This is a genomic window from Paenisporosarcina quisquiliarum (assembly GCF_043641925.1).
Lineage (GTDB): Bacteria > Bacillota > Bacilli > Bacillales_A > Planococcaceae > Paenisporosarcina > Paenisporosarcina quisquiliarum_A.
On record NZ_JBHZRU010000003.1, the window covers coordinates 1 to 222013 of the forward strand.

At 35.6% G+C, this 222013-nt stretch carries 206 protein-coding genes, 1 other RNA gene and 3 pseudogenes; 128 read left to right on the top strand and 82 right to left on the bottom strand.

Annotated features, from left to right (window positions below; genetic code table 11):
- Positions 1-317: 317 nt before the first annotated feature.
- Positions 318-2948, bottom strand: coding sequence for a transglycosylase domain-containing protein (locus ACHUE4_RS02990; protein ID WP_394187849.1), 2631 nt, complete (start codon positions 2946-2948; stop codon positions 318-320).
- Positions 2949-2970: 22 nt separating this feature from the next.
- Positions 2971-3585 carry a Holliday junction resolvase RecU gene (gene recU, locus ACHUE4_RS02995; RefSeq protein WP_394187850.1) on the bottom strand — a complete coding sequence of 205 codons (615 nt, stop codon included), beginning with the start codon at positions 3583-3585 and terminating at the stop codon, positions 2971-2973.
- A gap of 178 nt (positions 3586-3763) precedes the next feature.
- Between recU and ACHUE4_RS03000 the strand changes: the two genes are divergently transcribed.
- The 9 genes from ACHUE4_RS03000 (at position 3764) to ACHUE4_RS03040 (ending at position 13690) form a co-directional block, all read left to right on the top strand.
- Positions 3764-3949: a hypothetical protein gene (locus ACHUE4_RS03000; RefSeq protein WP_394187851.1), complete on the top strand. Its 186-nt coding sequence runs from the start codon at positions 3764-3766 to the stop codon at positions 3947-3949.
- A 47-nt stretch (positions 3950-3996) separates the two neighbouring features.
- Positions 3997-4371, top strand: coding sequence for a DUF1798 family protein (locus ACHUE4_RS03005; protein WP_394187852.1), 375 nt, complete (start codon positions 3997-3999; stop codon positions 4369-4371).
- A complete protein-coding gene (locus ACHUE4_RS03010; protein WP_394187853.1) occupies positions 4361-6628 on the top strand; it encodes a DEAD/DEAH box helicase in 2268 nt (755 codons plus the stop codon). The genes ACHUE4_RS03005 and ACHUE4_RS03010 overlap by 11 nt, the downstream gene beginning before the upstream one ends.
- 14 nt (positions 6629-6642) lie before the next feature.
- Complete coding sequence (locus ACHUE4_RS03015) at positions 6643-7884, top strand: ribonuclease H-like domain-containing protein (RefSeq protein WP_394187854.1); 1242 nt, start codon at positions 6643-6645, stop codon at positions 7882-7884.
- Between the two features lie 191 nt (positions 7885-8075).
- Entirely contained in the window at positions 8076-8369 is a 294-nt protein-coding gene (gene gpsB, locus ACHUE4_RS03020; protein ID WP_394187855.1) for a cell division regulator GpsB, read from the top strand.
- A gap of 64 nt (positions 8370-8433) precedes the next feature.
- Positions 8434-8810, top strand: an RNA gene (gene rnpB, locus ACHUE4_RS03025) — RNase P RNA component class B.
- A gap of 110 nt (positions 8811-8920) precedes the next feature.
- Positions 8921-10057, top strand: a complete 1137-nt coding sequence (locus ACHUE4_RS03030; RefSeq protein WP_394187856.1) for a THUMP domain-containing class I SAM-dependent RNA methyltransferase — start codon at positions 8921-8923, stop codon at positions 10055-10057.
- A 92-nt stretch (positions 10058-10149) separates the two neighbouring features.
- Positions 10150-12060, top strand: coding sequence for an ATP-dependent DNA helicase (locus ACHUE4_RS03035; protein WP_394187857.1), 1911 nt, complete (start codon positions 10150-10152; stop codon positions 12058-12060).
- Between the two features lie 127 nt (positions 12061-12187).
- Positions 12188-13690: a carboxypeptidase M32 gene (locus ACHUE4_RS03040; protein WP_394187858.1), complete on the top strand. Its 1503-nt coding sequence runs from the start codon at positions 12188-12190 to the stop codon at positions 13688-13690.
- A 113-nt stretch (positions 13691-13803) separates the two neighbouring features.
- Here ACHUE4_RS03040 and ACHUE4_RS03045 read toward each other — a convergent pair whose 3' ends face one another.
- Together ACHUE4_RS03045 and ACHUE4_RS03050 are read right to left on the bottom strand one after the other, a co-directional pair.
- Positions 13804-14817, bottom strand: a complete 1014-nt coding sequence (locus ACHUE4_RS03045) for a sodium:calcium antiporter (protein WP_394187859.1) — start codon at positions 14815-14817, stop codon at positions 13804-13806.
- Between the two features lie 613 nt (positions 14818-15430).
- Complete coding sequence (locus tag ACHUE4_RS03050; RefSeq protein ID WP_394187860.1) at positions 15431-15847, bottom strand: 5'-nucleotidase C-terminal domain-containing protein; 417 nt, start codon at positions 15845-15847, stop codon at positions 15431-15433.
- 224 nt (positions 15848-16071) lie between these two features.
- Between ACHUE4_RS03050 and ACHUE4_RS03055 the strand changes: the two genes are divergently transcribed.
- From ACHUE4_RS03055 to ACHUE4_RS03090, 8 genes are all read left to right on the top strand, one after another.
- On the top strand, positions 16072-18237 hold the full coding sequence (locus ACHUE4_RS03055; protein ID WP_394187861.1) for a malate synthase G: 2166 nt from the start codon (positions 16072-16074) through the stop codon (positions 18235-18237).
- A gap of 454 nt (positions 18238-18691) precedes the next feature.
- Positions 18692-19999 (top strand): isocitrate lyase, encoded by a 1308-nt coding sequence (aceA, locus tag ACHUE4_RS03060; protein WP_394187862.1) that lies wholly within the window; start codon positions 18692-18694, stop codon positions 19997-19999.
- Between the two features lie 348 nt (positions 20000-20347).
- The gene (locus ACHUE4_RS03065) at positions 20348-21001 is read left to right on the top strand and encodes a zinc dependent phospholipase C family protein (RefSeq protein WP_394187863.1); all 654 of its coding nucleotides are present in this window, start codon (positions 20348-20350) and stop codon (positions 20999-21001) included.
- A gap of 714 nt (positions 21002-21715) precedes the next feature.
- Positions 21716-22336, top strand: a complete 621-nt coding sequence (locus ACHUE4_RS03070) for a hypothetical protein (protein WP_394187864.1) — start codon at positions 21716-21718, stop codon at positions 22334-22336.
- A gap of 163 nt (positions 22337-22499) precedes the next feature.
- Positions 22500-25250: a type I restriction endonuclease subunit R gene (locus ACHUE4_RS03075; protein ID WP_394187865.1), complete on the top strand. Its 2751-nt coding sequence runs from the start codon at positions 22500-22502 to the stop codon at positions 25248-25250.
- An 18-nt stretch (positions 25251-25268) separates the two neighbouring features.
- Positions 25269-26822, top strand: coding sequence for a type I restriction-modification system subunit M (locus ACHUE4_RS03080; RefSeq protein WP_394187866.1), 1554 nt, complete (start codon positions 25269-25271; stop codon positions 26820-26822).
- Positions 26823-26824: 2 nt separating this feature from the next.
- The gene (locus tag ACHUE4_RS03085) at positions 26825-28000 is read left to right on the top strand and encodes a restriction endonuclease subunit S (protein ID WP_394187867.1); all 1176 of its coding nucleotides are present in this window, start codon (positions 26825-26827) and stop codon (positions 27998-28000) included.
- A 20-nt stretch (positions 28001-28020) separates the two neighbouring features.
- Entirely contained in the window at positions 28021-28737 is a 717-nt protein-coding gene (locus ACHUE4_RS03090; protein WP_394187868.1) for a RusA family crossover junction endodeoxyribonuclease, read from the top strand.
- Between the two features lie 297 nt (positions 28738-29034).
- On the opposite strand, the gene ACHUE4_RS03095 is transcribed toward ACHUE4_RS03090, so the two are convergent.
- Together ACHUE4_RS03095 and ACHUE4_RS03100 are read right to left on the bottom strand one after the other, a co-directional pair.
- Complete coding sequence (locus ACHUE4_RS03095) at positions 29035-30609, bottom strand: hypothetical protein (protein WP_394187869.1); 1575 nt, start codon at positions 30607-30609, stop codon at positions 29035-29037.
- Positions 30610-30901: 292 nt separating this feature from the next.
- The gene (locus tag ACHUE4_RS03100) at positions 30902-31468 is read right to left on the bottom strand and encodes a recombinase family protein (protein ID WP_394187870.1); all 567 of its coding nucleotides are present in this window, start codon (positions 31466-31468) and stop codon (positions 30902-30904) included.
- Between the two features lie 509 nt (positions 31469-31977).
- On the opposite strand from ACHUE4_RS03100, the gene ACHUE4_RS03105 reads away from it, so the two are divergent.
- The 3 genes from ACHUE4_RS03105 (at position 31978) to ACHUE4_RS03115 (ending at position 33307) form a co-directional block, all read left to right on the top strand.
- On the top strand, positions 31978-32187 hold the full coding sequence (locus ACHUE4_RS03105; RefSeq protein WP_394187871.1) for a hypothetical protein: 210 nt from the start codon (positions 31978-31980) through the stop codon (positions 32185-32187).
- Between the two features lie 399 nt (positions 32188-32586).
- Positions 32587-33057 (top strand): peptide-methionine (S)-S-oxide reductase, encoded by a 471-nt coding sequence (locus tag ACHUE4_RS03110; protein ID WP_394187872.1) that lies wholly within the window; start codon positions 32587-32589, stop codon positions 33055-33057.
- Positions 33058-33223: 166 nt separating this feature from the next.
- The gene (locus tag ACHUE4_RS03115) at positions 33224-33307 is read left to right on the top strand and encodes a putative holin-like toxin (protein WP_394188099.1); all 84 of its coding nucleotides are present in this window, start codon (positions 33224-33226) and stop codon (positions 33305-33307) included.
- Between the two features lie 945 nt (positions 33308-34252).
- On the opposite strand, the gene ACHUE4_RS03120 is transcribed toward ACHUE4_RS03115, so the two are convergent.
- Positions 34253-34744, bottom strand: a complete 492-nt coding sequence (locus tag ACHUE4_RS03120) for a YajQ family cyclic di-GMP-binding protein (protein WP_394187873.1) — start codon at positions 34742-34744, stop codon at positions 34253-34255.
- A 253-nt stretch (positions 34745-34997) separates the two neighbouring features.
- On the opposite strand from ACHUE4_RS03120, the gene ACHUE4_RS03125 reads away from it, so the two are divergent.
- Positions 34998-36344 carry a 3' terminal RNA ribose 2'-O-methyltransferase Hen1 gene (locus tag ACHUE4_RS03125; RefSeq protein ID WP_394187874.1) on the top strand — a complete coding sequence of 449 codons (1347 nt, stop codon included), beginning with the start codon at positions 34998-35000 and terminating at the stop codon, positions 36342-36344.
- 2 nt (positions 36345-36346) lie between these two features.
- Entirely contained in the window at positions 36347-38938 is a 2592-nt protein-coding gene (locus tag ACHUE4_RS03130; RefSeq protein WP_394187875.1) for a polynucleotide kinase-phosphatase, read from the top strand.
- A gap of 210 nt (positions 38939-39148) precedes the next feature.
- On the opposite strand, the gene ACHUE4_RS03135 is transcribed toward ACHUE4_RS03130, so the two are convergent.
- Positions 39149-39340 carry a DUF4083 domain-containing protein gene (locus tag ACHUE4_RS03135; RefSeq protein ID WP_394187876.1) on the bottom strand — a complete coding sequence of 64 codons (192 nt, stop codon included), beginning with the start codon at positions 39338-39340 and terminating at the stop codon, positions 39149-39151.
- A 353-nt stretch (positions 39341-39693) separates the two neighbouring features.
- Here ACHUE4_RS03135 and ACHUE4_RS03140 point away from each other — a divergent pair, with 353 nt between their 5' ends.
- The 5 genes from ACHUE4_RS03140 (at position 39694) to ACHUE4_RS03160 (ending at position 44689) form a co-directional block, all read left to right on the top strand.
- Positions 39694-40530, top strand: a complete 837-nt coding sequence (locus tag ACHUE4_RS03140; RefSeq protein WP_394187877.1) for a nucleotidyltransferase domain-containing protein — start codon at positions 39694-39696, stop codon at positions 40528-40530.
- Positions 40531-40687: 157 nt separating this feature from the next.
- Entirely contained in the window at positions 40688-41704 is a 1017-nt protein-coding gene (locus tag ACHUE4_RS03145; protein WP_394187878.1) for an LLM class flavin-dependent oxidoreductase, read from the top strand.
- Between the two features lie 80 nt (positions 41705-41784).
- On the top strand, positions 41785-42582 hold the full coding sequence (locus tag ACHUE4_RS03150; protein ID WP_394187879.1) for an HAD-IIA family hydrolase: 798 nt from the start codon (positions 41785-41787) through the stop codon (positions 42580-42582).
- A 565-nt stretch (positions 42583-43147) separates the two neighbouring features.
- Positions 43148-43942, top strand: coding sequence for a VLRF1 family aeRF1-type release factor (locus ACHUE4_RS03155; RefSeq protein WP_394187880.1), 795 nt, complete (start codon positions 43148-43150; stop codon positions 43940-43942).
- Positions 43943-44035: 93 nt separating this feature from the next.
- Positions 44036-44689, top strand: a complete 654-nt coding sequence (locus ACHUE4_RS03160; protein ID WP_394187881.1) for a sterol desaturase family protein — start codon at positions 44036-44038, stop codon at positions 44687-44689.
- Positions 44690-44692: 3 nt separating this feature from the next.
- On the opposite strand, the gene ACHUE4_RS03165 is transcribed toward ACHUE4_RS03160, so the two are convergent.
- Both ACHUE4_RS03165 and ACHUE4_RS03170 read right to left on the bottom strand, forming a co-directional pair.
- Positions 44693-44860, bottom strand: coding sequence for a Spo0E family sporulation regulatory protein-aspartic acid phosphatase (locus ACHUE4_RS03165; protein WP_394187882.1), 168 nt, complete (start codon positions 44858-44860; stop codon positions 44693-44695).
- A gap of 199 nt (positions 44861-45059) precedes the next feature.
- Positions 45060-45515: a chemotaxis protein CheX gene (locus tag ACHUE4_RS03170; RefSeq protein ID WP_394187883.1), complete on the bottom strand. Its 456-nt coding sequence runs from the start codon at positions 45513-45515 to the stop codon at positions 45060-45062.
- A gap of 203 nt (positions 45516-45718) precedes the next feature.
- Between ACHUE4_RS03170 and ACHUE4_RS03175 the strand changes: the two genes are divergently transcribed.
- The gene (locus ACHUE4_RS03175; RefSeq protein ID WP_394187884.1) at positions 45719-49324 is read left to right on the top strand and encodes a dynamin family protein; all 3606 of its coding nucleotides are present in this window, start codon (positions 45719-45721) and stop codon (positions 49322-49324) included.
- Between the two features lie 15 nt (positions 49325-49339).
- On the top strand, positions 49340-50158 hold the full coding sequence (locus ACHUE4_RS03180) for a sulfurtransferase (protein WP_394187885.1): 819 nt from the start codon (positions 49340-49342) through the stop codon (positions 50156-50158).
- A 649-nt stretch (positions 50159-50807) separates the two neighbouring features.
- Here ACHUE4_RS03180 and ACHUE4_RS03185 read toward each other — a convergent pair.
- Positions 50808-51044 (bottom strand): DUF2187 family protein, encoded by a 237-nt coding sequence (locus ACHUE4_RS03185; protein ID WP_394187886.1) that lies wholly within the window; start codon positions 51042-51044, stop codon positions 50808-50810.
- Between the two features lie 220 nt (positions 51045-51264).
- Here ACHUE4_RS03185 and ACHUE4_RS03190 point away from each other — a divergent pair, with 220 nt between their 5' ends.
- Positions 51265-52707 (top strand): DEAD/DEAH box helicase, encoded by a 1443-nt coding sequence (locus tag ACHUE4_RS03190; RefSeq protein ID WP_394187887.1) that lies wholly within the window; start codon positions 51265-51267, stop codon positions 52705-52707.
- Between the two features lie 70 nt (positions 52708-52777).
- Here the strand turns inward: ACHUE4_RS03190 and ACHUE4_RS03195 are convergent, their stop codons facing one another.
- Positions 52778-53665, bottom strand: a complete 888-nt coding sequence (locus tag ACHUE4_RS03195) for a diacylglycerol/lipid kinase family protein (RefSeq protein ID WP_394187888.1) — start codon at positions 53663-53665, stop codon at positions 52778-52780.
- Between the two features lie 303 nt (positions 53666-53968).
- On the opposite strand from ACHUE4_RS03195, the gene coaW reads away from it, so the two are divergent.
- Positions 53969-54793 carry a type II pantothenate kinase gene (coaW, locus tag ACHUE4_RS03200; protein WP_394187889.1) on the top strand — a complete coding sequence of 275 codons (825 nt, stop codon included), beginning with the start codon at positions 53969-53971 and terminating at the stop codon, positions 54791-54793.
- 197 nt (positions 54794-54990) lie between these two features.
- Positions 54991-55191 (top strand): cold-shock protein, encoded by a 201-nt coding sequence (locus ACHUE4_RS03205; RefSeq protein WP_016427350.1) that lies wholly within the window; start codon positions 54991-54993, stop codon positions 55189-55191.
- Positions 55192-55276: 85 nt separating this feature from the next.
- Here the strand turns inward: ACHUE4_RS03205 and ACHUE4_RS03210 are convergent, their stop codons facing one another.
- Both ACHUE4_RS03210 and ACHUE4_RS03215 read right to left on the bottom strand, forming a co-directional pair.
- Positions 55277-55675, bottom strand: a complete 399-nt coding sequence (locus tag ACHUE4_RS03210; RefSeq protein WP_394187890.1) for a reverse transcriptase-like protein — start codon at positions 55673-55675, stop codon at positions 55277-55279.
- A 12-nt stretch (positions 55676-55687) separates the two neighbouring features.
- Entirely contained in the window at positions 55688-56371 is a 684-nt protein-coding gene (locus ACHUE4_RS03215; RefSeq protein WP_394187891.1) for a queuosine precursor transporter, read from the bottom strand.
- 255 nt (positions 56372-56626) lie between these two features.
- On the opposite strand from ACHUE4_RS03215, the gene ACHUE4_RS03220 reads away from it, so the two are divergent.
- The gene (locus ACHUE4_RS03220; protein WP_394187892.1) at positions 56627-56821 is read left to right on the top strand and encodes a zinc-finger domain-containing protein; all 195 of its coding nucleotides are present in this window, start codon (positions 56627-56629) and stop codon (positions 56819-56821) included.
- Positions 56822-56937: 116 nt separating this feature from the next.
- Here the strand turns inward: ACHUE4_RS03220 and ACHUE4_RS03225 are convergent, their stop codons facing one another.
- Entirely contained in the window at positions 56938-57156 is a 219-nt protein-coding gene (locus ACHUE4_RS03225; protein WP_394187893.1) for a cold-shock protein, read from the bottom strand.
- A gap of 204 nt (positions 57157-57360) precedes the next feature.
- On the opposite strand from ACHUE4_RS03225, the gene ACHUE4_RS03230 reads away from it, so the two are divergent.
- The 18 genes and pseudogenes from ACHUE4_RS03230 (at position 57361) to ACHUE4_RS03305 (ending at position 70080) form a co-directional block, all read left to right on the top strand.
- The gene (locus ACHUE4_RS03230; RefSeq protein WP_394187894.1) at positions 57361-57996 is read left to right on the top strand and encodes an HD domain-containing protein; all 636 of its coding nucleotides are present in this window, start codon (positions 57361-57363) and stop codon (positions 57994-57996) included.
- Positions 57993-58883, top strand: a pseudogene (locus ACHUE4_RS16610) (ABC-F family ATP-binding cassette domain-containing protein); the annotation flags it as partial. The gene ACHUE4_RS03230 and the pseudogene ACHUE4_RS16610, both read left to right, overlap by 4 nt.
- Before the next feature lie 30 nt (positions 58884-58913).
- Positions 58914-59390, top strand: a pseudogene (locus tag ACHUE4_RS16615) (ATP-binding cassette domain-containing protein); the annotation flags it as partial.
- A 246-nt stretch (positions 59391-59636) separates the two neighbouring features.
- The gene (locus ACHUE4_RS16620) at positions 59637-59870 is read left to right on the top strand and encodes an ABC transporter C-terminal domain-containing protein (RefSeq protein ID WP_463510136.1); all 234 of its coding nucleotides are present in this window, start codon (positions 59637-59639) and stop codon (positions 59868-59870) included.
- Between the two features lie 25 nt (positions 59871-59895).
- Positions 59896-61011, top strand: a complete 1116-nt coding sequence (locus ACHUE4_RS03240) for a virulence factor (RefSeq protein WP_394187896.1) — start codon at positions 59896-59898, stop codon at positions 61009-61011.
- A 348-nt stretch (positions 61012-61359) separates the two neighbouring features.
- Positions 61360-61797 carry a BrxA/BrxB family bacilliredoxin gene (locus tag ACHUE4_RS03245; protein ID WP_394187897.1) on the top strand — a complete coding sequence of 146 codons (438 nt, stop codon included), beginning with the start codon at positions 61360-61362 and terminating at the stop codon, positions 61795-61797.
- Positions 61794-62588 carry a class I SAM-dependent methyltransferase gene (locus ACHUE4_RS03250; protein ID WP_394187898.1) on the top strand — a complete coding sequence of 265 codons (795 nt, stop codon included), beginning with the start codon at positions 61794-61796 and terminating at the stop codon, positions 62586-62588. Before ACHUE4_RS03245 ends, ACHUE4_RS03250 begins: the two co-directional genes overlap by 4 nt.
- 387 nt (positions 62589-62975) lie before the next feature.
- On the top strand, positions 62976-63557 hold the full coding sequence (locus ACHUE4_RS03255) for a YpjP family protein (RefSeq protein ID WP_394187899.1): 582 nt from the start codon (positions 62976-62978) through the stop codon (positions 63555-63557).
- A gap of 138 nt (positions 63558-63695) precedes the next feature.
- Positions 63696-64640, top strand: coding sequence for a thymidylate synthase (locus tag ACHUE4_RS03260; protein ID WP_394187901.1), 945 nt, complete (start codon positions 63696-63698; stop codon positions 64638-64640).
- 14 nt (positions 64641-64654) lie between these two features.
- Positions 64655-65152 (top strand): dihydrofolate reductase, encoded by a 498-nt coding sequence (locus ACHUE4_RS03265; protein ID WP_394187902.1) that lies wholly within the window; start codon positions 64655-64657, stop codon positions 65150-65152.
- Entirely contained in the window at positions 65145-65891 is a 747-nt protein-coding gene (locus ACHUE4_RS03270; protein WP_394187903.1) for a lysophospholipid acyltransferase family protein, read from the top strand. Before ACHUE4_RS03265 ends, ACHUE4_RS03270 begins: the two co-directional genes overlap by 8 nt.
- A gap of 96 nt (positions 65892-65987) precedes the next feature.
- A complete protein-coding gene (locus ACHUE4_RS03275; RefSeq protein WP_394187904.1) occupies positions 65988-66827 on the top strand; it encodes a DegV family protein in 840 nt (279 codons plus the stop codon).
- Positions 66828-66884: 57 nt separating this feature from the next.
- Positions 66885-67697 (top strand): GDSL-type esterase/lipase family protein, encoded by an 813-nt coding sequence (locus tag ACHUE4_RS03280; protein ID WP_394187905.1) that lies wholly within the window; start codon positions 66885-66887, stop codon positions 67695-67697.
- Positions 67698-67712: 15 nt separating this feature from the next.
- Positions 67713-68285: a YpmS family protein gene (locus ACHUE4_RS03285; RefSeq protein WP_394187906.1), complete on the top strand. Its 573-nt coding sequence runs from the start codon at positions 67713-67715 to the stop codon at positions 68283-68285.
- Between the two features lie 12 nt (positions 68286-68297).
- Positions 68298-68828: a peptide-methionine (S)-S-oxide reductase MsrA gene (gene msrA, locus ACHUE4_RS03290; RefSeq protein WP_394187908.1), complete on the top strand. Its 531-nt coding sequence runs from the start codon at positions 68298-68300 to the stop codon at positions 68826-68828.
- Positions 68825-69250, top strand: coding sequence for a peptide-methionine (R)-S-oxide reductase MsrB (gene msrB / locus ACHUE4_RS03295; protein WP_394187909.1), 426 nt, complete (start codon positions 68825-68827; stop codon positions 69248-69250). The genes msrA (ACHUE4_RS03290) and msrB overlap by 4 nt, the downstream gene beginning before the upstream one ends.
- A gap of 197 nt (positions 69251-69447) precedes the next feature.
- Positions 69448-69654, top strand: coding sequence for a hypothetical protein (locus tag ACHUE4_RS03300; protein WP_394187910.1), 207 nt, complete (start codon positions 69448-69450; stop codon positions 69652-69654).
- Between the two features lie 108 nt (positions 69655-69762).
- Positions 69763-70080: a hypothetical protein gene (locus ACHUE4_RS03305; protein WP_394187911.1), complete on the top strand. Its 318-nt coding sequence runs from the start codon at positions 69763-69765 to the stop codon at positions 70078-70080.
- Positions 70081-70184: 104 nt separating this feature from the next.
- On the opposite strand, the gene ACHUE4_RS03310 is transcribed toward ACHUE4_RS03305, so the two are convergent.
- Positions 70185-72035, bottom strand: a complete 1851-nt coding sequence (locus tag ACHUE4_RS03310) for a methyl-accepting chemotaxis protein (protein WP_394187912.1) — start codon at positions 72033-72035, stop codon at positions 70185-70187.
- Positions 72036-72154: 119 nt separating this feature from the next.
- On the opposite strand from ACHUE4_RS03310, the gene ACHUE4_RS03315 reads away from it, so the two are divergent.
- From ACHUE4_RS03315 to ACHUE4_RS03360, 10 genes are all read left to right on the top strand, one after another.
- Positions 72155-72385 (top strand): YozE family protein, encoded by a 231-nt coding sequence (locus tag ACHUE4_RS03315; RefSeq protein ID WP_394187913.1) that lies wholly within the window; start codon positions 72155-72157, stop codon positions 72383-72385.
- Between the two features lie 32 nt (positions 72386-72417).
- Positions 72418-73188: a sporulation protein gene (locus ACHUE4_RS03320; RefSeq protein WP_394187914.1), complete on the top strand. Its 771-nt coding sequence runs from the start codon at positions 72418-72420 to the stop codon at positions 73186-73188.
- A gap of 67 nt (positions 73189-73255) precedes the next feature.
- Positions 73256-73960 (top strand): purine-nucleoside phosphorylase, encoded by a 705-nt coding sequence (deoD, locus tag ACHUE4_RS03325; RefSeq protein WP_394187916.1) that lies wholly within the window; start codon positions 73256-73258, stop codon positions 73958-73960.
- A gap of 135 nt (positions 73961-74095) precedes the next feature.
- Entirely contained in the window at positions 74096-75592 is a 1497-nt protein-coding gene (locus tag ACHUE4_RS03330; RefSeq protein WP_394187917.1) for a lmo1851 family serine protease, read from the top strand.
- A gap of 66 nt (positions 75593-75658) precedes the next feature.
- A complete protein-coding gene (locus ACHUE4_RS03335) occupies positions 75659-76555 on the top strand; it encodes a CobW family GTP-binding protein (protein WP_394187919.1) in 897 nt (298 codons plus the stop codon).
- Positions 76556-76561: 6 nt separating this feature from the next.
- Positions 76562-76822, top strand: coding sequence for a hypothetical protein (locus ACHUE4_RS03340; protein WP_394187920.1), 261 nt, complete (start codon positions 76562-76564; stop codon positions 76820-76822).
- 157 nt (positions 76823-76979) lie between these two features.
- A complete protein-coding gene (locus tag ACHUE4_RS03345; protein ID WP_394187921.1) occupies positions 76980-77786 on the top strand; it encodes a CAP domain-containing protein in 807 nt (268 codons plus the stop codon).
- A 110-nt stretch (positions 77787-77896) separates the two neighbouring features.
- Positions 77897-79327, top strand: coding sequence for a spore germination protein (locus tag ACHUE4_RS03350; protein WP_394187922.1), 1431 nt, complete (start codon positions 77897-77899; stop codon positions 79325-79327).
- Positions 79324-80358, top strand: a complete 1035-nt coding sequence (locus ACHUE4_RS03355; RefSeq protein WP_394187923.1) for a GerAB/ArcD/ProY family transporter — start codon at positions 79324-79326, stop codon at positions 80356-80358. Before ACHUE4_RS03350 ends, ACHUE4_RS03355 begins: the two co-directional genes overlap by 4 nt.
- The gene (locus tag ACHUE4_RS03360) at positions 80342-81418 is read left to right on the top strand and encodes a Ger(x)C family spore germination protein (protein ID WP_394187924.1); all 1077 of its coding nucleotides are present in this window, start codon (positions 80342-80344) and stop codon (positions 81416-81418) included. Before ACHUE4_RS03355 ends, ACHUE4_RS03360 begins: the two co-directional genes overlap by 17 nt.
- A gap of 306 nt (positions 81419-81724) precedes the next feature.
- On the opposite strand, the gene ACHUE4_RS03365 is transcribed toward ACHUE4_RS03360, so the two are convergent.
- Complete coding sequence (locus tag ACHUE4_RS03365; protein WP_394187925.1) at positions 81725-83077, bottom strand: MATE family efflux transporter; 1353 nt, start codon at positions 83075-83077, stop codon at positions 81725-81727.
- A gap of 236 nt (positions 83078-83313) precedes the next feature.
- Here ACHUE4_RS03365 and ACHUE4_RS03370 point away from each other — a divergent pair, with 236 nt between their 5' ends.
- Positions 83314-84390 (top strand): undecaprenyldiphospho-muramoylpentapeptide beta-N-acetylglucosaminyltransferase, encoded by a 1077-nt coding sequence (locus ACHUE4_RS03370; protein WP_394187927.1) that lies wholly within the window; start codon positions 83314-83316, stop codon positions 84388-84390.
- Positions 84391-84552: 162 nt separating this feature from the next.
- Here the strand turns inward: ACHUE4_RS03370 and ACHUE4_RS03375 are convergent, their stop codons facing one another.
- On the bottom strand, positions 84553-85104 hold the full coding sequence (locus ACHUE4_RS03375) for a GNAT family N-acetyltransferase (RefSeq protein WP_394187928.1): 552 nt from the start codon (positions 85102-85104) through the stop codon (positions 84553-84555).
- A gap of 352 nt (positions 85105-85456) precedes the next feature.
- Between ACHUE4_RS03375 and dapF the strand changes: the two genes are divergently transcribed.
- From dapF to ACHUE4_RS03425, 10 genes are all read left to right on the top strand, one after another.
- The gene (gene dapF / locus ACHUE4_RS03380; RefSeq protein ID WP_394187929.1) at positions 85457-86428 is read left to right on the top strand and encodes a diaminopimelate epimerase; all 972 of its coding nucleotides are present in this window, start codon (positions 85457-85459) and stop codon (positions 86426-86428) included.
- A gap of 27 nt (positions 86429-86455) precedes the next feature.
- A complete protein-coding gene (locus tag ACHUE4_RS03385; RefSeq protein ID WP_394187930.1) occupies positions 86456-88495 on the top strand; it encodes a PAS domain S-box protein in 2040 nt (679 codons plus the stop codon).
- Between the two features lie 65 nt (positions 88496-88560).
- Positions 88561-89235: a response regulator transcription factor gene (locus ACHUE4_RS03390; RefSeq protein WP_394187931.1), complete on the top strand. Its 675-nt coding sequence runs from the start codon at positions 88561-88563 to the stop codon at positions 89233-89235.
- Positions 89232-90641: a sensor histidine kinase gene (locus ACHUE4_RS03395; RefSeq protein ID WP_394187932.1), complete on the top strand. Its 1410-nt coding sequence runs from the start codon at positions 89232-89234 to the stop codon at positions 90639-90641. The genes ACHUE4_RS03390 and ACHUE4_RS03395 overlap by 4 nt, the downstream gene beginning before the upstream one ends.
- Positions 90642-90870: 229 nt before the next feature.
- Positions 90871-93678, top strand: a complete 2808-nt coding sequence (locus ACHUE4_RS03400; protein ID WP_394187933.1) for a 2-oxoglutarate dehydrogenase E1 component — start codon at positions 90871-90873, stop codon at positions 93676-93678.
- Positions 93679-93705: 27 nt separating this feature from the next.
- Positions 93706-94971, top strand: coding sequence for a 2-oxoglutarate dehydrogenase complex dihydrolipoyllysine-residue succinyltransferase (gene odhB / locus ACHUE4_RS03405; RefSeq protein ID WP_394187935.1), 1266 nt, complete (start codon positions 93706-93708; stop codon positions 94969-94971).
- An 82-nt stretch (positions 94972-95053) separates the two neighbouring features.
- The gene (locus ACHUE4_RS03410) at positions 95054-95653 is read left to right on the top strand and encodes a DedA family protein (protein ID WP_394187937.1); all 600 of its coding nucleotides are present in this window, start codon (positions 95054-95056) and stop codon (positions 95651-95653) included.
- A gap of 73 nt (positions 95654-95726) precedes the next feature.
- Entirely contained in the window at positions 95727-95924 is a 198-nt protein-coding gene (locus ACHUE4_RS03415; RefSeq protein WP_394187939.1) for a DUF6501 family protein, read from the top strand.
- Between the two features lie 41 nt (positions 95925-95965).
- Positions 95966-96829: an ATP-binding protein gene (locus ACHUE4_RS03420; RefSeq protein ID WP_394187941.1), complete on the top strand. Its 864-nt coding sequence runs from the start codon at positions 95966-95968 to the stop codon at positions 96827-96829.
- Position 96830: 1 nt separating this feature from the next.
- Positions 96831-98726 (top strand): vWA domain-containing protein, encoded by a 1896-nt coding sequence (locus ACHUE4_RS03425; RefSeq protein ID WP_394187943.1) that lies wholly within the window; start codon positions 96831-96833, stop codon positions 98724-98726.
- 30 nt (positions 98727-98756) lie between these two features.
- Here ACHUE4_RS03425 and ACHUE4_RS03430 read toward each other — a convergent pair whose 3' ends face one another.
- The 3 genes from ACHUE4_RS03430 to ACHUE4_RS03440 form a co-directional block, all read right to left on the bottom strand.
- Positions 98757-99944, bottom strand: coding sequence for a toxic anion resistance protein (locus ACHUE4_RS03430; protein ID WP_394187944.1), 1188 nt, complete (start codon positions 99942-99944; stop codon positions 98757-98759).
- Entirely contained in the window at positions 99919-100593 is a 675-nt protein-coding gene (locus ACHUE4_RS03435; protein ID WP_394187946.1) for a 5-bromo-4-chloroindolyl phosphate hydrolysis family protein, read from the bottom strand. The genes ACHUE4_RS03430 and ACHUE4_RS03435 overlap by 26 nt, the downstream gene beginning before the upstream one ends.
- Positions 100594-100669: 76 nt before the next feature.
- Positions 100670-100951, bottom strand: coding sequence for an acylphosphatase (locus tag ACHUE4_RS03440; RefSeq protein WP_394187948.1), 282 nt, complete (start codon positions 100949-100951; stop codon positions 100670-100672).
- Between the two features lie 291 nt (positions 100952-101242).
- On the opposite strand from ACHUE4_RS03440, the gene ACHUE4_RS03445 reads away from it, so the two are divergent.
- On the top strand, positions 101243-101551 hold the full coding sequence (locus tag ACHUE4_RS03445) for a DUF1033 family protein (RefSeq protein WP_394187950.1): 309 nt from the start codon (positions 101243-101245) through the stop codon (positions 101549-101551).
- 190 nt (positions 101552-101741) lie between these two features.
- Positions 101742-101942, top strand: coding sequence for a cold-shock protein (locus tag ACHUE4_RS03450; RefSeq protein ID WP_394187952.1), 201 nt, complete (start codon positions 101742-101744; stop codon positions 101940-101942).
- Between the two features lie 43 nt (positions 101943-101985).
- Here ACHUE4_RS03450 and ACHUE4_RS03455 read toward each other — a convergent pair whose 3' ends face one another.
- Positions 101986-102711: a hypothetical protein gene (locus ACHUE4_RS03455; RefSeq protein WP_394187954.1), complete on the bottom strand. Its 726-nt coding sequence runs from the start codon at positions 102709-102711 to the stop codon at positions 101986-101988.
- Positions 102712-102821: 110 nt separating this feature from the next.
- Between ACHUE4_RS03455 and ACHUE4_RS03460 the strand changes: the two genes are divergently transcribed.
- The gene (locus ACHUE4_RS03460) at positions 102822-103307 is read left to right on the top strand and encodes a YkvA family protein (RefSeq protein WP_394187956.1); all 486 of its coding nucleotides are present in this window, start codon (positions 102822-102824) and stop codon (positions 103305-103307) included.
- A 40-nt stretch (positions 103308-103347) separates the two neighbouring features.
- Here the strand turns inward: ACHUE4_RS03460 and ACHUE4_RS03465 are convergent, their stop codons facing one another.
- Positions 103348-104955 (bottom strand): ABC-F family ATP-binding cassette domain-containing protein, encoded by a 1608-nt coding sequence (locus ACHUE4_RS03465; protein ID WP_394187958.1) that lies wholly within the window; start codon positions 104953-104955, stop codon positions 103348-103350.
- Positions 104956-105226: 271 nt separating this feature from the next.
- Between ACHUE4_RS03465 and ACHUE4_RS03470 the strand changes: the two genes are divergently transcribed.
- Positions 105227-106573, top strand: coding sequence for a sensor domain-containing diguanylate cyclase (locus ACHUE4_RS03470; RefSeq protein ID WP_394187960.1), 1347 nt, complete (start codon positions 105227-105229; stop codon positions 106571-106573).
- Here the strand turns inward: ACHUE4_RS03470 and ACHUE4_RS03475 are convergent.
- Positions 106542-106856, bottom strand: a complete 315-nt coding sequence (locus ACHUE4_RS03475) for a hypothetical protein (RefSeq protein ID WP_394187962.1) — start codon at positions 106854-106856, stop codon at positions 106542-106544. The two genes, ACHUE4_RS03470 and ACHUE4_RS03475, sit on opposite strands and share 32 nt — an antisense overlap.
- A gap of 145 nt (positions 106857-107001) precedes the next feature.
- On the opposite strand from ACHUE4_RS03475, the gene ACHUE4_RS03480 reads away from it, so the two are divergent.
- A complete protein-coding gene (locus tag ACHUE4_RS03480; RefSeq protein WP_394187964.1) occupies positions 107002-108183 on the top strand; it encodes an MFS transporter in 1182 nt (393 codons plus the stop codon).
- 17 nt (positions 108184-108200) lie between these two features.
- Here the strand turns inward: ACHUE4_RS03480 and msrA (ACHUE4_RS03485) are convergent, their stop codons facing one another.
- Complete coding sequence (gene msrA, locus ACHUE4_RS03485) at positions 108201-108719, bottom strand: peptide-methionine (S)-S-oxide reductase MsrA (RefSeq protein ID WP_394187966.1); 519 nt, start codon at positions 108717-108719, stop codon at positions 108201-108203.
- Between the two features lie 148 nt (positions 108720-108867).
- Here msrA (ACHUE4_RS03485) and ACHUE4_RS03490 point away from each other — a divergent pair, with 148 nt between their 5' ends.
- From ACHUE4_RS03490 to ACHUE4_RS03505, 4 genes are all read left to right on the top strand, one after another.
- Complete coding sequence (locus ACHUE4_RS03490; RefSeq protein WP_394187968.1) at positions 108868-109824, top strand: LCP family protein; 957 nt, start codon at positions 108868-108870, stop codon at positions 109822-109824.
- A gap of 79 nt (positions 109825-109903) precedes the next feature.
- The gene (locus tag ACHUE4_RS03495) at positions 109904-111088 is read left to right on the top strand and encodes an AI-2E family transporter (protein ID WP_394187970.1); all 1185 of its coding nucleotides are present in this window, start codon (positions 109904-109906) and stop codon (positions 111086-111088) included.
- A gap of 50 nt (positions 111089-111138) precedes the next feature.
- Complete coding sequence (locus tag ACHUE4_RS03500; protein WP_394187972.1) at positions 111139-111543, top strand: sporulation protein; 405 nt, start codon at positions 111139-111141, stop codon at positions 111541-111543.
- A 246-nt stretch (positions 111544-111789) separates the two neighbouring features.
- Complete coding sequence (locus ACHUE4_RS03505; RefSeq protein ID WP_394187974.1) at positions 111790-112350, top strand: SLOG family protein; 561 nt, start codon at positions 111790-111792, stop codon at positions 112348-112350.
- Positions 112351-112368: 18 nt separating this feature from the next.
- Here ACHUE4_RS03505 and ACHUE4_RS03510 read toward each other — a convergent pair whose 3' ends face one another.
- Positions 112369-112554 (bottom strand): Spo0E family sporulation regulatory protein-aspartic acid phosphatase, encoded by a 186-nt coding sequence (locus ACHUE4_RS03510; protein ID WP_394187976.1) that lies wholly within the window; start codon positions 112552-112554, stop codon positions 112369-112371.
- A 190-nt stretch (positions 112555-112744) separates the two neighbouring features.
- Between ACHUE4_RS03510 and ACHUE4_RS03515 the strand changes: the two genes are divergently transcribed.
- The 14 genes and pseudogenes from ACHUE4_RS03515 (at position 112745) to paaX (ending at position 125288) form a co-directional block, all read left to right on the top strand.
- Positions 112745-114178, top strand: a complete 1434-nt coding sequence (locus ACHUE4_RS03515; RefSeq protein ID WP_394187978.1) for an FAD-binding protein — start codon at positions 112745-112747, stop codon at positions 114176-114178.
- Complete coding sequence (locus tag ACHUE4_RS03520) at positions 114178-114720, top strand: MFS transporter (protein ID WP_394187979.1); 543 nt, start codon at positions 114178-114180, stop codon at positions 114718-114720. Before ACHUE4_RS03515 ends, ACHUE4_RS03520 begins: the two co-directional genes overlap by 1 nt.
- Before the next feature lie 504 nt (positions 114721-115224).
- The gene (paaA, locus tag ACHUE4_RS03525; protein ID WP_394188100.1) at positions 115225-116130 is read left to right on the top strand and encodes a 1,2-phenylacetyl-CoA epoxidase subunit PaaA; all 906 of its coding nucleotides are present in this window, start codon (positions 115225-115227) and stop codon (positions 116128-116130) included.
- Between the two features lie 18 nt (positions 116131-116148).
- Positions 116149-116493 carry a 1,2-phenylacetyl-CoA epoxidase subunit PaaB gene (paaB, locus tag ACHUE4_RS03530; protein ID WP_394187980.1) on the top strand — a complete coding sequence of 115 codons (345 nt, stop codon included), beginning with the start codon at positions 116149-116151 and terminating at the stop codon, positions 116491-116493.
- Positions 116490-117302, top strand: a complete 813-nt coding sequence (gene paaC, locus ACHUE4_RS03535) for a 1,2-phenylacetyl-CoA epoxidase subunit PaaC (protein WP_394187981.1) — start codon at positions 116490-116492, stop codon at positions 117300-117302. Before paaB ends, paaC begins: the two co-directional genes overlap by 4 nt.
- Positions 117303-117328: 26 nt before the next feature.
- A complete protein-coding gene (gene paaD / locus ACHUE4_RS03540; protein ID WP_394187982.1) occupies positions 117329-117829 on the top strand; it encodes a 1,2-phenylacetyl-CoA epoxidase subunit PaaD in 501 nt (166 codons plus the stop codon).
- 18 nt (positions 117830-117847) lie between these two features.
- Positions 117848-118150: an EthD family reductase gene (locus ACHUE4_RS03545; RefSeq protein ID WP_394187984.1), complete on the top strand. Its 303-nt coding sequence runs from the start codon at positions 117848-117850 to the stop codon at positions 118148-118150.
- The gene (locus ACHUE4_RS03550) at positions 118150-118926 is read left to right on the top strand and encodes an enoyl-CoA hydratase/isomerase family protein (RefSeq protein WP_394187985.1); all 777 of its coding nucleotides are present in this window, start codon (positions 118150-118152) and stop codon (positions 118924-118926) included. Before ACHUE4_RS03545 ends, ACHUE4_RS03550 begins: the two co-directional genes overlap by 1 nt.
- A gap of 12 nt (positions 118927-118938) precedes the next feature.
- A complete protein-coding gene (locus ACHUE4_RS03555; protein WP_394187987.1) occupies positions 118939-119712 on the top strand; it encodes an enoyl-CoA hydratase-related protein in 774 nt (257 codons plus the stop codon).
- Between the two features lie 14 nt (positions 119713-119726).
- Positions 119727-121244 (top strand): aldehyde dehydrogenase family protein, encoded by a 1518-nt coding sequence (locus ACHUE4_RS03560; RefSeq protein ID WP_394187989.1) that lies wholly within the window; start codon positions 119727-119729, stop codon positions 121242-121244.
- Positions 121245-121316: 72 nt separating this feature from the next.
- On the top strand, positions 121317-122189 hold the full coding sequence (locus ACHUE4_RS03565) for a 3-hydroxyacyl-CoA dehydrogenase (protein ID WP_394187990.1): 873 nt from the start codon (positions 121317-121319) through the stop codon (positions 122187-122189).
- Positions 122186-123391, top strand: coding sequence for an acetyl-CoA C-acyltransferase (locus ACHUE4_RS03570; protein WP_394187991.1), 1206 nt, complete (start codon positions 122186-122188; stop codon positions 123389-123391). The genes ACHUE4_RS03565 and ACHUE4_RS03570 overlap by 4 nt, the downstream gene beginning before the upstream one ends.
- A 152-nt stretch (positions 123392-123543) precedes the next feature.
- Positions 123544-124320: pseudogene (locus ACHUE4_RS03575) on the top strand (enoyl-CoA hydratase-related protein).
- A 107-nt stretch (positions 124321-124427) separates the two neighbouring features.
- Complete coding sequence (gene paaX / locus ACHUE4_RS03580) at positions 124428-125288, top strand: phenylacetic acid degradation operon negative regulatory protein PaaX (RefSeq protein WP_394188101.1); 861 nt, start codon at positions 124428-124430, stop codon at positions 125286-125288.
- Positions 125289-125553: 265 nt separating this feature from the next.
- Here the strand turns inward: paaX and ACHUE4_RS03585 are convergent, their stop codons facing one another.
- Positions 125554-126084: a gamma carbonic anhydrase family protein gene (locus tag ACHUE4_RS03585; RefSeq protein WP_394187992.1), complete on the bottom strand. Its 531-nt coding sequence runs from the start codon at positions 126082-126084 to the stop codon at positions 125554-125556.
- Between the two features lie 85 nt (positions 126085-126169).
- Between ACHUE4_RS03585 and ACHUE4_RS03590 the strand changes: the two genes are divergently transcribed.
- From ACHUE4_RS03590 to ACHUE4_RS03685, 20 genes are all read left to right on the top strand, one after another.
- Positions 126170-127141, top strand: coding sequence for an NAD(P)H-dependent flavin oxidoreductase (locus ACHUE4_RS03590; RefSeq protein ID WP_394187994.1), 972 nt, complete (start codon positions 126170-126172; stop codon positions 127139-127141).
- Between the two features lie 375 nt (positions 127142-127516).
- On the top strand, positions 127517-128659 hold the full coding sequence (locus tag ACHUE4_RS03595) for a Glu/Leu/Phe/Val dehydrogenase dimerization domain-containing protein (RefSeq protein ID WP_394187996.1): 1143 nt from the start codon (positions 127517-127519) through the stop codon (positions 128657-128659).
- A gap of 104 nt (positions 128660-128763) precedes the next feature.
- Positions 128764-129159 (top strand): thioesterase family protein, encoded by a 396-nt coding sequence (locus ACHUE4_RS03600; RefSeq protein ID WP_394187997.1) that lies wholly within the window; start codon positions 128764-128766, stop codon positions 129157-129159.
- A 41-nt stretch (positions 129160-129200) separates the two neighbouring features.
- Positions 129201-130349, top strand: coding sequence for a Leu/Phe/Val dehydrogenase (locus tag ACHUE4_RS03605; protein ID WP_394187998.1), 1149 nt, complete (start codon positions 129201-129203; stop codon positions 130347-130349).
- A 15-nt stretch (positions 130350-130364) separates the two neighbouring features.
- Entirely contained in the window at positions 130365-131420 is a 1056-nt protein-coding gene (gene pdhA, locus ACHUE4_RS03610) for a pyruvate dehydrogenase (acetyl-transferring) E1 component subunit alpha (RefSeq protein WP_394187999.1), read from the top strand.
- A gap of 4 nt (positions 131421-131424) precedes the next feature.
- Positions 131425-132441 (top strand): alpha-ketoacid dehydrogenase subunit beta, encoded by a 1017-nt coding sequence (locus tag ACHUE4_RS03615; protein ID WP_394188000.1) that lies wholly within the window; start codon positions 131425-131427, stop codon positions 132439-132441.
- Between the two features lie 12 nt (positions 132442-132453).
- Positions 132454-133689: a dihydrolipoamide acetyltransferase family protein gene (locus ACHUE4_RS03620; RefSeq protein WP_394188002.1), complete on the top strand. Its 1236-nt coding sequence runs from the start codon at positions 132454-132456 to the stop codon at positions 133687-133689.
- Positions 133689-135128: a dihydrolipoyl dehydrogenase family protein gene (locus tag ACHUE4_RS03625; protein ID WP_394188003.1), complete on the top strand. Its 1440-nt coding sequence runs from the start codon at positions 133689-133691 to the stop codon at positions 135126-135128. Before ACHUE4_RS03620 ends, ACHUE4_RS03625 begins: the two co-directional genes overlap by 1 nt.
- 125 nt (positions 135129-135253) lie before the next feature.
- Positions 135254-136234, top strand: coding sequence for an ABC transporter substrate-binding protein (locus ACHUE4_RS03630; RefSeq protein WP_394188005.1), 981 nt, complete (start codon positions 135254-135256; stop codon positions 136232-136234).
- An 18-nt stretch (positions 136235-136252) separates the two neighbouring features.
- On the top strand, positions 136253-137302 hold the full coding sequence (locus tag ACHUE4_RS03635) for an ABC transporter permease (protein WP_394188007.1): 1050 nt from the start codon (positions 136253-136255) through the stop codon (positions 137300-137302).
- Positions 137280-138077, top strand: coding sequence for an ABC transporter ATP-binding protein (locus tag ACHUE4_RS03640; RefSeq protein ID WP_394188009.1), 798 nt, complete (start codon positions 137280-137282; stop codon positions 138075-138077). The genes ACHUE4_RS03635 and ACHUE4_RS03640 overlap by 23 nt, the downstream gene beginning before the upstream one ends.
- 177 nt (positions 138078-138254) lie before the next feature.
- Entirely contained in the window at positions 138255-139046 is a 792-nt protein-coding gene (locus ACHUE4_RS03645; RefSeq protein ID WP_394188010.1) for a fumarylacetoacetate hydrolase family protein, read from the top strand.
- The gene (locus ACHUE4_RS03650; protein ID WP_394188012.1) at positions 139043-139801 is read left to right on the top strand and encodes a fumarylacetoacetate hydrolase family protein; all 759 of its coding nucleotides are present in this window, start codon (positions 139043-139045) and stop codon (positions 139799-139801) included. Before ACHUE4_RS03645 ends, ACHUE4_RS03650 begins: the two co-directional genes overlap by 4 nt.
- Before the next feature lie 20 nt (positions 139802-139821).
- Positions 139822-140211 (top strand): 5-carboxymethyl-2-hydroxymuconate Delta-isomerase, encoded by a 390-nt coding sequence (locus tag ACHUE4_RS03655; RefSeq protein ID WP_394188014.1) that lies wholly within the window; start codon positions 139822-139824, stop codon positions 140209-140211.
- Between the two features lie 78 nt (positions 140212-140289).
- Positions 140290-141774: a 4-hydroxyphenylacetate 3-monooxygenase, oxygenase component gene (hpaB, locus tag ACHUE4_RS03660; protein ID WP_394188016.1), complete on the top strand. Its 1485-nt coding sequence runs from the start codon at positions 140290-140292 to the stop codon at positions 141772-141774.
- A 40-nt stretch (positions 141775-141814) separates the two neighbouring features.
- The gene (locus ACHUE4_RS03665) at positions 141815-142306 is read left to right on the top strand and encodes a flavin reductase family protein (RefSeq protein ID WP_394188018.1); all 492 of its coding nucleotides are present in this window, start codon (positions 141815-141817) and stop codon (positions 142304-142306) included.
- Between the two features lie 36 nt (positions 142307-142342).
- Complete coding sequence (hpaI, locus tag ACHUE4_RS03670; RefSeq protein WP_394188020.1) at positions 142343-143266, top strand: 2,4-dihydroxyhept-2-ene-1,7-dioic acid aldolase; 924 nt, start codon at positions 142343-142345, stop codon at positions 143264-143266.
- A gap of 55 nt (positions 143267-143321) precedes the next feature.
- Complete coding sequence (hpaE, locus tag ACHUE4_RS03675; protein ID WP_394188102.1) at positions 143322-144830, top strand: 5-carboxymethyl-2-hydroxymuconate semialdehyde dehydrogenase; 1509 nt, start codon at positions 143322-143324, stop codon at positions 144828-144830.
- Positions 144831-144851: 21 nt separating this feature from the next.
- Positions 144852-145835: a 3,4-dihydroxyphenylacetate 2,3-dioxygenase gene (gene hpaD / locus ACHUE4_RS03680; protein ID WP_394188022.1), complete on the top strand. Its 984-nt coding sequence runs from the start codon at positions 144852-144854 to the stop codon at positions 145833-145835.
- A gap of 223 nt (positions 145836-146058) precedes the next feature.
- Entirely contained in the window at positions 146059-148194 is a 2136-nt protein-coding gene (locus tag ACHUE4_RS03685) for a YhgE/Pip family protein (protein ID WP_394188024.1), read from the top strand.
- 96 nt (positions 148195-148290) lie between these two features.
- Here ACHUE4_RS03685 and ACHUE4_RS03690 read toward each other — a convergent pair whose 3' ends face one another.
- Positions 148291-148956, bottom strand: a complete 666-nt coding sequence (locus tag ACHUE4_RS03690) for an HAD family hydrolase (protein ID WP_394188025.1) — start codon at positions 148954-148956, stop codon at positions 148291-148293.
- Positions 148957-149079: 123 nt separating this feature from the next.
- On the opposite strand from ACHUE4_RS03690, the gene ACHUE4_RS03695 reads away from it, so the two are divergent.
- A complete protein-coding gene (locus ACHUE4_RS03695; protein ID WP_394188027.1) occupies positions 149080-149550 on the top strand; it encodes a hypothetical protein in 471 nt (156 codons plus the stop codon).
- A gap of 101 nt (positions 149551-149651) precedes the next feature.
- Positions 149652-150827, top strand: a complete 1176-nt coding sequence (locus ACHUE4_RS03700; protein WP_394188029.1) for an LAGLIDADG family homing endonuclease — start codon at positions 149652-149654, stop codon at positions 150825-150827.
- A gap of 623 nt (positions 150828-151450) precedes the next feature.
- Here the strand turns inward: ACHUE4_RS03700 and ACHUE4_RS03705 are convergent.
- The 18 genes from ACHUE4_RS03705 to parE all read right to left on the bottom strand — a co-directional run bounded on the left by ACHUE4_RS03705 (position 151451) and on the right by parE (position 173337).
- Positions 151451-152194: an acyltransferase family protein gene (locus ACHUE4_RS03705; protein WP_394188031.1), complete on the bottom strand. Its 744-nt coding sequence runs from the start codon at positions 152192-152194 to the stop codon at positions 151451-151453.
- Between the two features lie 35 nt (positions 152195-152229).
- Complete coding sequence (locus ACHUE4_RS03710; protein WP_394188033.1) at positions 152230-152859, bottom strand: YdcF family protein; 630 nt, start codon at positions 152857-152859, stop codon at positions 152230-152232.
- A 1-nt stretch (position 152860) separates the two neighbouring features.
- Complete coding sequence (locus tag ACHUE4_RS03715; RefSeq protein ID WP_394188035.1) at positions 152861-154051, bottom strand: glycosyltransferase family 4 protein; 1191 nt, start codon at positions 154049-154051, stop codon at positions 152861-152863.
- A gap of 14 nt (positions 154052-154065) precedes the next feature.
- Entirely contained in the window at positions 154066-155118 is a 1053-nt protein-coding gene (locus tag ACHUE4_RS03720; RefSeq protein ID WP_394188037.1) for a glycosyltransferase family 4 protein, read from the bottom strand.
- Positions 155119-155146: 28 nt separating this feature from the next.
- The gene (locus ACHUE4_RS03725; protein WP_394188039.1) at positions 155147-156958 is read right to left on the bottom strand and encodes a polysaccharide biosynthesis protein; all 1812 of its coding nucleotides are present in this window, start codon (positions 156956-156958) and stop codon (positions 155147-155149) included.
- Positions 156959-157339: 381 nt separating this feature from the next.
- The gene (locus ACHUE4_RS03730; RefSeq protein WP_394188041.1) at positions 157340-158128 is read right to left on the bottom strand and encodes a peptidoglycan bridge formation glycyltransferase FemA/FemB family protein; all 789 of its coding nucleotides are present in this window, start codon (positions 158126-158128) and stop codon (positions 157340-157342) included.
- A gap of 27 nt (positions 158129-158155) precedes the next feature.
- A complete protein-coding gene (locus tag ACHUE4_RS03735) occupies positions 158156-158791 on the bottom strand; it encodes a GNAT family N-acetyltransferase (RefSeq protein ID WP_394188042.1) in 636 nt (211 codons plus the stop codon).
- 144 nt (positions 158792-158935) lie between these two features.
- Positions 158936-159538 (bottom strand): sugar transferase, encoded by a 603-nt coding sequence (locus ACHUE4_RS03740; RefSeq protein ID WP_394188043.1) that lies wholly within the window; start codon positions 159536-159538, stop codon positions 158936-158938.
- Positions 159539-159550: 12 nt separating this feature from the next.
- Complete coding sequence (locus ACHUE4_RS03745; RefSeq protein WP_394188103.1) at positions 159551-160663, bottom strand: DegT/DnrJ/EryC1/StrS family aminotransferase; 1113 nt, start codon at positions 160661-160663, stop codon at positions 159551-159553.
- Positions 160664-160725: 62 nt separating this feature from the next.
- Positions 160726-161397 (bottom strand): HAD family hydrolase, encoded by a 672-nt coding sequence (locus tag ACHUE4_RS03750; RefSeq protein ID WP_394188044.1) that lies wholly within the window; start codon positions 161395-161397, stop codon positions 160726-160728.
- Complete coding sequence (locus ACHUE4_RS03755) at positions 161388-162377, bottom strand: ATP-grasp domain-containing protein (RefSeq protein WP_394188045.1); 990 nt, start codon at positions 162375-162377, stop codon at positions 161388-161390. The genes ACHUE4_RS03750 and ACHUE4_RS03755 overlap by 10 nt, the downstream gene beginning before the upstream one ends.
- Before the next feature lie 215 nt (positions 162378-162592).
- Positions 162593-163777, bottom strand: a complete 1185-nt coding sequence (locus ACHUE4_RS03760) for an O-antigen ligase family protein (RefSeq protein ID WP_394188046.1) — start codon at positions 163775-163777, stop codon at positions 162593-162595.
- Positions 163778-163779: 2 nt separating this feature from the next.
- Positions 163780-165258: an oligosaccharide flippase family protein gene (locus ACHUE4_RS03765; protein WP_394188104.1), complete on the bottom strand. Its 1479-nt coding sequence runs from the start codon at positions 165256-165258 to the stop codon at positions 163780-163782.
- Positions 165255-166562: a tyrosine-protein kinase domain-containing protein gene (locus ACHUE4_RS03770; RefSeq protein WP_394188047.1), complete on the bottom strand. Its 1308-nt coding sequence runs from the start codon at positions 166560-166562 to the stop codon at positions 165255-165257. Before ACHUE4_RS03770 ends, ACHUE4_RS03765 begins: the two co-directional genes overlap by 4 nt.
- Positions 166563-166572: 10 nt before the next feature.
- Positions 166573-167502: an NAD-dependent epimerase/dehydratase family protein gene (locus tag ACHUE4_RS03775; protein ID WP_394188048.1), complete on the bottom strand. Its 930-nt coding sequence runs from the start codon at positions 167500-167502 to the stop codon at positions 166573-166575.
- Between the two features lie 163 nt (positions 167503-167665).
- Positions 167666-168883 carry an MFS transporter gene (locus tag ACHUE4_RS03780; protein ID WP_394188049.1) on the bottom strand — a complete coding sequence of 406 codons (1218 nt, stop codon included), beginning with the start codon at positions 168881-168883 and terminating at the stop codon, positions 167666-167668.
- Positions 168884-168937: 54 nt separating this feature from the next.
- Positions 168938-171367, bottom strand: coding sequence for a DNA topoisomerase IV subunit A (gene parC, locus ACHUE4_RS03785; protein WP_394188050.1), 2430 nt, complete (start codon positions 171365-171367; stop codon positions 168938-168940).
- Positions 171364-173337: a DNA topoisomerase IV subunit B gene (gene parE, locus ACHUE4_RS03790; RefSeq protein ID WP_394188051.1), complete on the bottom strand. Its 1974-nt coding sequence runs from the start codon at positions 173335-173337 to the stop codon at positions 171364-171366. Before parE ends, parC begins: the two co-directional genes overlap by 4 nt.
- A gap of 204 nt (positions 173338-173541) precedes the next feature.
- On the opposite strand from parE, the gene plsY reads away from it, so the two are divergent.
- Together plsY and ACHUE4_RS03800 are read left to right on the top strand one after the other, a co-directional pair.
- Complete coding sequence (plsY, locus tag ACHUE4_RS03795) at positions 173542-174147, top strand: glycerol-3-phosphate 1-O-acyltransferase PlsY (RefSeq protein WP_394188052.1); 606 nt, start codon at positions 173542-173544, stop codon at positions 174145-174147.
- A gap of 30 nt (positions 174148-174177) precedes the next feature.
- Positions 174178-174468 carry a HesB/YadR/YfhF family protein gene (locus tag ACHUE4_RS03800; protein ID WP_394188053.1) on the top strand — a complete coding sequence of 97 codons (291 nt, stop codon included), beginning with the start codon at positions 174178-174180 and terminating at the stop codon, positions 174466-174468.
- Between the two features lie 42 nt (positions 174469-174510).
- On the opposite strand, the gene ACHUE4_RS03805 is transcribed toward ACHUE4_RS03800, so the two are convergent.
- From ACHUE4_RS03805 to ACHUE4_RS03885, 17 genes are all read right to left on the bottom strand, one after another.
- On the bottom strand, positions 174511-174807 hold the full coding sequence (locus tag ACHUE4_RS03805) for a hypothetical protein (RefSeq protein ID WP_394188054.1): 297 nt from the start codon (positions 174805-174807) through the stop codon (positions 174511-174513).
- Positions 174807-175232, bottom strand: a complete 426-nt coding sequence (locus ACHUE4_RS03810) for an acyl-CoA thioesterase (protein WP_394188055.1) — start codon at positions 175230-175232, stop codon at positions 174807-174809. Before ACHUE4_RS03810 ends, ACHUE4_RS03805 begins: the two co-directional genes overlap by 1 nt.
- A 61-nt stretch (positions 175233-175293) precedes the next feature.
- Positions 175294-176034, bottom strand: a complete 741-nt coding sequence (fabG, locus tag ACHUE4_RS03815) for a 3-oxoacyl-ACP reductase FabG (RefSeq protein ID WP_394188056.1) — start codon at positions 176032-176034, stop codon at positions 175294-175296.
- A gap of 146 nt (positions 176035-176180) precedes the next feature.
- Positions 176181-177029 (bottom strand): methyl-accepting chemotaxis protein, encoded by an 849-nt coding sequence (locus tag ACHUE4_RS03820; RefSeq protein ID WP_394188057.1) that lies wholly within the window; start codon positions 177027-177029, stop codon positions 176181-176183.
- A gap of 212 nt (positions 177030-177241) precedes the next feature.
- Complete coding sequence (locus ACHUE4_RS03825; protein ID WP_394188058.1) at positions 177242-178723, bottom strand: class I adenylate-forming enzyme family protein; 1482 nt, start codon at positions 178721-178723, stop codon at positions 177242-177244.
- A 16-nt stretch (positions 178724-178739) separates the two neighbouring features.
- On the bottom strand, positions 178740-179480 hold the full coding sequence (gene fabG, locus ACHUE4_RS03830) for a 3-oxoacyl-ACP reductase FabG (RefSeq protein WP_394188059.1): 741 nt from the start codon (positions 179478-179480) through the stop codon (positions 178740-178742).
- 11 nt (positions 179481-179491) lie between these two features.
- Complete coding sequence (phaZ, locus tag ACHUE4_RS03835; RefSeq protein WP_394188060.1) at positions 179492-180370, bottom strand: intracellular short-chain-length polyhydroxyalkanoate depolymerase; 879 nt, start codon at positions 180368-180370, stop codon at positions 179492-179494.
- A gap of 15 nt (positions 180371-180385) precedes the next feature.
- Positions 180386-181396 carry a 3-oxoacyl-ACP synthase gene (locus tag ACHUE4_RS03840; RefSeq protein WP_394188061.1) on the bottom strand — a complete coding sequence of 337 codons (1011 nt, stop codon included), beginning with the start codon at positions 181394-181396 and terminating at the stop codon, positions 180386-180388.
- Positions 181396-182394, bottom strand: a complete 999-nt coding sequence (locus ACHUE4_RS03845; protein WP_394188062.1) for a branched-chain amino acid ABC transporter permease — start codon at positions 182392-182394, stop codon at positions 181396-181398. Before ACHUE4_RS03845 ends, ACHUE4_RS03840 begins: the two co-directional genes overlap by 1 nt.
- Positions 182395-182398: 4 nt before the next feature.
- The gene (locus ACHUE4_RS03850; RefSeq protein WP_394188063.1) at positions 182399-183259 is read right to left on the bottom strand and encodes a branched-chain amino acid ABC transporter permease; all 861 of its coding nucleotides are present in this window, start codon (positions 183257-183259) and stop codon (positions 182399-182401) included.
- Positions 183260-183271: 12 nt separating this feature from the next.
- On the bottom strand, positions 183272-183979 hold the full coding sequence (locus tag ACHUE4_RS03855; protein WP_394188064.1) for an ABC transporter ATP-binding protein: 708 nt from the start codon (positions 183977-183979) through the stop codon (positions 183272-183274).
- On the bottom strand, positions 183957-184730 hold the full coding sequence (locus ACHUE4_RS03860; protein WP_394188065.1) for an ABC transporter ATP-binding protein: 774 nt from the start codon (positions 184728-184730) through the stop codon (positions 183957-183959). The genes ACHUE4_RS03855 and ACHUE4_RS03860 overlap by 23 nt, the downstream gene beginning before the upstream one ends.
- A gap of 96 nt (positions 184731-184826) precedes the next feature.
- Entirely contained in the window at positions 184827-186050 is a 1224-nt protein-coding gene (locus tag ACHUE4_RS03865; RefSeq protein ID WP_394188066.1) for a substrate-binding domain-containing protein, read from the bottom strand.
- A gap of 369 nt (positions 186051-186419) precedes the next feature.
- Positions 186420-189629, bottom strand: coding sequence for a BTAD domain-containing putative transcriptional regulator (locus ACHUE4_RS03870; protein WP_394188067.1), 3210 nt, complete (start codon positions 189627-189629; stop codon positions 186420-186422).
- A gap of 366 nt (positions 189630-189995) precedes the next feature.
- Positions 189996-192707 carry an aconitate hydratase AcnA gene (acnA, locus tag ACHUE4_RS03875; protein ID WP_394188068.1) on the bottom strand — a complete coding sequence of 904 codons (2712 nt, stop codon included), beginning with the start codon at positions 192705-192707 and terminating at the stop codon, positions 189996-189998.
- A gap of 137 nt (positions 192708-192844) precedes the next feature.
- On the bottom strand, positions 192845-193333 hold the full coding sequence (locus ACHUE4_RS03880) for a DinB family protein (RefSeq protein WP_394188069.1): 489 nt from the start codon (positions 193331-193333) through the stop codon (positions 192845-192847).
- Between the two features lie 17 nt (positions 193334-193350).
- Positions 193351-193752, bottom strand: a complete 402-nt coding sequence (locus ACHUE4_RS03885) for a thiol-disulfide oxidoreductase DCC family protein (protein ID WP_394188070.1) — start codon at positions 193750-193752, stop codon at positions 193351-193353.
- 122 nt (positions 193753-193874) lie between these two features.
- On the opposite strand from ACHUE4_RS03885, the gene yfkAB reads away from it, so the two are divergent.
- A complete protein-coding gene (yfkAB, locus tag ACHUE4_RS03890; RefSeq protein ID WP_394188071.1) occupies positions 193875-194990 on the top strand; it encodes a radical SAM/CxCxxxxC motif protein YfkAB in 1116 nt (371 codons plus the stop codon).
- A 27-nt stretch (positions 194991-195017) separates the two neighbouring features.
- On the opposite strand, the gene ACHUE4_RS03895 is transcribed toward yfkAB, so the two are convergent.
- Positions 195018-195689: a DNA alkylation repair protein gene (locus tag ACHUE4_RS03895; protein ID WP_394188072.1), complete on the bottom strand. Its 672-nt coding sequence runs from the start codon at positions 195687-195689 to the stop codon at positions 195018-195020.
- Positions 195690-196140: 451 nt separating this feature from the next.
- Here ACHUE4_RS03895 and ACHUE4_RS03900 point away from each other — a divergent pair, with 451 nt between their 5' ends.
- Positions 196141-196389 (top strand): GlsB/YeaQ/YmgE family stress response membrane protein, encoded by a 249-nt coding sequence (locus ACHUE4_RS03900; protein ID WP_394188073.1) that lies wholly within the window; start codon positions 196141-196143, stop codon positions 196387-196389.
- A 40-nt stretch (positions 196390-196429) separates the two neighbouring features.
- On the opposite strand, the gene ACHUE4_RS03905 is transcribed toward ACHUE4_RS03900, so the two are convergent.
- Positions 196430-197107, bottom strand: coding sequence for a lytic transglycosylase domain-containing protein (locus ACHUE4_RS03905; RefSeq protein WP_394188074.1), 678 nt, complete (start codon positions 197105-197107; stop codon positions 196430-196432).
- A 30-nt stretch (positions 197108-197137) separates the two neighbouring features.
- The gene (locus tag ACHUE4_RS03910) at positions 197138-198640 is read right to left on the bottom strand and encodes a putative bifunctional diguanylate cyclase/phosphodiesterase (protein ID WP_394188075.1); all 1503 of its coding nucleotides are present in this window, start codon (positions 198638-198640) and stop codon (positions 197138-197140) included.
- A gap of 102 nt (positions 198641-198742) precedes the next feature.
- Here ACHUE4_RS03910 and mscL point away from each other — a divergent pair, with 102 nt between their 5' ends.
- Positions 198743-199120, top strand: a complete 378-nt coding sequence (gene mscL, locus ACHUE4_RS03915) for a large conductance mechanosensitive channel protein MscL (protein ID WP_394188076.1) — start codon at positions 198743-198745, stop codon at positions 199118-199120.
- 32 nt (positions 199121-199152) lie between these two features.
- Here the strand turns inward: mscL and ACHUE4_RS03920 are convergent, their stop codons facing one another.
- A complete protein-coding gene (locus ACHUE4_RS03920; RefSeq protein ID WP_394188077.1) occupies positions 199153-199749 on the bottom strand; it encodes an SCO family protein in 597 nt (198 codons plus the stop codon).
- Positions 199750-199937: 188 nt separating this feature from the next.
- Between ACHUE4_RS03920 and ACHUE4_RS03925 the strand changes: the two genes are divergently transcribed.
- A complete protein-coding gene (locus ACHUE4_RS03925) occupies positions 199938-200369 on the top strand; it encodes a DUF2621 domain-containing protein (protein ID WP_394188078.1) in 432 nt (143 codons plus the stop codon).
- 38 nt (positions 200370-200407) lie between these two features.
- Here the strand turns inward: ACHUE4_RS03925 and ACHUE4_RS03930 are convergent, their stop codons facing one another.
- The 6 genes from ACHUE4_RS03930 to ACHUE4_RS03955 form a co-directional block, all read right to left on the bottom strand.
- Complete coding sequence (locus ACHUE4_RS03930) at positions 200408-200908, bottom strand: CcdC family protein (protein ID WP_394188079.1); 501 nt, start codon at positions 200906-200908, stop codon at positions 200408-200410.
- Positions 200909-200954: 46 nt separating this feature from the next.
- The gene (locus tag ACHUE4_RS03935; RefSeq protein ID WP_394188080.1) at positions 200955-201329 is read right to left on the bottom strand and encodes a response regulator; all 375 of its coding nucleotides are present in this window, start codon (positions 201327-201329) and stop codon (positions 200955-200957) included.
- Positions 201330-201366: 37 nt separating this feature from the next.
- Positions 201367-202077: a cytochrome c biogenesis CcdA family protein gene (locus ACHUE4_RS03940; RefSeq protein ID WP_394188081.1), complete on the bottom strand. Its 711-nt coding sequence runs from the start codon at positions 202075-202077 to the stop codon at positions 201367-201369.
- 122 nt (positions 202078-202199) lie between these two features.
- Complete coding sequence (locus ACHUE4_RS03945) at positions 202200-203978, bottom strand: ABC transporter ATP-binding protein (protein ID WP_394188082.1); 1779 nt, start codon at positions 203976-203978, stop codon at positions 202200-202202.
- Complete coding sequence (locus ACHUE4_RS03950; protein ID WP_394188083.1) at positions 203978-205732, bottom strand: ABC transporter transmembrane domain-containing protein; 1755 nt, start codon at positions 205730-205732, stop codon at positions 203978-203980. Before ACHUE4_RS03950 ends, ACHUE4_RS03945 begins: the two co-directional genes overlap by 1 nt.
- Positions 205733-205859: 127 nt before the next feature.
- Positions 205860-207116: a Y-family DNA polymerase gene (locus ACHUE4_RS03955; protein ID WP_394188084.1), complete on the bottom strand. Its 1257-nt coding sequence runs from the start codon at positions 207114-207116 to the stop codon at positions 205860-205862.
- Positions 207117-207318: 202 nt separating this feature from the next.
- Between ACHUE4_RS03955 and ACHUE4_RS03960 the strand changes: the two genes are divergently transcribed.
- Complete coding sequence (locus ACHUE4_RS03960; RefSeq protein WP_394188085.1) at positions 207319-208578, top strand: TolB family protein; 1260 nt, start codon at positions 207319-207321, stop codon at positions 208576-208578.
- Between the two features lie 105 nt (positions 208579-208683).
- Complete coding sequence (locus ACHUE4_RS03965) at positions 208684-208788, top strand: YjcZ family sporulation protein (protein WP_394188086.1); 105 nt, start codon at positions 208684-208686, stop codon at positions 208786-208788.
- Between the two features lie 133 nt (positions 208789-208921).
- On the opposite strand, the gene argH is transcribed toward ACHUE4_RS03965, so the two are convergent.
- The 4 genes from argH to ACHUE4_RS03985 form a co-directional block, all read right to left on the bottom strand.
- Entirely contained in the window at positions 208922-210292 is a 1371-nt protein-coding gene (gene argH / locus ACHUE4_RS03970; protein WP_394188087.1) for an argininosuccinate lyase, read from the bottom strand.
- Positions 210289-211497: an argininosuccinate synthase gene (locus ACHUE4_RS03975; protein ID WP_394188088.1), complete on the bottom strand. Its 1209-nt coding sequence runs from the start codon at positions 211495-211497 to the stop codon at positions 210289-210291. Before ACHUE4_RS03975 ends, argH begins: the two co-directional genes overlap by 4 nt.
- Before the next feature lie 681 nt (positions 211498-212178).
- Positions 212179-212931 carry an SDR family NAD(P)-dependent oxidoreductase gene (locus ACHUE4_RS03980; protein WP_394188089.1) on the bottom strand — a complete coding sequence of 251 codons (753 nt, stop codon included), beginning with the start codon at positions 212929-212931 and terminating at the stop codon, positions 212179-212181.
- The gene (locus ACHUE4_RS03985) at positions 212918-213862 is read right to left on the bottom strand and encodes an MBL fold metallo-hydrolase (protein WP_394188090.1); all 945 of its coding nucleotides are present in this window, start codon (positions 213860-213862) and stop codon (positions 212918-212920) included. Before ACHUE4_RS03985 ends, ACHUE4_RS03980 begins: the two co-directional genes overlap by 14 nt.
- A 382-nt stretch (positions 213863-214244) precedes the next feature.
- Here ACHUE4_RS03985 and proC point away from each other — a divergent pair, with 382 nt between their 5' ends.
- Positions 214245-215057 carry a pyrroline-5-carboxylate reductase gene (gene proC, locus ACHUE4_RS03990; protein ID WP_394188091.1) on the top strand — a complete coding sequence of 271 codons (813 nt, stop codon included), beginning with the start codon at positions 214245-214247 and terminating at the stop codon, positions 215055-215057.
- A 138-nt stretch (positions 215058-215195) separates the two neighbouring features.
- Here proC and speD read toward each other — a convergent pair whose 3' ends face one another.
- Positions 215196-216002 carry an adenosylmethionine decarboxylase gene (gene speD / locus ACHUE4_RS03995; protein WP_394188092.1) on the bottom strand — a complete coding sequence of 269 codons (807 nt, stop codon included), beginning with the start codon at positions 216000-216002 and terminating at the stop codon, positions 215196-215198.
- Positions 216003-216248: 246 nt separating this feature from the next.
- On the opposite strand from speD, the gene namA reads away from it, so the two are divergent.
- Complete coding sequence (gene namA / locus ACHUE4_RS04000; RefSeq protein ID WP_394188093.1) at positions 216249-217265, top strand: NADPH dehydrogenase NamA; 1017 nt, start codon at positions 216249-216251, stop codon at positions 217263-217265.
- Between the two features lie 506 nt (positions 217266-217771).
- Here the strand turns inward: namA and ACHUE4_RS04005 are convergent.
- Together ACHUE4_RS04005 and ACHUE4_RS04010 are read right to left on the bottom strand one after the other, a co-directional pair.
- On the bottom strand, positions 217772-218215 hold the full coding sequence (locus tag ACHUE4_RS04005; RefSeq protein WP_394188094.1) for a GNAT family N-acetyltransferase: 444 nt from the start codon (positions 218213-218215) through the stop codon (positions 217772-217774).
- Between the two features lie 20 nt (positions 218216-218235).
- The gene (locus ACHUE4_RS04010) at positions 218236-218553 is read right to left on the bottom strand and encodes a hypothetical protein (RefSeq protein ID WP_394188095.1); all 318 of its coding nucleotides are present in this window, start codon (positions 218551-218553) and stop codon (positions 218236-218238) included.
- Between the two features lie 400 nt (positions 218554-218953).
- Here ACHUE4_RS04010 and ACHUE4_RS04015 point away from each other — a divergent pair, with 400 nt between their 5' ends.
- Positions 218954-219631: a YdeI/OmpD-associated family protein gene (locus ACHUE4_RS04015; protein ID WP_394188096.1), complete on the top strand. Its 678-nt coding sequence runs from the start codon at positions 218954-218956 to the stop codon at positions 219629-219631.
- Positions 219632-219667: 36 nt separating this feature from the next.
- On the opposite strand, the gene rnz is transcribed toward ACHUE4_RS04015, so the two are convergent.
- Both rnz and ACHUE4_RS04025 read right to left on the bottom strand, forming a co-directional pair.
- Positions 219668-220612 carry a ribonuclease Z gene (gene rnz / locus ACHUE4_RS04020; protein WP_394188097.1) on the bottom strand — a complete coding sequence of 315 codons (945 nt, stop codon included), beginning with the start codon at positions 220610-220612 and terminating at the stop codon, positions 219668-219670.
- A 1-nt stretch (position 220613) separates the two neighbouring features.
- On the bottom strand, positions 220614-221879 hold the full coding sequence (locus tag ACHUE4_RS04025) for a DNA polymerase IV (protein ID WP_394188098.1): 1266 nt from the start codon (positions 221877-221879) through the stop codon (positions 220614-220616).
- Positions 221880-222013 lie beyond the last annotated feature (134 nt).

The window sequence follows — 222013 nt, forward strand, 5'->3', positions numbered from 1 at the left end:
ACCCCGGCTACCGCTATCATATATCGATATAAAAAATGGTCAACCAGAAAAATCTGGCTGACCTTATAATACGAACGAGTGCTTTAGTTGAAGAAGAACATTGAAAATTAAACTTACTAAAAATTAGAACTAGAAAAACATTGATTATAAACTCAATGTTTTTTTGTATTTCTTTCTATCTGAAAACCACAAAAAAGCACCGCTAAAAGCGATGCTAATATCATTTCTTTTTAAATTGCTATTTGGGGGTTGATTTCGTGTTTTGCACCTCTGAAGAGAACTCCTTATCCATATGTGGATTCGCTTCTTTTGTGTTTTTAAGGTGTATCAGAAGACGATGTGTCTGCTTCTTCATCTTCAGGAGGTGTAGTTTCGTCACCTTCATCAGCTGGAGGTTCTTCTTCATCTGAACCGCCACCATCATCATTGGTGCCGCCATCATCCGTTCCACCTTCGTCATCATCATTTCCGTTTCCGTCTCCATTGCCATTTCCATTACCTTCATTTCCAGAATTCTCATCATCCGGATTTTCTTCTTCAGGTTCTGGTTCTGGTTCAACTTCTTCGGCTTTAATTTCTAAAGTTGCAGAAGCTGGTTCGCTTCGAACGTCATCAGCAATTGCGACTACGATAAATGTATAAGATTTCCCAGGTTCAATCCCTTGAACAATTAATCCTTTTTGGTCAGTTGTTTGAAGGACAGTTGCACCAGCACCATCTACTGATACGGAAACTTCAAAGGAAACAGATACATCATCTTTGCCACGTTTTGGTTTTTTATGGTCCCAAGAAAGAGTGGCAGTTTGATCGACTTCGCTATAATCAGCTTTTAATTTTGAAGGTGCTTCAATTTCAATTTGTTCGTATGTTTCAGAAACTTGTGTTGGCTCACTACCACGAACAAATAATTCAGTTTGCTTCAATTCATCAGGCGTGTAATCACTAGCTAAGCGAAGGGGAGAAGACCCAAGTTCAATTGTAGCTTCAATAACAGAATTTGGTCGTTTGAACTTCGCCGTTTCTTTATTTGCTGAAACATCTGTCATAACTGATTTAAATAAGCGTTGTGCAAATGTGCGTTCATTTCTATCAGCAGTGTTAATTCCCTTATCTCTTTTCTCATATCCCGTCCATACAGAAATTGAGTAATTCGTTGAGTAACCAGCGAACCAAACATCAGGTGCATAGCTACTACCAAGATTGTATTTTTCTTTTTCTTCTTTAGAATAATTGGTTGTACCCGTTTTACCAGCAATATCAACGCCAGAAACAGCAGCTGCAGCTCCTGAAGCACCTCGACGCTCACTAACAACATCTCGTAGCATATCAGTCACCATATAAGCTGTTGAATCTTTCATAGCTGGTGTTGGTTTCGGTTCGAATGAGCGTTTTGTTTTACCATCACGGTATTCAATTGATCGAATCGTATACGGTTCAGTGTAAATTCCCGAGTTACCGAATGCAGCATAAGCAGCAGCCAAATCAATTGTATTCATTCCTGCAAATCCACCAATGGCAGATGATTCATTTCCTAATTTTTCAGTAGGCATACCAAGAGCACTAGCAAAATCTTTGCGTTTTTCTAAATCCACTTCAAGGAATGTCTTAACAGCAGGGACGTTTCGTGAACGATATAAAGCTTCCCGAATCGTCATTTCACCTAAATATTCTCCATCAAAGTTATTGATTTGTTGTCCAGATGTATATTCAAATCGCTCATCATTGGTTGTTTGACCAGTAGACCAGCTTAAATATTCAATCGCAGGGCCATAATCTACTAGTGGCTTAGCCGTAGATCCAATATGTCGATCCTTGCGATCTTCTGCGAAATTAAGTCCACGGTCTGGACCATAATCACGTCCACCACCAATAGCAACAATCGCACCAGTTTTTGTATCGATAACGGTCATACCAGCTTGCATGTTTTCTGTAGGGAAGTTTTCACCCATCAGAGCTTTTTCTACAGATTCTTGTGCTTTAGGATCAAGGGTAGTATAGACCTTTAAACCGTCAGATAAAGAATCGCCGTCACTTTTGCGTTCAATTTCGTTTAAAACAACATCAAGGTATGCATCATACTTTTTAGTACTCGCGGCTTGAACTTTTTCTGCTGGCAGTAAACCTTCGGCAACAGGGATTGCTTGAGCTTTTTCCATTTCAGCCTTAGTGATTTTACCATGCTGTTCCATCAAGCGAAGAACAATATTACGACGCTTTTCAGCTGATTCAGGATGCTTGAAAGGATTAAAATTATTTGGACTTTGTGGCATACCGGCTAATAAAGCCACTTCATGTAATTGTAAATCTTTTAATTCACGACCATAGAAAGATTGTGATGCCGTACCAAAACCATAAATACGTCCAGACATTAAGACTTTGTTAAAGTACATTTCAAAGATTTCTTCTTTTTCATATTCTTGTTCTAACTGATAGGCTAGGTATGCCTCTTGTGCTTTACGTTTTAAGGTTTTTTCATTTTGTAAAAATGAGTTCTTAATTACTTGTTGTGTTAACGTACTAGCTCCTTGAGAACCGAAGCCGCTAGTGAAGTTTGCAATAACAGCACCACCTAAACGGTAGAAGTCAATTCCCATATGGTCATAGAATCGAACATCTTCAGTCGCTAAGATCGCATCTTCCATTAATTTCGGGATTTCTTCATAACCGACATAATCACGATTTTCTGCTCCAAATGTCGCAAATAATTCGTTATTTATATCATAAACTTCAGTTGAAATCGGATCTTTCAGATTTTCTTCTTCTAATGCAGGGGCGGAGCTTGCATAAAATGCAAATAATCCAGCACCAAATAATAACCCGGCAAGTCCTATAATAATGACTGCCATAATGATTTTTTTAAACAATCCCTTTTTAGATGATTGTTTTGATTTCTTTTGTTTCTCTAATTCTTTTCTACGTTGTCCACGAGAACTTTTGTTTTCACTCACGAACGTCTCCTCACTTTCAAAGCTACACAGATTCTTGTGCTAGCATTTTTGTTACAGTCTTCAAATAATCAATCCTAGGAAATGCGCTTGGAGTAATTTCGAATCCTTGTTTCTCGAATTCTTCTAGGGGGATTGATTTTCTTCCATTGCGTATCATAAGATCCCAGGCGATTTTAAGAGGCTGGAATGGGTATAAAAAATACCGATTAATCGATGAAAATCGTACGATTAAAAAAGTTACTCCCTTTTGTTCTATCACTTTCATCATATGGTCTATTTGATGGGCATGAATATTTTTTAAAGGAAACGAAGTCTTATTTTGCGTCTCTTTCGCTTCAAAGTCAATATGCACACCTTGCCAAACACCATTAAAATCAGTTGTAGAAGCAGTTCTGTAGTAAGCCTCTTTAATAACGGCTGCACTTCTAGAAGGGTATTCAACTTTTACTACTTGAATAGGAACAGGCTTCTTATGGATAACTGCCCGACCTTGTTGAAGATAGTATTCGTTCGATTCATTTATTTCATCCTCTAAGGTTTTTCCCCTGTTACTGTATGTGTAATCCTTATTTTTCACTTTTTCTAAAGTTTTTTTTTGAGGACTATAAGATTTTCCGTTTGGGTACTTAATGACCATCGTAACCACCTCGCATATCATCTATCATACCACACCATATTAGACGTATTGAGCCTTAAAAGGTTGCGATGAGCATTGTCGATTCCGAAGAAGTTTTGTCTTATTGCTACTAGTTTTGTCAGGCGTATAGGTTTTTCAGTCAAAACATGAAATGATAACGAAAAGGGAGGGATCCACCATGAAAAAAATTGAAGAAATGATTGAACAGCTATCTTTGTTAGAACATATTTTAGAAGTTCGTTTTCTACAAGAAAGATCCCAGCAAGCATCAACCATCATTGAAAAAGGACATGTATTGGGAAGAGTTTTGAAAGAGGCTGAAGAAACAGTGAAATGGAATGTTTGTTCCCGTAAAAGTGGTTAAATGACGCGATATTTGATAATATAAAGAGAAAAAGGGAGTTGACCGTCATGTCATTATTACACCAAACAAATTTGGTTTATCAAGAGAGTCAACTTTGTTTAGCGCGCCATCTGCAAATGCGTGAAGATGACGCAACTCCGGATTTCTTCGAAACCGTTAAACCGCATGCCGATCATTGGCACTCTTTTCTAATTCAATGGAGAGAAGATTCAAGAGTATGGATTGAAGAGAATCGACCTAAATACATAAGAATCCAACAAATTGATGCCGCAATTGAGGCTTTTAATCAATATTTAGTCCAATCTTTTTATAAAGAAACAGGCAAAAAACGATTTGCACAATCTATTCAATCGACTTGCTATACCTTACAAACCTTTATGAATGCGATTGAACAGGCAGGTGAACAACAAGATGCGAACTAATTTATCAATTGCTGAATTACTAAATGAATGGAAATCAGATGCAGTGATGAAAGAACGGATTGTGCATTGGCATACCGTTCCAGAAAAACCAGCTAGTTTAGCAGATTTCCCTGCAGATTTACATGAATCCATCGTTTCCGCATTAAAAAAGAGAGGCATTACAAAATTGTATTCCCATCAAAGGGAAGCATATGAATTAGCGAGAGCTAACCAATCATTTACGGCAATCACACCTACAGCTTCAGGAAAGTCATATTGTTATCACTTACCTGTATTGCAGTCCATTATTGAAAATCCAGCGTCTCGAGCTTTGTATTTGTTTCCAACAAAAGCTCTGGCTCAAGATCAAAAATCAGACCTGCATGAACTGATCGAACAGATGGATCAATCCATTTTAAGTTATACATTTGATGGTGACACTGCACCGGCCATACGAACAAAAGTTAGAAAAGCAGGACATATCGTCTTAACCAATCCGGATATGCTTCATAGTGGGATTTTGCCTCATCATACGAAGTGGGTTTCATTATTTGAAAACCTTAAATACATTGTCATTGATGAATTACATACATATAAAGGTGTCTTTGGAAGTCATGTAGCACATGTTATTCGTCGATTAAAAAGGATTTGTGCTTATTATGGAAGCAATCCTATTTTTATCTGTACGTCAGCAACCATTTCAAATCCTAAAGAACTTGCAGAGTCTTTAACAAATGAAACGCATCAGTTGATCAGCAAAAACGGGGCACCAGCAGGGATTAAAAATTTCATTTTTTATAATCCTCCAATTGTGCACCCGACATTTGGTATACGAAGAAGTGCCATTTTAGAAGTGAGAGATTTAGCTAAAAGACTCTATAAAGAAAATATCCAAACGATTGTCTTTGCGAAAAGTAGAGTTCGAGTCGAAATGTTAGTGACTTATCTGAAAGAACTTTCAAAAAAGAAAATTCAAGATGAATCTATTCGAGGATATCGAGGCGGTTACCTGCCGTCTGAAAGAAGAGAAATTGAAAAAGGGTTAAGAAATGGTACGATTCAAACCGTCGTCAGTACAAATGCATTAGAGTTAGGGGTTGATATCGGCCAACTTCAAGCATGCATTATGACTGGTTATCCTGGAAACATCGCGAGTGCTTGGCAGCAGGCAGGTAGAGCGGGAAGACGTCAAGATGAAGCGCTTATTATTTATGTTGCGCAATCTACCGCATTAGACCAATATATTGTTAATAACCCTGGTTATCTTTTAGGACAGTCACCTGAAGAAGCACGAATCCATCCAGAGAATTTAATCATCTTAATGGATCATTTAAAATGTGCTTCTTTTGAATTGCCATTTTCTATGACCGATCAATATGGAGAATTTGAAATTCAAGAGTTATTAGCTTACTTAGAAGATGAAGGTATATTGGTCCGTACTTCTGATAAATGGCACTGGATGAGTGATCGGTTTCCAGCACATGAAATTAGTTTACGTTCTGCTTCGCAAGAAAATGTTGTGATTATTGATCAAACGGTTCCTGCGGCAACAAAAGTTCTTGGCGAAATGGATCGATACAGTTCGATGACACTTCTTCACGAAGAAGCAATCTATTTGCACCAAGGTATACAATTTCAAGTTGAAAAATTAGACTGGGAAGAAAAGAAAGCCTTTGTCCGAGAAGTAGACGTAGATTATTTTACTGATGCAAATTTGGCGGTTGAATTAAAAGTAATGAGTGAAGACAAAGTGATTGAATTTGAGCAAGCTTCTATTTATTATGGGGATGTATCCATATTAGCCATGGCTACGATATTCAAGAAAATTCGGTTTGATTCACATGATAATATTGGATCTGGACCAATCCAATTACCACCAGAAGAACTTCATACGTCGTCGAGTTGGATTAGTTTTAATCGTCCCAAAACATGGACAGATTCTATGTTGTCAGATGCCATGACGGGAACAGCTACTTCGATAGGGTTATTCGTACCTTTATTTGTTCAATGTGACCGAAGAGATATTCATGTAGTTGCACAAGTCAAATCAACACATTCTGAATTACCAACTTTCTACGTATACGATAGTTACCCAGGCGGAATTGGGATTAGTGAGCGTGTGTATGAAGTTTGGCCGACCTTATTAGAGCATGTGTATCAACATGTGAAAAATTGTCCTTGCGATCAAGGGTGCCCAGCATGTATTGGAGCTCAAGAAGCGAGCATCGGGATGAAAGATGATGTTTTGAACTTATTAGCGTATCTACAATTACAATAAAAAAGGTGACCTTTATGTCATTCGAAAAGAATTTATTACAAATGAAAAAATTAGTCAAAAAAAAGCCAGCGAAAGAAACATCGTTGGCTTCTTTTGTTATGCCTAGTCCTCCTGCATATTTAGAGACTTGGAAGGATGCTGGATTAGAAGTTATCGAAAATCAATTTGGCCTGGTTTTTTTGAAGAAGACGGTCTATTCTCCTCAATTTTTTCACGGATCCTTTAAGTTATCAGATGTTTTCCATGCCTTCGAATTATGGAACCAACTAGAAGTAGAACATCCCATATCTACAAATGGACAAAATGTTGTTTTTTTTGATACCGAAACGACGGGTTTAAAAGGAACAGGAACTTATATCTTTTTAAGTGGTCAGTTAGTTTTTAAAAATAATCAATTCGAATTAACACAACATTTAATGGCGGATCCTAGTCATGAAACCGCTTTTTTATATGAAACTGGTTTATGGAAGCCAAATCAAACCGTTATTACGTATAACGGAAAAAGTTTTGATTGGCCACAGCTTGAAACAAGATGGACGCTTAACCGAACGTATTTACCGAAATTGTCTCTCCCACATCATATCGATTTACTTCACGGTTCTCGAAGGGTGTGGAAAGGTGATTTAACTCAATTTAAATTAACTAGTATCGAAATTGAAAAGCTAGGATTTAAACGCGTTGGAGATATTCCTGGTCATTTAGCTCCGATTATTTATTTAGATGCTGTGAAAAATGGCGACCCACATGCTTTGTTAAAAGTACTTTACCATAATGAATGGGATATTCTATCGTTGCTTACGTTATTTATCCATTCTTCGAAATTGCTATTAGAAGAGTCTTATACAGAGACAGCATTGACTTCAACGAATATTGGGAAGTGGTTTGCTGATTTAAAAATGTATGAAAAAAGTCAGGATCAATTCGATCAAATCACTTCGACGTATGAAAAAGAAGAGGCATCAATGGCTTTTTATTACATAGGATTTAATTATAAGCGTTTTAATCGGAAGGAAGATGCTTATCAATCGTTTAGAAATGCGTTACTTCACTTACCACTTCAATTTAAAATAAATGCGTATGAAGAACTCGCAAAAATCGATGAACATTTGTTTAAACGATTTAATCAAGCGATTATTTATTCACAAGAAGCTCTTAAATTAATTGAAGCATTACCTGAATTGACTGAGACAAAAAAGATAAAACTAAAGAATGCATTTGAAAAACGATTAAATCGACTTTTGAAGAAGATTGAATAAGATTAGCTTCGTGAAATAAAAAATCATGTCACCAAAAGGCGAGCAGAAGAAATAATCACACTAGATGAAAATAACTAAAATATTTCCCGGGCAACCGCAACCTTCGACAGAAATAATTATAAGAATTGAACGTAAAAATCTAAATTATGATATAATTAGACAAGGTATGCAAAGATGGAAGGACGATGAATATGGAATCAAAATTAAACTCTAAAGATATTTTGGAAAAAGAATTTAAAACGGGACTACGTGGCTATAATCAAGATGATGTAGACCAATTTTTAGACGATATTATTCAAGATTATGAAACATTTGAAATGACAATCGCATCATTAAAAGCTGAGAACAAACGTTTACATGAAGAATTATTAGATGCACCAAAACGACAAGTTTCGTCGCCTTCAAATGGTTCAACGAACTTCGATATTTTAAAAAGACTATCAAATCTTGAAAAACATGTATTCGGAAGTAAGTTGTACGAATAATTGAACATCCCGAGAGTCATTGTTTTCCTAACGAAAATCTTGTATAATGAAGAAACCATTTAGTGAATCCAGGTAATCGCTGCAACGCTTGACGTTGTAGAGGAAAGTCCATGCTCGCACGGTTCTGAGATGACCGTAGTGTTCGTGCTTAGCCAAAAAATAAGCTAAGGCAGTGTAAAAGCTGACGGCGGGAACAACACCTAAGTCTTCGGATATGGTCTAGGTTCTCTGAAAGTGCCACAGTGACGGAGCTGACTCGGAAACGTTTCAGGTGGAACGAGGTAAACCCCACGAGCGAGAAACCCAAATTATGGTAGGGGCACTCTCATGAAGGAATTGAACGGATTGAGGGACAGACTTTGTCTGTAGATAGATGATTACTACTCACTGTACGAGGCTTTAGCCGTTTGAGTACGTGATAACAAAACATGGCTTATTGGGTTTTCTAATGGGTATACTTGACTAAACAAGCTCTCCACTAATTCGGAGAGCTTTTCTTCATATTTAAGATAAAACTGATACTCAACAATAGGTAGAGAAAGGATGAGAAGATGACGACTCATCAATTAGTAGCAACTTCAGCAATGGGGTTAGAATCGATCGTAGCAGATGAAGTGAAAAAATTAGGCTTTGATACAAAAACGGAAAACGGTAAAATTTATTTTGAAGGGGACGAGCGAGCAATTGCGCGTGCTAATATGTGGCTGCGAGTAGCGGACCGTGTCAAAATTATTGCTGGTGATTTCAGAGCGACAACATTCGACCAATTATTTGAACAAACAAAAGCAATCCCTTGGGAAAGATATTTACCAGTAGATGCCGCATTTCCTGTTCAAGGAAAATCAGTTAAATCCAAATTATTTAGTGTTCCCGATTGCCAAGCAATTGTTAAAAAAGCAATTGCTGAGCGATTAAAAATTGCACATAAAAGAATTGGATTTTTAGATGAATCTGGTGCAACATTTAAGATCGAAGTGAGTATATTAAAAGATGTGGTTAAATTAAGCATTGATACGAGTGGTGTTGGATTACATAAACGCGGATACCGTTTAGACCAAGGGGAAGCGCCTTTAAAAGAAACGCTTGCTGCAGCACTTGTGTATATATCAAAATGGAATCCTAACCGACCATTTGTCGATCCTTTTTGTGGATCGGGAACAATTCCTATTGAAGCTGCAATGATTGGGCAAAACTTAGCTCCTGGTTATAATCGCGACTTTATAAGTGAAGATTGGCCTTGGATGTCTCAAAAAATATGGGATGAAGTTCGTTTAGAAGCTGAGGATTTAGCTAATTACGACCAACATTTAGATATCACGGGTACGGATATCGATCCTCGCATGATTGCGATTGCCAAAAACAATGCTATAGAAGCTGGCTTCTCAGATTTGATTCAGTTCAAACAACGTCAAATGCGTGATTTCACAACTACTTCAACAGATGGAGTAATGATTGGAAATCCACCTTATGGTGAACGTATTGGTGAAAGAGAAGTGATTGAAGAAATGATTGGTGACATGGGTCGAATGATGGAAGATCATCCAACCTGGTCTGTCTATATGTTATCTTCAATGGCTGACTTTGAAAATTTCTATGGTCGAAAAGCAACGAAAAAACGTAAATTATTTAATGGGTTTATCGAAACCAACTATTACCAATACTGGGGTAGAAAGTTACCACGGGACTAAATTTTATGTACCAAGAGTAGAATAGAAAGAGTGATCAGCTTGTACCAAAGGGTGCAAGCTGTGTTTTTCTGTTCGAGAGAAGGGAGATTTCCATGAAACAGACTTTACCTTTTGAATTATCTAAAGACCGTTCTTTTTTCGAATCACTTGGTGATTGGATGGGGGACGTTTTATATGACGAACTGCCTGAAAAAGGATTCGAACTTCGTGATGAGCAAATTTTTATGGCTTATCAAATCGAAAAATCGTTAAAAAACAAAAGTGTTCTATTTGCTGAAGCGGGTGTTGGTACTGGAAAAACGATCGCATACCTATTACCAGCTATTGCTTATGCAAGGTACACTGGGAAGCCTGCTTTAATATCATGTGCTGACGAAACATTAATTGATCAGCTGGTGAAAAAAGAAGGAGACATTCAAAAACTTCAAGATGCTTTGGGGTGGAATATTGATGTCCGACTAGCTAAATCTAGGGATCAATATTTATGTCTGAAAAGAATGGAACATGAACAAAAAAATGATGACGAAGAATTTCTTGAACAAATTGAAGATGGCATTCCTGATTTTGTTTATGGACATCAATCGATGCAAAAAGTTTATCCGTATGGGGAACGAAGTGCATTTCCAGAAGTAAGTGATGAAGATTGGCAGAAAGTTAACTACCATCCGATTCAACAATGTGCGGTTTGTGACATTCGCAATCGTTGTGGACAAACGATCCACAGACAAAACTATCGTGAAGCAGGTGACTTAATCATCTGTTCACATGACTTCTTAATGGAACATATTTGGACGAAAGAGTCTCGAGTACGTGAAGGCCAGTTGCCCTTACTTCCTGAAGTTTCGATGATTGTTTTGGATGAAGGACATTTGTTAGAACATGCTGCACAGCGTGCTCTTACCTATGAAGTTCAGAGTCAAACACTTGAAACACTGATTGACCGTCTCGGAGGAGAAGGTGTTCGAGAGAAAACATTGAGATTGTTAGAAGTTTTACAAGAGTCTCATGATGAATTCTTTAAAGAATTACTACTCCATTCACATGGTGAAGCTGGTGGAAGACAACATATTCAAAAATCCGAAACCGTGTTAAATCAGGGACGTACCCTTGTGAAAATCGTTCATCAATTACTAGAGGAGTTTGTTTTTGAATCTGAACTTTATACGATGGATGAGTATGATTTAAGAATGGCTGAAGAATACCTGGAACAGTATGCGTTTTCTCTGCAATTATTTGTTCAACAGGGAGACGCGGTTGATTGGTTAGAAGAACTAAACGGTATCGAAACATTGGTTATTATGCCTCGTTTAGTAACTGATATTTTGAATGAAAAGCTCTTTACGAAAAAACTGCCAGTTGTCTTTTCTTCTGCAACGTTATCAGTTAAAAAAGACTTTACTTATATTGCAGATTCACTTGGAATTGAACAACATCATTCCTTTAGTGTGGCATCTCCCTTTGACTATGAAGAGGTTATGAAAATTGAAGGTCACACGGTAGAAGCAAATGAAAAACAGGCAAAAGTAATCGAAATTTTAAGCACATCACTTGAACCAACCTTGTTATTATTTAAAACAAAGCATGATATGTTTATGTTTGAACAATCTCTTACGGTTGATGAAAGAGTGACAATGGTCTTTGAAGGTGAACGGGAGTTATCATCCATTGTTCGAGATTTCCAAGCTGGTAGAATATCTGTACTTTGCTCGTATCATCTATGGGAAGGCTTAGATTTGCCAGGCCAATCATTAACAAGAGTCATTTTGTTTGATTTACCTTTCCCTCCGAGCGACCCATTATTTGATGCGAAAAGAGATTTCTCGAATGATCCATTTGAAGAAGTCGATATGCCATTTATGTTGCTACGTCTTCAACAAGGGATTGGTCGTCTTATCCGAACGTCGGCTGACCAGGGCGTTATCCACTTACTCTTAACAGAACAAGAAAAAATGGTTCAAGACCGTTTTACAGACATTTTGCCAGTTGAAATCAATTGGAAATAAAAAACAAAAATCTACTGAGTAAGTCGAACTTTTGACTCGCTCAGTAGATTTTTTTGTATTCTGTTCCAAACAATTCTGACTTTATGTTAAAGTCTAACTATACATATAAAAATGGGGGGATTTTCAGATGAGTACAAGTGTTGAGTTTTTAGAGTATATGAAAAAAATACAATCATACTCAGAAGCAATTGGGTTAATGTACTGGGATTTGCGTACAGGAGCACCTAAAAAGGGAACCGATCAACGTTCACAAGTAATTGGGACACTATCATCCGAAGTGTTTAACATGAGAACATCTCCTGAATTAGAAAAGATGCTTATTGAATTAGAAAAAGATTTTGATTCGTTAGATGAAATCACAAAAAAGTCATACGAAGAGGCTAAAAAAGAATTCGATATGAGTAAAAAAATCCCGCCAAAAGAATACAAAGACTATGTTATTTTGATTTCTAAAGGTGAAACAGTTTGGGAAGAAGCGAAAGATAAGAACGACTTCGACATGTTCCTTCCATATTTAAAAGACATTGTGGAAACGAATAAACGATTCGTTAATTATTGGGGAGTAAAAGACAATAACCCATATAACACATTACTCGATCTATACGAACCTGGCATGACTACAGAAGTATTAGATGAAGTATTTGGTGAATTACGAAGCAAGATAGTTCCTTTAGTGAAAAAGATTTCAGAATCAAGCAATCAACCATCAACAGATTGCCTCTTCAAGCACTTTCCAAAAGAAAAACAAAAGCAATTTAGCTTAGATATTTTAAAACAGCTTGGTTACGATTTTAACGCCGGTCGCTTAGACGAGACCGTACATCCATTTGCAACAGGTCTGAACCGTGGAGACGTTCGAATCACAACTAAGTATGATGAAAAAGATTTCCGCTCCGCAGTATTTGGAACGATTCACGAATGTGGCCATGCACTTTATGAACAAAATATTTCAGCTGATATCGATGGATTGCCAATTTGCACAGGTACATCGATGGGAATTCATGAATCCCAATCATTGTTCTATGAAAATTTTGTCGGTCGCAACGAAAACTTCTGGAAAAACAATTATGAAAACTTACAATCCTATGCGCCAGAACAATTTGGGAAAGTTTCAGCTGAAGATTTCCTCAGAGCGATTAATGTAGCGAAACCATCTTTAATTCGTATTGAAGCAGATGAATTAACATACGCTCTGCACATCATGATTCGCTATGAAATTGAAAAAGGCTTATTCAACGGAGATATGAAAGTAGAAGATCTACCTCAGATTTGGAATGATAAATATGAAGAATATCTGGGTGTTCGACCAAGTACGAATGCAGAAGGTGTATTACAAGATGTTCACTGGTCAGGTGGATCGTTCGGATATTTCCCATCGTATGCTTTAGGATTCCTTTACGCAGCTCAACTAAAAGCAGCGATGCTTAAAGACATACCGAACTTTGATGAGCTTTGCGCAACTGGAGAATTAGAATCCGTGAAGAATTGGTTAACTGATAAAGTACACCGTCATGGTGCAATGAAGAAACCGTTAGAAATTCTACAAGAAGCGACAGGCGAGGGACTAAATGCTTCGTATTTAGTGGCTTATTTAGAAGAGAAATATACACGAATTTATCAGTTAGATTAGAGTTTTAAAAGGCAATTCACAGGTTACAAAGAACTACACGAAAAAATAAGCATACCATAATCTAATGAACACAAGAAACGAGCGGGACTAAAGCCTCCGCTCGTTTCTCTATATCATATCCCTCCATTGAAAATAAGATAGGTGGCAACGAAATATCCAATTATTATTAGTAAAGAAGGAATTACATATGAAATTGAAGAAGGAACGTGTTTCCGTAGTATTGAAATCATGACCAATATGGATAAGATTGTTACAGTAATGGCTGTGATTTCATGTGTTGGAGCAACATTTGAAAGAATTGGGCCTTTTCGATAGACAATATCCGTACCCATTAGTATTAGCATATTGAAAATATTACTTCCTAGGATTGATCCAATCGCAATATTTATATTTCTTAATCTTAAAGCAATAAATACAGCAACAGCTTCAGGGAGTGAGGTAGTTGCTGCCAAGAGGAAACTACCTACGAAAGTAGATCCGAGCCCGGTTACTTCCGCAATTTTATCTCCAAATATGGATAACAAAGTTCCTGCTATCATGATGACTACAGCAGCAAGAAAAAAATTTAATACTGCTTGTCTAATGCTAGTTGTTTTTCTGGATTTGGAATTATTCACTTCTTTTTGATCGAAGTCCAGATCCGTCATTTGATTATCAGGCAACCCTTCAGAAACTATGCTTATAACATACATGCCTATCCCATAAACAATGGCTATCAAGAATGAATCTAAGCCTATCCCGAACAGCATTATATTCAATTTACTGACCATTGCAATGAGGGTCATTGTAGATAGAATTAGCCCTAATCCTGCAGTATATAGATGACCTCTAATTGATGAATGAAAGAATCGGATTTTTCTATAATAAACATCAAAACATGCAATTATAAAGATGTTAAACATGTTTGATCCTAACATATTTCCAACAGCAATATCTGGATTTGCAATTAATACTGAAGAAATACTAGTCGTCACTTCTGGGAGTGATGTTGCGCCGCCTAACAAAACCGTGCCGACAAATAATCCACCTAAAGAAGTTCTTCCGCTTAATACATCTGCATTGTTAGACAGTTCAATCGCCGCTAAAATTGTAACGATTGCAGCCAATCCAAATAATATAAAGACCATTATTCTCCCCCCTTTTTTGCGGAAAAACTTCAATAAAAATGCCAATTATAACATTCTATTAAACAATAGGACGAGTAATTCCAAAACTATCTAAACAACTAAATTACTACGATTTTTTATGATTTATTACCTAATCTAATTATTTAATTGGAATAAAAATATAAGTAGGTTTCCACACTCGTATGTAAATGACCATGGCAATATAATTTAGAAAACAAGTGAAACAAACCTCGCTATTACCTTTAAAAAAGGCAATCCACCGGCTGTTATGTACGCCACGCGCTCTACAACTTACAAAATCTAAGTGTTTTATGTTCTTATTAATGGGAAAATATCGGTCTACCAATAAAAAAGGCTACCGAAATTACAATTTCGGCAGCGGCTATGAGCAGACGGTTATTTTTGAGGTAAGAAAATAATTATAGATGAAATGAAACGAACGGGGGGTAAGGGTACTTCTAGTTTTTCATTTAAACTATTCAAAGGCAGAAAGGCTGCCGTAGAGAAATTCCGGCAGCTGATCTTGGTTAAAAATGAAAATAATTAATGACAATTTAACTAAAAAAACAACCGATCAATTCACGATAAAAACTCCTTGTATCCTTGTAAATGTCTATACACTTACGATATCCGACCCTTTTTCGACTTTGAAGTGTCCTGTTTTATCCAAGTAATTTTTAATTGCATCAACCGCTTTAATACGTTGATACTCCTTCTTTTCTTCAAACTTTTTAAAGAGTTGACCGCCTGCGCTGACAATTTTATATTCTTTATTTAAGTCAATATTCTCTCCCGCTATTTGTAAGGATTGAATTCGATGCCCTTTTGGATTATAAGGTTTATAGGTCATGTTTAATCCACTGGAACGTAGAATATATCCACCTTTTTGATCAAATGGATCAGAAGAATATACTTGCTCCAAATTACTTTCTAAGACATTTCGTAACGTTTTCCCATCAAGTTCAATCGTAAATAATTCAGGGTTAGTGACATCACAATGGGGAAATTGGGTAAAAACACAATCAAACATAACCATCACTCATTTTGGTTTACACTGCCCCTTTATATAGAGACATAACACAAACACATCCATTTTCATTGGATGTGTTTTTTTTGCCGTAATTATATGCGTACTCACAATAGAAAGAGACATTGAAAAAGAAAAAATTCTTTTTTATTTTTTCACAAAAAGTATTATGTTGTAATACAATGTAATATATATTTACTGTTATATAACAACGAAGGGGAGATTTAGTGATTGAACGCAACGGTTTAAACATAGCCAAAGAACTGTACCAGTTTATTGAAGATGAAGCTTTGCCAGGCAGTAATGTTTCCAGTGAGGATTTCTGGAAAGGGTTCAGTCAACTAATTTTAGATATGGTTCCAAAAAATAGAGACCTGTTAAGACGAAGAAATCAGCTTCAAGAAGAGATTGATCAGTGGCATGAGCAAAATGAGTGGTCAGAAAATCGAGCTGAATATGAAGCGTTCTTAAAAGACATTGGTTATTGGGAACCAACAAAGGAGCCCTTTACCATTACAACTTCAAATGTGGATGATGAAGTAGCTATTCTAGCTGGGCCACAATTAGTTGTACCAGTTAATAATGCTCGATACGCACTTAATGCAGCAAATGCTCGGTGGGGAAGCTTATATGATGCACTTTATGGAACGGATGTAATCGATGAACAAGATGGTGCGGAAAGAGGAACTACTTACAATCCGCAAAGAGGAAACAAGGTTGTTGAATATGCACGACAATTTTTAGATCAAATTGCGCCATTAGAACAGGGCTCGCACGCATTTTCAACACAATATCGAATTGAACAAAATCAACTAGTCGTTAATCAAGGAACGAAACAAACCGTTTTAAGTGCTCCATCAAAAATTATAGGATTCACTGGAGACCCATCTTCGCCAACTGCGATTCTCCTTCAAAACAATGGGTTGCATGTAGAAATCCAATTTGATCGACAACATCCGATTGGCATGACGGATCAAGCTGGAATAAAAGACTTACTAATTGAGTCGGCTATATCGACGATTATGGATTGTGAGGATTCAGTTACTGCAGTTGATGCAGAAGACAAAGTCATCGTTTATCGAAACTGGCTAGGATTGATGAAGAGAACGCTTGAGGCAACATTTAAAAAAGGTCAACGTGAAGTTATAAGAACGTTAAATGAGGACAGAAAGTATCAAACAATAAGTGGAGATGAACTCACTTTACGTGGTCGCTCGCTTTTGCTGGTACGAAATGTAGGGCATTTAATGACCTCGAATATGATTTTAGATCAGCATAATCAAGAAGTGCCAGAAGGAATCATTGATACTGTGATAACAAGTTTGCTTGCAAAGCATGATCTCTTAGGAAATGGAAAGGTTCGCAATTCTGAGAAGCGTTCTGTCTATATTGTGAAACCTAAAATGCATGGGTCGGCAGAAGTGGCATTTGCCAATGAACTGTTTAACCGTGTGGAAGACCTATTAGGACTTGAACGCTATACATTGAAAATTGGTGTTATGGATGAAGAGCGTAGAACATCTCTTAATCTCGAAAATTGCATTCGAGAAGTAAAAGACCGGATCGTTTTTATTAATACAGGCTTTTTAGATCGAACGGGTGACGAAATTCATACTTCTATGCTAGCGGGTCCTGTCATTCGTAAAAATGAAATGAAAAGTTCAAAATGGCTTCAAGCTTATGAAAAATCAAATGTGGATACAGGACTAAATTGTGGACTGCCAGGTCGTGCGCAAATCGGTAAAGGCATGTGGGCAATACCAGATCATATGAAGGGTATGATGGAGCAAAAAGTGGGTCATTTAAAAGCTGGAGGAAACACGGCTTGGGTACCATCCCCAACTGCAGCAACTTTGCATGCTCTTCATTATCATCAATTGTCGGTAACTGAAGTTCAAGAAATCTTGAAGCATGAGACTCGAGACAGAAAAGCTGACATCTTAACACTACCAATATCGAATGGGAGATGGTCTGCAAATGATATCCAACGAGAGCTCGACAATAATGCACAAGGGTTACTTGGATACGTAGTTCGTTGGGTTGAGCATGGTATAGGTTGTTCAAAAGTGCCTGATATTCATAATGTAGGGTTAATGGAAGATCGAGCGACATTACGTATTTCAAGTCAGCATATGACCAATTGGCTTCATCACGGTATATGCACAGAAAGTCAACTACTCGAGACATTAAAACGAATGGCGAAAGTAGTAGATGAACAAAACAGTGAGGATCCTACTTATCAACCGATGTCGTCAGATTTTGAGCATTCCATTGCTTTCCAAGCCGCCTGCGAACTTGTTTTTCAAGGTAAAAACCAACCTAATGGATACACCGAGCCAATTCTACATCGTCGGCGTCAAGAATATAAGAATCGGTTGTATGCGAAAAATTAAACCATGGCTTTTGTAAATGGTTCTGTTTGTTATTTAAGGTCAAATAGCGCTAGCCACTCGTTCCACATGTTCCAACAAGTATGAAAAATGAACATACTTGTTGGTATCAAGCTTTACGTTAGGCGCAAATGACTCTTTCACTTGTTTTTCAATATCAACAGCATTGTTTAAAGTGGCTTAATAAAAAAATATTTAAAAAAAGAGGGATTTACATGCAAGAGCAAAAAAGAGAATTCATTTCAAAAGATGATTCCCAAGGAGTGTTTTCCGATTCGAAGAATGACATAAGACTACTGAATACATGCCTAACATGCGGGCAAGAATTTACTAGTTTCAAAGAGTGTATTCAGTGCTGTGCAGATATCGATTAAATTTTTTTGGCCTACTTGTTATATAACAATAATGTAATGTTTGTGTGTATTAAGATAATTAAAGTAAAAGGGAGATAGAAAAATTGGGAAATCGCAAACAGCAAGCTGACGCATTAACGAAAAGTTGGAGTGAGGATCGTTGGAATGGTGTAGAACGTTCGTATACAGCTGAACAGGTCATCAAATTAAGAGGTTCAATCGTAGTTGAACAAACACTTGCTACTTTAGGTGCTAACAGGCTTTGGGATCTTGTGAATAAAGAAAACTATGTGAATGCACTCGGCGCACTGACTGGAAATCAAGCGATGCAACAAGTAAAAGCGGGATTGAAAGCAATTTATTTGAGTGGTTGGCAAGTAGCTGCGGATGCCAATCTTTCAGGGCATATGTATCCAGACCAAAGCCTGTATCCAAGCAATAGCGTACCACAAGTTGTGAAACGAATTAATCAGACATTGCAACGTGCTGATCAAATTCAGCAAGCGGAAGGTAAGGGCGATACATATTGGTACGCCCCGATTGTAGCGGATATGGAAGCTGGGTTTGGTGGAACACTGAATGTATTTGAATTAACGAAAGCGATGATTGAAGCGGGAGCAGGTGGGGTTCATTTAGAAGACCAACTTTCCTCTGAAAAGAAATGTGGTCACCTGGGAGGAAAAGTCTTGCTTCCTACTCAAACTGCCATCCGCAATCTGATTGCTGCACGTTTAGCGGCAGATGTTATGGGTGTACCGACGGTAATAATTGCTCGTACTGATGCAAATGCGGCTAATCTAATCACGAGCGATGTGGACCCGTATGATCATCAATTTATTACTGGTGAGCGGACGCCGGAAGGATTCTATCATACGAATGACGGGATCGAACAAGCGATTGCTCGAGGTCTTGCGTATGCGCCATATGCAGATTTAATTTGGTGTGAAACGTCTGAACCAAATATTGATGAAGCTCAAAAGTTTGCTGAAGCCATTCATGCGAAATTCCCTGGCAAACTGCTTGCTTATAACTGCTCTCCTTCATTCAATTGGAAAAAGAAACTGGATGAAAAAACAATTGCAAACTTCCAACAAGAGCTTGGGAAAATGGGCTACAAATTCCAATTCGTTACACTCGCTGGCTTCCATGTATTGAATTACGGGATGTTCGAACTTGCGAAAGGATATAAAGAGAGAGGCATGTCTGCTTATTCTGAGTTGCAGGAAGCGGAGTTCGCGGCTGAACAAGACGGCTACACAGCAACTCGCCATCAGCGTGAGGTTGGAACAGGTTACTTTGATGAAATTTCACTCGTCATTTCAGGAGGAACATCATCCACTACGGCGTTATCAGGTTCAACGGAAGCAGAACAATTTCAAAACGAGGAAGTAGCGGCTTTAGAAGCGAAATGATAACTAACGCCTCTTGATCAAGCGAATCACCACACGTTATGTTTTACACTGCCTCTTTATAATGAGATATAACTAAGTACTACAATAACAGGAATAACCGTCATCACCTTCTTAGGGGTAGACGGTTATTTTCTGTTTACCAAAGAATTTGGGGGGATAGAGATGATAATTGAAAAATAACTATTCTCACGATCTTGTCATTTAGACGAATAGCGTAACGTAGAGCTAGCCCTAAATATTTCTACTATTATGATATAAACCATATACCATTAAAATCTCAAATGGTAAAATATGATAATAACATAAAATGTACATTAAGAAAGACGGTGTTTTATGGGTTCTAGAATTATGCATTACTGTATTTCATCACTAATTGCGGATAAGCTAGAAATCGAACATAAAAGTGAGTTTATGCTCGGAGGGATTGCACCTGATATACACGGTCTAATGGGTGTAGCAAAAGGTGTCACACATTTTAAGGATTTTGACGACAATGGAAAGAGCCATATAAATATTATGAGATTTTATGAGACGTATAAGCATGTTATACATGAACCCTTTTATCTTGGATATTTGTGTCACCTAGTATCCGATGTCGTATGGTTGGATGTATATTTTGAAATCGTGGAATACGTTTCACCAGAGCAGTGGGTTGAGAAGTTGAACATCGCTTATGGTGACTTTGGAAAACTAAATAGAAGGATTATAGATCACTACTCTCTTAGGCTTCAACATCATGAAATTCCTATTATAAGCATTTGCAATTATAACGTTGATTTCTTGCCAACCTTAGTCGAATTGCTTGGTGACGATTTCTCAAGCAATGAAGAATTTAAGCAGGAACCATTGGAGTTATTTAATAATGACAATAGTCAAATACATGATTATATTAGCAGATCAGTTACTCAGTGCATCGATACACTAACTAATTTAAATATCATTGACACTTTAAATTCTATACACCCTGAAAACCCGAAAATTAAACTTATTAATAAACGGTAAAACGTTTGTAGTGAGCAGTAGAGTTTATTTTAAAGTAAAACACCATACAACACATATCTTAAGGAGGAATAGTCAGATGAAAATGTATTTGTTTTTGGGTCTAGTCCTTCTTTCTGTATCTATTTTTACGTTAATTAACTCTGAACATGACAATCTTTTAGTCCCAATTATAAACATGACATTAGCTCTACTACTTTTAAAACTAGGCTTTTCTACACTCAAGGGAAAAAATAGACAATCAAGTGTATTTTTATTGATTGCATCTGGACTCCTATTTATCTTTACTTTAGCAAAACTATTTTTTAACTAACCCCATGAGAACGCGTGTTCTTTATTAGTGGGTGTGATCGAACTAATTAAAATCATTTCTTAAAGATGCAAACCAGAGGGAAATAATCTGAAAAGTCAATGAATCGAGTTGTCTATAGGTTAAGACAAGACCGGATTGTCTTAACTAAATGAAATTTGTGAATTATATGGACCTTTGAATAATTTTCGACGGGGATTAAAGTTCTCTATATACGAAACTGTATTACTGAACGATATTTAACGCATTGATACCACCAAAAATGTTTACCAATATTAAATTCCAAATTAAACAATCCCTGTTCTTATTACAATTGATAATATTTTTGAAACTTTTTACCATTACTTTTCGTAACTAATAAAAATATATATGACTAGTTTTTGTATGAAAAATAAAGGGGGTTTACTATGAGTATCGAGAAGAAGGTATCTTTAGGTTTAACACAATTTATTAAATACACTTTAAAAGGCAGTGGAGCACAGGCAAACATGGTAAGACAAATAAAATATCAAGACGAATATCATCCAGCCTTTGATTATTGGAAAACATTAAGAGATGGAATCATTAAATATCACTCGGAAAATCACGATACTGATTATCTGTATGAATTAATAAATTCTGTGGATCTAAAAAAACAAGAAAACTATAGAAATGCAATTAAAGAGTATTTGAAATTTTTTAAGAAGAAAGAGGTTGTATGGTTTGATCCAGGTAAAGCGCATTGGTCAATTAACGATGTACTAATACGTTCCAGCCCAGAATTAGGGCTTATTATTGATGGACAGCCATATTTAATAAAGCTATATTTTGCTGGAAAGAAAGAAAAAATAGATAAGCGTATTTGTAAAGATTCGTTAACGTTGATGCAAAATTCTATCTTCGATAAAACAATAGAAGATACTGTGAAATTTGGTATATTTAATATCCAGAAATCAAAACTAATAGTTAATGACAATTTTAACGAAGATGATCTTATAGCATTAGAAGCACAAGCAGTACAGTTTATGTATATTTGGAACAAAATATAAATGTAATCATGAAAGCAAATAAATTTAATAGATTTATTTGCTTTTTAATTTCACTTTGCAACTTGATTACCATTCCTTATATCTACTAGAAACAAGGTACAGTGGGTAGTTACTGTGGTAAAATTATGGGAAAAGACTCATGGCCATAAAGGGGGAATTTTAAATGGCTTATCAATCAGAACAACAATTAGAGAACGAAATGATTCGTCAGCTCATTCAACTTGGCTATGAAAAGGTCTCAATCCCTTCCGTAGAACATTTACAACAAAATTTCCGTAAACAAATCAACCGCATAAATACAGAAAACCTAGATGGAACGCCATTATCAGATAAAGAATTTGAACGCTTACTCTTGCAAATAGAAGGGAAAAGTGTTTTTGAGTCTGCGAAAATACTTCGTGATAAAGAAACGATTACACGTGATGACGATAGCACGCTTTACTTGGTTTTATATGATACACAAAATTACAAGAACAATCATCTTCAAGTAACGCATCAAACTACTGTTATAGGAAGATATACAAATCGCTATGATGTTACGCTACTCATTAACGGGTTACCAGTGGTGCAAATTGAGTTGAAACGCCGTGGACTTCACTTTGCTGAGAGCTATAACCAAATCATGCGCTACCGCAAAGACTCATACGGTGGTTTATTTAACTATCTGCAACTGTTCGTGGTGTCTAATGGTGTGGATACAAAGTACTTTGCGAATTCTGATCGTGAACCGATGAAGAGTCACATGTTCTTTTGGTCAGACGATTCGAACAAGCGAATCGCACAATTAGAAGATTTCACTAAAACATTTTTCGAACCAGTTATGCTTCAAAACCTTATTAACAAATATATGATCGTAAACGAAACGGACAAACACTTAATGGTCATGCGGCCTTATCAAATTTATGCCGTGGAAAATATTATCAAACAAACACTTGAAAATGAAGAAAATGGCTATGTGTGGCATACAACGGGAAGTGGGAAGACACTCACTTCATTTAAAACAAGTGAACTTCTATCTCAAGAGGAGAAGATTAAAAAAGTAATTTTCCTAGTCGATCGAAAAGACTTAGATGCACAAACAATGCAGGAATTTAATAAGTTCGAAAAAGGCTCAGTTGATACAACAGATAAAACAGACGTTTTAGTGAATCAACTTCAAGACCCACTTAGAAAGCGAATTATCACAACCATTCAAAAGATGGCCAATGCGGTGAAGAATTCACGATACGAATCTATCATGAAGCTTTACGAAAATGAAAAAGTCGTATTCATTATTGATGAATGTCATCGTTCTCAATTTGGTGAGATGAACCGTTTAATTAAAAAGCATTTCAAAAAAGCGCAATATATTGGTTTTACAGGTACCCCTCGCTTTGTTGCGAATAAAAGCCAAGATGGCCGCACAACATCTGACTTATTTAAAGAATGTCTTCATACATACCTGATTAAAGATGCCATCAATGATGGGAACGTATTAGGTTTTTCGGTTGAATATATTCGTACGATTAAAGGTAAAGAAGGGATAGACGATGTAACAAAGGCTCCAGGTATTGACCAACAAGAGCTATGGATGTCTGAATCTCGAATTACGAATATCGCTAAACACATTACGGATGTTCATGGGAATAAAACGAACAATAAAAAATACACAGCTATTTTAACCGTTGAAAGTATTCCAGCAGCTATTAAATATTACGATGCTTTCAAAAAACTAGACACAAAGCTGAAAATCACATCCATTTTCACTTATGGAACCAATGAAGAAAGTGTAGAAAATCAAGAACACTCTAGACATTCTCTTGAGCGCATCATTACAGACTATAATGGAGAATTTGGGACGAACTTCTCTACAGATAAGTTCTCATCATATTTTGCGGATGTCTCAAAGAAAATAAAAACTACTCAAATAGATTTGTTAATTGTAGTGGATATGTTCTTAACTGGCTTTGACGCAAAAACACTTAGTACTCTTTATGTCGACCGTAACTTGAAACACCATAACTTGATTCAAGCCTTTTCACGAACTAATCGTGTAGAAGGTCCAAAGAAAATGTACGGCAACATCGTTTGTTATCGTAATTTAAAAGACGCTACGGACGAAGCAATTCGTTTGTTCTCACAAACTGGAGATACAGGTGTTGTATTAATGAAAGAATACAATCAATATCTTGCTGATTTTAAGGATCAATTGGAGATTTTACTGCAAGTTGCAAACTCGCCTCAAACAGTTGATGATCTTGAAGGTGAAACAAAACAAAAAGAATTTGTTATAGCTTTCCGCGATCTCACAAAAGTCCTTACAAAACTTAAAACGTTTGTGGAATTCGATTTTGAAGCAGAAGAGCTTGGTATTGATGAGCAAACCTATCAAGATTTTCGAAGTAAATATCTTCATCTGTATGAAATCAATCAGAAAACAGAAGTTCAGAAAGTTTCTGTCATTGATGACGTCGATTTTGAAATTGAATTGATGCAAACAGATCGTATTGATGTGGATTATATTCTTGAATTGTTACGTAATATTAACTTTGAAGATAAACAAGAACGTGATGTTGCGGTAAGAAGAGCGATTAAAGAAGTAAATGCCTCAGCTAGTGACGAAATGCGTTTGAAACGAGATTTATTGCTTGAATTCCTGAAACGTGTAGCTCCAACACTCACAAACAATGATTCTGTTGATCAAAAATTCCATGATTTCGAAAATGATAGACGGAAACAAGAAATTCAACTAATGTCACAGCAACTCCAAGTGGCAGAAGAAAAGCTAGAATATTTCTTGCATGAATTTGAGTTCAAAGGAGTTTCTCCAGACCAAGAAATCAACGATGCCATTAAAGCCCCATTCAAAGAAAAGCGAAAACGCGTGCAAGCCTTGAAAGATTTTATTTATTCCAATGTACGCAAGTACTCATAAATTGAGGAGATTTTATACATGACAACTTCAGAAAAACAACGGCTCCAACAAGCAGAATTGCATAAAAAACTATGGACAATGGCCAATGATTTGCGTGGTCAAATGGAAGCATACGATTTTAAAAACTATATCTTAGGGTTGATTTTCTATCGCTACCTTTCTGAAAAGACGGAAGCACGTATTGAAAAATTACTAGAAGAAGACAATATCGCTTACGAAGATGCGTGGAAAGACGAAGAATATAAAGAAGGTTTAATCGAAACTTTACTTGAAGAAATCGGTTTCGTGATTGAACCTGAATTTCTTTTCTCTTCGATGGTCAAAGAAATTCATATAGGCGAAAAAGGGAACTTCGACATTGAGCTTCTACATAAAGCCATTAAAGCCATTGAACAGTCTTCGTTAGGAACAAACAGCCAACAAGATTTCGAAAATTTATTTGACGACATGGATTTAACGTCTTCTAAATTGGGACGTGATGTAAAGTCACGCTCAAAACTGATTGCTAAGATCATGGTGAGCATCAACGAAATTCCATTCTTACATGATGATGTTGATATTGATGTATTAGGAGATGCCTATGAATACTTAATCTCTCAGTTCGCTGCAAACGCAGGGAAGAAAGCAGGCGAGTTTTACACGCCACAACAAGTTTCGAAAATCTTAGCGAAAATAGTTACGCATAATAAACCCAATTTAAGAAATGTTTATGACCCTACATGTGGATCAGGCTCTCTTATGTTACGAGTTGCTAAAGAATCCAATGTCCGTTTGTTTTATGGACAAGAACTTACAACAACAACATTCAACTTAGCGCGAATGAACATGTTGCTACATGACTTACGCTACACAGACTTTGATATTAAAAATGACGATACTTTAGAAAACCCTCGTCACATCGATATGCGTTTTGAAGCAGTCGTAGCTAATCCACCATACAGTGCTAACTGGAGTGCAGATGCAAAATATTTTGACGATGATCGTTTCAGTGCTTACGGAAAACTAGCTCCAAAATCAAAAGCTGATTTTGCATTTGTTCAACATATGATCCATCAACTTGACGACAATGGAAAAATGGCCGTCGTTCTTCCCCATGGCGTTTTATTCCGCGGGGCAGCAGAGGGTATTATTCGCAAATATTTGATTGAAGAAAAGAATTACTTAGATGCAGTTATTGGACTTCCAGCGAATGTGTTTTTTGGTACTTCTATACCGACATGTATTTTAGTATTTAAAAAGTCCCGTGAATCTAATGACAATGTGATTTTCATTGACGCGTCTAATGAATTCGAAAAAGGGAAGAACCAAAATATTTTAACAGATGATAATGTTGAAAAAATAGTAGAAACATATACCTCACGAGAAACTATTGAGAAATATTCATATGCAGCATCATTAAATGAAATTAAAGAAAATGAATACAACTTAAATATCCCCCGTTACGTAGATACATTTGAAGAAGAAGAGGCAATTGATTTAGAAGTTGTTTCAAAACGATTGAAGGAAATCGATGAAGAGATTGTTGAGATAGATGTTGAACTAGCTCGGTACTTTAAAGAGTTGGGAGTATAAAAATGACTGTTAAAAGCATTACTTTAGGTGAGTTATTAGAATTTAAAAATGGACTTAATTACTTGAAATCAGATTCCGGTGTAAATGTTTATTCGGTAGGAGTAAGAAACTTCCGTGAACAGCAACTTAAGAATGTCAAAAGCTTAGAAAGAATAAACCTTTCTCAAAAACCAAGCAGCGATTATAAGTTGCAAAAGAATGATTTATTATTTGTAAGATCAAATGGTAATAAAAACCTTATAGGTCGCATGATACTTGTTGATGAATTAGACGAAGATGTTTATTATTCAGGATTTATAATTAGAGGCAGAATAAAAAGTGAACAAATATCAGCAGCTTTCTTGTTATATTGTGAAGAATTAATAAAAAAACAAATTCGAAAAGTATCTGGTGGTACTAACATAAATAATCTTAGCCAAGGTATTTTAAATGATGTAAATATTCCTTTGATTCCTATTAAATTACAAGAAAAACATGCAGCTTTCTTACTCATGTTAGACAATAAAATTCAAAAACAATCAGAAAAAATCAAGTTATTGGAAGTACAGAAAAAAGGGCTTATGCAGAAAATCTTTAAGCGAGAGATTCGATTTAAAGATGATGAGGGCAAGGATTTTCACGAGTGGAAAGAGACATCTTTTGATGATTTGTTTCAATCTAGAAATATTAAACAAATTCCGACAGTTGATGCACCATTAATGGCATTTACTTCAACGGGTGGGGTAGAAGAAAAAGGCGCTAGATTTGATAGAGAGTTTCTTGTGAAAAACGAAAATAAAACTTATAAGAGAACGGAATTTAATGACTTAATTTATAGTTCAAATAATTTGGATGTCGGAGCTATTGGCAGAAATAAATATGGTACAGCGGTTATATCCGATGTATATGAAATATTTAAAGTGAAAAGTACGACGGTTGCCGAATTTGCAGAATGTTTAATTCAGCAAAAAAACGTTTTGCATGAAATTTTAAAGTATAGACAAGGTGCTTTATATGGTCAATATAGAATTCATGCAATCGATTTTCTAAGTGTGATAGTTAAATTACCGTTAATAGAAGAACAAAAGAAAATTGGGGCTTTCTCTTCAAAATTAGATGAAAAGATTCAGATAGAAAAAGAAAAAGTATCAACACTTAGATTACAAAAACAAGCCTTCATGCAACATATGTTCATCTAATTGCAAAGGGGATGGTAAATTTGAAGGTCAATCCATTTCACAAAGAAGAAGAAAATGAATTCGAATATCAGCAGTATTTAAAAGGCTGCAACCCATTATGGGGAGTGTATCGCCAAGAGTTTAATTTCCCCGCGATTCCGTACGGTAATAGAAATAAAGCTTCGTTTAAAACAAAAGTTCAAGAGCAAATTAATGATATTCACTACTATTTTGTAGATGAAGTTAAAGTTGAGATTATCTTATATCTTCAAGAAGGAAGGAGATATGAAACACCGGCTTCGGCGGATCTTGATAATTATGCTAAGTTACTTTGTGACTGTATTAAAGGGAAAAACGGTATATTAATCGATGATATTCAAATTCAACATTTGAGTGTTACTTGGTTTGATACATTAGAAGAAAAATTTGAAATTGTAATAACAGGAAGAACAGACGACTTTATTATGAAGGATATTGAATTTTACGAAATGCCAAATGGTATGTACTATCCAATTAGTAATAAAATTTGGACATTAGATGGCATTAAAGCTGTAGAAAACCAACCTTTACTTGTTGAATTATTATCTTTACAGATACAAGATCTTAAGAGATTCCGTCATACTTTACATCAAAGTGGTCTACAGGGAGAGATAGCTTATCATGAGTATATGAAATGGCATCCGATTTTACGTGGCTTTCAAAAAAACCGAATTTTAGAATCAGGTTTTGAAATACATTCAATCAATATTAGGAGATAAAATGTATTTTGTCAGGTGGTCCTGTGGCTGAAGTGATAGAGGTAACGAGCAAACATATCGTTTTCACCCACCACTTGTTTAGTCAATATTATATTCGCAAAAAATATTTATAAGAAATTTTGCTTGAGTATAGTGACTCATTCTGAGTAGTGATAATCCATCTTATCGCTACTTAGAAAATGGTGATCATTCTTTGACTTATAGCTTTAAAAGCTAAATTAGGGATTATAGGGATTACCTTTATTAAAGATAAATAATATAGTCTATCATTTGTCTCATTAATTCTTTAAGTAATGATTACTTTAGGAATACGCAGGAAAAAATATGTTCAATACTTTTCTCAATGTTTGTAGTTGGTCCACAATAATGAAGGGGTAAATTACTATTTCTTATTTCATTTTGGACCTTATTAAACATACTATGGCTATTATAAGAGCTGTTAAAAAATATAACGTCAGCATTTTTTATAAAGCTTAGGTCTTTGTTAAGTTCATCTGGTTCAATGAATTTGAAGCTTGGAAGACACTCAAATAATGATCTTTGCCATTTAATGTCTCCGCCAATAATTATTCCTTTTATACATGACAAAGATTTAATTATATTTTTTAAATCCCATTCTAATGATACTTTAATAGAATTCGCGAGTTGGTTTTTTAATTCTTTAATTTGTAGTGATAGTTCATTACTTTTCTCCAAAGTCTTTTCATAACGAATTTCTACTTTTTTATTTTTCAAATTTAGTAAATCTATAGTGTTGTTCATCTGAGAAATAGTGCTTTTTAATAAAACAAATTCTTTTTCTCTATTCTCTTCATTTATTTTAAGAAGGCTTAATTTAGCCTCATAGCTTTCTTGACTACTCTTTGCTGCAATTAGTGCCTCCTCCATTGAAGTAGTAAGTAATTCATCTTTAGTTTTTTTATAATCATTTATAAGAGCTTGAGTAATCATGAGCATACCAAATTTTTCTGGGACGCTTTCTTGAGGATCGCTATATGAATAACAAAATTTCAGAATATCCTCAACCACGTTATAGTTAACTGGTGTAATATTTTGTAAATCTATGAAATCTATATTATTATACGCAAGATAAGTCGCAATGAAGGAAAGACCATGAAGTACATCGTGATCATCTGCTAAAGAATTAAAAGCCTCATCACTTTGAATAATTTTTAAACCTTTGGCTCTTTGTAGTTTATAAATATGATTTAGATTAGTTAAAAAGTGATTTAAAGGCAAACTGGTGTTCTTTTTCAGAGACAACCCCGGATACATTTTTAAGAATTTCTGAATTTCTTCTTCATAAGTACCGTTTAAATCTTTGAGCATCAAATCTTGATTAAGTTGATCTAAAGAATCGTTAATTAACTTTACAATAAATAAATCTTTTTCTATTAATATTTTCTTTTTAAAATGTTTACATAGATATAAAGCTATTGAAAAGAGGTGGGCTGAACCAAATGTTTGTGCTAATTTATTTTCAATAATAAATTTCAAGCTTTTTTGTCTTAAAACATATAAATCTACAGTACTTGAATTTTTAATATAGTTATAAACGAATTTGTAACCGTTTTTTATAAGGTTTAAAGTAATCTTCTCAATATTTTCTTGGTTTTCACTAATACCTATTAGTTTACGAGTAGCGTCTTGATTTAAAACTGAAATTTTTAGTATTCGTTTATCGTTAAAATAGAGGCTATTTTTATAATTTTGATAGTAAATGTTTTTATTTTTATCATATAAAGATGAAATTTCATGATGAAGTTTAGGCATTGATGCTAGAGAAAGAATTGTTAGGAATTTCTCGTCAAAATTGTTGAGCTTTCCAATGAATTCCTCATAGGTTAGAAAGTCTTGTCTTTGTGATAGCATTATTTTGCCTCCAAATATTAAGTGATTTTGGTTAACTAGTCTAATATGCAAAATATGTTTCTTCTATAGTTGAAACACTATTTTAATGAGTCGTCTAAAGTACACTAATTTCTTTCATTGCATTTCACAGCCGTACCTTTGCTTGTATTAATTTCTCGTAAACGTAACCTTCGGACGGACAAATACTCTGCCATTTTGCAAAGTCACTTTATTTCTTTTACGATATCGTTTTCGAATAATATGACTTACTTGTTTAAATCTATTAGTGCAGTCTTATTCTTTATATATCCTCTTAGGTATCAGATTCACTACGTTCCAAATAGCGATAGATTGTTGTTCGAGAGACGCCCCATCTTTCTGCTACATCTTTTATTGGGGTGCCCCCATCAATAAGATTTTTCATCATTTCAATATCTTTCACTCCATACTTCTCTGGACGACCACCTAGTCGCCCTCGTGCTTTAGCCGCCACTCGTCCTGCTGCAGAACGTTCTTGAATAAGATTTCGTTCAAACTCTGCAAATGCAGCAAAGAGATGAAACATCAGTTGACCAGTGGCGTTGCTTCGATCCATAGTTATATTCTCTTGAAGGCTGTGAAACCCTATGCTTTGGTTATTCAAGTTGTTCACCAAGTCAATCAAATCTTGCATGTTTCTACCTAGACGATCTAAACGCCATACAACTATGGTATCTCCTTGTCGAGCATATTTAAGCGCATCATCTAATCCAGGTCGTTGTTTTTTTGAACCACTCATCTTATCGTGAAAAATTTTCACACACCCATATTGAGTAAGTGCATCTGTTTGTAAATCCAAGTTTTGTAAACCTGTTGACACACGAGCGTATCCAATTAACACCATCATTCCTCATTTCCATTTTAATATTATATCAATAGTAACATAAGAGTGAGGTTGAGTGGTTTGTGAACATAGAATAATGGTCAGAGTTTTGTTACATTAAATAGATTCAAAATGTTATCTTTGAGAACTAGGAGTGCCGTGTTCAGAAAAGGACGAGTTTAGTTACTAAGCCTTTTAATTCATCAATCGATACACTAAGATTAATGATTTTTAAAATTTAAATTAAACATTAAAATTTGAAATGGTATTAGGGACAACTTGATATGTATTGAAAAAAATAAATTATCAAAGCCATTGAGACTCATATCTTTGTTTTTTCGTATTATTGTCATAGTTCCAAAATTTAAATTCCTATACATAAAGATCATTTGAGTATAATGCAGTCATTGAAGTGATGGTATACTATAGTACTCAGGTTGATTAGACAGTAATGAGCCTAATTGAATGGAAGGTTTCCGAAACTTCTTCTTGAGTTTAATTTTGGAATCACTATCGGAGGTGTATATATGAATAAAAAGTGGACGATTCAAGAAATCGGTGAATATGTGAAAAAGAATTCAGATAGTGTTTTACTTTCAAAAGAATATTTAGGATTCTCACAGAAATTACAATTTAAATGTTCTTGTGGAAACAGCTTTGAGAAAACATTTAAGAAATTTAAAGATAGCAATCAGAAGAAATGTTCGAGTTGTGTAGAAGTAAAAACTTCACGATGACTAGCAGCGGCCGAAATTGTATATTCGGTCGCTTTTTGCTGGAATAAAGATGTCTAGATATCTATTGTTTAATTAAACAGAAATGAATGAATCTTAGTATGTGGTAAAGGGGGAGAGGAATACAAATCCTTCGTAGACATTCTTCCCAACAAAAAGAACGAGCAGGGTATCTTCTAACGGGTTCTCCTTTGGGAGAGATAACAATAAAATAAACTGTTAAAGCCAGACCAATTAGCATAATATCGGTTTGGCTTTTTTATTGCTAATAAAGAATTTTGTTGAAATTAGATGGGAAATAACAGAAAATTAGCATATAAAATAACGGTAGACAATAACTATTGTCATTATTTTCTTTACTTAGAATAAATTTTGGTGTTTTTAAAAAAGAGGAGTGTCGATATGGAAGTCGTATATTTGGCAGGTGGATGTTTATGGGGAGTACAAGCTTTTATCAAATCGTTACCTGGAGTGAAGTCGACAGAAGCGGGAAGAGCTAATGGAACAAGTCATACACTTGAGGGTAATTATGATGGCTACGCCGAATGTGTAAAAACAGAGTTTGATCCGACGGTTGTAACAATCAAGGAATTAATGGGATATTTATTTGAAATTATTGATCCATACAGTTTGAATAAACAAGGACAGGATGTTGGTGAGAAATACAGAACAGGAGTATATAGTGAAAAGCCTGAACACTTAATAGAGGCGAAGGCGTTTATTAGTGAGAGAATTGATTATGACCTTATAGTTGTTGAAGTATTACCTCTTACAAACTATGTAAGAAGTGCAGAAGAACATCAAGATAGGTTAGCTAGATGTCCAGATGATTATTGTCATATTCCTGAAGAAATATTATGTAGATATAAGTAAGGGAGAATATCAAAAGATGGTTTATGGACCTATATACAAGATTGGTCTATGGCAATTCTGTAGGTTCATTAGATAAAGCAGAACATATGTGTGGTATAATAGTAGAGTAATGGAATAGGTAACTCAAGGGTGGTTGGCTCACTCCCGTTCGAAAGGGGGTGGTGCCATGACAGTATTTGAAGCAATGATGTTAGCAGTAGCTTTTGCAACATTGATTGTTCTAGTACTTTCATTTAACCATAAAAAATAACCCATCCTTGAGTTAGCGCTCAGATGGGTTACTGCCTAATCTAGCCAATCCCCTTGAAGGGAACCTTCTGTTACAATGATCGTTTGGTGTTCGACCACCAAACGGTCTTTTTTATTGTACTCAAATTCTAACTTCATTATACCAAAGGGAAATAAGTGAATCAACTCATAGAGAAAGTGAAGTTCGTCTTAAGTAAGGTACCTAATTCATTACCATAAAAAATAACCCATCCTTGAGTTAGAGCTCAGATGGGTTACTGCCTGTTCTAGTCAATTCCCTTAAAGGGAACCTGCTGATACATTGATCGTTTGATGTTGACCCACCAAACGGTCATTTTATTGGACTCAAATTCTAATATCATTATACAAAATGTTATTTAAACGAAAAGGTCGAATTAACTACCCTTGCTCTCGATCAATTCCTAACAGCAACCAAGGAGTATAGAGAGTTCAATGGAATCATCAATTGGGAGTGATTTTATCGATTCATTGCCCATCATAAAAACCATCTCAACTTATAAGTGTAGAGGTTAAAGCATATTTGCATCCTTATTATCTTTATCATGTTCAACTGCTTTGATTGTAACAATACCCATTATGACTACCATAAATAAAAATAAAATGACCCACTCTGAGAAACCAAAATTATTAAGCATTTAATTACCTCTCTTTTTTTACATTAAACATAGCAAAACTCTGTAGTCAGTTGCTGTCGATATCACAATTCTGGTTAAAAAAACATTTCGACCTTTTCAGACATGTTTCCAAGTGCAGTCATGTTGCGTTTGTATATTTTTTATATTTTATAGTTTTGCTCATTTAGCTATCCATAAAAAATAACCCATTATCGAGTTTAGTACTCAAATGGGTTATTTTTTTGGCTAATTGTTTTAGGATGCTACCTATAATCGTTGTAAAGTTGAACGTATGTCTAAATTCTTTCGACTTATCGGTAATTCGTAAATTGAGTGTCAATCGGTAAATCTGCTTTTCTTATAGCTGCAATAATTGCTTGTAAGTCATCTCTGTTTTTCCCAGTTACACGGACTTGATCATCTTGAATTTGGCTCTTTACTTTAACGCCACTTTCTTTAATGATTTTGGTGATTTCTCTTGCCATATCTTTATCAATACCTTGAATTAATTTCGTGCGTTGGCGTACAGTTCCACCTGAAGCTCCTTCAATTTTACCGTGATCTAAATTCTTTATAGATACATTCCGCTTATTCAAATTACTTATTAATACATCTTTCAACTGATCTAATTTATATTCATCATCAGAAACAAGGACAAGTTCCTCGTTGTCTAAAGAAATACTACTTTTACTTCCTTTAAAATCATATCGAGTTTTGAGTTCTTTTGTCGCTAACGCTACTGCATTTTTAACTTCAGAAAAATCGACTTCTGAAACAATGTCAAATGAGCTTTCTTTTGCCATATATATAACCTCCAATACTTAATAATTCTACTATATCAAAAAATCTAGAATTTCTCCGCACATAAATTCCACTAGCGTACTTTAAAAGCTATTACCTAACCTTTCTAAAAAATTCTAAGGATTATCATTTAGTATAGGAAAATTTTTGAATTAAGGATAAACCGTAGCTTCATTCATAGGGAGTGATTTCCATTTGATGTGATATATTAAATTTAGCTATACTTTAAATATGTAAAGGAAAAGAGGGTTGTAAATGCAGTTAACGATTAAAGCCACGGGCGATAATGTGAAGGCGATATCATTTTTGCTGTCAAAAAACCCGGAAAACTTGTATGAGCGAAATCATAAAGGGCATTTAGTGCGCCTTTTTTATAGTAAGTTTACAGAAACAGAGCTTGTGGTGACGATTTTTGTCACACCGGACCCAATTGAATTGGTTCGCAATAATTCCAAGTCAAATGATATTACCCACTATATAAATGATCGTGAGTTTGCAGTAAGTAGTATTTTTTGTTCTTTTATCCGCTCTGCACTTGGCACAGCTATAAATGGGCAACCAAAAGAGGAACATGTTAAATGGGTGAATCATCCCTTTTCGTTCCAATTTGAATTTGGACCTGTAGCATCTTCTCTTTCAGATAAACAGTTACAAGATTTATTTGAACCGATTGGTTACAAAGTGATGATTACACGACCGGAACTGCAGTATTCTTTCCATATTAAAGACGAGAGCTCGGCTAGATATATTTCTTTAAAAGGTCAGCAAACACTTCAAGATGGCTTGAGACATTTATTTGTTTTGATACCTGTCATCGACAACTATAAACATTACTTTATTGATGAAAAAGAAATTGAAAAGCTGGAGCGCTATGGAGAGGGATGGCTAGAAAATCATCCGATGAAAGAATATATATATCGTCAATCACTCCGATTTAAAGAAGTATATAGTATCGTCGAAAACAAAAAATCAGATGAGGACAGAGAAAATGTTGTTAAAAAGACTCGTTTGAATGAACTTCGTTATGAAAAGATTGTAAGCACCATAAGTCAAATGCAACCGAAAAGCATTGTAGATATTGGCTCTGGGGAAGGAAAGCTCTCTGAACTCCTTGGTTTTGTACAAGGAGTTCAGGAAGTGTTGGCAGTGGAGCCATCCCAGTCAGCTATGCTTAAAGCATTAAAACGCTTTGACAAAGTGAAGGGTCAGTCCAATTTTGTGATGCCAGAAACACTATGGGGCTCACTGTTCTATTATGATGAAAGATTAAAAGGTAAGGATGTTGTTGTCTTGTGCGAGGTCATCGAACATATTGATGAGAGTCGTCTTCCCAAGGTTATGGAAACGATACTTGGGGACTATCAACCTGGAATATTAATTATCACAACACCAAATCGTGAATATAACGAAGTGTACGATATGGAAGGTACTCTTCGTCACACCGATCATCGTTTTGAGTGGACAAGAGCAGAATTTCAACAGTGGTGTGCAGAAAGAAATCATCGAGACACATATAGTCTTAATTTTGAAGGAATTGGTGAAGAACATAACACACAAGGCTTTCCAACACAGATGTGTGTGTTTAAAAGAAAGGAGGATTAATCGTGCAAATCCAATTGCCATCTACAGGGATTGTCTTACTGATTGGACCATCCAACAGCGGAAAGTCAACCTTATTAAATAGCATGATTGAAAAAGAAGTAATATTATCTTCTGAAGTAATTAGCTCAGATGACTTTCGAGTTTTAGTCAGTGATAAAGACTTTATTGAATGGAACGATAGACCAAAGGATGAAGCAGCAAGTCTGATGGATGAATACAGTTCGATTTCCAAAGAAGCCTTTTTAATGATGGATTCAATTATTGAAGCTCGATGTCGTTTAAATAAATTAACGTTTGTAGATGCAACTCATTTACACTCTGATGATCGTAAACGATATATTAGTTTGGCTCGTAAAAATAATGTACCAATCTTAGCTCTTGTTCTAGATGTACCTGAAAACGAACTAATAATTAGAGATGAACAACGAGATAAACCACGGGGAAAAAGACGTATCAAACAACAATACCAAACGTTTAAAAGAGAAAAAGGGTTTATCAAAAAAGAAGGATATTTATCTGTTTACAGCATTAAGGAAACAAATAATCTCGAGTTCATTCGACGCAGTAGCTCGATTGAAATAGACATTCAACATGGAATTGATATTATTGGGGATATTCATGGTTGCTATGACGAAATGATTACCTTGCTTGAAGAGTTGGGTTATCAAAAAGATTTAAATGGTCTTTATATCCATCCTGAAAGAAGAAAATTTGTTTCCATAGGAGACGTCATGAGTAGAGGTCCTCATTCACTTAAGACGATGCTTTTTTTCTACGCACATGTTCAACAGCATGCTGCCTATATGGTAGACAGTAATCATGGTTGGAAAATTGCAAGATGGCTTGAGGGAAGAGATGTAACAATGAGCCATGGAGATGAAAAAGTTATAGAGGAATTTATTTCCTATGAAGCGGAAAATGGAATTGAAAAAACTCAACAAACAAAACAGTCACTAAAAGAGTTTCTTTTAAAATCGCCATCACATTATGTCTTTACCAAGAATGGTGTTCAAACACTAATTTGTGCACATGCGGGTATTAAAGATGACATGATCGGTAAGGAATCTGATTCCGTAAGTGATTTCTGTCGTTTTGGAGATACAGGTGGGTTTGATGAAAAAGGGAATCCACAACGTAAAGATTGGACCGTTAACCATAAAAGAAGTTCACTTATTGTCTGGGGACATGATCCGAAGCCCCGACCATTAGTGATCAACAATACAATCAATATTGATCAAGGTGTTGTTTTTGGTGGAGCATTAACTGCTTTCCGGTATCCAGAAGAGGAGTTTGTTTCGGTAAACGCAAATCATGATTACTCAGGAGACACAAACAATCCATTAAAAGAGTGGGAGAAAACCCGTTTTAATCCGCCAAACCTAGCAAAGTTTATTAACGGATTTTCTGTAAATACCGAAGAACTAGGTGAAATTAAAATTCATCAAGATAATGTAAAACCTGCGATTGATACAGTTTCACACTTTACCATTCCGATTGAACAATTAATTTATATTCCTCCAACTATGAGTCCGACACCCGCTTCATCCGCATTAGATGACTACTTGGAGCATCCGAAAGAAGCAATTGATTACTATAGAGGTCAAGGCATTCAAACTATGGTGGCTGAAAAGAAACACATGGGAAGTAGAGGGGTTTTATTCCTGTTTAAAGATATTGAATCTGCTATCAAGCATACAACTATTGAGTCACTAGGAGTCATTTACTCAAGAAGTGGGAAACGCTTCTTTGATACAGAAACAGAAGAACAAATTGTTTCAAAAATTAATCTTGAATTACATGATAAAGGATATTTTGATAAGCATAATACTGACTATTTGATTCTAGACGCTGAAATCATGCCATGGAACCTTAAAGCGAAAGAGTTAATCAGCAGCCAATATGCCCATGTTGCGGAAAATGCAATTCTTGATCGCACAAAGCTGAAGGAAAAGATTGAAGTTGTAGTTGGTCGAAATGACGAATTAAATGTTTGGCTGCATGAATACGAAGAGAAATTGAATAATGCTCATACTTTTAGTGAAGTATTTCAAAAGTATTGTTGGACGATTGAAGATATCAATTCCATTCAAATTGCACCATTCCATTTACTAGCACATAGTAATCAAACATTCTTTGATCAGCCACATACGTGGCATATGGGAATGAATCGTGAATTTGCAAATCAATCCAAAATATTTGTAGAGACAGATTACAAAGTCATAACAGATGAAACAAGTGAAGAAGAAGTCATTAAATGGTGGAATGAAATGACAAGTGATGGACATGAAGGGATTGTTATTAAACCAGAATTTTATGTAGCAAGAAATAAAGGCAAGTTACTTCAACCCGCTATCAAAGTGAGAGGGAGAAAATACCTTAAAATCATTTATGGTATGGATTATTTACTACCACAAAATCTTAATAGGTTAAAGTCTAGAAATACTGGTAGAAAGCAAAAAATGGCCCTTAAAGAATTTGCGTTAGGAGTCGAAGGCATACAAAGATATGTTCAAAAGGAATCAATTGAAAGAGTTCATGAATGTGTTCTAGGTACTTTAGCATTGGAATCAGACATTGTAGATCCTAGATTATAAAAAGCAACATATCAATTGGTTACAGAGATTGAATTGTGTTATATGAATAGCAACAAGGAATGAATAAGGCACAATTGTGATATTTATTCTGAAATATAAAAGGCAGCCGAGATTATATCTTGGGCTGCCTTTATAGATGTCAAAAAACATTAATTCGAGCTCTAAAAATAAAATACAGATTTTTATTAAGTTGTTTGATATATAACCTAACTAAAGTTTATTGAGAAAATCAACCTTCTTCTCAATTCTATCAAGCTGATTTTTACGTCCTTTGTTAGAACGTACAATTGAAATAATGAATCCGATGATTCCTGCCAAAATAGCAAGTAATATGAGTTGGAAGATCGCATCACCGATACTAAAAAACTGCACGGTATGTTCACTTGTTAAGATTAATATCATATAATTTCTATCCTTTTCATATTCATTTAGTTATTTCTATCGTCACGAACATTTCTCACAAATAAAAATTCCTTCATTTTTCAAATATGCTTTGATTTCTGTAAATCCTTTACGCTTTGGGAATTTTAGTTTTACGAAAACTACTTCATCATCTTTAATGTCACTATGACAAACCGAACATTTTGGATTCTCTCCGTACATCGATAACATCTCCAATTAAATTTAAGTGTTTTGTTTATATACGATTGAAATAAAGATAGGTTTCCTAAATAGACAAAAAATGTTAATGTTACTTACAATCTTACATAAATTTAATTTTGTTGGAATGCGAAATGAAAATTGGGGGGATCCATATGGAATTTGATTTAAAGCACGGGAAGAGAGACCGAGAATTACCTGCTAAACGTGAGCAACTTTTACAAAATGCGTTAGCAGACCTAACTGCAGATATAAATGTGATCGCTATTTACCTCGCCGGATCTTTAGGACGAGGAGATTTTGATCTGTATTCAGATATTGATTTACATATAGTTGTTAAGGAAGGCACTAAAAATTACTTTATACTTGATAAGAAAAATCGGGCTGCAAAGTGGGGGAATGTTTTATTTTACGAAGGCATCTCGGCTAGCCCAGTTGTCGTCACTCATTACGATAATTTTATTAAAGTGGATAGCTGGTATCATACGTTAGAAGAAATTGAGCCATCTATTTGGTTAAGAGGAATAAAACCATTGTATGATCCTTCTGAAATTCTTAACCCTATAATAGAAGAGGTTTCGAATAAACGATTAGAACTTGAAGAAGCTGATATAACCTACTGGAAAACAAAAGTATTAGCATTTATGCACGAAACATACCGTTCAACCATGCGTAATGAAATATACTATGCACTTTCCAATTTAGATCGCATACGTTGGCTAATTGCGGATGGATGGTACATGGAAATGGAAAAACATTTGGACAGCTCATATGGGGTATGGTCCAAAATTGAAGGATCTCGCAGTCAACTGAGTAAAGAACAACTTGAAATGTTAGCATCATGGGACTCTAGCCGAGATGCCAATAGAATTTTTGAAACCATGAACAGTATGTATCCAGAACTCATGCGATTAAATAACTCGTTATGTCAAAAAGTAAACTTAGATGCAGAGAATGAGAAGTTTAAGACCATTTTAAAAATGGTTTTATAATTTTATGCAATTTAGAAATACTACGGCCGGATATTTCCGGTCGTTTTTTATTTTATCAAGCTGATTATTAGAGGATTTCATCTTAAGCATGTATTATTTCTTAATGAAAGCTTTTAATTCAAAGTATTTTTCGATTAATTAAAAGGAGTGAAACAATTTGTCATCTAATGAAAAGAAAACATTTAATCATATACCATTATCCGTTCTGGATTTAGCACCAATTAATGTTGGCAGTAATGCAGGACAATCATTTAAAAATAGTGTTGAATTGGCACAACATGTAGAAAAATTAGGTTTTAATCGCTATTGGCTAGCAGAGCATCATAATATGCCTGGTATCGCGAGTTCCGCAACCTCCGTCATCATTGGGCATATCGCCAGCGCAACAAACCACATCCGTGTAGGTTCAGGAGGCATTATGTTGCCTAACCACGCACCTTTGGTCATTGCCGAACAGTTTGGAACACTTGAATCATTATATCCTGGTCGAATTGATTTGGGTCTTGGCCGAGCACCAGGAAGTGATCAAGCAACTGCCTATGCGCTTCGTCGTACTTTGCAAAGTACAGGAGATGATTTCCCTGCTCAAGTAGAAGAACTTGAATCTTTCTTTGATCAAGGACTTGCAGGAAGAGTTCGCGCATTTCCAGGGGAAGGGCTAGATATTCCACTTTGGCTTTTAGGGTCAAGTGGCTTTAGCGCTAAACTAGCTGCAGAAAAAGGACTTCCTTTTTCATTTGCGAGTCATTTTTCAAATGAATACACGTTACCAGCAATGCAGATATACCATCAACATTTCAAGCCATCGAAAGTGCTGAAGGAACCTTATGCTATGCTCGGTGTTAATGTGATTGTTGCAGAAACAGATGAAAGAGCTAAATGGTTGGCAACTTCTCAGCAACAACAAATGTTCGATTTGATGAGAGGGATGCCAAAACAATTCCAACCACCTATCGATGATCTGAATGCCGCATGGACAATTAGAGAACAAGCAACATTTGAAGAAAAACTTGCATCTACCTCAACGATAGTTGGTAGTCCTGAAACAGTGAAACGAAAACTTGAAAGCTTTATAAAAGATACCAGAGCAAACGAAATCATTATCAACTCACACATTTTCCATCAAGAAGACCGATTACGTTCTTATGAACTTGTTGCAGAGATGATGGATTAATTTTAAATGGCATGACTTCTGATGAAAACGGGTAGAGATTTAAAGAATCGACTGATCGTTTAACAGAAGGAGGCTATCACATGGCAGGATATATTTTTGATTTAGATGGAACCATATATCTAGGAGATAAATTAATTGACGGAGCTTTAGAAACGTATAATTATTTGATTTCAAATGGCCATAAAGTGGTGTTTGTTACAAATAAACCAATTGCTTCTCAAGAAGACTACCATCAAAAACTAACAAAATTCGGATTTGATGTAACTGTCAATCAAATTATAAATTCAAGTTACGCTACTGCAATTTATCTAACCAAATATGCAGAACAAGAAGATAAAGTTTATGTCGTGGGAGAGAAACCGCTAATTGACGAGTTGAATCAAGCGAAAATTGTAATGACAGAAAACCCGTTAGATGCAAATTATGTTGTAGTGAGCTGGGACCGCCAATTCACATATGAAAAACTAAATAATATGTATCAAGCATGGAAAAGTGGTGCGAAGATTGTTGCGACTAATCCAGATCGTACATGTCCAGTAGATGGTGGTGAAGTACCAGATTGTGGTTCAATTATGGCTGCTTTCACTGCAGCTAGTGGCCATGAAATTACAGAAATCGGTGGGAAGCCTTCCCGTCTTATGGCTGATTTGGTTCTAGAAGAAGTGCTACAAATGCCCGCAAATGAATGTTTGTTGATTGGTGATCGATTAGAAACCGATATACTCATGGGTAATAATGCACTTCTAACCACCATATTAGTATTATCCGGCGTCACTACTGAACAAATGGAGAAGGAATCAACAATTAAAGCTAATTACACATTACCAAGTGTAAAAGAATTACCAGACTTGATTGAAAAAACACTGAATCGAGTCTGAAATATTAATAAAATACAAAAAGCGTCCGAAGCTACATGTCGGACGCTTTTTTTGTATCGATTGCAACTTAAGAATTATTCAATTGTAATTGGAGTGTATTGAAAATTTTCGATATTCTCCAATATTCTTGTGAAGTATAACTAATGTTTTAGTTAATTAAAAATCATATATTTTGAGTTGGTTACATAGTTGTTTGCTCCAAAAGTACAGACATTTTTAATTTTTATTTTAATTGAGATTTTGTTCAATGTAGTGCAAGACGGCAACTCCAGCGGGAATAGCATGAGCTGAAGGCCCCGCATTAACGTAGTGATGAGGAGACTGAAGCCATGCCCGCGGAAAGCTTCCGTCTGAAACGGAAATAAAGAGTATTTATTTTAAATTTACGTTACAAATTCTTTTACAAGAAATTCCTTTTAAATATAAAAGAACTTAAATTAAATCGATTTATTTCACAAATTTAATCAATTCAAATCAATAATTTAATGATTTTATATACATACTACAAGCATGGTAATGAATATGTTTGCATTCCTAGCCAATTTAAGAGGAGGAAATATCACATATGAGCATAAGTAATGAAATTCATTCGTTAAAAGAATACAGTAGTGGTCTACGAAATGTCTTAAGTATGTATTTAAATACCAACCCAGGTGATCATGAACAAACAAATGGTGCATGGAAAATTCATTTAAAAAATGGCATGAAAGACTTAGAAAAATTTTTAGCCGGTTCAGATAAAGAAGAAGAATTAAAGTCATTTCAAGGATTAAAGAAAAAAGTAATGAGTGAAATAGAAGACAATAAAGTGGATTTGCACAAAGGCGTCGTTATTTTTGCTTCTGACAACCCAGAACTTTGGTCAGTTCATTATGTTCAAATCCCGGTTAAAACAAGTTTTGATTGGGAAGACAAGCCTGTGCTTGAACAATTTGAATACATGTATAAAGCATATCCAGAAGCAGCAATTGTATTACCTAGCTTTGGGGAAGTACGCATCCTTGACACGGCAATGGGATTTCTTCGGGACGATTTATCATTTGTATTTGATCCGAACCTGGAAACATGGGGAGAGGAAAAGAAAATGGATTTCACCGGGAAGCATGTAATTGGGAGTAGCAAAGTGGATTTCATTGAATCTCGACTTAGAGAGAATTTGATTAGGTTTTATAAAGGAATGGGTACACATGTTGAACGCTTAATGAAAGAAAGAGGTTGGAAAGAGGTTCATGTAGCAGGGGAAGCAGAATTAGCCATTGCTTTTTCTGAAAACCTTAGAAAAAAACCAGAAAGTTGTATTTACAAAAATCTAAATAACAGCAAACCGCATGAAATTATCCATCAAGTTTTTGAGAAATAATCAGATAAATGTATTCTTAAAATCCTTCTTGATTCCTGGAAGGATTTTTTATATTGTTTCAATGAAATAAGTCCTATATAGTTATCGTATTGAATGAAAATTCAGAATACAATAACAAGAAAAGGGGACAAACGTTTGAATAAACATGTAAAGGAATTTTTAATGTTTCCAGATGTATTGATTATGCTAACACTATTTCTAATCGTTGCAGGGTTCACCGTTTCACATCTTAATGAATTGGCGACATGGATTGCAATTGCGGTTGGAGCAATCGTATATGCATTAAGTGAATACGGAATACACCGTTTTGTTTTTCATATGAAAACGCCAGAAAATCCTTTTTTGTTAAAATTGATTAAACGATTACATTTTGATCACCATGAAAAACCAACAGATTTACATCTATTATTTTTACCTTTATGGTTCAGTATTCCAAGCTTTGCAATTACAGTTCTACTAGTGTATTGGATTACATCAAATCTTGTATTAACAATTGCATTTGCAACAGGTTTAATTGGGTACTTCTTATTTTATGAATGGAAACACTTTGTTGCACATAAACCTCTGCAACCACTAACTAAACTTGGAAAAGAGATAAAGAAAGCTCATTTATGGCATCACTTCAAAAACGAAAATTATTGGTATGGCGTAACGCATACAACGATTGACAAGACGTTCGGAACTTTTAAGGATCAGGCGTTAGTTGAAAAAAGTGAGACGGCTCGAAATTTAGAAAAGCGAGTCTAGTTTTTAGGACACTCGGATTCCAAGCATGAAGTTAATCAAATCATCAAGTTCTTGACTATAAGCGACAACTTCAGGATGAGTAAAACCTAAAACCTGTGCTTTCTTATACATATTTACTTTTCTTTCATTAATGATTAGAGCCAATTGGCTAGTCCTACTAATTGTTTTCATAATTCCTCCTAAGCAATATGCAACATAATTTAAACTGAATAAATTTATTTTAAATGATGAATATTAAAAAAACTGTCGAACTGTGCAAAGGATAAAAAAATTCATAAATTCGTCACAAATTATAGGCATTTCGACTTTTTTTACATTTGAAGGAAATTAAAAAACGCAACTCACGGAATTTTTTCGTGAGTTGCGTTTCTTATTCTTCGTCAATTGTAATGATAATGGTCAAGTCTCCTGTGTCTTTTATGTGGACTGGCAGTTTAAACGCGTGTTGAAAACCAAATAATCTTGTATGGCCAACCATAACTGTTGGAGGGGTAATGTCTAATTCAATGTCGCTTTGTGCAGCGAACGTACATAAATTCCCTGAAATCATATTCCCAAGTTCTCCTGTGAAAGACTCTAGCATTTCGCCTTCTAGTTCCATACCGAACATAGTAGCTCCAATACTGCTAAATGTTTTAGGAGTGGAGTCAATGACAATTCTCCCTTTAATATCCCCGATCATTCCTACTAAAACACCCATCTCTTGTTGTTCGAAGGGTTGTGCCATTAAAGAAGGGGGCTTAACATCAATTTCTAAAGGGATTACGGATTTTAATGATTGTATGATACCGTTTAAAACGGTTTGAATATGTTTTGAGGTACTCAAGAATCCACTCACCCATCTTTATACTTTTTTTCATTTTAGCATGAATATTAAAATAATTATATACGTTTTTTTATGAAAAGTCTCAAAAAAATGTAAACATTTAGGGGTTTTCTCCCTCGAAGGGCGTATAATTATTGCATGATACGACATATTTAAACATGGTATGATAGAGCGAGATCATTTTAAAAGGGGTTCACATTCACATGTCACTATTTGAAGAAAAAATGGGTCAACTAATAACAAATACTTCGATTGCTCAAAATTCATTTCAATCTACACAAGATGAGGATCGTATAAATAAAACAAATTTATTCGCGCACAAAATTTTGGAGCGTGAATTTACCATAGGTTTTGCAGGCCATTTTTCAGCTGGTAAATCAAGCATGATTAATGCTTTAACAGGAGAACAATTGCTCCCTTCTAGTCCAATACCAACGAGCGCAAACATTGTCAAAGTCCATAAAGCAAAAGAGGATTTTGCGATTGTATATAGGAAAGAACTCCATCCGGTAAAGTTTTCGGGAGATTATGATTTTGATACCGTGAAAAACTTTTGTAAAGACGGCGAGTCTATTTCTCAAATTGAAATTGGACATAAAACCTCGATATTACCTGAAGGTGTAACTGTAATGGATACTCCAGGTGTAGATTCTACGGATGATGCTCATCGACTATCAACTGAATCGGCCCTTCATTTAGCCGATATTGTATTTTATATGATGGATTACAATCACGTTCAATCTGAATTAAATTTCGGATTCACAAAGCAACTATTGAAATATAATGAAAATGTTTATTTAATTGTCAATCAAATCGACAAACATCGTGATCGTGAATTGAGTTTTGAAGACTTTAAAAAATCGGTTCATCAATCATTTTTAGAATGGGGCGTCAAACCTAAGAACATCTTTTTCACAACACTAAAACAACTCGATCATCCAAATAATGATTTATCAGAAGTTAAAGAAATTGTGATAGATAGTATGAGCAATTGGAAAGAACATTTAGCGGGTACGTCTGATCGAACACTACAGAAGCTTAAAGATGAACATGTTTCATATCTAGAAAGTGAAATTGAAGAATGTAAAAATACATTCGCTGATATTCTTTCTGAGGCTGAATGGAAATCAAAAGATGAGATTCTAGAAGAGGCAAGTAGATATGAAAAACAATCATCCTTATTAGATTCAGATGTATGGATAAGATCGTTTGAAACGAATCGCAAATCATTGTTAGATAATGCAACACTAGTACCATATGAGCTTCGAGATAAACTAAAACAATATTTAGAAGCAAAACAAAAGAACTTTAAAGTTGGTGTTTTGTTTAGTGGGAAAAAGACCGAAGAAGAACGAAACCAACGAGCAGAGGCAGTTAAACTAGAATATACAAAAGTCATTCAGTCACAAATTGTAGGACACATAAAGTCTTTGATGAAACAGTCATTAAAAGACGTTGGATTATTGAATGACGAAGAATCTATAACAATTGATGAAAAGGAATTCAATCCATCCATTCAATTAATAGATGATCAAGTTCGTGAAGGTGCATTATTGACGGCTGACTCCGTATTAAATTTTGCAAATGCCGTAGCAGATGCGACTCGTAAATGGTTTATCCAACAAACTGATCCATGGAAAATTGAAGTAGCTGCTCAGATTAACGAGCTTCCTGACGATCATTATGGACTAGCCGATACAAAATTATCTGAGTACCAAGAAAAAGCTTTAGCCATTCGTTCGATCGAAGAATTGGAAAATCACTTGGTGAAATTTAATAAAGAAAATACCAAGCCTTCAAAAGAAACAATATCTCATGCTGAAGAAATTAAAAATCGATGGCTGAACGAATTCCGTGAAAAGGAAGAATCTATCCAACCATACCAGGCTACAGATTTTCAAGAAATTAAATCTGATGAACTTGTTCAAACTGATCATATTGAATCAAAAACAGTTGAAAGTTATCCAGTAGAACAAACGATTAATCGAGCAAATGAAGTCGCTAGTGCTATTTCGTCCATACATGGTTTTCAAGAAACAGCAATTTTCTTAAAGAAAAAAGCAGAGAGACTGGGGAAAAAGGATTTCACTATTGCCTTGTTTGGTGCATTCAGTGCAGGAAAATCTTCATTTTCAAATGCTTTGCTTGGAGAAAATGTATTACCTGTTTCACCTAATCCAACGACAGCTGCCATTACAAAAATTCGTCCTGTATCGAATGTACATCATCATGAAACGGCAGATGTTTACTTTAAAACAGCAGACCAACTATTACTTGATGTCCAACTTTCATACAAAAAATTGGGCATGGATATTGCTTCTTTAGAACAAGCATACAAAGAGTCGCAAAATTTAGGGGAATTAGAAGGGGTAGGAGATGAATCACGCGTTCACCTTGCTTTTATAAAAGCCTTTGAAACAGGATACACATCTTTGAAACAAAATTTAGGAACAACTTTACGTGTAAATCGAGAAAATTTTGAGCAATTTGTTGCGCAAGAAAGCAAAAGTTGTTTCGTCGATACCATTGATTTTTATTTCGATTGCGATGTGACCCGATTAGGAGTAACGCTAGTGGATACACCTGGTGCAGATTCGATTAATGCACGACATACTGGTGTCGCTTTTGAATATATTCGAAATGCAGATGCAATTTTGTTTATTACGTATTATAATCATGCATTTGCTCGTGCAGATCGTGAATTCTTAATTCAACTTGGGCGAATAAAAGATGCTTTTGAATTAGATAAAATGTTTTTCATTGTCAATGCGATTGATCTAGCTGCAAGTAAAGATGAAGCAGATGAAGTGAAAAACTATGTGGCAGCGGAGTTACAGAAGTTTGGTATACGTTTCCCACGATTATTTGGTGTATCGAGTTTGCAAGCACTACAAGAGAAACAACAAAAAGAAAATCTTGCATCAGGCATGAGTCAGTTCGAGCAGTCGTTCCATCATTTCCTATCTGATGAGATAAAATCATTAGCTGTATTAGCTTTAAAAGAGGAAACTGAAAAGACCGTCGAAAGCCTTAAAAATTTGATTGAGAAAATAGAGTTGAATTTACTTCGTAAAGAAGAAAGACTCGCTGAATTGAGTAAATTAGAACAAACCATTCGGTCGAGGTACGCGAAATCCTTTGCTTCTGTCATGACAAAAGAAGCCTATCAAGAGTTAGATGATTTACTTCACTATGTACAACAACGTGTGTATTATCGCTTTTCAGATTTCTTTAAAGAGTCTTATAACCCAGCTGTCTTTTCATCAAAATCGTCTAACGACGCGTTGCAATACGCGTTAACAGAGACATTAGCTATGTTAAGTTTTGATTTTGAACAAGAAATGAGAGTTACCAACTTCCGTTTAAGTCAATGGATTGAGAAGAAACTTGCTCAAAGACAAATGGAAGAAACACGCATATTAAAAGAATATAACCGTGATTTTTCAATTGTCCCATATGAAATAAACAAAATGGAACTTCTCGAGTTCAACGGTCCATTTGAAGATAGTTCACCTTATCAACATGTGAAAAGTTATTATAAAAACAATAAAGCTTTCTTTGAAAAGAATGAGAAAGTTAAGTTACGTGAAGCGTTAGAAGAAGCAACAAAAGTTGAAGCAAAATCCTTCTTATCAAATGAAAACAAGAAGTTACGTCAGTGGATCGATCACAATATTGAGTTAGAAGCAGAGGGTCTTAGACAATTACTATTACAACAATCGATTAATCAAATTGAATCCGAGCGTCTGGTTCTTAAGGAGTCTAACCAGTTAACTCAATGGAAGACCATTTTCGACAAATTAAAGTGATGGAGGAGACGAATTATGAGCAATGTCTGGATACATTTTAACGAGTTGGACAATCATAATATACGCTTTATTGATGTACGGTTTTCATTAACAGATCGAGAAGAGGGACGTCGATTATATGAAGAAAGTCATTTGACTGGATCCATCTTCATGGATTTGGAAAATGACTTGTCCAATATGGATAGTAAGGATGGGAGACATCCTATTCCTTCAAAAGAAAAGTTGAAAAGGTTCTTTGAAAATCATGGATTGCATTATAGTGATACAATTGTCATTTATGATCAAGGCGGCATGCCATTTGGACCTCGTTCTTATTGGATTTTCAAGTATGCAGGCTTTCCAAAAGTCTTTATTCTACGTGAAGGTTTTGAACAATTGAAGGAATTGAATGTGGCTATTTCGAAGGATATTCCTGAGTTTACAAAGTCTAACTTAGACATAGAGTGGAACGAAGAAATTTTTGCTCATAAGGAATTGGTTAAATCGATATCAGAGAAAGCAATAGAAGGTGTATTGCTGGATGCTCGTTCGAAAGAGAGATATGAAGGTAGAAATGAGCCAATCGATTTTGTAGCTGGGCATATTCCTACTGCTCGAAATTTTGACTGGGAACAGCTCAAAGAAAATGGTCAGTTTAAACACGCTAAATCTATTGAAAAATCGCTTGAAAAAGTGGCATCAAAAGATGAAGAAATAACGGTTTATTGTGGAAGTGGAGTAACAGCAGCACCACTTTATGCGATGCTTAAAGAAATTGGCTATGAGCATGTAAGACTATATGTAGGTAGTTATAGTGATTGGATAACATCATATCCAGTTGATCAAATCAAATAAATATAAATCAGAAACGCCACTTCTCACTTAAAGAGAAGTGGCGTTTCAAGTAGTAGACAATTAAAATGCTGATTTCCATTGCGACATAGCTAGTGAAGCGAAGCAACGCATTTTCATGTTTCGAAGCTAGCGGAGCGAAGCTGATACAGAAACAGGAGGAGTTATTTTACGCTGTCTCCATTCCAATCAATTGAAGTCCCTGTAAATATTAATTTATAATGTTCATTTTTGCTCATATCTGCTTAATCAATTTTGTATTTATTGATTTCAACTACACCATTTTTTCTAATATAACGTAAGACTGGGAGTTTTCTCGGCTAGCTCACGATATAACAGGAAAGTGGTCGGCTATTTCTGAAGACTCCTGCGGAAAAACGAAAGACGCTAGACCCCACAGCCTCATCTGTCAGTGACAGATGAGGCGAGGAGCATTGCTTTTCGTCCGCGGAAAGCGAAAGAAATAGCCGACCACATTTATTATCATTCAATTTTAAAACTAAGAACTCATTTTTAAATAATCATGTCAAAAATCTAAAACGCCACTTCTCATATAAGAGATGCGGCGTTTTTCTTTTTCAATAACATAAGTTTCTGATGAGTTGTCTATACTATTTAAGACAAAAAAAAAGAGAGCAATATGCTCACTTTTTTATAGTGTCGAACCATCAGCTACTTGATAATTTTTATGTGATACAACAGTTAAAGTAGATGCAGCACCAATTTTTTTTGCGTCTTCTTGAGAAATCTCAACGATACATGAGTTTTCGAGGATTTTAAAAATAGCACCTTCAACTTCGACATCACGACGTGTAAATGTAATCTTTTCGCGAATTTTTCGAGCTTGTACAAATGCTGATACTTCTTTTTCATGTTTTTGGAATGTCATGTAAATTCCCCATTTCTTCACTTGGATTTCATAGACCAATAAAAAATGCTTCAGATTTATCTGAGGCTCTAAAACGTAAATAAAGATATATTTCTATTAAGTATTTACATTTAATTATAACATAGTTTTCAGTTATAAGCTATCAGAGAGAAATGATTGGTATACTTAGTAAAAGCAATCAAGAGATGTAACTCTCATGATTTAAAAGGAGATTGGATTTATGACAAAACAATTTAAAGACTATGGAATATCTGAAGAAATCTTACGTGCCCTTGATGGCCTGGGTTACACTGAACCAACTGAAGTACAAGAAAAAGTAATTCCGCTAGCATTAGAAAAAAGAGATATCTCAGTAAAGTCTCAAACAGGAAGCGGGAAAACCGCAGCGTTTGGTATTCCAATATGCGAATTAGTAGAGTGGGACGAAAATAAGCCCCAAGCTTTAGTCTTAACACCTACTAGAGAATTGGCACTACAAGTATCTGAAGATATCATGAATATCGGACGATTTAAACGTGTAAAAGCGACTGCAGTTTTTGGGAAGCAACCTTTCGCTAAGCAAAGAGCTGAACTTAAACAAAAATCTCATGTGGTAGTTGGTACTCCAGGACGAGTTATGGATCATATTGAACGACACACGTTAGATTTAAGTAAAGTTGAAATATTAGTTCTCGATGAAGCAGATGAGATGTTAAGCATGGGGTTCATTGATTTAGTTGAGTCAATCATGAAAATGCTTCCGAAAAAACGCTTAACGATGTTGTTCTCAGCTACTTTACCTAAAGATGTCGAAAAACTATGTCATAAATATATGATCGAGCCTGTCGACGTAGAGATTGAAAAAATAGAAGAAAAAGAAAAACTAATTCAGCATGAAGTCTATACAGTTCCGGAGAAAAATAAATTGGATTTATTGAAAGATATCACGATTGTTGAAAATCCGGATAGCTGTATTATCTTTTGCCGAACTAAAGATAATGTAGATACTCTAGTAGATGCACTAGATGATGCTGGTTATTCTGTAGATAAAATTCATGGTGGTATGGAACAAGATGAACGCTTTGAAGTTATGAATGACTTCAAACGTGGTGAGTTTAGATATTTAATCGCTACGGATGTTGCAGCACGTGGAATCGATATTGACGGGATTACACATGTTATTAATTACGATATGCCTCTTGAAAATGAAAGCTATGTTCACCGAACTGGGCGAACAGGTAGAGCAGGACAGATGGGGAAAGCCATTACACTTGTTACACCATATGAAGATAAATTCTTAGCAGCTGTTGAGAAGTATATAGGGTTTATTATTCCATTAAAAGATTCTCCAACGAAAGAACAAGTGGTTAAAGGCCGGGAAGCTTTCAACCGAAAGATGAAAGAAGAGCCGGAATTAAAAGTTGAGAAGAAAGAAAAATTAAATGAAGACATCATTAAATTGTATTTTAATGGTGGGAAGAAAAAGAAACTTAGAGCAGTTGACTTTGTCGGAACAATTTCAAATTTGAAGGGGATCACTTCGGATGATATCGGAATTATTACGATTCAAGAAAATGTATCTTATGTTGAGATTTTAAATGGCAAAGGTTCATCCGTTTTAAAACAAATGAAAGATACAACCGTTAAAGGAAAAAAATTAAAAGTTTATATAGCAAATAAATAATATTATTATGTAAACTAAATTATATACAGAAAAATAGCCATTTTGCATATTCTGCGAAACGGCTATTTTTTTATGGTATTAAAAAATTGATCTTTTTAGAATGTACTTGAATTTGAAGAGGGGTCTCTAGATAAATCTCTCCATCTGTATCCACTTTCTTTGGCTCACTGGTCTTAATACTAATTTGTTTACCTCGGTAATGTGTAATATTGTTTAAATCGTCAGGTACTATATGAGGTTGATTTAACGAATACCATTCTCTAATCGCAACCATGGTGGAGGATTGTACGACGATAATATCAAGCATTCCATCCGAAGGGTCAATTATTTCAAGTGGGAATCGATGAGTGCCTATAGAATTTCCATTCATAACTAACACCATAACTGCTTCCTCTAAATAGGAAACACCATCGATATGAATTTGAAAAGGGATGGGTTCACTTTGTTTGAAAGATTGAATCGCACTCATGAAATAACTAAGCTTTCCATACTTACTTTTTAAATCAGGGTTAATGTTCTCTGAGGCATCAGCGATTAATCCAACTCCAGCGAAGTTCATAAACCATCGATCGTTTATTTGTGCTAGATCCATCGGTGCAACATTTCCATTAACGAGTGATTCGACAGCAAGTTCAAGTGTAAGAGGAATTCCAAGTGTTCGCGCAAAATCGTTACATGTTCCACCAGGTAAAATACCGATTGCAGGAACGTTTTTCATTGTTTCTAAAACTTGAATTGCCGTGTGTAAAGTGCCATCTCCACCTAGTAAAAACAAGACATCAGCAGATTCTGTTTGTAAAATTGCATCTTGAAACTCTTCAGGAGACATCGTTTGAACGATGGTTAATTGACTACAATGAGTAGCTAAAATAGGTACCACTTTACTGAGGGCAATTTCACTTGAATCCTGACCTGCTTGTCCATTAAACAGTAAGAATCCATGATTAAATCTAGGCATTTTTATCACCTCTTTAATAAATAAAATTATGTTTAAGTCTTCTGACTTCAAAGATAGAAATGATTAATATAACATTAAGTTACTCGCTCGCAAATTGCATAACTTGAACTTCCATATGAATATTTCGTAACTATTAAAGATGTACCCTATATTAATAATCAGTATGCATTCTTTTATAAAAAATAGATACTTCTGAATGAATGTGAAATATTCAAGTACAACAATTAAGAAGTACTATATAATGAACATGAGATGATTAAATAGAAGAATAATCAGTTTTTGTGTATTAAAAGGAGTGCAGGCATGGTTCAAGCATTAGGGATAGATGTAGGTGGGACATTAACCAAGATCGCTTACTACGATGATCAAAATCAATTAATATTAGAACACTTCCCTTCAAGTGATATGGAAGAAGTCAGTAATTGGATTGCTTCTTTTTCAGAAGATGCTTTGATTGGATTAACCGGTGGTCGTTCTGAACAGTTAAAACCTTATTTAAAACAACATAAAAATCTTCATTATATAGTGGAGTTCGATGCAACGGTTGCAGGAGTCAATTTTCAAATAGAGCAACAAGGGTATACGTTTAATGAAGCAATCGTAACGAACATAGGAACAGGTACATCTATTCATCTATTGAAAGGAAATCTGCATGAACGTGTGGGGGGAACTGGTATAGGTGGTGGTACGTTGCTTGGGCTATCTAATTTGATGACTGGGATTGTGGATTTCGAAACAATCGTTGAGTTATCGTCCAAAGGAAGTAGAGCTAAAGTAGATATTTTAGTAAGTGATATCTATTTTGGTAATAAAACACCAATCGATGGGGGATTAACTGCTAGTAATTTTGGGGATGCCGGTTTACATACTGAGATTTCAAGAACAAAAGAGGATTTAATTGCTTCTATTCAAGGATTAGTTGGGGAGGTTATTTCTACATTAAGTATCCAAACAGCGACTTCTGAAAACATTGAACACATCCTTTATATAGGTTCCACATTATCTGAAAACGTTCCATTACAAACCATTATTGGGAACTATACAAAGCGGAAAAATCGAACGCCCATCTTTTTAGAAGACAATGGATTCAGTGGAGCAATAGGTGCTTTATTAAGTAGAATGAAATAATTTGTTATTGTTTGAAAAACAAGATAATTACAAATATACACAAGCATCTTAGTTGCAAATGAAAAATAACCATGTTATATTTAGGGAGAATTATTTTTGTTCGGATTTGAGAAAGACTTTTATAAGATTTTATCTCCACGATTTGAGCAAGGATAGTAACACAATGTGTACTTACGTACACGAGGAGGAACATACACATGGAACAAGGTAAAGTAAAATGGTTTAACTCAGAAAAAGGTTTTGGATTTATCGAACGCGACGGCGGAGACGATGTATTCGTACATTTCAGCGCTATTCAAAGCGAAGGTTTCAAATCTCTTGATGAAGGTCAAGAAGTTACTTTTGAAATCGAGCAAGGCCAACGTGGTCTTCAAGCTACTAACGTAAACAAAGCTTAATTCAAATATTAAACCATAAACAGGCTCTCTTTGAGAGTCTGTTTTTTTGTTTGCCCAATTAAAAACACTCGGCTAAGCAATTGCGTTAGTCGAGTGTTTGTTTTTGCTGAATGGCTTTTCGAGCTAATTGATCAGCTGCTTTGTTATTACTTTCAGGAATCCATTTAATGAAAAAGAATTCAAATGATTCAGCAATTTCCAATGCTTGATCTAATAACGCTTTAAAGACCGGGTTTTTAGCATACTGCTTTTCAACTGCTGCTACAACAATTTGAGAATCTGATTTAACTGACACAATGCCTGATGTCCGCTTCTTCGCTTCTTCTAAACCACGAATCAAAGCCATAAACTCAGTTGTATGATTATCATATATGCCAACATACTCAGAAAGTTGGACATGATGACCTTCGCCTTTAATAAAAAGACCAATACCACTAGGGCCTGGATTGCCCGCACTTGCACCATCTATATAAACTTCTAACATCTTAAAACCTCCTTATTTTTCGTCTAAAGGGGTCATTTTCTTAGCGATATAACCAAACGGTGTTCCAAGGATTGATACTAAGAATTTCAATAGATACGTTGAAAAGAATACGCTCATCCAAACATCTAATGGTAATACACCATAAAATGCGATCGATGTGAAAATTAGTGTATCTAATAATTGGCTTAACATCGTCGAGCCATTGTTACGAATCCAAAAAGCTTTGTCAGATGGGAATAATTTTCGTAGGAAGCTAAAAATATAGACATCCGTATACTGGCTAACAAGATAAGCAATGATACTACCAAGAGCTATTTGAGGAATTAACCCAAAAATCGTAGAAAGTGAATCATGTGCAAAATCATCTGGTGAAGGCGTGAATTGCAAGACTACTTGCATAATAATCGTCATCATAATTAATGATGCGAAACCTAACCAAACAGCTTTTTTCGCTTCTTTTTTACCGTATTTTTCATTTAGAATATCTGTTACTAAAAATATGCTTCCATATATAGCATTCCCTAATGTAGCGGTTAAACCAAAGATTTCAATCATCTTTGTCACTTGAATATTGGCTAGGACCGTTGCAAAGCCAACCCACACAAAGAGACCTGTTCTTCCAAAAAACTTATACATGATTAATACAAAAATCATGTTTATAAGGGCAAAACCAATTCCTAATAATTCGTTGTGCATATAAATCCTCCTGTAGTTTTGATAAAGCGGGAGTTTACGAACCGCCTGTAGAAATCCAACTGATTTCCAACTTGACTATTATAATGTCAGTTGCATAGAAATGCAATGAGGGTGTAAAATATAAGGATGTGATTTGAAACGAACATAGTTCGGTAAAATTTCAAATCGCATTAATGGGGTAAGGTGTAATTTCTAAATGATACTCGTGAGATTTTCATTCTGACATTAGTATGTCTATTATTTGAGGTGATCACAATGAATAAAGAATTAATTGTCCGTGAAATAGATAATCTTTTGGACACGTATTGCACAGATTGTTTTTTAAAGACGGAAATGCGCCAAAAAGGTGGGAAAACCTTTGCTCATCGATTTTGCATTCAAACGTGCACAGTTGGCGATCAGCTCCATTTCTTAGGTGAAGAGTTAAATAAAGTGAAACAAAATAATTAATCATAGAAAAACCCACTAATCAATTTAGATTAGTGGGTCGTTTAATTATACTGATTAGAAACTAGAGATAATAAGAAATCAGTATTAGAAAACACTTGAGCTATCACCATTCGGTTTTAACTTTGTTTTTCTAATGTGTTTAAAAAAACATTCGCTGCCTGGGGACCGCGATTTCCTTCAATGATTTCAAATGAAACCGATTGACCTTCATCTAACGTTCGGAACCCTTCTCCTTGGATTCCAGTAAAATGGACGAACACATCTTCACCATCATTATATTCGATAAAGCCATAACCTTTTTCGTTATTGAACCATTTTACTTTGCCTTGGTGCATGAACGTTCCTCCCTACTACTTTAGCGAAATGTCATTTCCCATATCAACAGGATACAAAATATTCTGTGAATGGATGGCTATACTATACATGATTTGTCGAAACTAGTCAATTACATGCAGAACCAGTTATCTTGCACACATTGCAACATATATGTCATGATACTTTTATAGATAGGATAGAAGGTATATGGAAGGGCGATAAGATTGAATAACATTGAACTTTGTGAACTACTTGTAAAAGATGTTTATCTTCATTTTGATGCGAGCCATGATTTTCAACATATAGAACGTGTTCGTGAAAATGCGAGAAAAATTAGTGCGGAAGAAGGAGATGTCCGTTCTGATATTATAGAGTTAGCAGTTCTTCTTCACGACGTAAGTGATGTTAAATACAGTGGACCAGAAGGCAAAAAGAAAGAAAATGATATTTTGAATCAACTTTCACTTTCTTCAAGCGATCGACAATGGATTGTGGACATTATTGAATCCGTATCGTTTAGCGGTGGACAGGAAAAAACGGCTAGCACGTTAGAAGCCAAAATTGTTCGTGATGCCGATCGTTTAGATGCTATTGGTGCTGTTGGCATTGCAAGGACCTTCGCATTCGGTGGTGCGAAAGGAAGAAGGTTGTATGACTGGTCAGAAGTTCCACGGACGAATATGACAGAAAGTCAGTATCGTAATGAAAAAACATCTTCAGTTACTCATTTTTATGAAAAGTTACTTCTATTAAAAGATTTAATGGTGACAGAGACAGGGAAGAAATTAGCTTTACAGCGTCATGAATTCATGTTGGCATTTATTGACCAACTTAAAATAGAAACGAGTGAATATGAATGAGTCATTTAATCGTATCAAACTTAACTAAGACTGTTGGAGAAAAAACGTTATTCGAAAATATTGATTTCACCATTTATGCTGGGGAGCGCGCAGGACTTATTGGAGTTAATGGAACCGGGAAATCAACTTTCCTTTCAATTTTAGCGGGTCAGATTGAAGCGGATCAATTAACAATGGATCATCCAAACCAATACCGCATCTCTTTTTTAGAGCAGGATCCACAATTTGCTGAGGACTTAACTGTTCTACAAGCGGTATTTAGTGGAGATTCACCAGTACTTCAAATTAATCGTCAATACGAAGATGCATTAGAGAAGTTGACAATCGATTCTGCTTCAGAAGCAAATCAAAACTTATACATGGATATTCAACAAAAAATGGATGAATATAACGCATGGGATGTCAATGCTATGGCTAAAACGGCTTTGTCACGATTAGGAATTGATATGTTCGATCGTAAAGTGAATGAATTATCTGGTGGACAATTAAAACGTGTTGCTTTAGCGAAAGTATTAATTGAACCAGCAGATTTAATCCTATTAGACGAGCCTACCAACCATTTAGATGTTCAATCTTCTAAGTTTTTACAAGAAAGCTTAGCTAAATTAAGCAGTGCCATTATATTCGTTACCCATGATCGATACTTTTTGGACGGGGTGTCCACTCATATTTATGAAATTGCAGATCAAACCATGTATACACATAGAGGGAATTATGGAGATTATTTAGAAGCAAAAGCAATCCGAGAGGAAATGGCTGCTTCGTCTCAATTAAAACTTCAAAATCGATTCCGTTCTGAACTAAAATGGATACGAAGAGGTGCAAAAGCACGTACTACAAAACAAAAAGCTCGAATTCAACGTTTTGAAGTATTAGATGAGCAAGTGGATCGTAACAATGATACAACATCATTAGATATGAAACTTGCTACGACACGACTAGGTAAAAAAGTGTTAGAGGGTATCGACCTTTCAAAAGCTTACAATAACAAACAAATCATCAAAAACTTTTCGTTCTTGCTTCAGCCAGGAGATCGCATTGGCATAGTAGGACCAAATGGAGCAGGCAAAAGTACATTGATCAATATTTTAGCTGAAAAAATTCAACCCGATGAAGGTGAATTGCTAATTGGACAAACGGTTAAAGTCGCTCATTTCGAACAAACGATTCCTCCGATGAATCCAACGACTCGTATGATTGAATATGTAAGAGAATCATCGAATGATATAGAAGGATCAGATGGGGTACGACATTCTGCAGCTCAAATGTTGGAACGTTTTTTATTCCCATTAAAAGTGCATGGCACGCCAATTGGGAAACTTTCTGGTGGCGAACGTAAAAGATTACATTTACTAAAATTATTAATGGAACAACCAAATGTTCTATTATTGGATGAGCCTACAAATGATTTAGATATTCAAACATTATCGGTTTTAGAAGATTTCATTGAACAATTCCCAGGTGTTGTTATTACCATTTCTCATGATCGCTTCTTCTTGGACCGAATCGCTAAAAAATTATGGGCACTGGATGGTAAAGGGAATACGAGAGAAGTTCAAGAAATCTATTCTGACTTCTTAGAACAAGTAGTAGTTCCGATTGAAGAAGAAATCATCGTTGAAAAAGTGGAACCTGTACAGGTGAAAGAACAAAAGAAAAAACCTTCTTACAAAGAGCAAAAAGAGTGGGAAACGATTGATGCAGATATTGCAAAAATAGAAGCTGAAATTATGGCTGCTGAAAAAGAAGTGGAATCAGCTGGTGCAGATTTTGAAAAGCTTCAACTTGCTACGACTCAATTAGATCAGTTGAATAATCAGTATAATCTTTTGATTGAAAGATGGTCCTATCTGCAAGATATTATGGGGTCATGATACAATACGTTTAGGAGGGATCTATGTGAAAATACTTACAATTGAACCAACACCAAGTCCAAATACGATGAAAGTTGTCGTAGACAATGAGCTACCTTTTGGGAAAAGTTTTAATTATAAAAAAGATGAAAATGTAGATGCCCCATCTGAAATAAAAGCCATATTACAAATTCCGGGAGTGAAAGGAATTTATCATGTAGCTGACTTTTTAGCGATTGAACGTATTGCAAAAAATGATTGGGAACAAATTTTAGCTGAAGTGCGACGAGCTTTTTGTGAAGATCATGAAACGAGTACTCAAGAAGAAAAAGTAGAGGAACATTTTGGTGAAGTCTACGTGCATGTTCAACAGATAAAGGGTATTCCACTACAAGTAAAAGTATTCGATCAGACAGCTGAAGAAAGATTAGGTCTTTCTGCTCGATTCGTGGAAGCCATGAATGCTAGTATGCATGACCAAGATGAAAATTATATTCTTCAACGCAAATGGGTGGATTATGGTGTACGGTATGGTGACAAAAAGGAAATTGCTGAACAAGTGGTACAAGAAATCGAAGCAACTTATCCTGAGTCACGTTTACAGACCTTAATTACTGATGCTAAAAGCCCTAAAGAGGAAGTCCCGACTAGAGGTCGTCATATTACACTTGAGGAATTTCAGTTAAATACGTGGGAAGAGCGTTTTCAATTATTAGATCAAATGGCCGACCCAAATGTGGATGACCTACCTTTATTAGACGTAGCATTAAATGATGAACAAATGGCAATTCGTCGATTAGCAACTGTCTATCTAGGAATGATTGATAATGAACAAGTTGTTCCTTATTTAGAAAAAGCATTGAATGACAAGAGTCCATCTGTTCGAAGAACTGCTGGAGATTGCATGAGTGATTTAGGATTTACGAACTTTGAGACTGCCATGATTCAAGCGTTAAAAGATAAAAACAAGTTAGTACGCTGGCGTGCAGCTATGTATTTGTTTGAAACAGGTACAGAAAACGCCTTGCCAGCTTTAAAGGAAGCTAATGAAGACCCGGAATTTGAAGTAAAGCTTCAAATTAATATGGCGATTGCACGTATTGAAGACGGTGAAGAAGCGAAGGGTTCTGTTTGGAAGCAAATGACAGAATCCCGCAAATAAATGAATTAGATGTTTGGCATAATCGCATATGATGTTTATATGCGTTTATTTATTCTAAACAATTCCTTTAACATCAAAAAAGACATCCGGCAACCACCGCGGATGTCTAAAATTAAGCCAACATAACACAAAACAGGAAAAGTTATATTGGACATGAAAATCGTTACCTAATTTTGAAAGAAGTCTACTATCTCTTCTTTCTAACTATATTTTATCATGATAAAAAGTATTTCGGAAAATCAATTTATTCATCTATTTCCATAAGAATCCTTTAGGATATTTGGAAATGGATCAAATTCTATTTAACACAAAATAATTTAATCAAACATATAGAAAGAGGGAAACTACATGAACGCTTATGATGAATATATGAAGCAAGTTGTCAAACCGATGCGAGCAGAACTAGTACAAGTTGGGTTTGAAGAGTTAACGGATGCTGAAATGGTTAATGAGCATATGAACTCAGCTAAAGGTACTTCTTTAATTGTCATTAATTCAGTGTGTGGCTGTGCAGCTGGTCTTGCGCGTCCAGCTGTATCCCAAGCATTATCTGAGGTGGCTAATAAACCTGAACATTTAGTAACTGTTTTTGCCGGTCAAGATCCAGAAGCAACTGTTCAAATGCGTCAATACTTTGAAGAAGTGCCAGCAAGTTCACCATCTATTGCAATTTGGAAAGATGGGAATTTGGCTTATTTTATTCCACGTGAACAGATAGAAGGTTTTCCAATGGAACAAATTAAAGATCACTTAGTTGAAGTACTTAATCAAGTCGTATCATCGTGAAAACAATCGTTACGACAGCTGGCAGGCCAACTGAATTAACGATTCAGTTAGCAAAAGATGCAGGAAAGCATTTAGGACTTCCTTATATTGATCGCCAAAAAAGAACAGTGACTCAGCTGCAAAAACAATATGAAAACGATGTCTTAGTTGCTACTAAATCTAGGTGGGAATATTATGGTGTTCACTCAGAACAGCCCTTTTATTTTCATCCAAGTTCAGCTATGTTTCGATTGAAAAGGCTAGCTCGAGGAGAGATTGACACATTAATTGATGCATGTCAGTTAGTTGAAGGAGATTCTTTCTTAGATTGTACGCTCGGATATGCATCAGATAGTTTGGTTGCAGCTTATGTTGTTGGAGAAGCGGGTACAGTTGTTGGTTGTGAAGCCTCAAAAGTACAGGCGTTTATCCTAAAGGAAGCATTTCATGGTGGTCGAACGGATCATCAAGAATACGTATCTTTAATGAAGAAAATCGACGTCATTTCAAGTGATGCTTTGTCCTATTTAAAAACACGAAAGGATTCTTCTTTTGACGTCGTTTATATGGACCCCATGTTCGAGGAAACTATTTTGGAGTCTGGTAACATAAATCCTTTAAGACATGTTGGCCGTACTGATGCATTAACAAAAGAATGGGTGTTAGAAGCGATTAGAGTTGCGAAAAAAAGAGTTGTTTTGAAAGCACATTTTCAATCAACGTGGTTTAATGATTTTCACTTTAACCAACTTGTACGTAAAAACACAAAATTCCATTATGGCTACATAGATTGTTTAGGAAAAACGGTCTAGACAAAAGTTTTGTCCATTAAAGCCACAGTATCTCATTTTTTGAGATACTGTGGCTTTTCTTTTCATGCGGTTATTGAGTCAGAACTACTTCATTTCCTAATCCAGTACAGAAGATAAGAAAAGACACAATTTGCACCGTTTTGGATGCAGACTGTGTCTTTCTAATTAATCTGTGAAATTTAATGATGTTAAATAAGCTAGTAAGAGTAAGAAACCAATTCCAATCACTAATTGTGTATCCATTTCATATGCCTCCTTGTGAAAAAAACAAGCTGTTTATACTTTTTTATTGTACAATGAATAGTGTAAAGATGAAACCTTTAGTTCTTGAAATCGTACTTCTACATAAGTGTTTGTCAAAAATGTTTAGATTAGAAGGTGACAATGATGAAAAAGTGGATTCAAAAATCGTTAGTTGTAGCAGTAGCGCTTCTTACATTTGGTGTTATTTCTCCAAACCATATTATTTGGGAAAATTTATTAGATGAGAAAGCGCATCAAAAATCAATTTCTTCTCACAATACGGAGCATACATATTCGGTCGAGTGGTCTGAGGAACAACAACCTTCAAGTTTTTTAGAAGATGCCGTTCACTTAGCAAAAGAACAGTCTTTGTTGAAATTCGGTTCCCGTATCGGTCCGGTCATTGCGGATGAGTTCGATGAGATTATTTTTCCGAAAATCCAAGAAGCGATTGAAATGACTTTAGTTGATTTAGACCATCAAAAATTGAATTCTTTAGCGATTAGTGAGAACCCTTCAGGTAATCATAGTGAAAAAATGTTCCATATTTATGAATCCACGACTGGCAGCGATATTATACGGTTTCATGTACGAACAGATCGCAAGCCGCAGGAAGGTTATTACTTTAATTTTCATTATCATACAGTCCAAGACCAGTTTGCAAAACACTATAAGTTAGGCGATATTTATTGGTCCAAAAATATGCCCCCAAAATGGTTGTCATAGAACTCAGAAAAACACATCATATTCCTAATCTAGGGATATGATGGTGTCTTTTTTTTATAGGTGCACTCTTATCATGAAAACTCTTTAGAGTAGTTGAAGTAATTACTTTATAACAAGATAGAACTGGAGGGTCTACGAATGGATCAGTATTTACAACTTTGCAGAACAATATTAGCAGAAGGTGCTACGAAAAATGATCGCACAGGAACAGGCACAAAAAGTATTTTTGGTTATCAAATGCGATTTGATTTAACAAAGGGCTTTCCATTGATGACAACTAAACAAACAGCAATGCGATTAATCACCTCTGAATTACTGTGGTTTATTAAAGGGGACACGAACGTGAAATCCCTTATCGAACAACGTAATTATATTTGGGATGAGTGGGCATTTGAAAAATGGGTAAATAGTTCAGATTACACTGGGCCAGATATGACTAACTTTGGACTACGTGCATCACAAGACGAGGAATTTCAAAAAGTTGTTGATGAACAAATGAATACATTTAGAGAAAAGATCTTAAATGATGAAGAATTTGCAAATACATATGGTGATTTAGGTCCTGTTTACGGAAGGCAGTGGCGTTCTTGGCCAACTGCTGATGGCCAGTCCATTGATCAATTGAAGAACGTCATTTCTTCTATTAAAAATAACCCGGACTCAAGAAGACATATCGTTACAGCATGGAACCCTTCAGAAGTTGACGACATGGCACTGCCTCCATGCCACACTTTTTTCCAGTTCTATGTAGCCGATGGAAAACTTTCATGTCAGTTATACCAACGTAGTGCAGATGTATTTTTAGGCGTTCCATTCAATATTGCATCTTATGCTTTATTAACCCATTTAATCGCCCGTGAGTGTAATCTTGAAGTAGGTGAGTTTGTTCATACACTGGGTGATGCTCATATTTATTCGAATCATATGAACCAGGTAAATGAACAATTAGGAAGAACACCACGTGAACTACCAACACTAATCATTTCACCTGAAAAAACGTCAATATTTGATTTGGAAACGGAAGATATTACTATAGAAAATTACCATCCACATCCGCGAATAAAAGCTCCAATTGCTGTATAGAAAGTAGGGAAATAATGATTTCTTTAATTGTCGTCCATGATTTAAATCGAGTAATTGGTCATTTAAATAAAATGCCTTGGCATATTCCAAACGAACTTGCTTATTTTAAAGAGAAGACTATGGGGAAAGCAATGATTATGGGTAGAAATACGTTTGAATCCATTGGTCGTCCTTTACCTGGAAGATTAAATATCGTAATTACTAGAAATGAATCTTATCAACCAGAAGGTGTTACAGTTGTTCACTCACTTCAAGAAGCAATTTCAATTGCAAAGACATTTCATAAAGAAGTGATGATAATTGGAGGAGAACAAATCTTTAAGGACGCACTTCCACTCGCTGATCAATTATACGTTACGGTTATTGAAAGTGAATTTGAAGGGGATACATTCTTTCCGCCATATGAGAGTGAATGGACGCTTTCCAGTAAATCAGAAGAAATGATAACTGAAGAAGGATTACGTTACACTTATCAAGTTTTAAAAAGAAATAAGAGTACGAAAAATGTATAATTCCCTTCGAACTTTTTCATTTTTGTTTGGCTATTTGCCATTCAGCTTAAAAGATTTGCGTAATGTGCAAAAGCAAAAGGATCTGCTTTCGACTGCAGAGTATGACCAACTTGTCCATCAGCAACCGAAAAAGTGGGCAAACGGAATTTTAAAACGAACGAAAAGCACTTTTAACGTAGAAGGACTGGATTTACTTCCTGAAGGTCCGGTTCTATTTGTTAGCAATCATGAAGGTAATTTTGATATCCCAGTTTTGATTGCACACATTCCAAAGCCTTTTTCATTTATGTCTAAGATTGAAGTGAAAAAGCTCCCTATTATTAGAGATTGGATGGAAGCGATGAACTGTGTTTTCATTGATCGAACAGATAGAAGGAGTGCAATGCGTTCCATCACAGATATGATATCAACCTTACAAGCAGGTCATTCTATGATTATATTTCCTGAAGGCACGCGTAGTAAAAAAAATGGTGTTCAGGAATTTAAATCAGGATTCACAAGGATTGCAAAAGGTGCTGAGGTTCCCATTATTCCAATTGCAATTGTAGGAACATCGGACATTATGGAAAACAATAATAATAAGATAAAAGCTGCACATGTAGAGATACGTGTTTTAGAAGCTATTCCCGTTGAACATATAAAAGAGTTATCATCAAAACAACTTATAGAGACTGTTCAAAACGTAATAACTCAAAAAGTAAATGAAATACATCTTGAGCGAACCCAAATGCGAAAGTGAAGCAGATGGGTTTTTGCTTTGTATGATAAATGCAATTAGTTTACAGATGATTAAAACGTTTTTTATAATATAGAAATAGAGAAGGGTGTGTCATTCATGTCAAAAATTCATATTGTTACCGATTCAACAGCTGATTTAACTTCTGAGCAAATTATTCAATATAATATCCATGTTGTACCTTTAACTGTCCAAATCGATGGTAAAACCTACACTGATGGAGTTGACTTACAAGCGGAAGCATTTTTAGAACTTATGAAATCTTCTAAAGAATTGCCAAAGAGTTCTCAACCTGCTGTCGGGATTTTTCATGAATTATATGATGAACTAGGTAAAAATGGAGATCAAATCATTTCTATTCATATGACTGGTGGCATGAGTGGTACAGTGAAATCTGCACAAGCTGCAGCTGAAATGTCTTCTTCCGATGTAACTGTAATCGATTCTCGATTTATATCATATGCTTTATCATTTCAAGTGTTAGAAGCTGCACAGTTAATTGCACAAGGTGCATCATTAGATGAAGTTGTCAAACACGTTGAATCAGTTCGAGAAAGAACTAATTTATTTGTAGTGGTGGATACATTGGAAAATCTGGTAAAAGGCGGCCGAATAGGGAAAGGGAAGGCTTTAATCGGTTCACTTCTATCGATTAAACCAATCGCTTCTTTAGAAGGTGGAGAATATACACCAGTTCATAAAGCTAGAAGTCATAAACAAGTTGTCCAATATTTATTCGATCAGTATCAAAAAGATACAGAAGGTAAGAAAGTAAAGTATGTAGGGATTTCACAAGCGAATGGATATGCAATGTCAGATCCACTTAAAAAACGTATAGAAGAATCAGGTTTTAATGATGTTCAAGTTGCTTTCACCTCACCGGTTATAAGTACACATACCGGTATTGGCGCAATTGGATTTATGTATATGGTTGAATAAAATGAAATCTGAAGCAGGGAGAAATCCCTGTTTTTCTTTTGAGAAGGGGAGAGAGACATGAGAAAGAAATTGATACTTGTCATAGTGATGATTGTTTTGTTGACAGGATGTCAATTAGAATTTATGAGCTCAAAAGACTTCACTATAAGAGAATCAGTAAAATTAGAAAAGCTACGTATAGAAAAGACCTTCATTCAAGAAAATAAAGTCCTCATTGGCATCGGTGATTCCCTTACTCAAGGTGTAGGTGATGAAAGAAAGCTTGGAGGATATATGGGTAGATTAGCAAGTCACGTATCCGAATTTAAAGGTGTTAAGGATGTAGAAATTGAAAATCTAGCTAAACGCGGTAGAAGAAGTGATCAATTGCTTGCTCAAATTGAATCAGGCGAAGTGAATGATGACTTAAAGAAAGCGGATATGATTTTGATGACCATTGGCGGCAATGACGTGATGGCGATTGTGAAAAAGGACTTATTTGAGTTGAAAATTGAAACGTTTGAAAAAGAATTAATCGAATTCTCCAATAGATACAATGAAATTTTGAAGGAAATTCGCATGGTTAATCCTGATGCTCCGTTGATATTAATGGGTTTATATAATCCTTTTTCTATCGTAACGGAAGAAGAAAATGAGTTCGATACGATTTTGTTGAATTGGAATAAGTCGATTCAAGCGATGGCAGAGCAAGATTCTAAAGCATGTTTCATAACTGTAGACGACTTATTTAGTTCTAATGCGAATCTTGTTTACCATACGGATTTTTTCCATCCAAATAGTAAAGGCTATGAACTAATGTCAGAACGCATGCTCGAATCAATTCAAACATGCGGTTTAAAAGAACTAACAAACGGGGAAATGGATTTCTAAGGAGATGATGCATAAATGAACAAATGGAAAATCGCATTTTTATTATTAATCGCTATATTAGTCACTGCAATCATCTTTTTCGCATTTTGGATTAGCTCACCTTCAGAAAAAACGATCGTACCTGAGCCGAAAACCGCTGCAGAGGGAAATGTATTGACTCTAAAGACAACAAAGGATGACTTTGAAGGGATTGCGAACTCATACATACAAGAAGCCATGAAGGGGCAACCAATGCCTGTAACAATGAGCGTTGAAAACCAAATTTTACTGACGACTGAACTGACTATTTTCTCTACTGATATCCCAGTCATTATGAAGTTTGATCCGATTGTTGAGAAAAATGGCAATTTGAAATTAAAACAAACTGGTGTTGAAGTCGGAAGATTAGATTTGCCGCCTGAAAGCGTGTTAAAGTTGATGAAAGATTCTGTATCGTTACCTGAATGGATGATTGTTCGCCCGGAAGAAGAAGATGTTTATATTGATTTGTCTCGCATTCCGATGAAATCAAACGTTTCTGTAAGAGCTAAAGAATTTAATCTTCAACAAGATGAGATTACGTTAGAAATTACCGTACCTTCAAAATAAGGGGGACCTAAAATGGAGTTAGAAAAAGCAACATTCGCAGGTGGCTGTTTTTGGTGTATGGTGAAACCATTTGATTCATATGATGGCATTCACTCAGTGATTTCAGGATACACTGGGGGAGAATTAGAAAATCCAACATATGAACAAGTTTGTACCAATCAAACGGGTCACAAAGAAGCCGTTCAAATTACTTTTGATCCATCTATCTTTTCATACCAAGAGTTAGTAGAGATTTTTTGGCAACAAATTGATCCAACTGATGAAGGAGGACAATTTTTTGATAGAGGATCTTCCTATCAAACAGCTATTTTCTATCATAGTCCTGAGCAAAAAGAGATTGCAGAACAATCTAAAGCTGAATTGCAAGCAAGTGGCAAGTTCAGTAAACCAATAGCGACATCTATATTAGAAGCTAAACCATTTTATCCTGCAGAAACTTACCATCAAGATTATTATAAAAAGAATCCGGCCCATTACAACCGCTATCAAGTAGGTTCTGGTCGAGCTGGATTCAAAGAAAATATGTGGGGGGTAAACGAATGAATAAAGAAGAATTGAAACAAAAGTTAACACCTATTCAATATCATGTTACGCAAGAAAACGGTACGGAACCACCTCATCGTAACGAATTTGATCAACATTTCGATGAAGGAATATATGTTGATATCGTGTCAGGAAAAGCTCTCTTTCATTCGAAAGATAAATACGACGCAGGTTGCGGATGGCCAAGCTTTTCTCAACCAATTGAAAACTTAGAAGTAACTGAGCATTTTGATGAGTCACATGGAATGAGACGAACGGAAGTTCGAAGCAAAACAGCAAACTCTCATTTAGGTCATGTGTTCCCTGATGGACCTGGTGAGAATGGTTTAAGGTATTGCATTAATTCAGCTGCTTTACGATTTGTACCAAAGGATCAATTAGAAAAAGAAGGATACGGCGAGTATCTTTCATTATTCTCATAAAATAAACCTTGGAAATTACTAAATTTCCAAGGTTTTTTTTATCGTTTTAAAATAGGATATTAAATGGTTTTTGTAGTTTATTTCCATTTATGAAACTAATCGTTAGTCAAAAACGTAATCATATATAAACAGTTTATGAGAATGTAATTGAAGATAGTGAAGTGATCAAACGGAGTAGGGGATCGAGGTGATTGAGTATGAATGAGCGATTTAATTTAAGTTTTAAAAACAAGGAAGTTCGAATGTGGCTTTATATCATGATGCCAACTTTTATTATTGGAAGCTTGTTGCTGATTTTTGGTGATTATAAAGATCAATATATTAGATTTTCAGTGTTAGTGATCGCAATAATTGGTTTCTATATTTGGCGTTTTGTTTATAGAAGAAAACAAAAGCGGAATTAACTTCCTTGAGATTTAGAGAGAATATACATAAAAATAGAATGCATCAAGTATAGCTAATGAATTTTATTTGTAGGGGTTTATTAAAAAAATTAGCCGAGGGGGAGAAGTATGACAGAAATAGAAGGTTTAGTTATTCCAGTGATTATTTCGATAATCATTACAAGTATCTTTTCAATATTTTTCATGCGAAAAGATAAGATAGATAAAGGATTTGCAATAAATTATTTTAAATTATCATATAGAAGAAAGATGATTCGTACATTAACAGTTTTTCCTTTATTAATAGTAGCGTCTATATTGATTATTATATATACAGAAATTAATTCTGTAGTATTGACTACCTATGGGGTAATCATTTACAGCCTTTTCTTACTCCAGCTTTTATATAATTATATTAATTGGAAGAAGAAAGAATGTGGGTCATAATATTTCCACTGAGAAAAGCATCATATCATTGTGGAAATCCATTCATAAGAAAAGGGGCCACCTCTTGTCACTAAATGACGAGAGACGGTCCCTTTTTATTGAAGTTAAATTTTAAATTCATTTATGACTTTTCTAAGTTGGTCGGCTTGTTCGGATAGTTCCACAGCAGATGCATTAATTTCTTGCATAGCTGCTGAACCTTGTTCTGCAGCTGCGGCACTTGTTTCTGAATTCATAGCGGTATTTTCAGCAATTTGATTTACCTCTACAAATGAGGATGCCACTTCTTGAGAATAAGTAAGGGTTTGTTCGATTTGGTTGACCATTTTCTCAATAATTTGAATGGTATCGTTCGTTTGATACATAATCTTTTCAAGTGAACTATTCGTTTCATTTGCTACCTCTACACCACGAATAACTGTTTGAACTCCATCATGATTTTGTTTTACGATAGCTTTCACTTCATGTTGGATTGAACTTACAATGCCTGTGACTTCCTTAGCTGCCTTCTGGGATTGTTCAGCAAGCTTTCTTACCTCATCAGCAACAACAGCAAATCCGCGTCCATGCTCGCCTGCACGAGCCGCTTCAATTGCAGCATTTAATGCTAGAAGATTCGTTTGTTCGGAAATATCTGTAATGGTGCGAATAATGGAAGTGATTTCATTTGATTTTTTACCCAGAGCTTCTACAGTTTCTGTTGTATTTGCCATCGTTTCTTCTATGGACATCATCACGTTAGAAGAATGTTGTACCGATTGACCACCTTCGTAGGCTGCTTCTTTCATCTGGTCCGTCGCTTTAATTACTTGATGTGCGTCATTACTTAAATATCTTGCAGATTCTTCAAGTAAATTCATTTTTTGAACAGCTAATGTCATACTTCTCATCGTTTGTTCACTACCTGCAGCGATTTCGTTCGTTGTATCAGCAATTGATTGGATGGTATAGGATGTTTGATCTGCCGAAGCCATCAATTGTTGTCCGCTTGACGATACATTTTCTGCAAGATCTCTCACTCGTTTAACAAGTTCACCAATTGATTCGATTAATGTATTTGTACTACCAGCGATTTGTGCAAATTCATCATTTGTTTTAACCTTAACTCTTCTTGTTAAATCTCCGCCTGCGTTTGCAATATCTAAAATAGAGGTATTGATAACATACGTATTTCTTCGAATGGATTTATAAAGGAAGAATCCAAATGAAATGGCTAATAACACTGAAATAGTGGTAAGGATTAAGAAAATAAGTAATGAACGATTTGTTTCTGCTTCAAGTTGCTTTATTTGGGCATTATTTTGATTAGCCAATAACTCATTCATCATGCCTATATGAACATCAATATAATCCATTGCTGTTTTTCCGTTACCAGCCATAATTAAGCGTTGTGCGTTTTCAATACCTAATTCATCGCGTGCTTTTACAACTCGTTCAGAATACTGTATATATGTATTGTAGAATTGTTCAATAGAAGTTAAACTTTTCATTTCTTTTTCTCTATTTTTAAAGGATTTGTTTAAATTCTTTAAGCTGGTACCAATTGCGTCTTTTTTAGACTTATATGTATTTAGAAAATTATCTTTTCCTGTGATGACATAACTTTGTTCAGCATTTGCCATTTTAGAAATATCAGTTGCAAGTTGATTAATCTGTAATTGTTCAGCCATATCTTTCTCTGTAAATTCTTTTAATTCACTTTGTAGTGTTTTTAAATTAGTAGATGATACAGTAAGCATAGCGATTAGCATGATGACCAGTAGGGAGAAGATAAGAACAATTTTTCCGCGAATTAAGTCCCAAAATTTAGCTCTTTTATCGTTAAATTGATTGTCTACATTTACTGATTTGTTTTGGCGATTTTTAAAGAAATGTTTTGATGGCTTTTTAGCTTCCTGCTTTTGTTCTGATTTTATTTTCGGAACCTTGCTTGCTTTACCTAGTTTCTTTAGCACGTACACACCAACTTTTCATGTAATTTTGTATGATATTGATAAGTTTACTTGTTTTAGTCGTAATTATCTATACTTTTCTGAATATTATAAGACTTCTTAACTAAAGGGAGAGAGTAAATATGAATCACACTTTTTATAAATACGCGTTAACATTTAGAGGGGGACCTAAATCGGACTTGAGAGCACAGTTTGCAGAAGCCATGTTTTCAGATTTAACATTTCCAAAGCAATCTTCGGATTTTCATGAGCTGTCGCGTTACATAGAAGAATTAGCACATGAAGATATGAGTGCAACAATTTTTGATGATTTATGGTCTTTATATGAAACGAATGTCCTTTCTCAATCGTAAAAGAAAATATAAAGATTAAGGGGGAAATATAAATGTCATTTTTCAATAAAATTTTAGCTTCTGTCGGTGTAGGAAATGCAAGAGTAGATACAAAATTAAGTGATTCAATTTTTACAGCTGGCAATACGATTTCAGGTGTTACCGAAGTAACTGGTGGTCATACGTCACAAGAAATTGAGAGCATCTATCTAAAGGTTTTTACAACATACGAACGGGAATCAAATGACAGTAAATACACTGATTCAGTTGCCTTTTTTTCATATAAACTCAATGAACCCTTTACAATTCAAAAAGATGAAATGAAATCATTTCCTTTTTCGTTCAAGCTACCATTAATTACACCAGTTACAATGGGGAAAACGAGAGTCTGGATTCAAACGAGCTTGGATATCAAAAATTCAGTGGACCCGGGAGATAAGGATTTTATTGAAATTCGACCAAATGCTTTTGTTCAAGCTGGATTAAATGCTGCTCAAAATTTAGGACTTATATTAAGAAAAGTGGATTGTGAAGAAGCTCCTCGAGCTTATAAAGGAATGACTAAATTTGTTCAGGAGTTTGAATTCGTCGCAATAAATGGTCCATTTAAAGGGAAGTTTGATGAGATCGAGTTGGTTTTCATACCAAAAGAAGACGACCAATATGAATTACTTGTTCAAGTGGACCGTCGTGTTAGAGGATTTACTAGCTTACTTTCTGAAGCCGCTGGTTTAGATGAATCATATTTTAGACTGCATTTAACATCTGCAGATTTCCCTCAGCTTGAAAGTCGATTAAAGCAAGAGATTGGCAGGTATGCGTAAGTATTTGCATGTAGTGAAGAAAAACAGTATGATAGTACGGAAATGTCAATAAAGTGAGGTTAAAAAAATGAGTGTTCATATTAATGCAAAAAAAGGCGATATCGCCGATACGATTTTACTACCAGGAGATCCACTACGTGCTAAATATATTGCAGAAACGTTTTTAGAAGACGTTGTTCTTTATAATGAAGTTCGTAACATGTTTGGTTACACAGGTACTTACAAAGGTAAACGAATTTCAGTACAAGGTACTGGTATGGGTGTACCTTCTATTTCGATTTATGTAACTGAATTAATGAATGAGTATGATGTTCAAAAACTAATTCGAGTTGGGACTTGTGGATCTATTCATCACGATGTAAAAGTTCGAGATGTAATTATTGCACAGAGTGCATCGACGGATTCAAAAATGAATGAAATTATTTTCAATGGAATTAATTTCGCTCCAACAGCTGACTTTGATTTACTTTTAAAAGCATATAATGCTGGTAAAGAAAAAGGCTTGAATTTAAAAGTAGGAAATGTCTTCACAGAAGATGTTTTCTATAATGAGCATGCTGAACACGAAAAATGGGCTCAATACGGTATTTTAGCTTTAGAGATGGAATCTTCAGCATTATATACCCTAGCAGCTAAGTTTGGTCGTCAAGCACTATCTATCTTAACGGTAAGTGATCATTTACTTACAGGTGAAGTGACTTCTTCTGAAGAACGTCAATTAACATTTAACGATATGATTGAAGTGGCTTTAGACGCAGCTATCCAAGATTAATTTTACGTTCATGAGAAAAGGCTGTCATATGAGAATTGACAGCTTTTTTCTTTCCGTTAATACATAGAAACTGATAAACTATACATATACATTGAAGCGTATTATTTAGGTTTCGATTTGAAAGTGGTGAATAATTTGGACGATCAACAAAACAATCAAGAGCATCAAAACGAGCAAGCTGAAATTGACCATCAAAACGCACCTGCAAGTAAATATATACGGTTAAAACCTTTCTTCTTTATCATGTTAATTTTCACCTTGATATTAAGTACAGCAGGTTTAACTATATTCGCTTTAACGTTTGGTGAAGATAAAGTGGTTGAAGTTGGCTCACCTGAGAGAAGAGAATTCCAAAAATTATATCAAGCTTATGATGATTTAAAAGCTGAATATTACGCTGATATTGACCAAGAAGCATTAGTAAATGGTGCGATTAACGGTATGATTGATGCACTTGGCGATCCATATTCAGATTATATGAATCAAGATGAAGCTGCTCAATTTGAAGAAAGCATTTCTTCTAGTTTCCAAGGGATTGGTGCAGAAATCCAAGAACGCAACGGTTTTATTTCCGTCGTTTCACCAATTAAAAACTCACCAGCTGAAAAAGCAGGTATTCTTCCAAATGATCAAATTATCGCGGTAGATGGTGAAAGTATTCAAGGAATGAGTGCTTCAGAAGCTGTATTGCTGATTCGCGGAGAAAAAGGAACATCGGTCTCTTTAACCATTAAACGTGGTGATATGAGTGATCCGATGGAAATCACAATCGTTCGTGATGAAATTCCGATTGAAACTGTTTATGCGGAATTATTAGAAGACCAAGTTGCCCATATTCAAATTACAAGTTTTTCACAGAACACATATGATGAATTGCTTAAGGCTATTACTGATATGGAAGAAAAGGGTATGAAAGCCATGGTTCTGGATGTCCGACAAAATCCAGGTGGTTTATTAACATCGGCCATTGACATTTCGAATTTGTTTGTGGATGCTGGAAAACCGTTATTCCAAACAAAAGTAAAAGATAAAGATGCTGAAATCTATACAGCTACAAATGGTACAAAAGTTGAAGTGCCTGTCACTCTATTAATCGATGGTGGTAGTGCATCTGCTTCAGAAATTCTAGCTGGTGCCATGAGCGAATCCGCTGGTACACAATTAATCGGATTGAATACATTCGGTAAAGGTACTGTTCAAACGGCTAATGAATTAAATGATGGATCCAACATGAAATTTACAACAGCTAAATGGTTAACCCCAGAAGGTAACTGGATTCATGAAAAAGGAATTGCGCCAGATATTAAAATTGAATATCCTTCTTATACTCAACTGCCTTATTTAGATGCATCAGTCGAGTTGAAAACAGGCGTTCTTTCAGATCAAGTTAAGGCAGCAGAAGAAATGCTTGTTGCTATTGGACTTGATACTGGGAAGGTAGATGGATTATTTGATGAGCAGACTGAAACAGCCATCAAACAAATTCAAAAAGAGAGTGAACTTGAAGAAACAGGTATCTTAACAGGTGACACAACATATGCCTTAATGGATCGCTTACGCGTTAAAATTGAAAAAGAAGATCCACAGTTGCTCAAAGCAAAAGAATTATTAATGAAAGAATTAGCTAAATAATTTGAAGCTGGCCTGTTCAATAGGCCAGCTTTTTTCCTAGGATTTTATCGTGAAAGGATGCTTTTTATGAAAGATGTATATTTACTTAGTGGTTTTTTAGGAAGTGGCAAAACCTCTTTATTAACAGATATCATACGTCAATTTAAAGAAAATGGGTTAAAGCCTGCAGTTATTATGAATGAATTAGGGAAACTTCCGTTCGACTCGCAATCAGTGGAAGACGATGTCCCTTTAAAAGAAATGTTAGAAGGGTGCATTTGTTGCACGGGTTCCGAGAAAACGGAAGCTCAATTACAAACTTTATTAACTGGTGAAACATTTGACGTGTTATTAATAGAAACAACAGGAGCTGCACATCCAGTTGAAGCATTAGACGCGGTTTATTCTCCTCTATTTGCAAAGGAACTGAATGTAAAAGGAATCGTTACTGTTGTTGATAGTAAACTTTGGCTAGATCGTGAAAAACTTTCACCTCAAATGCGTTCTTTATTCTTAGAACAAATTCGACATTCACATCTTTTGTTAGCCAATAAAATGGATTTATTAACAGATGGTGAACAGGCTAAAGTCATTTTTGAGCTACAAAGTTTTAATTCAACGGCAACACTGATTCAAACTTCACATGCTAAGTGTCCTCTATCTTATTTAGAAAAAATGAATGGATCGATTACTGAGCATCAAATTGTTCCAGCTCAAATAGGAAAAGATCTATCACTTTCAACGCGACTTGTTACTTTTAAACACCCAGTTATCCAAGATCAATTTGAAGATTGGTTAAGAACTTTACCTTCCACAGTTTTTCGAATGAAAGGTTACGTTCCAATAGAAGGAATAAAAAATCCTATGTTGTTTCAATATTCATACGGGATGGTGCAATGGCTACCTGAATTTGTGAAAATGGAACCTTCAATTGTTATTATTGGAGAACAAATATCTGAACTCAAAGTTCCTGGAAGTGAGTGAACGGGAATGAAAAGTTTAATAGAAGCATATCAAACGCTTTTTCCATTTCGAGGTGCTACACAAACAATTCGATCTTTGAATGACCTTGAATCTATCATAAAGACTGAATTGCTCGATGAATTAACACACCCACGAGTAAGAAAAACATCTTCCGAAAAATTAAAACTCGCTTTTTTAAGAATTGACGAAAGTAGACTAGCTGAACATGAGAAAACGAGTCTGAAAGCGTTTTACGAAGAAGTTTTTAATAGCGTCAATACCTTTTAAGAAGAAGTTTTTGGGAAATTCTCTAATACTACACATTTTATTGCTATAGAAAGCCTTATACAGCATACCTTTTCAATTCCGATGGTCACATTGGAAATGATTAGGTATTTTTTTACGAGAATTAACAGATAAGCTAGTTTGCGAGGAGGGATACAACATGAAAAAAATGTTAATCGGTTTAACAATGGGAACAATGGTTTTCTCATTAGGTCAAGCTACATCAGCAGAAGCATCATTTTCATCTAATACACCTACTTGTAACACTGAGGTGAAATATGACTGGTCAACTAGTAATAAAAATATAGAGTTTGATTCTACTACGCAAAAACAACTAATCGAGCAAATTAATGCTCAATTGGCTGCTAACGGATTCAAACAAACAATAGATTTCAAAGCACCACAAAAAGCAGCTGCGCCTGCTAAAAAAGAGGCAACTCAACCGGTGGCACAAAAGCCAGCCGAAGCAGCAAAACCTGCAGCGAAAGCACCAGCTGCACAGCCGGTAGCTTCAACACCCGCTCCAACACAAACTGCTAAGCCAGCAGAAACGCAACAACCAGCTGCAGCACCTGCAGCAGATGCTTCAATTTCATCAATTGAACAACAAGTTTTAACATTAACGAATCAAGAACGTGCAAAAGAAGGTTTAAAACCTCTTGCTACTGATTCAGCATTGATGGACTCGGCACGTGCAAAATCATCAGATATGAGTAACAATAATTATTTCTCTCATACGAGTCCAACATTAGGTTCACCATTCGATCAAATGAAAGCAAAAGGTATTCAATACAAAGCCGCAGCTGAAAATATCGCAATGGGACAAAGAACAGCTGCTGAAGTTGTAAAAGGATGGATGGAATCACCAGGTCATAGAGCAAATATCATGAACGGTAGTTTTACACACATCGGAATTGGTTATGATGCTCAAGGTCACTACTGGACACAACAATTCATTCAAAAATAAGTATTTAGACCATCTCATTTCGGTGAGATGGTCTTTTCTATTTATATACATAGTTTTTCGTTTAAATAAAGCTTAAATTTCCCATACTCAAAAGATGAGGAGGGGAATTTATGGAAGCGTATAATAAGCTCGCACCATTTATCAAAACATTATTTCATGATTCAGCCGATTTAATTGTTCGGCCCCTCGATTGGCCAGAAGGGGAAGCTATTCTATGTCAATATTCAGTATTAGCTAATCAACGAGCAGTAAATGAACAAATTGATACACTTTCTCAGAAGTTTCAAGAAGGTCAATCCAATTGGGGAGAATCTTCCAGTTCTACGGTCGAAGTATTTCACGCTGCAAAACTAGTAGAATACGTGAGCAAAGGTGAATCGGTCGTATTATTTAGTGAAACCAACTTATTATTAAGAATCAATTTGCCTAGTAATACAAACAGATCCGTTATGGAACCTGATAGCGAACATATCATTCAAGGTGCACATGACGGCTTTGTTGAAAACATGGATATGAATATTGCATTAGTACGAAAAAGACTAAGTATCCCAGATTTAGTCGTAAAGAAAATGATTATTAGTCAGTCTTCTAATTCACCTATAACTTACATGTACATAGAATCGAAAGTAAGCAAAGTTACCTTAGATGAAATAGAATACCGTTTAAGAAAAATTGAAACGGAATATCTTTTCAGCTCTGGCCAACTAGCTGACTTTTTAGAAGATACTGTTTGGTCTCCATTTCCACAATTAATGACGACTGAGCGTCCAGATAAAGTGGCAACAAATTTAATGGAGGGTAGAGTTGTCTTAATGTTAGACAATACACCAACAGTATTACTAGGTCCTATTACTTTTGCATCGTATTTTCAATCGCCAGATGACTTTAATGGACGTGTTTTAGTTGGTACATTTTATCGGATATTAAGAATTGTAAGCTTTTTGACAGCCATTTTTTTACCTGCATTTTATATTGCAATCGTAAGTTTTCATTATGAAGTACTTCCATATGAGCTGAGCAAAACGGTGAAAATAGCTGTTAATGAAATACCTTATCGTCCTGTTATAGAAGCAATGATATTAGAGATAACAATTGAATTAATTCGAGAAGCAAGTATTCGCTTACCTAGTCCGATTGGGCAAACAATCGGTATTGTAGGTGGATTAGTTATTGGGGATGCAATTGTTAGTGCCGGACTTGTCTCAAATGTGATGGTAATCGTGGTTGCATTAACAGCTATCTCAAGCTTTGTTATCCCTTCTATAGAAATGAATACAACGATTCGTTTACTAAGATACCCATTTATGCTTGCTGCTACTGTCCTTGGCTTTTTTGGTATTGTTATTGGAACAATCGTTTTATTTATTCATCTCATTAACTTACGTTCGTTTAAACAACCTTATTTTTATCCGATTGTTCCTTTTAGACCAAAAGTATTTAAAGACGTTTTTTTGAGACTTCCTTTTACCAAACCACACAATCAGACAACTTCATTTAGTCCTAAAGAACCTGTGGAAGAATCGGGTGATTCCAAAGAATGAAATTTTCCCTATCCAAAAATCAATTTTTTATATTTTTATTTATTGTTCAAACAGGATCTATTTCAATCGCATTCCAAACTCCAATAATTAAAGCTGCCGAACAGGACGCATGGATTGTATTTATTGTTGCGCTTCTAATACAATTTTTCCTTCTTGTTCTATATGAAAGATATTATAAGCACTTTGTCTTGAATCGGTTTTTAAAATGGGTGTATTCAATTTATATAATGCTGATATTAGTAATATTTGTTGCAAATATTGAAAAATCACTTTCAGTTTGGGTTTTTCAAAACACACCACCCTATGTCATAGTTGCCATTATTGTCGCGACTTCATTATATGCGAACTTGAGTAAACCTGAATCAGTTGTTAATTTAGGTGTATTATTATTTCCCTTGTTTCCGCTAATATTCTTATTTTTATTTTTAGCGACTCCTGATTTAATATGGACAAATCTCTTTCCAATGGGCAATATTTCGATGAAGGAATGGGTGTATGGTTTAAGGGAAGCAAATCTTGCATTTGTCGGGACAGAGATGTACTTAATCTATCGTGGTTATTTATTGAATACAGAGAAAATATTTATGAAAACAATTGGGAAATATATATTATTTATTGGAAGTTGTTATTTAATTACAGTTTTATTTACCATCATGTTTTTTTCACTAGCTGAAATAGTAATCGTTCCAGAACCGATAGTATATATATTAAAATCTCAAGAAGTTCAGTTTATCGAAAGACTTGATTTGTTTTTCATCATTATTTGGATGACGTGGAGTGTTGTTACTGTTATTTATCTCGTCTTTACAGTCCTTTTATTATTTAACATGAAGAGAACAAAAAAAGGAATCCGTTCAGTAGTCGGGATTCATCTATTACTGATTATCATCCCATTAATTATTATTTGGAAGGATCTATTCAAAATTGGCTATGAGATTCTCATGTACGGATATTTTATTTTTGCTTTTATCGTTCCTTTCTTCGTGATCATCATAAATGCATGGAGGTCAAAAGATGCTCAAAAAACTTAGTTGTTTCTTCTGTATCCTGTTATTAAGTGGTTGTTGGGACGAGCGACAATATAAAGATTTTGCACTAGCTTCAATGGTTGGACACGATGGAAAAGTTAATGATTTAATATCTTATTTTTCAGTCCCGGTCATTAACGGAGAAGAGATAAGTTCAATCATTGTAAAAGCGGAAGGACGCTCCACTCGTGAAGTAAGGATACATGCGAATACAAATACCCCGCAAAATCTGGATGTCTCTAAATTATCTGTGCTTTTTTATTCAGATGAGACTCTCAAAACAGATTTCTACCAATTTTTAGATGTCTATTTTCGCACAGCTCATAATCGATTAAGTACTCTTGTTGGGATAACAGAAGGTTCTACCAAACCTTTTTTAGAAATAGGGAATGCTGAAAATAAAGATGCTGGTGCTTACTATGACGATTTTATCAAAGGTCTAGCACAATCATCAATCTATCCTGAAACAGATTTACAAACAATATGTACAATCCTTTTTGACGACGGAATGGACCTCACTTTACCTTACTTTGGTATCAATGAAGAGGAAAATACACCTGAAACCTTAGGTGTAGCTCTTTTTAACGGTAAAATATATTCAGGCACTTTTTTAAATGTTAATCAAGCCAAATTATTAACTATACTAAAAGATGAAATCGGTAAGTATACAAATCTTACGTATATTTATGAAGGAATTCCAGTATCCATTGAAGTTAAAAGAGTGCATAGAAAGTGGGATTTCAGTCATCTCGAAAAGTCTGGGAAGGTGAGTATGTCTTATGATTTAATTATAGACGTACAAGAATTTTCACCGGATCATTTAGAGGATTATAAAAATAGAATTGAACTTGAAAAATTCCTATCAAAAAGACTTAAAGAGGACACAATGGAAATGTTTGAGGTTCTTCAGGAAACGAAAAGTGATCCATTAGGAATTGGTAGAAGAGTTCGAGCATTTCATCCAAAGGTTTGGGAAAAAGGGAAATGGGCAGATATATTTAGTGAACTAACACTTGATATTAAATATGATGTTCAAATCAAACGAACAGGCATCTTATTTTAATCGTCCGATCAAAACTGATTAAATCAGGAAGAATGAATTATATATATCAACTTATTTAAGTTTACAAAGTTGTAATAACAGATGAGTTTAGAAATGCTAATTTGAAATAGAAAATACCTTTACTATTTATATTTACAATTCTGTTGATTGGAATGGAGACGGCGACTCTAAGGGGATTAGCACGAGCTAAAGACCCTGGACTGAGCATCGCGAAGGAAGCGGCTGAAGCTGTGCCCCCTAGAAAGCGTCCGTAGTAATGGAAATCAACATTTTAATGTTTATCAACAGTAAAAAAGGAACACAATCTCAAATGGATTGTGTTCCTTTTCTTTGAATTCTAATTAATCTATAAGACAGTGTAATGGCTCCTGCAGTTAAACCAACGATTAACCCGATCCAATAACCAAATGGACCAAATTCCGTAAATTTAGATAAAAGATATCCGACAGGCAATCCAATTACCCAATATGAAATAATTGCCATTATAAATGTTACATTTACATCCTTATATCCTCTTAATGACCCTTGGACTGGAGCTTGAATAGCATCAGATAACTGGAACAAAGCAGCAAATATAAAGAAGTGAATGGTTAATTTAATGACCTCTTTATCCGTAGTGTAAAGAGATGCGATTTGTTCTCGGAAGAAAAATAAGACACACGCTGAGAAAAAGCTAAAAATGATGGCAGTACCAACACTCAACCAACTATAAGTTCGAGCATCATGTAATCTTTTTGCACCCACTTCATAGCCAACCAATACGGTTGCACCAATAGAAATACTAAGTGGCACCATATATAACAAAGATGTGAAATTTAGTGCAATTTGATGGGCTGATATAACAGCTGTGCTATAAGTAGCCATCATCAACGTAACTGCAGAAAAAATACTCGTTTCTGCAAAAATAGATAAGCCAATTGGAATTCCAATTTTGCTGATCTCAAGCCATTTCGAAAACTGTGCAGTTGTCCAATTTTTAAATAGCTCATATTCTTTAAATGGTTCAAGTCTATGCGCAATGAAAACTGCGATGAAAAAGATGAGCCAATACGTAATAGCAGATGCGTATCCAGCCCCAGCTCCTCCTAATTCAGGAAAACCAAAAGCACCGAAAATAAGTAAATAGTTAAAACATATATTAATAGGAGCAGAAAGCAAGCTTATAATCATCGTTATCCTTGTTTTCCCAAGAGCATCCATATAGGAACGAATAACCGTATACGCAAAAAGTGGAATGATACCGATCAGCATTGCAGTTAAATAAGACTTGGCCACATCATGAACTCGCGCTTCCAAATCCATCACATTTAATAAGGGATTGATTGAAAATAATAAAATGATTATGACAACAATGGAAAGTGCTAAAGATAGGAATAATCCTTGCTGGACAATTGTTTTAACTTCATTTTTTTTCTTTGCTCCAACTAAATGAGCTACAAGTGGCGTGGTTGCTAACAGAATTCCAGCTAAACCCGTGTAAATCGGAACCCAAAATGATGAACCAACCGCTACACCGGCTAAATCTTCACTACCATATCGACTGGTCATTAAAATATCGAAAAAGGATACTAAATATAGGGATACTTGGGTTATTAATATAGGAAAAACAATTTTGATTAATAAAGCCCATTTTTCTTTCATTTGTGTCGTTTCATGCATTTGTTTTCACCAAGATTCTCAAAAAATTTCCTTAAGTATAGCATTTATTCATGCGTCTGTATTAAGTCAGAATATTCTACCTCCACAAACCGATGAGCATCTTTACACTTTTATTTCATTGCTTGAAAACGTATATGTATCACACGGAAATAGTGTATATTATGTAAAGGAATAAAACGTTTTATGTAAATTAACAATAGAGATTCTTGTAAATTAAAATCGATAGGAGAAAATGAATGAAAAATAAAACAATTGTATTAACTGGTGGGGGAACAGCTGGTCATGTTTCGCTTAATCAAGCCATCATACCAACCTTTGAAAAAGAGAATTATGACATTCATTATATTGGTTCAAAAGAAGGAATTGAAAATGAAATTATCCGTGATGCATTTCCTCATATTCAATACCATGCGATTTCAAGTGGGAAATTAAGAAGATACGCATCCATTAAGAATTTTACAGATCCCATCCGTGTAGCAAAAGGTCTTTTACAATCATTGGTCATTTTAAAGAAAGTTAAACCATCTGTTATCTTTTCAAAAGGTGGTTTCGTGTCAGTCCCAGTTGTCATCGCTGGAAAAATCGCTAACATTCCAGTGGTTATTCATGAATCAGACGTTTCACCTGGATTAGCGAACAAAATTGCGATTCCTTTTGCGCATCATATCTTTTCCATTTTTCCTGAGACATTAAAACATTTACCTAAAGAAAAATCTAGTTGTTCAGGATCCATCATTCGTTCTCAGTTATTTGAAGGGAATAAACAAGCTGGACTTCAAAAATGTGATTTTACAGGGTTTAAACCCGTCATTTTAGTTATGGGGGGAAGCCAAGGATCATCTGTGATAAATGACGCAATACGAAATAATCTACCGCAGCTACTACTGACGTATGACGTTATTCACTTATGTGGTAAAGGGAAAAAAGATGATGCATTAGAAGGTACAAAAGGGTATAAACAGTTTGAATATGTTACGGATGAACTTCCTGATTTACTGCATGCTTCTGACTTAATTATTTCTCGAGCAGGATCTAATTCAATCTTTGAATTTATGGCATTAAATAAACCCATGTTACTAATCCCACTTTCAAAACAAAAAAGTAGGGGAGATCAAATACTGAATGCGAATTTGTTTAAAAAGAACGGGTGGGCATTAGTTCTTGAAGAAGAAGATGTTACTACTGAGTCCTTACTAGCTTCCATTTCGCAATTAGCAACTGAAGCACCTCATTTGAGAGCGAAGATGGACGATGCAGAGATGCCAAAAACACCTGAAGAAATGGTTAAAATTATTACTTCGTATTCTATTTAAGATAAAGATTTGTTAAAGGGGATTTAAAAATCCATTGGGGTTCCAAAAATTCGGTAAGTACTGATTTTTGGTTTACCCCGTCATCTTTTTTGAAATATCCATTAATTAAACTCTTAAAAAGAAAAACCGCTAAAGCATTTTGCCTTAGCGGTTTGTTTGTATTTACATGGCTTGTTCTTCTTCTTCGGCAAACCTTGCAGCTGCAGTAGAAAGATAAAACAAATCTTTTGGAATTTGGTATAACTCGTATTGCGGAACACCTGAATTAATTTCCGCTAATAATACGGGATGAGTGTCATTTGCTTTCATCGTATAAGCTAATTTTTCAGCAGCACGAATCGACTTTTCATTTTTAGCATTAATTCTAAGAAATACCGTATTAATGTTATGCTGATAAAACAATTCTTCTAAGAATAGATTTTTTGCTTTTTGGTTAAACCCTTTCCCTTGAAAAGGCTGACCAATCCAAGTTCCAAGAAAACCAGCTTGGTCTTGAATGTCGTATAAATTGATCGTACCAATAGGTTGACCATAGTCATCAGTAATCGTACGCGAGATAACCTCGCCTCGTTCTTCTTCTTCCATCAATTGTTTCGTCATAAACATAAATTCTTCAGCAGAATTTGCTTTTTGACGTACGTAAGGGAAGACAGATGGGTGCGATAAATACTCGAATAAGTGACCACATTCGTGTAATTCACGTCGTTTAATCATGTTGAACGCCTCCGTAACGGGGCAGGTCAAGAGAGAAATCAAGCCCTAGCCCCTCGAAATTTTTCATTTTGTATTGCATAAAAAATTCCGGGGTGGGAATCGAACCCACTAGGACCAGACGTATTGCTGGTGGCGCACCATTTGCCTTCCCTAACGATCTATTTGACGATAAATCGTTATATGAAATTGTTTGCTTTATTACTATACTAACTTTTTATCAAAATGCAAAGAAAAAATTACGTAAAATTTGTGTAATTTTTGTTACAAAATAAATGCTTAAAATTCGTTGTTTAGTTGTCACCACTTGCGTTTACATTTATCATATAGTAATAGGGTAATTGGAGGAGATTTTATGGAATTATCATTCCAAAAAGTGCACGGTTCAGGTAACACTTTTTACTTGCATGAAGAGCTAGAGAATACTCAATATGATTGGCCAAGTTTAGCCGTTACTATTTGCGATCCGGCGAACGAAAAGGGTGCAGATGGAATCTTAGTTGTGTCAAAATCAGTACATGCAGATTATAAAATGCGTGTATTTAATTCAGATGGTTCTGAAGCCTCAATGTGCGGAAACGGTTTAAGATGTGTGGCGAGGTATGTGTTAGAAAAATCTCAAAAAAGTCGCGCCATAATCGAAACAATGAAAGTAGATTTATTGGTACAAAACGAAACTGCTATTTTCAATGATATTCCTACTTATTCAGTACAGATATCTCCTGTGTCATTTGATTTGTCAACTTTACATATGAACTATAACAATCAAAAAACAGTGATCAATCAAATTGTTCCTGAATTTGCAGATGATATACATTTCACGGCGGTTTCAATACCAAATCCTCATTTAATAGGAATTGTTCCTATACAGTATATTGAAAACTTAGAGCATCAAGAACAACTTGCAACATATTTAAATAGCGTAAATCCATATTTTTCTGATGGCGTAAATGTAAGCTATGTCCACCCTGTTAATGAAACAAGTATTTTTGTCCGAACGTTTGAAAGAGGAGTTGGATTTACGAATGCTTGCGGCACGGCGATGAGTGCTTCTGCGTTAGTGGCAACAGAAATAGATTTACTTCCTAAAGGCGATGTAACGGTATACAATCCTGGTGGGTTTGTTAAATGTGTGATTGGCAAAAAGCAAGATCAACATGAAGTTACATTAATCGGTAATGCGACAATAATTGGCACCTTTATTGGAGAGTATGATAGAAACAACGTTTTTAATTGGATTGAAAAGACAGATCACCTAGAAGAAGTAGCTGACTATCAAAAATTGACTGAATACGCTTCAAATCAAGTTAAAGAAAACTGGTCGTAAATTTAAACAACCAGAGGGGGTGATGCCATGAATGTTCCTTTTTTCTCGAAAACTCAATTCGATTTATTATATGGAAACTCGAAGGATTTGGTTTTTTTCTTAAAACAAGATGACCAAACTTTTCGCTATATCTATGTAAATCCAAGTGCTCGACTTATTTTCAAAGAATGTCCCATAAAACGTTTATTGCAGGAAATGGTATCTACTGAACATTTGAATGATATTCAATCAAATTATTTGAAAGCTATTGACGAACAGACCGAAACGACTTTTCAAGACTTCTTTTTATTCTCAGATGTGCAATTAGTCAATGAAACTACTGTAAAGCCCATTTTGTTTGAAGGCCAACAATATATTTTAGCTATAACAAAGGAAGTCTCTGTAGAAAAAGAAATAGAAGAAAAGTATGCCTTTATGCAGTCTTTATTATCAATGACCGTGGATCCAACCATTGTGGTTACGAATGAAGGCAAAATTTTTGATATGAATCCAAAATTTGAAGATGTTTTCGGCTACACACTAAAAGATTGGCGTGGTAAGCATTATTTGAATTTTCCTTTCATTCCAAGTGATGAGAGAAACTCTGTTGAAAGTCATGTGGAATCTAATCTTAAAGGTGAAGCAAAGTCTTCTGTATTAGTTAAAAGAATGAAATCATCTGGTGACGTAGGTACATTTTTGGTAAGTTACTCACCAATTCGTAAAGATGGACAAGTAGTCGCGATGTATATTTTGTTGCAAGAAGTCTCGGATGAATTGGAATTAAAGGAAAGCTTAAGAAATACCAGACATATTCTTGAAAGCTATAAACGAGCAATAAGTACGGCCGCAATGGTCATTATGATTAATCCTACTGGTAAGATTGACTATGTGAATGAATTATTCGTAGACGTAACTGGATACAAACGAGATGAAATTATTGGAAAGCCCTTTCAAACCTTAAATACAAATCGCCAGGGGTCAGATTTCTTAAATACGCTATGGGATACTTTGCTTTCTGAAAAAATATGGCGTGGTGAAATGAGAAATCAAACGAAATTTGGTTCAGTATATTGGGGAGATACAACTGTCATCCCCTTATTTAATGAACATAACGAATTAGAAAATATTCTTGTTTTCCAATTTGATATTACGGATAAAAAGAGTGTCATGACAGAACTTCGAAACATTGAAAAAACATTTAAGTTGATTACTGAAAATACCAATGACTTAATTGCGATAACAAGTGATGATGGGATGGTCCTTTATACTTCGCCATCACATGATAAATTGCTTAATTTCGAAAATGAACAAATGTTAGGCAGATTCTATTCTGAAATGGTTGCAGAAGAAGATCAGCATTTGTGGAATGAAGAATTGTTCGAACGATTAAATTCTGGGGAAGAAATGCGTTTTGAAATGCGATTAAAAAGAACAAATGGCGAACTGATTTGGACAGAGACATCCATTATTGCTGTACAAGACGCTGACCGTGAAAAAGTATTCCAACATGTCATTGTGTCTAGAGAGATATCTGAGCGGAAGAAGCTTGAAGAAAGACTCCGTTTTATGGCTTACCATGATAATTTAACGCAGCTTCCAAACAGGAGTTTTTTGTTAAAAGAATTTCCTGACTTAGTCCAAAAAGCAAATCAACTTGAATCGTCAATTGCTGTTTTATATTTAGATGGGGATGATTTCAAATCTGTAAATGATGAATTCGGTCATGATATTGGCGATGAATTCATTCGTCACTTCGGAATCGCTCTTCAAGCAAGCGTGAGAACTGAAGACTTAGTCGCGCGAATTGGCGGCGATGAATTTGTTATTTTGATCAATAACGTTTCAAAAAATCCAAACGAGCAAAAGTTGCAAATAACTTCTATTATTGATCGTATACAAACATCATTAAAAGAAGGATGGAAAATAAAGAACACATCCTTCACACCAACTTCTTCGATCGGAATCGCATTTTATCCCGAACACGGTGCAACAATTGATGAGCTTTTAGAAAAAGCAGATGTTGCTCTATACGAAGTGAAGAGATTAGGGAAAAATCAATACTTAATTTTTGACGAATATCAATAATAAAACCGTGCCGATTTTCGGAGCGGTTTTTTATTCATATTCCTATTCACTTAGGGGGTGACAAGGTGAAACCACGTATTTTATTAGTCGAAGATGAACAATCCATCGCGCGATTTATTGATCTTGAGTTGCAACATGAGGGATTTGACGTTGTCCATCATAGTAATGGTCGACTTGGATTAGATTCTGCAAAAACGGAGGAATTCGATGTCATTTTATTGGATGTCATGTTGCCTGAGCTAAATGGAATTGAAGTTTGCAGACGAATTCGAAGTTTTTCAAATGTTCCTATTCTATTAATTACAGCGAGAGATGCGGTTTTAGATAGAGTAGCAGGATTGGATGCTGGAGCTGATGATTATATTATCAAACCCTTTGCCATAGAAGAATTATTAGCTAGAGTACGTGCTGCTCTTAGAAGAACTGCAATTGAGCCCAAGGAAGAAAAAAAGTTGATTTTTAAAGAAATTGAGATTGATCCAGTGGCTCACGTTGTCTTCGTAAACAGTCAAACTGTGGAACTAACAAAAACAGAATACGATTTGCTAGCATACCTGGTAGAGCAAAAAAATCGTGTGCTTTCCCGTGACTTAATTCTTGAAAATGTATGGGGTTATTTAGCTGATATAGAAACCAATGTCGTCGATGTATATATCCGACACTTGCGCTCGAAATTGCCTACGCAAACCGCTAAATATATTGAAACGGTCAGAGGGGTCGGATACGTGATGAGAGAATGAACATTCTTCATAAATATAAACAGTATGTCTTGTCCCTTTCATTAAAAAAAAAATGGACAATTGGTTCAGCTAGTGTGATATTTTTAAGTTTTGCATTAATGAGCATGGTTCTCTTTCTTGCTTTACATGGGTGGCTGTATCAACAAGAAGAACAAGAAGTAAAAAGAACGATGCAAGACCTGACTACATTCTTTGAGACTCAAGGTCTTTCATTAACGATACAAGACATTCGAGCAAACAAAGGTCTAATGAATTCAATCATAGATAAAAATCAAACGGTACGCTTATTAAATATGGATGGCATTGAAATTGTTCGGATTAATAGTACGTCGACTTTTCCGCCATTTGACCACGCAATTGTTCCTGTGGCTGGCTATAAAATTAATACCGATGAGTCAGAATTTATATCTGCCACTGGTCAATTACGGTTAGGACGTTTTGATGGTTATGTACAACTTATTCATCCGCTTAACGCCTTTAAATCAACCATGTCATACATATTAACTGCCATGATTTTGTTTGGTATTGGAGCTCTACTCCTTTCCGGGTTGATCGGTTATACACTAGCTAATTATCTGCTAAAACCTTTAAGAGAACTCAAAGAAACAATGGTAAATGTGAATCAATATGGTTTTGAGCGCGAAGTTCAACTCTCTTACAAGGAGAAGGATGAAATTGGTGAACTAATTTCCGTTTACGAATCTATGATGAATAAGCTCAAAGTATCTTTTGAACAGCAGCAGCAGTTTATGGCTGATGCATCTCACGAATTGCGAACACCTATACAGGTCGTAGAAGGTCATCTTGCTTTATTAAATCGGTGGGGGAAATCAGATCCGAAAATATTAGATGAGTCGTTACAAACGTCTTTAGCTGAAACAAAAAAAATGAAACAGTTAATTGATGAAATGCTGGAGCTTGCGCGTGGTCAACAACTAAAGGAGTACCCGCCAATAAATATCAAACTAGAAACTGATGAAGTAATTGGTGAATTGGTTCAACTCTTTCCAAGTGCAAAAATTCATCATGCCGATTTTGAATTAAAAGAGTTGCAGGTTCGAATTTCACCAAATTCATATCAACAAATTATGAGGAATATTTTAACGAATGCCATTCGCTATAGTAAGGAACCAGCCAAAATTACGATTTCTTATGAGAAAAACTTAGAAGAAGTGATGGTTCGTGTAAAAGATGAAGGCATTGGAATGTCGAAAGAACAATTACCACAGATCTTTAATCGTTTCTATCGCGTTGAGTCTGCTCGATCAAGAGATTCTGGGGGAAGCGGTTTAGGTTTAAGTATTGTAAAAATGCTTGTCGAAAATGTGCAAGGTAACGTTACAGTTAAAAGTGAAGAAGGAGTGGGAACAACTTTCACTGTGATTTTCCCCCTAGCTAAGAACTGAAATCTTGTGAATTGAACGCTTTATTTCGACATTATGAAAAAGTTTGCTTTATTTGAATAAAACCCATTGTATTTTCTATGGATAGTAGTAAGATTGAAATGGAAAAAATGTTCTTCTTATGCGTTAAGAAGCAATCCTTTGATAAGAAGGAGTAACGTGATAAAATAAGATGGATTGTATAAAAGAGAAATAGGAAATGCCGCTTGGCAAAAGTTGGAGGGTTTTCTAAATGTTAAAAAACGGGACACCGAACGGGTCACCATGGGCTAAACTTTCTGGTCCGAATTTAGGTTATATGTTAGAAATGTATGATTTGTACCTCGAATCTCCTGAGTTAGTAGAGGCAGATCTTGCTGAATTATTTAAACAATATGGTGCACCGTCAGCAATTACTGAAAATGCTGTCGATTTTTCTGCGTCTAAACATATTGATGAAAACAATTTTGGAAAAGTCCTTGCAGCCGTTCAATTAGCTGATGCTATACGTGCGCATGGTCATTTAGCAGCGGACATTTATCCATTAAATGATCGTCCGAAAGATTCTACGAGATTGGATCCATCTTCATATGGCTTAACTGAAGCAGATCTTAAAGAAATGCCAGCTTCTTTGTTAATGAAAAATCCTAATAACCTCAAAAATGGTTTAGAAGTAATTGAACATCTAAAATCTTTCTACACAGATAAGATTGCGTATGAGTTTGCGCACATTATTAATTCGCAAGAACGACAATGGATTCAATCAAAAATTGAATCATCATCAATGAAATTAAAATTATCATCTGAAGAACGTAAAGACCTACTTAACCGTTTATCTGAAATAGAAGGCTTCGAGAAATTTATTCACCGCACATTTGTTGGTGCTAAACGTTTCTCAATTGAAGGTCTTGATACATTAGTTGTGTTATTAGACGAGTTAGTGCGTCAATCAGAAAAACAACAAACGAAAGAAATTTTAATCGGGATGGCACACCGTGGACGTCTTAATGTACTTACACATGTTGTAAACAAACCGTATGACATGATGTTTGCTGATTTTGCGCATGTCCCAAATGATTCATTTTTGCCGAAAGATAACTCTTTGCAAATTACAAAGGGTTGGTTTGGTGATGTTAAATATCATATGGGTGCTACCCATACTGCGAAGTCAGGTTTAAAAGTTAAATTAGCTTATAATCCTTCACACTTAGAAGTAGTGAGTCCAATCGTAACTGGTCTTACACGAGCTGCTCAAGAAGAAACTGCAGAAACTGGCGTACCTGTTCAAAATCCGAAATCTGCATATGCTGTTTTAATTCACGGAGATGCTGCTTTCCCAGGTCAAGGGGTAGTAACAGAAACGTTAAACTATAGTAGAGTGCGTGGATTCCAAACAGGTGGGTCAATCCATATTATTGCTAACAATATGATTGGATTTACAACTGAGTATTATGATTCACGTTCAACTCATTACTCGTCAGATCCTGCAAAAGGTTTTGAAGTACCAGTTATTCATGTTAATGCGGACGATGTTGAGTCTGTTATTGCAGTTGCTCGTTTAGCATTCGAATATCGTGAACAATTTGGGAAAGACATTTTAATCGATTTAATCGGCTACCGTCGATTTGGTCACAATGAAATGGATGAACCTTTAGTTACAAACCCAACCATGTATCATGCAATTCATAAACATCCTACTGTTCGAGAATTGTACGGGAAGCAATTAGTGTCTGATCAAGTATTAGCTGATCAAGATGTGAAAGACCTTGAAAAAGACATTCAAAAAACACTACAAGATGCTTATGACCGAGTGAAAGAAGTTCCTGAAGCGGAACATCAAGAAATCGTCATTCCTGAAGTAGTTTTAAATGGATACCCAGAAGTGCCGACTGGCGTTAAAGAAGAAACGTTAGTGAAAATGAATGCAGAGCTATTATCTTGGCCAAATGAATTTTCAGCATTCAAAAAGCTAGAAAAAATCCTAAAACGTCGCGAAGAGCCTTTTAAAGGCAAAGGGAAAATTGATTGGGCCCATGCAGAAACATTAGCCCTAGGAACAATCCTACAAGATGGAAACCCTATTCGTATGACAGGTCAAGATGCTCAACGTGGAACATTTGCACATAGACATCTAGTTTTACATGATGAAAAAACAGGAGCGGAATTAGTTCCACTTCATCATATTTCAGATTCGAAGGCTTCATTTGTTGTTTATAATAGTCCTTTAACTGAATCTGCCGTACTTGGATTTGAATTTGGCTATAATTTAGAAAATGAAAAAGCATTAGTTATTTGGGAAGCTCAATATGGAGATTTCGCCAATATGGCACAAGTTATGTTTGACCAATTTATTTCGGCTAGCCGAGCTAAATGGGGACAAAAATCTGGTTTGGTTATGTTACTTCCTCATGCATATGAAGGACAAGGACCAGAGCATTCAAGTGCACGCTTAGAACGTTATTTACAAATGGCTGGTGAAAATAACTGGACAGTTGCCAACCTATCAAGTGCGGCAAACTATTTCCATATTTTACGTAGACAAGCGAAGATGTTGGGTGATGAAACGATGCGTCCATTAATTATCGTTTCTCCGAAGTCATTACTGCGTCATCCATTAGTTGGAGCTGACGTGAATGATTTAACTACAGGTCAGTTTGAGACGATCTTAGAACAACCAGGTTTAGGTAAACAAGAGAAGAAAGTAGAGAGAATTCTTCTAGCAAGCGGTAAAATGGCAATCGATTTAGCGGACAAAGTAAAAGATGGTAAAGATTTTGATCATCTTCATATGATTCGTGTGGAACAATTGTATCCATTCCCGTCAGAAAAAATTCAAGCTATTATTGAACGTTTCCCTAATGCGAAGGAAATTGCTTGGGTTCAAGAAGAACCTCAAAATATGGGTTCTTGGACATTCGCAGATCCTTATCTACGAGATCTTGCTGGAAATAAAGCAGTTAGATACATTGGTCGTGTTAAACGATCTAGTCCTGCTGAAGGTGACGGCGAGACACATAAAATTGAACAATTACGCATTATAGAAGAGGCTGTTACTCGTTAAGTACCAACGACTAGAGGAGGAAATAAATTGGCAGAGATTAAAGTACCAGAATTAGCAGAATCGATTACAGAAGGAACGATCGCTCAGTGGTTAAAACAACCAGGTGATACAGTTGAAAAAGGGGAATTCATCGTTGAGTTAGAAACAGATAAGGTCAATGTTGAAGTAATCTCGGAAGAAGCTGGCGTTGTTCAAGAACTTTTAGCAGCTGAAGGAGATACAGTAGAAGTTGGGCAAGTAATTGCCGTAGTTGGTGAAGGTACTGGTAGTGGAACAGCTACTAAAAATCCGGTGGAAGCAGATCCTGCTGAAGCTGATGCTCCTGTGAAAGATGCAGAAGCAGCACCTAAGAAAGAATCTGCACCTGCTGCTCCTATTCAAACTAAAGAAGAGTCTTCTTCAACTGATCGCACGATTGCAAGTCCCGCTGCTCGTAAACTAGCTCGCGAGAAAGGCATTGATCTTCAAAGTGTTTCAACTGTAGATCCAATGGGTCGTGTTCGTGTTCAAGATGTTGAAGCTCATTCAAATGCTCCAAAGCAAACATCAGCACCAGCTGCACCAAAAGCTCAAGCTCCTGCAAAAGAAGATGACGGCAGAGTGAAGCGCGAGAAAATGTCACGCCGACGTCAAACGATTGCAAATCGCTTATTAGAAGTGAAACAATCTACTGCAATGTTGACTACTTTTAATGAAATCGATATGACGAACGTGATGGCTTTACGTTCACGTAAGAAAGATAAGTTCTTTGAAGATCATGATGTTCGTTTAGGATTCATGTCATTCTTCACTAAAGCAGTTACATCTGCTTTGAAAAAATATCCTTATGTAAATGCTGAGCTTGATGGAGACGAAGTATTGTTGAAACAGTTCTATGATATCGGAATCGCTGTATCTACTGAAGAGGGACTTGTTGTTCCAATCGTACGTGACACAGACCGCAAAAACTTTGCTGAAATTGAAGCAAATATCGGGGAATTAGCAAAGAAAGCCCGCGATAAAAAACTTCAAATTTCTGATATGACTGGTGGATCGTTCACAATTACGAATGGTGGAGTGTTTGGATCACTAATGTCAACGCCTATCTTAAATGGTACACAAGTTGGTATTCTTGGTATGCACACAATCCAAAAACGTCCTGTTGCAATTGGTGATGAAGTTCAAATTCGTCCAATGATGTATGTAGCACTTTCTTATGACCATCGTGTAATTGATGGCAAAGACTCGGTTGGATTCTTGAAAACAGTAAAAGAATTAATTGAAAATCCAGAAGATTTATTACTTGAATCTTAAAAATGTAAAGACAACTTCGAATTTGCGAAGTTGTCTTTTTTTTGTCAAAATGGAGAGAGGAATAAGAAAGTAGTTGAAGATCATGGATTTCTCATTATTAGTAGAACTCGTTCAAAAATATGGCTATTTCAGTATGTTTCTCTTCAATTGGCTTCTACTCTTTGGTTTACCTATCCCTAATGAAGTGGCAGCATCTTTTACAGGGGTTTTAACTGAACTAAATGGCTTTAATGTCATTACTGCATTTATATCTGCTTATTTAGGACTCATTACTGCAACTTTGTTTGCTTTTTCAATTGGAAAGTATTTTGGACCACGATTAATCAATCGTTTAAATCGGACACGTATGCAACGTCCAATTCATAGTTTTAGTGAGTTTTTAGATAAGCGAGGAAATTTAGCAATTGGATTTAGCTTCTTTCTTCCGGGGATTAGATGGGCTATGCCTTATGTAGTTGGCGCAAATCAAGTTTCTTATAAAACCTTCTTAACCTACGCATTGCCTTCGAGTTTTTTATGGATGATGATTTACTTTCAATTAGGTAGAACCTTCCCATATGCGTACCCAATGATTATTGAAAATATTCAGGTGCTGCTAATTGCTTTAATGGTAGGGATGATTAGTTTTCTCCTATTCCGTTATTGGTTCAAACAAAGAAAAGTAAAAAAAGGCTTGAGTTAATACTCATGTTCATTTGATAAACCGATTTAGCTTGTTTATACTTAAGAAGAGAATTTAGAAAAGAGGTCATATTATGCTTCATAACACATGGAAAGATGCTAAAACAATTAAAACCGTAAAGTGTGTACATACAGATGCAAAAAAATATTTAGTATCAAATGTCTTAACCGCTGGCAAAACTTACGAAGTGAAAAACGAAACAGATGAATTCATTTTTGTTATAGATAATACCGGAAATATAGGCGGTTTTTATAAAGAATATTTCGAATAACCGATGACGACATCATCGGTTTTTCTAATGGAGGAATATTTATGTCTAATTTATTTACTGACGTTCAAAAACAACGCAAATCAAGAATACATGATGAACTAGATCAAATGTTGATCGGTAATGGAGGATATGTATCACCACTTAAATACTTGTGGGAAGATATCCTTCTGTCTGTTTCACTACATAAAAATGTGTTGCTAAAAGGACCTTCAGGATCAGGCAAAACAAAAATTGCTGAGTCGATTTCTTTTGAATTTAATCAACCTATGCATAGCATTAATTGTTCTGTAGATTTAGATGCAGAAGCTTTAATCGGCTATAAAACGTTAGTTCAGCAAAATGGAAATACGCAAATTGAATTTGTTGAAGGACCGGTCGTGAAGGCTATGAAAAAAGGGCATATTTTATATATTGATGAAATTAATATGGCCAAACCTGAAACATTGCCAATTTTACATAGCGTATTGGACCATCGACGTATGTTAACTAACCCGTTTACTGGTGAAGTGATTGTTGCCCATGAGGATTTTACCGTTATAGCCGCAATTAATGAAGGATATATCGGAACTTCACCATTAAATGAAGCATTAAAAAATCGCTTTATTTCTTTTTTAATTCCGTATCTTTCAGGCCAACCTTTAAAAAATCTTTTTAAACGTGAGTTTCCGGAAGCTTCTTTAACACTCATTACATCAATGTTGAATCTATCTGAAGATATTTTCATTCAAGCGAAAAATGGCTTACTAAGTGAGGAAGCAGCTTCCATTCGTAGTTTACTGGATGCAACTGAATTAGCGCAGTATATGGACCCTAAACGTGCGATTCAATATGCTATTGCAGAGAAAATGGAAGATGAAACTGAGAAAGACTTGATTATTGAGCTTGCAAATACTTGGCTGAAGTGAGGTGTTCCGTTTGACATCAGTCAACCGATTCATACAATTTAACAATGAAACGATTGATGCAAAAGAAATGATTAAAATGGAACATTTAGCAAGGGCATTAAGTCAAAATCCATCTATATCTCTTACTATTCGAAAATTGATGGAATTTCAGCCCAAAACTGAAAGTATGTCGATTAGTCATTTTTGGCAACATCGTGAAACTCATATTCAACATAAGGGACAACTCTCTGATTTGTATTTATTAACTTTGGGTTTTTGGCGACAATTTGATTTAGGCGACTGGGAAGATTATAGAGAAAAAGTAAAGCAATCACATCTTAAAGAATTTGCTTTTCAACTATTATTAAGTGCAGAAGAATTTAGACTATCTAATTTAATCAGTAAACAACGACCTGGAACTTTAGAATCTTTTGCCATTAGAGAAGAAGTATATGTAGCTTATCACGAACAGCAGCTTCAAGTGAATTTGAATAAAGGGTTTTTAAGTGATGCCTTGTATAGTTATTTATATATTTCACTTCGGAAGAAACTTGTTTTTGACAGTGAACTATATCCATCCTATTTTGAGCGGATTTTAGAGAAATGGCACTTTGCATTTGATTCTGCTTCTACTGGACAGAATAGCAAAATCTGTTTGGATATATTGTATTTTCTTGAAGACATTATTTCCAAAGATCTTATCCATACTTTTATGTCGATACATGAAAATTTAATGGATAATAACTACGCAGAAAAGGCAAAAAATAGCGTCAATCAAGAAGATTCGAAAGAAGATTCTAAATCGGATTCAATCGAAGAGATGTTTAACTCCTGGCATCGAGAAAATGAAAAGGAAAAAGGAAATCATCTTGAATTCGACCTCAATGCTGGAAATAAAGGCGAGGTTGATAATGGTCGATTTGAAGAAGGCAATGAAACGAACGAAATTCAAAGTGAGGCAGGGGGCTCTTCGGTTTCAAATAAGAATGAAAAGCAACAAGCAAAAGGAACATCTAATAAAAAATCTGATTTCATAAAACAGTCTGGAGAACGATTTGGTGATGAACATGTGAATGTCACATATGTTGAGAAGAAAATATCACTAAACACTCATTTGTCTCAAAAAGAGAAAATTGAAGAAGTCCGGATACAACAAAAACCTTACGTGAAATCTTTTATTAAAGAAATTCGAAAACGAATTGAGCAAAAGCAAACAAACAAAAGAACGAACTTATCAATGGGAAGATTAACGACAAAATTAACTACATTGGTAATTGATGATCGTCCAAAACCATTTTATAAAAAGCAAAAACCGGCAATTCCATTAGATGCCGTTTTTGGGCTATTAGTTGATAGTTCAGCGTCAATGATGGATAAAATGGATGAAACCAAAAAAGCTGTACTCTTATTTCATGATGTACTTAGAAATTTAGGAATTCGTCATGATATTGTTTCTTATAATGAAGATGCCTATGAAGCAACAGAAAAAGAACAGCCCAATTCGTTTGTTTACTGCCACCAAGTAGAAGATGGAACTTTAGACAATGCAGGAGCTATCTTTTCCTTAGAAGCTCAAGAAGATAACCGTGATGGATTAGCTATTCGATGGATGTCTGAAAGATTGCAGAATCGTTCTGAAAAACATAAATTCATACTTTTATTTTCCGATGGAGAACCTTCCGCATTTGGTTATGCTGCAAATGGCATTATTGATACAGCTGAAGCTGTCATTGAAGTTGAGAAGAAGGGGATACATTTTCTGCATTTATTTTTAAGTTCAGAAGAACCTGTGGAAGAGCAATTACATGTATTTCGAATGATGTTTGGACCAAATACTGCGGTTGCTAAAAATGTAGATGAGTTTACGTCTCAAACGCTTCGGTTACTTAGAAGGATGTTATATTTAATTGTTAAGTGATTTAGTTAAATTCAAGAGAAAAAACCGACCTCAAGTTTGAGGTCGGTTTTCTTTTTCGTTATGCACTATTAGTAAACGTTGTTTTAATTCATCTTCCATCCTAGCTATTTCTTTTTCAGCAGCTTTTCGTTTCACTCGACCGTCAGCTTGAATGCGGAGAGTTTCTTCGATCGTTTGCAATAGATTTTCTTGAGTTTGTTTTAATGTTTCAATCTCTACGATGCCACGCTCGTTTTCTTTGGCAGTTTCTATACTATTCATTTTTAACATTTCTGAGTTTTTCAGTAGTAAATCATTGGTTGTTTTCGTTACTTGTTTTTGAGCTTCAACCGCTTTTAACTGACGATTTAACGTTAAAGCAATTGCAATCTGATTCTTCCAGAGTGGGATAGATGTCATAATGGAAGACTGGATTTTTTCGGCTAAAGTTTGATTTGTTTGTTGAATCATTCGAATCTGTGGGGCACTTTGAATGGTAATTTGTCTCGATAATTGCAAATCATATAATCTCTTCTCAAGACGATCTAAGAACTGTGCCATATCATTAACTTCTTGATATGCCATTTGATCAGAAGATGCCTCAGCTTTTTGACGAAGTGCTGGAATAATTTCATTCACGATTTCATCGCGTTTAATCTCCGCTGCGGTAATATAAATATTGAGTGCTTGAAAATAGGCTTTGTTTTGATCATATAATTTGTCTAGCATATGCACATCTTCGATCAAGCCACGTTTTGAATGTTCTAATTGAATACCAATACGGTCAATTTGAGTACTTAATTTTTGGTATTTAGTCATTAGCTCTTGAACTGAGCGAGATACTTTTCCAAACAACCGTTTTATTCCAGACTTCTTTTTGGTCGTTAATTCTTCTGGATTAAGTTGAGTTAACTTATCCATCAAATCTTTTAAAATGTCACCGACTGGACCTATATCTTGTTTTTGCACATGATCTAGCATTTGATGAGAAAAACGTGACAATTCCGTTTGTGCATTTGCACCATAAGTTAGAACTGCTTCGTAATTACCTGCTGGAATTTGAGAAGCGAGAACCTTTGCTTTTTGTTGTTCTTCATCTGAAAGTCTTTCTAAAAAGGAAACACGTTGTTCTTCTTGATTTGACACTTCTTTTTGTAATGTCGGCTGTAGGTCAAAGGGGGAGTCCAAAAGATCATCCATAGTTTTTAGAGGCTTAGAAGCCGTTTGATTTTCCGTCATGCGATAAATCTCCTTTCAACATTAAAGGTTTTTCATGTTTTGCGATTGATATCTTTGCAAAGTCTAGCTCCATTTTTAAATGTTCAATATCTGAAGCTAATACTTGATGTAAATCGTTTTCCATTACTTGATTTAATTCAAGTAAAGTTTCTCTCGTATCTTGAAGAGCAATTTGAACTGCAGGTGCTTTAACAGGTTGAGAAACAAGTAAAGTATACTTTTCTGTAAGTTCTACAGCGGTTTCTAAATGAGCATAAAAAAATGGTTCAACGTGATAGAATTTCTTGGGGTTTGTCCGAACAATTTGGAAAATCCGCTTTGCTAGTCGATTCATTTCAAATAATTGTTTAAAAGCTCGTATCGATCTAACTTTAATAAAATATCCGTTTAGTTTATTTAATTTAAGCTTGGCTTCCTTCAGTTGTTGCTGAACATGTTTATATTCAGGCAATGTCATATTGTATTTCTTTATAATAAGCCTCGATTGAACACTTTTAATAACATTCACTGACAGTGCATAAACACCAGCTGAAATTAAACCAGCTATGAAAAAGTTTAAATTAGCACCTAGTTGGAGAGAAATCCAAGAGGTAATGAATAGTGGGAAGCTTATAAGATGTCGTATTATAAAATAAGCAACATGTAGCATGTTGAATACCTCCTTGTTTAGTCCTATGTATACTTACGTATGAAGACATAAAAGGTTTCGTTTTGACAGTATTCCTTCAGACAATATCAGTTTCCATTGTACGATATCCTTTTAAATCATCAAAGAAAGTCACGGAATATGATGTGATAGATGCTAAAGGTGAAACTCCTTTTTGAATGTACGCTACGAATAAGTCCAATTGTTCTTCTTCACCTTCGAGTTCCATTACGATTTCATTTTGTTCGTATCCTCGACAATATCCTCTTAAATGAAGTTCATTCGCTTTTTGTTTTGCTAGAAAACGAAATCCTACACCTTGTACATCTCCGTGCATAATAAAATGAGCACGTTTTTTCATATGGTAACCTCCTGAGTAACAATCACTTTTTATATTTGTCGTGGTTGTCCTGTTACTCCTTAACTTATCTCAATTTTCTAATATTATCAATGTTATTGTTTTTAAAAACCATGTTAGAACAATATGATGTTGAATAAAGGAAAGTTAATCATTTAAGTTCGTTAGATGGGGGATTGGTAGGGAGTAGATTGATTGTTATAGAATTTTGGCTAGGTAAGTCTAAATTCTAGACGTCACATCTCAACTTGCTACAATAAAGAATAGATATTACATGGAACAGAGGGTGTACATATGAATGAAATCATATACATGAAAGCGGGATATGAACCATGGTGGTTGTTTTCAGGATGGGAAGAATACATCGTTGAGAAAAAAACATTTTCTACTGATGATGAAGCTCGAAAATACTTGGAGACAATACTAGAAAAATTCAGAAACAGTTACCCTCATGAACGGTCGGAAAAAGGACCATTTTGGGCTTTTTGGACGGAAGATGAACAGGAGTTTTGTGAAGCATGTGATGATGATTTACAAACATATCACGGTGTATTATGGTTCAAGAATGGATCTCCAACAACTGATTTTAAAATAGCTGAATAATTAGTTTTTTGTGTTCATACCATTGACTTTACTATTGGAAATGATATACTATTTGTAACAATTGATATGATTTTACCGGGAACGAGTATTCACATATGTTCTATAGTGACGGCGTTGGCTGGTTGCTATTGCATATGTGTTTTTTTTCCTAAAAAAGTTCAATTGTCACTTTATTTTTGGAGGTAATCACATGAAACAAGGTACAGTAAAATGGTTTAATTCAGAAAAAGGCTTTGGTTTTATCGAAATTGATGGAGAAAATGATGTATTTGTTCATTTCTCAGCTATTCAAGGTGAAGGATTTAAAACGCTTGATGAAGGTCAAAAGGTTGAGTTTGAAGTTGTAGATGGAAACCGTGGACCACAAGCAGCTAATGTAACTAAAATCTAACTAACACATATGAAGAGGCATCCAAAATGGATGCCTCTCTTTTTTATTGTATTGATTCAATTGTAGAGCTTACGGAGAATTTTATATCCTCGTCATCCATAATAAATTCACGTTTGATCTCCCCAAAATTTTCAACAATATATCGATTTTGAATACTTCCTGTTTCATCGATCTTCTGTATCTGTATAACGTCTTCAAATTTCTGAAGTGGTGTTTCTAACGTTTGACTTACTTCGATAATCTTCCATCCATCAAACTCTCTGTCCTTTTCTATTGGGAGCTGAAGAAAAGTTGAAATTGCAGGCATAGCATCTAATTCATCATTTGTTGGATTAAATTCTCCGTAAAATTCACCCTGTTCATTAATTAATTCAATTGCTTTATCAGTAATTCGATAAGTTCTTAAGAGAATCGTTCCTCCATTGTCTTCAAAGATCGAAACGGTATGATCATTATGCCATTGTGTACGCGCCGTATAGGTGGCATATTCATTTCCTTCACCTAGATACTTAGCTACAGATTTATCCTTCATGAAAAAGTTTGAGAGATCAATTGACATGTCTTCACTATTGATTTCTGGTTGTTCTTTTTCATTGTTATTTTCTTTAGAATTAACTTCGACTTCATTATTATCTTCATGCGTATTTTCATTATCATTCTTTGTTTCATTTAAATCTGAACCTTCATTACTATTTTTTTCAGTTTGGAAACCACATGCAGAAAGAAAAAGGAGGAGGCAGAGTATCGATAAAATTTTTATTCTTTTCATTTTTAACCCTCCATTTTAGTCTTATTTTAATATTAGACGTAAATGAATCTTTAAATGTTTCAACTTTCATTTTATTTGGTATAGTAATTTGATAAGAAGGAGGATATTACATGACTGAATATGAATTAAAACAAGAACTACCATCACCAGAGAAGCAACAAGATTTTTATGAAAAACTTCGCAGTAAAATGAAAGCATTCTTAGATTCAAAAGGTGGGAGTGCAAGTAAGTTCGCACCTTACTTATTATTTGCTCCTGACTTATTTCATTTACTAACTAAATCAATGATGGATAATCGTATTGATGGAAAAAGCAAGGCATTGATTGGTAGTGGTATTTTATATTTCATTACACCAATCGATATTATGCCTGAGGGTTTAATAGGACCTGGCGGATTTATGGATGATATTATTGTGGCCACATTTGTAGTTAATATGTTGTTAAACAAATTCTCTCCATCTATTTTGGAAGAACATTGGGTAGGGGATCAAAAGCTTTTACAATCACTTCAAAAAATTTCCGAAACAAGTAATGGATTATTAGGGAAGTTACCAGCTAGGTCTTTACTTGGACGATTTTTAAAAACGAGTAAATAAAAAGTGCGGAGGGGAGACCCTTCCGCACTTTTTTAATGAGTTAAGATTTAATTCCTTGTGATTCTTTCCATTCCAAGAATTCATCAAAAGTTAATTGCTTATCTAAGATTGAACCGTCTGGAAGAATCTCAATTACGCGATTTGCAATTGTTTGAATGAACTGATGGTCATGAGATGTGAAGATCATGGCACCTTTAAATGAAATTAAGCCATTATTTAGAGCTTGAATCGATTCTAAATCTAAATGGTTAGTTGGTTCATCAAGTAACAATACATTTGCATTAGCAAGCATCATTTTTGATAGCATACAACGTACTTTTTCTCCTCCAGAAAGGACTGCAGGTTTTTTCTTCACTTCTTCACCTGAGAACAACATACGTCCTAGGAACCCACGTAGGAAAGTTTCACTCTCATCATCAGGTGAATATTGACGTAACCAATCTACTAATGAATTTTCGTTTCCAGTAAAATATTCACTGTAATCGATTGGGAAGTAGGTGCGCGTAGTTGTAACGCCCCAGCGAATTGAACCTTCTTTTGGTTCAACTTCTTCAGATAACACACGAAGTAAAGCAGACTTAGCAATTGGGTCACCTATTAAGATGATTTTATCGTCCTTATTTACTGAGAAATGTAAGTCTTTGAATAATGTTTTACCTTCATGATCCATTGAAATACCTTGTGCAGAAAGAACATCGTTTCCGATATCTCTTCCAATTTGGAAGTTCACATAAGGATATTTTCTTGAAGAAGGTCGAATATCATCTAATTCAATTTTGTCTAGCATTTTCTTACGTGAAGTCGCTTGTTTCGATTTAGATGCGTTTGCACTGAAACGAGCAATAAAGGCTTGTAATTCTTTAATTTTTTCTTCTTTTTTACTGTTTTGATCTTGAGACATTTTCAATGCTAATTGACTTGATTCATACCAGAAATCATAGTTCCCAACGTATACTTGAATTTTACCGAAATCTAAATCGGCAATATGAGTACACACTTTGTTTAAAAAGTGACGGTCATGGGATACAACAATGACAGTGTTATCAAAGTTGATTAAAAACTCTTCTAACCATTGAATTGCTTTCAAATCAAGGTGATTGGTAGGCTCATCTAGTAAAAGAACGTCAGGCTTACCAAAAAGAGCTTGAGCAAGTAAGACTTTAACTTTCTCAGATCCCGTAATATCGGCCATCTTCTTACTATGAAGGTCGTCTCCAATACCTAAACCTTGAAGTAGGATAGCAGCTTCAGACTCAGCTTCCCAACCATTTAAGTCAGCAAATTCACCTTCAAGTTCTGCAGCACGCATACCATCTTCATCAGAAAAATCTTCTTTCATGTAAATGGCATTCTTTTCGTTCATCACTTCGTATAAACGTTTATGTCCCATCATCACGGTTTCAAGAACAGGATACTCTTCATATTCGAAGTGATTTTGTTTTAAAACAGCAAGTCGTTCATTTGGATTCATGATGACATTGCCTTCTTGAGCTTCAATATCACCTGATAAAATTTTAATGAATGTTGATTTCCCTGCACCATTTGCACCAATTAATCCATAACAGTTTCCTGGATTGAATTTTATATTGACGTCTTCGAAAAGCTTGCGATCTCCGAAACGTAAACTTACATTACTAACAGCAATCATGTTAGAACCTCCTCATTTTTCACAATACTTCTATTGTATCATAAAACTACACAACTTTGCTCGAAAAGAAGGAGAGTCAAATATATTTGTAATACAATGACTTACTACATTTGGCTGAATAAACACTTAAAGCATAAATGATCATACATTTTTAAGACAGTCTCCATATTAATAATTATAAATTTCGGAAATTTCAGTTCGCAAGTAGTAGCAAATAAATTGAAAAAGTTATATACTTATGGCACATAAAAGGATTCGGGGAGTGGGTAATATGGAGCAGGATTTTTCTCAATCTTTTCAAGAGATTACGTTAAACGGACCAATTATTTTCATGCATTGGTTTTTAACAGATGAAAAGCAAACAGTTGATCATATAACACCAAATGTACATCGTCTTTTTGGTTATTTACCTAATGAACTTACTTCCGGAGAAATTCCTCTTTTGTCGATTATTTTTGAAGAAGATCGGGAATTATTTATTGAAACGATGCGAAAAAGAATCGCCGCAAAAGAGCCGTTCTGGAATTCTACCTACAGAATTTATGGGAAAACAGGACAAATACATTTCATAAAAATTTACACATATATCAAATTTAATAGACTTACAAAAGAAGCATCCATTTTCTCTTATATTTTCGATCAGACCGATCTAAAACAAGAAATAGAAATGCATATTGCTTTAGAACATCGATGGTCGACTGCTATTGATAGTGCGCAAGAAGGTGTTTGGGATTGGAATGCGAAAGAAAATACTGTGTTCTATTCTAAACATTGGAAGGGCATGCTTGGTTATGAGGAACATGAATTGAAAAATGAAGTGCATGAATGGCGAAGCCGAATACATCCTGAAGATATTGCTAAAGTCGATTTAATTATAGAGAAACATCTTAGTAATGAATCCGACTATTACAGAGGCGAGCATCGACTTTTACATAAAGATGGTACGTATCGCTGGATTTTAGATAGAGGACGCGCGGTTGAACGGGATGACACGGGTAGAGCAGTTCGATTAATTGGTACACACGTGGATATAACAGAAAGCAAACGAACGGAAATGTTATTGAAATCTCGTAATGCAGAACTCGAACAACTCCTTGAAAAAATAAAAGAATTATCCATTACCGACCCACTAACTAATCTTTATAACCGTAGAAAAATGGTTGAAGAAATTGAACAAGCTCAAATGTGCTACGAACAAGTGAAAAATCCTTTTACGTTGGCGATACTAGACCTAGATTACTTTAAGCAAATAAATGATCAGTATGGACATGTCTTTGGAGATGAAGCACTTAAATTATTTGCATCTTTATTAAAAGAAAATGTACGGTCTGAAGATGTAATCGCGAGATGGGGTGGGGAAGAGTTTATTATTTTGTTCCCTCAGACCACTTCACAAGAAGCAATAAATATATTAGATCGTATTCAAGGACTTTGCCAGACTGATTTATTATTCTTAAACGAAGAAAAAGTCATGCTATCTTTTTCAGCAGGTGTGTGTGAATATGATGAATCGTGTGATTTAGATGAATTAATTAAAAACGCAGACCAAGCACTTTATGATGCAAAAGCTAAAGGGCGAAATCAAATCATTTTGTACAAGATAGGACTTCTAGGATAGAATCTGGAAGTTCTTTTTTTTGAAGCCATTTATTAATTATTGAGATGTCTGATTGATTTTTTTTATTAAGATAAGCCGGTAAACTATCTAATTCTAAATTTAGTAAAAGTTCCATTTTGACATAATCTTCGCGAGAAGGGCCTTCATTACTTACAATTCCTTTGGTCGTAAATATATAATAATAAGAACTAATTGAACGAAAAATGAAAACTGTATCTGGAAATACATCGTATATCGCCTTTATTTGATATTTTTTCGTATAGCTCCATTGAATTAAGTTCATACTTTCACTTCCTTTACCACATTATAATAACGAACATAAAATACGAACGCAAGTTCTGATGTGTAAAAGAGAACTCACATGACTCGTCAGACGTCTGATATAATTTATCTTAGTAATCAGTTGTTTTAAAAAAAGGAGCTCAACGATGTCGACGAAAAAAACAATATCCATGCTATTTGCCGCCATATTTCTAATTGCATTAAATTTAAGGCCGGCTGTAACTTCAATTGGTCCTTTATTAGATACAATCCGAAATGATCTTCATTTAACAAATAGTGAAGTAAGTCTTTTAACGGCGATTCCAGTTATTTGTATGGGGTTATTTGCACCACTTGCTGTTCATTGGTTAAATAAATTCGGACAACGCAAAGGAATTTCGATTTTAATCATCATTATTGGAGGTATGACACTTCTTAGAACTTGGTTCTATGATTATATTTCCTTATTAATAACCGCATTTATTATAGGGATCGCGATTGCCATAATCGGACCTATTATCTCTTCACTAATAAAGGAGAAGTTCCCTACACGAATGGCATCTGCAATTGGAATTTACTCGCTTGGTATGGGGGCAGGAGCAACTTTAAGTGCCGGATTAACTGGCGTCATTTATGTGATAGTTGGTGAACGATGGGAAATCGCATTATCTATTTGGTCAGCTTTAGCTTTACTTGCTTATGTTGTTTGGATTCTTTCAATTAAAGATGCTAAAGCTGTTAAAGAACCTGTGGAAATGGATGAACCAGCGGTATTTAGATCACCTTGGTCAAATACACGTGCTTGGCTCATTTTATTATTCTTCGGATTTCAAGCATCTTTGTTCTTCTCATTAACTACTTGGCTTGGATCTGCAGCGGGAGAACTTGGCTTTAATGTAATTGAGGCTGGTACGGTCATTAGTGTATTAACAATCGCACAAATTGCTGGTAATATCGTCATTCCGTTGTTACTTGAAAAATTTCCAAACCGTTCTTTTTGGATTTATTTCTCATTAACGCTTGGTACTGTAGGTTTGGTTTTATTGTTGACGAATAGCACATTGCTCATTTGGCCAGCTTCCGTATTTCTAGGACTAACATTGGGTGGTTTATTTCCATTAGCTCTTTTATTACCTTTGGACGAAACAACAGATGCACGAGAAGCGAATGCTTGGACGGCAATGGTTCAAACGGGTGGTTTTATAATGGGAGGAATCACGCCTTTAGCAATCGGTATTTTGTATGATATCACTGGTACCCATCAAATGACTTACTATGTTCTATTGATGTTACTAGTTGGTATGTTTGTCGTGACTATCTTTTTAAACAAAAAAAATAACCCTGCGTAGGCAAGGTTATTCATACGTTACTTTTTCCAGTGATTTTCAATAAATTTATCTCTTCCGGATATTGCGCGGTCCTCCGCGTAATCATTCGGATTTTTTTTGTAATAATCTTGATGGTAATCTTCTGCAACATAGAAAGTTTTAGCAGGAAGAATCTTAGTTAAAATTGGTTTTGAAAAGCGTCCACTGTCTGCTAATTTTTGTTTAGACAATTCAGCCTGATCTTTCTGTTCATTTGTATGATAAAAAATTGCCGTTTGGTAAGATTCACCGCGGTCGTGGAATTGACCACCATCATCCGTTGGATCAATTTGCTGCCAATAAATTTCTAATAATTGTTCATATGTAAACGTGGTTGGATCAAATTCAATTTGTACCACCTCTAGATGACCGGAATCGCCTTTTTTCACATCTTCATATGTTGGATTTTCAATATGGCCGCCCATATATCCTGATAAGACAGAATCAATGCCGTCCCATTGATCAAATGGTTTAACCATACACCAAAAACAGCCACCTGCAAATGTTGCTTTTTCCATAACAAAAAACTCCTCTCGTTTCCTACATAAGCGCTATTGTAGCACTTGCGAGAACTCGTCACAACAACTATGATTGAGTAAGTTTTAATCGCAACTTTTTAATAGAAGTTTTCGTTCTATTGATTGAATAAAGAAAGGGGGATGTATTGTGGAAGACATGCATCCAAAAAGTAGAATTGAACGCAAAAAAAGAAAGTTTCGATTCGGTCGATTTTTCTTATCGATATTGACATTAATCATTGTTGGCACTCTCCTATACTCGATCGTCCAGTATAAAGCAGGGCAGAAGTTAGCAGCAAGACAATCACAAGATCCAATCGAATTTAATGGAGATTCACTGGATATAAAAAATCCTACTATCGAAAATATTTTAGTTCTTGGATCAGATACTCGAGGCGAAGAGAAATCAAGAACTGATACAATGATGCTTGTCTCTTGGAATAAAGAAACAGATGAAGTAAAAGTGATTTCATTTATGCGTGATATTTATGCAGACATACCCGGCTATAAATCAACTAAATTAAACACTGCCTATTTTTTAGGAGGCGTCCAATTAGTTAAAGATACAGTAACGAGTATGTTTGGCATTCCGATACATCACTATGCACTCATAGATTTTGAAAGCTTTGAAACCCTAGTGGATATCGTTGCTCCAAATGGTGTAGAAATTGATGTGGAAAAAGATATGTCAGAAAAAATTGGTGTTACCTTAAAAAAAGGAATTCACAAACTTAACGGGAAAGAACTTCTTGGATACGCCAGATTCCGTGCAGACAAAGAAGGGGATTTTGGACGTGTAGCAAGACAGCAAAAAGTAATGGAAGCTTTAAAAGAAGAAGTATTTAAACCAGTGAATGTCGTTCATTATCCGAAATTCGCAGGGGCACTTCAAGGGTATGTTGAAACCGACTACTCGAGCGCTGAAGAAGTGAAGAGAGTATTAAGTCTAGCTGCAAGTGGTGGAGTGGAAATTGATAAGTTAACTATACCAGTAGAACATAGTTATCAATTTTCTACCTATGAAGGTGCTGGATCAGTAATTGAAATTGATGTAGAGCAAAACAAAAAAGCACTTAGTGAATTTATTGGCTATTCTTTAAGATGATTAATTGATAGTTTGTAGAAAATTCATATAAAATGATAAGTAAGCTTGTGAGAGTTATTTAGAAAGTGAGGGTTATTAAATGCAACCAGAAAGATCATCATTTTTCTCTACCAAATTCATTCAATTTCTAGGAGGGAAAAATACACTCTTCACTTTACTCATGATATTAATGGTTGGCTTAATCATTTGGATTTTTGATATCATTTCGTTTATTTTTTACCCTATTCAAGTGCTTCTTGCTAATGTCGTGTTGCCTGTTATTTTAGCCACTATTGCTTATTATCTATTGCGACCTGCGTTGCAGGGACTAATTAAATTAAAAGTACCGAAAATATGGGGGATTATTTTTATTCTCCTTGGCTTAATTAGTTTAATAACTTTATTAATTGTTGCTGTATTTCCATTTTTAAGAGATCAGACTTCAACTTTAATTCAAGAATTTCCAGAGTATTTCCGGAAATTAGTGATTAAAATAGACACATTTCTTAGAACATCTATATTCTCAAGTTATTACGTCAATTTTGATATGGATGAAATTATTAATCAAATACCTCAAGATATTGGAAATACCATCTCGGATACGCTTGGCGGGGTAGCGAATGGAATTGGGAAAGTAATTTCAACACTAACAGGACTAGTTTTAGCAATTGTAACGGTTCCGTTTATCTTATTTTATTTATTAAAAGATGGTGAAAAGCTACCTCAATACATTTTGAAATTACTTCCACCGAGAATGCGTGAAGACGCTGCTCAAGTTATGAAGGAAGCAGACAAACAGATAAGCGCCTATATTCAGGGGCAAATTTTAGTCGCGATTTGTATTGGATTAATGATCTCCATAGGATTCCTTATAATCGGTATGGAATATGCGTTACTGCTCGGTGTACTTGCAATGATTACAAGTGTAGTTCCTTACTTAGGACCGATTATAGCCATTACGCCAGCAGCCATCATAGCTGTTGTCACTTCACCTTTCATGTTGGTGAAATTAGCAATCGTGTGGACGGTGGTTCAGTTAGTCGAAGGAAAGTTTATATCTCCACAAATTATGGGTAAATCATTACATATACATCCAATCACAATCATATTTGTTTTATTAACCGCAGGCTCATTATTTGGGGTACCTGGTGTGATTTTAGGAATACCCGGTTATGCTTTATTAAAAGTTTTAGTGACTCATATGTATAAACTTTTCAAACGTCGATATAATCGTCATGAAACAAACTTACAGCTTCACTACGAACAAACCGAAACAATTGAATAATTAATTGATATTTTGTATGTGACTGTTAAAAGAAATCAGGAGGAAATTACATGTTGAAAAAGTTTTTATCAACAATTGGGATTGGATCAATGAAAGTGGATACGATTGTTGACCAACCAGATTTAGCACATGGTGAGTCTCTATCAGGAAAGATTTATATTGATGGGGGACAAAGTGAACAAATGATCGATTTTATTAAACTAGAAGTGATTAAACGTTCTGAAGGACATAGAGAAGATAGTGATTTTGATGTTACGAATGATGTTGTTGCAAAATACATGATTGAAACGATTGGCTCCGTTAAATCAAAGGAAACAAGAATGGTTCCTTTCGAAATAATGCCAGATGAACGCTGGGAATATGATAAAGACCAAGCTAAGCTATTTTTGAGAACATCCGTCCACATTACTGGTGCTGTGGATGTTCAAGATGAAGATGAGATAAGATACAACTAAATACAGCAGTCCAATACAGTCATTCCAAAATATGTTGGAATGACTGTATTTCATCGCTATATTTGTATTATGCAAATATTAAATACGTTAAGTATTTGCATAATGCAAATAAACGACGAATTAAAAGTTGTGAAATACAAGTGTTTCGGATAGGGAATGATTTTTGACCCGTTGTATTAGAAAGTCTATACTGATTCTCATGGGCGTTCTCGGTGAATAATGTTGTAATTTGAAAGAGGTGTGATAATGGTTAAACGTTTAATTGTGACAGGATATAAACCTCATGAGCTCGGAATTTTTGATGATAAACATCCAGGTGTCGTCATCATTAAAAAAGCACTGGAATCTCAATTGGTTGCACAAATTGATGAGGGACTTGAGTGGGTGATTATTAGCGGACAATTAGGAGTTGAAACGTGGGCTGCTGAAGTGGTATTAGAATTGAAAAAAACCTATAAGCAGTTGAAATATGCTGTTATCACACCTTTTCTGGAGCAAGAAAAAAACTGGAATGATTTAAAAAAAGAAAAATATAGAATGATTTGTACGAATGCCGACTTTCAAATTAGTGTCTCGAAAAAACAGTATGAAGGTGGTTGGCAATTCATTGAAAAAAATAAGTTCATCATTCGAAATACAGATGGGATTTTGCTTGTATACGATGAAGAGAATGAAGGATCTCCAAAATTTATTAAAGAAGAAGCTTTACGCTACAGTCAAAGAAATGATTATCAGCTCTTCAACATAACGGCAGATGATCTGCAAATAGCTGCAGAAGAGGATCAAATTAATTATTGGTCTGAATAAAAAAACGGTTCAATCAATTTAACTAACTTGATTGAACCGATGAATCTCTTGATATCGATTTAGCAATGTATCTAACTCTTGACTAATTGACACCACTAATGGATGTGTTAATCCATGATCTTTTGCTTTCTTATACATATCCTTCTGCTTCTTTTGAATCTGGCTTTTCAAGTTGACTTTCTTCTCAATAGCTATTGAATTCATCAAGTTACTCCTCCAATTATTACGATTTTAAAAACTAATTGTTTATTTAGTAATGCATTTCATGTAATGTCTAATAATGGATGTCTATAGTATCTTTTTCACCAATTCACTGTGTTTAAACCTCTAATTAAAAAATATTTTTAGACTTTTTTCACGAACGTATATAATTCGTTCTTATATAGGAGAAAACATGAGAAAAAATAGAATTATATTGGTTTTAGTTTATGTTTTAGTCTTTTTTAGTTCCTTTCAGCTGTTTCATATCCAACAAACAAATCCTGTTTTTGAAGATCGAGGTAGATTAGTGTCGGTTAAAATGAAGAATCTAACTTCTGGTAAAGATGAAAAGGATCTTATAAAGATAGTGAATTCTGCAAAGCGTCAGAATGAAACAATTTCTATAGCGGGAATTCAACATAGCCAGGGTGGCCAAACATTATATCCTGACGGGATATTACTTAATATGAAGTCTTACAATAAAATTTTAGAATTAGATGAGACCAAAAAAACGATTACCGTTCAAAGTGGAGCAACTTGGGATGATATTCAACGCTTTATTAACCCAAAAGGATTAGCGTTGAAAGTCAGTCAGTCTCAAAATATCTTTACTGTGGGCGGCTCATTAAGTGTGAATGTTCACGGGCGCGATATACGACATCAAGGTTTAATTGAAACGGTTGATTCATTTCGACTATTAACTGCTGAAGGCAAGATTATCAATGTTAGTCGAGCGGAAAATGAAGAACTATTTGAATTGGTTATTGGGGGATATGGATTATTTGGCGTTATTTTAGATATTACCTTGCATTTAACGGATGATGAATTATATCAAATCGAAACTCATTCTTTAGCTTTTGATGAATATAGCGAATATTTTCAAAGAGAAGTCATTCAAAATGAAGTGGTTAAGATGCATCTTGCTCGTTTATCCGTTGCACCAGAAACGTTTCTAGAGGATATGTACGTAACCAATTATTTACTTTCCGATCATCAAGAATTACTACTGGAACATATGAATCTAAAGCGAGATTCAATTATTGCCATTCCTAAACTCTTTCTTGGTCTTTCACGTCAAAGTGATTGGGGTAAGGATTTGTTTTGGGAAACTCAGGAGAACTATAACAAACGGTTAAATGGATCGCATATTACAAGAAATAATGTGATGAGGTCTGATTCAACCTTTATGGATTATGAGCATGCGAGGAAAACAGAGGTATTACAAGAATACTTTGTACCTGTAGATAATTATGAATCGTACATAAAAGACTTAAAAGCTATGTTACTTAAGCAACCGGATTTTAATTTATTAAATATTACCGTCCGTTATGTTGAAAAAAATGAAAAAGCTGTAATGTCTTATGCTAAGCAGGACATGTTCGCCTTGGTGTTGTTAATTAACCAAGACATGGATCAAGATAGTATGAAAATGAATCAAGAAGTTATAAGAAAAATGATTGATATCACCTTAGATCATGAGGGAAGTTACTATCTCCCTTATTATCACTATGCTTCGAAGAATCAGTTAAGAAAAGCATATCCTCGAGCAGAAGAATTTTTTGAGTTGAAAGACAAATATGACCCAGAACATCTATTCATGAATCTGTTCTATGAGGAGTACCATTAATGAATACTCGTAATTTTATCATTTATCAAAGTACGGTTGGAATTGCTGCGAGCATAATTTTCCCTTTTTATATACTATTCTTAAAAAACGTGGGGAGTAGTTATTCTCAATTTGGGTGGGCATATGGATTATTTGCATTAACCGCTGCCTTAAGTTATCCATTCGTAGGAAAGATGGCAGACAAATTAGGTGATCATCTACTTTTAGCTATCTATTCATGGGGGATGGCTGCGATTCTATTAGTATTTCCACTAGCTTATGAAATTTGGCATGTATATGTATTACAAATCGTAATGGGGCTTCTTGGAGCTATTCAAAAAAATTCAGAAAAAGCGTTCCTTGCTCGAGCTGTAAATAAAGAAACAGCTGGAGTTGAAATTGGAAGATATCATGTATGGACGTCAATTGGTGCCGCGATTGCAGTCATTGCAACAGGGTATTTAGTTGACTTTTTAACGATTGGTAGTTTATTTTATATCGCGTCCATTGCTTTTGCGTGGAGCGGATTTTATGTCATGAAATTTAGAAATGAAAGTAAATAAACTTTATTTCACGATTCACCCCATCTATAACCTCAATGTCAACGTAACCCATACATTTGGGAACTTGATTGAGGCACCGAAAATTATAGTTTAGTTTAAAGCAGCCTTAATAGATTAAGGTTGCTTTTTTGATGCGAATTTTTTAGTGCTATATATATTGAAGATAAAAGCAATTCATTTGGAATTTTCAGAAATTATGATTGACATCTTATGTCGTCGCTATTAATCTAAATGTAAGCATTACAGTTTAATAGCTAAACGTAATTAAACTGTTATATATAATTCGCTAAATAATACAAATAGGAAAATCTTTTAATAGGTACCGGTTAAATCATTATCTAAAAATGTTGTCTCATTTATTCTTCACTTGTTTAATGTAACAACGTCTGATGATGATGGTACTAATTCGTTATGTTGAACATCTTGCTAGCATACCTTATAAGGGGAGGGTTTATAGTGACATACACGAGCGTTGAAACTCAAGAGGAAAAGCTTGAAAAATTTATGGAGCGTATTGAGTCTGGAGATAAAATCGAAGCAGATGATTGGATGCCAGACGAGTATAGAATGACATTGATTAAATTGATTTCAATGCATGGTATGAGTGAAATTATGGGGGCTTTACCTGAAAAAGAGTGGGTACCCCGTGCTCCATCTCTATATCGAAAATTAGGAATCATGGCTAAAGTTCAAGATGAAATGGGTCATGGTCAGTTATTGCTTCGAGTTACTGAAGATTTGTTAATGCCATATAACAAAAATCGTGGGGATTTAATGCAAGATTTATTCACCGGCGATTTAAAATTCCATAATGTTTTTCATATGGAAACAAAAACGTGGGCAGACGCCGGAATTATCGGATGGCTTGTGGATGGTGCAGCGATTATTACCCAGACGGATATGCTTAAAGCATCATATGGACCATATTCACGTGCTTTACAACGAATTTGTGCTGAAGAAGTGTTTCACGCCCAACATGGGGAATCAATAATCTTAGCATTAGCCGAAGGAACAGAGAATCAAAAAGCAATGGTTCAAGAAGCGTTAAATCGTTGGTGGGAGCCACTGCTCATGTTCTTTGGTCCTGCAAGTAAGGAAACCACTGGTTCTTCTAAACAAGATTTAACGATTAAATATAAAATTCGAACAAAGACGAACGAAGAGTTTCGTCAAATCTTCTTTGATAAATATATTCCGAGAATCCTTTCTCTTGGGTTGACGATTCCTGATCCAACCTTACATTACGACAAAGAAAGTAATATGTGGTCATATCAGCAACCGGATTGGAATGAGTTTAAGAAAATCATTAAAAACCAAGGTCCTCGTTCGGAAGCGCGTCTTAATCTAAGACGTCATTCCTATGAATATAATTCATGGGTAAGAGATGCCCTTAGTGCCACAATTAGTTAAAGGAAGGAGTCAGAAATGATGGGTGAAGAAAAATTTTACCAAGAGTATGAAATTTTCAGTAAGCGTACACCAAGTTCAGCGTTCCAACACCAGTTCAGTCTACTGGCTCCTAATGAAGATATGGCCTTCATTATGGCGCAAGAAAACTTTATGCGGAGGGAGCCCGTTGCTGATATATGGATTGTGAACCGCAAACATATTAAAAAAATGAATGATGAAGAAAAAATGACATTAAATCGATTAGAGAATAAGGATTATCGTACAACTAAGGGTTATGGCTACTTAAAGAAGAAGTGGCGTCAATATGAACAAGAAATGCTAGATGAGAAAGAAATTTTGTCGTGGGGAGGTGTACGTAAATGACAAACGCGGAGTCTGCAATGAGTCAGGAATACAAAGATGCTCTTGAAAGTTTATTGTTTCAATTAGCAGATGACGACTTCATGTATGCTTACCGGGGATCTGAATGGTTAGGACTTGCTCCACATATTGAAGCTGATATAGCTTTTTCATCAATCAGTCAAGATACGATGGGGCATGCAGCTATGTATTATCAGCTTTTAGAAGATTTAGGAGCTGGGAAAGCAGATCACCTCGCTCATTTTCGTCCATCTGAAGATCGTAAAAACAGTATTTTGTTAGAACGAGTGAATGGTGAAGGCTATTATATGGAAACGCCTCATTATGACTGGGCATATGCTGTCGTCCGTAGCGTATTTTACACGTATGCAAAAAAAGTGAAACTTGATTCCCTATGTGAAAGCGCTTACTTGCCTTTAGCTGATGTTGCGTTGAAAGTTAGAATGGAACTTTATTATCACAAAATGCATTGGGATATATGGTTTAAACAATTATTGAATTCCACAGATGTCGCTAAAAAGAAAATGAATGATGCAATTCAACTCGTACTAGCGGACTTTGGAGACGTTTTTTCCTTTGGAAGTCATAAACAAGCCATCGAAAAGAATGGTCTTATTGCCAGTGAAGAAGAGCTGAAGAACAAATGGAGTAAACTCATAGCACCTCTTTTTCAAAGTGTACAAATGACTACTCCGATTATTCCTGAACCATCTGACAAAAATGGCAGAAATGGAAAACATACAAGTGATCTAGAAAAGGGTCTTGCAACACTTTCTGAAGTTAACAAAGTAGATTCTGCTGCTGTCTGGTGAATGAAATGGGGAAGGAGGAATTCATCATGAATGCTTATGCTAGCCTAACGGTGGAACGTGTATTTGAAGTGTTGCTGAATGTGAAAGATCCTGAAATTGATTCTGTGAGTATTGTGGACCTCGGTATGGTCGGTGATGTTGTCACAGAAGAAAATGATGTAAAAGTTACTTTGCTCCCTACATTTTTAGGTTGTCCTGCACTTGAAATTATTAAAGAGAATACTGTAAAAGCGATAAAAAAACTGCCGGAAGTTGAAAATGTGAAAGTAGAATTCATTTTTAATCCTCCATGGACGTCAGATCGTATTACAGAAAAGGGACATATAGGATTAAGAGCATTTGGAATTTCTCCCCCTCCGCGTCATTTTGAAGAGGATGGCACCTGGCATGTAGATTGTGCTTATTGTGGATCTACTTATGTAACGATGGAGAATATTTTTGGACCTACTGCTTGTAGAAGTATTTTGTATTGTAAGAGTTGTAAAAATGTATTTGAAGCAATGAAACCGATATCGACACTAATGTAAAAGTGAGGAGAAAAACAAATGGCTAAATTAATCGCGTTATATAAGCACCCAGAAAACAAAGAGGAGTTCGACAATCATTACTTTAATGTTCACGGACCTTTGACAGAAAAAATTCCAGGTCTTCGCGAAATGAAAGTAACGAAATTTACAGGTTCACCAATGGGTGGAGAAGCAAAATACTACCTAATGTGTGAAATGATTTATGATGACATGGAAGCTTTAAACAATGGAATGAGATCAGCAGAAGGTAAAGCTTCTGGTAAAGATTTAATGAGTTTCGCATCAAATTTAGTGACATTAATGATTGGTGAAGATGCATAATGTCAGACTTTGAATTCATCGAAACTACCTTAATGGGAAGTACAGCTCTAATCGAACTTAATCGCCCACGTCAGTTGAATTCTTTGAATACAAAAATGATACGTGAAATCTTGCTGGCGATGGAAGACTTTGATCGTAATGATGCAGTTCGTGTAATTGTTCTAACTGGTAAAGGTCGAGCATTTTCTGCAGGTGCAGATATTGATGAAATGACAGATGCCAATCCAATTTCTCTTGAATTACTCAATCAATTTACGGATTGGGATCGAATAGCCCAAGTGAAAAAGCCAATTATTGGTGCAGTTAAAGGCTTTGTATTTGGTGGTGGATTTGAGTTAGCTCTTTGTTGCGATTTACTTATTTCTTCGACCGATACAGAATTTTCTTTTCCTGAAGTAGGACTTGGCGTCATGCCTGGAGCAGGTGGTACACAACGGTTGACGAAACTAGTTGGCCGTACAAAAGCTTTACAGTGGCTTTGGTCAGGGGAAAGAATTTCAGCAGAAGTTGCACTTGCACATGGCATTACCACTCGAATCGTTGCACCTGAATTATTAATGGAAGAAACAATGAAATTTGCAGAACGACTTTCTAAACAACCGCCGTTGTCTGTTCGTCTCATAAAAGACTCTGTCAATAAAGCGGTAGATTCTTCGTTATATGAAGGTATGCAGTATGAACGTAAAAACTTCTATTTATTGTTTGCGACACAAGATCAAAAAGAAGGCATGAACGCCTTTATTGAAAAACGCAAACCAGATTATCGTGGCTATTAAGGAGAGTGTTCTATGTTTGAAACGATTAGATATGTCGTTAAAGATAACATTGCATGGCTTTATTTAAATAGACCTGACAAATTAAATGCTTTCGTGGCGAAGATGAATCATGAAGTGAAAGAAGCGATTAAGTCTGCCAGTTTTGACGAACAAGTTCGTTGTATTGTAATTACTGGAGAAGGACGAGCGTTTTGTTCAGGACAAGATTTGTCTGAAGTAGACGAACAAATGGATCATGGGCAAGTGTTAAGAGATCATTATGGTCCTATGCTCAAGCAAATAAGTAAATGTGAAAAACCAATAGTCGCAGCTGTAAATGGAGTAGCGGCAGGAGCAGGATTCAGCTTAGCTCTTGCGTGTGATTTTAGAATTGTTTCTGAGCGCGCTAGTTTTTTAAATGCATTTATACATGTTGGCCTTATACCGGATTCGGGAAACCTTTTATATTTAACACAGCTTGTTGGACATTCAAAAGCACTCGAGCTTTCGGTTTTTGGAGAAAAAGTACCAGCTTCCGCTGCAGTTGAAATGGGTTTAGCAAACTTACTTATATCTGAAGAAACATGGCCAGATGACGTCACAGCTTATGCAACTAGACTAGCTGCACTGCCAACCAAAGCTATTGGCTTAATCAAGAAATCGTTAAAAGCAGTGTCGAACCTTTCGTTTGAAGACTATTTGGAATTAGAAGCCCAAGGTCAAAGAGTTGCGGGTCTTACAATGGATCATCGTGAAGGAATTCAAGCATTTATGGAAAAAAGAAAACCTGTATTTTCAGGAAAATAGGGGGAGTAAATTTTATGACAACCATTCGTGAAAATGAAACTGAACAAGAATCGATGAAACGTGAATTTTATCATATGATTATAAACGGTGAAAAAGTTAAAAGTAGCACTGGTGAAGTATTAAAGACATATAATCCTGCAAATGGTGAACTAATTGCTGAAGTTGCTAAAGCTTCGAAGGAAGATGCAGAAAAAGCATTCGAAGCTGCCCGTAATGCATTTGATAAAGGAAAGTGGAAACTGTTCCCGGTAGGAAAACGTGCTCAGGTTCTGAATAAAATCGCTGCTATTATGCGTAATCGTTTTAATGAATTAGTAGAATTAGAGATTCTTGATACAGGTAAATCTCTACATGCAGCTCAAGGTCAAGTGACGCAAGCCATTGAAGATTTCGAATTTTATGCTGGTGCTATTGTCGGTCATCGTGGAACAGTAAATAACGTTCCAGGTCAATTCCATAATTATACTGAAAAAGAGCCTGTAGGCGTTTGTGCACAAATCATTCCTTGGAATTATCCACTTATGATGGCTGCTTGGAAAATTGCACCCGCAATTGCTGTAGGATGTACTGTTATTGTTAAACCCGCTTCACTTACTCCTTTAACAGCAATTATTTTAGGTGAAATTTGCCTTGAAGCTGGTGTCCCTGCTGGTGTGGTTAATGTCCTACCAGGTTCAGGATCGGATGTTGGAAACTTCTTAGTAGAACACCCACAAGTCGATAAAGTAGCTTTCACCGGTTCTACACCTATCGGTAAAGATATTATGGGGAAAGCTTCTCAGACATTAAAACGAGTGACATTAGAGCTTGGTGGGAAGTCTCCAAGTATTGTATTTGAAGATGCAGACATTGACGCTGCAGTAGATGGTTCGTTATTCGGCATTTTCTATAATTCAGGTCAATCCTGTGAGGCACGATCTCGTTTATATGTTCATGAAGATATTTACGAAGAATTTATGAACAAGTTTGTTGAGAAAACGAAAAAATTACAACTCGGAAATCCTTTTGATAAAACCACTCATATGGGTGCAATTATTGATCAAAGTCAACTTGACACAATAGAAGGTTATGTACAATCTGCAAAAGAAGATGGTGCTGACATTCTTGCTGGAGGTAAGGTGGCTAAACCAGAAGGATATGAAAATGGATTCTGGTATGAGCCAACGATTATCTCGAATGTTACTCAAGATATGAAGGTTGTTCGAGACGAAATCTTTGGACCTGTTGTCGTTGTGTCTAAATTTAAAGATGAAAAAGAAGCGATTCGATTAGCGAATGACACTGATTTCGGATTAGGTTCAGCTGTTTGGTCAAAAGATGGTGCACGAGCAACTCGTGTTGCAAATCAAATTCAAGCAGGAATCGTTATGGTTAACTGCCCATTCTCTGCTTTCCCTGGAACGCCATTTGGAGGGTATAAGCAATCAGGTTTTGGTCGTGAGCTTTGTATCGAAACACTAGACCTTTATACGGAAACGAAGAGTGTTTTATCTTATTACGGAAGTCGTCCGTTGAATCCATTCGGTCTTTAAAAATGAAGTGAACTTACGGACAGGGAGTAATTACCCTGTCCGTATTCTTTCACTTAAAAGGAGGAAGTAGGTATGATCCATCGTTTAGTAGTTGTTGGTTCGGGTGTTATGGGTAGAGGAATTGCTTACGTAGCCGCAGTTGGCGGATATGAAGTAACTTTAGTTGATACAAATGAGACGGCATTAAAAAATGCGGAAATGGAATTGAATAGCATATTTCATAAAGGGCTTGATCGCGGGAAAATTACGGCTGAACAAGTTGAATTAGCTCAAAGGAAATTACAATTTGAAACCAATTTAATAGTAGCTGCCAAAACCGCAGATCTAATCATTGAAGCTGTTCCTGAAATCGCTTCAATTAAAAAAGAAGTCTTTGAAGTCATTGAAGAACATGCTACCTCAGAATGTTTCTTTGCAACCAATACGTCAACGATGAGCCCGACTGAAATTGCCTCGTATGCAAAACGACCAGATAAAACAATTGCGATGCACTTTTTTAATCCTGTACATAAAATGCCTCTCGTAGAAATTGTCAGAGGTTTAGAAACAAGTAATGAGACAGTTGATCTCATTAAAGAAGTAGCTTCTAAAATGGGGAAAGAAACCGTTGTGATCAATGAATTCCCTGGCTTTGTCACAAGTCGAATCAGTGCACTTGTTGGAAATGAAGCTTTCTATATGCTTCAAGAGGGACTAGGAACGCCTGAGGAAATAGATAAAGCAATTAAATTAGGTCTGAATTATCCAATGGGACCTTTTGAATTAGGAGATTTAGTAGGACTAGATACGCGCTTAAATAATCTCAAGTATTTACACGAAAAACTTGGAGAAAAATACCGACCAGCTCCATTGCTTGAGCAATACGTTAAAGCAGGAAGGCTTGGACGAAAAAGTGGTAAAGGCGTATACGACTATACAATAGAAGAAGAGTTGATTACAAAATGAGAGAAGTCGTCATAGTAGATGCAGTAAGAACACCAATTGGTAGATATAACGGATCATTAAAAGATGTACGTCCAGATGACTTGGGTGCAGTCGTAATTAAGGCGTTAATTGAGCGAAACTCAAGCTTAAATGTAAATGAAATAGAAGAGGTTGTGTTCGGTAATGCAAATCAAGCGGGGGAAGATAATCGGAATGTCGCCCGTATGTCCGGTTTGCTTGCAGGTTTACCGGTTGAAGTAGCAGGTACGACAATCAATCGGCTATGTGGTTCAGGACTCGATGCTGTTATGTATGCGGCTCGTGCTATTGCAGTAGGTGATGGTGATATTTTTATTGCAGGAGGAACTGAAAGTATGACTCGAGCTCCACTTGTCATGGCTAAACCAGATCAAGCATTTCCTCGAGGCAATATGGATTTACAAGATACGACAATCGGATGGCGTTTTACGAATCCGAAACTAAAAGAAATGTTTGGGGCAGATTCAATGCCACAAACGGCTGAGACGGTTGCGCAGAGAAGTAACATATCTAGAGAAGACCAAGATTTATTCGCTTTTCAAAGTCAACAAAGAGCTAAACAAGCGATAGACGAGAATCGATTCGCTGATGAAATAGTTCCTGTTATTTATACTGATCGAAAAGGGAACACAATTACCGTGGATCAAGATGAACATCCACGCCCAGATACTACAATCGATAAATTAAATAAACTAAAACCAATTTTCCAAGGGGGCAGTGTAACAGCTGGTAATGCATCGGGCGTAAACGACGGCGCTTCTGCGCTGCTTATTATGAGTGCGGATAAAGCAAAAGAATTGAATATAAAACCCCTTGCTAAATATGTAGCCGGGGCAACTGCAGGGTTAGAACCAGAAGTAATGGGGCTAGGTCCTATTTTTGCGACAATTAAATTGTTAGAACGAACTCAGTTAAGTATTGAAGATATTGGATTAGTTGAACTAAACGAGGCTTTTGCATCTCAATCAATTGCTTGTATTCGACAATTAGGATTAGATGAGAAAATTGTCAATGTAAATGGAGGCGCAATTGCTTTTGGACACCCACTTGGAGCAAGTGGAGCGAGAATATTAACGACACTTCTATATGAAATGAAAAAACAAAAAGTTCAATATGGACTTGCAACGATGTGTATCGGAGTTGGACAAGGCATTGCTGCTATTGTAGAGAATGTTGAAGAGTAGTAACTTCTGCTAGACAAATGACAAGAAAAAATTTTCACGGCTGAAAAAATTCGAGATTATGGATTTGTTTGCATTGCTATGCAAGTATCATATAGTCTGCAGCCTGAATCAATAATTTCATTTGAAAAATATGTTTGTATAGGAGATCAGAAATGGCAAATGTATTATATTCGAACCAAAACAATATCGGCTATGTGACAATTAATCGGGAAGAATCGATGAATTGCTTTAATTATGACACGCTTCAAGAGCTTAAAGCTGTGACAGACTCCATATCACTAGATTCAGAAGTCCGTGCAGTTATTTTCACATGAGCAGGAGATAAAGCGTTTAGTGCGGGTGCTGATTTAAAAGAAAGGCGAACGCTCTCAGAGTCAGAAGTTCTTAGAAATGTAAAAGCAATTCGAGATACCTTTTCAAGTATTGCAAGCTTACCTCAACCTACAATTGCTGCCGTTAATGGGTATTCATTTGGTGGGGGTTTCGAATTAATGATTGCTTGTGATTTCACAATTGCTGCTAAAGGTGTTCTTATGGGCTTAACAGAAACAAGTTGGGCAATCATTCCTGGTGCTGGTGGAACTCAACGTTTACCTCGTCTAATTGGTGAAATGAAAGCGAAGGAATTGATTTTTACTGCAAGAAAGTTTACAGCTGAAGAAGGTTTAGAACTTGGCGTTGTATTAAAAGTAGTCGAGAAAGATCATCTTCTTTCTAGCTGTGAAGTCTTAGCGAATAACATGATGAGAAATGGTCCTGTGGCATTAAAGCAAGCGAAGTATGCTATTTCACAAGGAATGAATACAGACTTACAAACAGGCTTAGCTATCGAATCAAAAGCATATGAACTAACAATACCTACAACCGATCGAACGGAAGCTCTGTTAGCTTTTAGCGAAAAGAGAAAACCCGTTTTTACAGGAAATTAAGTTTCATTTTTTCAATATAACGATATACTATTAGTTGGAGAATGTTATGTTATAAGATTAAATGCGAAAATTAGAAAGAGTGAATACAAGTGGCAAATACACAATCCATGATTTTCACCATTTACGGTGACTATATAAGACACTATGGAAATAAAATTTGGATTGGAAGCTTAATCCGTTTATTGAAAGAATTTGGTCATAATGAACAATCAGTTCGAGTATCTGTTTCTCGTATGATGAAGCAAGGTTGGATTGATTCAGAAAAGAAGGGCAATAAAAGTTACTATTTTTTAACTCCCCGTGGTTTAGACCGTATGGAAGAAGCTGCAGTTCGGATTTTTAAATTGATGCCGAATGAATGGGACAAAAAGTGGCGAATGCTTATGTATTCTATTCCAGAGGATAAGAGACAAATCCGCGACGAACTTCGAAAAGAGCTTTTGTGGAGCGGTTTTGGTAGTTTTTCAAATAGTTGCTGGATTTCGCCGAACAATCTTGAAAAAGAAGTAAATGTGCTGATTGAAAAGTATGAAGTTCAACCGTATGTCGACTTTTTTGTATCGGACTATAAAGGTCCACAAGAAGATAAATCGCTTGTTGAGAAAAGCTGGCCACTTCAAGAGATTGAGGCGAAGTATCAAGAGTTCATTTCTACCTATAGCGAACAATATATCGTGCACCAGAGTATGATCGCTCAAGGACAATTAACGGATGCGGAGTGTTTCGTTGAGCGGACGAAGCTTGTTCATGAATATCGAAAATTCCTATTTACTGATCCTGGATTACCGCGTGAACTTCTTCCTAAAGTATGGAATGGACATCATGCTGCACTTTTATTTGAACAATATTACAAATTGCTAGCTCAATCTGCCAGTCAATTTTTCGAAAAGGTATTTGAAGAAGATAATGATATGAGTTGGAAAGACAAAGCGTACGATGCTGACAATCATCCTTTAATCAATGAATAAATAAACGGGGCTGTCCTAAATGTCATGAAAATGACGTTGGTCAGTCTCCTTTTTATTTTCATAAGAATCAACGCATTTTCAAGACGATGTCTGACAGAAACAAGATTTTCTTTCGCTGTCTAGATTCAAGAGTAAAAATTAAATGAAAAAACAGGAAGAGAATACGACTTGTTTTCTCTTCCTGTTTATTTTTGTGAGGCTATATGTCTTTAATTCTAAATATCTAGCTGATTGCTTAATAGAACATCATTGTTAAACTGTACTGCTATTTATTGTTTTCTAGTTCAGTTAAAATTTCACGATAGTCATATCCTTTTTGAACATACGTATCGATTGAAAGCTGAATGATTTCAAAATCCTTATCATTTAATTCTCGAACGACCTTACCTGGAGATCCAACAACTAAAGAGCGAGGCGGAATCTTCTTTCCAGGAGGAATTAATGTGTTAGCTCCAATAATACATTCTTCTCCGATTTCAGCATGATCTAGAATCGTTGAGCCCATTCCGATAATCGAACGTTTCCCCACTTTACAGCCATGCAAAATCACGTTATGACCAACTGTAACTTCATCTTCTACGAGTACAGGTGCGTCTTCATATAAGTGGATCGTTGAATTATCTTGTATGCTGCACCTTTCTCCGATTGAAATTAATCCTTCGTCTCCACGCAATACCGTGTTAAACCAAATGGTCGATTCTTTCCCTACTTGAACATCGCCAATGATTTTGGATCCTGGTGCCATAAAAACCGTTGCATCTAATCTAGGTGTCTTCCCTTTGAATGGAATAATCATCGTATACCCCCAAGTAAATTTGAATTTACATAATTGTCTTTCTATTCATTTTACTATAACATATTTGAGTAGAGGTGGATAATTAATGAAATACGTTTGCGATATGCTTCAAATAGATATTCCAATATTCCAAGGTGGAATGGGGAATATAAGTAATGCACAACTAACTTCTGCTGTTTCTGAAGCGGGAGGGTTAGGTACAATCGGTTGTGGAACGATGACTCCTACACAAGTTGAAGAAATTATTATTCAGACAAAGAAACGCACATCACGGAATTTCGCATTAAATATAGCAATAAATGTGTCGCCGTATACGGATGAACTTATTCAATTAATTATTAAACATAAGATCCCTATTGTATCGTTATCTGCAGGAAATCCAGTTCCATATATTGCGAAATTACATGAACATGACGTAAAAGTCATTGTGCTCGTCGCATCTGTGAAGCATGCGCAAAAAGCGGAAGCGGCTGGTGCAGATATTCTAGTTGCTGAAGGTTTTGAAGCGGCTGGTATCAACTCGAATCTTGAGTTAACTACTTTCACACTCATTCCGCAAATCGTGAAAAGTGTAAAAGTTCCAGTAATTGCAGCTGGCGGTATTGGAGATGGAAAAGGGTTGGCCGCAGCCCTAATGCTTGGTGCATCTGGTATTCAAATAGGAACACGATTAATTGCTACACAAGATGCACCATTTCATGATCAATACAAAAATAGTTTAGTGAATTCAAGTGATACGGAGACAACTATTATAGGTAGAAGTTTTGGTCAAATAAGGCGAATACTGAAAACTCCTTATTCAAATAAGTTAGAAGAGCTGGAACAGGCAGGACTAACTCCAGAACAATATCGAGAACTAACTTCTGAAGTAAATCATGTTAAGGGAGCTATTGAGGGTGATTTAGAAAATGGTTTTATTAACAGTGGTCAAATTGCTGGATTGATCAACCACATACCTTCAGTAGAAGAGTTGTTTGAAAGCATGATGAATGAAGCACTTAACCAAATTGAACAGACTTCGAATGATTTAAGAGGTCTTTCTTATAAGAAAGATTAATTATTTAATTCAACTTGGTGGTGTAGACAAATTTAAAGAATTTAACTCTCTTACATTTCATAGGTACCGATAGCATTTACCATTCCTCTTAAGAACGATTGCTTAAGAGGTTTTTTTATGGATATTTATGATTTCTTTTAATTCTAAAAATAAAGAGTTTTCCGATTATTGTATTGACTAGAATATTACAATTTGATAATATTACGTTGAAATAGTGTTATACAATAAAATTTTTCATATATTAATAACAATAATTTTCTACAGATGCTTCCTTGAAGTCATGCAGTGTTCGTTATACATAAAAACATGAAAGATTATTGATAGGCATACCCTAAACTTCTAGAACATGTGTAAATCCTGAGGGGGATTCAGTTGATGGAAACAGCACAGAGAATGCCAATAGTTGAAAATTTCGAGCTTTTTGAAAGAATGGCTGAACATGAACAAGTTGTGTTATGTCACGATCCTTCAACTGGCTTAAGAGCAATAATAGCAATTCATAATACAACAAATGGACCTGCTTTAGGTGGATGTCGCATGTATCCGTATAAAAGTTTTGATGACGCGATGGAAGATGCACTTAGGCTTTCTAAAGGGATGACCTATAAGTGTGCAGCTACTGATGTTGATTTTGGTGGTGGTAAAGCTGTTATTATTGGTGATCCACAGACTGACAAATCACCAGAATTATTCCGTGCATTCGGTCAATTCGTAAATTCATTAAACGGTCGTTTTTACACTGGAACAGATATGGGAACGACGATGGAAGATTTCATACATGCAAGTAAAGAAACAAATTGTATTGTCGGTTTACCTGCAGCATATGGAGGTGGCGGTGATTCATCAATTCCAACAGCAGCTGGCGTTCTTTATGGAATTAAAGCAACCAATCAAACTTTATTTGGTAGTGAGAACTTAGGTGGAGTATCATACGCCATTCAAGGTTTAGGTAAAGTGGGATCAAAAGTAGCGATAGGTTTATTAGAAGCAGGTGCTCATCTATACGTAACTGACATTAGTGAGGAAAGTATAAAACGAATGGAAGAAATAGCGTTAACAACACCAGGAACATTGAAAGTTGTTACCAGTGAGGAAATTTATTCACAAGAAGCGGATGTATTTATTCCATGTGCATTTGGTGGGATTGTTAATGATCAAACGATTGAAAAATTTAAGGTCAAAGCCATTGCAGGTTCTGCCAACAACCAGCTTTTGACTGAACATCATGGAAAACTCCTTCAAGAAAAAGGAATACTTTATGCACCAGATTATATAATCAACTCTGGTGGTCTGATACAAGTTGCTGACGAACTATATGGTATCAATCATGAACGGGTACTTGCAAAAACCAAACATATATACGATTCCATACTAGAAGTGTATAAAATGGCTTCCATAAACGGAATCTCTACAGTAGAAGCTGCCAATAAAATGTGTGAGCAGAGAATCGTCAATAAGGCTAAACGCAATGGATTCTTCACAACATCTTTAAAGCCTAAATGGGCATTCGGAAAGTAAGTCAGATTTGAAAATTATATTTTTTAGTTTATTTGTAAGCGTTTTCATGAACAACTAAAATTCATTAGTAGATTCATATACTAAAAGTTAGTAGGGGATTAGGAATGAAACAGGGACTTAAATTAGGTAAAGAAGAAAGTATTGAAGTGATTGTTACAGAAGATATGTTTGCTTCTTTTGAAGGCGAAGTCGTTCATCCCGTCTATTCCACTGTTGCCATGACATATCATATGGAATGGGTTTCACGAAAAATTATTTTACCCTTTTTAGAAAGTCATGAAGAAGGGATGGGGGCTTCTGTTCAGTTACGACATATAGCCGCTTCACCATTAGGTACTTTTGTAACTTTAAAGGCTACTGTAATCGAATTACGAGATAACTTAGTCAAAACTAATGTAATTGCTACAAATCATTTAGGGGTTATTGGTAAGGGTGAAGTAGTGCAGGTCATTTTGCCAAAAGAAACTATCGAAAATAAATTAATAGAAGCATCTATTTAAAGCATAATTTTCTACTGATTGATTTTAAGGAGGCATTCAAAATGAAAGTGGCAGAAAGAACATCAATGGCTAAAGAATTCGAACTCTTCGATAAAATGAGCAAACATGAACAAGTTGTTTTTTGTAACGATCCCACAACCGGGTTAAGAGCAATTATTGCCATTCACAATACAACATTAGGTCCTGCATTAGGTGGATGTCGGATGCAACCCTACAACAGCATGGATGAAGCACTCGAAGATGTTCTACGACTTTCAAAAGGGATGACCTATAAGTGTGCCGCTGCAGACGTAGATTTTGGTGGTGGGAAAGCAGTCATTATCGGGGATCCAAAGACAGATAAAACGCCTGAGCTATTTCGTGCTTTCGGTCAATTTGTTAACTCATTAGGTGGTCGTTTTTACACAGGTACGGATATGGGTACCTCAATGGAAGATTTCATACATGCTTCAAAAGAAACAAACTTTATTAACGGACTACCAGAAGTATATGGTGGTGGCGGCGACTCTTCTATTCCGACTGCAGCTGGTGTCCTTTATAGTTTACAAGCAACGAATCAGATCCTTTTCGGCAGTGACGAATTAGGTGGCCACAAATATGCGATTCAAGGCCTTGGTAAAGTTGGTTTTAAAGTGGCAACAGGTTTACTTCAAGCTGGCGCTGATTTATTCGTTACAGATATTAGTACTGAAAATTTGCAAGCCATAAAAGAGTTAGCGACAAACACTACTGGTACGGTCACAGTTATTTCAAAAGAAGATATTTATTCACAAGAAGCAGATATTTTCATTCCGTGTGCATTTGGTGGAATTATTAATGAAAACACAATCTCTCTATTTAAAGTAAAGGCGATTGTCGGTGCTGCAAATAACCAATTGTTAAATGATGTTCACGGGAGAATGCTACACGATAAAGGGATTTTATATGCGCCTGATTATATCGTAAATTCTGGAGGACTTATTCAAGTTGCTGACGAATTATATGGGATTAACCACGAACGTGTTCTAGCTAAAACAAAACATATTTACGATGCGGTTTTAGGTGTATTCCAAGAAGCAAGATTGAGTGGAAAAACGACAGAAGAAGCTGCAAACGAAATGTGTGATAAACGAATTGCTGATCGATCAAACAGAAATAGCTTTTATACTTCAGCGGCGAAGCCAAAATGGTCTATTCGCAACTTATCTTGATTGGAGGCGTATGAATTGGAAGAAAATTATCCAATAAAGAGAATCATAGATGATCATGGTCATTTTGTAGATTCAACGTTCGAAAATGAAATCGACGAAAAATTAGTGAAAGAATTGTATTATCACATGTTACGTGTCCGCACGTTTGATAGAAAAGCGATTAACTTACAACGACAAGGACGTCTTGGCACTTATGCTCCATTTGAAGGGCAAGAAGCTGCTCAAGTGGGGAGTGCACTTGCCCTACAACCGGATGATTGGGTTTTCCCAACTTATCGTGATCATGGTGCGACCATTACATTCGGCAAGAGTATGACAAGAACATTCTTATATTGGAACGGTCGTGTAGAAGGTTGTGTGGCACCACCGGATCGTAATATTTTCCCACCAGCAGTTCCGATTGCTACTCAGCTACCACATGCTGCAGGAGCTGCATGGGCTGAGAAATTAAAAGGAACACAAAATGCTTCTATTGCTTATTTTGGGGATGGAGCTACTTCTGAAGGCGATTTCCATGAAGGAATAAACTTCGCAAGTGTCTTTAAAGTACCAGTCGTATTTTTTAATCAAAACAACGGCTATGCCATTTCAGTTCCAATTGAAAAACAAATGAATTCTAAAACGGTGGCTCAAAAAGCAGTTGCTTATGGTATACCAGGTGTTCGAATTGATGGCAATGATTGCTTTGCAGTGTATTTTGAAACGAAACAAGCTTTTAATCATGCGAGAGCTGGGCATGGTCCAACATTAATCGAAGCGGTGACTTGGAGAAAAGGTGCTCATACGACTGCTGATGACCCTTCTAAATATCGTCCTGAAACACAAGGGAAAGATATTGTTGATCCAATGACACGTTTAGAACTATTTATGAAAAATTATGGTTACTGGGACGAGCAATGGATTGAAGAAGTCAAGGAGAAAACGGCGAATGAAATCGATTTAGCTGTTGAAGAAATGGAAAAATACCCTGCGTCAAACGTGGAAGACGTATTTGATCATGTTTTCGCAGAAATGCCTCCACAACTAGCTGAACAGAAAGAATCTTATCTTGCACACTTAGAAAGGCGGTGACCTAATGACCCAAATCGTAGAGTCTAATCAAAAAGATGTTAAGACAACTCAGATGACCATGATTCAAGCAATTAATGACGGTATGCGTGTTTTACTTGAGGAAGATGAGAGAACGATTATATTAGGTGAGGATATCGGAAAAAACGGTGGTGTTTTCCGAGCAACTGAAGGTCTACAAGAACAATTTGGTGCTGAACGTGTTGTAGATACACCTCTTTCAGAAGCGGGAATTATCGGTACCTCAGTAGGGTTAGCTGTGAATGGATTTAAACCAATAGCTGAAATCCAATTCCTTGGTTTTATTTATCCTGCTTATGAGCAAATTATGACGCATGTTTCACGTCTCCGTATGCGTTCAATGTCTCGATTTACCGTGCCTATGGTTATTCGTGCACCTTATGGAGCGGGTATTCGCGCACCAGAGATTCATTCAGATAGTACAGAAACTTTGTTTACACATATGCCAGGTATTAAAGTGGTTTGTCCATCAAATCCTTATGATGCTAAAGGTTTACTCATAGCAGCAATGGAAGATCCGGATCCTGTACTTGTATTAGAAACGATGAAAAACTATCGATCGATGCGAGAAGAAGTACCAGTTGGAAAATACACAGTTGAAATTGGTAAAGGAAAAATAGTACGTGAAGGTACAGACGTAACACTAATTGCATGGGGTGCCATGATTACGGTTGCAGAAAAGGCAGCACAACAAGCTGAGAAAAATGGAATTCAGTGTGAAATCATTGATTTACGTACACTATATCCGATTGATCGAGATATTATTGCTGAATCTGTTCAAAAGACAACTAGAGCCGTTATTATACACGAAGCGCATCATACGAGCGGACTAGGAAACGATATCGTTTCCATCATCAACGATACTGCATTTTTATATTTGCGTGCTCCAATTGAAAGAGTGACAGGATTTGATGTACCGGTACCATTTTTCTCATTAGAAGAACATTATCTTCCTACACCTGCACGTGTACAAGAAGCGATAGAAAAAGTGGTTCATTTTTAAGGGGGAAATGACATGCTCGAAGTGAAATTACATGATATCGGAGAAGGGATGACAGAAGGAGAAATCATCCATTATCTTGTCAAAGTTGGTGATACCGTGAAAACGGATCAACCACTTGTAGAGGTACAAACCGACAAGATGGTGGCGGAACTTACTTCCCCATGCTCTGGTGTCATTAAGGAAATTATTATTGAAGCAGGCGAAACAGTTCACGTAGGAACTAGCCTTATCTACATAGAAGCAGACGATAAAACCTCAAATAAAGAGCATGCAGTACAACCTAAAGTTGCAAAAGAGACACTAAAACAAAGTGTTCAACCAAAAGTTGAATCTACTGCCACATCGATCTCATCGTTTAATCGTGTACTAGCTGCACCATATACTCGAAAAATCGCTCGAGAACATGACATTAATATTGAAGATGTAAAAGCATCTGACCCTTCTGGGAGAGTAACTGAAGAGGATGTATATCGCTTTATTAATGGCAGTCAATCCTCAGAGCAAACTGAAGTTGTTTCAAATCAAAAGTCTGTGACTACAGATGTTAGTAACATTACACCTGATGAGATTCCATTTAAGGGAATCCGTAAAAAAATTGCAGAGAAAATGACGAAATCTTTATTTACCATTCCACACGTCACTCATTTTGATGAAATCAATATGACGAACTTGTTTAAAATGCGCCAAGAAATGAAAGCGACTGGAGAATCAGTTAGTGTTTCGGCATTTCTAGTAAAAGCTCTTGTTATTTGTTTGAAAGATTTCCCGATTTTTAACGCAGAACTTGATGAAGAAAATAGTCGAATTCTTTTAAAGAAGAATTACCATATTGGAATGGCCACAAACACTGAAGCCGGTTTGATAGTTCCAGTCATTCATGATGCAGACAAAATGTCGATTAAAGACATTCACAAAGAAGTAAAAGCTTTAACTGAAAAAGCAATTTCAGGCAAACTACAACCTTTTGAGATGCAAAATAGTACGTTTACGGTGAGTAATGTTGGTCCTCTTGGTAGCACCGGGGCAACGCCAATCATTAATTACCCAGAAACTGCTTTAATCGCCTTTCACAAAACAAAGAAACAGCCGATTGTAAATGAGCAAAATGAAATTGTAATCGGTCATATTATGACACTTTCAATGGCGTTCGATCATCGAGTAGCCGATGGTGCAACTGCGGTAGCGTTTACGAACAGATTAGCTAGTCTGATAGAACACCCCAATAAACTAATGATGGAGATGATTTAATGGTTGTTGGCGAAATTACACAGCAAAGAAATCTTATCATCATCGGTGGTGGACCAGGGGGCTATTCTGCCGCCATTCGCGGTGCACAACTCGGACTTTCCGTCACGCTTATTGAACAGGCTGATTTAGGTGGGGTTTGTTTAAATAAAGGATGTATCCCGTCAAAAGTCTTTACTCACGCAGCATCAAAACGAGCCGAAATCTCTCATTTAGCTGATTTAGGAATTGGTAGTGGAGATGATACCTTCAATATTTCTAAGCTTCTGTCATATAAAGATGAGGTTATTAGCGGTTTACGCTCCGGTGTAGAAAATTTATGTAAAGCCAATAAAATTGAAGTTATTCAAGGTAAAGCAACCTTTTTAGCAGTTAATAAAATCGGCGTAGAAAATGGCCATCAATTTGATATTTTCGAATTTGATCAAGTCATTCTTGCAACTGGTAGTACACCTGTTATGCCGAAATGGGTAACAGACAAAGGAAAAAGAGTGCTATTAGCTCACAACATATTTACTCTTGAAGAAATACCTGAACATCTGATTGTCAATGGACAAGATTATATTGCACTTGAGGTAGCCTCAAGTTATGCAGCTTTAGGTTCAAAAGTAACGATCTTGTTTGATCAGCAAAAAGAACAAGTCTTCGATGAATCTATCTTTAAGGAACTCAATCGCTTATTTAAACGTCGTAAAATAACTATTTTCAAAGATATTCAAAACATTTCGACAAACGAAACAGACTTAAATGTTACAGTTACATTTAAAACGAGTAAGGATTCCGAAAATGTTATAGAAGGATCTTATCTGTTTGTTTCTGGCTCGAGGAAACCTAATTTAGAGTCTCTTGGAATCAGTCGAATTGGACTTGTTCAGTCAGATGATGGTTTTATTTCAGTAAATGAAAAAATGCAATCAAACATTAACTCTATTTACGCTATAGGAGATGTTACAGAAGGACCATTATTAGCTGTAAAAGCGATTAAGCAAGGGAAAGTTGCGGTCGAATCAATTGCCGGTCTTAAACCGGAAGTTGACCTAACGTTTATACCACACATTGCTCATACTATACCCCCAGCTGTGACTGTGGGACTTACTGAACAAATGGCTAAGGAAACTGGTTTAAACGTTCGTATTAGCCAATTTTCTTTAGGTGGAAACGGGTACGCCTCTATAACCGGGAAAAAGGATGGCTTTATAAAAGTTATTTCTGACGCTGAAACAGAAATCATCAATGGGATACATATGATTGGTGAAGGCGCTATCGAAATGTCAGGATCTTTTGTCCAATTACTTGAGATGGCAGCGAAAGAAGAGGATATCAAATTCCCTTTATATGCTCATCCAGGATTTTCTGAAGGTTTACTTGAAGCCGTTGAAGGATTAATCGGACAAGCTATTCATTCAGCACCTGTTAAGAAGAAAGACTTGCAGACAGTTTAATTCATCGATCAACTGAGCATCTATGATTACATCACCACGATTTTAGTTGCCTGAATATTTTGATTCAATTTCTACCTTTGGTTTCAATTATCTACCATATAACTAAGTTAAGAGGGGGAAATATCATGTTGAAAAGTTGGAAAAAAGTCGGGGTAGCTATCTTAGGTTCAGCGTTACTTCTAGGGGCATGCGGAGATGATGGAGGAACGTCATCAGATGGAGAAAAAAAGACCTATAAGATTGGGGTAACTCAAATTGTTGAACATCCATCTTTAAACGCTGCATACGATGGATTTAAAAAGGCATTAGAAGACGCTGGTATTGATGCAGAGTATGATGTGCAAATTGCTCAAGGTGATCCGAGTGCTAGTACAACAATTGCCTCTAACTTAGTGAGCGCAAATGTAGATTTAATCTTTGCCAACTCAACTCCTAGTGCACAAACAGCGGCAAGTGCTACTTCAGATATTCCGATTGTCTTTACTTCAGTAACAGATGCAGTGGGAGCAGAGCTTGTTGAATCGATGGAAAAGCCAGGTGGAAACGTAACTGGCACAATTGACAGTCATCCAGACGCAATTTCAAACACGATGAAATTCATAAAAGATGAATTAGGCGCTAAAAAAGTTGGTATGGTGTTTAACTCAGGCGAACAAAATTCACGTGCACAAGTTGATGCAGTAAAAGAAATGTTAAAAGAGATGGATATGACAGTTGTTGAAGCATCAGTCGCTACATCTGCAGATGTTAAACAGGCAACGGAATCTTTAATAGGCAAAGTGGATTCTTTATACATCATCACAGACAACACAGTTGTTTCTGCTCTTGAATCAGTTGTATCTGTTGCAAATGAAAATAAGATTCCTATGATGGTAGCAGAGTTTGACTCTGTAAAACGTGGTGGATTAGCAGCTTATGGATTTGAGTACTATGACATCGGTTACGAAGCTGGTGAAATGGCAGTTAAAATCCTTAAAGGTGAAAGCAAACCTGCTGACCTACCAGTTCAAATTCCACAAAAATTAATTTTCACTATGAATAAAGACACAGCATCTGCACTAAATCTTGAAATTAAGGATGAGTGGGAAGCAGAATTTAGCGAATAAAACAGGAGGTGATTCTACATGTTTTCAGCTGTATTCGGCTCTGTAGAGCAAGGAATCATCTATGCAATCATGGCGTTAGGTGTTTATATTTCATTCCGTGTATTAGATTTTCCGGATTTAACGGTTGATGGCAGTTTTGTTACTGGAGCAGGTGTAGCAGCAACAATGATTGTATTGGGTTACCACCCGTTACTCGCAACATTCGTTGCAGTCATACTAGGCTTTTTAGCTGGATGCATGACGGGTCTTCTTCATACAAAAGGCAAGATTAATGCATTACTCGCAGGGATCTTAATGATGATTGCTTTGTATTCGATAAATTTGAGGATTATGGGTCTCACTTCTGAGAATTCGATTGGGAGACCTAATATCCCGCTTCTCAATGCAGAAACGATGTTTAATCAATTCCAAGCTTTTTGGAGTCCATTAGGAATTGATGCCATGATTAATCGATTTTTCGGCATGTTAGGTGTGGAGTATTTACCCAAAACATGGGGAACGTTATTGGTCATGATGATTATTGTCTTAATTATCAAACTAGTGGTGGATTGGTTCTTAAAAACTGAAGTCGGTCTTGCTATTAGAGCGACTGGTGATAATAAGAAAATGATTCGTAGCTTATCGGCTAATACAGATAACCTGATTATTGTGGGTCTAGGATTCTCGAATGCACTCGTTGCGTTCTCAGGAGCCTTAATCGCCCAATATGCGAAGTTTGCTGATATAGGCATGGGTATCGGTATGATTATTATCGGTCTCGCTTCTGTCATTATTGGTGAAGCGATCTTTGGTACAAAAACGATTGTTCGAACCACGATGGCTGTTATTGCCGGAGCTATCATTTACCGTATTGTCCTCGGACTAGCACTACAAGTAGATTTCCTTGATACAGGAGATATGAAATTAATTACGGCTGTCATTGTTATAGCGGCGCTTATACTGCCGCAATACTTTGATAAAAAACGCGAAAAAAACAGAAAAGCCAAACGACACGCTGAACGCCTATTAGAATACCAACAGTCACTAACTAAGGGGGGATCTAAGATTGCTGAAACTCATCCAGATTAATAAATTATTTAATGAAGCTACTCCGGATGAAAAAATCGCGCTTGATCAAATCAATCTTAATTTAAACCCTGGAGATTTTATGACGGTGATTGGTAGTAATGGTGCCGGTAAATCGACGATGTTAAATATGATTTCAGGTGCCTTATATCCGGATTTTGGTACGATTGAAATTGCTGGAAATGAAGTAACAAAATTGCCTGAGTATAAACGATCCCAAATGATTGGTCGTGTTTTCCAAGATCCAATGGCTGGAACCGCTCCTACGATGACGATCGAAGAAAACTTGGCAATGGCTTATTCACGCAACAAGAAAAGACGTCTGCGAATCGGTGTGGACAAGAAACGACGGGAATTATTCCGCACATCTCTTGAAACACTTCATTTGAACTTAGAAAATCGGTTAAATGCAAAAGTAGGCATGCTTTCAGGCGGTGAAAGACAAGCACTTTCATTGTTAATGGCAACGTTCACTCAACCGTCTATTTTATTACTAGATGAACATACTGCAGCACTCGACCCAGCTCGAGCAGAATTAATTACGAATTTAACAAAACAATTGGTGGAAAAAGATCAACTAACTACGTTGATGATTACTCACAATATGCAACAAGCCCTGGATCTAGGGAACAGGCTCATTATGATGGACAAAGGGCAAATTATATTAGAGTTTGATGCTGAAGAGAAAAAGAAATTAACCATTCCCAAGTTAATGGATGAATTCCAACGAATTCGTGGAGAAAAACTTACGAGTGATAAAGCATTACTTTCTATTTAAATTCATTACTAGAATGCTAAGAGTATAGTTTCTTACTTACGGGAGGACGACTCTTCATAGATTGTAGCCTGAAAACTCCAACCTACATGAAGGTCGTTCTTTTTAATTGCCAACTTAAGAAACGCAAAACGATAGTTATCGAACGGTTAACTACTGATAACTAGAGGAGTGGAATTCGTGATCAAAGCAAAGATGAAACTTTTAGGTTCAAATCATTTCGAATCAATTGAGGTTGACCCAAAAAATAATACATTCACCATAGGGGATCAATCGTTCCATATAAATGACGTTCAACTAGATACACCAATAAAAGGAACTGTCTACGGCACATTATTAAATTATAAAGGTGCTCTTGAGCAGTTAGGAAATCAAGTGCATGAAAAACCATATGCCTCGCCACCAAAAGCACCCATTCTTTACATCAAACCGGCTAATACCTTTAATCGACAAGGTGAGGGAATTCCGATGCCATCAGAAGTGACGCATCTTGAGATTTGCGCCTCTCTGGGTATTGTAATTGGAAAGAAAGCCGTTGCATTGAATGAAGAAACAGCACTGAACTATATTGCTGGATATACCATTGGAAACGATATTAGCATTCCACATGATAGCTTGTTCCGACCGGCTGTTTCATACAAAGCTCGCGATGGGTTCTGCCCAATTGGTCCATGGATTGTGGAAAAAAACCAGCTACATGACCCTGATAATTTGACCATTCGTGTCTACATAAATGATGAATTAAAACAAGAGAACTCAACAAAAAATTTGATTCGTAAAGTATCTCAGTTACTTGTAGATGTCACAGAATTCATGTCATTAAATCCCGGAGATGTATTACTTACAGGAGTTCCCGAAAATGCACCACTAGCTAAAATAGGAGATAAGGTAAGAATCGAAATTGAAGGTTTAGGCTGTTTAGAAAATGTCATTGTGGAAGAACAATCATTCATTTGGAGGGGTGCACAATGAAAAAAGCACGAATTTCATATAATGGCTCCATCCACGAAGCAATTGAATGGGAAGGTCAACTTCAATTAGATGATGGACGGATTGTTGATCAAAGTGAAGTTGTATGGCTGACCCCCGTTGAACCACGAACTGTATTTGCATTAGGTCTAAATTACGCGGATCATGCAGCCGAATTGGCATTTGATGCACCGACCGAACCATTGGTGTTTTTAAAAGGACCAAACACATTTATTGGCCATAATGCACAGACACGCAGACCATCAGACGTAGAGTATATGCATTATGAGTGTGAACTTGCAGTGATTATTGGGAAAACAGCCAGGCATGTAAAAAAAGAAGACGCGTATCAGTATGTAAAAGGATATAGCGTTGCGAATGACTATGCGATTAGAGATTACTTAGAAAACTATTACCGTCCAAATTTGCGCGTTAAAAATCGAGATGGATGTACACCATTTGGTCCTTGGTTAGTTGATGCTAGTGAAATTGACAATCCAATGAACTTGAAATTAACGACACATGTCAACGATCAGCTTGTTCAAGAAGGAACGACTGCAGATATGATTTTTGATATTCCAACTCTTATTGAGTATTTAAGCGGTTTTATGACGCTAAGTGAAAATGATGTCATTTTAACTGGTACACCGAAAGGTTCAGTTGATACCGCAGTTGGAGATGTCATAGTAACTGAAATAGCGGGCATTGGCAGACTAGTAAATACCATTATCGGTGATGAAGCCTTTACGAATCGTTAGGGTGAAAGGAGGTTCTCTATTTGCCACACTTTATTGTTGAATACACGGATAACATTAAAAACGAAGCGAATTTACCATTCCTTTTCGAAAAAATTCATCAAGTGCTAATCGACAGAGGCAGCCATTTCCCGATAGGTGGCATACGTTCTCGAGCAATTGAATTACATGATTACCGAGTAGCAGATGGTGCAGAAGATGATGCTTTCGTTCATGCCGTATTTAAAATAGGAGCAGGACGGACTGAAGAGGTAAAAAAAGAAGCTTGTGATGCGATGTTTGAAGTAATGAAAGATCATTTTGCCAGTCTCATGTCTACACGTTACTTAGCTTTATCAATGGAATTAATCGAATTCAGTGAAGCCGGGACTTATAAACAAAATAATATTCATACAAGATTTAAAAAGGAATAACTACGATTTTAGATTTCGGAATATTTAAACTATAAATGAACTAGAATTGCTGATTGATTTTATTGAGGAGGGAAAAGAATGGGCGCACGTACAGGAAAAGAATATATTGAAGGCGTTAAGAATAGAAAGACAGAAGTGTGGATTCATGGGGAAAAAGTAGAGGATGTTACCACTCATCCAGCATTTAAAAATGTCGTTGAAAGTGTAGCAGGTCTTTATGATTTACAACATGAGAAAGCAGATAAGATGTTATATACTTCTCCAACAACTGGTAACAAAGTCGGCTTATCTTTTATTGCGCCAAAAACAAAGGAAGACTTGTTTAGACGTCGTGAAATGAACTCGGAGTGGGCAGCATTTTCAGGAGGAATGATGGGTCGTTCTCCTGACTATTTAAATGCAAGTATCATGGCTTTTGGAACAGCAAGTGAGTTTTTCGCACAAGAAGGTGGCGGAAGTGCTCAATTTGCTAAAAACGCACGTGATTATTATGAATATGCGCGTGAAAATGACATTAGCTTAACGCACACGTTAATTCATCCTCAAGTAAACAGATCCATGCTAACTCAATCTGAGCAAAAGGATCCATTCTTATCTGCTCGTATTACGAAAAAGACAGCTGATGGAATAATTGTGAATGGATGTCGTCTTTTAGCTACTCTCGGTGGAATTACGGATGAGCTTGTTGTATTTCCATCTACGATTAATAAAACACCGGGTACAACAGATGATCCGTTTGCCTTTGCTTTTGCCATTCCAAATAATACACCTGGCTTAAAATTCTTGTCACGTGAATCTTTCGATTATGGAAAGAGCAAATGGGATCATCCGCTAGGTGCTCGTTTTGATGAAAGTGATGCCATTATTTCGTTTGAAGATGTGTTTGTACCATGGGAACGCGTTTTCGTAAGCGAAAGTACAGATATTTGTAACCGCACATATACCGAAACAAATGCCGTTATTCATATGACGCATCAAGTAATAGCCAAACATATCGTGAAAACCGAGTTTGTATTAGGTGTTGTGATTAATATGATGGAAGCAATCGGTATTAATCAATTCATGCATGTCAAAGAAAAAGCGAGCGAAATCATGATTATTTTAGAAGTAATGCGTTCTCATTTATACCGTGCTGAACATAATGCGAAAATCGATCAATACGGCAATATGACACCTGACTTTGAACCTTTAAATGCAGCTCGCAACTGGTACCCGAAAATGTATCAACGAATGAATGAAATCATTAAGATTTTCGGCGCATCCGGTTTAATGGCACTACCTACAGAAGCTGACTTTAGCAATGCTGAAGTTGGTGCTCTAGTTCATCGATATACACAAGGGGCTAATATCAATGGTGAGGAAAAAGTACAACTATTCCGCTTAGCATGGGATATTTCAATCAGTGCCTTTGGGAATCGTCAAGCATTGTATGAGTACTATTTCTTCGGTGACCCAGTGCGCATGTCAAATGCATATTATGATCAGTTCGATAAAGAACCATACAAAAACATGGTCAATGACTTCTTAAATCGAACGAAAAAAGAAGCAGGTATTTTCTCATAACACCGATTTCATTTCTTACATGAAGAGAGGAGATTAAAAGATGCATTTAAAAGAGCAAGAAATAGATGATCGATTATTTCGAAATGCGATGGGAAGTTTCGCAACTGGCGTGACTGTTATCACAACTGAAGTCTCAGGCGAGGTTCATGGTATGACAGCGAATGCATTTATGTCTATCTCCTTAAAACCTAAGCTTATTGCAATTAGTGTGGGAGAAAATGCTAGAATGCTAGGATTTATTAAAGATTCAAAGCAATTCGCAGTAAATGTTCTATCGTCGGCTCAACAAAATGAGTCGAAACAATTTTCTGGTCAATTGAACTTAGAGCATGAAGTTCAATTTGTTCCTTATATGGGAGTTCCAACTCTTGCCGACTCATTGGCTGTCATAACGTGTGACCTGCATAGCGAGTATGTTGTAGGCGATCACACCGTATTTATTGGCCAAGTAACAGGCATTCAATTAGAAGAAAAAGATCCATTAATCTATAGCCAAGGTAAATACCGCGAATTAAAAGAGCTGGAAATCTAACAAACGCTAGATTCAATACGAAAGGAGTAGATATTATTGGCATACGAAGAAGCTAAGAAAAAATTAAGAGGTTCAATTTGTCCAGTAATTACCCCGTTTACAGAGAACGGTGAAATAGATGAAAAAGCATTTGTTGAGTTAATTAATTGGCAAATTGAAAGTGGTAGTCACGGTATATCCGTGACTGGAACGAGTGGAGAGCCAAGCTCGTTAACTCTCGCTGAGAGAAAACATGTGATGGATTTAGCTAAAAAGACCATTAATGGTCGCGTGTTCTTCGCTCCAGGAACTGGTTCGACTAACCACGATGAAACGATGGAACTAACGAAATATGCGGAAGAAATTGGTGCAGACGCAGCGATGGTTATCGTTCCTTATTACAATAAACCAAATCAAGAAGCTCTGTATCAGCATTTTAAAACAGTAGCAGATTCAGTAGAAACGCCAATCATTATTTATAATATTCCAGGTCGTTCAGCTGTCAATATGGAAGTGAAAACGATGAAGAGATTAGCGGAGGATTGTCCAAATATCGTTGGAGTAAAAGAAGCAAATAAGGATTTCGAACATGTTAATCGTGTATTGCTGAATTGCGGAAGAGATTTCCTGCTGTATTCAGGCATAGAACTTCTATGCTATCCGATGCTCGCAATTGGTGGTGCTGGCTTTATTAGTGCCACTGCGAATGTTGAGCCTGTTAAAGTAGCTGAACTTTATAATGCCTGGGAAGCGGGTGACGTGGCTCGTTCACAGGATCTTCATTTTGAATTAATGAATTTAAATGATGTGTTATTTAAAGACACAAATCCTGGCCCAGTTAAGGTTGCGCTTGGCATGATGGGTAAAATTAACCCGAAACTTCGATTGCCATTAGGATTCCCATCTGAACAATTAGTTACTGAAGTTCGTGACACTCTGATTGATCTAGGGAAATTGCCAAAAGAGACAGCTATTAAATAGTCGAAGATTTACAGATCTGAATCGTGACAATAAATGAAGGATATAGGTGATTCATATGGTATCTTCTCGTGAAAAAGTTTCATATAAACATGAAACAAAAAGCAATATCTTGTTATATATTAACGGCGAATTTACACCTGCTTCAAGTGGAGCGACGATTAAGAATATGAACCCGTTTACGAACGAACAAATTAACGAAGTGGCTGAAGGACAAGTTGAAGACATTAATAAAGCTGTAGCAGCTGCACGTGAAGCTTTCGATAACGGTCCATGGAAAACGATGAAACTGACTAAAAGAATGGCTTACATTTACCGTATCGCGGACTTAATTGATGAAGAAGTCGAGAAAATTGCTTATCTAGAATCTCTTGATACTGGCCTACCCATTAGTCAAACAAGAAAGATGGTTAGTCGTGCATCTGAAAACTTTAGATTTTATGCACGCATGGTAGAAAGCCGTCTTGTCGGTGATGCGTACCAAGTAGACGATGAGTTTATCAACTATACAATTAACGCTCCAGTTGGTGTTGCAGGATTAATCACTCCTTGGAATGCCCCATTCATGTTAGAAACGTGGAAAGTAGCACCTGCTCTTGCAACAGGAAACACGGTTGTTTTAAAACCCGCAGAACTTTCTCCACTTTCAGCTAATCTATTGGCTGAAGTCATTCATAAAGCAGAATTGCCAAATGGTGTATTTAATGTGGTACATGGCTATGGAGAAACAGCTGGTGATGCACTCGTTAAACATCCTGATGTTCAACTTATTTCATTCACAGGTGAGACGAAAACAGGATCTACAATCATTAAAAATAGTGCAGACACATTGAAAAGTTGTTCAATGGAGCTAGGTGGTAAATCACCGATTATTGTCTTTGATGATGCAGATTTTGACCGTGCGTTAGATGCCTGTGTGTGGGGGATTTACTCCTTTAATGGAGAGCGTTGTACTGCGAACTCAAGATTGTTTATTCAAGAAGGAATTAAAGATGAGTTTATCGCAGCTCTGAAGAAACGTGTGGCAAAAATTAAAATTGGTGACCCATTAGATTCAGCCGTTGAAGTGGGACCCCTTATTGATAGAGGACATTTTAATAAGGTGCGAGGTTATTTAGATATTGCTAGTGAAGAAGGAACTGAAGTGATTACAGCTGATATTCCTGAAGAGATTGCTAAAGGGAACTTTGTAGCACCGACAATTATTCTAAATGCAAAAAATCATATGCGCGTAGCTCAAGAAGAAATCTTCGGTCCAGTATTAACTGTGATGACGTTTAAAGACGAGGAAGAAGCGATTAAGCTTGCGAATGATATTAAATATGGCCTAGCTGGTTATGTATGGACAAACGACATAAAACGGGGTCATCGTGTCGCTCATAAAGTGGAAGCGGGGATGTTGTGGGTAAACGCACAAAACGTTCGCGACTTGAGAACACCTTTTGGGGGCTCTAAATACTCAGGAATTGGTCGTGAAGGTGGTCATTACGGATTCGAGTTCTATACTGAACAAAAGATTATCCATGTATCAATTGCAGAGCATCATATACAGCAATTCGGAAAATAAAAAGAATGTGTGGTGAACTAAATGGATTTTTCAATTATCCGTATCGCGAGAACTGTACTCCATGTTACGAATCTACAAGCATCTCGTGAATTTTACGTGAATGGTTTAGGCATGATTGAAACAGAAAGTGATGAAAATCATGTTTATTTAAGAGGCTTAGAAGAGCATTCCCATCACAGTTTGTTATTAAAGAAAGCAAATGCTGCCCATGTGGAAGTACTTAGTTACAAAGTTCAAAAAGAGCAAGATTTAGATGAACTCGAAAAGCTATTTTTATCACAAGGATTAAAAACTAAATGGTTACCTAAAGGTCAACAGCACGCTGTTGGAAGAGCGCTTCGTGTTCATGATAATTCGGGTATTCCGCTCGAATTTTATGCCGAAATGGAAATAGTTGACCGTATGCTTCAACGATACGATTTGTATAAGGGAGCAAAAATACAACGAATAGATCATGTGAATTGTGCCGTACCAGATGTTCAAAAAGCATATGATTTCTATACACAGCAACTAGGTTTCTCTTGTTCTGAATATACGGAAACGGAAAATGGTGACTTATGGGCAGCTTGGTTATTCCGGAAACCGACTGTACATGATCACGCCTTTATGAGTGGTCCGGGTCCAAAACTTCATCATTTTGCATATTCTTTATCGGACCGTCTAAGCATTCTAGATTGTTGCGATGTTTTAGCGAGTATGGGTTATGCTCAGTCCATAGAACGTGGTCCAGGACGACATGGATTGTCTAATGCCTTTTTCTTATATTTACGAGATCCAGATGGACATCGCATTGAGCTTTACACCGGCGATTATCTAACAACGGATCCCGATTTAAAACCAAAGAAATGGGATTTAAATGACCCATTGCGCCAAACGTTCTGGGGACATGAAGCACCGGACCGTTGGTTTAATGAAGCTAGTACTTTCATAGATATTGAAACAGGCGAAGTTATTGAATATAAACAGCCAGTTTTAGCGCAAAGAAAACCTGAAATCATGGTTTGAAAATACAAATACCCTTTGAACAGTGAATGATCAGAGGGTATTTTTTTGGTTTATAAAACTAATTGACTAGTTGCGCGACATTTTAAAATAAATATTTTCAAAACAAAGGAAATCTTGCAGGAGTTTTATCACTCTATTCAGAATATACATAGTACTTACAAAATGAATAGTTATTCAGTTTGTAGGGGGAGAGAGAAACACATTTTGATTACGGGGGTAATGTATGAACGGTTTTCGTTTATTAGGAATGGAGCTTTCTAAATTAAAAGCTCAAAAAGGGGTATTGTTTAGCTTGATTGGGGTGTTATTAATTCCGATCGTTTACGTGGCAGTCTTATTGTCTTCTACATGGGGACCATATGATTATTTAAATAATCTACCTGTTGCGTTAGTTAACAATGATGAAGGAGCAACTTCTGGGGATGATCCAATCAACGTTGGCGATGATCTAGTAGCAGACTTAAAGAAAAGTAACACACTGGGATGGGCTTTCGTTTCTTCTGAAGAGGCTCAAAAAGGATTAGAAACGCAAGATTATTATATGGTAATTGAAATTCCAAAAGACTTTTCACAAAAAGTAACCACTGTTTTGGATGCAAATCCACAAGTACCTGAATTGAAATATATTCAAAATGAAGGACTTAACTTCATGGCTGCTCAAGTAACCAGAAGTGCAACTGAGAAAATTAGAGAACAATTAGGTAATAAAATCACAGAAACATATACTCGCACTCTTTTTTCGAAATTTGGGGAAATTAACACAGGTTTTGCTTCAGGAGCAGATGGTTCTCAAAAGATATTCGAGGGCACAACATCATTATCTGATGGGACAAGTCTTTTATTAAAATCTCTTACAGATAAATCTGAAGACATTCAAAAACTTGCAAATGGGGCTCAAACTGCCGAAAGTGGAGCGGGTCAATTACTTAGTTCTATTAGGGGCGGTACTGGTGACATCAATAAACTAGCTGCTGGTTCAAAAAGCTTAGCTCAAGGTGTAGGCGAACTAAAAACAGGTTCAGCACAAATCCTTGGGGGATTAAAAGCTGCAAATGAAGGAAGCAATGGTTTGACGTCAGGATTAGAATCTAAATTAGTTCCTGGCAGTATGCAAATTCAAAATGGAATGATTAAAGTAACAGAAACGACGAAACAATTAGCTGCTGGTTCACAAGGTTTGACTGCCGGAATGAAAGCTTTTCTTGCTAAGCATCCCGAACTAGCGACTGATGTTGAGTTTATGACACTGGTTGGAACTAGTGATGCGATCACAAAAGGACTGGTTCAGTTTGACCAAGAAGTACAACCATTAAAAGCAGGTGCTGAACAGTTAGCTGGTGGTCTAACTCAAGCTGCTGCTGGTTCTAAACAAGTAAGCAATGGTCTATCTCAATTAGTTGCAGGTCAGACTGCTGCAGCTGCAGGTATAGACAAGTTACAAGCAGGAGCAAATCAAGTAGCAAATGGAAACGCTTCCGTAGCATCCTCTTGGACAAAATTAAACAACGGTGTCTCTAGTCTTCAAAGTGGACTTTCTCAAATTAGCACAGGTAACTCTACTGTTGCTACAGGATGGGAAGCGATGACACTTGGTGTAACAACTTTAGATAACGGCGCAAAACAATTACAATCTGGTAGTAAAGAACTTTCTACTGGACTTGCTGGTGGAGCAGATGAAATTGCTCAAATTCAAGTAACAGATGCGAATATTGCGATGTTTTCTAATCCAGTAGGCTTAAGTGGTGAAACAGTGAATGGGTTGAATTATTACCGTGATTCTACTGCACCATATATCCTTTCACTTGCATTATTCGTAGGTATTCTCATCTTATCTTTTGTTATTGATTTCAAAAAGCCAGTCGTAACTCCTGGTTCTGCTTTTAGCTGGTACGCGAGTAAACTGATGAACTTGTCTATTTTTGCTATCGCACAAGGCTTACTCGTTTCATTATTTGCCTTGCTCTTCTTACAGCTACAAGTAGATAGTGTGGTTACATTTGTTTTATTCTCTGTCTTTACAAGTTTGACATTTATGGCGATTGTCTTCTTCTTAGTTGTAGTAGGTGGAAATGTTGGTCGTTTTGTAGCATTGGCATTCTTAGTCTTACAACTGTCGACGACAGGTTCAAATCTTCCAATTCCAATGTTACCTGAAAACTTACAAGCACTAAGTAAATTCTTACCTTTGACGTATTCGAATGCAGGTTTCAAATCCATCATTTCTTTAGGTGATACGAGCTTCTTATTAGCAAATGTATTCGTCTTATTCATGTTCTTAGTAGGGTTTGCAATTTTAACATTAGTAGCATTCCTGTTCTTCTACAAAAAAGGACATGCACAAGTGTCAGTTGCAGTATAAATAACGATTAAAATGAAATCCCCGCTGGAATATAGCTTTCCAACGGGGATTTTTCACTTATAAGGAATATAAGAATTTATTACGCGCTAACTTATTTTAGTCCCAGAGAATTTCCCATTTGCGTTCTTCAGCAATCGTTCTTAACCGATTTTCAGGACGAACTGCCACTGGATTGCCAACTAACTCTAAAACACTAATATCTGAAATGCTATCACCATAAGCTGTGCTGTTTTCCCAATCAATATCATACCCATCAAGTGCTTGTTCAATCATCATATTTTTTCTAATCCCTTGAATGTGGAAGATTTCGTTTGCTGTATCTAGGCTACCATTTGAATAAGGTATTTCTGTTCCGATTACTTGATGCACGGCATATTCTTTTGTCACTTCATTAAGCATGGTTGAAAAAGCACCAGAGACGACTAGGACATGATCACCATCTATTAGGTGTTTCTTTAAACGTTCAACAACTGTTTGATTAAGATCTTTGCTCATTCCATTCGACATTTCAATGAAATACGCTTCTAATTCTTCTTGAGACAAATCTTTTAAGGCATTTAAATAGATTTGCATTGATTTCGCCTTCATTTTACCTTCAGGATAAAGCTTCATTTTGTATGCTAAATACGGTTTCATTAATGCTTTATAAAATTTTTTATATTTAGAGGAATGGACTGGATGTTCCTTTAAGTAATTCATCATCAATGTGTATGTTTCTTGAGGGTACAGTGTACCGTCAAAGTCAAATATTGCTACGCGCATGGATTATTCACTCCTGTTCTATTGCTTTATTTTACCATGAATAAAATATACCAGCCACTAGATAGAAGGGAGGGGTGGTGAAGTTTAGAAAGGTTTATAAAAATTAGGAAGTAGTGATATTCGATGTTAAAACGAAAAATGCTTGCTTTTTTATTGACGTATCTGTCTATTGTTCTCATATTATCTTTATTACTTGTAACTGATAATAATATGTATAGTGAATTCTTCTTATATTTTGTATTAATCGGCGCATATTCATTGCCGTTTATTTTACTTTATGGTGTGCCTTCGTCAATATTTGCTGACTATTTGACTAAAAAACTCGTTGGATTAATTAGAAGCGGAGTTTCCTTACTAATTCATCTGGCGATGGGGATGGTGATCGTAGTTATAGCTGGTATCATTTTTGAAAATAAATCATTGTTGATGAATTTTAAATCATTTTTATCGGAGTACTTAATTTTTCTGTTTCCTACTCTTTTAGCTGCATTTTTGTTTTGGTTGTCAGATGAAATGCTCAGATCTACATTCATTCGAAATAAGTTATTATTTATAACTAAAAGTCTAGATAAATATTGGGATTTGAAAAGATAAAATAATGTATAAAGCTTATTATTGAAGGAAATAGACATTTAAGAACATATGTTTGTATAATAGAATTATTAAGCTCTATACAGATGAAAGGATGATTTTTTGTGCCTAGACATCCGAATATCACAGATGAAGCTATTATACAAATGTATACCAGTGAAGTTCCATTTAAAGAAATGATGATCTTAACTGGTTTAACAGATCGAGCAATAAGGAATGTTATGTATAAGCATGGGATTTCTATGAATCGAGCTCAATTTTCTGGTCAGCCAAGAAAAAATAAAGTAAATGAAGACTTTTTCTCCGTTTGGTCTCATGAAATGGCATGGGTTTTAGGGATTTTAGTTACGGATGGTCATATAGACAAGATAAACCATAGTATTTGTTTCTCGCAAAAAGATGAGCGTATTCTTCGAATAATTGCTAAATATATGGCTGCTGATTATGTGTTAACACCATTTGGGAAAACGAAAAAAACGCCAACATTGATTATACATTCAAAGAAAATGAAACTAGATCTTGAGCATTTAGGAATTACTCCTCGTAAATCATTAACTGTTCCTTTTCCAAATGTACCTGAAAAATATCTTTCATCATTTGTTAGAGGGGTTATCGATGGTGATGGGTGGGTGGGGCATGAAGGATATCAAGTGAATGTAACATCTGCTAGTGAAAGTTTTGCTACTAAATTACTTGAGGTGTTTCATTCATGGGATCTGAATTCAGATATAAAACAACATATCAGTCAAAATGGAAATACAATTTACCGTATTTGGGTAAGAGGAAAAATTAGTCTACAAAGACTTTCTGGAATTATTTATAATTACACTATTGATGATTTTATAATTAGTAAAAGAATTTCTATGACTCAGCATAACAAACATCCATTTTATCATGAGGATTTAAGTGAAAACTCAAAATGGCGAATTATTGGAAATAAAATAGTGCATGTATCAAACAGTAATCGGATTTCATTTAGAACGAATGTTAGCAGATCAATATTGGAAGAAATAAAAAATTTGGCTTTAAAACAAAATACTAAAGTAAATCATTTAATTGAAAATGGATTAACAAATATGTTACTTCAAGATGAATTGCCTTTGAACCAGATAACTAAATCGATGGATCGAATCCAATATAAAACAACGTATGATAAAGAATTACTCTTAACTTTAAAAGCATTTGCAAAAGAACGGGATCTCTATATTAACGAGCTAATTGAACTTAGTATACACTTTATTGATATTAAGAAGAGCCGAGGGGACTCAAACAAAATTTGAGTGCTCTTTTTCTTTAAATTTATTTTAGTTGACATAATATCTATTATGGGAAGTTACGTATCATTAGACAAGTATACTTGAAATAGTGAGACAAAATGAATATTCTTTAAAAAGTATAATTTATTTTAAATCGTTTTAAATTCAACCGCTGTACTAAATGTGCTGCACAAATTTTAAGTAGTGATAATTAGTTTCTTACTCGATTATTTTTTGGATAAACATCATTCTGATAAATTCTTTGTGACAAATCTTTTTATGTTAACTTTCTCGTATTTGTTAAAACATTTGGACTGGATTCCTTTTCCTTATCGGTAATACCCATACCTATCTTCCCTATAAAAAAATAACCATAAGGAATTTGGTTTATCACATAAGTAGCAATCATCGATAAAGAAATGCTACCTACAAAATATACAACAAATTCACCAATGAAATGGGTACCCCCCTTTAAAGGTCCTGTAAGCATTATAGAAATTAATGCCATAAAAAAGGGATGAAACAGATATATACCGAAAGAATATTGACTTATCCTTATGATGATCTTTGGAACAGTCCTAACTTTTGTTGATACAAAATAAATAAATAAAATCATTCTAGTTGTAAAAAACACCATATCAATTTTTTTAGAAGATATCACTGGATAAAAACCGTTCATGAAAAGAATAATCGATACTATTGCTAAAAACTAGCGGTGCTGCTAATACCCATTTGTAGTACTTTGCTAACACTTGAGTAAAAATAGTAAAATAAATGCCACTATAATAAGCAACTGTAAAATAAAAAATCCAACCGAAAAATGGTATCCAGTAAAACCAGGACCATATATAGTTCCCAACTATAGTTGGTATAGGATCAACAAAATTAAAGAAACCCAAATATACTATATTTATCATTAATGACAGACCAATCACCCATTTTGGAGACCATTTTTTTAAATACTTGCTAAAGAAAAAATGTAATAGATAAAATTGAAATATAATAATGATAAAATATCCATGATATTCTGCTAATAGAATATGTCTCAAAATGTTATGGCCGATAGCCATGATAACTACTTCTCCATTGCTCAGAGCTTGTTCGAATCCCTTAGCAATCGCGTAAAATATTCCAAATAGAAAATAGGGCATCAAAATATATTTTACTCTCTTACTCCAAAATTGAGCAGGAAGTTTATCGGGATATGACTTCGCGAGAATAAACTCAGAGATAAAGATAAATGTAGGTGTCCCAAAGGTTAAAAGCATAATTCCAGCATTCATTAATTCACTAGGATTGTTCAAGGATCTTTCCATTGCATGATTAAGAACAATACTTAAACATGCGACACTTCTTAATAAAAATATTTCATTAATTATTTTTTTACTCACTAAGTTCCCTCCAACCCTAAGTGTATGGACCTTTTTTAGAACTTATCTATAACCATGTTAAGAAACCATTCTTTTAATTTATACATCCTTAATTTCGCCTCAGAACCATGTATACCAAGTACATTGCCCAAAATTTTAACATATTCTGCTATAGTCATTTTTAAGCTATGTTTTTGTGACCACCATAAATTCGAAATATAACCGGTCTTACTGCCGATAAATAATAATTGAGTATTATCATTTTTAAAGACACGATTAAAATTCATTTTCACTCTTCTCATGTGATAATCCGTAGAGATCACAATGGCTGACTCAAAATGCTGATCATCCATAATTTCTTTAGTGAAAAAAGCATTTTCATAAGTGCTAGTAGCTTTGTCCTCCAAGAATAAATGATTTTTTGGTATATTCATTATTAAGTTATTTGATGTAATAAAAGCATTTGAGTTTGATAAAATCAGATTCTCTGCATAACCCGAATGAAATAAATTAAGCCCCTGTTCTATTCTTCCAGATTCACCACTTAGCACGACAATTACATCGACTTTCTGCGGTATATCGTAAATTACTAAAAACTTGCCTGCCAATAGAAAACTAATAAATATTAGTATAGTAAATATAATTTTTAGATTTTTCGCAAAAGTTTTATTTACTCCAAACAACATCCTAGGATTCCTCTATTAATTGAAAAATTTTTTTATAAGTATTCTTTCTATCGAACTTTTTCTCAGCTATTTGTCTAGAATTTAATCCGAAGTAAACCATTTTATCCCTATGATTTAGTAAGTATTCTATTTTACTTACCAACATTTCTTTGTCTCCAGAATTATAGTTTAAACCTAGGTGATAATCTTTTATTAAATTTATCACTTCTTTATTCGTTCCACTGTTCAATATAGGAAGACCAGCTGCTAAATAGTCGCCAAGTTTATTTGTAATACTTCCTTGTGAATTTTTAGATAGTGAATTTAATGCAATATCAGATTCACATAAGTATCTGGCCATATCCTTATAATCTTGGTAGCCTAAGAATTCCACTGGAGCACCTAATTCAAGTGCTTCTTTCTTCAAAAGTTCTTTGTCTGGCCCTTCTCCCAAGATTTTAACTTTTATTTCAGAATACCCTTTGTTTTTTAGTGTTACGGATGCCCTAATGACCGTTATTAAATCATAACTATAGCTCAAAGTACCAATATACGTTAACCATATCTCGTTTGGGTTTTTATTTAATGATTGATTACCCTTTTTATCAAACGCTTCTAGATCTGCGCCAATAAACACTACACATGAATTTTTCGAAAATTTTTGTGCTCGTGATAAATACGTATTAGAAACAGCAATTAAGTGATCAGCCATTGAATATATTTTGTTCGCAAATAAAGTAAAGGGAAAGACGAGAAAAGAAAAAACTTTATTTGGTAAATTAAATACAACATTAAACGAATCTGGCCATATATCTTGTATATCTAAAATATAGGGTATTTTATTTTTCTTAGAATATCTTCCAACATTAAATGCTGTGTTCATTAAAGGATAGGCGCAATAGATGACGTCTGGAATATTTGTCATATTTTCAACGAATTCTTTAATATTACGTTCAAGTTGCATATGACTGATTATTCTTAGTAAACTAAAATTTTGTTTATATCCTTTTTCAGATATTAAAACAAGTTTGTATTTAACCTGATTTTCTAACAGTTTATTTCTAAACTTTTTATAAGGATGAATAAAATTACTCGTTAAAAGTGTGACATCATGTCCTCTATAGACAAGTTCTGTTGCAAGATAATGAAACCTATTAAACCCCGTTTCGCCAGGTAAAAGCGTATAGGGAGCAATTATAAGAACCTTTTTCAAGCTTCCTTCTCCCATCATAAAGTTTGCTCAATATAAACTTTTCGAGTTTCAGCTACCATAATTCTTGAATTGAAATTTGTTTCTACTAATTGTCTTGCTGCTCTTTTTATTTTTACCGCTTTTTCAGCATTCGTTAAGACATTATGAATTTTAGTTGCAAACTCTTTTGCGTTGTAAGAATTTATTAAGACACCTGTTTCATTGTTTATAATAGCTTCATTAATACCACCAACATTGATGCTAACTACTGGTACGCCGGCCGCAAAGGATTCTAATATTGTCATTGGAAACGCCTCAGTAGTTGAAGTTAAAACCATCACATCAATGGAATGAAAAAAAACTTCGGGGTTATTAATATTCCCAAGTAATTCAACATGATTTTCCAATTGTAATTTTATTATTAAATCTTTTATATTTTGTTTTTCTGGTCCATCACCCGCGATAATAAAAGTACAATCTAAGTCATTTTTAATTATTAACTTTGCAACTTTTAAAAAAAGAGTATGATTTTTTTCGGGTGATAATCTTCCTAGAATACCAATCCTCTTTTTTGTATTTTCTTTTTCCACATAATTAAATTGATCTAAGTCAACACCATTATAAATTCTTTGTGTTTTAATTTCTTGTACACCTTGTTCTATTAAAAGATGTCTCTGTCTTTCAAATACTGTAATTACTTTATTAACAAAAACATTAATGATTAATGAAAAAAGTCGTGGTGCATGTCTTTCAATAACGGTGACGTTATGCTTTGTGTATACAAGTTTTGTTCTAGGAAATAAACTTTTTAATAAAAGACAGTAAAGAAGCATAGTAAAACTGTTTGCATGTAAAAGATTAATATTTTTATTTTTAATAATAGATATGAACATTAAGATATTTTTAAAATGATTCCCAGTTAATTCATAATATTTATCCGGGTATTTTAAAAATTGATTAAACGACCCACTTTTAGCCGCAGTAAATAAGTTTATACCCAAATCGGTTAAACGGTTTTCACATTTCACAAAATATCTCTCTGCCCCACCTGTCTCTAAAATATTCGTAATAAACAATACATTTACCATCCATTCATCCTTTGATAGAAAGTTTATTTTACACTTTGATTGTTTGATTAGATCCATTAGCAATGTTCAAAAGCTTGTTTCTTAATAACGAACTATCCATCTTAGGGAACTCAATAATTAATCTCCATACTTCATCTAAATTGCTTTCTATACTTTTTCCTACATGAATTTTTGGATGAATTTGTATATCGATAACTTCATCTTTATTTAATAATTCTTCCATTAATTTTTCCCCAGGTCTCATTTCTGTAAATTCAATCGGAATTTCTTCTTCGGTGAATCCAGAAAGACGAATCAAATTTTTGGCTAAATCAACAATTTTAACTGGATTTCCCATATCCAAAACAAATACTTCTCCTCCTTTTGCAAATGCTCCAGCTTGTAAAACGAGCCTTGATGCTTCTGGAATTGTCATAAAGTATCGCTGCATTTCAGGATGAGTAATTGTTACTGGTCCTCCATTTTTAATCTGTTCTTTAAATAGCGGAATTACACTCCCTCTACTTCCTAGTACATTACCAAATCGAACTGCAACAAACCTTGTTTGACTTGATTTATCGAGGTTTTGAATCACCAATTCAGCAATTTTTTTAGTGGATCCCATAACACTTGTAGGATTAACTGCTTTATCTGTTGAAATCATCACGAAAGTTTTTACATCAGCTGCGTCTGCAGCTTCAGCCACATTTTTTGTGCCAATAACATTGTTTTTAAAAGCTTCCTCTGGATTTCTTTCCATTAGAGGTACATGCTTATGAGCTGCTGCATGAAATACAACATCCGGAGTGAAGTTTCTCATAACCTGAAAAATTTTATCTCGATCTTGAATATCAGCAATTTCGGTAATAAATTCGATATTGTTTTTAAACGTAGATTGGAGCTCCATTTCAATAGAATATATACTGTTCTCACCATGACCCAATAGAATAAGTTTGGATGGCTTAAACATCGAAATTTGACGACAAATTTCTGAACCAATTGATCCACCTGCTCCTGTGACTAAAACAATTTTATTTGATAGATAGTTTTTAATTGAATGTGTATCCAACTCAACAGGATCTCTGCCAAGAAGATCTTCTACTTCAACGTTTCGAATTTCATTTACAGATACCTTACCTAACATTAAATCTTCTAATTTTGGAATTATTTGAGTTTGCGCTTTGGTTTTTTTACACTCATGGAAAATATTATTTAATTCTTTTTTACTCAGGGAAGGTATTGAAATGATAATATTTTCTATATATAGAGATTCAACTGCATCTTTTATTTGTTTTATTCCACCTAATACTGGAAGTCCAAGTATATCGAGATCATGTTTCCTAACATCATCATCTATAAAAGCAACAGGACATAGTAATGCATCATGACTTTGTATTAATTGCCTTACCACCATTGTTCCAGCTGATCCAGCACCTACAACTAAAGTTCTTTTCATTTTAAGTTTATGAATATTCTTATACCTATCCATATAACATCTTCGTAGAAATCGTGATCCACCAATTAATAAAATATGACTCATCCATGTAATTGTTAATGTTCTAAGGTATATATCTTGGAGGAAAAAGAATTGAACAAATGATAGGACTAAAATGGAAAATGTTACTGTTTTTAAAATAATAATCATTTCTCTAATGCTCGCGTATTCGAGTGAGCTTTTATATAGCTTGAATATATAGGATAATATATGATGTGTAATTATTAAGGTAACAGCACTAATTAGTAGAGGTAGTGTAATAATTGGATTCCGCGGAAGTAAAATGAAGTTACTAAGAAAGATTGTATTAATAACGATAAATGAATCTAAAAGGATATAAAATATGTATCTTTTTTGAATACTCAATACTTAATCTCCTTTAAAGTATTTGTGAAATCCATTGATTAATTTGAAGTAAAAACGATTGGAAGAAAGTAAAGGGGAGATTTTTTTTCAAACATTTTTCAGCTTACTTATTAAACTAGGATGTCTATATATTGGGAAAAAATCTTTGTCTAAAATGTCGATATCCTTTATAATCTCTTGATATATTATATTGTTGTGAATTTTTTTGCATGTGTAAAAAGGTAAATCGCCATCTTTGTTAAAGTGCTTCTTGAATTTATATAAACTATCCTCGCCTGAATACCCTCCTCCTAAATGCAAAGTTTTAAAACCTTTAGACTTTGCCCAGTCAACAACAAAATTTATTAATAAATTATTTGGTGAATATTTCAAATAATTTTCTTAAGAACCTAACAAATGATAATGTATATTTTCTCCATAACACATAAAGAAGCAGGATAAAATCACCTTGTCTTCATAAGTCACTTCAAACAATTTAATCTGATTTCCAAGTAAGTCCACCATATTTTCAAAGAATGTAGAACCAAAATAATAGTACTCATTAGCTTGCTTTTTAGCCATTGTTTTATTGTATAGATAAATAAAATTTTCTAAGTCATTAATAGAGCTTTGAACAACTTTCAAGCCATACTGAATGGATTTTCTAATCCGATTTCTATTTTTAGTATCATACTTAGCCCAAATTTCTTTTTTGTCTCGTGTTAAATCCACATATATTGTATTTCGAATATATTCTGACTCATAGTCTTTGTTGTCAATTTCATTACGAATCATTGGGTGATACCGAATAAACTCAGTGATTATATTGTTTTCTTTACAGTATTCGTTTAGAAGCTTATTAAAATTGCGATAAATGTTATTTTTTATCTGAGGGTCTTTTATATTAGATATAGGTCCACCATAACCATAAGGCGTGATCATATCATATGTTTTTCCATATTTCGCTTCTATTTCATATTCATTTGGTATGTTATTAATCTCTCTTAACAAAAATGGATAATATATTAGTAGATTATCTTCTTCATAAACAATTAATTGAGCTTTCCCTTCTCCATTCTTTTCATATAGGTGACAATATTCTGGAGTAAAATAGATATCTTTATGATCAATTTTATCCAAAAATTCTAACCATTTCTCCCTTTGAAAGATATCAAAGGTAGTAAAGCTCATAAAAATCCCCCTTGGGTATATTGCTATTTAATTAGTTATCAAACTTAATCTTTTCGTAAGACCCATAAATTGAAATTGATTATGATGTATTTCTTTTTCAGATACCAAAAGAAGTGACCTTGTATCATCTAACATTTGTAATCCGCATTGGAGTTCTTCGTCTTCTATTGCTTGAAGTCCAGTGACGCGAAATAACAATGCTTTTATTCTTCCTACTTGATACGTTCTTTTTGATGTTTTAATAAATACATTTGAAAAATCATATAATGCTTGTTCAGCTTCAGAAGTATGAAAGTTTACAACACTAACTTCAGTTAATTCTCCATCAAGTGAACTATTTAATCTCTTAGTTACATACCATTGTTTTGAAGAAATATTCTTAAATCCATTATTTTTATACCATAATTCCGCAAATTGATTGTCTTCAAATACATCCAATGTAATCTTGTTTTTTTTATATAATTTCGCAAGAAAAAATCCATGCTCAAGGAGTGCTTTGCCTATTCCAAGACCCCTATAATTTGCAAAAAGGCTAATTTGATTTAAAAAAATCCCATCTTCATAAATTCGCCATTCAGTAAATCCTAGTAATTGATCATCTTTATAGGCACCAAAATAAAAATAATTGCTTAATCCTTTAGGCAGTCGCAATATATTTTTCAAATATACTTCATACCTGTTTGAACTATAAATTGTCAGTTGAAACAACTCTTCTTTAAAACTGCATTTAATTAATAAAGGTATTAAATGGACATCTTTAAGATTCAGTGGAGCAATAGTAAAATTTATGATTGAAAACCCCCTCTTTCATTTAGTAGTTTTCCGATCAATATCCAAATCCATTAATAACTCACTCGGATTATCAACCACATCTTGACCTTTTAACACTTTTAATACTGTTTTACATACAATTTTCACATCTAAAGTTATTGATTTATTTTGAACGTATTCCACATCTAAACGAAGTCTCGTATTCCAATCCAGATGATTTCTACCTGAAATTTGAGCTAAACCAGTTATTCCAGGCTTAACTAAATGCCTTTTGTTCTCTTCTGCTGTGTAGAAAGGAAGATACCTCACTAATAAAGGTCTAGGACCCACAAAATTCATGTCACCTTTTATTATATTAATAAGCTGCGGTAGTTCATCGAGGCTAGCTTTTCTTAAAAATAAACCAACTTTAGTTAAACGCGCTCCATCTGGTAATAAAGCATCTTCTTGATCAGTTTTATTTGTCATCGTTCTAAATTTATAAAGGAGAAATATCTTTCCATTTAAACCGACACGCTCTTGTATGAAAAATATTGGAAATCCTAATTTTAGTAGAACTATTAAAGATGTAATTAATAAAACTGGCCATAAAATTAATGTTAACAATACAGCAATAAATAGATTTAGGAAGTTATTCAAAAGCTATTTTCCTTAACATTCATGAAACACTTCTTTAATACAATCTACGACTCTGCTGATTTCTTCTACTGTGAGGTTAGAGCCTGAAGGTAAACAAATACCAGATTGAAATAATTGATCCGAAACACTACCTTCAGGACTATGTGGAAAGTATAAGTTTTTCTTAAAAAGCGGTTGAAGATGAAGTGGTTTCCAAACAGGACGACCTTCAATATTTTCACTCTCTAAAGCGTCTAAAACTTGTTCAGCTTTTACTGAAGTTTTCTTTGGGTTTATAGTTAATGCTGTTAGCCAACGAGATGAACGACCAAATGCTGCTTCAGACATAAATTCGATTCCATCCAAACTTGATAATTCATTATTATATATATCGAAAACATTTCTTCGAGCATTTACACGTTCATTGATGACTCTTAATTGTCCTCTTCCTATACCAGCTAAAACATTACTTAATCTATAATTAAAACCAATTCTACTATGCTGATAGTATCGAGCTGGATCTCTCGCTTGAGTTGCCCAATATCGTACTCTTTCTAAAGCTTCTATATCTTCCGATACGAGCATACCACCTCCAGAAGTAGTGATGATTTTATTGCCATTAAAAGAATAAATACCATATTTTCCAAGAGTTCCACTAGCTTTACCTTTATAGGTTGCGCCTAATGATTCTGCTGCATCTTCAATTACTGGAACATTGTAGTGATTACATATATCGAGAATTTTAGACATATCTGCACTCTGTCCGTAAAGATTTACAACAATAACTGCTTTAGGAAGCTTCCCTTCTTTTTCAAAATAATGAAAAGCTTGTTCCAACGCTTGTGGTGATAAATTCCAAGTGATTGGCTCTGAATCTATAAATACTGGTTCTGCTCCTTGGTACAAGATAGGATTAGCACTTGCCACGAATGTAAGTGAAGAACAAAAAACAAGATCACCTCTGCCAACATTTAATAATTTCAATGCCAAATGTATTGCAGCAGTCCCCGAACTTAATGCCACCGCTCCCCTTGTTCCAACAAATTGAGATATCTCTTGTTCAAAATAATCTATGTTTTTTCCTATAGGAGCAATCCAGTTTGTATCAAACGCTTCTTTTATGTAATCTTGTTCAAACCCACTCATATGTGGGGAAGAAAGAAATATTCTATTCGAAGTTTTCACCAAAATATATTCAACTCCCTCATCTAAATAACATTACTTAATTCTCTAAGAGAAGAGATACAGATGTCGGCATCGTATATTTCATCTACTTTTACATCACGATATTCGCCAATTGTTCTGCGAATTTTTATGGTTTTCCAACCTAACTTTTTTGCAGCAACAAAATCTTTTAAAGGATTGTCCCCAACATACACAAAATCCTTTGCTTGACCTTTAAAGTACTCCATCATGGTTAAATATGGTAGATGATTAGGTTTCCATTTATTTTTTCCTAACAAGTCTGTATAAACAATGAAATCAAAAGAGTCTTGAATACCTAACGCTTTTACTTTACTAATTTGTGAATTTGCATATCCATCCGTTAATAGTCCAATACCTTTATATGTTCTAAAGTATTTTAGAGCCCAATCAGCATCTTCAAATAATTTAATCTGAGGAGAATGATTACGGTACATCTCAACAAGTTGAAAGATAAATGCTTCATTATAATGAATTCCCAATTGATCTAGTGCAAGATTGAAAATATTCCCTCTTTCGCCTTCTTTATAAAGCGCAAATGCATGGTTATAAAAATCAGGTATATTGTATTTAGTATATAGAAAGTGGGATATTGATTTTAAACCGCTGCTAACATACTCACTTTCTGGGTAAAGAGTATCGTCCATATCAAATATAACAATTTGCGTTAAAGCCATAATTCTGATCCCTTTTCGATGAAAATCGCTTCATCATATCTCAGCATAGCTAACCCATCCATCCAATCGTCAATCCTATTATGAGTCTCTTCACCGTTCATCCACTGGATTATATACTTAGGAAAATCAGCCCCAGCCTCAAAAGACAATGGTACACCTCCTCCAAACCTAGGATTAATTTCGATAAATGTAATTTCCCCATCGTTTGTGATAAAACATTGCAAAGTTATGCATCCTAACGCTCCTGGAAGTGCTTCTACAACCTTTTTACTTGCCTCAATTAATAATTTATTTTTCACGGTGAGTCCTTTACTCACTTCTCCAGCACGAGTTTCTATACGAAGTCTTGGAACCACAGAACGAATATTTCCTGAAAAATCGACAAGAACATCTACTGTATATTCATCGCCTACAACAAAATTTTGTAACATCGCATCAGGTGTATAGTTTATAAAAAATAATAACTCATTGATGTTATTTATTTTATTAACCCCTTCGCTACTACTTCCATTTACTGGCTTAATTATGTAAGGAAAATTGAATTGTTGGCTATTCATTAGTATGTTCACATCAAAAATATCTGGGGTTTGAAAACCTGTATTTTTAAAAAAATGATAAGTATTTCTCTTATCGAAACAAATATCATTAACTTCGCATGAAGAAACTAAACAAGTTACACCTATTTCTTCGAATTCTTCTTTATGAAAAGATAATTGAGTTAACTCGGTATCAATTAGTGGAATAAGAAGGGTGATATTGTATTTTTGACAAATATTCTTTAAAGCTTCGATATAGTTAGAATCAGATATTTTAGGAACTACTATATGTGTATCTGACATATAGGATGCAGGAGCTGAATTTTTAAAATCAGTTGTTATGATTTTCCCCTCTACACCAAGTTCATTCAAAGTGCGTTTAAAATGATTTATTAATTGAACTCTTCTCCCTACACTAGTGAATAAAATATTGAATTGTGACATTTACTACCACCTCCAATGTACCCAGTAATTATTACTTAGTATTATCTTCTTTACACTTAAATACCTAATCATGTAAACCATTAATACTAAGATAATATATGATTTGTTTTGGATACTTAGACATATACAAACAAATCGTTAATAATTATAGGGGTTAATAAAGTAAGATTCCTATTCTTTATTTACTATTGAACGATTGGGATTACTCTTGGATCTTATATTGTTAATGAACGCTCTTTTAAACTTTTTTGACGTGGAATATAGTTTGCCACAATAGCCAAATACAAGAGAAATACTTCGTTAATAAAGAAAGTAAGTGATGTCATTTGTACAAGAAATAAAATGAATGTTAAAAATAAAAATGGTTTCTCAAAAGCCAAATTGTTTTCCAGCAATTGATAGCAAACAAAGAATAAAAAAAGTACATATATACTAAAACCGATTACACCCGACTCCGAAAGTATTTCTAAGAAAGTGTTATGAACAAAATGAGTATCACTAAAATCATGAGAATTATACTCTTTAAAATTAAATGCACCTATACCAAAAAAGGGCTGTGATCCAAAATAAGTCCATGCTCTGCTCCACAATTCAAATCGGCCACTTCCCCCATCCGTTGAAAAATCTTGAATTCTAGAAAAAATCATATTCATAAAATTTATATGAAATACAAATGTCAAAATAAATGCAAATAATGACAACAAACTAATGGAAGACAAGATTAATTTAAATTGTTTAATTGGTTTACTCATCAATAAAAATATAATAAAGACAAAAGCCATGGCCATTATGCCGCCTCTAGAAAAAGTTAATAAGTTTGTAATTAAACAGAGGATTAAGCCGATTTTATTTAAAGAACTTTTTGAATTACATAAGAAATATGTGAAAAAAATCGAATTATAAAAAATATAATAATTTGGGTCGGTAACTACTCCAATTAAGCGAGGATAATCTCTATCCATCATTACTCCACCAATAGTAGTAAGTTTGAATTTTAGTGCAATACCATATAAGAGAAGACTTAGCGTATTAAAAACTAGTCCTGAATATCCAATTGCTTTCTCAATCGCATATATAGAATATTTAACTAAAAAGAATCTAATGATAAAATAACAGATGATTAATAATATTATTCCTAAAATAATACGAATACTTTCAATCGGATATAATGAAAATGCACCAGTAAAGCTGAAGGTTAAATAAAATAAAATCATAATAAATTCATAGAAATGGAACTTGACAAAGTAGAATACAGTTACATTGAAAACAAATAGAAAAAACAAAAATACCATATATGGTTTTAATGCAAAACCTATGTAAATGTAATATTTACCTAGGGTAATAAGTAGAATCAATAAAAACAATGGAAATATTTTATTTTGATCTGTTCGAATTTCCATTATCAAGATCCTTTCCAAAACTTGCTAAGAACTCTCCCAATGGTCGATCTCTTAAAATAGGTAATAATGTTTCTGCTTAATACTCTATCTAGTAAAACCACAATAGTGAGTACAAAAATGCAAATAATCATTGCTACTATAGGAGTCGATTCGAAAAATGTGTAAGTACCAAATAAAGATATACCGAAAAAAATCGAATATGGTACAAGTACATTTTTGGCAATAATCCACCTGTTTGGATTAGTGATCCAGAAACCAATTAATGCGATTGCTTCTATACATAAACAAGCCATAGCGGCACCTAAAATCAAATATAGATTACTTAAAAATAAAAAGAGGAAAATTGCACAAACAACAGAAACAAACTGAACTATTGTCCGATAATTTTGCTTTGCTTGTGTAGTTAAACCATCTGCTAAAGCAATATTGATGCTTTGTAATACTAGTAGTAATGACAAAACTTGTAATGCTTCAGCTGCATGAATCCATTTATGTCCAAATAGTAGAAGAATAATTTCTTCAGACATGTAAAACAAAACAATAGTAATACACATTCCCATTAAAGACATGATTTTTAATTGCAATATATTTAGTTTTAAATGTTGATCAGATTCATCGATATTATATAGTCTGAACAAAGCTGGATAAAACGCACCTGCAATCACACCTGGTATCTGATAGAGTGATGCTGGGATTCGGAGAGCAATTGCAAACATGCCTAATTGACTTAGAGTTAATGTTTTTTCTAATACAATTGGCCCGATTTGTGGCAAAAGCATCATTAGTAATCCACTTAATAAAAAAATCCAAAGTTTGTAGAGAATCAATTTTTGAAATGGCCATTTAAATGAGAGTTCAATATGTTTGCTCACAAGAAATAATCCTACTAATCCTGCTAAAAAATACGAAAATCCATACAAGAAGCTTATAATGAAAGGGCCGACTTTTAACCAACTACCTAAAAATATACTTATAACTAAGAATAATGCCGATGAAATTCTAATAATTCCCAAATACTGCATTTTTTCTACGAGTTGAAAATAAGTGATTCCTACGCTTTGTAAAGATAAACCTAGCACCATTGGTATTATAAGGAAATACATTGTTTTAATTAATTCTTGATTTTCATAAATTAAGTGGATAACCATAAATCCACATAAAAAAATGGCAATTAACAATACAATCCTTACTTTTATATAAGATGAAATTATTGCTTCGAGATTGGATTCTTTTTTAGAACCTTCTCTAAGGACTGTTACACTTAAACCTACATCCGTAAAATAGCCCATGACCAGAGAAATGGCCAAAGCGATACTAAACATACCATAGTTCTCCGAATTCATACTTTTTGCTAAAAGTATTAATGTTAAGAGATTTAAAATACTTGAAAGTGCTGTGCTATAGAATAGGTGAAGTACATTTTTAACAATGGAATTTCTAGTTAAATCAATTATTTTTTCTCCACCTTTTGATTTTGCTATTTAACCTGAAATATTACGCCAAGAATATTTTTATTGCCTGTTTCTAAATATTTTTTAGTTTTAATAACATCTTCTTTTGTAGTTGAATTCTTTTTTACAACCAATAAAACATCATTACAATATTTAGCTAATATTTGAGAGTCTGAAGCGGACAAAAAGTCTCGACTTTCGATAATAATCAAATCATAATGAGTCTTTAAATTAATTATTGAATTTTCCAAATTATGAGAACCCCAAACTTTCGATGGTTCATCTAATAATGGACCAGTCGTTAAAAGAGATAAGCCAGTGGTGTAGGTATAATGTGAATGAATATGTAAGTTTCCATCATTCAATAATACATTGGTAAATCCTGATTTATTATCTAAGTTGAACCACACATGTAACGATGGATTGTCCAAGTTTGCATCAATAAGTAAAACTTTTTTTCCTTTTTCAGCCATTGAAATGGCTAACTTAGCAGAAATAATAGACTTTTGTTCGCTTAAATTTGGAGAAGTAATTAATAGTAACGAACAGTTTTTTTGTCTATTTTCAATATTTGTTCTAATTATTCTAATTTGCTCTGTACTAACTAGTTCAGGGCTTAGTTTCAGTTTTCTAAACGTTTTTTTATTAGACTTCTTATTAGATTGAAGTTGTTTTCCTTTTAGTTTCATCTTTCTTTTTAAGTCTACTTCTCCTAATACTGTTAAACGAAGTGCTTCAAGATCAAATGCCGATTCCACACTATCATCAAGATATTCTCTAGTCATTGCAATGCCTATCCCTGCAAATATACCAACCATTAATCCTATTGCGATATTTAAAAGAGGACTATCTACTCGCTTTAACGAAGTGCTTGAATCTGGTCCGCTTAAGATTTTGATATCCTCACTATTCAATAGCTTATTCATTTCATCCCGTGCAACCAATGCAACTGTATTTGCTATATCCTCAGCTAATTTCGAATCATTACTCCGAACCACAATGTTAATGATTTGCGAGTTATAATTATTTTTCACAACAATATTTTCTGAAACATTACTTATTTTAAGTTCTTTTTCAACTTTATGAAGAACAACCGGACTCTTAATAAAGTCTGTAGATGAAGCGACAATCCTTGTTATTTCTTGAGTTTCTTGAAGGTCTTTATTTTTAAATACACCAATTAGTAACGATTCCGTAGCTTCGTAGGTTGGTTTCATTGCAAGTATCACTATGCAAACAGTGAAAATGATTATACTTATACTCGTGATAATTATTGAAATATATCTTTTCTGCAATATTTTTAGAAACTTCTTTAAGTCCATGTTTTCGTTCATACTAACCACCTTATCCATTATGTTTGATGGTATTTTTATAATACAAAATGGTTTCTTTTAAACCCGTTGAAATATTATGAATCGGCCTCCAATGTAATAAGTTTTTTGCTTTATCATTTGATAACAAGCTATTATTAATATCTCCAAACTTGGGGTCACAAAAAACTGGAAGTAGAGAGTTGTTCTTCATGATATTTTTAAACTCGAAAAAAAGTGTTAGTAAAGACGTTTGCACATTCGTACTGATATTGACTATTTCATTATTTTCTCTATTCAATGCAGCTACGTTAGCTTTTGCTACGTCTTTCACAAAAATAAAATCTCTAGTTTGCAGTCCATCACCATAAATGCGAAGTGTCTTGGCATTAATAATTTTCTCGGCAAAAATAGCAATTACACCTGCTTCCCCATTAGCATTCTGTCTAGGACCATAAACATTTGCATACCGTAATATTGAATAAGGTAAAGCGAACAATTCAGAATAGAGTTTAATGTATAACTCTGAAGTACATTTTGACAATCCGTAAAATGAAATTGGTTTTGTGGGATGAGATTCATCAATTGGTAAATAAAGTGGATTTCCGTAGACAGCAGCGGTTGATGCAAAAATGAATTTCTTTATTTTGTATTTAACACAGGCATCCAAGAGATTAATTGTAGCTAAAATATTAATTTGAGCATCATCAATAGGAGATTCCAATGACTTTCCAACTGAGACTTGTGCAGCTTGATGGATTACATAGTCGGGCTTTTCTAAAACAAAAATGTCATCTATAGAGAGACATATATCTCGATTGTAAAATTTAGCACCTGATGGTATGTTTTCTTCATTTCCTGTTATCAAATTATCCACAATAATTACCTCATAATTAGCTTCTAACAAAGCTTCTGCAATATGAGAACCAATAAATCCAGCTCCACCAGTAAGTAAAATCTTCATACCTAATCACACTCCATTTTTGGAATCATTAGAACTTTAATATTTTTATTTGGTCCCGTCAGCTACATTTATCTGTTATGTATATGAAGAAGTGTCCTAATTCATGATGACACTATGATGCTTAAGAAATTTTTAATTCGATTAAAAAACCCGCTGAAATCGATTAGATTTCAACGGGTTTTGTATTTGTATCTAAATGTATATCCCTACGTTTCATTTGTACCAAGAATATCGTCGTTAAGCTTAAACTTAATACACCAAATACGACAACCATCCATTGTAAGCCGATTAAATCTAATAATGCCCCAGTTGCTAATAAAACAACTTGGAAGATCACTCGTTCTAACATATTTCTGAACGAGAAAAATCGTCCATGAAACGCTTTTGGCATTTGTTTCTGGAAAATAGTCATAGCTGTTGGGAAAAAGCATCCGACTGAAAATCCAAATACCGCAAAGGCAACCACTGATAACACTGGAATATTAGCAAATATTAAAATTAACTCGGCAAAACCTATGATAAAGGCAAATACGAATAAAATCGTACTTGTTCTCCATTTCATGCCAATATATTTTACAGCTACTGTTCCGAGCATAAAAGCAATACCTTCCGCTGCATAAATGGCACCTTTAATGGAAGAGGAATCTTGCATTTCACTTATGTTTATGACCAATAAGTTAAATGATCCGATGAAGAGCAGTGGAATTAATGTCATAACTAACGTCATCATGACAGCTGGATAGGATTTTAAGATTGGAAACACTTCCATGAATCCACCTTTACCAGGAGCAGCGACTTTTACTTGAGCCTCTCTTCCCTCCTCCTCTTCAATACGGAGCATGAACGTGAAGATCAACAAACCTGAATAAGCGATGATGGACATGAAATAAAGTGACTGAAGGGACCAATAAACCAACACTACACCAGCTAACGCAGTTCCAATAACTCGAGCCATTGTGGCTACATTCATATGCCAACCATTCATTTGTAATAATTGATCATCTTTTACGACCAAAGGAATGGTTGCTTGTAGAGCCGGGAAATAAAAAGCAGCAGAAAGTTGAATGCTGATCATAAATGCAACCATCCACCAAATAGAACCAGTCCAAATAGCAATTAACATAAAACTAACGCTTACCATCCGTCCAAATCCTGAAATTAATAACACGTTCTTCTTCTTAGTTTGATCAATGATTTTACCTGCTAATGGTCCAACTAGAATTCCAGCTAATAATCCGATTGCCATAATAACTGATTTTAAGAAATCTGAAGGAATACGTTCTTGCATGAATTCCAAGTTTCCAATAATTCCAGTCCATAACCCAAGCCCTGCAATCATTTCTCCAACTAAAATAATCCATACGTTACGATTTTTCCACATAATTACTCCTATATACAACAAAGGGAGCTATTATAGCTCCCTAGTTGTACCCTTTCAAGCTTCTTGCTTATTTACTTTCCAAACGCGAACTACATCGCCATCTTTATCTGTGTCGATAATAAATGATCCATTCGAATAACGATCTGATACACGAATTGGTTTTGTATCTACTAATTCGCGTGCTCCTTTAGTCGTTTCAATAATGATTTGATCTTGATTTTCTACATAATATACGCCACTTACTCGGTGTGCATTTGATTTTAATTCACGTAAAACCACAATTCCTCGTTTTGCACGTGATCCAGGTTCGAATTCTTTGAGTGACATTTTTTTGACTGCTCCACGATGTGTTACAAGGAAAATGTCTCCTGATGCTTCAGCTGGAATTGTTGCCGCATTCACTACCACGTCACCATCTTTAAGGTTAATTCCTTTTACGCCACCTGTTTTAATACCGGTTACTGGAACCTCTTGCATATTAAAACGAACAGCATAGGCATTATGGGTCACAATAAAGACATCATCTATAGGGGTTACTAAGTTGATATAGACGACTTCGTCACCTTTTTTCAAATTCATCGTGTTTAATGTGCGTGAATAACGTTGCACTTGATAGTCAGCAAGGACTGAACGTTTGATTTGACCTTGTTTCGAAACAGCTAAAATATATAAATCTTCCGTGAAATCAACAATTGGAATCGCTTTTATAATTGTTTCATTCGAATCAAGAGAAATAATACTTGATATATGCTGACCGAGGTCCTTCCAACGTATATCTGGTAGCTCATGAACTGGTTGATAAATATAGTTACCCAAACTAGTAAACAGTAATAATTGATGTTGTGTATTCATCGTTGACTCGAATAATAGATAATCTGAATCTTTCATGGCAAAGTCTTTTCCATTAGAAGCACTGTAAGAACGAGAGCTTGTGCGCTTAACGTAACCATCTTTCGTTACAGTCACGACTACCTCTTCGCTAGGTATCAATACATCTAATGTGAGTTTGATTTCTTCGATTTGATCTTCAATAATCGATCTTCTCGGTTCTGCAAATTGTTTACGAATTGCTTGTAATTCTTTTTGAATGACTTTTGCTAATTTTGCTTCATTATTCAAAATAGACATTAATTCACTAATCGTATTTTTTAATTCTGCTTCTTCATTTCTTAAATCCGTTATATCAGTGTTTGTTAAACGGTAAAGTTGAAGAGATACAATTGCTTCAGCTTGTGTTTCAGTAAATGTGAACTTCTGTATTAAATTGTTTTTAGCATCACGTTTGTCTAGAGATGCACGAATGGTTTTAATCACTTCATCTAAAATGGATAAAGCTTTCATTAACCCTTCAACGATATGAATACGATCTTTTGCTTTTTGTAAATCAAATGCTGATCTTCTAGTCACAACTTCTTTTTGATGACCAATATAAGCATCTAATAATAATGGCAAAGTCATCATCGTTGGACGTCTATTATGAATAGCGATCATATTGAAGTTATAGGCTATTTGTAAATCTGTGTTTTTAAATAGGAATTGAAGGATACCTCTAGCATCGATTTCTTTTTTCAATTCAATGACAATGCGCAAACCAGTTCGGTCTGATTCATCACGAACATCTGCAATTCCATCTAATCTTTTATCCAAACGTTGTTCATCAATTTTTTTGATGAGCATTGCTTTATTCACTTCATAAGGTATTTCAGTAATGACAATTTGTTCTTTTCCGCCTTTTAAAGGTTCAATTTCAGCTTTTGAACGGATAATGATTTTGCCCTTACCTGTTTCATATGCTTTTTTAATTCCATCAATGCCTTGAATCGTACCACCTGTTGGGAAATCTGGACCTTTTAAAACAGTCATGAGTTCGTCAACTGTGGCTTCAGGATTGTTCATTCGCATTAAAACTGCATCTAAAACTTCATGTAAAGCATGTGGTGGCATATCCGTCGCATACCCAGCAGAAATCCCAGATGCACCATTGACTAATAAATTCGGAAAACGAGCTGGCAATACAGTCGGCTCAAGTTCGGAGTCGTCGAAATTTTGGACAAGATCTACAGTTTGTTTTTGAATATCGCGAAGCATTTCTCCAGCAATAGCAGATAAACGAGCTTCTGTATAACGCATTGCTGCAGGTGGATCTCCATCAACAGAACCGTTGTTACCATGCATTTCAATTAACATGTGACGAACTTTCCAGTCTTGGCTCATACGTACCATTGCTTCGTAAACAGATGTATCACCATGAGGATGATAGTTACCAATTACATTACCAACCGTTTTAGCTGATTTACGGAATGGTTTTTCGTTCGTATTACCTTCATGGAACATTGCATATAAAATACGACGTTGTACTGGTTTTAACCCATCACGAGCATCTGGTAATGCACGGTCTTGAATGATGTACTTGCTATAACGGCCAAACCGGTCGCCGATGACTTCTTCTAATGGTAAATCTTGATAACGTTCGGTTTGTGTCATTCTGTATCCTCCTCAGCATGAATGAGTTCATTCTCTAAAATATTGCTTTCCTCATCTAAGCCAAAATTAACATTGCTTTCAATCCATCTACGTCTCGGTTCTACTTTATCGCCCATTAAGGTCGTAATTCTTCTTTCAGCGCGTGCATCATCGTCTATTTCCACACGAATTAATGTACGTGTTTCAGGATTCATTGTGGTTTCCCATAATTGAACGGCGTTCATTTCACCTAAACCTTTGTATCGCTGAATCATATATCCTTTTCCGATCTTACGAATAGCTGCATCTAATTCTGCTTCAGTCCACGCATATTGGAGAACTTCCTTCTTACCTACTCCACGGTAAACCTTATATAACGGCGGTAAAGCGATATAAACCTTACCTGCTTCAATTAAAGGCTTCATGTAACGGTAAAAGAATGTTAGTAATAATACTTGAATATGAGCACCATCGGTATCCGCATCGGTCATAATCACGATCTTGTCGTATGCGATATCAGGCACAGAAAAATCTGCACCAACCCCTCCACCGATTGCATGGATGATAGTTGAAATTTCTTCGTTTTTCATAATATCTGCAAGCTTCGCTTTTTCGGTATTAATTACTTTACCTCGTAAAGGCAAAATAGCTTGGAAACTACGATCTCTACCTTGTTTAGCTGAACCACCTGCAGAGTCTCCTTCTACTAGATATAATTCATTCTTGGCAGCATTTCGAGATTGAGCAGGCGTTAATTTCCCTGAAAGAATGGAAGCAGATTTCTTTGATTTCTTTCCATTACGCGCGTCTTCACGAGCTCTTCTAGCAGCTTCACGAGCTTGTTGAGCACGAATAGCTTTTCGTACTAAAGATGCACTTAATTCTGCATTCTCTTCTAAAACGTAAAGAAGTTTCTCAGATACGACAGCATCTACTGCTGCACGAGCTTCACTTGTTCCAAGCTTGCCTTTAGTTTGTCCTTCAAATTGAAGAATTCCTTCAGGAATGCGCACAGAAACAATGGCTGCAACTCCTTCGCGGATATCTGCACCTTCGAGGTTTTTATCTTTTTCTTTTAATAAACTCGTCTTCCGAGCATATTCATTAAAAACACGTGTTAAAGCAGCTTTGGCACCTGTTTCATGTGTTCCGCCATCTCTTGTGCGAACATTGTTTACGAATGAAAGAATAGTCTCTGAATACCCATCGTTAAACTGGAATGCGAATTCAACTTCAATATCATCTTGAATTCCTTCCACATAAGCCACTGGATGCAAGACATCTTTTTCTTCGTTTAAATAACCAACAAAAGCTTCTATTCCCGTTTCATAGAAGAAGATATCTTGAGTTCCATTACGTAAATCATTCAGTTCAATTTTTAGTCCTTTAAGTAAGAAAGCTGACTCGCGTAAACGCTCGCAAATAGTATCGTAATTATATTTTGTTACCGAAAAAATCGTTGGATCCGGTAAAAAATGAATGGAAGTACCCGTTTCTTTAGTTGAACCAATATGTTCAAGTGTTGTCACTGGGTGACCACCATTTTCAAAACGTTGGCGATATTTTTTTCCATCGCGATGAATCGTTACTTCTAAATATGTAGATAGTGCATTAACTACTGAAGCACCTACTCCGTGTAAGCCTCCACTCGTTTTGTAACCACCTTGTCCAAATTTACCACCAGCATGAAGCACAGTGAAAATTACTTCTGGTGTTGGTTTTCCGGTTTTATGCATTCCTGTTGGCATACCACGTCCAAAATCACGAACACTGATACTTTGATCTTCGTGAATATTGACAATAATGTGGTGACCGTAGCCAGCTAGTGTTTCATCCACTGAATTGTCTACAATTTCATACACTAAATGGTGTAAACCTCGTGCATCAGTAGAGCCAATATACATTCCTGGACGTTTTCTAACGGCTTCAAGTCCTTCGAGCACTTGAATTGCATCGTCATTATAAGCTGATATTGATTGATTTTTCGTCAAATGGTTCTCCTCCAAAAAACAAACAGATGTTTTCATTGTATAGAATGAATGCCGTATTTGCAATGACTCTAGCGGTTTATTACAAGAATAGTAAGTTGAATCTATTAGAATATTAATATAAGATAAAGCGTTGTGACAAGATAGTACAAATGATAAACTAGTTGTAAGTATTAAGAGTAAGTACTAACTTTAAAGGGGCATTTTATGAACACTGTAATTATATTAGTTATCGCGTACTTATTAGGATCAATTCCATCAGCTTTATGGATTGGAAAACTTCTTTATAAAACAGATATTCGCAAACACGGAAGTGGAAATTTAGGCGGAACAAATACGTTTCGTACGTTAGGAGTTAAAGCCGGTTTAATCGTTTCCATTTTAGACATCCTAAAAGGAACAGCAGCTACTCTCTTACCTCTTCTGCCATTCTTTTCGAATACAGATGTACACCCTCTTATACTAGGTGTGTTGGCAGTTATAGGGCATATGTTTCCGATCTTTGCACAATTTAAAGGTGGAAAAGCAGTCGCGACTTCTGGTGGTGTTCTTCTTGCATATCACTGGCCGCTATTTGTCATAATGTTGGCAGGGTTCTTTATCGTATTAAAACTGACAAAAATGGTTTCGTTAACTTCTATGATTCTCGCTATGCTTGGCCTACTTTATACAGTTTTATACAATATATTTTATAGAGTGGATATACCATTGCTAATTGTTATTATTTTATTAGCGACGTTTATCTTGTATCGTCATCGAGCAAATATGACAAGAATTAAAGCAGGAACCGAGCCAAAAGTGAAGTGGATATAATACAATAGACCATGAAAGGCTGGTGTTCAAATGAAAATCATCATTTCAGACGAAGCTATGAGTTGGTTTAAAGAAGAAATGGAAACAAAAAAAGGCGAACATATTCGCTTTTACGCGCGCTATGGTGGTTCTAGTTCATTGCATGCTGGATTCTCTTTAGGTGTTACGAAAGAAGAACCAATGGAGATTTCAGTCGAGCTAATGGAAGACGACATCCACTTTTATATCGAAGAACATGATGAATGGTATTTTGACGGTCACGATCTTCATGTGGATATCGATCCTAAGTCAAAAGAACTTACCTACTCATATAAAAAATGAATCCAAAAACCACTATGTTTCAATACATAGTGGTTTTCTTCTTCACGCAAAACGTTTAAGTTGATTTAACATGCCTTCTTTACTCAAAATACTCTCTTGATAATGACCAAATAAATCATAATGTGGATAACCTTCTTTAAAATCAATCCACTCTGGTTTTAATCCGTATTGTTTACCCCAGTGAATCAACCGTTCAACATCTGAACAACCAACTTTTGTTACAGTTTTACAACCTGGAAATCGTTCATCTAGCCAGTAATGAGTTAGAAATGAAATTTCTCCTCGACTTACTGCTTCCTTCCATGACATTAACTCTTGACGTTTGATTCCAAAAGCCATTAGTTTTTCACCCTTGCAATTTCACAATATTTTGCGTCCCAAGAGGGATCTACTTTTTTAAGTGGAACGGGTCTAAATGATTCTTTTTTCACTAAGACATGTTCTGATTTAGCTGTTGCTGCTACTGTTCCATCTTTATGTAAAATCTCATAACCATAACTTGTTCGCAATTTTCCATGTGATTCAACCCAAGTACGCACAATGGCCGTCTGTCCATACTTTAAGGATGCCTTATATTGTATACTTAAATCAATTACTGGTGATAAATAGCCTTCACTTTCGAGTCCTGCATACGTATAACCTAAATCCTCTATCAGATTGGTACGACCAATTTCCATCCAAACTAAATAATTTGCATGATACACTACGCCCATCTGATCTGTTTCTGCATAACGAACTTCTACTTCTTTTTCGCTTATAAACATAAATAAGTCACCTCAATGTCTATTATACAAAAACTAAATAGAAATAGCGTTACCCGGTGATTTACATCATAATCCCGCCGTCTATATGAAGAACATGACCTGTTATATAATCTGCTTCATTCGAAGCTAAAAACAAATAAGCATTTGCCACATCTTCAGGTTGCCCAAGTCGTTGCAGCGAAACAGCTGAAGCCATCTTCTCAAGCATCGCCTGAGGAATTTTTTCAACCATACTTGTTGAAATGAATCCTGGCGCAACCGCATTCACTTGAATTCCTTTTCGACCAAACTCTTTCGCCCACGATTTAGTCATCCCAATTACAGCCGCCTTTGATGCTGCATAATTCGTTTGACCCACGTTTCCATAAACACCTGTCACAGATGAAGTATTTATAATTTTACCGCTCGATTTTTCAATAAAATGAGGAACAACTGCCTGTGTACAATTAAATACGCCATTAATATTTACGTCTAATACACGTTGAAAATCAGACGGGTCCATTTTAAGAAGCATGGAATCTCTCGTAATACCTGCATTGTTAATTAGAATATCAATTGTGCCATATGTTTTTATTGTTTTAGAAACAAGTAAATCTACACTCTTTCGATCAGCAACGTCAACTTTTAAAAACGTAACTTCATACCCTAATTCTCTCAAGGAATTCTCTTGTATTTTGCCAGTCTGTTCATCAAAGTCTGCCATGATAACTTTGGCACCTTCAGCAACGAATTTTTTGCAAGCCGCAAGTCCAATACCATTTGCGCCACCAGTAATGATAGCTACTCTATCTTTTAATCTCATCTCATACACCCCTAATTCATTAAAAATCCTTTATTTAACATAAGTGTATCATAGGAAGAATGTTAATTGAATGACTATTCATTTAATTTAACATTATTAAAAAAAAGCAAAAAACCATCTAAAAGTAGATGGTTTTCATGAATGCCTTATAGTTCTGCAGCGTATTTGTTCAGTTCTTTACTCATTTCTTCGATTTGATCGATAAAGACAGAAATTTCTTCTGTAGAAACAGCTTGTTCACGTCCAACTGAAACAACTTTTTCAACTGACAATGTAATTTCGGTCATAGATCGTTTGATGTTTTCAAGCGTAGTTTGAATTTTTTCAGTTGAAGAGACAGTTTCTTTCGACAGTTTACGTATTTCATCAGCAACAATCCCGAATCCACGTCCCATATCTCCTGCTCTTGCAGCTTCAATTGCTGCATTAAGACCTAATAGATTCGTTTGATTCGCAATATTTTTAATGAAACTAATAACCTCATCTGTTTGTTTCATTTCTGAAGAAGTATTATTTGATTGCTCAAGGAGATTTGAGGTAATGGCACTTAGACCTTCTGCCCCTTTTGCAATATCCGTTACACGTTCGTTTGCTTTTTCAATAAATTCAACAATTTGATCAGAAATTTTACGTAATTCCTGTTCGTTTTGTTTTTGAAGTTGAATTGCGATTGCGCCAATAACCACATTGCCATCTGTAATTGGAGTTGCTAAGCCTGTAAAGGGAATACCAAAGAATTCAGCTGGTACTTGTGCTTCTATTACTTTATTTTCTGAAATACATTCAGCTAACGGCTCAAGCGGGTTAATTTTCAAGCCTTTTAAAGCGCCTATATCAATCTTTTTACCTGGGTAATAAGCTAACCATTCCTCGGTATTAGTTATACCAATCGCAATGTCAGGCAACATCTTTTGAATAACCGGTATTACTTGTAAAAAAGAGTCTAATTTCGTTTCAAGTTTTTGTTCAACAGTACTTAGATTATTATCTAACATAATAAGGTGACCTCTTCCTAGTAAGAAAACTTTTATAATTCTATATTATCAGTATAGGACAATCTATGTATATAAGCAGATGTGTTGAAAGTTCTATAAATCTACTGTTTATTTAACTCAGTTTATTATTTGCAGAGAAAAAGGCTGCCCATCAGGACAACCGACTGCAAGCTTTAATTCTTCAATTAATTCCTTTCAAATTCTTTTGAATCCTATATGAAATCAATCAATCTTTTTTTATCAATTTTTCCAACATGTGTTTTAGGTAGTTCGGCTACAACAACAAATCTCTTTGGTATTTTATAACCTGCTATATACTTCCGACAATGTTCAATCAGCTGTTTTTCATTATAAGAATTTGGATGTTTTAGAGCAATAAAAGCTGTAACCATTTCACCCCATTTTGTATCCTTTAATCCGATAACAGCTACTTCTTTAATCATATTACTCTCGATTAAGCAATGTTCGACTTCCAGTGGGTATACATTTTCCCCCCCTGTTAAAATCATGTCTTTTTTTCTTCCTACAATATAATAGTCGCCATCAACATCCATCTTTGCAAGATCACCCGTCTTTAACCATTCTCTGTGCATGGCTGCATTGGTTTCTTCATCATTTTGCCAATAGCCAGAAAAAACATGGTTTCCGCGAATCCAAAGTTCACCTACTTCATTAATCGCACATGGAAGACCGGTATCTGATACGATTATGATGTCCACAAACTGCATACTCTTTCCTACAGAACCTTTTTTTATTTTAGCTAATTCTACATCTATGAAAAAATTATTTGGTCCCGCTTCGGAAAGCCCGTAACCTTCTTTAAATGGTAACCCTCTAGAAAAAAACTTTTCATAGATCTTAACGGGACAAGGAGCACCTCCAGAGAGAAATGCACGAACATTAGGAAATTCACTAGTATTAAATGTCTTAGTTTGAATCATTTCTTGGTACATAGTAGGGACAAATAATGAAATAGTCGCTTTCCATTCTATTATTTCTCTAAGAGCTTGTTCTGCATCAAAACGTTGCCCAACAACTACTGTTCCACCTGCCATTAATATTGGAATTGACAAGGCATTAAGGCCGCCCGTATGAAATAGAGGCATATATGTAACAGTGCAATCAGAATCAGAAAGCCCCCAACTTACTATTGTATTTAAGGCATTCCAATTCACATTGTTATAAGAGAGTTTTACTCCCTTTGACTTACCCGTCGTTCCGCCAGTGTAAATAATCATCCATGGGGAATCAACTGAAATAGACAAGTCGTATTGTAAAGCAGCAGATAATTTATTTTTCGTCAAAGCAGTTTGTCGATTAAGGACATTCTCCTCAACTAATAATGAGTGTGCTATATGTGTATATGTATTGTCCGTTATTAAGAGTGTTGGTTCACAATTGCTTATAATTTCTGTGAGTTCATTTGTTGTTAACCTAAAATTTAAAGGTACATATATATAACCTTTTAACCCGCATGCAAATAAAATGGCTATCAATTCTGGATGGTTAGCTGCTAGAATGGCAACTCGGTCACCCTTTTGCAGTTTTTTATTTGACAACCGAATTACCCATTCATTAATTAGAACAGCAAATTGAGCATACGACCATTGTTGACCACTATCGATATCAACACAAGCAAGTTTTGCCGGAGCCATTTGTGCACGTTTTAGAAACCAGGTTTGATCGTTATACATTCGTACGCTTCCTTTCTTACATCATGATTCCCCCGTCAACATGAAGAACATGGCCATTTACGTAATCAGATTCAGATGATGCTAAAAATAAATAAGCATTAGCAATGTCTTTTGGAACACCTAGTCGTTGTAAGGCAACAATGGACTTCATTTGTTCAATAATATTCTCAGGCATTTTCTCCACCATTGCTGTCCTTGTAAAGCCAGGTGCCACCGCATTTACATTTATCCCTTTACGGCCTAATTCTTTCGCCCATGATTTAGTCATTCCGATAACTGCAGCTTTAGAAGCTGCATAATTTGTTTGCCCCACATTCCCATAAACACCACTAACTGAAGAAGTATTGATAATCTTCCCTTTTCCTTTTGAAATCAAATGCGGAAGAGCGCTTTGCGTACAGTTAAAGACACCCGTCATGTTGACATCTAATACTTGTTGGAAGTTTGAAGGTTCCATTTTAGCTAACATTGCATCTCGTGTAATGCCAGCATTATTAATTAAAATGTCAATTCCACCATAGGTTTCCACCGTACGATCAATCAATTGCTGGACACTCTCTCGATTTGCAACATTCACTTGAATAAATGTTACGTCGTAGCCTGAATCTCTAAGTTTGCTAGCCGCATCTATTCCCGTAGCTTCATCATAATCAGCTAGAACGACTTTAGCTCCTTCTTCTGCAAAACGTTCAACAGCCGCATAACCTATTCCATTAGCGCCCCCTGTAATGATGGCAACTTGATTGTGTAAACGCATGGTTTTGTCTCCTATCCTAAAAATTCTTCTATATGTTTTATTAATTGTGGAAGATCATCTATTAACGGTGAATGACCACTATTTAATAAAGGTAAATACGTCGCATTGTCTCCAAGATCTTCTACTATTTCTTGTGTCATTTGTTCAGAAACGACATAATCCCGGTCACCTCGTAATATGAGTACTGGGATTGAAATGTCTTTAGCTTGGTTCGTTCCTTTAGTGACGCCATTATGCGTTCCACTTATATTGAAACTATTTAAAGAGTAGTAAACGTCCGCTAAATTTCGTTGTGTCAACATATCTGTAACATACTTTTCGTATTGATCTTCTTCTGGTTGATTATGCGTATAAATTAACGCGTTCCATACTGCTTTTAAGCCTTCACGGTTTTTCGAATCATATAAACTTTGGATAGCTTTCGTTTTGCCCGAATCTTCTTCTACTTGTTCAATGGTTTGTAGTCGAGTTTGTAAATCTGGTGTCCCATCTGCATTTGTTCCATAGAAAGGGTAACCTCTTGTAGAAGCTGACGCTAGAAGTACCATCTTTTCACAGCGATTAGGGTGATCAGTAACAAATTGCATGCAAACTGCCCCACCAGTAGACCACCCCACTAAATGGAATGTCTCTAAGCCTAGTGCATCAACAAATCCTCTTAAGTCATTAGAGAAATCAGAAATTCCTTGTACTCGATTATGATAACTCGATTCTCCATATCCTCTTAAATCAAGTGCATATATTTTGTATTTTGAATCTAATTGTTCGATTAAAACGTCCCAGTGTTTAGAGGATGTCATATTCCCATGGACAAGCACTATAACTTGGTCCCCACCGTAACGTTCGCGATATGATATTGTTTCACCGTTATCAAGTAATATTTTTTGCATACTATTGTTAGCCTCCTATTCAGAACCCCATTTTATAGTCGTAGCACCCCATGCATATCCAATACCAGCACTTACTAAGACAACAATGTCCCCTTTTTTTAATTTGCCTTGTTGCTCTGCAAGTTGCAAAGAAATGATTTGATCCATTTGACCGATATGTCCATATTCGTGTAAATAAATAGACTGATCTTCAGATAATCCGAGTTCATTTAATACATAATTATGTGCTGATTTTTTCATATGGAGAATCGCCAAGAACGAAATATCATGTTCTGTAAATCCGCTTTTCGACAAAGAATGTCGAATGACTTTTAAAAAGTTTTGCATCGATTTTTGTTCCAGTCTTTTTTTCATTCCCTCAGGATCTAACACGTCTAGTTTATATGCTCCAGACATTAATAATTCTTGTGTTAATGGAGTTTTAGTTCCTCCTACTGGGACCACTACATCTTCAGAAAATGAGCCGTCTGTCATAAGGTCCGATTCTAAAAGAGCGTTGACATCATGGTTCTTTTTCAAAATCATAGCAGCTCCACCCGCTCCTAGGTTAAACATGAAACGAGTACTTTCATTTGTATAATCAATAAAATCACTGTTTCGATACCCACCTGCTAAAAGTACAGTTTCAATCGAGTCGTCCGATAGCATTAAGCTTTTAGCGAGTTTTAAAGCTAAAATTGTCGTGCCACAACGAAGGGCTATATCAAATCCCCAAGCATGATAAGCACCAATCTCTTCTTGTGTTTTAATGGCAGCGGTCCATAATGGATATTCTTTATGTTCTTCCCCGATATAAATCACACAATCAATTGATTTGGGATCAACCTGACCTCGTTTCAATGCATCTTGAGCTGCCCATATACCCATTTGGACAGTGTGATCATTTGGGCCTGGGATTGGTTTTTTCGTAATGCCCATTTTATCTTTTACAACATGTAAGGGAACGTTAGATGCAGCAGCAATTTCTTCTGCTGACATTGAGTGGGAGGGTATGTACACACCGGTACTGACAATTCCAATAGGCATCATAACCCCGCCGATCTTGATTTATTTTCTTTACCGTTTGTTTTTTCCTTTTTGCTAAACCAATTTCTAAAAGTCCCAACAATACCAGAAGGGAAGAAAATAACGGCCAAAATGTAGATGATACCGAAGAAGATAATCCACCGTTCAAAAATCGGGTAATCCTTCGCAAGTCCTGATAAGTAATGCTGAGACAACTCAATTACGCCAGCACCTATTATAGGACCAATCAACGTACCCACGCCTCCAATAATGGTCATAAGTAAGGCGTCCAGTGTGATGTCCATCGTCAAGACACTGGTATTAACAAACCGTAAGCTTATGGCATAAAATGCTCCTGCTAAACTAGCAACAACTCCTGCTACAACAGATGCAATTACTTTGTAATGAAGCGTATTGTACCCTAATGATTTGGTTCGTTGTTCATTTTCTCTTACTGCTACTAACACGTGACCAAGTGGTGATTGTACAAATCGTCTAAGTAGAATGTAAACCACAATCAAACAGACAAGTACGACCAAATAAAACATGATTCGATCTTTAAAAAACTCTGGAGCACGGAACGTAAACCCATCATTACCTGATGTCAAACTACGCCACTTTTCAGCAAGTACTAAAAATAGCCCAGAAAGAGCTAGAGTTAGCATGGCGAAGAAGTGACTCTTCAAGCGTAAAGTCATAAGCCCAACAAGGAAGCTAATGATTCCTGCAATGATCATCCCTGTGGCTATAGATAAAATAAACACACTAATTGTAGGCTCTATACGATCTAACATAACTGCTGTCGTATATGCGCCAATACCGAAAAACATTGCGTGACCGAAAGATACAATACCTGTATATCCTAGTAAAATATCATAACTCATTGCTAATATTGAAAAAATAAAAATTTGTGTTAAAAGAATTGTCCAACTCCTTGAGTCTATAACAAAAGGGAAGATGAACAACACAATGACAATGATTGAGAGAAAGATATTGTTCCATTGATATTTAGTAGTCATGTCTTCACCCCTTTGCTCTAAATAAACCTTGCGGACGGAAAACTAGTACAATAGCCATGATCATCATATTTACTGCTAAAGATAAGGATGGTACATAGTAAGCCATATAACTACCTGTAACCCCTACAATAATAGCGGCTAACAAGGATCCTGGAAAACTGCCCATTCCTCCAATTACTACAACAATGAAACCTAGAATCGCAAACTCCATTCCCATCTCTGCGTAAATGACTCCTGAATAAGGTGCCATTAAGGCGCCACCGAGTGCCGCCAAAGCCGCACCTGCGATAAACACATATAGGAAAACGTTTTTAATATTAATCCCAAGTGCTTGAACCATCTCTTTATTCATAACTCCTGCACGTACAATTAAACCGATTTTAGTTTTCTTAAGGATATACTGAAAAATTCCAAATACAAGAAAGCCCATAATGATAATAAATACACGGTATTTAATGATAATGACGTCCCCGACTTCCCAACTACCAGATAAAAATTCAGGTGTTCTAGCAGCAATCTGATTGGGACCAAATACCACTTTCAACATTTCAGTTAGGACAAGCATAAATCCAAGGGTAATTAAGATCTGTTGGACATGATTACCATATACGGGTGTGATAATTAATTTCTCCGTAATAAACCCTAAGATTATCCCTGTTAATATAGCTCCTAAAATAGCGAGTACAAAGCTATCCGTTAGTGCATAGAACCAAACAGAAGCGTAGGCACCCCATGCAAATAATCCACCATGCGCGAAATTAAGAACGTCCATCAAACCAAAAATTAACGTTAAACCGGCTGCTAAAAGGAAGATTAACATGCCAGTTGCTAGCCCATTTATCGTTAAATTCATGAGTAGTTCCATGACTGTCCCCCCTTATCCTATTCCTAAATATTTTCGTTTCAATTGTTCATCGTGAATTAATTCTTGCATCCGTCCTGCTTGAACTGTCTCACCATCATCTATAAGCGTGTATGTATCTCCAATTCGACTTGCCATCATAAAATTCTGTTCAACCAATACGATTGTCGTATGTTTTTTCATATCTACAATGGCTTCCATTACTTTTTCAATGACAATAGGTGCAAGCCCTTTTGAAGGTTCATCAATTAATAACAGCTGACTATTTCCGACGAATGCTCTAGCCATCGCTAGCATTTGTTTTTGTCCCCCTGAAAGATGACCACCATCTTTTTTCCAAAACTTTTTGAGATCAGGAAACAAATTAAGCACGTAATCTTGCTTGGCTAACGTTTCTTCATCGTCTTTTCGCATCGCCACTTTCATGTTTTCTTCTACGGTTAATGAACCAAAAATCCCTTGGTCCTCAGGAACATAGCCAATCCCTTTGTTGGCAATTCCATAAGTGGGTTTTTTCGTAATGTCTTCTCCTTTAAACAGAACACTACCTTTTGAAGCTGGAGTTAATCCTAAAATCGTTTTAAGTGTGGTCGTTTTTCCAGCACCATTCCGCCCAAGAAGCACACTAACTTCTCCCTCTTTTGCTTCGAATGTTATACCCTGTAAAATATGATATTGATTGATAAACGTATGAACCCCTTCAACTTTTAACAGCGTGGTCATTATATGAACCTCCTAAATAAGCATTTTGAACGGTTTCGTTTTGCATGATTTCTTCTGGGGTTCCATCTGCCAATAGCTCTCCGTTGAACATAACTATAATAGAGTCCGACAAATCTAATATCATATCCATCTTGTGTTCGATTAGTAGAATCGTTTTATTACCTTCTTCTTTAATTCTTTTGATTACGGCTAATATAGCTGGCACTTCTTCTAGTGACATACCAGCAGTAGGCTCATCTAATAACAGGACATCAGTATCTAAAGCTAATAACATCGCAATTTCTAATTTCCGTTTTTCACCGTGTGACAACTGACTAGCAGCAATATGTTTTTTGGAAACTAATAATACCAGTTCAAGCAGTTCCTCAGTTTTATGAATGAGGTTAGGATACTTTAGTACATGATGAATCATTTGATAACGAATTTTCTCTTTAGATTGGACAGCTAAACGAACGTTTTCTAATACGGTTAGATTTGGAAATACGTTAGTAATTTGAAATGAGCGGCCCAATCCTCTTCTTGTTCTTTCAACAGGTGATAAGCGGGACATATCTTCATTTTTAAAATAAACTTTTCCTTCAGAAGGTTTTAATTCTCCACTAATTAAATTAAAAAATGTTGTCTTTCCTGCTCCATTTGGACCTATAATCGATTTGAAATGGTTTTTTGGCATTTCAAAATTCATTTGATTAACTGCTGTATGGCCACCAAATTTGATGGATAAGTTTTCAGTTCTTAAAATTGGAGTCATCGATTTCACCCTTTCTTCTGTCTCTCTCCATATTCAAGAAACGTTCTTAAACATGGAGAGAGACAGACCTGTTTTCACAGGCCGTCTCACTCTATATTAGTTTTGAATTGGTGGTTCTGTTTCTGAAGGTGATAATTCTCGAATTAGCACGGGAACAGGATAATCAAAACCAGCTAGTTTTTCTAATTTAACAGAGTACATAGTTTGTAAAGCTTGGTGATCTTCGGCACGGAATGTCATTTTTCCTTTTGGTGTTTCAAATGACATACCTTCCATAACACCGATTAATTCATTGCCATCTGCATTTCCTTCTGATTTTTTCAATGCTTCTATGATTGAAATGGCAGCTGTCATACCTCCTGGAGTGAATAAATCGGGCACTGCCCCATCATATTTTTCTTTATGCTTCTCTACTAACCAATCATTCACATCATTATCTGGTAATGTGTGATAGTAAACTGAGAAGCCTTCCATTCCTACTAAGGCCTCCATAGTAGTCAAAGCTGGAATATCAGGAGCACCAGTTGAGATTTTGATGCCTTTATCTTGAAGTTTCAAATCTGCAATTTGATTCCAAGGTGAGTTTGCACCCGCCCATACAACGAACAAGTAATCTGGTTTCGCTTCGATAACTTTTTGTAAGTTTGAAGTGAAGTCTGTTGCTGCTGGATCTGCATATTCTTCTAAAACGATTTCAGCACCTAATTCTTCTGCCGCCTTCTTAAATGCAGCAATTCCGTCCCTTCCAAATGAATAGTCTGGAGCAAACGTGGCAATTTTAACGCCAGGCTTAGCAATTGCTGCTGCACCTGCTACAGCATCCTGAGACGAGTTACGTGAAGTACGGAAAATGTATTTGTTAAACTCAGCACCTGTAATACTGTCTGCAACTGCAGGTTCAACAACCATAATTTTTTCATATTCTTCTGCTAATGGTAGGACAGCGAGTGTATCACCTGAACTAGAAGAACCTACTAGGAAATCCACTTCATCTTCTTCGAGTAATTTTGTTGCTTTTTGTACAGCAACTTCTGGTTTTGTTTCTGTATCTTCATAAATGATTTCTATCTTTTTGCCAGCTACTTCCATCGTGCCTTCAGTAGCGTATTCAATGCCTAATTCAAATCCTTGCTGTGTTTGTTTTCCGTAAGATTCAAGTGCCCCAGTTAACGATGCTAAGACCCCAATTTTAATTGTTCCGCCTTCTTCTGTCTTATTATCTCCACTTACTGGAACTTTAGTTGTATCCGTGTTACTACAAGCGCTACTAAAAACCATGACAAAAATTAATGCTAAAAATAACCATGACTTTCTTTTCATGAAAATCCCCTTCCCCTATTTCGCTTTTGTAAGCGTTTTCTTGCTAGTGTTTATTTTATAGAATAGTAGTTACAAAAGAGTTACACGACGAGAAAAGCGCAAAGTGCCTTCTAGACCGACACCGCCGCTGGAAGAATCGATTCGAAAGCTTGCTTTCGCAAGAGAGGGTGGAAGGAAGGCGATGTGCGGGACATCGTGTCCCAACGCCTTCATGACTCGCATCGTGCGAGCCCAAGCTTTGGTGTGGGCTGGCGCTTGGAGCTAGACAATAAATTGGAATTCTATACTTTCTAGTCTTCTTAAAATAGGAATAAGTTCTTTTTAGCTGTAAAGAACAATAACTCTGCTTCGATCTTTCTCGAAACAGAGTTATGAATAGCCCATCGTTATAAGTTCGTACATTTGTTCAGTTGTTTCCATTGGAGGTAATTCAAACTCTTGCATCAACATTTTCACACACCTCTCATACCACATAATAGCCAATGACCGATTATGTTTCTGATCGTGTGCATACATTAACAGTCGGTATGCTTCTTCCCACGTATTGTCAATTCTGAGTAACTTTTCAGACCAGTATATGGTTTGATCGAATTGCTGAAGACGAGTAGAATTTTGCGCTAACTTTTCAATGATTTGAAGATAGGTTTGATGAAAATGATCTCTTTCAAACTGAAACCAATCGCACAGTGATTGATCAAGATAGAAAGCACCTTTATATAGCGAGACAGCTGATTTTAATAACTCGATAGCTTGCTGAGGATTACGCTCTTCTAAACCCTGAGAAGCCAATTGTTGAAATTTCTGAACATCACTAATAATAGCGGCCTTTGGGTGAATTCTGTACATCGTCTGCTTTCGAATTATGAAGTATGATTCTGCTCGTGGCGGCCTTTCAGGTTCCAATACATTGAATAAGGCGTTAAGTGCAACTTTAAAATCTCGATTGGCCGTCTTTTCATCTTGGTTTTCAAATAATTCACGGATAAGTTCATCTTTTGGTATAAATCGCTCTCTGTGTATAAACAAATAGACAAATAAATCTTTTGCTTTTTCTCTTTGCCACTTACGATCATCCACTTCCTTTAAACCCAGTTTTATAGAAATTGGGCCTAATAAGTTGATGTGTAACGTATAACCTGGATACGAAACAGTGTGTATTACCTGTAAATGTTGGCTAATTTGTCTAAGCATTTCATCCTGTTGATCATCCTTTATTGCACGTTGAATTAATGGATAAAACTGTTGCAAATCAAAAGGGCCATAAAGCGTTAATTTTTCAATGAAAAATGTATACTGCTCTTCGACTATTAATCTAGCGAATATCTTAATCTCTTCAAGGAAAATATTTTCATCACTACTATTGTAAGCGCACATACTTAACCAAAATGATGAAATCATCAATCCAAAAGAATCGCCGCATAAAGAAAAATCATGTTGTGCTTGTCTAGCATATGTTATGGCTTTTTCAAACTCGTTCGATGAATAATAAATAATCGCTAGACCAATTTTTATATAAGCAGAGAACCAAGAATCATGCACAATTTCCGTTTCTCTCAACCCTTTTTCAGCTAAAATTTGTGCATCGTAATAATAACCTTGCTTCGCTTTTAAAAGAGCAAGTCCTAAATAAGGCTCTGCTTTTCCTCGAGAAACATTCATTTGGTCCATTTTTTCAATAGCTTGAAGGTACATACGCTCAGGAGAATCCCAAAAACGATCACCATCCACACTTTCCGCATGACCTTTACGTATTAATCCTACTGCTTCTACGAATCCAGATTTTTCACGTATTCCACTTTCAATTCCTTTTGTTGCATAATAACTGGCATGGGATAATTCCCCGACCATTGCGTTTAGAAGTGCAAGCAATACTGCCGTTTCTCGGTGAGAATCGGGTACTAAATCTTCTTCTCGAATACGGTTTTCTAATAATTGCAATGAAGCCGATAATTTTCCCATTCTTAATAATATCCGTGCATCTAAATTTCCATCTGTTAATAAATCCTTCGGTAATTGTTCAACTTCAATAAAAGCTTTTGCTTCTCTTGTTTTACCTAAATTAACGAGGTTTTCTGCAAATTGTCGCTTTAAATTATACATATCTGTCTTAGACATGTTGGTCGTTTGATTAGCAAAGGCTATGGCATTAGATAAATGTGGATCTGCTAAACCTGGTTGAATTGTATCTAAATAAATATGTGCTAGTCCTGCATGAGCGTAACTCATATAATAAGGATCTTCTTTGGTAGTCGCTAGATGTAAACATTTTTGATACGCTTGTTTTGATTTTTCATAATAAGCGCGATAACGATTAGCTTCTCCTTCAAAATAATATAACGCAGGATACTCCTCAAAATAACTGAGTGGGATTTCTTTTAAACTTTCCATAATTAAATCGAATTGTCCAAGTTTCAATAATCTGGGTGCAGTTTTCATTACAATTTGGCTAATAAAATGGGAATCTTCACTTTGGAGTGCATGATATATAGAGTGAATAGAGTCGCCATTTTCCCAGAAATGAGTAGCGGCTATTTGATGTGCTAGTTGATATTCTTGATAGTTTGTCTGTTTCCATTTGGTCATTAGGTATTGTTGAAATAATGCATGATAACGATAGACAGAATCTTCCCCTAGTTGTTGAATGAAACCATGATGGCTGCGGAAGCGTTGCAAAAATACTCCAGCCCCTTCGCCATAAAATGTTTGGATAAACTCTTGAGAGAATGTTGGGAAAATCGAGAATTGTAGGAGCCACTTCTGCTCTACCTCTTTGTATCTCGTAAATACTTCTTCTGAAAGATAGTGAAATAAATCTTCTAATGCAGGTTTAAGTGAAACATCAAATGTACTGTTTTCACTCGCAGACTGCATTGCAATTAATTGGATGGCAATTGCCCAACCTTCTGTTATTTCTAGTATTCTTTTGGTCTCGTTTTCAGTAAGACTTCGATTGAAATAATCTTCAAAATACACGAGTATTTCTTCTTCAGTAAACATGAGGTCATGTTCATTGACCTCAAGTAATTGTCCCTTCATTTTCAACTTTAGTAGTTGGGCCCATCTTGGTCTGGTCCTTGAAATTAAAACAATATGAATATAAGGTGGACAATGTTCTAATATCCGTTCCATCATAAAGTTTATAGAGAAGACATGATCAATTAGATGATAGTCATCAATAACAATGACAAAAGGTTCGGCAATATGATCTAGCTCATCAACAAACCAAGCATGCCAGGCGATTAATTCTTTCTCACTTGGAAATGCTGGTTGAAACGACCAATCTTTTTTAAACTTCTGACCGAAACTAGGAACAATCCTTTGTATACTACCAATTAAATAACGTAAGAACGGTGCTAAATCATCATCTTCTGGAGAAACGGTGTACCACGAACAATGAATTCGGCTATCTGTAAGGTATTGTGCAACAGCAGAGCTTTTACCATACCCTGCTCCGCCAGAAATTAGTGTACATTTTTTTAATGTTATTTGTTTGAAAGTTCGCGTTAAAGAAGCCCGTCTCATATAGGTTTCACTTGCCACGGGTAGAACGAGTTTAGATTTGAGTAAAGGTAGGTCCATATACTTCCCTCGCTAACATACTATCTTCCTAAAAGTGTATCATAGCAATATTCTAAATTGAATGAGTTTTCCAAATAAAAGAAATTTAATCGGAATTACTATTGACGTATAAACCCTTATCTCATTACATGTTTTACAAGTGAAGAAAATACCTATTTATTTCTGTTTATAGGATAAATCTTTTTAAAGTGGTGACTGATGGAGTGTTACTGACTTAATTTGCGCTGGCCCACATGCGCAAATCCTCAACTAGAACCTGGATTCTATCAGAACTGCTTCTTCAAACATGTGTATATTAAATATAAAAAAACTGCAGATAAACTTGAATTTCTCAAGTTTATCTGCAGTCTTCATTTTATATCAATTTTAGTTTTTTAATTTGTCGCGAAGTACCATTGGTAAAATACCACCATGACGGTAGTAATCAACTTCTACTTCTGAATCGAAACGAGCTAATACATCGAATTCTGTAACAGAACCGTCAGCTGATTTAGCCGTTACTTTTAGAATATCACGAGGTTTTACGCCTTCAGCAATATTTACGCTGATTTCTTCTTTACCTGTTAAGCCAAGTGATTCTGCGTTTTGACCTGGTAAGTATTGAAGTGGTAAAACACCCATCATTACAAGGTTAGAACGGTGAATACGTTCATAGCTTTCAGCGATTACAGTTTTAATACCAAGTAGGTTTGTTCCTTTAGCTGCCCAGTCACGTGAAGATCCCATTCCGTAATCTTTACCTGCTAAAACAACTAATCCAGTTCCATCTTCTTGATATTTCATTGCAGCGTCATAAATTGCCATGATTTCGCCGTTTGGCCAGTAAGTTGTGTATCCACCTTCTGTACCTGCAGCAATTTGGTTACGGATACGAATGTTAGCGAAAGTACCACGCATCATAACTTCATGACTACCGCGACGAGAACCATAAGAATTGAAGTTACGAACTTCTACTCCACGCTCACGTAAGTACTTACCTGCTGGAGTATCTTTACCAATTGCACCAGCTGGTGAAATATGGTCAGTCGTGATTGAATCTCCAAATTTCGCAACTACTCGAAGACCTGCAAGCGTTTGAATATCGTTAGGCTCTACAGATAAACCTTCAAAGTATGGAGGATTTTGAATATAAGTTGAATCTTCATCGAATGTATACAATGAATCATTAGATGTTTGAATTGCATTCCATCGTTCGTTTTCATCAAATACACGAGCATATTCAGCACGGAATAATTCTGGTGTTACAGTACGTAAAAGAACTTCTTTTACTTCTTCTGTTGATGGCCAGATATCTGCGAAGAATACATCATTGCCATCTTTGTCTTTACCAAGAGCTTCGTTTTGAAGATCGATATCAACTGTTCCAGCTAATGCATAAGCAACAACTAGTGGTGGAGATGCTAAGTAGTTAGCTTTCACTAATGGATGGATACGACCTTCAAAGTTACGGTTACCTGAAAGAACTGAAGTTACAAGTAAGTCGTTTTCGATGATTCCCTTTTCGATTTCAGGAAGCATTGGACCTGAGTTACCGATACAAGTCGTACATCCGTAACCAACTAAGTCAAATCCAACTTCAGCTAAAGGTGCAAGTAAATCTGCATCACGCAAGTAACCAGTTACTACTTTAGAACCTGGAGCAAGAGAAGTTTTCACGTATGCTGGTGGACGCAAGCCTTTTTCAGCTGCTTTCTTAGCAACAAGACCCGCACCAATCATAACGAATGGATTTGATGTATTTGTACATGATGTAATGGCAGCAATACCAATAGCACCTGTAGGAATTGTTACTTCAGAACCATCTGCCATTGTTACTTTAGCAGTTTTAGCAAATTCTTTTTTAGATAAACCAAATCCTTGGTTACCTTGTGGAGCAACTACTGCTTTGTTGAATTCAGTTTTCATTTGAGACAAAGGAATTAAGTCTTGTGGACGTTTTGGTCCAGACATATTTGGCTCAATTGTAGATAAATCTAACTCAACAACATCAGTGTAAGTAGGATCTTCATTTTCAGCAGTGAAAAACATTCCGTTTGCAGTTAAGTATTCTTTAACTACTTGGATATGATCAGCATCACGGCTAGTTAAACGCATATAATCAAGCGCTTCTTCATCAACTGGGAAGAAACCACAAGTTGCACCATACTCTGGTGCCATGTTAGCAATTGTTGCACGGTCAGCAAGTGGAAGTTTTGTTACGCCAGCTCCAAAGAACTCAACAAATTTACCTACTACACCTTTTTTACGAAGTACTTCAGTTACTTTAAGTGCTAAGTCAGTAGCAGTTGTTCCATTTGGAAGATCGCCAGTCAATTTAACACCGATAACTTCAGGAATTGGGAAATATGAAGGTTGACCAAGCATACCTGCTTCAGCTTCAATACCACCTACACCCCAACCAAGAACGCCAATACCATTAATCATAGTTGTATGTGAATCAGTACCTACTAATGTATCTGGATACGTTTCGTACGAACCATCTTCATTTTGAACAGCATGAACAACATTAGCTAAATACTCTAAGTTTACTTGGTGAACGATACCTGTTGCTGGTGGCACTGCACGGTAGTTGTCATATGCTTTTTGAGCCCAGCTAAGGAACTGATAACGCTCTGCATTACGCTCAAATTCAAGCTCCATATTCACGCGAAGTGCATCACTTGTACCATATTTATCAACTTGCACAGAGTGGTCAATTACTAAGTCCACTGGAATTGCAGGATTGATTTTGTCTGGATCTCCACCCATTTCAGCCATTGCTGAACGTAGCGCAGCTAAGTCAACAACCACAGGTACACCAGTGAAATCTTGAAGAATTACACGTGACGGTTTAAATGGTACTTCAGCTTCAGGGTCAACATCTTTGCCCCATTTAGCTAATTTTTCAACATGATCATCTTTGATGACATATCCGTCGTGTTGTCGTAAAACGGACTCTAATAATACTTTAATTGAATAAGGAAGTCGGGAAACATTTGCGATCCCTGCCTCTTCTAACGCTGCTAAACGGTAATAATTATACGTTTTTCCGTTTAAATCGAAAGAAGTACGGCTATTGTGTAAATTACTTTTTGCCATGTCTTTTCCTCCTTTAGTCTTATGAAAAGGCTCTCATCTAATAATAGCGACTTTTCTCCAGTTCCTATCATAACGTAGTCTACTTTATAAGTAAATTACATTAAAATTATAGGTTGTCATAAGTAATCTTTATGACCTTATAAATTTTTAATCGTATTTTCCAATTGCTTCAAATGTCTTTTTTCGTGTAATCCGACAAATGGAAACCATTGAATGAGTGGAACTTGTCCAAAGATTGGGTGTTTAAATGATTTGCTTTTGAATACTTCTTTGTTGCTGGATTCGTAAACATCTAATAAGAAGAGTCTTGAATCATGAATTTCTTTTTTCATTTCTTGTTTTGACTTGAATTCATTTGAAGGTTCGGTGTAACCAGGGGCTTCCACTTTTATAAGACGAGATGTCGTAAGTTGAATCGGTTTTTTCCGCGCTTTTGGGCTATCTGGATTTTTTAACTCTCTTGCAATATTCGTACCTATTACTGTTTCCATTCGAACAAGATGTTCGAAAATTTGTTTCGGAGACCAACCTCCACTAGAAGGTGTTTTATTAAACTGTTCATCCGTTAACCCTTCTATCGTTTGAAATAATTTCTTACGAATTTCATTATTTTTTTCTAAAAACATATCTCTCTCTCCTTCTGTTAACTTAAAAACCGTTTCTTTTGTTCAGCAGTTGGCAATATACACGATTCATTCGAATCAACTAATCGATGACGATGTTTTGCAATTACCCGATACAATCCATCTCGTAAAAATCTTGGAAATACAAGACCATGTTTAGCAAATGGAAACGGATTTTTTAAATAAGTGGCTAAAGCTAATACAGCATCAGACTCAACTAACAATTCCTTTCCCTCATAAAACACGATTGAATCAATATTATGAAGTTCTGGGTATTCTTTTTTCATTTCATCAGCTATATCGCTCTGAAGAGGTGCAAAAAACACAACGTCACTTTTTTCATTTTTGAGAACAAATTGGACAGACTGTTGACAAAACCCACAGTTTCCGTCGTAAAACAAAATCGGTGATGGAAGATTCATCGCGATTCTCCTCTTTTCGTTTCTTTTTATCATACGTGAAAAATATGAGAATAAACAATTTTACATGTTCTTAAAACGCTTCTTATGCGACAATAGTTCATGGTAGAAAGGAAGACTTTAAAATGAATGATTTATTATCTAACAAAATCTCACCTTCTCATGATCCATGGGAAGCATATTTGGATGTAGAGAGACATGGAAAACTTACTTTATCCAATATTGAATTTACAACGACTACACTCTGTAATATGCGCTGCGCGCACTGTGCTGTTGGGTACACTTTGCAGCCGAAAGATCCGGTAGCCTTACCTTTTGAGCTTCTTAAGATGCGATTAGATGAGATCCCATATCTACAAACGCTTAGTATTACCGGTGGAGAGCCAATGTTATCTAAAAAATCTGTTATAAATTATGTTTTACCTCTATTAAAATATGCAAGAGAACGCGGAGTACGGACACAGATTAACTCAAATTTAACCCTCGACCCAGAACGATATTTAATGATTGCCCCTTATTTAGATGTCTTACATATTTCTCATAACTGGGGTACCCTTGAAGAGTTTACTGAAACAGGTTTTGTAAACATGAACCGTAAACCAACTATTGAACAACGAGCTAAATTGTTTAATCGCATGATTGAAAACAGCAAAATGCTTTCAGAGCATGGTGTAATGGTTTCAGCAGAAACCATGTTAAATAAAAACACCTTGCCTTATTTAGAGCATATCCACCGTCAAGTAGTGGGTGAAATGCAATGTTCGAGACATGAGATTCACCCTATGTATCCATCAGATTTTGCAAGCAGCTTAACATCTTTAACACTTGAAGAAACGCGACAAGCCATTCATCACTTATTAGATATTCGAGATCCAAAAACATGGATGCTCTTTGGTACATTACCTTTTTATCCTTGTAGTTCTAACGAAGAAGATCAAATTCTTCAAAACAGATTAAAATCCGAGCCGAATGTTTCAGTTCGAAATGATCCTGATGGACGTTCCCGTTTAAACATTAACATTTTCACTGGTGATGTCATTGTGACGGATTTTGGCGATGCTCCAGTTCTAGGTAACTTAAAAGGTGATTCGTTACCCAAGATTTTTGAGCAATGGCTCAAATCACCATTAGCTAAAGAACTCAATTGCCACTGTCCAGCTGTAAAGTGTCTTGGACCAAATGTATTAGTAAAAAATATGTATTATAAAGATCAAACGTTTGTCAGTGGAAGTGTAAAGTAGAAAAGCAGCTGAATCGGCTGCTTTTTTTTATAAATGTTTAAGAGCTTCCCGCTTACTCAAAGGTTTTAATTCTATGGTTGAAACAAAATTCTTTACGAATTCTGGATTCGTTTTCGCATATTCACGCAAAAGCCAACCAATTGATTTTTGTATGAAAAATTCTTTCGAATTGATATGATTCCCAATAATTTCCTCCAGCAATTCCTCATTCGTATCTGCTTTATATTTTAATTGATGCAAAATGGCAGAACGGTTTAACCACATATTCTCTGAGTTAGACCACAGTTTCATAATTTCTTCCCCTTCATGTCTGTTGTTCTTAACAATTGAACCGACAATTGTAGGAGCAATAGAATCAACACTATCCCACCATGATTTTTCGATTATTAATTTTTCAATGAAAGACAAGTCATTAATTTGAAGTGTCTTTATTTTTTTGCTTAGCAACGTTATAGCTGCATATTGAAATTCCCTTTCAGGTAATTGATAAATTGCCCAGATTTCTTCTAATAAAACATCCTCGCTTGGCAATTGATAAGCTGAAAAATATTCTTTTACGATTTCTTTTCGCTCCGGACTTTTTATTCCGAGAAAAGGAAACATGTTTTTCAGATAAGCTTCCATTGGTATTGCTTTATCTTTATTTTTCATTTGATGAAATGAAGCAATATATTGTTCACGATCCCACAGTTTCTTCATATAGTAATTCTCCTTTTTTCCAATAAAAAAAACGGATAGACTAGCTACCCGTTTTACATAAATTCTAAAATATCAAAAGCTAAATTAAAAATAAATAAGGTGTGAAACATGACAAACCATGCAGCCTGCTTGTTTAACTTGTTACTCATTATGTCGTTCATAATAAGTCACTCCTTTTTTAAAATTATAAGCCTAAAATCGTTAATTTGCAAAATATTTTAACAATTATAGTTTATGGATTTCATAGCTTGAACTATGAGTATTTTAAGTACAATTCTTTTTTGTATATTTCTTTTAGGACTGCACATTATAATGAAACCTTTTCATAAGTAACACTTGTATTTTATATGTAAAATAAAATATTTTTTTGAACAAGGTTTGAACATTGTGATTTTAGGTTATTTAATTACTAGCAAGACAAATTACTTATACAGAACAGGAGATGACGAACATGGGATTCATTTTATATCTTATTATTGGTGGGATCATTGGTTGGTTAGCAGGACTTATTTTAGGTAAAGATTTACCAGGCGGAATTATTGGTAACATTATTGCAGGTATTATTGGTGCTTGGATTGGTGGATCATTATTCGGAAGCTTTGGACCAGAAGTATGGGGAATGTCAATTATTCCAGCTTTCATCGGAGCTATCCTATTAGTGTTAATCGTAAGCTTAATCATGCGTGCACTTCGTAAATAATTAGATTTAAAAAGAGTCGATCATTTGATCGACTCTTTTCTTATGAGTTCCCTTCCCCATTTACCTCTCTTTGTTCTTCGTACTTTTTGTAGTAGTACATGACATCTTCTACATACTCATCACTTCTGTTGTACATGAAAACTGCTTTTTCAATTTCCCCATTTGCTGCGCCATTACTAGACAAATAATGAGCGGCACTATACATAGCATCTTCAATTTGATATGGGTCTGCTTTTCCATCTTTATTGGCATCAATTCCGTACCCACCGTATTGTGCAATGATGGTTGGATTGGTTTTTTCGTCTTTAGGAATATTCCCTTTCCCTAGCCCACCGCAACTGGGATGCTGCCATCCAACGAACGTGCAAGGCATAAACTGCATATGACCCTCTGCTCCAACTGGAGATAATAATGGATCCATCGTGGAAAAACGTGTTTCGATTCGGTGATGTGCGGCTAATAAAGTCCAAGGAATTTCATAGGCCTCCGCGGCATCTTTGTAGACTGAAATATATTCTTCAGGAATCTCCATCTCGACTATATTCAAAGGAACTTCTTGAACTGTTTTTGTAAGGGATTGGACAAACGGAATCTCTTGCATTTCTTGCCATAGCAAAATCGCCATCACATAAATGGTAATAGTCACTGGTAATAGGAGAAGAATGATCCACCCTTTAGTTCCTGCAGACATTCCCTTAGTCTTCTTTTTCTTATTCATGAAGTCGCATCCTAGTTTTTCATCAGTTTATCATATTTTCAAAAAGGGTGTCACTTCATGAATTACGTCTGGTCGACCATAATAATAGCCCTGTAAATAATGACATTCCATCTCTTGAAGAATAGATGATTGCTCTAGCGTTTCAACTCCTTCAGCTAATACTTCAAGCTGAAGATTATGTGCTAAAGATACGATAGATTGTACAATGGCTCTTGTTCTCGTTTTATGTAGAGATTGAGTAAAACTTTGATCGATTTTAATTAAATCTAGTGGTAATTCTTCCAAATATTTAAATGAGGAATAGCCTGTACCAAAATCGTCAATTGCAATTTGAAAGCCTGCATCACGTAACTTATTCAACGATTCCATTACAAAGCTTGTGGATTCCATGATGATAGACTCCGTGATTTCGATCATTATTTGATTAGGATTTACTTTTTCATTTATCACAATTTCAAGTAGTCGGTTTACAAATTCTAATTGATAAAACTGTCGAGAAGACACATTTACACTCATAACTATATCTTTGTAACCTTGTTTATTTAGATGCAAGAGTTGTCTGCACGAAGATTGTATGACAAATTCTCCAATTGGAACAATTAATCCTGATTCTTCTGCTATTGGAATAAATTCAGCAGGAGAAATTAATTTCTCTTTGTATTTCCACCTTAATAAAGCTTCGTACCCAATTAACTCTCCACTTAAAGCTGAAATTTGTGGCTGATATACAACAAATAATTCATTATTAGGGATAGCCATTTTTAGACCGTTTTCTAATTCAAAGCGATTTAATGCCTTTGCTGATAAATCATTATGATAATAAACAATGGTTCTCCCTCCTTCTGATTTAGCTTCATGAAGTGCTAATTCAGAAAAACGGATGCAATCGCTTGGTACTTGGGCATCTTCTGGGTAAAAAGAGCATCCTAAACTAAAAGTTAAGCTTACTTTTTGATTGAAAATCACCATCGGTTCTTGTAATTGCATTTGTAGATTTAGTGAATGTTCTTTCACTGTATTTTTATCGATTCCTTTTAATACTAGGATGAATTCGTCTGCTCCCCATCTAGCTAAATATGCAGCATTTTTCTTTGGTGCAATATCTGTCATACGATTCGCCATTTGTCTTAATAATTCATCCCCAAAAAGGTGACCATATTGTTCATTGAACGTTTTAAATCGATCAGCATTGATAAATAACAAACAAAATGTTTGATTTTCTTGTACTAAAAATTCTAATTTACTTTGTAAAGCAATTCGGTTATGTAATTTTGTAAGGGGATCCGTATGTAAAAATGTATGTAACTTCTTTTGAGCTTCATCAATTTCTCCCCAAGAGTATTTTAATAAATAGAGGAGTAAAAAAGATGTGAAGATAATGTAAAACATCCCTTTCATTAAAGAAAAAGATTTAAATTCAGGTACATAATGAAACATAATTGAATCCGAAAATAAAATCCATATCGTTCCAAAAATCGCGTAAATAAAAACGATTCGAAACGCATGAAACTTGTATATAGACTGATAGGTCACGAACCAATTCCTCCTATTTTAAAAACCTATACTAGGTATAAAACCTTCTCTATACAATAGTATCGACATTCAGTAGACTATTCTTAAGGGGGGTGAAGAAAAATGTGGCAGGATTTTAAGAAATTTGCATTAAAAGGGAATGTCATGGATCTAGCAATCGCTGTTGTTATAGGGGCAGCATTCGGGAAAATCATTTCTTCTCTCGTTTCGGATATCATTACTCCATTATTAGGCATCGTATTAGGCGGGATTGATTTCACAAGTATCATTTGGACTGTTGGAAAATCTGAAGTATTGATTGGTAACTTTATCCAGTCTATTTTTGATTTTTTGATTATAGCCTTTGCTATTTTTATGTTTGTAAGATTACTGATGAAATTCCAACGTAAAAAAGAGGATGTTATTGAAGAAGGACCTACCATTGATGCGAAAGAAGCTTTGTTAGTTGAAATTCGTGATTTATTAAAGCAGCAAAAATAGGTTAAAAAAAGAACTGGCTTTTGCCAGTTCTTTTACTTTCCATCTTCAATTAATGCTTTCATATCCGTCACAATTTCCTTAGTAGGAACATCGCTTACACCTGAATAGCTTTTAACCACATAACCTTCTTGATTTACTAAATAAAAACTTGTACCATGAGTAACTTGATTTGTATTAGGATCATCTTGAACGATAACTTTAAAAGAATCTCGCGCAAATTGACTCATATAATCTTGTGCGTATCCAGTTAGTAATTGCCATTTCGATTCATCTGGCACATTATACTTCGATATATAATCTGCTAAGACTTCAGGTGTATCTACTTCTGGATCTACACTAAATGCCACAATTTGATAATCTTCAACATCTTGTGCAATTAATTCTTCTTGCACTTCAGTCATATTCATAGTCATTGGTGGACATACTGTCTCACAATTCGTGAAAATGAAGGTTGCTAGCCATACCTGACCTTTTAATTTATCCAATGATACTTCTTCGCCTCTATGGGAGTCATGTTCAAAAGAGTCAATTTCCCATTCTGTTTCTGCTTTAAAACTATTTGAGTTACAACCAGTTAGTATGATGGCACTAAGAATGGTCCATGTAAGAAATTTAGTAAATCGAGTCATCATTTCGCCCCACTTTCATTCTTTCTCATCTTATCGAATGATTTTTAAGAATACAAGGAGTGAGGTTTCTTCTTTTCTAACGAATTTGTGTCGTAAGCTATTATTTAATTTCGTTAAAAGAATATCGAGCGTGAATTTTTATCATTTACCTTCTATAATGGAAATAGAGATAATTTGAGGTGAAAATAATGGCATTAGATGGTTGGTTTTTATGGTTTATCATATTTTGGGTATTCGTTCTCGGTGGATTATTTGCCATTGGTGGATACTTTATGTTTCGTAAATTCTTAAAGGTTCTTCCAAAAGACGATGGAAAATCGGTTTTGGATTGGGAAGAATACTATGTAGAAAAATCGCTTCATTTATGGGGAGATCAAGCGAAAGCTTTGCTAAATGAGCTCGTAACTCCTGTTCCAGATCTGTTCCGCCCTGTTGCAAAACAGAAGATAGCAGGAAAAGTTGGACAAATTGCTCTTGAAGAAAACGCTAAATCTATTGAACAAGACCACATTATCCGAGGATATATTCAAGCAACTCCAAAGCGTGACCATAAATTTTTACGAAAAAAACTAAAAGAAATGCAAGTGGATATGACGCCTTACGAACATCTATTTGATTGAAAAATAAAAGCCGACCTTCAAAATTAGAAGGTCGGCTTTTATAGTGCTTGATGAAGCTGTGTCTTCTTCAACTTATTGAATTGAAGCAACATAGCAATACGCCAAGGAACAATCATTCCAAATGCTAACAACCAAAACATACCGCTTAATTCACCTATATCAATAGTCGAGCTTAATATCATCTTGGCAATTAAACGAAGAATTAATAAGCCGATTAGGATAAAGATAAAAGCTTTCGATTGTTTTAAATAAATGTCTCCATCTTTTATTTCGAACTTAGAAGTCCAAATGAGAACTGTAGAAAATAGTAATCCTACCCCTACTGCTTCAATTATTTGCATTGGCGGCACTCGAAAATATTCAAAAACAAACATAAGTGCACCTGTAGACATAAAAAGTGGTGGCAAAATAATTTTCTTTGCAGTTGCTGGCTTTTTCGCTGCTTTCATTCGAACTGTCATGACAATAGAACCCATTACAACTGCAATTACGCTAGACCCAATTATGAGCCACTGCGACGGTATTTGTTCAAAAAACATGTTTTTTCTCCTCTATTGCCGTTCATGGATAACAAATTCTTTTGATTTATTTTTCATCAAAGTCCATCGTTACATTATTCATTACCTGTTCTAATTGAACTGGGTGGAATGGCTTTGTAATAAAATCTTTCGCACCATTTTCAAGTGCTTCTTTTAATAGACGTTGTTGGCCAAGCGCAGAAATCATGACAATTTTTGCTTCTGGATATTCAGCCGTAATCGATTTAACTGCTTCAATACCAGACATCACGGGCATGGTAATATCCATTGTCACAATATCAGGTTGCAATTCCCGATATTTTTCCACCGCTATTTTCCCATTCTCCGCTTCACCAACAACTTCAAATTGTAATTCTTTTAGCATATTTCCAATAGTGACGCGCATAAATAACGCATCATCAACAACTAAAACTCTACGCATTCTTATCACTCCAAACTATATATCTATAGTTTACGTGTTAAAAGCCTTGAAAACCACCAAAAAATGGTCCTAATAAAGTAATTAGGTAGGTCATTCCATCAAAGAACAACAAAATCCCTACGGCAATCATTATATATCCACCAATTTTAACGATTTTCATATTGTGTTTTCGAATCCAATTCATACGTGTAATGAAGAAAGAAAGTACAAAGAACGGGATGGCAAAACCAAGTACATAAGAAAGCATGTACCATACGCCAGATCCTGGGTTAGCTGCACCAAGTAAAAATACAGATCCTAGAATAGGTCCAGTACATGGTGTCCAGCCTGCTGCAAACGCCATACCAATTAAAATTGTCCCTAAATAACCAGATGGTCTGTTTTTAAATTGAACTTTCCGATCCTTCATTAAAAATTCGGGTTTGAAAACACCGACAATAATTAATCCAAATATGACAATAAAAATAGCGCCAATTTGTCTAATTAAATCTTGATACTGAATATAAGCAGTATTAACAAAATTAGTGCCAAATCCAAGTGCGATGAAAATAAATGAAAAACCTAGAAGGAAAAATAATGTATGCAAGATTCCGCGTTTTTGTAAAATCCCTCGGTCAGTTTTCAATTCATCTAATGTCATACCCGTAATATATGACAAAAATGCTGGATACAGAGGCAAAGTACAAGGCGATATGAAGCTTAAGAAACCCGCTCCAAATGCTAAAAATAAATTAAGATCGGTACTCATGTAGGTCGCTCCTTTTCATTTCTGTTCATATCGTAACAAATTATACGAGGAAAAACGTCAAAAACGCTTATGACATTTCTTTGTCCAAAAAAACAGGACACCTTTTAGATGTCCTGTTAGCTTTATACTTTTTCTTCAACAATGCCATTTTGTAATAAATACATCTTGTGGTACAAGCCCTTGCTTGCTAATAATTCTTGGTGACTTCCCCGCTCTACGATTTCACCTTGATGGAGAACTAAAATTAATTCTGCATCTTGAATGGTACTTAAACGATGGGCGATTGCGATCGTTGTTCGACCTAGTCTCATTTTTTCCAAACTCGACTGAATGGCAACTTCTGTTTCCGTATCAATATTAGCTGTTGCTTCATCAAGCACTAAAATCTTAGGATCGGTCGCCATTGTACGTGCAAATGCGACGAGTTGACGTTGACCACTAGAAAATGTGGAACCTCTTTCCGTTACTTTTTGTTTGTATCCGTCAGGCAGTGCGTTAATGAAAGTATCTGCTTGAACGAATTCAGCGGCAGCACGTACCTCTTCATCGGTCATGCTTTGTTTATGCAAACGAATATTGCTTTCAATATCCCCAAAGAATAAAAATGGATCTTGCAATACTAATCCCATTTTTTCGCGCATTTCTAATGTTTTAAAGTCTTTTATGGAGTGACCGTCTATTAAAATCTCACCATGTTCGTATTCATAAAAACGCATCAATAAATTGATGATGGAGCTTTTCCCGCTCCCAGTATGACCAACTAGTGCCACGGTTTCTCCTGGTTGAGCTGTAAATGAAATGTTTTTCAAGACATCTGTTTGACCATCATAAGAGAATGTCACATTTTTAAACTCGATTTTACCTGAGTTTATTTGAGCGTTTGTATTGCCTTGTGCAGGCGATAACTCTTCTTCATCTAATAATTTGAAAACACGCGAACCAGCAACAATCGCTTGTTGGAAAATAGAAAGACGTTGCATCACTTGATTAATAGGTTCAAAGAAACGATCAATATACGTAACGAATGCATAGATAACCCCTACTTCAATCGTATTCGTAAATGACGTAATCCCGAAGTAGCTTAGTAACATGATCAAGGCTAATGCATACACCAAATCAATTGCCGGGCGTAGTAATAGACTATCCATTTTTATATTACGTTTGCCAGCTTTCCAATGCTGTTCATTAATATCATTGAATTCATCTTTTAGCCTTGGCTCTTGTCGAAATGCTTGAATCATCGACATTCCTTGTAGAGATTCTGCTAATTTGGCATTTAATTGACTTAAACGTTCACGTAAGTCTTGATAAAATACCGAGCTATACCGACGATACGTGACAATAATGAAAAACAAGATAGGTAACAGTAATAACGTTACAAGTGCCAATTTAACATTCAAGATAAACATGGCAATGTATACGCCAACGACTAAGAATGCACTTTGAACAAATCCTACTAATACGCTGACGAACATATCCTTAATGGCTTCTGTGTCATTCGTTACACGAGACACTATGCTACCTGCTGGAGTTTGATCAAAATAACGCATCCCCAGGTTTTGTACTTTAGTAAAGACATCGATACGCATTTGTTGAATAATTTTTAAGGCAATTTCTTGGAACTTTAGCAATTGAAAATAGCTTATAAAAACATTACTTATTTGAATAAATATATAGGCAGCAGCTAGTCCAACAAGAGGTCCTGTTGGGAAATTTCGAACAGTTAAATAATCGTCAATAAACGTTTTAATGAGTAGTGGACCGAGGACGTCACCTACAACTGTTAATCCTAATAAAAACAAAGCAAAAATAATAACTTTTTTATGTGGCTTTAAATAGGAGATCAGTCTTTTCAATATAATACTTTGATCTTTTCCAGTGAGTTTAGGCTGTTGTTCCATCAAACCTCACCCCCCATTTCCACGAGCGCTTCTAATTGCTGTAGTTGATACATCTCGTAATATCGTCCTTCTTGTTCCATTAGTTCAGCATGAGAGCCTTTTTCGACAATCGTTCCTTCATGCATCACGATAATTTGATGTGCATGTTGAATGGCACTTAATCGATGTGCGGTAATAATCGTCGTTTCATCTGTACGTGTTGCTTTTAAAGATTCTAAAATGGCTTCTTCCGTTTTAGCATCTACAGCTGATAAGGAATCATCTAAAATAAGTAATTCTGGTTTCATCATTAAGGCACGAGCGATGGAAATACGTTGCTTTTGTCCACCTGATAAAGAAACGCCTCTTTCCCCAACGATCGTTTCATAACCATTTGTGAATTTTAAAATATCTTCATGAATATGAGCTAATTTCGCTGCTTCGTATACCTCTTCAATTGGAGCACTTGTATTCGAAAATGCAATATTTCCTGCTACTGTTGTTGAGAATAAGAAATGATCTTGCGGCACATATCCTATCGCTGAACGAAGGCGCTCTTTTTTATAAACATTGATTGAATGGCCGCCATATGTAATTGCCCCATTGTAGCCTTCAAATTCACGTAGTAATAACTTCAAAATAGCTGTTTTTCCAGAACCGGTTTTCCCGACAATTCCAAGTGTCTCTCCGCGTTTAAGGGTAAAGTGGACATCTTTTAATGCTGCTCGATCGTCGTCTGGGAATTTGAATTCTGTGATATTTACGTCTAAGTCACCTTGTGCTTTTTCATCTAAAGCATGTTCTGCGTCATCTATATCGGCTGGTTCTGCTAGTAGCGTACGGATTCGATCGTAAGAAGCACGTCCTCTTTCTACGATATTAAACAACCAACCAAATGCAAGCATCGGCCACACTAATAATCCAAGATATGCCGTGAAGGCGATTAAATCACCTATCGTCATATCACCAGCTACTATAAACCTCGCACCAAAAAAGATAGATAAAAAGAAGGAAATCCCTACAATAGCTGAAATGGTCGGATCAAATAGAGAATCCACCTTAGCAACATGAACATTTTTTTGAACCACATCATCTGATAATTGAACAAAATCTTGAATATCTTCTTTTTCTTGACCAAATGTTTTAATTACTTTGATGCCTGATATACTTTCTTGTGCTTTATCATTTAAATTCGAAAAAGCTTCTTGGGCAAAATGAAAACGACTATGCAACAATTTCCCATAGTAATTTGTTAAATAAGCCATAATAGGCATTGGAATAAGAGCAATGAGTGTCAGTTTCCAGTTGATTGTTATTGCCATTGCAGCAATGACAAACCCACCAGTAGTTAGAGAGTCAACGAGCGTTAGAACGCCCGCTCCAGCAGTTTGTTGAACTGCGGACAAATCATTCGTTGCATGTGCCATTAAATCTCCAACACGACGTTTTTGATAAAACTGTGGTGACATGCGTGTAAAGTGACGAAATAATCTTTCTCTCAATTGGCGTGCGAGCAAGATAGCTGAACCGAAAATCATCATTCGCCAGTAATAGCGGATCACATACATAGCAATAGCTGCCGCTGCTAATACCAAAAGCCATTTGAGTAGCGTTTCTCCTGTAAGAGTATTTAGTCGGATTTCATCAACAACATAGCCAATTATTTTAGGTGGCAGTAGTTGCAAAAACGCAACGACCATCAGCATGAGGATACCGATGATGTACTGTTTCTTTCTCTCTTTAAAAAACCACCCTAATTCTAAAAATACTTTCACGTTCCATTTCCCCCGCTTCTTTTTTGCAGACTAGATTAGTTTAGCAAATGTTCGGAATTTAGAGAAGATAGGAAATAGAAATTATTCGGGTTATGAAATGATTTCTATTTCCTCGGGCATCTCTTCTTTATTCAGCCTTATGCCCACCAATAAGTTTGGCACGTGTACGTGCAGTCCCCGCATCTGTGTAAGACACAGCGCGTAAAAGAGAGGCCGATCCATATTTGCTACGAATCTGATCCATGGCAGCGCCCAATTTTCTGTTGCGCCATTTCTGCACATCAAATAAACTCAGTTGCATGGAATGTTCAGGCTCAAGATTAGATAAGGTAACAGATAAACGTCTGACGGGAAGTTCTTCAAAATGTTCCGCTAGTAATTTCACGCACATATTATAAATCTTCATCGTGTCATTCGTTCCCTCTTCCATTGAACGAGAGCGGTGAAATCCTCCTCCAAATGCGTCCTTACTATAGCCAACTCCGAGATGAACCGTTCGACCAACTTTGCCAGCTTCACGTGCTCTTCTAGCAACATCTTCCGTCATCTCTAAAACCACAGCGAGTATGTCTTCAGGTTTTCTGTAATCACGAAATAATATTTGACCTTTTCCATAACTAACTTGCCCTTCTATAATCGATGAGCCTAAATCGGATAAATCGATTCCCCAAGCATGATGATACAATTGGTTGCCCATAACCCCGAATTTCGACTCCAACTCGGCTAAACTCGAATTGGCTAAATCACCGACAGAAAAAATACCCATTCCGTTGAGGTTTTTCTCCATTCGTGGTCCTATCCCCCACATTTCACGTAACGGTGAAACGGGCCACAGTTTCTTTGGAACATCTTCATAGGTCCATCTTGCAAATCCTGTTTTTTTCGCTTCTATATCAAGTGCTAATTTTGACATCAACATATTGGGTCCCATGCCCATCGCAGATGGTAACTGAAACATATCTAATAAATCATCTTGTATACGTTGAATGGTCTCTTCAATCGGTCCCCACAATCGTTCTGTTCCACTTAAGTCAATAAAGCTTTCGTCTACCGAATACACATGAATCGCTTCTTTCGGTACATATTCACTAAGTAAACGCGTGATTTCCATGGAGACATTTACGAAAAAACCCATTTTAGGTTCAATTATTCGAATAGCTGGATGATCAGGAATTTCAAACAGTCGTGTTCCTGTTTTTACACCAAATTCTTTTTTTAATGGTGGTGACGCAGCAAGTACGACACTTCCTTTCTGTTCTTGATTCCCAATAATCGCAATAGGTGTGTTCATCACATCTAGACCTTCATCCGCTGCCGCACAACTAGCGTAAAAACTACGCATATCTAAACAGACGATTTTTCGATCTGGATATTGCTCATACATGATGTTCTCCTCCTACACAGAACGAATGTTCTTTTTTGAAAGTATACCCCGAACACATGTTCTTAATCAATACATGGATAATATTTCACATCGGAATCAGAATTAAGATTTATCAAATTGACTCATTAAAAAAATTAGGATAATGAAACATGCGTATGATTGCGATTAAAGGAAAAGCTATACAAAAGAGGTGTTTGTGCATATGACAAAATTGGTTCAGTTGATATTAATGATGTGTTTAATTTTCCCAGCCATTGCCTCTGCAGAAGAGATGGCTGAAAGTGTAAAAGTAGCATTTGTTAAGGATGACTACTTGTGGATTCAGTCGAACGGCAAAACCGAAAAAATAACGACTAAAAGAGCTACTTTTACTGATTCCCCCCAATGGTCTTTTGATGGAACAATGCTACTGTATCAAAGAAAAGCAATCGAACCCATTATTAAACAAGCGGGCACTGAAAATGAATTGTGGGTGTATGACGTAAAGACAAAAACACACCGGAAAATATTTTATGATGGTTATAACCCTAAGTGGTCGCCTACTGAAAACATTGTTGCTTTTCAATCTGGAGGTGTATTAAACATCTCTGACTTAAAGAGTTTCTACAATATTGCTTTAGGAGTTAGTAGTTATGAATGGCAGCCAAACGGAAAAGAATTTATTGTATCTTCTAACGCGGACCTAAGACCAGATGGATGGACTCACCCTATCCTATTCACTATTTCAATCGAGGAAGGTTATCAAAATCTCAGCAGCTTGACCAAAAATGTGAAAACGTTATTTGTGATTCCAAAAGAGATTGGTAAAGAAGATGTAAAAATTCCTTCGATTATCGCTAACTCATTTGCGTTTTCACCAAGCAAGAAATGGTTATCTTTTATTGTTTCTCCTACGGCTTCGTGGTCAATGGATAGCAACATGTTATGTATAATTTCTGTTGATGGAAAGGAATTTACCATCATGGACGAAGTAATTCTCTACGAATTCACATCTAAGTGGTCTTTTAAAAAAGATTTGCTTGGTTATATCGCTGGTGGAGGAAGACTTGTTGATGGATTCAAAAATAAGAAACTTAAAGTAGCTGAAATCCCTGGGTACGAGGCATTTAAACTCACACCAGAAAATTATGCTGAAATGGGTTTTACGTGGGTCGATGATAAATCGCTCATTGTTTCAAGGGTCACAGAAAGTGAATGGTCTAACGATCCTGAAAAACGGCCAAACCCTTCATTATATTCGGTTTCATTAAACAATCAAAAGCAAATTCAAATAACCACACCCCCAAAAGATCAAGGTGACTACAATCCGATTTATTTAACAGCAATAAATAAAATCACTTGGGTTAGAACAAACAATCGTATGGCGAGCAAGCAAGATTTATGGAAAGCGGATATAACTGGTGAACACGCAGAAATATGGATTCGAAACGTAGAGTCTTATGCTTTCTTCCCGTCCAATTAAATTTATTATGTAAGTTTATTTTCACTTATATCCGCTAATCTCCCATGCCCTCCTGAATTCCTTTCATAATCTAACTATAAGTTCGAACTGAGAGGAGGGAAAGTCATGGGAGGTTATGGCGGATGTTACAACAATGACAACGGTAATACATTCGTTTTGATTGTTGTATTGTTTATCTTGTTGATTATTGTCGGTGCAACATTTTTATAATAAGCAGCTCATAGGTTAGCCCCTTTCTAGCAACATGAGTAAAAAAATAGAGTGCTTCCCCTGGCGCTCTATTTCTGTTTTATAGGCGAAAAAATCCCACCAGTTAGCACAAACTAACTTAGTGGGACAATCTTTACATCAATTTCTTCGCTTTTTCGATTTGAATTCGAACTTGGTCAAACCCTGTCCCACCTTCAGAATTACGACGTTTTACAGCAGCCATTGGTGAAAGTACGTCGTAAACATCCTCTTCAATTAAGTGGCTTGCATCTACAAGGTCCGAAAGTGGCAAATCAAGTAAATAGATACCTCTTTGAATACATAGAAACACAAGCTTGCCAGTAACTTCATGTGCTTCTCTAAAAGGCATCCCTTTCGTTGCTAAATAATCAGCTAGTTCGGTTGCATTTGAAAAATCTTGATGAACAGCTGTATGCATCTTTTCTGTATGAACAGTCATCGTCCGGACCATTCCTTCAAAAATCTTTAAAGAACCAAGGAGCGTTTGAACCGTATCAAACATTCCCTCTTTGTCTTCTTGCATATCTTTGTTATACGTAAGGGGTAAACCTTTTAACGTAGTCAGCAAGCTAAATAGATTACCATATACGCGACCCGTTTTGCCGCGAATTAATTCGGCCATATCCGGGTTTTTCTTTTGGGGCATGATACTTGACCCAGTTGCAAAAGCATCATCGAGTTCAATGAAGTGGAATTCTTGACTTGACCACAAAATGATTTCTTCCGCGAAACGAGATAAATGCATCATGACTAAAGAAGAGTCACTCAAAAACTCAACAATAAAATCACGATCACTAACTGCGTCCATGCTATTTGCATAAATATCACCGAAATTTAGATTAGCAGCGGCTAACGCCCGGTCAATCGGAAAAGTTGTTCCTGCAAGAGCTCCAGCTCCTAGAGGAGATACATCCACACGTTTTAAAGATTCTCTAAATCGATTTTTATCACGCTCCAGCATCCAAAAATATGCCATCAAATGATGAGCAAATGAGATCGGTTGTGCTCGTTGCAAATGGGTATAACCAGGAGCAATTGTCTCTACATGCTCTTCAGCCTTTAATATGATTGTTTGCTGAAAAATAGAGATGAGTTCAATGATTTCACCGACCCGTTTTTTTAAATATAAATGCATATCAGTAGCCACTTGGTCATTTCTACTACGTCCCGTATGAAGTTTTCCACCAATTGGTCCAATTAAATCAATCAACATTTTCTCCAAATTCAGATGAATATCTTCATTTGTAACGGAATAAATCAATTCGCCCTTTTCAGCCTGCACTTTTAATTGACCAAGACCAGATAGAATAAGCTGAACTTCCTCAGGCGGTAAGATTTTGCAATCACCAAGCATGGACACATGTGCCATACTCCCATCAATATCTTCAATAACGAGTTGTTGATCAAATTCGATAGACGCTCCGAAATCATCTACCCATTGTTCTGCGGATTTTTGAAAACGTCCCCCCCATAATTTTGTCATGAGAGCACCTTCTTTTCTCCTTTATTAACTAAAGCATGGACTTTTGTTGGTAATCCCCATAATTCAATGAATCCAACAGCAGAAGCATGATTAAATTCATCATCTGTTGTATAAGTTGCTAGTTTTTCGTCATAAAGCGAATTAGGTGATTTACGCCCTTCAACAATCGCATGTCCTTTAAATAATTTCACGCGAACAACTCCGTTTACATACACTTGTGTTTCTTGTAAGAATGCTTCTAATGCAGCCTTTAACGGTGAAAACCATAATCCTTCATATATCAGTTCAGTCAATTTCTTTTCAATCACTGGTTTGAAATGTGCTAACTCTTTTACGAGCGTAATATCTTCTAACTCTTTATGTGCGAGCAATAGTGTATGAGCTCCTGGTACTTCATACACTTCACGCGATTTAATTCCCACTAGACGATTTTCAACATGATCAATACGCCCAACTCCATGTTTTCCTGCAACTTCATTTAAGTGTAAGATCAAATCAGAAAATGAATACGGTATCTCATCTAATGCAACTGGAACCCCTTGTTCAAAGGTAATTTCAATAATTTCTGCAACATCAGGAGTATCTTCCAAAGCTACGGTCAATTCGTAAGCATCTGCTGGTGGTGAAGCCCACGGGTCTTCTAATACGCCACACTCATTTGAACGTCCCCAAAGATTTTGGTCAATTGAAAAAGGACTATCTAAGTTTACAGGTATAGGAATGTTATTCATTTTTGCGTAATTAATTTCTTCTTCACGTGACCAGCTCCACTCACGCACTGGCGCAATTACTTCTAACGAAGGGTTCAAGGCGTTAATCGATACTTCAAATCGAACTTGATCATTCCCTTTTCCTGTGCAACCATGAGCAACTGCGTTTGCACCAGTTTGTTCAGCAATTTCAACTAATTTTTTCGAAATCAGCGGACGTGATAAAGCTGAAACTAATGGATATTTTCCTTCATACCATGTATGAGCTTGAAGAGCTAATTTTGCATACTCATTCGCAAATTCATCTTTTGCATCAATCATATAACTTTCTACAGCACCAACTTGAATGGCTTTATTTTTAATAAATTCAAGATCTTTTCCTTCTCCTACGTCTAAACAAACAGCGATAACATCGTATCCTTGTTCTTTTAACCAAGGTATTGCCACAGATGTATCTAGTCCTCCTGAATATGCTAATACAACTTTTTTATTCATATAATTAGTCCTCCAATGTATTTTTATTCATCGTTTATGAATTAATATACATGAATACTAACATGGAATAAAAATGTATACAAGTGTATTATCATGCATTATAAAAAGTTTAACTATTCAAAAAAAGAGTTACCTCAAAGGCAACTCTTACGATTGTAGAAATACATATAATGTTGATTTCCATTGTGGCGGACGCTTTCCGCGGGAGGCCAACAGGATGTTGGTTTCACAGACTTTGCCACACGATGTGGCGTTCTTAGTCTGTGATCCTCTAAAAGCCGCTTCCCTCGCGATGCTCAGTCCAGGGTCTAAAAACTCGTGCTGTTCCCCCTGGAGTCGCCACCTCCATTCCAATCAACTTATGTTGGTGTAAATATGAATATAATAAGGTGCGTTTCCCTCATATCATATACATTTGATTTAATAAATTACACTTATAACATTTAGTAATTATGAATTACAGAATCGTATCTAGTACAAGTAATTGATAGCCTAAGCTATCATGACTTCAATTCAAATAGTAGGCAGTGGTAGGCTATTTCTGAAGACTTCTGCGGAAATAGGAAGCAAGCTAGACCCCACAGACTTAGTTCTCAGAGAGACAGATTAGCTATAAAAGGTGGCGATTCTTCCAAGGAAAGCGAAAGAAAGAGCTGCCTAAAAGGCAACCCTTTCCTTTTCTTATTTTTTATCAAAAAAACTTTTACCAAGTTTCTCAATCGTACCAGGTGCCATGCCGTATATTTTACTTGATACGCCCATATACCAGGGTAAATCTACTTCTCTTCTCGGTCGATCAATTACATTGATAATAGCATTAGCCACTTCATCCACAGACAATAAAAACTTTTTCAATGATGTCTTATAAGTTCCTGTCGCATCTGCAAGATCGATAAACGGTGTATCAATCGGACCAGGATTTATAGTCGTTACATGTATATTGTGTGCTTGGACTTCCATTCGAGTTGCTGTTGCGTACCCAAGAAGTGCATGTTTAGTAGCTGCATAAACAGATGCTTTCGGTGTTGCGACTTTACCTGCTTGTGACGCTACATAAATTAGATGACCCGTTTTTCGAGAAATCATATGAGGCAGTAAGCGACTCGTCAATTTCATAGGAGCCGTCACATTAACACGCATCATTTGTTCAATTTGCTCATCCGTTGTTTCGTGAGCTAACGCAAAAGTTCCAATTCCTGCTGAGAAAACAACAATATCAGGTGATGGACATTGACTAACTATCAAATCGACTGCATCATCCATAAACAAATCAGCTTCTATCGTATGGATACCTTGGTCGTTCAATTTTTGAAGGGCTTCTTTTGAACGACCTGTAGCATACACATCGAATCCTTTTTCTTTCAAATCTTTTGCGACTTGCAAGCCGACCCCACTTGTCGCACCAGTAACTAAAGCGATTCTATGCTTGTGCATAGGTGAAAACTCCGTTCTGATCTCTTGATTCGATGGCAAGTCCTTCAGACAATAAGTAATCCACTTGTCCAATTGTCTCGGATAAAGTCAAACCAAGTTCTTTTTCATAAACCGTTGGGAAAAGCTTTTGTGTAATTTCAAATATGGTAAGTGGTTTGCTTGCAAGCATAGATAATACTTTCATCGCTCGCTCATGTTGTTTCTCTAAGCGATGCGTAATGAGTGCATGTACTTGAAAGACTTCATTGCCATGACCGCTATAAATTTTTTCAACAGGCATCGAAAGGATTTTTTTCAATGATTCATTATACTGTAGCATTGCTTGAGGTCTTCCGGCACTTGGATCAAGTGGTGGTTCGATTAATGGATTAGAAGAGATTTTCTCTAATATATGGTCTCCACCAATCATTTCTTTGTTTTCTGCATGCCAAAACGAAACATGACTTTGTGCATGACCTAGTGTTTCAATGACTGACCAGCCTGGATGACCCGGCAAAGAATCATTTTCTTCAAGTGTGACATCAAGTGGGCGGTTCCCTAAGAATGAAACCGGACGTTTCATCTTTTCAACCCACGAATGATATTTCTCAGGAACCCCTTCTTCAATCAATCTTTCTAAATAAAATTCATCATGATAAGCAAAGAAAGCAGGGTCCCGTGTTAACCAAAGGTCATTGTAAACATGTCCAAATACTTTAGCTTGCGGGAATGCATCAATCCAGCCTGCATGATCAGGATGATGATGAGTTAAAAAGACTTGTTCCACATCATTAAATGAATATCCAGCTTCTTTTATTCCCCGCTCCAAGGCCTCATATGCTTCAGGAGTCTTTGGACCAGCATCTATTAAGGAAAGTGCATCCCCTTTTAATAAATAAGCATTTACATCTCCTACAGCAAATGGCGTAGGTAAAATTAGTTTATGTATCATATGGCATTCTCCTTAAACTGAATCACTATTCACTACATTGTACAGGGTTTTTAGGATGACGTCATCTTTTGTACTTGACAAGTCAAAACAAGGACGCATATACTTTCAATAATTTAAAAACGGCAAGCGTTGAAAAAGAATAGTAATTGTGATGACGGAAAAAAGAAATTGTATCCACCGGCTGAAAGGTACAAATCCCACTCTTGCGATGAACCTACTTTGGAGCTTCCATGCAAACATGGACGTAACTTCACGATACGAAGAAAAGTTGTACTCATTTTCGAGTGAAACTAGGTGGTACCGCGGAAACATGCGTTTTCGTCCTTTTATTAGGACGGGAGCGCATGTTTTTTTCATACACTGATTTTAGGGAGGCATTTAAATGAAAAAGATTGTATTTATTGGAGCGGGATCCATGGCACAAGCAATTATTCATGGATGGGAAAAAGAAAAGACGGTTTCTTTTGAAAACGTTTATGTGATGAATAAATCAGATCTCGTCAAACAAGAATATTTGAAGAAGACATATGGTTTACAAATCATTTGTGAGAATAAAGAACAGATTCGTACTGCAGACTTGATTATCTTGGCAACTAAACCGAAAGACGTTCAGGAAGCAATGAAAAGCATTTCAAGCTACCTCTCACCTTCCACTGTCGTATTATCAGTAGTTGCCGGTGTCCCAATGTCAACGATCGAGAAAGGACTTGGTCATCGTCCAATTGCTCGGTGCATGCCAAATACCTCCGCTACTATTGGCATGTCAGCAAGTGCAGTTTCGTGGAATTCTCTTGTAGAAGAAACAACGAAAATAGAAATTATAAATTTATTAAACGCTATTGGAACCGTGATTCAAGTGGAAGAAGATAAATTACATGTCATTACAGCATTATCCGGAAGCGGTCCAGCATATGTCTATTATTTTGTTGAGGCTTTCGAAGAAGCGGCTGTGTCACTTGGACTTTCTTCAAAAGTGGCACGTGATTTACTCATTGAAACACTCGCAGGCTCAGCTGAGATGATGAAACAGTCTTCAAAATCACCAGAAGTCCTTCGCAAGCAAGTAACCAGTCCAGGCGGAACAACTGAAGCAGGACTTGCAGCTTTACAAAAAAATAATTTTATTCAGATTCTCGGCACTTGTTTAAAAGATGCAGAATTGCGTTCCAGAGAACTAGGAAAACAATATGATTAACAAATTTTCTCTTAAAAAATTAGCTCGCATCTAAAATGGTGCAAGTTAATACTTTTCTTATACTGATAGCAGTAAACTTATACATTCTAATCAGTACAAAGAAAAAAGGAAGGCTGTAAACAACCTTCCTAACATAACTTAAGACATATTTTTAGCGTAAAAAATTTCATCCATTTCTTTTTTCAACTTTTTCGAAATGGCTTTTTGCTCATCTTCTGATAATTCTTCAGCAGAATAACCAAACAAGTAATTATTTAAGTCGAATTTTTTTAATTTACATTTCGTATGGAATATATTTTCTTGATAAACGTTAACATCTATCATTTGATAAACTTCTTGCAAGCTATCTGGAATATAATTTTGGATCGAATCAATATCATGGTCAATAAATAATTTATGACCTTTAACATCTCTTGTAAATCCACGAACACGATAGTCAATAACCATTACGTCAGTTTCAAATGAATGAATCAAGAAGTTCAGAGCTTTTAGCGGAGAGATTTCTCCACAAGTTGAAATGTCGATATCTGCTCTAAACGTACTAATTCCTTCATCAGGGTGATATTCAGGATACGTATGAACCGTAATATGACTCTTATCTAAATGTCCAACGACTGTTTCTGGGAAAGGACCTGGTGATTCTTTAAAGGATTCCATTGGAGACTGATCAACTGGACCTTCAGAAACAAGAATCGTTACACTTGCTCCTTGAGGCTCATAATCTTGTTTTGCAATATTTAAGACATTCGCTTCGATAATATCCGTTACATCCGTTAAAATCTTCGTTAACCGTTCAGCATTATATTGTTCATCAATATAATTAATATAAGCTTCACGTTCTTCCTTCGTTCTTGTATAACAAATATCATACATATTAAAACTTAATGTCTTTGTTAAGTTATTAAAACCATGTAATTCAATTCTTTGCGTAGGAGTTAAACTCATTTTTCAAAAATCCCCTTTATCTACTGAAAATATTATTGTTATTAGCATAACATGTTACTACAAATATCGACATATTTCTATTTTTCCACAAAACCCACGTAGTGAAACATACCAAATACAAGGACTTTATTCCATTTTTTTATTACTCGAATATATTTCATCGATTTCCCATGAGCAGGAGAAACACTAAAATTAATGTGAATTTGCTATACTCTATTATATACATAAGAGGAGGAGTTTTCATAAATGGCGAAATTATTTCAAGAATATACAATTAAAGATGTGACATTCAAAAATAGAATTGTTATGGCTCCCATGTGTCAATACTCTAGTCATAACCAAGATGGACAAATTGAAGATTGGCATCGTACTCATTATGCAACACGCGCTGTTGGACAAGTTGGGCTAATTATTCTTGAAGCTACAGCTGTTCAACCCGAAGGAAGAATTTCTGCTCAAGATTTAGGTATTTGGAGTGATGAACATACAAAAGGGTTAACGGAAGTAGTCAATTTAATGAAATCTCATGGCGCAAAAACAGGTATTCAACTAGCTCACGCAGGAAGAAAAGCAACTGTGGATGGTGATATCTATGCCCCATCTCCATTGGCCTTTAATGAGCACTACAAAACGCCAAACGAAATGACAATAGATGATACCAAAAACACAGTAACTGCTTTTAAAGAAGCGGCAATACGCTCTAAAACAGCCGGATTTGATGTTATAGAACTTCATGGTGCTCATGGTTATTTAATTAATGAGTTTCTTTCTCCTTTAACAAACAAACGCACAGATGAATATGGTGGAAGTGACGAAAATCGATATAGACTCTTACGAGAAACGATTGATGCCGTAAGATCGGTATGGAATGGTCCACTTTTTGTTCGTATATCTGCACATGATTATACAGAAGGTGGAATGACGCCTGATTCATATGTAACGATGACGAAATGGATGAAAGAACAAGATGTAGATTTAGTAGATGTTAGCTCTGGGGCAAACGTGCCGGCACCAATTGATGTCTTTCCTGGGTATCAAGTTAATTTTGCTGAAACGATTAAACATGACACTCCTATTCCGACAGGTGCAGTAGGACTCATTACTTCACCACTTCATGCAGAAGAAATTTTACAAAATGATCGAGCAGATTTAATCTTTTTAGCTCGCGAACTTCTACGCGATCCTTATTGGCCATATCGCGCTGCTAAGGAATTACGTACAGAAATTAAATCACCAGTTCAATATGAACGTGGCTGGCTATAAATTAGAAAATGAAAAGGAATGCTAATTCATGTGATTAGCATTCCTCAGAATTTAGACAAAAAAATGTTGATTTCCATTGCGGTGGTCGCTTTCCGCGGGCAAGACTTCAGTCGCTTCCTTCGCGAGGCTCAGTCCAGGGTCTTCAGTTCTTGCTGGTTCCGCAGGAGTCGCCACCTTCATTCCAATCAAAAGAATTAAGAGTAATTATAATAACGTGCCCTTATTTACAACTTTTAAATTAGTTCTTTTAATATCTTCAATGAACATATTTGCAACTAATTAAGTAGAAAAGTGGTTGGCTATTTCTGAAGACTCCTGCGGAAAAACGAAATACGCTAGACCCCACAGACTCAACTGTCAGAGACAGATGAGTCGAGGAGGCTAGGGTTTCGTCCGCGGAAAGCGAAAGAAATAGCCAACCATCAACATATTAATTTAAAATTTTTATGCAGTGTCTAAAAAAATATTCTTTATCTATATTCTGAAGAATGCTAATTCACACTGGATTAGCATTCCTTTTTCATGTTTACATCATATTCTTCGAATGTTTTCCTAAAGCCATAAAAAGGTCGATAATCTTGACTCTCATAAAAACTATGAGACGTTGAACTTGCCAGCAATTCCATTCGCGTATTGGGATACAGGCTATGAATCCAATAAGTGATTTTTTGTCCTAACCCTTTTCCTCTGAAGCTTTCATCTATTAATAATTCACATATGTATAAGCTAATTGAACCGTCTGTAAGTCCACGGCAATATCCGACGATTCGTTCATTCGCTACCGCTACAAACGCCACGTTAGAATTCATCCAAGCGCGTTTCGTATCTTCATGCTTTGTCACTAGGTTATTCCAACCCTCTTTTTTATTTAATTCATTGATTTCTAGAAAATCCTTTTCTTCAAATGCTCGTATGTATACCGTTTCATCATTACGTAAAGTTATGTTCATAATGGTCCCTTCCAACTCATTTAATCTTTTTCAAATTCAATTTCGTTGTTTATCAGTTCAACATCGTCTTGTTTTTTAAAATAATTTTGTAATGCAAGTGCTACTGAAGAATCCATTTGAAATGTTTTATTTTCATCTGGGTGCAACTGTTGAATATATCCCTCGCCATTCGTTAAGATCCAGAGGTGATAATTTTTCTCTTTTTCATCAGCAAAATCAATATTAAAGGATAATAATGGTTCTGTCATAATGACTTTATCATGTAACAACTCCGAGTTGTTTATAGCAGTAATCAATAATTGTATTTCTTTAGAGTCTTCCTCTGGATATAACACCATGGATGACACCTCTTTATTCCAATAATTTAGAGATAACTGTTCGATTTTTTCTTTTGGTATGCTGCATGCACTTAAAAATATGATACTACATAACATGCAAACGATAAAAACCCTCATTGGTTCCCTACTTTTAAATGAATAATCATTATGTGTTAGTTTACATAATAATGTTATAGTTATTATTTGGATGAGCGTTCAACTTCTTTCTCTAAATAGATAAAAAATGGGAAGATACATTACTACAACTAGTATTACCCATCCCAAATAAAAGACCCCATTCATACTTTACTTACTTTACTATTCAAGAGTATTAAAGTAATTTCCTTCCTAATTCCAATATTCATTGATATTGTATGCTCATTTATTTATGATTAGAGAAAAAATAAGGGGCGAAACAAGTATGAACTCTGAAAGAAGCATCGTGGATAAATTAAGGATTAAGAAATTCTCTACAAAACTACTTTTAGCAGCACCTGAAGATATTTCAGATTTTAATAGTGTAAATATGGATACAGAAATTAATAAAGAACAGTATCAATTCGTTTTTATTTTCATTCATACAATTGAAGAATTTCTTAGCTATTTAAAAACTTTAATCGAAAAAGATTTGGTACAGGAAAATGGATTTGTCTACTTTGCTTATCCGAAAAAGAACAACCCAAAATATGAACATTATATTGAGAGAGATCGTATTTTTGACTATATTGATCCAAAAAAAGAAGGTTTTGTCCAAGACAGTAATTTAAAGTTTTCTAAAATGGTTAGCTTAAATGACGTGTATACGATTATCGGATTGAAATCTATGAAAAAAGATATGCAAAAGCCCACTTCTCAGAAAAACAGTCAGTGTGTGGATGATTACATAGATTTTGTCGATACAATTAAAATTCAACTCACAAATAATGAGGATTTACTTAATGCATATAATCATCTAACCTTTGGCTATCAAAAAGACTGGGCACGATACATTTACAGTGCAAAACGAAAAGAAACCCAAGAAAAGAGATTCGAAGAAATGGGCATTGTGTTAGGTGAAGGTTATAAATCGATGGATTTATACAGAAAGAAAAAGAAATGACAAAAGGCGTATCCAAACGATTTGTTTGAGATACGCCTATTTTTTAATTGGATTTAACTCACCATTCTTCATCTCAAATTCCAACAGATCTTCAGCTACAAAAATTGATGGAAACTCTTGTAGACCTTGAATTCGCAATTGATTGGCTTCATGAGGTAAGAACCTTGCACTTATATGGTTAATGATGAGATGTTTGGCATTACTCTCTTTCGCTACTTTTGCAGCCTCGGTTACAGTTGAATGACCATATGGCTTCGCTAACTCTTCAGTACCTGCATCAAAGGTTGATTCGTGTATTACGACATCAACATCTTGACTTAATTCAATCGCGCTCTGACAGTATCTCGTGTCTCCTAAAACAGCTAACGATACACCTTTATTCGGTTCAGTTGTCACATCTTGACTAAATATCGTTTCGCCATTTTCTAAAATGACATCTTGCCCATTTTTTAATTTTGCTAATAAAGGACCTTTAGGAACACCTAGTTGTAACGCTTTATCAATCAATAACATAGGCGGAAGTGGTTTTTGAAGAATACGATAGCCATAACAAGGAATAACATGGTCTAAATTTTTTGCCTCAACACGAAATAAATCATCTTCAAAAATAATACCTTCATCTATTTCTTCAATGTGTAATGGATATTGTAAATAAGTACGTGACAAACGAAGTGTCGTCTGAATCCATTCTTTAATTCCTTTTGGACCGTAAATTGTAAGAGCTTCCTTTCCATCCAAAAAGGAGCGTGAACCTAATAAGCCAGGAAGTCCAAATATATGATCTCCATGCATATGTGTAATAAAGATCTTCTCGAGCTTTCTTGGTTTCAACGTGGTATAAAGCATTTGATGTTGTGTTGCTTCCCCACAATCAAATAACCAAAAAGTTCCTCTCTCTTGCATGAGCTTTAATACAAGAGCACTTGTATTTCGTTGTTTGGAAGGCATTCCTGCTCCAGTTCCTAAAAATTGCAGCTCCATGTCACTTTTTCTCCCTATCTGTATGATCATCTAAAAAGTCTTTACTAAAACTTGTTTTCGATTCAAATGATGGTTTTTTTACTTGAGTTTTACCTCTCGTAATCATATCTTTACCAAATTTCGTTTGAAGTGATTCAACTAACTTTAATATCGGTTCTTCCTTCGCATGTTCTTCATAATTATAGATTGATAATTGTTCAGTAAAATCGTTTCGATCGACCACATTACTCACTGTTACGCCTAATAATCGAATCGGTTGTCCATCCCAATTTTTCGAGAATAAATTCCAGGAAATTTCAAAGAGTTGATCTTTTTCATATACTAAATTTCGAAAAGATTGACTGCGTGAAGAATTATGCCAATCGGCATCACGTATTTGAATCGAGACAGTTGGTCCTGCAAGTCTCTTCGATTCTAACCGACTAGCGACTTTATAGCTTAACCGTTTGATCACTTTTTTCAATTCTCTTAAATCTGTTTCGTCACTTGGTAATGTAGTAGAATTCCCCACACTTTTTGTATCATATACAGAATCTGGATCAACTGATCGATGGTCAATTCCATTGGCTCGGTTTTTTAATCGAGATCCATTCTTCCCTAATGCTTCTTTTAATAATCCTTCTTCCGCATGTGCGATATCACCGATTGTTTGTAATCCTATGCTATTTAACTTCTTTGCCGTACTTTCCCCTACGCCATGCATCTCAATTACAGGAAGTGGCCAGAGCAGTTTATCCATGTCACGCTTTCGTAAGATGGTTATACCCATCGGTTTTTTCAAATTTGAAGCCGTTTTTGCCAAAAATTTATTTGGCGCAATTCCTATAGAACAAGGCAAATCAAGTTCTGTTAATAAGCGTTGTTGAATCTCATTCGCGATTTCTACTACCGACATAGGTCGTTCATTTTCCGATAAATCAACATATCCTTCATCTATGGAAACAGGTTCGACAAGATGCGTGTATGTACGCAGTAAATCAAACATAGCTTTTGAAGCAATCCGATATCTTTCAAAATTGGGGGGCAATAAAATAAGTTCCGGACATTTTCTTTTCGCTTCCCACACACTCATAGTTGTATAAACGCCTCTTGCTCGTGCTTCATAAGAACAAGTTACCAAAATACCTCTTCGTTCTTTTGGATTTCCCGCAATGGCAATTGCCTTACCTTTTAAAGAAGGATCATAAGATTGTTCAACTGATGCATAAAAAGAATTCATATCAATATGGAGGATAACTCGAGATGTCGTTTGTTTTTCAATATTCATTGACATTCGCCTCTCCGTTTTTCATCATTTTGTGTTTATATAAGTGTAACAAAAAACGGTTCTCCGTCAAATGTTGGGGTGGAGTGAAAATCACTTCACCTCATCCAACGTGATATCCTATTTTTTTATACTTG

Excerpts from the sequence above, each read along its gene's own strand:
- recU (WP_394187850.1), bottom strand. The coding sequence starts at position 3,585 with ATGGTCATTAAGTACCCAAACGGAAAATCTTATAGTCCTCAAAAAAAA.
- ACHUE4_RS03000 (WP_394187851.1), top strand. The coding sequence starts at position 3,764 with ATGAAAAAAATTGAAGAAATGATTGAACAGCTATCTTTGTTAGAACAT.
- ACHUE4_RS03005 (WP_394187852.1), top strand. The coding sequence starts at position 3,997 with ATGTCATTATTACACCAAACAAATTTGGTTTATCAAGAGAGTCAACTT.
- ACHUE4_RS03010 (WP_394187853.1), top strand. The coding sequence starts at position 4,361 with ATGCGAACTAATTTATCAATTGCTGAATTACTAAATGAATGGAAATCA.
- ACHUE4_RS03015 (WP_394187854.1), top strand. The coding sequence starts at position 6,643 with ATGTCATTCGAAAAGAATTTATTACAAATGAAAAAATTAGTCAAAAAA.
- gpsB (WP_394187855.1), top strand. The coding sequence starts at position 8,076 with ATGGAATCAAAATTAAACTCTAAAGATATTTTGGAAAAAGAATTTAAA.
- ACHUE4_RS03030 (WP_394187856.1), top strand. The coding sequence starts at position 8,921 with ATGACGACTCATCAATTAGTAGCAACTTCAGCAATGGGGTTAGAATCG.
- ACHUE4_RS03035 (WP_394187857.1), top strand. The coding sequence starts at position 10,150 with ATGAAACAGACTTTACCTTTTGAATTATCTAAAGACCGTTCTTTTTTC.
- ACHUE4_RS03040 (WP_394187858.1), top strand. The coding sequence starts at position 12,188 with ATGAGTACAAGTGTTGAGTTTTTAGAGTATATGAAAAAAATACAATCA.
- ACHUE4_RS03045 (WP_394187859.1), bottom strand. The coding sequence starts at position 14,817 with ATGGTCTTTATATTATTTGGATTGGCTGCAATCGTTACAATTTTAGCG.
- ACHUE4_RS03050 (WP_394187860.1), bottom strand. The coding sequence starts at position 15,847 with ATGTTTGATTGTGTTTTTACCCAATTTCCCCATTGTGATGTCACTAAC.
- ACHUE4_RS03065 (WP_394187863.1), top strand. The coding sequence starts at position 20,348 with ATGCATTACTGTATTTCATCACTAATTGCGGATAAGCTAGAAATCGAA.
- ACHUE4_RS03070 (WP_394187864.1), top strand. The coding sequence starts at position 21,716 with ATGAGTATCGAGAAGAAGGTATCTTTAGGTTTAACACAATTTATTAAA.
- ACHUE4_RS03075 (WP_394187865.1), top strand. The coding sequence starts at position 22,500 with ATGGCTTATCAATCAGAACAACAATTAGAGAACGAAATGATTCGTCAG.
- ACHUE4_RS03080 (WP_394187866.1), top strand. The coding sequence starts at position 25,269 with ATGACAACTTCAGAAAAACAACGGCTCCAACAAGCAGAATTGCATAAA.
- ACHUE4_RS03085 (WP_394187867.1), top strand. The coding sequence starts at position 26,825 with ATGACTGTTAAAAGCATTACTTTAGGTGAGTTATTAGAATTTAAAAAT.
- ACHUE4_RS03095 (WP_394187869.1), bottom strand. The coding sequence starts at position 30,609 with ATGCTATCACAAAGACAAGACTTTCTAACCTATGAGGAATTCATTGGA.
- ACHUE4_RS03105 (WP_394187871.1), top strand. The coding sequence starts at position 31,978 with ATGAATAAAAAGTGGACGATTCAAGAAATCGGTGAATATGTGAAAAAG.
- ACHUE4_RS03110 (WP_394187872.1), top strand. The coding sequence starts at position 32,587 with ATGGAAGTCGTATATTTGGCAGGTGGATGTTTATGGGGAGTACAAGCT.
- ACHUE4_RS03115 (WP_394188099.1), top strand. The coding sequence starts at position 33,224 with ATGACAGTATTTGAAGCAATGATGTTAGCAGTAGCTTTTGCAACATTG.
- ACHUE4_RS03120 (WP_394187873.1), bottom strand. The coding sequence starts at position 34,744 with ATGGCAAAAGAAAGCTCATTTGACATTGTTTCAGAAGTCGATTTTTCT.
- ACHUE4_RS03125 (WP_394187874.1), top strand. The coding sequence starts at position 34,998 with ATGCAGTTAACGATTAAAGCCACGGGCGATAATGTGAAGGCGATATCA.
- ACHUE4_RS03135 (WP_394187876.1), bottom strand. The coding sequence starts at position 39,340 with ATGATATTAATCTTAACAAGTGAACATACCGTGCAGTTTTTTAGTATC.
- ACHUE4_RS03140 (WP_394187877.1), top strand. The coding sequence starts at position 39,694 with ATGGAATTTGATTTAAAGCACGGGAAGAGAGACCGAGAATTACCTGCT.
- ACHUE4_RS03150 (WP_394187879.1), top strand. The coding sequence starts at position 41,785 with ATGGCAGGATATATTTTTGATTTAGATGGAACCATATATCTAGGAGAT.
- ACHUE4_RS03155 (WP_394187880.1), top strand. The coding sequence starts at position 43,148 with ATGAGCATAAGTAATGAAATTCATTCGTTAAAAGAATACAGTAGTGGT.
- ACHUE4_RS03160 (WP_394187881.1), top strand. The coding sequence starts at position 44,036 with ATGAAAATTCAGAATACAATAACAAGAAAAGGGGACAAACGTTTGAAT.
- ACHUE4_RS03165 (WP_394187882.1), bottom strand. The coding sequence starts at position 44,860 with ATGAAAACAATTAGTAGGACTAGCCAATTGGCTCTAATCATTAATGAA.
- ACHUE4_RS03175 (WP_394187884.1), top strand. The coding sequence starts at position 45,719 with ATGTCACTATTTGAAGAAAAAATGGGTCAACTAATAACAAATACTTCG.
- ACHUE4_RS03180 (WP_394187885.1), top strand. The coding sequence starts at position 49,340 with ATGAGCAATGTCTGGATACATTTTAACGAGTTGGACAATCATAATATA.
- ACHUE4_RS03185 (WP_394187886.1), bottom strand. The coding sequence starts at position 51,044 with ATGACATTCCAAAAACATGAAAAAGAAGTATCAGCATTTGTACAAGCT.
- ACHUE4_RS03190 (WP_394187887.1), top strand. The coding sequence starts at position 51,265 with ATGACAAAACAATTTAAAGACTATGGAATATCTGAAGAAATCTTACGT.
- ACHUE4_RS03195 (WP_394187888.1), bottom strand. The coding sequence starts at position 53,665 with ATGCCTAGATTTAATCATGGATTCTTACTGTTTAATGGACAAGCAGGT.
- coaW (WP_394187889.1), top strand. The coding sequence starts at position 53,969 with ATGGTTCAAGCATTAGGGATAGATGTAGGTGGGACATTAACCAAGATC.
- ACHUE4_RS03205 (WP_016427350.1), top strand. The coding sequence starts at position 54,991 with ATGGAACAAGGTAAAGTAAAATGGTTTAACTCAGAAAAAGGTTTTGGA.
- ACHUE4_RS03210 (WP_394187890.1), bottom strand. The coding sequence starts at position 55,675 with ATGTTAGAAGTTTATATAGATGGTGCAAGTGCGGGCAATCCAGGCCCT.
- ACHUE4_RS03215 (WP_394187891.1), bottom strand. The coding sequence starts at position 56,371 with ATGCACAACGAATTATTAGGAATTGGTTTTGCCCTTATAAACATGATT.
- ACHUE4_RS03220 (WP_394187892.1), top strand. The coding sequence starts at position 56,627 with ATGAATAAAGAATTAATTGTCCGTGAAATAGATAATCTTTTGGACACG.
- ACHUE4_RS03225 (WP_394187893.1), bottom strand. The coding sequence starts at position 57,156 with ATGCACCAAGGCAAAGTAAAATGGTTCAATAACGAAAAAGGTTATGGC.
- ACHUE4_RS03245 (WP_394187897.1), top strand. The coding sequence starts at position 61,360 with ATGAACGCTTATGATGAATATATGAAGCAAGTTGTCAAACCGATGCGA.
- ACHUE4_RS03255 (WP_394187899.1), top strand. The coding sequence starts at position 62,976 with ATGAAAAAGTGGATTCAAAAATCGTTAGTTGTAGCAGTAGCGCTTCTT.
- ACHUE4_RS03260 (WP_394187901.1), top strand. The coding sequence starts at position 63,696 with ATGGATCAGTATTTACAACTTTGCAGAACAATATTAGCAGAAGGTGCT.
- ACHUE4_RS03265 (WP_394187902.1), top strand. The coding sequence starts at position 64,655 with ATGATTTCTTTAATTGTCGTCCATGATTTAAATCGAGTAATTGGTCAT.
- ACHUE4_RS03270 (WP_394187903.1), top strand. The coding sequence starts at position 65,145 with ATGTATAATTCCCTTCGAACTTTTTCATTTTTGTTTGGCTATTTGCCA.
- ACHUE4_RS03275 (WP_394187904.1), top strand. The coding sequence starts at position 65,988 with ATGTCAAAAATTCATATTGTTACCGATTCAACAGCTGATTTAACTTCT.
- ACHUE4_RS03280 (WP_394187905.1), top strand. The coding sequence starts at position 66,885 with ATGAGAAAGAAATTGATACTTGTCATAGTGATGATTGTTTTGTTGACA.
- ACHUE4_RS03285 (WP_394187906.1), top strand. The coding sequence starts at position 67,713 with ATGAACAAATGGAAAATCGCATTTTTATTATTAATCGCTATATTAGTC.
- msrA (WP_394187908.1), top strand. The coding sequence starts at position 68,298 with ATGGAGTTAGAAAAAGCAACATTCGCAGGTGGCTGTTTTTGGTGTATG.
- msrB (WP_394187909.1), top strand. The coding sequence starts at position 68,825 with ATGAATAAAGAAGAATTGAAACAAAAGTTAACACCTATTCAATATCAT.
- ACHUE4_RS03300 (WP_394187910.1), top strand. The coding sequence starts at position 69,448 with ATGAATGAGCGATTTAATTTAAGTTTTAAAAACAAGGAAGTTCGAATG.
- ACHUE4_RS03305 (WP_394187911.1), top strand. The coding sequence starts at position 69,763 with ATGACAGAAATAGAAGGTTTAGTTATTCCAGTGATTATTTCGATAATC.
- ACHUE4_RS03315 (WP_394187913.1), top strand. The coding sequence starts at position 72,155 with ATGAATCACACTTTTTATAAATACGCGTTAACATTTAGAGGGGGACCT.
- ACHUE4_RS03320 (WP_394187914.1), top strand. The coding sequence starts at position 72,418 with ATGTCATTTTTCAATAAAATTTTAGCTTCTGTCGGTGTAGGAAATGCA.
- deoD (WP_394187916.1), top strand. The coding sequence starts at position 73,256 with ATGAGTGTTCATATTAATGCAAAAAAAGGCGATATCGCCGATACGATT.
- ACHUE4_RS03335 (WP_394187919.1), top strand. The coding sequence starts at position 75,659 with ATGAAAGATGTATATTTACTTAGTGGTTTTTTAGGAAGTGGCAAAACC.
- ACHUE4_RS03340 (WP_394187920.1), top strand. The coding sequence starts at position 76,562 with ATGAAAAGTTTAATAGAAGCATATCAAACGCTTTTTCCATTTCGAGGT.
- ACHUE4_RS03345 (WP_394187921.1), top strand. The coding sequence starts at position 76,980 with ATGAAAAAAATGTTAATCGGTTTAACAATGGGAACAATGGTTTTCTCA.
- ACHUE4_RS03350 (WP_394187922.1), top strand. The coding sequence starts at position 77,897 with ATGGAAGCGTATAATAAGCTCGCACCATTTATCAAAACATTATTTCAT.
- ACHUE4_RS03355 (WP_394187923.1), top strand. The coding sequence starts at position 79,324 with ATGAAATTTTCCCTATCCAAAAATCAATTTTTTATATTTTTATTTATT.
- ACHUE4_RS03360 (WP_394187924.1), top strand. The coding sequence starts at position 80,342 with ATGCTCAAAAAACTTAGTTGTTTCTTCTGTATCCTGTTATTAAGTGGT.
- ACHUE4_RS03365 (WP_394187925.1), bottom strand. The coding sequence starts at position 83,077 with ATGCATGAAACGACACAAATGAAAGAAAAATGGGCTTTATTAATCAAA.
- ACHUE4_RS03370 (WP_394187927.1), top strand. The coding sequence starts at position 83,314 with ATGAAAAATAAAACAATTGTATTAACTGGTGGGGGAACAGCTGGTCAT.
- ACHUE4_RS03375 (WP_394187928.1), bottom strand. The coding sequence starts at position 85,104 with ATGATTAAACGACGTGAATTACACGAATGTGGTCACTTATTCGAGTAT.
- dapF (WP_394187929.1), top strand. The coding sequence starts at position 85,457 with ATGGAATTATCATTCCAAAAAGTGCACGGTTCAGGTAACACTTTTTAC.
- ACHUE4_RS03385 (WP_394187930.1), top strand. The coding sequence starts at position 86,456 with ATGAATGTTCCTTTTTTCTCGAAAACTCAATTCGATTTATTATATGGA.
- ACHUE4_RS03395 (WP_394187932.1), top strand. The coding sequence starts at position 89,232 with ATGAACATTCTTCATAAATATAAACAGTATGTCTTGTCCCTTTCATTA.
- ACHUE4_RS03400 (WP_394187933.1), top strand. The coding sequence starts at position 90,871 with ATGTTAAAAAACGGGACACCGAACGGGTCACCATGGGCTAAACTTTCT.
- ACHUE4_RS03410 (WP_394187937.1), top strand. The coding sequence starts at position 95,054 with ATGGATTTCTCATTATTAGTAGAACTCGTTCAAAAATATGGCTATTTC.
- ACHUE4_RS03415 (WP_394187939.1), top strand. The coding sequence starts at position 95,727 with ATGCTTCATAACACATGGAAAGATGCTAAAACAATTAAAACCGTAAAG.
- ACHUE4_RS03420 (WP_394187941.1), top strand. The coding sequence starts at position 95,966 with ATGTCTAATTTATTTACTGACGTTCAAAAACAACGCAAATCAAGAATA.
- ACHUE4_RS03430 (WP_394187944.1), bottom strand. The coding sequence starts at position 99,944 with ATGACGGAAAATCAAACGGCTTCTAAGCCTCTAAAAACTATGGATGAT.
- ACHUE4_RS03435 (WP_394187946.1), bottom strand. The coding sequence starts at position 100,593 with ATGCTACATGTTGCTTATTTTATAATACGACATCTTATAAGCTTCCCA.
- ACHUE4_RS03440 (WP_394187948.1), bottom strand. The coding sequence starts at position 100,951 with ATGAAAAAACGTGCTCATTTTATTATGCACGGAGATGTACAAGGTGTA.
- ACHUE4_RS03445 (WP_394187950.1), top strand. The coding sequence starts at position 101,243 with ATGAATGAAATCATATACATGAAAGCGGGATATGAACCATGGTGGTTG.
- ACHUE4_RS03450 (WP_394187952.1), top strand. The coding sequence starts at position 101,742 with ATGAAACAAGGTACAGTAAAATGGTTTAATTCAGAAAAAGGCTTTGGT.
- ACHUE4_RS03455 (WP_394187954.1), bottom strand. The coding sequence starts at position 102,711 with ATGAAAAGAATAAAAATTTTATCGATACTCTGCCTCCTCCTTTTTCTT.
- ACHUE4_RS03460 (WP_394187956.1), top strand. The coding sequence starts at position 102,822 with ATGACTGAATATGAATTAAAACAAGAACTACCATCACCAGAGAAGCAA.
- ACHUE4_RS03465 (WP_394187958.1), bottom strand. The coding sequence starts at position 104,955 with ATGATTGCTGTTAGTAATGTAAGTTTACGTTTCGGAGATCGCAAGCTT.
- ACHUE4_RS03470 (WP_394187960.1), top strand. The coding sequence starts at position 105,227 with ATGGAGCAGGATTTTTCTCAATCTTTTCAAGAGATTACGTTAAACGGA.
- ACHUE4_RS03475 (WP_394187962.1), bottom strand. The coding sequence starts at position 106,856 with ATGAACTTAATTCAATGGAGCTATACGAAAAAATATCAAATAAAGGCG.
- ACHUE4_RS03480 (WP_394187964.1), top strand. The coding sequence starts at position 107,002 with ATGTCGACGAAAAAAACAATATCCATGCTATTTGCCGCCATATTTCTA.
- msrA (WP_394187966.1), bottom strand. The coding sequence starts at position 108,719 with ATGGAAAAAGCAACATTTGCAGGTGGCTGTTTTTGGTGTATGGTTAAA.
- ACHUE4_RS03495 (WP_394187970.1), top strand. The coding sequence starts at position 109,904 with ATGCAACCAGAAAGATCATCATTTTTCTCTACCAAATTCATTCAATTT.
- ACHUE4_RS03500 (WP_394187972.1), top strand. The coding sequence starts at position 111,139 with ATGTTGAAAAAGTTTTTATCAACAATTGGGATTGGATCAATGAAAGTG.
- ACHUE4_RS03505 (WP_394187974.1), top strand. The coding sequence starts at position 111,790 with ATGGTTAAACGTTTAATTGTGACAGGATATAAACCTCATGAGCTCGGA.
- ACHUE4_RS03510 (WP_394187976.1), bottom strand. The coding sequence starts at position 112,554 with ATGAATTCAATAGCTATTGAGAAGAAAGTCAACTTGAAAAGCCAGATT.
- ACHUE4_RS03515 (WP_394187978.1), top strand. The coding sequence starts at position 112,745 with ATGAGAAAAAATAGAATTATATTGGTTTTAGTTTATGTTTTAGTCTTT.
- ACHUE4_RS03520 (WP_394187979.1), top strand. The coding sequence starts at position 114,178 with ATGAATACTCGTAATTTTATCATTTATCAAAGTACGGTTGGAATTGCT.
- paaA (WP_394188100.1), top strand. The coding sequence starts at position 115,225 with ATGGAGCGTATTGAGTCTGGAGATAAAATCGAAGCAGATGATTGGATG.
- paaB (WP_394187980.1), top strand. The coding sequence starts at position 116,149 with ATGGGTGAAGAAAAATTTTACCAAGAGTATGAAATTTTCAGTAAGCGT.
- paaC (WP_394187981.1), top strand. The coding sequence starts at position 116,490 with ATGACAAACGCGGAGTCTGCAATGAGTCAGGAATACAAAGATGCTCTT.
- paaD (WP_394187982.1), top strand. The coding sequence starts at position 117,329 with ATGAATGCTTATGCTAGCCTAACGGTGGAACGTGTATTTGAAGTGTTG.
- ACHUE4_RS03545 (WP_394187984.1), top strand. The coding sequence starts at position 117,848 with ATGGCTAAATTAATCGCGTTATATAAGCACCCAGAAAACAAAGAGGAG.
- ACHUE4_RS03550 (WP_394187985.1), top strand. The coding sequence starts at position 118,150 with ATGTCAGACTTTGAATTCATCGAAACTACCTTAATGGGAAGTACAGCT.
- ACHUE4_RS03555 (WP_394187987.1), top strand. The coding sequence starts at position 118,939 with ATGTTTGAAACGATTAGATATGTCGTTAAAGATAACATTGCATGGCTT.
- ACHUE4_RS03560 (WP_394187989.1), top strand. The coding sequence starts at position 119,727 with ATGACAACCATTCGTGAAAATGAAACTGAACAAGAATCGATGAAACGT.
- ACHUE4_RS03565 (WP_394187990.1), top strand. The coding sequence starts at position 121,317 with ATGATCCATCGTTTAGTAGTTGTTGGTTCGGGTGTTATGGGTAGAGGA.
- ACHUE4_RS03570 (WP_394187991.1), top strand. The coding sequence starts at position 122,186 with ATGAGAGAAGTCGTCATAGTAGATGCAGTAAGAACACCAATTGGTAGA.
- paaX (WP_394188101.1), top strand. The coding sequence starts at position 124,428 with ATGATTTTCACCATTTACGGTGACTATATAAGACACTATGGAAATAAA.
- ACHUE4_RS03585 (WP_394187992.1), bottom strand. The coding sequence starts at position 126,084 with ATGATTATTCCATTCAAAGGGAAGACACCTAGATTAGATGCAACGGTT.
- ACHUE4_RS03590 (WP_394187994.1), top strand. The coding sequence starts at position 126,170 with ATGAAATACGTTTGCGATATGCTTCAAATAGATATTCCAATATTCCAA.
- ACHUE4_RS03595 (WP_394187996.1), top strand. The coding sequence starts at position 127,517 with ATGGAAACAGCACAGAGAATGCCAATAGTTGAAAATTTCGAGCTTTTT.
- ACHUE4_RS03600 (WP_394187997.1), top strand. The coding sequence starts at position 128,764 with ATGAAACAGGGACTTAAATTAGGTAAAGAAGAAAGTATTGAAGTGATT.
- ACHUE4_RS03605 (WP_394187998.1), top strand. The coding sequence starts at position 129,201 with ATGAAAGTGGCAGAAAGAACATCAATGGCTAAAGAATTCGAACTCTTC.
- ACHUE4_RS03615 (WP_394188000.1), top strand. The coding sequence starts at position 131,425 with ATGACCCAAATCGTAGAGTCTAATCAAAAAGATGTTAAGACAACTCAG.
- ACHUE4_RS03620 (WP_394188002.1), top strand. The coding sequence starts at position 132,454 with ATGCTCGAAGTGAAATTACATGATATCGGAGAAGGGATGACAGAAGGA.
- ACHUE4_RS03625 (WP_394188003.1), top strand. The coding sequence starts at position 133,689 with ATGGTTGTTGGCGAAATTACACAGCAAAGAAATCTTATCATCATCGGT.
- ACHUE4_RS03630 (WP_394188005.1), top strand. The coding sequence starts at position 135,254 with ATGTTGAAAAGTTGGAAAAAAGTCGGGGTAGCTATCTTAGGTTCAGCG.
- ACHUE4_RS03635 (WP_394188007.1), top strand. The coding sequence starts at position 136,253 with ATGTTTTCAGCTGTATTCGGCTCTGTAGAGCAAGGAATCATCTATGCA.
- ACHUE4_RS03650 (WP_394188012.1), top strand. The coding sequence starts at position 139,043 with ATGAAAAAAGCACGAATTTCATATAATGGCTCCATCCACGAAGCAATT.
- hpaB (WP_394188016.1), top strand. The coding sequence starts at position 140,290 with ATGGGCGCACGTACAGGAAAAGAATATATTGAAGGCGTTAAGAATAGA.
- ACHUE4_RS03665 (WP_394188018.1), top strand. The coding sequence starts at position 141,815 with ATGCATTTAAAAGAGCAAGAAATAGATGATCGATTATTTCGAAATGCG.
- hpaE (WP_394188102.1), top strand. The coding sequence starts at position 143,322 with ATGGTATCTTCTCGTGAAAAAGTTTCATATAAACATGAAACAAAAAGC.
- hpaD (WP_394188022.1), top strand. The coding sequence starts at position 144,852 with ATGGATTTTTCAATTATCCGTATCGCGAGAACTGTACTCCATGTTACG.
- ACHUE4_RS03685 (WP_394188024.1), top strand. The coding sequence starts at position 146,059 with ATGAACGGTTTTCGTTTATTAGGAATGGAGCTTTCTAAATTAAAAGCT.
- ACHUE4_RS03690 (WP_394188025.1), bottom strand. The coding sequence starts at position 148,956 with ATGCGCGTAGCAATATTTGACTTTGACGGTACACTGTACCCTCAAGAA.
- ACHUE4_RS03695 (WP_394188027.1), top strand. The coding sequence starts at position 149,080 with ATGTTAAAACGAAAAATGCTTGCTTTTTTATTGACGTATCTGTCTATT.
- ACHUE4_RS03710 (WP_394188033.1), bottom strand. The coding sequence starts at position 152,859 with ATGTTGTTTGGAGTAAATAAAACTTTTGCGAAAAATCTAAAAATTATA.
- ACHUE4_RS03720 (WP_394188037.1), bottom strand. The coding sequence starts at position 155,118 with ATGGTAAATGTATTGTTTATTACGAATATTTTAGAGACAGGTGGGGCA.
- ACHUE4_RS03730 (WP_394188041.1), bottom strand. The coding sequence starts at position 158,128 with ATGAGCTTTACTACCTTTGATATCTTTCAAAGGGAGAAATGGTTAGAA.
- ACHUE4_RS03745 (WP_394188103.1), bottom strand. The coding sequence starts at position 160,663 with ATGAGTGGGTTTGAACAAGATTACATAAAAGAAGCGTTTGATACAAAC.
- ACHUE4_RS03750 (WP_394188044.1), bottom strand. The coding sequence starts at position 161,397 with ATGGCTTTAACGCAAATTGTTATATTTGATATGGACGATACTCTTTAC.
- ACHUE4_RS03755 (WP_394188045.1), bottom strand. The coding sequence starts at position 162,377 with ATGTCACAATTCAATATTTTATTCACTAGTGTAGGGAGAAGAGTTCAA.
- ACHUE4_RS03760 (WP_394188046.1), bottom strand. The coding sequence starts at position 163,777 with ATGGAAATTCGAACAGATCAAAATAAAATATTTCCATTGTTTTTATTG.
- ACHUE4_RS03770 (WP_394188047.1), bottom strand. The coding sequence starts at position 166,562 with ATGAACGAAAACATGGACTTAAAGAAGTTTCTAAAAATATTGCAGAAA.
- ACHUE4_RS03775 (WP_394188048.1), bottom strand. The coding sequence starts at position 167,502 with ATGAAGATTTTACTTACTGGTGGAGCTGGATTTATTGGTTCTCATATT.
- ACHUE4_RS03780 (WP_394188049.1), bottom strand. The coding sequence starts at position 168,883 with ATGTGGAAAAATCGTAACGTATGGATTATTTTAGTTGGAGAAATGATT.
- parC (WP_394188050.1), bottom strand. The coding sequence starts at position 171,367 with ATGACACAAACCGAACGTTATCAAGATTTACCATTAGAAGAAGTCATC.
- plsY (WP_394188052.1), top strand. The coding sequence starts at position 173,542 with ATGAACACTGTAATTATATTAGTTATCGCGTACTTATTAGGATCAATT.
- ACHUE4_RS03800 (WP_394188053.1), top strand. The coding sequence starts at position 174,178 with ATGAAAATCATCATTTCAGACGAAGCTATGAGTTGGTTTAAAGAAGAA.
- ACHUE4_RS03805 (WP_394188054.1), bottom strand. The coding sequence starts at position 174,807 with ATGGCTTTTGGAATCAAACGTCAAGAGTTAATGTCATGGAAGGAAGCA.
- ACHUE4_RS03810 (WP_394188055.1), bottom strand. The coding sequence starts at position 175,232 with ATGTTTATAAGCGAAAAAGAAGTAGAAGTTCGTTATGCAGAAACAGAT.
- fabG (WP_394188056.1), bottom strand. The coding sequence starts at position 176,034 with ATGAGATTAAAAGATAGAGTAGCTATCATTACTGGTGGCGCAAATGGT.
- ACHUE4_RS03820 (WP_394188057.1), bottom strand. The coding sequence starts at position 177,029 with ATGTTAGATAATAATCTAAGTACTGTTGAACAAAAACTTGAAACGAAA.
- ACHUE4_RS03825 (WP_394188058.1), bottom strand. The coding sequence starts at position 178,723 with ATGTATAACGATCAAACCTGGTTTCTAAAACGTGCACAAATGGCTCCG.
- fabG (WP_394188059.1), bottom strand. The coding sequence starts at position 179,480 with ATGCGTTTACACAATCAAGTTGCCATCATTACAGGGGGCGCTAATGGA.
- phaZ (WP_394188060.1), bottom strand. The coding sequence starts at position 180,370 with ATGCAAAAAATATTACTTGATAACGGTGAAACAATATCATATCGCGAA.
- ACHUE4_RS03840 (WP_394188061.1), bottom strand. The coding sequence starts at position 181,396 with ATGCCTATTGGAATTGTCAGTACCGGTGTGTACATACCCTCCCACTCA.
- ACHUE4_RS03845 (WP_394188062.1), bottom strand. The coding sequence starts at position 182,394 with ATGACTACTAAATATCAATGGAACAATATCTTTCTCTCAATCATTGTC.
- ACHUE4_RS03850 (WP_394188063.1), bottom strand. The coding sequence starts at position 183,259 with ATGGAACTACTCATGAATTTAACGATAAATGGGCTAGCAACTGGCATG.
- ACHUE4_RS03855 (WP_394188064.1), bottom strand. The coding sequence starts at position 183,979 with ATGACCACGCTGTTAAAAGTTGAAGGGGTTCATACGTTTATCAATCAA.
- ACHUE4_RS03860 (WP_394188065.1), bottom strand. The coding sequence starts at position 184,730 with ATGACTCCAATTTTAAGAACTGAAAACTTATCCATCAAATTTGGTGGC.
- ACHUE4_RS03865 (WP_394188066.1), bottom strand. The coding sequence starts at position 186,050 with ATGAAAAGAAAGTCATGGTTATTTTTAGCATTAATTTTTGTCATGGTT.
- ACHUE4_RS03870 (WP_394188067.1), bottom strand. The coding sequence starts at position 189,629 with ATGGACCTACCTTTACTCAAATCTAAACTCGTTCTACCCGTGGCAAGT.
- acnA (WP_394188068.1), bottom strand. The coding sequence starts at position 192,707 with ATGGCAAAAAGTAATTTACACAATAGCCGTACTTCTTTCGATTTAAAC.
- ACHUE4_RS03880 (WP_394188069.1), bottom strand. The coding sequence starts at position 193,333 with ATGTTTTTAGAAAAAAATAATGAAATTCGTAAGAAATTATTTCAAACG.
- ACHUE4_RS03885 (WP_394188070.1), bottom strand. The coding sequence starts at position 193,752 with ATGAATCTTCCATCACCGATTTTGTTTTACGACGGAAACTGTGGGTTT.
- yfkAB (WP_394188071.1), top strand. The coding sequence starts at position 193,875 with ATGAATGATTTATTATCTAACAAAATCTCACCTTCTCATGATCCATGG.
- ACHUE4_RS03895 (WP_394188072.1), bottom strand. The coding sequence starts at position 195,689 with ATGAAGAAACTGTGGGATCGTGAACAATATATTGCTTCATTTCATCAA.
- ACHUE4_RS03900 (WP_394188073.1), top strand. The coding sequence starts at position 196,141 with ATGGGATTCATTTTATATCTTATTATTGGTGGGATCATTGGTTGGTTA.
- ACHUE4_RS03905 (WP_394188074.1), bottom strand. The coding sequence starts at position 197,107 with ATGAATAAGAAAAAGAAGACTAAGGGAATGTCTGCAGGAACTAAAGGG.
- mscL (WP_394188076.1), top strand. The coding sequence starts at position 198,743 with ATGTGGCAGGATTTTAAGAAATTTGCATTAAAAGGGAATGTCATGGAT.
- ACHUE4_RS03920 (WP_394188077.1), bottom strand. The coding sequence starts at position 199,749 with ATGACTCGATTTACTAAATTTCTTACATGGACCATTCTTAGTGCCATC.
- ACHUE4_RS03925 (WP_394188078.1), top strand. The coding sequence starts at position 199,938 with ATGGCATTAGATGGTTGGTTTTTATGGTTTATCATATTTTGGGTATTC.
- ACHUE4_RS03930 (WP_394188079.1), bottom strand. The coding sequence starts at position 200,908 with ATGTTTTTTGAACAAATACCGTCGCAGTGGCTCATAATTGGGTCTAGC.
- ACHUE4_RS03935 (WP_394188080.1), bottom strand. The coding sequence starts at position 201,329 with ATGCGTAGAGTTTTAGTTGTTGATGATGCGTTATTTATGCGCGTCACT.
- ACHUE4_RS03940 (WP_394188081.1), bottom strand. The coding sequence starts at position 202,077 with ATGAGTACCGATCTTAATTTATTTTTAGCATTTGGAGCGGGTTTCTTA.
- ACHUE4_RS03945 (WP_394188082.1), bottom strand. The coding sequence starts at position 203,978 with ATGGAACAACAGCCTAAACTCACTGGAAAAGATCAAAGTATTATATTG.
- ACHUE4_RS03955 (WP_394188084.1), bottom strand. The coding sequence starts at position 207,116 with ATGTATGAGCAATATCCAGATCGAAAAATCGTCTGTTTAGATATGCGT.
- ACHUE4_RS03960 (WP_394188085.1), top strand. The coding sequence starts at position 207,319 with ATGACAAAATTGGTTCAGTTGATATTAATGATGTGTTTAATTTTCCCA.
- ACHUE4_RS03965 (WP_394188086.1), top strand. The coding sequence starts at position 208,684 with ATGGGAGGTTATGGCGGATGTTACAACAATGACAACGGTAATACATTC.
- argH (WP_394188087.1), bottom strand. The coding sequence starts at position 210,292 with ATGACAAAATTATGGGGGGGACGTTTTCAAAAATCCGCAGAACAATGG.
- ACHUE4_RS03975 (WP_394188088.1), bottom strand. The coding sequence starts at position 211,497 with ATGAATAAAAAAGTTGTATTAGCATATTCAGGAGGACTAGATACATCT.
- ACHUE4_RS03980 (WP_394188089.1), bottom strand. The coding sequence starts at position 212,931 with ATGCACAAGCATAGAATCGCTTTAGTTACTGGTGCGACAAGTGGGGTC.
- ACHUE4_RS03985 (WP_394188090.1), bottom strand. The coding sequence starts at position 213,862 with ATGATACATAAACTAATTTTACCTACGCCATTTGCTGTAGGAGATGTA.
- proC (WP_394188091.1), top strand. The coding sequence starts at position 214,245 with ATGAAAAAGATTGTATTTATTGGAGCGGGATCCATGGCACAAGCAATT.
- speD (WP_394188092.1), bottom strand. The coding sequence starts at position 216,002 with ATGAGTTTAACTCCTACGCAAAGAATTGAATTACATGGTTTTAATAAC.
- namA (WP_394188093.1), top strand. The coding sequence starts at position 216,249 with ATGGCGAAATTATTTCAAGAATATACAATTAAAGATGTGACATTCAAA.
- ACHUE4_RS04005 (WP_394188094.1), bottom strand. The coding sequence starts at position 218,215 with ATGAACATAACTTTACGTAATGATGAAACGGTATACATACGAGCATTT.
- ACHUE4_RS04010 (WP_394188095.1), bottom strand. The coding sequence starts at position 218,553 with ATGGTGTTATATCCAGAGGAAGACTCTAAAGAAATACAATTATTGATT.
- ACHUE4_RS04015 (WP_394188096.1), top strand. The coding sequence starts at position 218,954 with ATGAACTCTGAAAGAAGCATCGTGGATAAATTAAGGATTAAGAAATTC.
- rnz (WP_394188097.1), bottom strand. The coding sequence starts at position 220,612 with ATGGAGCTGCAATTTTTAGGAACTGGAGCAGGAATGCCTTCCAAACAA.
- ACHUE4_RS04025 (WP_394188098.1), bottom strand. The coding sequence starts at position 221,879 with ATGAATATTGAAAAACAAACGACATCTCGAGTTATCCTCCATATTGAT.